This window comes from Duganella sp. CY15W (assembly GCF_009857555.1).
GTDB classification, from domain to species: domain Bacteria; phylum Pseudomonadota; class Gammaproteobacteria; order Burkholderiales; family Burkholderiaceae_D; genus Rugamonas; species Rugamonas sacchari.
The window spans coordinates 114,634-340,209 of record NZ_WWCQ01000005.1 but is presented as its reverse complement, the minus strand read 5'-3'; the positions used below and the strand labels follow the sequence as shown (position 1 = coordinate 340,209).

Here is a 225,576-nt window from a genome sequence, read left to right as displayed (position 1 = left end):
CGCGGGCTTGCTGTGACCGGGGTTGAGCATGCCGCCGGTTGCAGCAATCGCCTGATTCAGCTTGTTCATGGTTTCCTGCGGCACGTCGCGGCTGCACACCACATGCCGCCGCATGCCGACCGGCATATTCGGCAGGTCGTAGCGCACCAGCTTTTGCGCCGACGGCTCCTTCTGCCGGAAAAACTCCCAGTCCTCGCGGTCAACGAACATATAGGATGCGCGGCCCACCGTCAGCATACGCATCATCTGCGTGGTTTCCACGGTGCGGCTCATTAGCTTGTTCTTGCCGGACCGGATCATCTGGTCCAGCACCGGGCCGTAAGACACGCCTTCAATCACCCCCAGCGTCAGCGTAGGATCGGTCAGCAGCGCTTCCAGCGTGGCGTGCGCCTGTACCCGTTCGACCATGCCGGGCGCGATCAGCACGGTGTGCGGCAGGTCTTCATGAAATGGATTGCTGTATTGGGCGAGGGCTTCACGTTCGGGCAGGCGATACCAGCTGATCGAACAGTAGTTGGTGCTGCCATGCTGGAAATTGGCCCAGATGCGCTTCTGCGGCTCGTTGATGAAGCGTGCCGGCAGGCCCGCTGCGGCGAATACTTCGCGTGCGCGCTCCAGCAGGAAGCCTTTGGCGACGCCATTCTCGATGTAGTGGTAAGGTGGTTTGTCGCGCCAGGCGACGGTGATTTGCGGCGTTGCCGGCCAGGCTGCCGCGCACGCGAATGCGGCGCACAAGCCTGCAAGCGGCAGCGCCGGCTTCATGAGGCGATGACCGCGCCAGTCAGATCGTGGCGCGTGATCACACCATCTGCTGCAACGGCGATCCAGCCGCCGCGCGCCGGGGTGGCATCCGGTTCCCAGTCCGGCAGCACGTAGCGGCGCTTGCCGTCGATGTGGTGCAAGGCAGGGCGGTGCGTGTGACCGTGGATCATGACGTCGGTGCCGGTTTGTTCGAACACGTCCAGAATCGCCTGCGGCGTCACGTCCATGATCTCGTAAGATTTGCCGCTTTGCTCCTTGCGGCTGTCGGCGCGCAGGCCAGCGATGATGGCCTTGCGCTGCGCCAGCGGCATGGCGGTGAATTGCGCCTGCCATGCGGGTTGCCGCACCATGGCGCGGAATTCCATGTACTTGGTGTCTTGCGTGCACTGGGCGTCGCCGTGCAGTACGACAACGCGCTGGCCGCCGATATCTGCGCCCCAGGTTTCCGGCAGCAGCGTCAGACTGGCCGCTTCGGCAAACCGGGCGCCGACCAGGAAATCGCGGTTGCCGGCGATCCAGTAGACCGCCACACCGGCATCGCTGACGGCGCGCAGCGCCGCCACGACCTGCGCGTGGAATGGATCGTCGATGTCGTCATCGCCGGCCCAGTACTCGAACAGGTCGCCAAGCAGATACAGTTGCTGCGCGTGCCGCGCATGCCGCTCCAGAAAGTCGAAAAACGCCGCACTGGTCGCGGGATGCGCAGGCTGCAAATGCAGATCGGAGATGAACAGCGCGCAGACTTCACTCATATCAATCAAGCAGCCAGTTCGATGCTTTCGATGATGACGTCTTCCGACGGCACGTCAGCAAACATGCCGCTGCGGGTGGTTTTGACTTTTTTGATGGTCTCGACCACGTCGGTGCCGTCAACGATTTTACCGAACACAGCATAGCCCCAGCCGTCCTGGCCTGGGTAGTCCAGGAAGGAGTTGTTTTTGACGTTGATGAAGAACTGTGCCGACGCCGAGTGCGGTGCCGAGGTGCGCGCCATGGCCAGGGTGTAGGTGTCGTTCTTGAGGCCGTTCTTGGCTTCGTTTTCCACGGTGGTGTCAGCCGGCTTTTGCTTCATGCCTGGCTCGAAACCGCCGCCCTGGATCATGAAACCATCGATCACGCGGTGGAAGATGGTGTTGTTGTAATGACCGGCTTCCATGTAAGCCAGGAAGTTGGCGACCGATTTAGGTGCTTTTTCTGCATCCAGTTCTGCGGTCATGGTGCCCAGGTTGGTTTTGATGATTACTTTGGTCATTTTGTTATCCTGAATGGTTAAAAAATACGGCAAGGCCGCTATTTTACTGTTTTGGCGGGATCGCTGTCTTCAAAATCGTCGCCGACTTCACGGTGATCGGGATGACAGGGATGTTCTGGAAGATGCCTTTGTCGTCCACCAGCACGCCCTTGATCTTGTCCACAACCTCGTAGCCTTTGACCACTTTGCCGAACACGGTGTAGCCACCGGAGCCATCCGGCCCCGGATAATCCAGCGGCGTATTGTCTTCGACGTTGATGAACCACTGCGAGGTGGCCGAGTTGGGATCGCCCATGCGTGCCATGGCCAGCGAGTATTTGGCGTTGCTCAGGCCATTTTTGGACTCGATCGGCACCGGCTTGCTGGTCGGCTTGCTCTTGAGTTTTTCGTCGTAGCCGCCGCCCTGGATCATGAAGCCGTCAATGACGCGGTGGAAAATCGTGCCCTTGTAGAAGCCGGACTTCACATAGCCCAGAAAATTGTCGACCGACTTGGGCGCCTTCTCGCGGTCCAGTTCCACCACGATATCGCCCATGGTGGTTTTCAGTTCCACCTGCGGCGTTGGCGTATTCTCAGTGGTTTTGGCGGCTGGCGGCGCGGCCAGCACAGCGCCGGACAGGGCCAGACCAGCGAAGACGGTCATCAATTTTTGGTGCATCGAGCTTCCTCTGGTTAGTGTTAGATAGGCAAAATCCGCTTGCAGATGAGGCCTATGCTGTTTTTATCAATGCTATACTTGTTCCATTCTACCCCTTAGAACGTAGAAACAAGAACATTCCCCGGGGTTCCCCAGGCTAACGATGAACGCAGGTGCGCAGCCGTCTTGGATGACGCGCCAGGTCATCGTATTGCCTATGGCGCCCCAGTAAAACGCAAGAGTCCGATGAGCAATTTAAAGATTTACAACACGCTGGCGCGTGACAAGCAGACATTCGTACCTATCGAACCGGGCAAAGTCCGCATGTATGTATGCGGCATGACCATTTACGACTACTGCCACATCGGCCATGCACGCATGATGATGGCGTTCGACGTGATGTACCGCTGGCTGCTGGCGTCAGGCTATGACGTCACGTACGCGCGCAACATCACGGACATCGACGACAAGATCATCAAGCGCGCGGTGGAAAATGGCGAGACCATCTCGCAGCTGACCACGCGTTTTACCCGATACATGGACGAAGACACCACCGCGCTGGGCATCCTGCCGCCGACGCTGGTGCCGCGCGCCACCGAATATGTGCCGCAAATGCTGGCACTGATCGAAACACTGGAAGCCAAGGATCTGGCCTACAAGGGCGAGGACGGCGACGTCAATTACGCGGTGCGCAATTTTGAAGGCTACGGCAAGCTGTCGGGCAAGTCGCTGGACGACCTGCGCGCCGGCGAGCGCGTTGACGTCAACACCGGCAAGCGCGATCCGCTCGACTTCGTGCTGTGGAAGGCATCCAAGGAATCCGAACCGGAAGAAGTGAAGTGGGATTCCAAGTGGGGCAAGGGCCGTCCGGGCTGGCACATCGAGTGCTCGGCCATGTGCTCGGCGCTGCTCGGCGAACACTTCGACATCCATGGCGGCGGCGCTGACCTGCAGTTCCCGCACCACGAGAACGAAATCGCCCAGTCGGAAGGCGCGTTCGGCCATCAGATGGTCAACTACTGGGTGCACAACGGCTTTGTGCGCGTGGATAACGAGAAGATGTCCAAATCGCTGGGCAATTTCTTCACCATCCGCGATGTGCTGAAAAAGTATGACGCCGAAGTGGTGCGCTTCTTCATCCTGCGCGCCCACTACCGCAGCCCGCTGAACTACTCGGACGCGCACCTGGACGACGCCCGCGGCGCGCTGACCCGCCTGTACACCGCGCTGGATGGCGTGGAAGGCGACGGCCAGCCGCTGGACTGGAAAGAAGAAAACGCCGCCCGCTTTGCCGAAGCGATGGACGACGACTTCAACACGCCGCTGGCGGTGGCTGCGCTGTTCGAGCTGGCGACCGAAGTCAACAAATCGAAATCACCGGTCGCCGCGCGCCAGCTGAAAGCACTGGCCGGCGTGATTGGCCTGCTGGAGCGCACGCCGCAGCAATTCCGCCAGGCGGCCGTGGGTGGCGAGGGCGGTGACGATGCCGCTATCGACGCTGCCATCGTGCAGCGCGCGGAAGCCAAGAAAGCCCGCAACTTCGCCGAATCCGACAAGATCCGCGCCGACCTGTTGGCACAAGGCATCATCCTCGAAGACAAGCCTGACGGCACCACCAACTGGCGCCGCGCATAACTATGGTCATTGCCAAGGATAACGAGGCCGTCGGCGGCGTGCCGCCATACTGGGAGGAAGCCAAGCTTGAGCTCATGAAGCGGGACCGCATCATGAACAAGCTCATCCCGCAGTTTGGCGACCTGCACCTGCGCGGCCATCACGATCCGTTTACCACCTTGGCGCGTTCGATTGTCGGCCAGCAGGTGACCGCCAAGGTTGCCGACGTGGCCTGGAAGAAGCTGCTGGACATCAGCCCGAAATGCACGCCGGCCCAGATCATCAAGGCAGGCGCCGAGCAGCTGTCCGCATGCGGCCTGTCCAAGCGCAAGACCGAGTACATCCTCGACCTGGCGGATCACTTCAAGAACAAGCGCGTCCACACGGCCCAGTGGGACCAGATGGATGATGAAGCGGTGATTGCCGAGCTGGTGCAGATCCGCGGCATCGGCCGCTGGACAGCCGAGATGTTTTTGATATTTAATCTGCTGCGTCCCAACGTTTTACCGCTGGACGACCCCGGTTTAATCCAGGGCATCAGCCAGAATTATTTCTCGGGCGAACCGGTCTCGCGCAGCGATGCGCGCGAGGTTTCCGCCAACTGGGAGCCTTACCGAACGGTAGCGACCTGGTATTTATGGCGTAGTCTGGATCCGGTTGCTGTAGAATAGATACTCTAATCGCTGTGCGAGGGACTTTTGCGCGCCTTTACAAAAGGCGCCAGCCCCCTCAGCTGAGAATAAACACGGAGGTACAATGACCAAAACGACTTTCCTCAATTTTGAGCAACCGATTGCTGAACTCGACGGCAAGATCGAAGAACTGCGCTTCGTCCAGGACGATTCCGCTGTCGACATCTCTGAGGAGATCGACCGTCTGGCCAAAAAAAGCCAGCAACTGACCAAAGACATCTACGCCAAGCTGACGCCATGGCAGGTTTCGCAGATCGCGCGTCACCCACAACGTCCATACACCATGGACTACGTGAACGAAATCTTTACCGACTTCCACGAACTGCACGGCGACCGCACCTATGCGGATGACCTGTCGGTGGTGGGCGGCCTGGCCCGTTTCAATGGCCAGGCGTGCATGGTGATCGGCCACCAGAAAGGCCGCGACACCAAAGAGCGCGCCATGCGCAACTTCGGCATGCCGAAGCCGGAAGGCTACCGCAAAGCCATGCGCCTGATGAAGCTGGCCGAGAAGTTTGGTATTCCGGTGTTCACGTTTGTGGATACGCCGGGCGCGTTCCCGGGCATCGACGCGGAAGAGCGCGGCCAGTCGGAAGCAATCGGCCACAACCTGTATGTGATGGCGGAACTGAAAGTGCCGCTGATCGCCACCATCATTGGCGAAGGCGGCTCGGGCGGCGCACTGGCGATTGCCGTGGCTGACCAGGTCATCATGCTGCAATACGCGACCTATTCGGTGATTTCGCCGGAAGGCTGCGCATCGATTCTGTGGAAGACCTCGGAACGTGCTGCGGATGCAGCGGAAGCGCTGGGCCTGACCGCGCATCGTCTGAAAGCGATTGGCCTGATCGACAAGATCGTCAGCGAACCGCTGGGCGGCGCGCACCGCGATCCGAAACAGATGGCGACGCTGCTGAAACGCGCGCTGGCCGACTCGCTGCGTCAGTTCCACGGCATGAAAACCAAGGACCTGCTGGAAGCCCGTCACGAAAAGCTGATGAGCTACGGCAAGTTCAAAGAAACCACGCCACAAGAGTAAATGGGATTCCCGCGCAAGCGGGCACCCATACACACCCGCCGGGAGCCCGCGCATGCGCTGCTCCCGGTTTGCATTTTGGAGCCGTACCTTGAAGCAGCAAAAGCCCACCCTCACGTCCACCTTTGAACACGCCGTTGCTGCCGCCGGCGCAGGTCAGGGCGCCGCGTCCACATCGCGCATTGCCGTCGCACTGAGCGGCGGCCTGGACTCGTCGGCACTGCTGCACCTGGCCCACGCCTACGCCCAGGCCAACGGCCTCACGCTGCACGCCTTCCACATCCACCACGGCCTCAGCCCGAACGCCGACACCTGGCTGGCCCATTGCGAAAAAGAATGCGCCGCGCTTGGCGTCAGCTTTGAAGCCCGCCGCATCCAGCTGCAAGACCAGAAAAAGTCCGGCACCGAAGCCGCCGCGCGCAAAGCCCGCTACGCCGCGCTCGGCGCGCTGTGCCGCGAGCACGACGTGACCTTGCTGCTGACCGCCCACCATCTCAACGACCAGGCCGAAACCGTCCTGCTGCAACTGCTGCGCGGCTCCGGCCCGGCCGGCCTGTCCGGCATGGATGCCGCCAACACCGCCGCCAGTCTGCTGCAAAACGACCAGCTCGTCATGGCCCGCCCGTTGCTGCAAGCCTCGCGCAAGCAGCTGGAAGCGTATGTCGCTGAGCGCGGTGTACAGCACATCCATGACGAGTCCAACGACGACCCACGCTACGCGCGCAACGCGCTGCGCCACAAAGTCATGCCGGCGCTGGAACAGCACTTCCCCGGCTTCCAGGAGCGCTTTGCCCGCAGCGCCCAGCACGCGCAATCAGCCACCCGCCTGCTGGCCGAGCTGGCCGAGCAGGACCTGGCGGCCACGCTGGAGGAGGATTGCCTCGACATCAGCAAACTGCGCGCCCTGAGCGAGGATCGCGCTTACAATCTGCTGCGCCACTGGTTCGCCACGCGCGGCCTGAGCATGCCAAGCACCGCCTGGCTGTCGGAAATGCTGACCCAGCTGCTGGAAGCCAAGTACGACGCGCAACTGCTGGTCACGCATCCAGAATGCCACGTGCGCCGCTACCGCGACCGCCTGCACCTGACGCCCAAGCTGGACGACCTGGCAGGCATGCGCGAAGACCAGTTCGACGACAAGCCCGGCACCGGCTTCAGCTGGAACGGCGAAAGCGAAATCGCCTTCCCAGCCTACGGCGGCGTGTTGTATTTTGAGCCATCCGACGAAGGGCTGGATGCCGGCTGGCTGCGTGCGCAAAAACTTGTGATCGAATTCCGCCGTGGCGGCGAACGCCTCAAGCCGGCGCCGAACCGCTCCACGCGCCCGCTCAAATACCACTATCAGGCGTTGAATATCCCGGCGTGGGAACGTGGCCGTCTGCCTGTGGTCAAGACACCAGGCCACTTGCTGTTCGCGGCCGGCATCGGCATGGATTGCCATAACGTCAGCAGCGGAGCGGAGCGCATCGCGCTGCGTTGGCAAGCTGTATAGACATCAGGCCGTATCTGCCGAATTTTGTATGTAGATATGTCTATTCGGTATGAGTTTATGAGCTTTTTGACTTGTTATTTTGCAGTGCGGCATGTAGAGTTAAGGGTTCCATTTACCTTTATTTGAGCGGAAAACTCACTGTTATGGCTTTAATCGTGCACAAATACGGCGGTACGTCGATGGGTTCGACGGACCGTATCAAGAACGTCGCGCGGCGTGTCGCCAAGTGGCATGACGCCGGGCACCGCATCGTGGTGGTCCCGTCGGCAATGTCGGGCGAGACCAACCGCCTGATTGCCTTGGCCAAGGAAGTTCAGGCCCAACCAGATCCACGCGAGCTGGACATGGTGGCGTCGACCGGCGAACAAGTCTCCGTCGGCCTGCTGTCGATGGCGCTGCAAGCTATCGGCAAGAAGGCGATTTCCTACGCCGGCTGGCAAGTCGCGATTAAAACCGATTCCGCATTCACCAAAGCCCGTATCCAGTCGATCGACAACGAAAAGGTCAATCGCGATCTGGACGAAGGCAAAATCGTCATCATCACCGGCTTCCAGGGCGTGGACGACGACGGCAATATCGCCACGCTGGGCCGTGGCGGTTCGGACACCTCGGCGGTAGCAATTGCTGCCGCCATGAAGGCCGACGAATGCCTGATTTTCACCGACGTAGACGGCGTCTATACGACCGACCCGCGCGTGGTATCGGAAGCACGCCGCCTGAAAGCCATCACCTTTGAAGAAATGCTGGAACTGGCGTCGCTGGGCTCGAAAGTGCTGCAGACCCGTTCGGTCGAATTCGCCGGTAACTACCGCGTGCCGACCCGCGTCCTGTCGTCGCTGACCGACCCGATGCTGGACATCGAAGAAGAAGCCAACTCCGGCACCCTGATCTCGTTTGAGGAAGATACACACATGGAACAAGCAGTCATCTCCGGTATCGCGTTCAACCGCGATGAAGCCAAAATCACCGTGCTGGGCGTGCCAGACCGTCCAGGCGTGGCCTACCACATCCTGGGACCGGTGGCCGATGCCAACATCGAAGTCGACATGATTATCCAGAACCAGTCGGTCGATGGCAAAACCGACTTCACCTTCACCGTCTCGCGCAACGACTACCAGCGCGCTGTGGATGTGCTGAACAGCACCAAGGAAGCGCTGGGCGCGGCAAGCGTCACCGGCGATGCCAAAGTATCGAAAATCTCGGTAGTGGGCGTAGGCATGCGTTCGCACGTGGGCGTGGCTTCGCAGATGTTCCGTACGCTGTCGGAAGAGGGCATCAACATCATGATGATCTCGACCTCGGAAATCAAAATTTCCGTGCTGATCGACGAGAAATACATGGAGCTGGCCGTGCGCGCGCTGCACAAAGCGTTCGAACTGGAAAAAGCATAAATTTTTTTAAAAACCGTCCTGGTTGCCTTGACCAAACGGGTCACGGTCTATACTATGACGGTCGTCTGCTCTAGCGCAGTTTGGTAGAAAAGACATAGTTGAGTAATCGACTAGGAGACGTGGCCGAGTGGCCGAAGGCACATCCCTGCTAAGGATGCATACGGCTTATACCTGTATCGTGGGTTCGAATCCCACCGTCTCCGCCAGAACAAACAAAAAAGCCTCCCCTGTGGAGGCTTTTTTGTTTGTCTGGACCGAACGTCACCGAGACACATCCCTTGACCAAACGAACTCCGATCTATACTATAACGGACGTCGCTTCTATCCTTATAGAAACGACATAGTTGAGCAATCGACTAGGAGACGTGGCCGAGTGGCCGAAGGCACATCCCTGCTAAGGATGCATACGGCTTATACCTGTATCGTGGGTTCGAATCCCACCGTCTCCGCCAGAACAAACGAAAAAGCCTCCCACTGCGGGAGGCTTTTTCGTTTTAGCTGTACTAATTCAGGATGGCAGCTCAAGCGCCGGTTGGTGTCAGAATTTGTGCAGGATACCGAGGCCTAGCCCTGACGGATCCTGCCCCGCCGATAAGCCTGCAACCGGATTGGCCGACAGGTTATAGGCGGCGTTGCGCTCGTTGCGCACGCGCGTGTATGCAGTCCACAGCTCGCTGCGCTTGGATAAGGTGTAGCTATAGCCCACTGTATATTGCATGGCGCCTGAATCCTCGCCAGGGCGTACGATGCCGCCGACGCTGACGGTCGCGTTACCGCGTGCGTTAAACGCCTTGGTCGCAGAAGCCCGCAGGATATGGCGTCCGCTGGTATGTGTGGCTGCCAGTTGCATCGCGTTGCGGCGCAGATGGGTGGTGGCAGTCGGCTCGTAGCGCAGGTACTCCCACGCTGCGCGCAGGCGCGTGTTGCCGATGCTGTAGGCGGCGCCAATCTTGTGGCCGATGTCGGTGGTGCCGGCGGCGAAGTAGTCCTTGTGCTGTTCGACGCCGTAGGCCAGGTACAGCGGGCCGTTCTCGTAAGTGACCAGCCCTGAGGCCATAACGGGATTGCTGCCGCCGCTGGCTTCCTCGCGCGCGCTGATCGCAATGCGGGCATTCCATCCCTGATATTCGGGTGTGAAGTATTGCAGCAGATTTTTCTGTCGGCGGTCGAACGAGGCGGGCGCGATGGCATTCGCCGCCGTGGTAAAGCCATTGCCCATGATGCCATTGGACGCGAAGATCCCTGCAGTGAAAGGATCGATCGCATACACGGACACAAAGCGGTACGGCGATTCCCAGATCCCCAGCATCACCTGGCCAAAGCCGCCACGCAGGCCCACGGCTGTATTGCGCGTGAAGTCGCCGCCACCGCCCGTATCCACCGCCACCGGCATCTCGATCTGGAACAGGGCCTGCATTCCGCCGCCCAGATCTTCGGTCCCGCGAAAGCCCAGCACCGACAAGTTGTTTGATACTCGCTGCGTGCGGACACCGGCAGCCTGCACGGTTTCGGCATCGACTTTCAGAAAGCCGTAAATGGTGACATTGTCGCTGGCCGCCCAGGCAGGCAGGCTGAGGATGAGTGCGGCGAAGGGGGATAAGTGGCGTTTCATGGTCGTCTCCTGTTGTCATTATCAGGTCATCATAAAACGGCTGTATTTATATGTATACATTTAAATAAAAGCGTATACATTGAAATCCGACCTTCGTACAATGGCGAGGCAAGTCCTATAACCACTATGGAGAGCACCATGAGCACCAAGCTTCGACACATCGCTTTGTCCGTTCCCGATCCCTGGAAGACGGCGGAGTTTTATATTCAGGCTTTCGGTTTCAAGAAGGTCGGCGAGACCGATTCATCGCTGGCGCGCGGCGTTTATCTGAGCGACGGCGTGATGTCGATTGCGCTGTTGAACTACAAGACCGACCACGCGGCGGGCGAGGAGCGCGGCAAGGATTTCGTCGGCCTGCACCACATCGGCATGTGGGTGGACGACATCGCCGCCGCGCGCAAAGATGCGGAAGCGGCGGGCGGTACGTACTACATGGGCGAGGTGCCGGTGAAGGGCAATATCTTCTATGAGGTGAAGTACCGCGATCCGAATGGCGTCATTATTGACCTCACGGACCATGGCTGGGGCGGGGCGGTGAAGGATGTGGAAGCGGCCAGCGCTTCAGGTCCGGCACTTCGTCATCCGGACCTGAAGGCTGATCGCACCGGGATCAACTAAGCGTTAGCACATGGCGCAGCGGCTGACCCTCCAGGCAGGCGCGGATGTTGTAGAGCAGCGCATCATGCTGCGCCTGTTGTGCCTCCGGCGAGCGGCCCGAGATGTGTGGCGTGAGGATCAGCGTATCGAGCTGCGCCGCCTCGGGCGGTATCGCCGGCTCATTCTCGATGACGTCGAGCGCCGCGCCGGCAATGCGCTTCTGCTGTAGTGCTTCGATCAGCGCGGTGGTGTCAACCACGCTGCCGCGCGCGATATTGACCAGGAAGCCTTGCGGGCCAAGCGCGGCCAGCACTTCTTTGTTCACCAGATGGCGAGTGGCCGGGCCGCCAGGACAGGCGAGGATGAGGTAATCACTATCGCGTGCCAATTCCAGCATATCGCCGACGTAACGGTAAGCGATGTCCGGCCGTGCATGGCGCGCATGGTAGGCGACCTTCATATCAAAGCCTGCCGCACGGCTTGCGATCAACGCGCCGATATTCCCCATACCGACGATGCCAAGACATTTGCCATGCACTGCGGGGCGTGCGGTGCGATGGCTTAGCCACTGGCCTGCCTTCACTGCGCGATCCAGCAAGGGCAGGGCGCGTGCGCTGGACAGCATCAGTGCCATCGCATGATCGGCCACGGTGGCGTTGTTCACGCCGGGTGCGTGCGTGACGGTGATGCCGCGCTGCTGCGCTGCTTGCAGGTCAATGTTTTCATATCCCGCGCCATAGCAGCACACCAGCTGCAAGGCGGGCAGTGCGTCCATCTGCTGCGCGCTCAGGCCTGTGGAGCCATTGGTGATGACGATGCGAACCGCGCCGGCGCGCTGCGGCGTGTGCCGCGCCAGCGGCCAGCGCGACTGCAAATCCGCGACGAACGGCGCGGCCATTTCTATCAAGAGCAGTAGCTCCATGAACGTCTCCTTTTGATGTGATGAGGAAGATTTTTACATATTCATCTTGCTATGTATACGGATAAGATCTACTGTATACCAAATTCAATAACGAGGAGATGAATGCATGTGGCACGCAATCGCAAGTTATGAACACACGTTGGGCAAGGGCGGTACGCGGCTGGCGCTGGTGGCAGAAGGCCAGAAGCTGTATGACGCGGCGCAGCTGATCGAAGCTGGTGCGCTGGGGGAGCGGGGCCCACGTCTGGCGCAGGATCTGGGCGGCGCTTTGCAGAACTGGGAAACCAACGCCGCGCTGCTGGAACAGATGGCGCGCGCACTGCCGCCGTTGCTGGCCAGTGGCCGCGTGGCGCCGCTGGCTGCGCAGTCGTACCGCTTGTGCGTCCCCTACACGCCGGGCCGTATTTTTGGCGCGGCCTCCAACTTCTACGAACACGCTCGCGAGATGGGCACGGAGCTGGCGCCGCGCACGGAGAGCACGCCGTTCTGCTTCATGAAGGCGGAGACCAGCGTCACCGCGACCGAAACCGATGTTGTCATGCCGGCCAATACGGAAAAGCTGGACTGGGAAGTGGAGCTGGGCGTCATCATCGGCAAGACCTGCCGCAATGTCAGCGTGGAGCAGGCTTACGAGGTGATCGCCGGCTATACCGTGTTTAACGACGTCACCGCGCGCGACCTTAACCGACGCAGTGATTATCCGTTCAAGCATGACTGGTTCCGCGGCAAGAGCCACGATACCTTTGGCCCGATGGGACCATGGGTGGTGCCGCGCAGCTGCATCGAAGCGCCGCAAAGCCTGCGACTGAAACTCAGCGTGAATGGCGAGATGATGCAGAACGATACTGCGGACGCCATGATCTTCAACATCGCCGAGCAGATCGCTTATCTGTCCAGCATGTTGACGCTAAAGCCGGGCGACCTGCTGGCGACAGGCACGCCGGCAGGTGTCGGCATGGGACGCGACACTTACCTGAAGCCTGGCGATGAGATGATCGCTTCCATCGAAAAGATCGGCAGCATCCGCAACCGCGTGGTGGCGGCATGAAGCGCGCACACCGGTTCATACGCCGTGCGGTGACGACGTCGATCGCACTGGCTGCATTGGCGACACAAGCTGCGACGGCCGCGGACGCAGTCCGCTTCAACCTGGCCTGGCTGCCGCAGGGGAGCACCAGCGGTGTGCTCATTGCGGTCGCCAAGGGCTATTACACCGAAGCGGGCCTGGACGTCAGCGTTACGCGCGGCTACGGCGGGCAGCGTACCGTCAATGAAGTCGATCAGGGCCTGTTTGAATTCGGCTACGGTGATCCGATCAGCGTCATGCTGAACCGCGCGCAGGGCGGCAAGACGGTAATGGTCGGCGCCATCAATACACGCTGGCCGGGTGCGCTGTGCTATGTCGATAAACCGGGCCGCAAGATCAAGACCATCGCGGATCTGAAAGGGCTGGTGATTGGCGGCGGTGCGGCGTCACCGCTGCACAACGTGATTCCGGCATGGCTGCAGGCGAATGGCCTTCCCGCAGATTACGTGAAGCTGCTGCGTCTTGATCCTGCCGTCATCAACACCGCGTTTTTGGACGGCAGCATCGATCTGGCCGAGTGCTGGGAAGGCGCCAACAAGCCGGTGCTGGAGAAGATGGCGCAGAAAAACGACATGAAGATCGGTGTACTGCGCTACCGCGACTTCAACCTCAATTTGTACGGCAACGGCATTGTCACCAGCGAGAAGCTGATCGCCGCCAAGCCCGAGGTGGTAAAGCGCTTCATGCAGGCGACCTACCGCGGCTATGAGTTCCAGTCGAAGAATCCGCAGGAAGCCGTTGCGCTGGTGGCCAGCCAGCAGAAGCTGATCGACCGCACGGTGCTGCGCCAGCAGATCGAAGAAACCACGGTGCTGATGCAGGCGCCGGAAGCCACAGGCAAAAAGCCGGGCTGGATGCAGGAGGAGCGCATGCAGTCGACAGTGGACTTCGTACACAAGGCGTTCAACGTGACCACGAGCGTTAAACCTTCCGATATTTATACCAATCGATTCGTCGACTAAAAACAAGACGGACCTGGAGACAAGCATGGAAAAAATACGACCAAAAAAACTCGGGCACCTGGTGCTGATGGTGCGCGACATTCAGAAATCGGTCCGCTTCTATACGGAAGTGGTGGGCTTGCAGGTGTCGGACTGGATCTCCGATCAGATGGTGTTCCTGCGTTCTGGCGAAGACCACCACGACCTGGCGCTGTCGCAGATTCCCAAGGATGCAGAAGGCATCAACGATCTGCCGCATTATGGCCGGCCGGGCCTGGAGCATTTCTCCTATCTGGTCGAGGACCGTGCGGAGATTGACCGCACGGTGAAGGTGCTGCAGGAGCATGGTATTGAAATCGTGCGCGGGATCGGCAAGCACGGTCCGGGTGAGAACCTGTTCCTGGTGTTTAAAGACCCGGATGGGAACAACGTTGAGGTCTACTGCGAAATGACGCAGATCCCGCCAGGCAGCGATTACCGGCCGCAGGTCTGGGAGCGCAATATCGACTCCTTCGATCAGTACCGCTTCAAGCACTTTGTGGTCGCACCGCCGCAGGCTGTGATCGACGCCAAGTCTGGCAAACACTGAACGGAGGCGCGCATGAAACGCACGATTGAGGCGATTCTGTTCTGGGGCGCGGTCGCGCTGGTGTGGGAATACGGTGTCACGCTGGCCGGTGTGCGCAGCTATCTGATGCCATCCCTGAGCAAGGTGATTGCGGCGGGCTGGGAGGAGCGCGAGCTGCTGCTGGCAGAAAGCTGGGTCACGCTGCTGGAGGTGCTGGCGGGATTTGCGCTGGCTGTCATAGGCGGCTTGCTGCTGGGCGTGGCGATCCACTTCAGTGCCATCGCGCGGCGTACGCTGTATCCGCTCATCACGGCGCTGCAAAGCATGCCGAAGATTGCGCTGGCGCCGTTGATGATTGTGTGGTTCGGCTACGGCTTTTCCTCCAAGCTGGCATCGACATTCCTGTTTGCCTTCTTCCCGCTGGTGATTGCGACATTGGGCGGCTTGTCCGGCATTGCGGCGAACCTGGAGGAGCATTTCCGTGCGCTGGGTGCGTCACGCTGGGACACCTTGCTGCGCTTGCAGTTACCGTCTGCGCTGCCGAGTTTTGTGGATGGCGTGAAGATCGCGATGCCGCTGGCGGTGATCGGCGCCATCGTCGGTGAGTTCATCGGCTCCGAGAAAGGGCTGGGCCACCTGATGACACTGGCCACGGCAAATGCGCAGACGGATCTGATGTTTGCAGCGATCCTGACGATTACGGTGCTGGCCAGCCTGCTGTACTGGGCAGTGGAAGTTATGTCGCGCGCCGTCTGGTGGCGTGGAAAGGCGGTGTGATGATGGCCCAACTTAAAGTGATGCCGGGTGCGATTGCGGAACCGGCCGCGCCCAAGCTGGCGATACGCGTGTCGGATGTGGTCAAGCGCTTCCCTGGCAAGCAATCGGTGAATGCGCTGGAGGATGTGTCGCTGTCGATACGTGAGCGGGAGTTTGTCTCCATCCTTGGCCCCAGTGGTTGCGGCAAGAGCACCTTGCTGCGCATCGTTGCGGGCCTGGTACCGCACAGCGAAGGTGTGGTGCAGGTGGCGAATCGCGACGTGCATGGGCCGACGCCGGATATCGGTGTGGTTTTCCAGACCAGTAATATGCTGCCCTGGCTGACCGTTGAGCAGAACATGATGCTTGGTGCGCAGTTGCGCAAGCTGCCCGCTGCCACGGTGGCGCCCAAGGTGCGGGAGCTGACGCGGACATTGGGCCTGTCGGGTTTTGAGAACAGTCACCCGCATCAGCTCTCGGGCGGCATGCGGCAGCGTGCGTCCATCGGCCAGATTCTCGCGCTGGACCCGCAGATACTGCTGATGGACGAACCGTTTGGCGCGCTGGATGCGCTGACACGCGACCTGCTCAATGTGGAGCTGCTGCGCATCTGGCAAGAGCATATGAAGACCGTGCTGCTGGTGACGCACAGCATACAGGAAGCCGTGTTCCTGTCCGACCGTGTGCTGGTGATGTCGGCGCGTCCGGGACGTGTGATTCATGATATTGCGATTGATTTGCCGCGTCCGCGGCGGCCGGAGAATATCAAGGGCAATCCGCGATACGGCGAGTACATCGCGCAGATCAGCCAGATCATGGGAGTCTATTGATGGGTGCTTCGTTCCGTTCGTGGGCGCCGCCGTTTGTGGGCTTGTCCGACGCCGAACGCGAGGCTTTGCTGGCGATGGGGCCGCGCTGGGCGGAGGACATCAACCGCCATCGCGAGCAGGTGGTGGCGATTTATACGCCACATCATGCGGCAGCCAGCAAGGATGGCGTGCGGGTGGATGCCGCTTTGGCGTATGGCGACCATCCGCGCCAGTGCCTGGACATCTATCGGCTGGATGATGCGCAGGGGGCGCCGCCTTCGCCGGTGGTGGTGTTCGTGCACGGTGGCGCCTTCATGCGCGGGAATATGAATAGCAATGCTGAGATCTACAGCAATGTGACGCGCTACATCGCGCAGCAGGGATATGTGGCGGTGAATCTGGAGTACCGGCTGGCGCCGGAGGCGGCTTATCCGGCGGGCAGTGAGGATGTTGCGCTGGCCCTGGCGTGGTTGCGCGCGAATGCCGGCCGGTTTGGCGGGAATCCCCGGCACATCGTGCTGGTCGGGCATTCGGCAGGTGGCGCGCACGCCGCGTCCTACGTGCTTGACCCGGCACTTGAAGCCGCGCGGCGCGTCGGCAGTGGCAGAAGCGACGGAAGCGACGTGGCCGGCCCGGAGAGCGGGCTGTCTGGACTTGTGCTGATTAGCGCACGCTTGCGGGCGGACGTCTTGCCAGGCAATCCCAATGCGGCCGGTGTGCGTGCCTACTGGGGCGACGACGCCTCGCGCTATGAGACGCTTTCACCTTGCACGCACACCGCGCGCCTGGACGTACCGGCGCTGGTGGCGATTGCGGAATTTGAGAATCCTTATCTCGACACCTATGGCGAAGAATTTCATGACCGTGCGCAGGCCGCCGCCGCAGCGTGCACCTTGCTGCGTGTGCCGGGCCATAACCACACATCCGTCGTTGCGCATCTGGGCACGCAGGACCGTTGCTTTGGCCCTGCGTTGATCGACTTCCTGGACAGCACGCGACCCACTTAACAACGCATTGGAGACACACATGATGTCAACCCGATTGACAGGGGCGTTTGCGCCCGCCGTTACGCCATTCAAGCCGGATCTGAGTCCTGACCTTGAACGCTTTGCCACGCATTGCCACTGGTTGCAGCAACAGGGGGCAGGGCTGGCAGTTTTTGGAACCAACAGCGAAGCCAATTCGCTGACCGTCAGCGAGCGCGTGATGCTGCTCGATCACTTGATCGGCCAGGGCCTGGATGCTAGCCGGATTTTACCCGGCACCGGCTGCTGTGCGCTGCCGGATACGGTGGAACTGAGCCATCAGGCGACCTTGCATGGCTGCGCAGGTGTGCTGATGCTGCCGCCGTTTTTCTACAAAGGCGTTTCGGACGATGGCCTTTTCGACTACTACACGGAAGTGATTGAGCGCGTGGCCATGGACAACCTGCGGGTATTCCTGTATCACATACCGGCTTTCTCCGGCGTGCCGATTTCGCTGAATTTGATTGAGCGCCTGGCATCGCGCTTCCCGCAGCAGATCGCCGGCGTCAAGGACAGTTCTGGCGATTGGGCGAATCTGGAGGCGATGCTGACCAATTTCCCGCAGCTGTCGATTTTCCCCGCGTCGGAGAGTTTGTTGTCGCGGGCTTTGCCTCTCGGTGCGGCGGGCTGCATCTCTGCCACCATCAACATCAATCCTGCCGCAATCAGCGCGATGTGCGCAAACTGGCGCGCGCCGGATGCGGCCAAGGCGCAGGCTTCGCTGGATACGATACGCCAGATCATCCAGAAATACCCAATGATCGCGGCGCTTAAATGGACGATAGCGCACTATCGCGATGACCAGCAGTGGCAGCGTCAGCGTCCGCCGCTACGGGCGTTGAATGAACAGCAGCAAAGCGAGTTGCAGGCGCTGTTGTCGGCCGCAGGTTTCGCCATGCCCGGCCTGGAGGCATCATGAGCGCTGCCATCGCGCCGCTGGGGCGTTATCCGGCGTGGTGCCGGGCAGGGGATTTCATTTACGTCTCCGGCATGAGTGCGCGACAGGCGGATGGCAGCGTTGCCGGTGCAAGCCCGTATGACGCGGCCCTGCAGACGCGCGTTGTGATCGACAAGGTCAGAGCCGCACTGGCGGAGGCCGGCGCCACGCTAGACGATTGCGTGACCGTGACCAGCTATCTGACGGACATGGCGTACTTCGATGCCTACAATGCGGTGTACGCTCAGTCCTTCAATGGCCGCGCCGCCCGTGCGACGGTCGGTGTGGCGCAGTTGCCGCATCCCGATATGGTGGTGGAGTTGAGTGTAACCGCGTACAAGCCGGAGGCAGCATGAGCGTCCGGGCAGAAGATCGCGTCGCCGCCCGGCTCGACGATGCAGGTCTGGACCTACTGTTTCGTACCGCACGCTCGCACAATGGCTGGCTGCCAACGCCGGTAAGCGATGAGCTGCTGGAGCAGATTTATGACCTCATGAAGCTGTGCCCGACCAGTGTGAATGGCAGTCCTGCGCGCGTGCTATTCCTGCGCACCGCCGAAGCCCGCGCGCGGCTGCTCCCCGCCGTCAACCCCGGTAATGTGGACAAGGTGCGTGATGCGCCAGTGGTAGCGGTCATCGGCTACGACTTGCGCTTCCATGAGCATCTGCCGCAGCTGTTCCCGCATAACCCATCAACCGCCGCGCTGTTTGCGAACAATGAGGTGCTGGCCGAGGCGGCCGCTTTTCGCAACGGCAGCCTGCAAGGCGCTTACCTGATGCTGGCGGCGCGTGCGCTGGGGCTGGACTGCGGTCCCGTCTCCGGCTTCGATGCGCAAGCGGTGAATCGGGAGTTCTTTGCCGATGGGCGCGTGCGCGTGAACTTCATCTGCAACCTCGGTCATGGCGACCACGCCAGGATCTTCCCACGCAGCCCGCGCCTGCGTTTTGAGCAGGCCTGCACGCTACTCTAAAGAGAACACATATGGACATTCTGCTCTACCTCGGCCTCGGCGCGTTCGCCGGGATTCTGGCTGGCCTGTTGGGTGTTGGCGGCGGCACGGTCATCGTGCCGGTGCTGACCTTCATGTACGCGGCCCATCATTTCCCACCCCAGTACACGCTGCATCTCGCCTTGGGCACCTCGATGGCGTCGATACTGTTCACGTCTGTCGCCAGCCTGCGCTCGCACCATCGGCGTGGTGCGGTCGATTGGGCGGTGGTGCGCAAGCTCACACCTGGCATTGTGCTTGGCACCCTGGCAGGTGTGTGGCTTACAGCCCACATGTCCAGCAATCTGTTGAAAGTGATTTTTGTGGCTTTCGCCTACTTTGTCGCAGCGCAGATGCTCATGAATATCAAGCCCAAACCCAGCCGCCAGCTGCCCGAGCGCGGTGGCATGCTGGCCTCCGGTGGTGCGATTGGCGTGGTATCGAGCTTCGTCGGCATTGGCGGCGGCACCTTGTCCGTTCCGTTTATGACGTGGTGTAATGTGCCGCTGCACACGGTGATTGGTACCTCGGCCGCTCTGGGTTTCCCGATTGCGCTGGCGGGGGCGGTCGGCTATGTGGTCAACGGCTGGCGTGTGACGGGGCTGCCGGAATACAGTCTGGGCTTCGTCTATCTGCCTGCGTTGGTGGCGGTGGCGGGTGTCAGCGTGTTGACCGCACCGCTGGGCGCGCGCTGGGCACATGCGCTGCCGGTCGCGAAACTGAAAAAGCTGTTTGCGCTGCTGCTATTGGTGGTGGGGACCAAGATGTTGTCGTCGCTGTTTTGAAAGGAATGCATATGAATGCACTGTACCCATTTCATCTGGCCTTCTTCGTGCGCGATCTGGACGAGGCGCGAGGCTTCTATGGCGGCGTCCTCGGATTTACGGAGGGCCGTAGCACCGAGCGCTGGGTAGACTTCGATTGTCTGGGCCACCAGCTGTCGCTGCATCTCAAGCCTGGCATGCAGGTGTCTGCGCAGGCCGGGCAGGTCGATGGAGAAGAGGTGCCGATGCCGCATTTCGGCATCGTGCTGGACATGCCCAAGTGGCATGCGCTGGCCGAGAGAGTGCGCGCGGCGGGCGTCAGTTTTGTGGTCGAGCCGCACGTGCGCTTTGCCGGTCAGCCGGGCGAACAGTCCACCATGTTCTTCCTTGATCCATCCGGTAATGCACTGGAATTCAAGGGGCTGGCGGCATTGAACCAGCTGTTCGCGCGATAGTTTATAGTGTCAAAACTTTGTAGATAAGAGCAAAAACGATGGAAACCATTTCGATGCGGCTTTATCGCATCCTTGCAGACGAGATTATCAACGGTACCCTGGCGCCTGGAGACAGCCTGGAAGAAAACGCCATCGGCGAGCGCTTCAAAGTCTCGCGCACACCCATCCGCGCTGCGCTGCGCGAACTGGCCTCGAATGGCCTGATCGAACTGCGCCCGCGCAAAGGCGGCGTTGTGGTCAGCATCAGCATCGATGAACTGGCCGATACGCTGGAAGCGATGGGGGAGCTGGAGGCGCTGTGCTGCCGCATCAGCGCCGAGCGCATGAGCGCTGTGCAGAAAAAACAACTGGAACTGATCCACCTGCAAAGCCTGGAGTGCATCGAGCGGGGCGACGAAGAAGGCTACCTGGAGATGAATGCCAAGTTCCATCAATTGATCTGCGCCGGCGCGCATAACCGCAGCCTGGCCGAGAGCATCGACAAGCTGCGCCTGCGCCTGAACCAGTTCCGCGCTGCGCAGGGCGGCGTGGAGCGGCGCCTGGCCAAGTCGCAGGAGGAACATGCTGCCATCGTTGACGCCATCGTCGCCTCGGATGCGGAGCGTTCGTATCTGGCGATGCGCGATCATGCCAACCGTCTCAACGTCCACGTGCTGGAAGTAATGCGCGAGCGTCAGGACGCCCATGCTGCCTGATGACGACGATCTGCCGGCGGAGCGGCCGGGTGAGGGCGCCCGCGTCAACATCCCGCTGGTGGACGTCATGCTGCGGCGGATCAAACTCAAGCCGCTGCTGATCTTTGACCGCGTGCTGGCGTCGCAATCCATCGCCCGCGCGGCGCGCGAGCTGAATCTGACCCAGCCCGCCGTCACCAAGGCGATCCAGGAACTGGAGGCGGACCTGGGCGTCGAACTGTTTGAGCGCACCAACCGCGGCGTAGTGCCGACCTGCTATGCGGCCCTGCTGGGCGACCGCGTGAAAGCCGTCATCGCCGAACTGCGTTATCTGACTGACGAACTGAATTCCTTCCGTTCCGGCGAATCGGGCCATGTGGTGATTGGTACGCTGATCTCGGCATCGGCGCGGCTGCTGCCGAGCGCCATCGCCAGGCTGAAGGCCGAGCGCCCCGGCGTGCTGGTGACAGTGCGCGAAGGCCCGACGGACCGCCTGTTCCCGGCGCTCGCCACCGGTGAGCTGGATCTGGTGGTAGGCCGCCTGCCGGAAGCAGACCTGCCGCTGGCCCGCATGTACAGCTTCCGGCACACGGAGTTGTACAGCGAAGCCCTGTGCGCTGTGGTCTGGCGCGGACATCCGCTGGCCAGCCAGTCCAAAATCGCATTGAAACAGCTGCTCGACTGGCCATGGTTGCTGCCGACGATGGAGTCGCCCGCGCGCCTGCGTGCCGAACGGCTGTTTGCAGACGCCGGCCTGCCCATGCCATCCAATGTGGTCGAATCGTTATCGCTGTTGACGAATATCGGCCTGCTGCAGTCCATGCAGGCGATTAACCTGATGCCGCGCGCCGTGGCGCAGCACTTTGCGCAACTGCAGTTGCTGACGATACTGGAGCTGGGCGATATCGGCGCCTTCGGCCGCATCGGCTATTCGGTGCGCGATGACCGCGCCAGCACGCCGGCTGCGGCAAAATTCATCGAGTGCCTGACGCTCGCCGCCAGCGAGTTGTAATAAAAAACAGGAATACCTGAGTCCGGTTTTTTCATTATATTTTATTTCAGCTTCTCCCTATACTCGATTTCATACCGAGCATAAGGAGACAGCCTTGAAACCAGAATCACCGGCCCTGCTGCGCCACTACATCGGTGGCGAATTCGTCGCCAGCGCAGCGACTTTCGATAACATCGCACCTGTTGATGGCCGCCTGCTGTCGCGGGTGTCCGAAGCCGACCGCGCTACCGTGGAGTCGGCGGTGGCAGCCGCGCGCCGCGCGCTGTCCGGCCCCTGGGGCAAGATGAGCGTGCAGCAGCGTTCCGCCATGCTGCATAAAATCGCCGACGGCATCGAGGCGCGCTTCGACGAATTCGTCGCCGCCGAAGTAGCCGACACCGGCCGCCCGGTCCATCAGGCGCGCAGCCTGGACATCGCCCGTGCCATCACCAACTTCCGTACCTTCGCCGACCTGGCGGCATGCGCCAATTCGGATGCCTTCGAAATGCCGACCGCCGATGGTGCTGGCGCGCTGAATTACACGGTACGCAAGCCGTTGGGCGTGGTGGGCATCATCTCGCCGTGGAACCTGCCGCTGCTGCTGCTGACGTGGAAAGTGGCGCCAGCGCTGGCTTGCGGTAATGCGGTCATCGCCAAGCCATCCGAGGAATCGCCGACCAGCGCGACGCTGCTGGCGGAAGTGATTTGCCAGGCCGGCGTGCCAGCGGGCGTCTTTAATCTGGTGCATGGGCGCGGTGCTGATTCCGCTGGTCAGTTTCTGACGCAAAGCGCAGGCATCGATGCACTGACTTTTACCGGCGAATCGCGCACCGGCAGCACCATCATGAAAGCGGTGGCGGACGGTGTGAAAGAGGTGTCGTTTGAGCTGGGTGGCAAGAACGCTGCCGTGGTGTTTGCGGATGCGGACTTTGACGCGGCTGTCGCTGGCGTCATGCGTTCCTCGTTCACCAACTCCGGCCAGGTATGCCTGTGCTCCGAGCGCGTCTACGTGCACCGCTCGATCTACGACAAATTCGTCGCCGCCATCAAACAGAAAGTACAGGCGCTGCGCATTGGCTTCCCCGAGGAAGCGGATGTGGATATGGGGCCGCTGATCTCGCACGGCCACCGCGACAAGGTGTTGAGCTACTACCGCCTGGCAGTGGAAGAGGGCGCGACGGTGGTCGCTGGCGGCGGCGTGCCGGTATTTGGCGATGCGCGCGACGAAGGCGCGTACGTCCAACCGACCGTGTGGACTGGCCTGCCAGATAACGCGCGCTGCAATACGGAAGAGATCTTCGGCCCGGTATGCCATATCGCGTCGTTTGACGATGAAGAGGAGATCATCGCCCGTGTCAACGACAGCAAGTATGGCCTGGCCTGCGCGCTGTGGACCACCAACCTGTCACGCGCGCATCGCGTTGCGCGCCGCATCCATGTGGGGCTGGTCTGGGTCAACACCTGGTATCTGCGCGACCTGCGCACCCCATTTGGCGGCGTCAAGCTGTCCGGCCTTGGACGTGAAGGCGGCCGCTATTCGCTCGACTTCTATTCCGACGTCGCCAACATCTGCATCAAACTGTAAGGAGATCGCATGCAACGCCAAACGATACAGTCCCCGGCGGTCGCTGCGCCGCGCTTCCGCTACAGCCCATGCGTGCATATCGGCGACACGGTGCAGCTGTCCGGCATGATTGCGCTCGACCCCGGCACCGGCGTGCTGATGGCCGGCGGCCCTGGCGCCGAAGCGGCCTTCATCCTCGCCATCCTGCAGCGTGCCTTGCCGGATTACGGCGTCACGCTGGACCAGTTGCTGATCGCCCGTATCTACACCACGCGCATGGACTTGTTCGGCGAAATCAACGCCGCATGGGAAGCCGTGTTCACGCCGGATGTCACGCCACCAGCCCGTACCAGCATCGGCGTCAGTGCGCTGCCGCTGGGCGCCAGTGTGGAAATCGAATTCACCTTTGTGCAGGAGCGCCGTCCATGAATATGCAAGTACAGCAAGCCGCTGACCTGATCTGGGAAGCGCACCAGCGCGGCGAACCATGCGCGCCGGTACGCGACCTGATTGGCGCTACCGACATCGAACGCGCCTACGCGGTCCAGAAGATCAATACCGACCGCTGGCTGGTACGTGGCCGCCGCGCCGTCGGCCGCAAAATCGGCCTGACTTCGGTCGCGGTGCAAAAACAGCTTGGCGTGGACCAGCCGGACTTCGGCATGCTGTTTGCCGATATGTGCCTGTGCGATGGCGAAGAAGTCGCGCCGGGCCGCGTGCTGCAACCGAAGGTGGAAGCGGAGATCGCGCTGGTGCTGGAGCGTTCACTGCCGCATGAACAGAACACCGTCGCCGACATCCTGCGCGCCACCGCCTATGCGCTGCCGTCCATAGAGATCGTCGGCAGCCGCATCGCCAACTGGGATATCCGCCTGGCGGACACCATTGCCGACAACGCGTCGAGCGGCTTGTTTGTACTGGGCTCGCGTCCCGTCAAGCTGTCCGAGTTTGACGTGATGGGTTGCGGCATGGTGATGGAGAAGCGCGGCGAACAGGTATCGGTTGGTGCGGGTGCGGCCTGTCTCGGTAATCCGCTGCGCGCGGCTGTCTGGCTGGCCGACACCATGGCGCGTCTCGGCAGCCCATTGCAAGCCGGCGACATCGTGCTGACCGGCGCACTTGGGCCGATGGCCGTGGCCCGTCCCGGTGATGTATTCGAAGCGAGCATCGAAGGCCTGGGCAGTGTGCGTGCCGCCTTCAGCGCCTGATAAAACAAGGGAGATTCCATGCAAGACAAAGAACAAGATCGCTGGGAGGTCGCCATCATCGGCTCCGGCAATATCGGTACCGATCTGATGATCAAGGTACTGCGCAATTCGCGTCACCTGAAGATGGGGGCGATGGTGGGCATCGATCCGAATTCGGATGGCCTGGCGCGTGCCGCCCGTCTGGGTGTGCCAACCACGCATGAAGGTGTGCAAGGACTGGCGGCGCTGCCGAACTTCAAGCAGATCCGCCTGGCATTTGACGCCACATCGGCAGGCGCGCATGCGGAGCATAACCGCCTGCTGCAATGGCACGGCGTGCGCGTGATCGACCTGACGCCGGCTGCTATCGGCCCCTACGTGGTGCCGGTGGTGAATCTGGATGAGCACCTGAATGAACCCAACCTGAACATGGTGACCTGCGGTGGGCAGGCCACGATTCCGATGGTGCGTGCTGTATCGCGCATCGCCAAGGTGCATTACGCGGAGATCGTCGCGTCCATCGCCAGCAAGTCCGCGGGCCCGGGAACGCGCGCCAACATTGATGAATTCACCGAAACGACTTCGCAGGCAATTGTCAGCGTAGGCGGTGCGGCGCAGGGCAAGGCCATTATCGTACTGAATCCGGCCGAACCGCCGCTGATGATGCGCGACACGGTGTTCTGCCTGGCCGAGGAAAGTGCCAATGAGGATGAGATCCGTGCATCCGTTGAAGAGATGGCGGCCAAAGTCAGCGCCTACGTGCCGGGTTATCGCCTGAAGCAGCAGGTGCAGTTTGAGCGTATTCCTGCGGAGCGTCCGATCAACATTCCGGGCCTGGGCAAGGTGCATGGCCTCAAAGTCTCCATCTTCATTGAAGTGGAAGGCGCGGCCCATTACCTGCCTGCCTATGCGGGCAACCTGGACATCATGACGTCGGCCGCGCTGGCCACGGCTGAACAAATCGCCGCCAGCGCGCTGGCAAAATAAGGAACACGCCATGAGCAAAAAAATTTATGTGTCTGACGTCACCCTGCGTGACGGCATGCACGCCATCCGGCACCAGTACTCGCTGGAGCAGGCAGTGGCCATTGCCCGCGCGCTGGATGCGGCCAAGGTGGACAGCATCGAAGTCGCGCACGGCGATGGCCTGCGTGGCTCCAGTTTCAATTACGGCTTTGGCGCGCATACCGATCTGGAATGGATCGAAGCCGTGGCCGACGTGCTGACGCACTCGCGCATCGCCACGCTGCTGTTGCCGGGCATCGGCACTGTGCACGATCTGGATGCGGCTTACAAGGCGGGCGCACGCACGGTGCGTATTGCCACGCATTGCACCGAAGCGGACATCTCGCGCCAGCACATCGAGCATGCGCGCAAGCTGGGCATGGACACGGTTGGCTTCCTGATGATGTCGCACATGACGACGCCGCAAGCGCTGGCGCAGCAGGCCAAACTTATGGAGTCCTACGGCGCGGAATGTGTGTATGTGGTCGATTCGGGCGGTGCGCTGTCGATGCGTGACGTGGCCGCGCGCTTCCAGGCGTTCAAGGATGTGCTGAACCCTGAAACGCAGACCGGCATGCACGCGCACCACAACCTGTCGCTGGGTGTGGCCAACTCCATCGTTGCCGTTGAAAATGGCTGCGATCGTGTGGACGCTTCGCTGGCCGGCATGGGCGCCGGGGCGGGCAATGCGCCGCTGGAGGTGTTCATCGCTGCTGTCGATCGTCTGGGCTGGCAGCACGGCACCGACCTGTTCACGCTAATGAACGCCGCCGATGAACTGGTGCGGCCATTGCAGGACCGTCCGGTGCGTGTGGACCGCGAGACGCTGGCGCTGGGGTATGCGGGCGTGTATTCGAGCTTCCTGCGGCACGCGGAGGCGGCATCGTCGCGCTACGGCATTGCCACGGTCGATATCCTGGTGGAGCTGGGCCGCCGCCGCATGGTGGGCGGTCAGGAAGACATGATTGTCGATGTCGCGCTGGACCTGGTGCAGCAACGCCGTGCAAAGGAGGCAGCATGAGCGCCGGATCGTGGCACCTGACGGATGTGGCGCACATGCCGACCGTCGATATCGCGGCGCTGGCGCAGCAGCTGGACAGCGCGGCGCGCGAGCATGTGGAGATCGATCCGCTGGCGCCACAGCACGGCTACAGCCTGGATCAGGCTTACGCCATCCAGCACGCATCCATCGCGCTACGCCACGCACGGGGCGAGAAGCCGGTTGGCGTAAAGCTGGGCTTCACCAGCCGCGCCAAGATGATACAGATGGGCGTCGATAGCCTGATCTGGGGCCTGCTGACGGACGCCATGCTGTACGAAGAGGGCGGCGTGGTCAACCTCGCTGATTTCATCCATCCGCGTGTCGAGCCGGAGCTGTGCTTCCTCACCAGCCGCGCCATCGATCGCCCCTTGACGTTGCTGGAAGCGGCGGATTATCTGGCGGGCGTGGCGCCGGCCATGGAGATCATCGATTCGCGCTACCGCAATTTCAAATTCAACCTGGAAGACGTGGTGGCGGATAACTGCTCGTCGGCCGGGGTGGTGGTCGGTGAGTTCTGCGCAGACCTGGCGCAGCTGAATAACCGCGGCGTAACGATGCGCTTCAACGGCCGCCCTGTAGCGCTGGGCAGCACCGGCGCCATCCTCGGCAATCCGCTGCGCAGTGTGGTGCAGGCTTCGCAACTGGCCAGCGCTTGCGGCATGGTGCTGCCGGCAGGCTCGCTGATTATGGCTGGTGCGGCCACCGCCGCCGAAGCGCTCCAGCCAGGCCTGCATGTCAGCGTTGACATCGGTGGCCTTGGCCGCGCTGAATTCCTGACGGGAGTATGAGCATGAAGACCGAAGCAAAACTGGTGGAAGGCAAAGCCCAGCCACGCGGAAAATTCCCGCACCTGAAACGTGCCGGCGATTTTCTGTTCGTCTCCGGCACCAGCTCGCGCCGTCCGGACAACACGCTGGCCGGGGTGGAGGTGGATGCACTCGGGACCACCTCGCTGGACATCCGTGCGCAGACCCGCGCCGTCATCGACAACATCCGCGACATCCTGCGCAGCGCGGGCGCCGATCTGTCGGACATCGTTGAGATCAGCACCTTCCTGGTCAACATGAACGACTTCGGCGGCTACAACGAGGTGTACGGCGAATACTTCGATTACGACGGGCCGACCCGCACCACTGTGGCGGTACACCAACTACCGCACCCGCATCTGCTCATTGAAATCAAGGCCATCGCCTGGCACCCTTTAAAATAAACGCTGGAGACAATAATGTATAAATTTGGCAAGCCGTTCAATTTCCAGCAGTGGATTGCGGAACACGCACATCTGCTCAAGCCACCGGTGGGCAATCAGCAGATCTGGCAGGACGCGGACTTCATCGTCACGGTGGTCGGCGGCCCGAATCAGCGCACCGATTACCACGACGATCCGCTGGAAGAATTCTTCTACCAGTTTAAGGGTAGTGCTCATTTAAACATCATGGACAACGGCCGCGTCGAGCGGCTAGACCTGAAGGAGGGCGACATCTTCCTGTTGGCGCCACACGTGCGCCATTCTCCGCAGCGTCCCGATCCCGACAGCCTTTGCCTGGTGATCGAGCGCCGTCGCCCGCAAGGCATGCGCGACGGGTTCGAATGGTACTGCCTGGAGTGCAACCATCTGGTGCACCGCATCGAGGTGCAGCTGCAAAGCATCGTTGACGACTTGCCGCCGCTGTTCCAGCGGTTCTACGGCGACGCCTCGCTGCGCGTCTGCCCGCAGTGCAATGCGCTCCATCCCGGCAAGCTTGGGAGCGCGGCATGAGCGCCGCGCCGAAAGCCAACCCGGTCATCGACATCCACTCGCACTTCTTCCCGCCGATTACCCGCGCGGAAGCAGCTGCACTCGATGCCCAGGGCGCCCCATGGCTGGAAATCCGCGACAGCGAACATGGCATGATTATGACCGGCGACCAGCCGTTCCGCCCTGTGTATTCGGCGCTGTGGGATTCCGCGCGCCGCGTCGAGGAGATGGACCGCTCGGGCGTTGATATCCAGCTCATGTCGGCAACGCCGGTGATGTTTGGCTATCGCTATCCTATCGTCCAGGCCTTGCCGTGGGCGCAGCGCATGAATGACTACGCGCTGGAACTGTGCGCCCACAACCCGGCGCGCCTGAAAGCGCTGGCGCAGGTGCCGCTGCAGGATATCGACGCCGCCTGCCGTGAAGCCAGCCGTGCCAAGGCCACCGGCCATCTCGGCGTCCAGATCGGCAACCACCTGGGCAGCCTGGATCTGGATGATGAAGGTCTGCTGACTTTCCTGACCCACTGCGCCAACGAAGGCATCCCGCTGCTGGTGCACCCATGGGACATGATGGGCGGCGAGCAGCGCATGAAGAAGTGGATGCTGCCATGGCTGGTGGCGATGCCGGCCGAAACGCAGCTTGGCATCCTGTCGCTGATTATGTCCGGCGCCTTCGAGCGTCTGCCCAAGTCGCTCAAGATCTGCTTTGCCCATGGTGGCGGCAGTTTCGCCTTCCTGCTGGGACGTGTCGACAACGCCTGGCACCAGCGCGACATTGTGCGTGAAGACTGCCCCAATCCACCATCGTCTTATGTGGACCGCTTCTATGTCGACTCGGCGGTCTTCGATCAGCGTGCGCTATCGCTGCTGGTCGATGTGATGGGCGAGGAGCGCGTGATGCTGGGGTCAGACTACCCGTACCCGCTCGGCGAACAGCAAGTGGGACGGCTCATACGCGAAGCGGATTTCACACCCGAACGACAGCAAAGACTGTTGAGTGGGAATGCGCAAGCCTTCTTCGGCATTTAAAAGAAAAGCATCACAGGAGACAAAATGAATCACAACAAGAGCGGCTTTTCCGCCATCGTGGAACGGGAGACGGGCTTGCATCGCGGCCTGTCCAGCGGCCAGATGTCCATGATTGCCATTGGCGGCGCCGTCGGCACCGGCCTGTTCCTCGGCAGCGGGTTTGCCATCGGCTTTGCCGGCCCCAGTGTCCTGGTCAGTTACGCCATCGGCGCGCTGATCGCCATGCTGCTGATCGGCTGCCTGGCCGAAATGACCGTAGCCCATCCCACTTCCGGCTCGTTCGGTTCTTACGCCGAGCACTATGTGGGGCCTTGGGCGGGCTTCTCGGTACGCTACAGCTACTGGTCGTCCATCGTGCTGGCCGTCGGTACCGAGGTGACGGCCGTGGCGCTGTACATGCAGTACTGGTTTCCCGGCACGCCGGCCTGGTTGTGGATCGTTTTGTTCTCCGCCTGCCTGATCCTGGTGAACGCGATGAGCGTGAACATTTTCGGCAACGTCGAGTATCTGTTCTCGACCATCAAGATTGCCGCGATTGTGCTGTTCATTCTGCTCGGTGCCTACATGGTGTATGCGGCGCCGGAGGGCAGTCCGATCGGCTTCAAGAATTATGTGGGCGACCGCGGCTTCTTCCCCCACGGTAGCTCGGGCATGTGGGCGGGCGTGATCGTCTCCATCTTCAGCTATCTCGGCATCGAGATGGTGGCGGTGGCGGCAGGCGAAGCGCGCGATCCGCAACAGGCCATCACCGGCGCCTTCCGCGCCACGATGCTGCGCCTGGTGGTGTTCTACATGCTCACGCTGGGCCTGATGCTGGCCATCGTGCCATGGGCGGCGGCGGGCGGCGGCAACAGCCCGTTCGTGATGGCGATGCAGGCGCTGCATATTCCAGGCGCTGCCGGCGTGATTAATTTTGTGATTCTGGTCGCGGCACTGTCGTCGATGAACAGCCAGTTGTACATCACCACGCGCACCATGTTCTCGCTGTCGCGTGCAGGGCAGGCGCCCAAGCGCTTCGGCATGTTGAGCAAGCGCGGCGTGCCGGTGGCGGCGCTGATGCTGTCCTGCGTCGGCATTGCGTTGGCCACGGTGCTGAGCGTGCTGTTCCCCGATGGCTCCTTCATGCTGATGATGGCGATTTCCATGTTCGGCGCCATGTTCACGTGGATGATGATTTTCGTAACCCACTACTTCTTCCGCCGCAGCTGGACGCGCGAAGGCCATGCGCCGCTGCCGTTCCGTATCTGGGCCTTCCCCTGGCTGACGATGCTGGGCGCTGGGCTGATGCTGGCGATCATGGTCACCACCGCCTTCACCAAGGAGTTTGCGATGACGCTCATGACAGGCCTGCCCTTCATGCTGGCCTTGAGCGTGATGTACTTCTTCTGGTACCGCAAGCGCTAAATCACCCCCGTTGTAAACGGTTTTTGATCCCGCAGGGGAGGGCTTCGTCCGTCGATTTTGGATATGAGAAAACGGAATATCTGGAGCCTAACTATTCATTTTCGCTTATTGCGACACCCATGCATACTGGGTTCAGCTACACAAGTAAATCAAGGAAAACAAGCATGAGACTGACCAAGCAAGACTGCATCGACATGGACCAGCGCGACCCGCTGGCCGCTTGCCGCGACCGATTCACCCTGCCGCAAGGCGAGGTTTACCTGGACGGTAACTCGCTGGGCGCGATGCCCGCACATCTGCCGGCACGCATGCAGCAGGCGATTGCAGGCGAGTGGGGCACAGGCCTGATCCGTTCCTGGAACGACGCCGGCTGGATCGATCTGCCGCAACGCGTTGCTGCCAAAGTCGCAGCACTGATCGGCGCCAGCGCGGATGAAGTGATGGTAGGCGATTCCACTTCCGTGAACCTGTTTAAAGCCCTGTCAGCGGCACTGCGTCTGAACCCGGGCCGCAAAGTGATCCTGACCGAAGAAGGCAACTTCCCGACCGACCTGTATATCGCCCAAGGCGTCGCCGAATTGTTTGGCGCCGAGATCCGCTATGTGCCATCCGATGCCTCCGCCGTCGCCGATGCGCTGGACGACAGCGTCGCAGTGCTGATGCTGACCCACGTGAACTATCGCAGCGGCCGTGTGTACGACATGGCCGGCATCACACGCCAGGCGCAAGCCGCCGGTGCGCTGTGCATCTGGGATCTGGCGCACAGCGCTGGTGCGCTGCATGTGGAGCTGGATGCATGCAACGCCGACTTCGCGGTCGGCTGCGGCTACAAATATCTGAACGGTGGCCCTGGTGCACCGGCCTTCGTCTACGTCGCGCGTCGCCATCAGGAACACGTGCGCCAGCCGCTATCGGGCTGGCATGGCCACGCGCAGCCGTTCGCATTCGTGAAGGACTATCAGCCGGCGCCAGGCATCAACCGCATGCAGTGCGGCACGCCGCCACTGCTGTCCATGCTGGCGCTGGATTCGGCGCTGGATGTATTCGACGGCGTCGATATGGCGCAGCTGCGCACCAAGAGCCAGGACCTGTGCGACCTGTTCATCCGCCTTGTGGATGAACGCCTGGGCGAATATGGCTTCGGCATTGGTTCGCCACGCGATCGCGAACTGCGCGGCAGCCAGGTGGCGCTGACGCACCCTGAAGGCTACGCGATTGTGCAGGCGCTGATCGCACGCGGCATCACGGGCGACTTCCGCATGCCGGACATTCTGCGCTTCGGCTTTGCGCCGCTGTATGTGCGCCATATCGACGTGTATCACACGGTGGACGTGCTGGCCCAGATCATGGCGTCCGGCGAATGGAATCAGGAGAAGTTCCTGACCAGGAAGGCGGTGACCTGACTTAAACAGCAGCACCACGCAAAGCCCCACATAAAAAAGATTTGACAACAATGATTCAAATATTAAAAAGGGAGTGGAGACATGAAAGTGAAACAGAAGGGATGGATTTGTACTGCAGCGTTGGCATGCATGGCCGCAGGACATGCGGCCGCCGATAACATCGTGATTTCCGGGGTTATCGACGTCAACGTCGAAAGCCTGGCGACCACCAAGGAAAAGCTGACGCGCGTGTCCAGCGGTGGTCTGAGCCAGTCGCGCCTGGAGTTCAGCGGCACCGAGGATCTGGGCGATGGCAACCAGGCCTTCTTCCTGCACCAGATGCAGTTCTCGGCCGATACCGGTGTTGGTCCAACCCCGCGCGAAAGCTATGTCGGCATTCGAGGCAACTGGGGCGCGCTGGCCCTGGGCCGCCAGAATACGCCGTCGTACTGGATCGTGGGCTATGCCGATCCGGGCTGGTCGGGTGACTACAGCCGCGTGAGCAACAGCGTGTTCTTCTACGCGCCGTGGCGCGAGAACAATGCGGTGTCGTACACCACGCCGTCGGTGAACGGCTTCAAGGGCCGCTTCATGGCCACCGCCGGCAACGAGACTGCTGACCATAATGGCCGCGTGTACAGCACGGGTGTCGAATACCGCAACGGCCCGCTGTATCTGGGGTATGTGACCGACCGCAAGGACATCAAGAACATCAGCACCCCCAAGCTGGAATCCTCGCGCGACAACTACATCTCTGCGGTGTACCGCTTCGGCGGCTTTGAGCCGACGTTCATCTACCATACCTACAACGGCTACTACGCTTATCCGCCATACGTCGGCTTCCAGACCAAGGGCTGGGATGTACAACTGGGCGCGCGCTGGAAGATCGACACCACCCACAGCGTCTACGTCAGCGCGGTAAGCCGTCATGACGACGTGGGCAAGGATCTGACCAACGGCGAGAGCATCCTGCTGGGCTACAGCTATCGCTTCTCCAAACGCACCGACGCCTATGTCAACTATGGCCGCGTGCTGACCAAGGGAAGCCCTAAAGTACCGTATCCGCTGACCTTCAACTACAGCGGCAGCGGCAACCCGGAACGCGGAACCCAGATAGGCCTGCGCCATTCCTTCTGATTCACTGAGAGACTGATATGAAAAAAACGACCAAGATTGTATCCCCGCTGGTGCTGGCTGTAGGCGCGGCAATGTTGAGCAGCAGCGCGCTGGCGCAAGCGCCGCGCAGCGGCCTGAATCTGCACGCGCCAGACGCGCCAGGCCCGATGCAAAAGAAGAGTGAGCTGCTGCCAGGCGAACCGCCAGTACCGGCGCCAGGTTCGTATGGCTACGACGCCAAGACCGGCAAGTTCAAGAGCCCGGACGCGACGCCGGATGCCTACGGCGCCCACCCGGTAGAAGGCAGCCTGCCATATCTGGACCAGAACCAGTACCTCAAGAACGTCAAGGTCGAGAACTTCTCGCCTTACGTGGCGGGCGCGGGCCACAGCTGGCAGGCCAGCTTCGACCTGAATGGCCGCCGCTATCTGTACGACTACGAGACCTGGATGTACAACCTGTTCGACATCACCAATCCGCGCGACGTCAAGGTGGTGCAGCAGAAGACCTTTAACACCAAGGGCGGCGAGCACCAGTTCGGGCCATTCAACGTCAAGTACAACAAGAAGCTGGACAAGATGATCGCCGTACAGTGCTACGAGATCTCGCGTTATGGCCTGGTGCAGAACAAGTACACCAACCCGGACGACGTCAAGAAAGCGCGCGAACGCAAGATGCTGCGCGGCTTCCGCATCTACGAGGTGACCAGCCCGCAGTGGACCGACTGGAAGCTGCTGTCCGAAACCTCGCTCGACCCCTACCACTCGGCGCAGGATCAGCCGCAGCAGGGTTCCGGCTGTCAGGACGTGCCGGCATATGACGGCGGCCAGTACCTGTTTGTGGCAGGTGCGCCTGACGATACCTTTGCCAACACCGAGTACAAGACCTATCTGTATGCGGGTGCGCAGCTGGCGTTTGATGTCTCCGATCCATCGCATCCAAAGCGCCTGTCGACCTGGTGGGCGCCGGGTTCGCGACTGGGCGAGGAAGAGGAATACAAGAAAAATCCTCGCGCTGGCAACAAGACCTCGTGGATGGGCGCGCGCATGCCGCTGTTCATTCCGAAACCGGTGGAGCAGGGCGGCAAGTACGGCTATGCGGCCATGGGCGGCTTCGGCTTCTACGTGATCGATATTTCGAATCCGGCCAATATGCATGCGGTGGCGCACATCGATATGCCAGTCAGCGTGACCGGCACCGAGGGCGATAACATCGACGTCAGCAAGGTGGAATCGACCGGCATGGTCTACTACAGCGGCTATCCGATGTCGGAAGACTGCTATGAGCCGCTGAAGGCGATCTACTCGATCGATGTCCGTGATCCTCTGCATCCGAAGATCGTGAACACGCTGCCAACGCCAACGCCGCCGAAGGAAGCGCCATTCACCGACTTCTGCCAGCGCCGCGGCAGCTTTGGTCCGAAGCGCAGCGGTTATGCGCAGATCCAGCCAGGTACGCCGAGCCCGCGCTACATGCCATATTCGTACTACAACGCCGGCATGCAGATCTTTGACGTGAAAGACCCGCTGAACCCGACCATCGCCGCCTACTTCGTGCCGAAGATGATCGATGCGGACCGCAAGACCACCGACGGCCAGACCCTGTCGATCCGCGCACTGCCTAACCCGGTGCACAGCATCTTCGTGGAATGGGACCGCAATCTGGTGTGGGTGTTCTCTAACCACGGCATCTACACCTTGTCCACCTCGGTGCTGGGCAGCCCTGTGATGGGCATGCCGCCCAAGAAGTAAGCCTGTGCTTTGCGGCCGGCGTTCTGCCGGCCGTTTTTTTATCCATAGGATTTCCCATGTTTTCTACATTGCGCGGCCGCCTGATCGGTCTGTGCGTGGCGGTTGTCGTCCTGTCGATGCTGGCGGTGGCGGCCGCGAACTACGCCTCCACCCGCAACCGTACGCTGGAGACGATGAATGCGCAGACGCGCCAGCTGGCGGCCAGCCAGGCAGCGGCGATAGGCGACTGGGTCGCTGCGCGGCGCTCACTGGTCTCGTCGCTGCGCCACGCGGCTCCGCTGGCGCAACCGCAGTCCTTGCTCAAGGCGGCGGCGCAGGCGGGCGGTTTCGATAACGTCTACATCGGCTACGCCGACAAACGCATCGCGTCGTCGCGCGATGAGCCGCCGCCTGCGGACTACGATCCCACCACGCGTGCATGGTATCGCAAGCCGGTCGAGGCAGGCGGTCCTGTCATTACACCGCCGTATGTGGACGCGGGACGTGGTGAGCTGGTGGTGACGTTTGCCGAACCGGCGCCGCAGGCTGTGCTGGCTGCCGACGTTTCGCTGGCCAAGGTCGTGGCGCAGGTGCTAGCGCTGCATCCGACGCCGGGCAGCTACGCCTTCCTGATCGACCGCGAAGGCCGCGTCATCGCACACCCGCAGAAAGAGCGCACCATGCAGATGGTCGATACGCTGGGCGCAGGCCTGTCACACGACGGCCTGGCGACGCTGGAGTCCTCCGGCGGCAGCGCGGCCGTCACGCTGAATGGCCGCGACGGCATCCTGTTTGCCACCGCCGTTCCCGGCACCGGCTGGCTGTTGGCGCTGGTGCTGGACCGGGCCGAAGCAACCGCCGGCCTGAGTGATATGCTGCTGACGTCCGCAATGACTGCCGTGGTGCTGGGCATTGCGGCGGCTGTCGTTCTGTCCTTCCTGATCGCGCGCGAACTGCGTAGCCTGCATCTGGTGCGCGACGCCTTGTCCCACATCGCCGATGGTGACGGCGACCTTACACGCCGTCTGGATGATAGCGGCCCGACCGAACTGGCGCAGATCAGCCGTGCTTTCAACCGCTTTGCGGACCAGATCAGCGACGTGCTGCGGCAGATCCGCCTCGCCAGTGACATGGTACGCATGGCGGCAGCCGACATCGCCGGCGGCAATGGCGACCTGTCGGCACGCACCGAGGCGCAAGCAAGTTCGCTGGAGCAAACGGTCAGCGCCATGCAGTCGCTGACCAATACGGTGCAGGGCACCGCTGCCAACGCGCGGTCGGCCAGCGAGCTGGCGGTTTCCGCTTCCCGTGCCGCGAGCAGCGGCGGCGTGGTGGTGCAGAACGTGGTCCAGACCATGGACCATATCCGCGATGGTTCGCGCCGCATGGCCGACATCATCGGCGCCATCGACGCACTGGCGTTCCAGACCAATATCCTGGCCTTGAACGCTGCGGTGGAAGCGGCACGTGCTGGCGAACAGGGACGCGGCTTTGCCGTCGTCGCCGCCGAAGTGCGGACACTGGCGCAATCCTCCGCTGCGGCCGCGCAGGAAATCCGGGAGCTGATCGCGGACGCCCAGCAACGCGCGGAAACCGGCAGCATGCTGGCGGGTGACGCCGGTCAGCACATGGAGCGCATCGTCAGCTCGGTGCACCAAGTGGCCGGGCTGATTGGCGCCATCAGCGCCGCCAGCCAGGAGCAGAGCGCGGGCATCGCCGAAGTGAATGGCGCCATCGGCTATATGGACGAAGTCACGCAGCAGAATGCGGCGCTGGTGGAGCAAGCCGCGGCCGCAGCCGACAGCATGAAAGAGCAGGCGGTGTCGCTCGCCAGTACGGTAGGCCGGTTCACGTTGTAGCGTCAGCCGGCATAGCAGCTATACTACTGGCTGCTATGACGACGAAAGACGCTATCTTGGACAATGAACCGGCATCGCTGAGCCACGCCGAACTGGAAAACCAGCTTGCGCTCAGCCGCATCCGCCGCCAGGCGCTTTTCGAAGCCATTGATGATGGCTTTTGCATCATCCAGTTCATTGATGGCCCGGAAGGGCCGCTCAGCGACTACATCCACACGGAGGCCAATTCCGGCTACGAGCGCCACACGGGCATCAGCAATATCGTCGGCAAGCGGCTGCGGGAGATCGAGCCCGATAATGCCCAGACCTGGCTGGACCTTTACGGCCGGGTGCTGCGGACCGGCGAAGCGACGCGCTTTGAGCAGGAATTCCTGGCCGTGGGCCGTCATATCGAAGTCTCCGCGATGCGCGTGGGGGCGGAGGAAATGCGCCAGGTGTCGGTGCTGTTCCGCGACATCACCGCGCGCAAGAGGACCGAGGCCGCGTTGCGCGAGAATGAACAGCGCGTGCAGCTGGCGCTGGCGGCGGGCGCGATTATCGGCACCTGGTTCTGGGATCTGCCGACCGACAAGTTCAGTGTCGATGAGGGTTTTGCCTATGCCTTCGGCTTTTCTTCGGACCAGCAGCGGGCGGGCCTCAGCCTGGCGCAGGTGGTTGCCACGGTCCACCCGGACGACCGCCAGGGCCTGCAGGCGGCGATTGACGATGTACTGAAACGCGGCGGCGCCTATGCCCACCAATACCGTACGCGCCGGCAGGATGGCCAGTACTACTGGCTGGAAGCCAATGGCCGCGTCGAGCTGGCGGCGGATGGCACGCCGCTGTCCTTCCCCGGTGTGCTGATCGATATCGAGGGGCGCCGCGCCGTGGAGGCCGAGCGTGACCGCGCGCTGGCGGCGCTGCGCGCCCTGAACGAGACGCTGGAGCAGCAGGTCGGGGAACGCACGGCCGCGCTGCTGAGTGCCGAGGAAGCGCTGCGCCAGTCGCAAAAGATGGATGCGGTGGGCCAGCTGACGGGTGGTCTGGCGCACGATTTCAACAACATCCTGGCCGGCATCAGCGGCAGCCTGGAATTGATGAAGATACGGCTGACGCAAGGCCGGATCGGCGATATCGACCGCCACCTGGGCGGCGCGCAATCTGCCGTCAGGCGCGCGGCAGCCCTGACCCAGCGCCTGCTGGCGTTTTCGCGCCGGCAGACGCTGGACCCCAGGCCGTCGAATCTCAACCACATCGTCGCCAGCATGCATGAACTGGTTTGCCGCAGCGTGGGGCCGGCGATCGCGGTCGAAACCATCGCTACGGGGGGCTTATGGAATACCTGTGTCGATATCGGGCAGATTGAAAACGCGCTGCTCAACCTGTGCATCAACGCGCGCGACGCGATGGGCGATGGCGGCAAGCTGATGATCGAGACGGCGAACCAGGAGCTGGACGAAGACGGCGCTCGCGAGTACGGCCTGCCGCCGGGCCAGTATGTGTCGCTGGCCGTCAGCGACACCGGTACGGGCATGACGGCCGACGTATTGGCACGCGCATTTGAACCCTTCTTCACCACCAAACCTGCGGGGCAGGGCACGGGCCTGGGGCTGTCCATGGTGTATGGCTTTGCCGGGCAGTCGGGCGGCACGGTCCGCATTGCATCGGAGCCGGGCCAGGGCGCCAGGGTCTGCGTGCTGCTTCCCCGTTACGTCGGCGAGAGCCTGGAGGACGATGCGCTGGCGGTGAACAAGCCAGCGTCGGTGGCTTTGTGGCGCAAGAAGATACTGCTGGTAGATGATGAACCGCTGGTGCGGACCGTCACCATGGAAATGCTGGCGGACCTTGGCTACGACGTGGTTGAGGCGGAGGATGGCGCGTCCGCGCTGACGGTATTGCAGGCCCACGCCGATATCGACCTGCTGATTACCGATGTCGGCCTGCCGCACGGGATGAATGGCCGCCAGCTGGCCGATGCCGTGCGTACCCGTGTACCCGAGGTTCCGGTGCTATTTGTTACCGGCTATGCGGAGCATGCGGTGCTCAATCACGGCCATCTGGAACGCGGCATGCTGATACTGACCAAGCCCTTTACGGCGGACGCCCTTGCCGCACGCGTGAAACAGCAGCTCGACGAGGAATAGCGCTTATTTCCCGCTGTGCTACCCTTGCGCTTCACTGGTCCTGTCCCGGAGGTGCAAGTGCAGAACGCCGCTGACCTTGAACATTGGCTCCGCCAGAGCGGGGCAACCCTGCCATTACGCGCCTGCGTCGGTCCTCTGCCGTCGTCCGGGGCGGCGCTGGTGCGCTGGCGCAGCGAGGAGCCGGATCACACGATCCGCACGTTGAGCGCCCATCCCGGCAGCTATCGCCTGGCGTTGATTATGGAGCCTCTGGAGACGCGCATCTGGCAGGACAATACACCCATCTGGGGCGGCACGGTCGCTGCCGGCCGCTTTCGTCTCTGTCCGCCGGGAGAGTCGGGCAAATGGAGCCGGCTGGGCGCCTGCGATATCGTCAATCTGTTCCTGCCGGTGGCGTTAATGGACCAGATGCTGCTGCGTGCCGACGCAGCGCCGGATGTCGCGCTGACGGCCAGTTCCTTCATGCGCGACGGCGTGGTGCTGGAACTGGTGGGGAAGATGCTGGATGCGCGCATGCTGGCCGGCCCCCGCGCGGACCTGATGTGCGACCATCTGGTCTTCGTGCTGGCCTGCTATCTGGCCGAGCATTACGCCAAGCCGGTGCAGACAGCGGCGGAAGGCCTGAGTGGCCCGCGGTTGCGCTGCGTGCTGCGCCACATCGACCGTCATTTGCATGCACCGCCATCCAATGCCGAACTGGCGGCGCTGTGCGGCATGAGCCAGGCGCATTTCTCGCGCGAGTTCCATCGCGCGGCGGGCGTCTCGCCACACCGCTACATCCTGGACTGCCGCCTCGAACACGCCTGCTCTGCCTTGCGCGATGGCGATGGCCGCATCGTCGATATCGCGCTCGATCATGGCTTTGTCAGCGCCAGCCATTTCAGCCGCGCGTTCACTGCCCGTTATGGCGTATCGCCGGTGGCATATCGCAACAGTCAGCGGTGCCCGTAGCAGGTTTATGCAAGAAGCGCTGTTTTGGTCATGCGCGCTACAGTCAACAAACTGACAATCAGTGCTCCACAATGACAATAATGGGAGAGACTGATGAAATCTGGATTGATCGCAGCGGCGCTGGCCGGCCTGCTTGCCGCCGGCGCTGCCAGTGCCGACACAATCGCACTGCGCCTGGCATTTACGGAAGGACGTAACGGCGCCACCTTCACCGCCAGGCATGTACAGGTCGGGAATTTTGCGTTGAGCCCCGATGTGCGCAAGGGGGCGGCGGGCACGCAATGGCGCGTTGTCGCACGTGACGCCACGGGCGCGGTACTGCATGAAGTGACGGTGGCCAGCGGCCGCCAGCGCCATATCGAGGCGTTCAACCCGGCCACCGGCGCAATCGAGGTTGCCGACACGGTGCCGCAGCAGGAAGGCATGTTTGAAGTATCCATGCCTTTTGACGCCGATACCGCCAGCATCGAGGTGCTGCCGGTGCAGGCGGCGGTGACGGGCGCCCGGAGCGCCGCTATTGCTACTGCTGCCGTGCCGCTGGCGCAGTTCAGCCGCGCCGACCTGCTCAAGCTGAACGCGCCATCGAAAGCCATGCGCGCGGCGCTGGCGCCGTCCGCCACAGCCACCACCATCGTCAACAACGGTGCGGCGGCTACCCATATGGACTATGTGTTTGTTGGCGATGGCTATACGGCAGCGGAAATGAATAAGTGGCATGCCGACGCGCAGAAGGTAATAGATGGCTTCCTGGCTGATCCCCTGTTCGCCGCCAATCGCAGCGCCATGAACGTGCGCCGTGTGGATGTGGCCAGCAACCAGTCTGGCGTGGACGAACCGGATCGGGGCATTTACCGTGACACGGCCATGGATGCCGCCTTCTATTGCTACAACATCGACCGCCTGTTGTGCGTCAACTCCGACAAGGTCTACAACATCGTCGGCTCCGTGCTGGCGCCGGATGAACGCGATATCATCATCGTGGTCGCCAACTCCACGCGCTATGGCGGCTCCGGCGGCGAGATCGCCACGCTGTCGATGGCGACCCAGTCCATCGAAATCGCGCTGCACGAAATCGGCCATACGGCGTTTGGCCTGGCGGACGAATATGACTATGGCACGTGCAGCCTGTCCGGCGAGCCCGGCGAGCCGGATGTGTCGATGAATGGCACGCGCAACGTCAAATGGGGAAGCCTGATCGCCAGCAGCACGGCGGTGCCCACGGGACTGGGTGCTTACCCCAATGGCACGGTGGGTGTGTTCCAAGGCGCGCAGTACTGCCCGAGCGGTAAATACCGTCCTACCGAAAATTCACGCATGCGGACGCTGGGTTATCCGTGGCATGCCGTGAATGAAGGCGCGGCGCGCAAGGTGTTTGCACAATATGGCGGATCGGCGCCGGGTGGCGTTACGCAAACCGGCACGCTGGCGAATGGCGGCTTCGCTTACGCGCCCAGCGCTTCGCCGGGCTGGGTGCAGGCCGGCGCTGGCAATTTCAGCTTGCAATTGAGCGGTCCGGCCAACACCAACTTCCAGCTATACCTGTACAAGTTCATGGCCAATGGCTGGGTGCAGGTGGCGGCCAGCACCGGCGCCACCTCCAGCGAATCGATAAGCTACAACGGCGCGGCGGGCTACTACTATGCCATGGTGAATTCCGTATCCGGTGGCGGCGCCTACACGCTGACTTACAGCTTCCCTAAACCGTAGGGAGAGTCGGCCGAAAAAACCTGCTGGTGGAAGCGCTCGCCGATGAGCCGCTGCGTGGCCGCATCCGGATGCAGTTCGTCCGGCAGCGGCAGGCGGGCGTTATCCGATGCGGCATACAGCGCGGTACCGTCAAGGTAGTGCAGGTGCGGATCTGTCGTCTGCCGCGCACTGACGATGTCCTGCAACTGCTCGCGGATGATGCGCAGCGTGAGCTTGCCCTGTTTGGCTTCGGCTGGCGTGCCCGCTGCGCGGAACAGCAGCCGGCCTTCGCGCAGTGCCGGCAGGTCGAACAGGCAGGGGCCGGGCGTGTCTTCATGGATCGGGCAGTAGATCGGCGAGACGAGCAGCAGCGGCGTGGTGGGATGGCCGTCCCGCAGCGTGTCCAGGAATCCGTGTACCGCAGGCACAAAGGCACGCAGGCGCATCAAGTCGGTGTTGACCAGATTGATACCCAGTTTGAGGCTGATAACGTCCGCTGGCAGGTCGCGCATGGTCCGTGCGACAAAGGGATCAAGCAGGGCGTTGCCGCTGTACCCTAGATTGAGCAGGTCCAGTCCGGCCAACCCGGCCGCCACGGCAGGCCAGGTGCCGGAAGGGCTCGCGGCGTTTGAACCCTGGCTGATGGAGCTGCCGTGATGCAGCCAGCGGCGCCTGTTGGTAGTGATGGCATGGATGGCGGCGTCGGCATGCAGCGCTATCAGCTCCGTCGTCTCATCGTGTGGCAGCCAGATTTCAACGGTCTTGAGCCCGGCGGGAAGGTCGCTGAAGCGCAGCATCTGCGGCTCGCCCGGTTCGATTGCGGTGCTGCCCCTGGCCATATCAATCTTCAGCAGCTTGCCGCCTGTGGTGTGGGCTTGCTGCACCAGTCGGCCGTCGATGTGCAGGTCATAGACGCCGTCAGGGCGCGGAGGCAGGCCACTGTAGGCGCGCTTGGTGGGCAGCGTTAGCAGCTCCAGGGTGCGCGCCTCGGTCTGGAAAGCCAGGCGCACGCCGGACGGCTGCGACGCCGCCATGGCCAATTGTCCATCCGGGCATTGTGCCCGCGCCCAGGTGGGCAGGCGATAAGGCAGCAGGCCAGCCGGCGTGGTGTCGATTTCTACGGCACCATGGATCAGGTCTGCGCTGATCGCGGTCTGGAAGGGGAGGGACATACGAACTCCTATTTGTGCGTTGGCCAAGAGCGCAGCAGCGCATCGAGTGCGTCCAGGCTGCGGTTCCAGGACGTTTCGGCGCTGGGACGGCTGTGGTCAAAGCTCCCGGCCAGTTCCAGCATGGGGAAGCCGAGGAAGAAGCTGCCCAGCAGGCGCATCGCGTGTGTGGTTTCAGTCTCGCTCAGCGCATAGCCGCGTAGCGCCGCCCGGGTAATGCGCGAGATGCGGATGCCGCCGTTGTCGTCATTGAACGGGCCTTCCAGCTTGTAGCGCGCTGCCTCGAATAATCCGGGATGTTCGCGGGCGAAGTCGCGGTGGACATGGGCCACCGCCAGCAGCGCATCCTTGCCGGCACGGCCGGCGACTGCTTCTTCGGCGCGTGACGCCAGCTTGTCCAGCGCATACAGCGCAAGGCGCGCATTCAGGTCGCCGGAATTTTTGACGTGGGCATACAGGCTGGCGACCTTCACATCAAAACTGCGCGCGAGTTCCGTCAGCGTCAGCGTGCTGAAACCGCGTTCGTCAGCCATGGCGGCTGCCGCTTCCACCAGCATATCCGGTGTGAGTCCCATGCGAGGCATAAGCTGCTCCAAAAACTAATCAGATTAGATTATTTCCTAATGCGATTAGGTTTGTCAAATCAGCTTATTTTTGCTGGCGGCGGCCCCATACGATGTGCAGCACAAACAGGCCTGTTCCAAGCAGCCCGGTGATCCAGTGTGCGAGCGACCAGGTCATGCGATTGCTGTCGCTGGCGAGGTAGTACAGGCCAAAGCCGCTGGCGACGAGCATCACCATGAACACTATCATGCTCCAGCCGGTGACCTGGTTACGTCCGGCCTTGATGGCGCGGCGGATGTGGGCATTCATCAGGCTACCGAGGAAAAACAGCACCACCATGGCCGCGCCGCCATGCAACTTCATAGCCAGCGGCTCGGCCGGGTGGACGGTCTCGCCAAATTCGCCAACGGGACGCAGAAAGTAGTGGGTGACAAGCCACGCCAGGCCGCTCAGCATCAGCACGGCGAAGCTGATATAGATGGCGCGGCGGTGCCAGCGCTCGATGCGGAGATTGATGTGGGGGCGATGATGATGGGTATGCATGGATCAAATTATAACGACTAGCTCAAGCGTTACCTAACACACGCTGCCTGATTGACGACCGGCAGCATCCGCACCCCGTTGCAGACACTCGTAGTGCCAAATCCGCAAATGATTTCACCATTTAAGTGGTCATGGCATTTCAATTTCTTCTGGTTTCTCGAGCGAGAAACTAGGTAATGGGCATTGCACACTTCCAGCGGAACCTTTATCAAACAGCATTTTGTCTCCGATATGCAAATCCCGTCGGAGACCAATTACCTTCACACCCGTTTCGAAGAAGGTGAGTGATTCATACCCACCTCCTTGATATCTGTGTCCGAAATAATCGCCCGACATTAGGCTGCCGTACTCGTCCGTCCCCCAACGAGTGTACATTGCCTGGAACTTGCCTTTGCGTTTGGGGATTCCAGTGATTTCAGCAACTTGTGTGGCGTTAGGGTAACGTGGGTACAATATCCTGCCCGTTCTCACTTCGTTTTGCGTTGCTTCAGGCGGCGTATCCTTTTCATTCCTTGAAAACACACTAATACGCAGCGACCCCTTATCCATACAAACGTCAGCAAACCCCTGCCTCACCTCCCAAGCGTTTTCATTTGGAAATCCGTAAGCAATAAACCAGCGCCAATCGCCAGACTTTGCAAAGGCCTCAAAATTGAATAGCAATAATAAAAGTCCGATCATTGCTTTGAGAGATAAACGCATCGATTCTCACAGTATTTTTAGATTTTTAGGCCTGCGTTACCGGCCGCTCTTTGCCGGCGGCCGAATTTTTACTCTATCGGTGTAACCTCGATACCATCCGAATGATACCGGACGTTCACTTCCTGCGCACCGTTCGGAGTATACAACCACCAGCCCCCGGATTCACTTGATGGCTCCAGGAGCGCTGATATCTCCAGGCGGCTCGATAGCTGTCCGACCGCGTCTTTTTGATCAATTTGTCGGGAACCATCGCGTCGCCATGAGATTAGAAATCCCTGCTCGAACCCCTCGGAATAGCCGGAAACCTGAGCAAATGCTTTTGCTTGTTCCATCGGTTTATCTATTGACTCAACCAGCATCCCCATCAAGTCTCCGAGCAAGCGCAAAGCAATTCCCTCATCAATAGCTGGAGACGTAAAAAACTGGAAAGACTCTATATCTGACATGACGGCCTTTTCGTTACTACATAGCGCCTGACTGCTTGTACTGGACTTCTGGTCTTGGCCGAAGTCAGGCCTCTGGTGTCAGCCAACGAAGCAGTGTCGTACCTATGACGGCTAACACCGCGCCAAGGCCGAAATTGAACACTGGAGCAGCAATTAAAATTTCACCATGCCCTACGCTCACACGGTGGCCCAAGAAATCAAATAAAGACAGCACGCCATAGAACAGCGCGGCGCCAGAAATGAGCCCTGACAAAATGGACGATATTCCGAAGTAAACAATGCAACGAAACCGGTCTTTTCTTTTTTGAATGGCCGAAAGCGACTTGATGAAAGCAAGAGCAACTAATCCGATAGTAACGAAAAATGTTGAGTAGTAGATGTATTCTGCTATGTTCAATGTTAATTTCTTTACCTATCTCAACGACCGGTAATGGCCGGCATGGGTCTCATTCACCTTTCAGCACTTCGCCGTCAAACCATACATCCTCATAGCCTGGTGCTAGTAACACACGCCATCCAGGCGGCAATGCCAAGTACGGGAGAATGCTCGGACAATAGTCTCTCAAGTGGGCAACATGAATTGGTTGGTAGAAGTCGGCATCGTCTGAATACTCGCCACCGTAAATATACCAGCCACATGTACCGTTTTCAGGGTGTAGGCGGACTGCATGTAGCGGCGCATTGCCAAGCGAGTCAAGCGCAATTCCTACTTTCTGGTCGGGCTCCGGTGGCAAGCACTCTACGTCGAAGCGCTGGCAAATATCATGGTGTCCAATTGGCATGTCTACCTATGTCAGTTGTGTGATGCCTATGTTTGCTGTTGGTCATTATCGGGATGTCATGGTGAATCACTAATTCCATATCGAAGCTTTGCAAGCGCCATCAGTCCAATCAAAGCAGCCGATATAACTAAGCCCGACAGTCCCCATGCCGATAGCCTTCGCTGCGTAGCGAACCAGCCAGTTGCAATGAAGGCGGGAGCACCGAAAATCTCAAACAACACGATTGTGTTTTTAACTTCTGCTCGGGCGTAATCAAATCCGCATGCAAGCTCTTTGCCTCCTGGATTTATTGGCGAGCACCAATAAGACTGTGGGATACACAGGCCAGCAAACAGTAGCAACAGCGGCATCCACGCCAAAGCACTTCGATACATAGTCAACTTCCATCTTTCTGAATGACTGCAATTGGCCGTATTCGGCCGACGCCGCAGAGGGTAGCATCTTGCAGGGTTGGAAGGTTCACACTTTGTCACGTCGCGCCGTCGTCGCCCCGAAGCTTGCTATAGCGAGGCCGCTTAGCAAATAAGAAGTAAGCGATCTGCGTGGCTTTCACTCAAAGCCACTCGACCACCTGATTAACCAAAATTTCTACTGTGACTTAACACGATGCATTTGACCTACTGCTCCCATACTAAATGTCGGCGAAACTCCAGCCCGAGGATTTAGATTATTAACGATTCGCCCCCATTCCGCGACAACCTCGTCATCATTTTTGACAGTTATCAAAATTGACCAAGTTTCTACCCACCCATTATGCTCAGCACCACTCGCTTGAAAGCCTGTGATAACTGCATTGGATCTGTAGCGCATAATCGTGAGGTCATTTGGCATAACCTCGCTCCATTTACCATCATCGAGCATAAAAACTTTAGGAGTGTCTGCACCAATTACCATGCGAAGGACGACATCCTCAGAAACTGGCGACCTAGCGAGGTCTGGCGATGCGAAAGGCTCACGCATTCTTAAGCGTCCCTCCCACTGACCATCTAAAAGTGTCTCAATCGACCGTGTAAAACGCTTCTGAGGAATTTCGGATAAGTTGGTCGTCGATGAGGCGCATCCCGTAAGAACGCTTGTAAGCAAGATAGATACGGCGAATACAAATGCCTTTGAATTGGAAATGTCGTAACTCATATATCCTATTTGGAATTAGGTCATTCTGGAGCAACCACACAGGAGTAAAAGCGTCGCCTTGTGGCCGGTTTCTGTCAGTCCGCTGAGAGTGACAAAACTTTATGAGAAAGAATAACTCCGTCCTTCTCGTACTGCCCGTGACACCAAGAAGCGTCCTCGTAGCGGAGGTAATACTCTTCACTTTGAGCTGCAGACACCAGTTGTCCTAGCGTCGCAAGAAATCCTTGCAGCGTAAAAGTTTTGTTATCAAAATCCTGGGGGAAAAACGTTAGCTCACAAAACACCTTATCTGGTTTTAACCATTGAAAGTAGGCTTGGATATGCTCAGGATTACGACCGCCCTTCCAAACAGTACTTATTGAGCCGGAAGGTTGCCGAAGAGTACTTGAGAGCTCAGCGCTGACAACTTCACATCCGTCACCTGTCATCGCTTGAGCCAACCTCCACGAGGCCATAAGAAACCTCATAATTTCGATAGATCCTGATGTCGAAATGCCTTCAGCGAAGTTAATATCTCGGCATGAACCATCAAGGTCCAGCAGACCTGCCTCAACGCGGCCGCGAGTTGTTTCGTCTAGTTTCATTAGAAATCTGATTTGGATACCAAGGTCTGCTGTTGGCCGTTAGCGCCGCTCTCAACGCAACAGGGTGATAATAAACAAGACAAGAATAATGCTAACGATGGCGACAACGGAAATCCAGTAACCTCGTTTTTGACCAGGCGTCATCTTCTTCCAAGTTTCCTCATCTGGTCCACCCTGTTCTGCCATACTTGACTCCTCAATTTATATAAGCTTCAGCGCAGCTATTGGCGGATAAGGGCCAGAAAATTATGCTACTCCCCAACCTATTTCGAGCAAAATCATAGAAACTAGAGCCAATGAAGTTTCCGCATCCACCTCACCAGGAACACGAACATTTTTTTCTGTCTGAACATTGGGTTTTCCACGTGCGTGAAGCCTAGCCAACACTTTCACGGACGAATAGAGGATCACCAGTTCGCTCATCTTATTCTCGATGTGGCTGGCGACAGCAGCTAAATCTTTGGTCAAGCATGCCGTGTCGTTATGAGTGTGCTGAAGCCAACGGCTTAATACAAATTGCGCCACATTACCGCTTCTGTCAATTAAGGACACAGGACTTTCACGAAAAGCTCTATCTGATAAGGCGGAAACTGTTTCTGTAATCTCGCGCCTGGCACTCGCCGGAATTTTTTCTTCATCTACCTCTGGAAGCCTTCCGAAGTTCGATCTTGATCGCAGGGTTACCGAATTTTCTCCACCAAAATTTCGCTCTACGCCAATGACTGTCCAAGGTGTAGCTGCATTGCCGGCACCAAGTAAAATTGTTGTACCCATTCCCCCACCGCTCCGCTCTGAAAGTTCATGATACGGAACGTAGGTGAGCAACGTCTTATTCAAATATCCACCATTGTCCCTTGCCGCTCGCCCTTCGTCGTAAGCTGGGTGAGGCTGTACACGCCAAGAACTTGGATTTGACCGAGGGTCCGGCTTGTACAACCTTCCGCGCCTTATTCTCGTCAATGGATCAAATGTATCCTCTCGAAAAATAAGGCATTGTATGTCACTGTCGTGAGGAGGATTTTTCCGGCCTAACTCCGAATCTATGATCTTGGCCCGAGAGATAGGAGGTTGCGGCCATACAGCATGCCCATAGGAACTCTGCCCCTCATACATAACAAAGCGGTTATCATCGATTCCTAACATGATTTATTCCATTGTCTAAAATGAGGGGCGGCTTTTGGCCGGCTTCAGCCGGTGCTTAGCGCAAAAATTTACCAGCCTTCGCCTCAAGAAGCCTAATCAACTCTGGCTGCATGTATTCATATTCATCTGGTATATCCAAGCATATCACTCGCTTGCCATTCAAGAACTGTTGAAATTTGGAAGCCAGCTTGTTTCGATGTGTCTTTTCCATCACGAATATGAGGTTGGACCACTCTATTTGCTCAGGTGATAGAGGAACGGTAGCATCGTTTCCTAATCCTGCAGAGTCGGTATCTACGTCAGGCCAACTCGCAAAAATAGTTTCAGCTGTTGGACTTCTTAAACGATTTTGCGCACAAATAAACAAAGCTCTCTTCATACTAACCCTTCAAATACATTTGATAAGAGGTCGTCTATTGGCCAGATACAGTTTAGTGATATCCAGCAAGATATCTCAAATATTTACTTTTTCCTGTAGCAGTAAGTCCTCGATTACTTCCTGATTTCCACTGTCGCTGACGAGCGCGTAAATATCAGTGTAGAAAGGCAGTCCCCTGACTGCTTTCTTTGCGTCAGCTTCACCGAAAATACTGGCCAGAGCTTTGTATTCCATATAGCAGACCAGTACATGATTGTATGTCGATATTTCGTCGCCAGAGCCATTGGGGCGACGAGGATTGAGCCCCGGAAATTTTGTCTTCACTAAAGCAGCCGTCTCATCCGGCATAAGCTTGGAATTTAACACCATGTTCCAGTGAAACTCTTCGTGTAATAAACCTCCGACGAGATAGAGGTCATCGCTGAACTGGCTATCTCGCACACCTAATGTCAATACGGGGTGACTGTGTGGTGGCCATACGTCTTGGTCGATCCGAATGTCTCGCGTATACAGCCATTTTTCCAATTTATATTTTTCAACCAACTGCTCCAACCGCTTCTTTAGCGCGAGCTCTTGTGGCGCATTGTGGACGGCGACAACATTCAGATTTTCTGCTAAGCACGTAGGAGTGAAAAAAAATGCTCCCAGCACGGCCACAACTGAACCTAAATGGGATTTGCTTAAGTGCATTGTCATTGTCCGTCCGATCTTCATGAGTCGTTTAATGTCGGGCTACTCTTGGCCGGTAGTGGCTTCGCAGAACTGTAACGGATCTGGCCGCTCGTGTCAGGCCAAGTCCGGGCTGGTACAGATTATAAATGCGCTTGCCTGCCAGCTTGCCAGCGCCGGATGTTGAGGGGCGCCGCAAGCCATGATGACTTTGGTCAGTGCATCCGCGCTGGCGCACTGCGGTGCGCGGATGGAGACGCTGCTTGTACCTGTCATCGCCATGCCATCGCGGCCATCCAGCAGCGCACTGGTGATGTTGCCGTGATGCGGGCGTCGTGAGAAGTAGGTGGCGGATGTCGCCAGCGCCTCGTCGCGCAGCAGTAACTGCGTGTGCGGGCTTTGTGGCTGCCGTGGATCGCGGATGGTGACTGGCCAGTCGCGAGGCCCGAAGACGCGCAGGTCGCCGCCCGCATTGACGCAGCCGGCACGGACGCCGGCTGCCTGCAGCGATGCTACCGCCAGGTCCACCGCGTAGCCTTTGGCGATGCCGCCGACATCGATCCAGCCGTCACTGAGTTTGCGCACCATGCCGTCGTCCTCGCAGCGGAATACCGCCATCGCCGGAGAATAAACCGGCATGGCAGCGGTGGCAGCAGGCGCTGGCAGGCAGCCATTGTCCACCAGGCGCGGCGCGCAGGCGATATTGAACATGCTATCGGAGGCTGTTTGCACCTGCGCGGCCAGTTGCAGCACTTGCCAGGTATGGGTGTGGACGGGCACGCAGGCGCCTGCCGGCGCCTGGTTGAACCGTGCAATGTCGCTGGCGCTGTCGTGAAAGCTCATCAGACGATGCACGTCGGCGACGGCGTCAAACGCAGCACTCAGCACAGCATGCTCACAGTCTGCTGTGATCTCCACCATGGTGCCCAGCCAAGGCTGCGCGCGGCGATTCATTTTTTGAGAGCGACTTGTGCGATGGCGGCGATGCGCCGCACGCCATCGGTCAGATGGGTGCAGGACAGCGTTGCACCGCTGATGTTGGCGATGCCTTCGCCGATTGCCAGGCCGCCGGTGCTGGCGGTCTTGCCGGTGAACTGGCGACGCCAGGCTGGCAGGCGGATTTCGCCGCCGTGGCTTTCGCGGTAAGTCAGTATCTCCACCTGGCGGATGCTGGCGTCCGGATTCAGTGCGACGGCATAGGAAATCAGCTCGAATTTGCCGATGACGTCATCAAGCACCATGTAGCCGAGCAGTTTGTCGCCGCTATATGCGCCGATCACGCGCCAGTTCACTGAGCGGGCGGACAGGCCGGCAAGCTTCTCCACCTGCTGCATCTGCGGCAGCGTGAGCGCCAGTTCCTGCGGACGATACGAAGTGGCGTCCGCAAACATCAGCTTGAGCGCCTGGTCTGCGCTCAGGTACTGGGTAGCGTAGGCTGGCAGGCAGGCCAGGCCTGCCACCAGCGGAACACAGTGGCGGTAGCGCATCAGTACGAGAAGCCCATGCCGAGGTTGAGACGGTCGCGCGTCTTGTCTTCCTTGAATTTCTGATAGTCGGCTTTCAGCACTACGCCTTCGCCCACTTTGAGGTTGGCGCCCACGGTGGTGACTTTTTCGTCAGGCAGCGTAGCGATGCCCAGGCCTTGCGGCATTGGCTCGTAGCTCCTGGCGGTGTTGAACTGTTCGTAGCGCACGAATGGGCTCAACGTGTAGTCGCCCGATTTCAGCGCCTGGTAGGCCGCTTGCAGATACCAGCCGGCGAAGCTCTTCGGCACCGGCGTTGGATTGCCCACCAGGGTTTCGTTCAGCAGCGCGGTATTGCTGATCTGGCCGCGCGCATACAGTGCCGACAGATCCCACAGGCCAGGGGTGTAGCGTGCGTGCAGGTCGTAGACGGTGATGCGCGCGTCGTTGGCGGTGTAGCCATCGGCCTTATGGCCAGCCTTGCCGCTGAAGAGGGAGCCGCCCAGCAGCAGGCCAGGTACGCCGCGCCAGTTCAGGGCGCCGTGCACGCTCAGGTCGCGCGACTTGGCCAGCTGGCCTTCCTGGTGGATGGCGCCCAGTGGCGACTCGCGGCCTTCCGTACTGGCGGCATCCCATTTGCCCAGGTCAAAGCCGGTGGTGATGCCGGCGTCCCACGTCAGGCCTGCTGCGGTGTCGCCCGACAGGCCGATACCGGCTTCACGCCAGGTCGATGGAATGATGGCGGTTTCCACGAAGTTGCGCTCGACGCCGTAGTAGGCGGTGGGCTCGTGGTTGGTGTTGAGCAGGCCGGCGGGAATCAGGAACAAGCCCGCCTTGGCACGCAGGCCGTTGCTGAACTGGCGTTCCACATACAGCTGTTCGATCGCGCTTTCGCCGCTGTCGCTGGCGGAGGCGATGGCGTGTTCCCATTCGAACTCGGACACCATCTTGGTCTTCTCGTCGAAGCGGTGCTCGATGCTGATGACGGCGCGGCGCACGTCGGTCTGCGCTGCGCTGGCGTTCTTGGTCGGACGGTTGTAGTTGATTTCGCCGTAACCGCCGATGATGGTGGTCGGGCCGCTGGCCGCAGGCGCTGCGTTGGCGAAAACGGGCGATGCCGGTGCCTGGGCGACGGGGGCTGCGGCAGCCAGCTCCTGCTGCTTTTGTTCGATGACGGCAGTCTTTTGCTGGCTGGCTTTCAGATCGGCTTTCAGTTGTTCCAGTTCGGCGGCCATCTTGTCGATACGGGCCAGCAGTTCCGCTTCGCCTGCGGTGGCGGCCAGTGGCGCGGCCAGGAATGCGGCGGCGATGGCGGATGCGATCAGATGTTTATTCATGTTGTTAGCTCTACGATTAAGGATTGATCTGGTAGCCGTCAGTCAGCGTGCCGAGGAATTTCACGACATCGTCCACCTCCGCTGGCGACAGGGCAGGGGCCATGCCCGGCTGGCGGTTGTACGGCACTTCCGTGACGTTGACGTTCTTGCGGTATTGCGGCGGCAGGTCGTTGAACTTCTGGACCACGCCGTCGGCGCCAAGCGGATACCACTCTTCCGGGTTGGTATCGCGGCGGACGTAGAAATTGACCACGTCTTTGAGGTTGTCGAAGGCGCCGTTGTGGAAGAAGGTCTGACGGGTCGCGACGTTGCGCAGCGTCGGCACTTTGAAGGCGCCGCACAGATCCGGGTGTTTGTCGGCCAGGTCGGTGCGGTCCGGGCCGCACAGGCCCAGGTCGTAGTAGGCCGGGTCTGCGGTGGCCTTCAGCTTGGCGTTGCGCGGCACACCGAGGTTATCGAAGGTGAAGTCGGTGAACAGCGGCGGCGAGCCGTCCGCGCCCCGTGCGCTCAGGTGGCAGCCGATGCAGTTGCCTTTGGTCGGATCATTGAACAGGGCCAAGCCGCGCAGTTCCTGGTCGCTGAGTTTTACTTTACCGGCCAGGAACAGGTCGTACTTGGAGTCGAATGGATGGAATTCCGGCGCCTCTTTCTGGTAGGACTGCAGCGCGAAGGTCACGCGGCTGAAGGCCTGTTCGGCGTTGTCCAGGATGCCGGCGCCAAACTGGGCGCGGAAGCGTTCAACGTAAGCCGCTTTTTTCAGCTTGTCGATGACGTCCTGTTTGGACACGTTGGCCATCTCGTGCGGCGCCAGGAAGGGACGTTCCGCCTGTTCGGCCAGGCTGGCGGCGCGGCCGTCACGGTTGAAGCCACCGGTCGGCGTGCCGTCCTTGGCAAAGAAGAAGGCCGGATTCTGGTTCAGGTAGCGCAGCGACGGCGCGGCGCGGAAGCCTTGCACATCGTTGTTGGCGCCGCCGAACTGCGCGGCCAGGTTATTGGCCGGTCCATGCGCGTGGGCTGGATCGTGGCAGGTCGCGCACGATTGCTTGCCGGATGCGGACAAGGTGCCGTCCTTGAAAATCAGTTCGCCGAGCCGGGCGGCTTCACTGAGGCTGGTATCGGGGGCCGGTGCGGGGGGCGTTGGCGGCGCCGATGCGGAACCGCCGGAACCGCCGCTACAGGCGGCGAGGGCGGACAACAGGGCTGCCATGCCCGCCATGAGACAGAGTTTCTTCGTGACCATCTAGGTGCTTACACAGTGAGAGAATTGATTAAATGCTTGATTAAATGCAAATGAAAACAATTCGCATTATCTATCCTGTGCTTGCTTATTTGCAAATTACAAATTGGTCATGTTGTTTATTTGAAGTTCTTGATGTGCGGGCTTGTTTTCAATACAGCTCGGTGCGGACCTTGCTTTCGTACTCGGTATTGACGGCGGTGGCCATTGCTTCGTCCTGGCCGGTAATCGCGGCCGCAATCTGGCCGACGCTGGGGACGGCCTGGCGGTCGATGCGCGATTCCGGCGCCCACAGCCGGGCGCGGTTGATGGCTTTCCCGCAATGGAACAGCACTTCCCGGATGTGGATGGTCATGGCGGTTTTGGGTGTCTTGCCGTTTTCGGCCAGCGCGTCCAGCAGGGCAGCATCGGTCGAGACATCGGCATCGCCATTGATCCGCATGAACACTTCCAGGCCGGGAAAGATGAACAGCAGCGCGACGCGCGCGTCCTCGCGCACATTACGCAGCGATTCAATGCGGTTGTTGCCGGGCCAGTCGGCAAAGGCAATGGTGTGCCGGTCCAGCACATGGACGAAGCCGGGACGGCCGCCGCGCGGCGATGCGTCCAGCCCTTGTTCGCGGCCCGTCGCCAGGCAGAAGAAGGTGGCCTGTTCAAGATAGGCGAGGTGGAACGGCATCAGGTGCGGCAGCACGGCTTTCTGGATGAATTCGGCCGGCGGCGCATACAGCTGGTCGAGGTCGGGGAAGGTGTTGGTCATACGGGCTATCCTGAAAGAATCAATCTGCCAGCAGGATAGCGATGGTATAAGCAGGCAACAATGCTAAACTGAGTCAAAGTATTTCGCAATCTTGCCATATGCCGATTCTCAGCCAACTTCCCGGTCCGGACCTGCCGTTTCCTCAAGACTGGGTGGATCCGGATACCGTCCCGCGCGCCGTTGTCACGGTCGGCATCGACAGCAGCATGACTGGCCGGCTGGAGCTGGCGCCGCACGCCCATCCCAAGGCGCAGTTCTTCCTGAGCCTGCGCGGCGTGATTACCTGCGAAGCGGAAAGCGGCTTCTGGCTGGTGCCGCCGCGCAGCGCGCTGTGGATCCCGGCTGGCATGCGCCACGCGCTGACCGTGGAAGGCGTGGTGGAGGGCTATGCCGCGTATGTGCAGCCGGCTGCGCTGCCGGATCTGCCAGCCAGCTGCTGTACCTTCCAGGTCACGCCGCTGATGCGCGAGCTGTTGATACGCTCCGCCAGCTTTCCTGTGCTGTATCCCGAAGATGGCTTTGAAGCCCGCCTGATCGGACTGCTGCTGGAAGAGATCTCACGCAGTCCGCCCAGCACGCTGCACTTGCCGGTGCCGGAGGACCGCCGCGTGCGCCAGCTCGTCGACATGATGCTGGCCGAACCTGTCGAACGCGGCACCATCGCAACGTGGGCCAGGCGCGCAGGCCTGAGCGAACGGACGCTGTCGCGCCTGATCGCGCAGCAGACCGGCATGAGCTTCGGCCGCTGGCGCCAGCAAATCGGCATCATGCTGGCGGTGCAGAAGCTGGCGAAAGGCGCGTCGATACAGCAGGTGGCGGCGGACCTGGGCTACGAAAGCACCAGCAGTTTCGTCACCATGTTCCGCAAGGCGCTGGGCATGCCGCCCGGGCGCTATCTGGCGTCGCAACTGGCGGCAGTGGGCAGTCGTTAGCTTACAGCGAGATGGCACGCCGCTGTCCCGCACGGAACAGTACACGGGCGATGGTGGGCAGGGCGATGTGTTGCTCGCACAGGAAATCGACCGCAGCATGCAGGCCGCGCAAGGCGCCATACGTAATGCCCTGGTCGAGCAGCGCGGCTTGACGCAGGTCGCTGCGGCTGACCAGCACGCGCAGCCGCGGCGCACGGTGGGGACGAAGACGTGGCGCCTGAAAATCGCGCTGCCGCAGCGGCAGGATATGGGCAACAACGGTCCGGTGGTGGGCAAGATTCATGATGGCAGCCATAAGGTTGATGGCGTTATCGTAGTCTCGCTGTTTCCTGCCCACTGTTCGCTAGCGCGCAGTGGCGCTTATTTCGCGTCCGGGAAAGCGTTGGTGGTTTTGGCGCCCCAGACGGCGTAGAACAGCACATACAGTTCGCACACCGCCGTCAGCAGGAAGGACAGTTGCAGGCCGATGGTGTCGGCCAGCCAGCCCTGCACCACGACCAGCGCGCCGCCGGCAATCGCCATGATGAGCAGGCCGGCGCCTTCCTCGGTCAGCGGTCCCAGGCCCTTGATGCCCAGCGTGAAGATGGTCGGGAACATCACCGAGTGGAACAGGCCGACCGAAATCAGCGCCCACATCGCCACGCTGCCGGTGCCCAGTGCTGCAATCATCATGACGATGAAGGCGCCGATGGCAGCGCAGGCCAGCACGCGTTCCGCCGAGGTCTTGTTCATCAGCAGGCTGCCGATGAAGCGGCCCACCATCATGCCGCCCCACAGAAGGAACAGGTAGTGCGCGCCCTGTTCGTGGTTCAGGTTGCCGATTTCCGGCTGGGCTGTGAAGTTGATGAACAAGTTGGCCACGCCGATTTCTGCGATCAGGTAAATGAAGATGGCGGGGATGCCGAATATCAGGTTGCGGTGCTTCCACAGCGACATCTTCGCCCGTTCCTCGCTCGACACGCGGCGCGTGGCGCCGTGCAGCACCGGCAACGGGAAGCGGGCGATGACCAGGGCCAGTATCACCAGCACCGCAGCCACGATCAGGTAGGGAAGCTGGACTGCCTGTGCATCGGCCAGTCTTTCTGCCTGGGTCAGTACATGGCCCGCTTCGGCCGTGCCGGAGGCGGAGCGGCCCAGGATCAGGTAGGCGCCAAACAGCGGCGCCAGCGTGGTGCCCAGCGAGTTAAACGCCTGCACCAGGTTCAGGCGTGCGGAGGCGGTTTCCGGCGAGCCCACCACCGCCACGTAAGGGTTGGCCGACACTTGCAGCAGCGTGATGCCGGCGGCAATCACAAACAGGGCGATCAGCGTCACGCCGTAGGACGGCAGGCGGGCTGCCGGTATCATCAGCAGGGCGCCCGCCGCCATGATGACCAGGCCGGTGACCATGGCTTTTTGATACCCCACGCGCTCGATCAGGCGCGCCGACGGGATCGAGGCGAAGAAGTAGGCGATGAACCATACCGATTCGATCAGCGTGGTCTGGGTGTAGTTCAGATCGAACACGCTGCGCAGGTGCGGCAGCAGCGTATTGTTAATGACGGTGATGAAGCCCCAGGTGAAGAAAAGGCTGGTTAGCAGCGACAACACGGCGCTGGCGCCGGCGTGCTGCGGCTGGGGCTGCGCGGCGCTGCTGGCGGTGGAAAGTGGAGCTGGCATGGGAAGAATCTTCTGAAGTGGACCTGGCTGACAATGCTATAGCAGCGCTGGTTTGATCTCCAATGCCAAAAAAACCAACATCCATATCATTTGCATATACCAGATATCACGCATCGTAAGATGTGCCAGCCATAGCGGCTTGCAGGCCGATACTGCCCCTGTCGATGATGGCCAGGAATGCGGCCTGGGCCTCGCCAGTGTGTTGTTTTTGGCGGAAAGTACGGTGCGCCTGCACCAGCGCCGAAGTCCAGGTCGCCAGCAGCAGGTGGGCCGCCAGTTGCGCTTCGGCGTGCGCCGGATCGTGTCCGGCGCCTTCCGCCAGCGCGTGCGCGACGACCTGGGTCAGCTCATCGCGCAGGGCACGGGCGCGGGCCTTCAGGGTTTCGCTGCCTTCAATCGTCTCGACAAAACCCTGGCTGTCCGCGGAGAACCTCAGGAAGGGGACTTGCTGCTCCGCCAGCCGGTGCGCCAGCAGGCGCAAGGTCTCCACTGGCGCCACGCCGGGCGTTCGCTGCAGCAGCGCCGCGCGCAGCACGCTGCGGATTTCCTCGTCGCGGTCGAAGAACATATCTTCTTTGCGCGGGAAATGGTTGAACACCGTCATCCGCCCTACATCGGCAGCCGCCGCAATTTCATCCACGGTGACATGGTCGAAGCCGCGCTCAAGGAAGAGCTTGGTGGCGGCGGTGGAAATGGTCTGCCGGGTGGCGAGGCGCTTGCGGGAGCGCAAATCGGTTGGATTTGACATGCAGCGGATCATAGCATATCTTATATATACCGAGTACATAATTGGATTGAGTATATGATTGAGCAATGCGATGTGATCGTTGTTGGCGCCGGCCCGGTCGGCATGCTGACCGCGATTGAATTAACCCTGGCTGGTGTGCGGGTTGTCGTGCTGGAGCGTCTGTCGGCGCCCAGTACGGCCATGAAGGCATTTACTGTTGGACCGCTGGGTTGCGAGGCGCTGGCGCGGCGCGGCATGCTTGACGGTCTGGCCGCCGGCGAGGCGCATAACCTGGCCGATATGCAGCGCTTTACCGAGCAGACCGGCGCCGACCTGGCCGGCCGCATGAAAAAATACAGCGGCCAGTTCGCCGGCCTGGCGCTGATACGCCGCGACGTCATGAAAGAACCGGAGCGGCGCGGCTACGCAATCGACCAGCCTGGCCTGGAGGCCGTGCTGGCCGGGCGTGTGCGTGCGCTGGGCATCGAAGTGCGCCGCGCGCATGAGGTCACGGGCTTCACGCAAGGAGATGACGGCGTCGAAGTGCATGGCAGCTGCAACGGCGGCGTGTTCCGGCTGCGCGGCGCCTATCTGGTGGCCTGCGATGGTGGCCGTAGCCTGATTCGCAAGCAGGCTGGCTTTGCATTTCCCGGCACGCCGCCGTCGCTGACCTTCTACCAGGCCATCGTCGAACTGGATCACCCGGAACGGTTGCTGCCGGCAGGATGGCATCGCACCGAGGGCGGTGTGTTTGCGTATGGCCCATTCCCGGGCCGCTTGTTCATGCTGGACTTCAGAGGCCCGCCGCAAGACCGGGACGCGCCCGTGACGCGCGAAGAGATCGAGACGCTAGCGCGCCGCATCAGCGGCAAGGACATTCGCGTGACATCCATGGCCACGGCCAGCCGCTGGGCCGACAACACGCGGCTGGCCGACAGCTACCGGCGCGGCCGCGTTCTGCTGGCCGGCGACGCCGCCCACGTGCATTCGCCGTTCGGCGGCCAGGGGATGAATCTCGGCCTGGTGGACGCGGCAAACCTGGGCTGGAAGCTGGCGGCCGTGGTGCGCGGCGACATGCCTGAGCAGCTGCTGGACAGCTACACTGCCGAGCGCCGTCCGGTGGCGGAAGTGGTGCTGGCCAACACACTGGCACAGGTCGCGATCCTGCGGCCCGATCCCCAGGCCGGCGCCATGCGCGACCTGTTCGCCCACGTCATGCAGTTCGATAACGTCAACCGCTACATCGGCGAAATGATGACCGGCTTGGCGACGCGCTACGACATGCAGTCGCCGCTGGATACAGTTGGCCGCCTGCTCGGCGACCAGCATGGCTTATATGCGCTGATGCAGGATGGTCATGGTGTGCTGCTCGATGCCAGCGCCGACGCCAGCGCGTCACGCAGCGTGGCTACGGCGACAGAGCGGGTGCGCTGCGTGGCGGTCGACGGCGGCGTCTCCATGCTGATCCGGCCCGATGCCTGCGTGGCATGGGCCGGCCAGGCCGGTAGCACGGATGGCTTGACGGAAGCACTGCGCCGCTGGTTCAACCCGGCGGCCAGGTAGTTAGCGCTATTTCAGCGCGATTTGGAGCCCGATCCCGCTTTGCTGGAACCGCTGGTGGCGCTGCCCTTGTTGCCTGATGAAGCGGCGGACTGCTTGTTGCCTTTGCCAGTGGACGGCGTGCCGGCCTTGGTTTCCTGCAGCTTGCTGTTCCCGCCGTTTTTGCCGCCTTGTGTGGGTTTGCTCATGACCGTCTCCTGGTTGTTGGGTGGGGGTGAATACAGCTTGCAGCGCCGGTGGTGGTCCGTCTGTTAGGCGGCGCACCCCTGGCGTGCGTATCCGTACATACCTGCGTGCGGTGGGCACGGATACTGCAGCTTCGATCATCCTGGACTTCCATCATGCCCACTGATTTCGACGGCTTTGTCCGTGTGCGCGGCGCCCGCGAACACAATCTACACAACGTTGACGTTGATCTGCCCCGCAATGCGCTGGTGGTGTTTACCGGCGTTTCGGGCTCCGGCAAGTCGTCGCTTGCGTTTGGCACCTTGTACGCCGAGGCACAGCGGCGCTATCTGGAATCAGTGTCGCCCTACGCGCGGCGCCTGTTTCATCAGATGCCTGTGCCGGACGTCGATGCCATCGAAGGGCTGCCGCCGGCGGTGGCATTACAGCAGCAGCGCGGTACGCCAACCACCCGGTCCTCGGTGGGCAGCGTCAGTACCTTGTCGAATTCCTTGCGCATGCTGTATTCGCGCGCCGGCGACTATCCGCGCGGCCAGGAACTGCTGTATGCCGAGTCGTTTTCGCCCAATACGCCGCAAGGCGCCTGCCCGCATTGCCATGGACTGGGGCGCGTGTACGACGCCACCGAGCGCTCGATGGTGCCGGATGACAGCCTGACGATCCGCGAACGTGCGATCGCCGCCTGGCCCACCGCCTGGCATGGACAGAACCTGCGCGACATCCTGGTGACGCTCGGTTACGACGTGGATGTGCCATGGCGGGACTTACCCAAAAAGGTGCGCGACTGGATCCTGTTTACCGATGAACAGCCGACGGCGCCAGTATATGCGGGGCTGACGCCGGCCGAAACCCGCCGCGCGCTCAAGCGCAAGGAGACACCCAGCTATCAGGGCACCTTCACCGGCGCGCGCCGTTATCTGCTGCAGACCTTTGCCGGTACCGAAAGCGCGCTGATGAAAAAGCGCGTGGCGCAGTATCTGGTCAGCATGGCGTGTCCTCTGTGCGACGGTAAGCGGCTGCGCAAGGAGGCCCTGGCAGTCACTTTTGCCGGCCACGATATTGCCGCCATCAGCCGCTTGTCGCTGCGCCAGCTGGCGCAGTTGCTGCAGCCTTATGCTGCCACCAAACAGGCTGTCGGCAAACAGGCAAGCGGCAAGCGCGTCCGCCATCCTGAAAAACAGCTGGTCACGCAGCGCATCGCTGCCGATTTGCTGGCGCGGCTGGAAGTGCTGCTGGACCTGGGACTGGGCTATCTGCAACTGGAACGGGCCACGCCGACGCTGTCGCCCGGCGAATTGCAGCGCCTGCGCCTGGCCACACAGGTGCGTTCCAGTCTGTTCGGGGTAGTGTATGTGCTGGATGAACCGTCCGCCGGACTGCACCCCGCCGATACCGAAGCGCTGCTGCGCGCACTGGACCACCTGAAGGCGTCCGGCAACTCGCTGTTTGTGGTGGAACACGCGCTGGACGTGATACGCCATGCGGACTGGATTGTGGATGTCGGTCCCAAGGCTGGCCAGCATGGCGGCCGGGTGCTGTACAGCGGCGCACCGCAAGGACTGGCAGCGGTAGCGGAATCGCGCACGGCGCACTATCTGTTCAATCTGCAGGCGTGCAAGCCGCGCACCCCAAGGCCGCCGCGCGGATGGCTGAAGTTGCGCGACATCAGCCGCAACAACCTGCAAGCGCTGGATGCGGACTTTCCTCTGGGCGTGCTGGCCACGGTCAGCGGCGTCTCTGGTTCCGGCAAGTCGAGCCTGGTCAGCCAGGCGCTGCTGCAATTGGTACAGGCCGGACTGGGGCAGCCGGCGGCAGCGCAGACCGCGCAAAGCGAGGAAGATCTGCTGGCGCGCGACGACAACGGCCCGCTGCACGGCCGTATCGTCGACGGCATGGACATGGTGCGCCGAGTGGTGCAAGTGGACCAGAAGCCGATCGGGCGCACGCCGCGCTCCAATCTGGCAACGTACACCGGCTTGTTCGACCATGTACGCAAGCTGTTTGCCGGTACGCGCGCCGCCAGGGCACGCCACTACGACGCCGGCCGGTTTTCATTCAATGTCGCCAAGGGACGCTGTCCGCATTGTTCGGGCGAAGGCTTCGTCATGGTCGAACTGTTGTTCCTGCCCAGCGTCTACGCGCCCTGTCCCGAGTGCGATGGCGCGCGCTATAACCCGGCCACGCTGGCGGTGCGCTACCGCGAGCACAATATCGCCGAGGTGCTGGCCATGACGGTGGATGCGGCGGCGGAGTTTTTTGCCGACGTACCCGCCTTACAGCATGCGCTGGCGGTGCTGCAGGCAGTCGGACTGGGTTATTTGCGGCTGGGGCAGCCGGCCACCGAGCTGTCGGGCGGCGAGGCGCAGCGTATCAAGCTGGCTACCGAACTGCAGCGCGCCAGCCGTGGCGACACCTTGTATGTGCTGGACGAGCCGACCACCGGCCTGCATCCGGCGGATATCGATTTGCTGCTGCAGCAGCTGCACGGCCTGGTCGATGCGGGAAATTCCGTAATCGTAGTAGAGCACAATATGCAGGTGCTGGCCGATAGCGACTGGCTGATCGATGTCGGTCCCGGTGCCGGCGAGGAGGGCGGGCGCATTGTCGCCTGTGGTCCGCCCGACAAGGTGGCGCGCGTGCGCACTAGCCGCACCGCGCCTTACCTGCACAGCGTGCTGACACAGCGTAGCTAGCCTGCGCGGGATTTCTTCGGCTGCAGCCTGCCCGTGAGGTAATCAACGAAGGTCCGCACGCGCAGGGACAGGTGGCGCGCGTGGGGATAGAGCAGGATGAACGGCCGCGAGGCACCGGCGTGCTGCGGCAGCAGCTCGACCAGCGTGCCGTCGGCCAGGTCCTGTTCGACGATGAAGCGGTAGGTCTGGACCACGCCCGCACCCGCGCGCGCCAGTGTGACGATGCCCAGCACGTCTTCCGCGCAGCACAGGCCACCCTCGGTGACGATGTCCACCACTTCGCCGTCGCGCAGGAACGACCACGGGATGCGCTTGCCCGTGCTGGGCAGGTCGAACTGTATGCATTCGTGTCTGGCCAGGTCGTCGAGGGACTTCAGTCTGCCGGCGCGCTTGAGGTAGGCCGGCGCTGCAACCAGCACCAGTTGCGCATCTTCCAGCTTGCGCGCGATGAGACTGGAGTCGGCGGGATCGCGGCCCCGTATCGCCAGGTCGTAGCCTTCATCGGCAAAGTCGATGTTGCGGTTGCTGACGTGGATGTCGATGGTCACCTCCGGATACTTGCGGCGGAATTCCCCCAGCAGCGGCAGGAGACGGTAATGGGCGTACGGTGTCGGTGCGCTGATGCGCAGCGGGCCGGAAGGCTGGACCTGCGCGCCGCTGATCTGCCGTTCCGCCTCGCTCAGTTGCGAGAGCGCCTGCCGGCATTGCTCGAAATAGACGCGGCCAGCGTCGGTCAGGCGAATCTGCCGCGTGGTGCGTACAAACAGCCGCACGCCCAAACGTTCTTCCAGCCGCGAGACGGAGCGGCTGACGGCGGCAGGCGTCACACCGGCCGCCGTCGCTGCGGCGGTGAAGCTGGATAGTTCGGCGGCCAGGCAGAACAGTTCTATGCTGCCGAGCAGCACGTCATCGAATTGGCGTTTCATGGGCTTGATTGATTACATAGTGTATTAATTGTCTTGTTTTTCAGGCTGTTTATCAAGGTCGGGCGCAAAAGTATAGTGGCCTCACTTACCCAAACTTTGAAAGGAAACACCATGAACAAGACTGTGATCGTGACGGGCGCCTCAAGCGGCATCGGCTTTGCTATTGCGGCGGCTTATCTGCAACGCGGCTACAACGTGGTCGGCAATGCCCGTACGATGGAACGCCTGCAGGCGGCTGCGGCCCGTCTGGGCAGCCCGGCCAACTTCCTGCTGGTGCCGGGCGATATTTCGCAGCGCGCCACCGCCAAAGCACTGTTCGAACGCGCGGTGGAGGCGTTCGGCAAAGTCGATATCCTGATTAACAACGCCGGCATTTTCATCGCCAGGCCGATTGCCGATTACACCGAGGATGAGCTGGAGTCCATCGTCAGCACCAATCTGAAGGGCTTCTTTTATCCCTCGCAGGCTGCGGCCGCACATATGGCGGCGAACCGGTCGGGTCATATCGTCACCATCACCGCCAGCATTGCGATGCAGCCGACGGCCAAAATACCGGCCGTGCTGCCGGTGCTCATCAAGGGCGGCCTGAATCACGCCACGCGCAGCCTGGCGCTGGAGCTGGCGGCGGCCAATGTCAAGGTCAACGCGGTGGCGCCAGGCATTATCGCCACGCCGATGCACAGCGAAGATGAGGCGACGCAGTCGTTCTTCCGTACGCTGGCGCCGACGGGCACAACCGGCGTGACGCAGGATGTGGTGGACGCCGTGCTGTATCTGACGGAATCCAGTTTCACCACCGGCGCCATTCTGCCCGTCGATGGCGGCGCCACTGCCGGCACCTGGTAAACGGGCGTCGTATCCTCCGCGCTTGGCCTGGGTTTGGTGCGTTGACTCACCAAGTCCGGCTAGCGTTGCTGCTAGTGTGGATGCTTCGACCACCAGCCGGAGCGCGGACATGACGTTGGCGACTGATCAAAAACTGGACGATAAAGATCTGTCAGCCACATCGCGGGCCATGCTGGCGATGCGCAGCGATGTCTTTGCGATATGGGAAAGCCAGGTGCGGAATCAGATTGATGAGGCAAACGGGGTGTCCGGCCCCATACTCGTCAATACCTTGCCGGCGTTTTACGACAACATCGCCGAAGCGCTGACGCCGTCCCATCCACGTGAGGACGGTACCAGAAACACCACCGCCATGTCCGCACACGGCGGCGAGCGCGCACGCATGACGCCGTTCCGCGCCGATGAGGTCATTCTGGAGTACCAGTTATTCCGCGACGCGATTTGTGCCGGCGCCCGGCGCAATGGTGTGCAGTTCTCGACGCAGGAGTGGCGCATTGTCGAGGTGTCGATTGACGCGGCCGTACGCGACGCCATCCGCGAGTTTTCCCTGATTCACGAAGCCATCCGAGAGCGGTTGGCCGCGACGCTGTCGCATGATATGCGCAACCCGCTGTCCGTGATTCTGGCCGGCACCCAGCTCATCGCGTTGACCTCGGACCTGACCGTTGTGCGTCGCGTGGCAACCAAGATCGCCTCGGGTGCCCAGCGCATGGAGCATATGCTGACTCAACTGGTGGAAACGCTGACCTTTGAACGCGCCATCAAGCTGCCCATGGTCATAGCAGAACTGGATATCAAGCCGCTTATCGAAAAGGTCGCGCAGGAATTCAATATGGTGGATGAAGACAAGGTGCAGACCATCGCCGAATCCATCGTCGGCCACTGGTGCCGTAACTCCCTCCACCGGGCGCTGGATAACCTGGTGTCGAACGCGCTGAAATATGGCGATGGACAAGGCGTGCGGATCAAGGCAGAGCAGTTTATGGGACGCTTGATATTGAGTGTCCACAACCAGGGCAAATCCATTATCGAAGAGCAGCGCGAGAGAATCTTTGAATACCTGCGGCGTGAAAGCGAAGACAGTCTGGCTGACGGCTGGGGTATCGGCCTGCCGTTTGTCCGCAGTGTGGCGGAGGGGCACGGCGGCAGCGTCTCAGTGGACAGCACGGCGGAAACCGGCACCACCTTTACTGTCGATATCCCGCTCGACTGCCGGCCCTATGTGCATACAGCAAGCACGGACTGAACATCGCTGGCGGTCCAAACTGAGCGTTAATGCCACAAGGGCGTGGACAGCCTCATGAGAGATCATCCAGATATCAGGTGCGTTGCGGTAGCGTTGATTGATTGAACGATGCGACGGCCGGACGCCCCTGTGCGGTTGAAAGGCGATATTTTAGGCGGCGGTCGCCCACCATATCCTGCAGTTCACGCATCGACAAGCCAGTGACTTCGTGTATGCGGATCAGCAGCGAAGCGCCTAATGCCAGGTGGCGGTTACGGACTTTGCTTATCATGGGCGAGGTCACTTCCAGCACACGTGCAAGCGCGGCATCGTTCTTGAGGTTGAGATGATGCGAGATGTGGTCGAACAATCGATTGGGGTCGTAGCGGTGGTGCATGATGGCCTCTGGCTTAATGTTTGATAGGTTGTGATGCAGTCTATCGAAAACAATTTCCCAAACGACCAGCTTTCAATCGTGCAGCCCGCGCGATGGAAATATATCGGCAAACTGCACATGTCGTTTTGAACCAGCTTCAGGATTTGGCGGCTGCTGCACGTTGGCGCAGCGTGGTGACATTCTGTCCGCCGATGCCCCAGTTGTCCGTCTCCACTTCGTCGATGATGACAAAGGTGGTGGCCGGGTTCTTGTTGAGCACGCGTTGCAGCAGGTCGGTCACGCCTTGAATCAGTTCCTGCTTTTGCTCAGCAGTTGCGCCTTCATTGGTGATGCGGATATTTACGAATGGCATAGCTTTTCTCCCTGGTTAAAATTGGTTTGCCAGGCCAGCAGGGCGCCGGCCAGCAGTAGTGCGGTGGACACGGTCATGGCGATTTCGATGCCGTGGAGGACAGTCGCGGTTTCCGGCGCCGCCACCAGCGCGCCATAGACTGCCACGCCCATGGCGCCGCCGACCTGGCGCGCGGTGTTCAGGACTGCCGATGCTGTACCCGCCTGACGCTTTTCGACGGAAGCCAGAATGGCCGTGGTCATGGCGGGGACGGCGAAGCCCATGCCGGCCGGGATCAGTGCCAGACCGGGCAGCATGGCCCAGAAGCTGGCCGATGCCGAGATGCCAAACAGACCGAGCAAGGCGTAACCGCTGGCGCCGATCAAGCCGCCCACAATCATAGGCAGGCGCGAGCCGACGCGTGCCTGCGCCCAGCCGCTGACGATATTGGAAAACAGGAAGGTGGCGGTGAGCGGCAGGAAAATCAGGCCCGCATGCAGCACAGAGAAGCCACGCACTTTTTGCAGATAAAAACTCAGAATGAAGATCACGCCGTAGTAGGCAAAATTGACGAACACGCCGAACAGCACGGCCGGACCAAAGCCGGGTTGCCGGAACAGCTGCAGCGGCAGCATCGGCCCGGCGCTGCGGCGTTCGACACGGATGAACAGCGCGCCAGCCATCAGCGCCACCGCAAACGCGCTGACCACGGCGATGTGCGTCAGGCCCAGCGCCTGCACTTCAATCACGGCGCCAATGAAGGCGGTCAGCGCGATCACGGCCAGCATCTGCCCCGGCACATCGAAATTGCGTGCCGGACCGCTGTGATGCAGCACCGGTACCACGCGCAAGGTCAGCCAGAAGCCGATCAGGCAGATGGGCATATTCACCCAGAAGATGCTGCGCCAGCCCAAGGCCGACATCAGCAAGCCACCCAGCACCGGTCCGGCCGCAATCGATACACCGCCCGCAGCTGTCCACCAGGCGATGGCCTTCGCCAGCATCTTGCGGTCGTGTGCGTAGACGGTATTCAGGATGGACAGCGAACTCGGCACCAGCAGCGCCGCGCCGATGCCTTGGACAGCGCGCGCCACATTCAGCAGCAGTGCATCGGGCGCCATGGCGCAGGCCAGCGAGGCCAGGGTGAACAGCGCAAAGCCGCTCAGGAACACGCGGCGCGAACCGAAATGGTCGCCCAGCGCGCCGGCCGACAGCAGAAACACCGCGAAGCCCAGCGTGTAGGCATCCACCACCCATTGCAGCTGGCTCACGCCTGCCTGTAGCTCGCGGCCGATCTCCGGCAACGCCACGTTGACGATGGTGACGTCCAGCTGGATGATGATGAAGGCAAAGCTGCATGCCAGCAGTATGGCCAGTGACGGTGTGGTTTTCATGACGCAGCTCCTTGATCCGATGTTGCCAATATAGGCCAGATCTAGCATCATGAAAAATGAATTATACTGAACCAATAATTCTTTAATTGAGAATGACATGGAACTCTCATCCCTGCGCATCTTCAAAACCGTGGCCGAGGAGGGCGGCGTCACGCAGGCCGCCGCGCGGCTCAACCGGGTGCAATCGAATGTGTCGGCGCGGCTGACCCAGCTGGAGGAATCGCTGGGCGTCAGCCTGTTCCACCGTTCCGGACGGCGCATGCTGATTACCGAGGACGGCGCGCGCCTGCTGGCCTACACCGAACGCCTGCTGCAACTGGCGGACGAGGCGCAGGAAGCCATGCGCGGTGATCGCCAGCCTTCCGGCCAGCTCAAGATCGGCTCGATGGAAACTACTGCGGCGGCACGCCTGCCGCTGGTGCTGGGCCAGTTCCACCGCCAGTATCCGCAAGTGGACCTGCTGCTCGATACCGGCCCCAGCGATTATCTGATCCAGGCGGTGCTGAACCACAAGGTGGATGTGGCGCTGGTGGCGGCGCCAGTCGACAGGCCGGAACTGACGCAATTACCGGTGTTTGAAGAAGAACTGGTGCTGCTGACCGACAGCCTGCATCCACCCGTAACATCGCCGTCCGACGTGGCCAGGCGCACCTTGCTGGGCTTCCGCAGCGGCTGCTCTTACCGCCGTCGTCTGGAGGCGTGGTTTGCCGAAGGCGGCGTGTCGCCGGCGCGGATCGCGGAATTCGGTACCTTCGAGGCCATCATTGGTTGTGTGGCGGCAGGCATGGGCGTGGCCATGATGCCGCGTGAAGTGATACGGCAGCGCGGCCTGGCGGAATCGATACGCGTACATACGCTGGCGCCGGAAAGCGCCCTGGTCCAGACCATGCTGGTATGGCGCAGCGACATCACGCAGCATGCCGCGCGCGATGCGTTTGCCGCATTCTTCGGCGCTATTCCAACGCGCTAAAGCCAACAGCGCAGCCCGAAGGCTGCGGTGTTGGCGCGCGTGCTCCCGGCGAGCAGATTAACGCGTGGCGGGTGGCGGTGGTTCGGTCGTTGCTGGCGGCGGCGTTTGGGTTGGCGCGTCCGCTGCCGGAGCATTTGGATTGGCTGGCGTCGTGCCTTCAGGCGTGGTGGTCGGTGGCGTCGCGGGCGCCGCAGCTGGCGCTGGGGTGGCTTCGGGCACTGGTGGATTGTCTACGGCTTTTTTCTGGCAACCGCTGATAACAGCGGCCAAGGCAACAACAGCACAAGCAAGCTTGCCGGTCAGATGTAACTGTTTCATGGTGGATTCTCCTGTGGGGGAAGGTCGGTTTGCCATCTTAGCCATGCCTGAGACAGCGCAATGTCGGCGTGCCCGCAGTGCGCTTGTAGGACTACTACCCGCGTATCAAACCCCGGTAAAATGCAGGCACTTCATTTCACTCCCTGGAGACCCCATGCGCCGCTATATCGCTGTCGCACTACTGGCTTTTACCGCGCTCGAATGCAGCGCCAGTGAATCCGCCACCGGCAGTTTTACCGCCACCAAAAGCTGCGAAGCTTTTTCATCTTTCGCCAAGAGCAGCAATCCCGGCGACGTCAAGGTCAGCGCCGGCAAGGCCTACACCGTCCGCGAGATCAACAAGACCGATTACGACTGGATCCGCGTCGAGGTGCCCGGCGCCGAGCCATCGCTGCGCTGGGTCCAGCGTGCATGCGGTACGCCCGCGCTGGACGACAAGCCGGCGCCGCGTCCGGAAGGCGCGGCGGGCGAAGTGTGCTCGCTGCCGAATCAGCAGGACAGCTATGTGCTGGCGATCACCTGGCAACCCGGCTTTTGCGAGCACACCAAATACAACGGCAAAAAGCCGGAATGCGATGCGATGAACAGCGGCGCGCTGGAGGCGAAAACGCTGAGCCTGCACGGCCTGTGGCCGAACAAGAAAGAATGCGGCACGCAGTACGGCAGCTGCCAGGGCAAGCCGTTTGAACTCAGCAAGGACACCATCGACAAGATCGCGCCATGGATGCCCAACTTCTATTACGAGCGCAGCTTCGGCGCGTATGAGTGGAACAAGCACGGCAAGTGCCAGTCGCTGGCGCCGGATGAGTACTTCCTCAAAGCCGTATCGGCGGTGCGCGTGGTGAACGATTCGGAAGTGGGCAAGATCGTGCTGGGGAACACCGGCAAGACCTTCCGCGTGAACGACTTCTTTGACCGCGTGAAAGCGCGCTACGGCGAGAAAGTGGCGCAGGCGATTACGCTGGTCTGCACCCAGCACAAGTATTTGCAGGAGATCCGTGTGTCGCTGCCGGTAGAGTTCTCGACCGACCGCGATCTGCCGCAGATGGTCGCGAATGCCCGTCCTGCGGGCACCCGCGCTGTTGGCTGCGCCGACGAAATCTACGTCGAGGCGGCCGGCAAGCACTGAGCTTACGCTGCGAAGCCGCCGTCGATCAGCAGGTCGGCGCCGGTGACGAAGCCTGCTTCCGGACCGGCCAGGTAGGTCACCATGCCGGCGACTTCTTCGGCTTTGCCGTGGCGTGGCAAGGCCATCAGGCCGTGCATGACGGTGGCAAAGTCGCTTTCCGCCGGATTCATTTCAGTATCGATCGGACCAGGGGCCACGTTGTTGACGGTGATGTTGCGTGGACCCAGGTCGCGTGCCATGCCTTTAACCAGGCCGACCAGCGCCGATTTGCTCATCGCGTAAGCCGCGCCGCCCTGGAACGGCATGCGCTGCGCATTGGTGCTGCCGATGTTGATGATGCGGCCGCCATCCTTCATGTGCGCCACAGCGGCTTTCGAGGCCACAAACACGGCGCGCACATTGATCGCCAGCGTGCGGTCGAAATCTTCCAGCGAGAACTGGTCCACGGGACCCAGGTGCAGCACGCCGGCGTTGTTGACCAGGATGTCCAGGCGGCCGAAGCGGTCAGCAGCGGCGTTGACGGCGTTGGTCAGTTCCGTGGCGTTGGCGGCATCAGCCTTGATGGCCCATGCAGTGCCGCCGGCCGCTTCAATTTCGCCGACCAGCGCTTCCGCTGCGATGGCCGATGCGCCGTAGCCGATCACGACTTTCGCACCTTCCGCCGCCAGGCGACGGGCAGTGGCAGCGCCGATGCCGCGCGAACCGCCGTTGATGAAAGCGACTTTACCTGCGAGTTTGGTGGTGTTCATGATGTTTCCTTTCGGGAGTGGTTGGTTGATGAACACAGTATGGTCGCCCCCAGCTTGTCGCGGTAGTCATGAAATATCACCTACAGTTTCAACCATTGGTATAAGATGAACCCATGTTTACCGAACTCAGCAGCTATCTAGATGCCTTTATCGCCTCGGCCGACGAGGGCAGTTTCTCTGCGGCCGCGCGCCGCCTGGGGCTGACGCCGGCTGCGGTCAGCAAGAGCGTCAACCGGCTGGAGCTGCGGCTCGGCGTGCGCCTGTTCCAGCGCAGCACCCGCAGCCTGGCGCTGACCACCGATGGCGAACGGCTGTATGGGCAGGTGCGGCTGCCATGGAGTGAAATTGGAGACGCGCTGACGGACCTGAGCCAGGGCGCGGGCAAGCCGGCCGGCACGCTCAAGGTGTCGCTGGCGTATGCCGTGGGGCGGCAGTATTTTTTGCCGCTGCTGCCGGAGTTCGCGCGCCGCTATCCGGACGTGGTGCCGGATCTGCATTTCGATAACCGCCAGGTGGATCTGATCGCCGAGGGCTACGATGTCGGCATCGGTGGCGGCATCGAGCTGACCGACGCGCTGATTGCACGCGAGCTGGCGCGGGTGGACATTGTGCTGGCAGCGTCGCCGGAATACCTGAAGGCGCACACGGCGCCCGAGCAGCCGCAAGACCTGGCGCGGCATCGCGGCCTGTTGCGGCGTTCCCTGAGCACTGGCCGGCTGATGCCGTGGACCTTGAAGAACACGTCCGGCGACGAAGTGGTCGCCAGCGTGCGTCCGGTGCTGGTGCTGGATGATCCGGAAGCCATCGCCCACGCGGCGGCATGCGGCATGGGCATCGGCATGCTGCCCATGCCGCATGCCTTGCCGCTGCTCGATAGCGGCGCGCTGGTGCGTGTGCTGCCCGACTGGTTTGCCGAAACCCGTCCGCTGTCGATTTACTATTCCAGCCGCAAGCTGGTGCCGGCCAAGGTAAGGGTTTTCGTCGACCACATGGTGGAACAATTCCGCGCCAGCGGCCACGCGGCGCGCTTCCGCCACGGCCGCTAATCGCCCCCCATCGCGCGGCCGCTCGTCCAACTTTTCATACAAACCGCCTTTTGCGCGTCCAGATTGCTGGGCTGACTAGCCTCGTCTAGCACTGTTTCTCACGAGAATCTCCTTTCTTTTCAATGGCTTGCGGCGCAGTGCTGCGCTGGCACAGCCATTGCTATTCCGCCTCCCAGTCACGGCACTTGCCGGGCTTACAACTATAAAAGCGGAGAAGCTGTGAAAAAGAAACGTCCCCTTACCATCTATATTCTTCTGGCCATGGTGCTTGGCGTACTGGTCGGCTACGGCTGCCACGAAACCATCCAGGACCGGAAGCTCAGCGCTGACATTGCCGCGCATATCTCCATCATCACCGACGTCTTCCTGCGGTTGATCAAAATGATCATCTCGCTGCTGGTGTTCTCGACGCTGACCGTGGGCATCGCCCACATGGGTGACGCCAAAACCGCGGGCCGGGTCGGCATCAAGGCCATGGCCTGGTTTGTGGTCGCCTCGCTGATCTCGCTGCTGCTGGGCATGCTGCTGTCCAACATGATGCAGCTGGGAGCGCACCTTGGCTTGCCGCTGCCGCCCGCCGATGCGGTTACCGGCCTGAAAACCTCGGCCTTCACGCTCAAAGACTTCATCGCCCACATGGTGCCGAAGTCGCCGATCGAGGCGATGGCCAATAACGAAATCCTGCAGGTGCTGGTGTTTGCGATCTTCTTCGGCGGTGCGCTCGGCGCGCTGGGCGACTCGGCCCGCCAGCTCACCGGCGTCATCGATCAGCTGGCGCAAGTCATGTTGCGCATCACCGGTACCGTCATGAACCTGGCGCCGCTGGCGGTGTTTGCCGCCATGGCATCGGTGATTACCACCAATGGCCTGGGCATTCTGGCGACCTTCGCCAAATTCATGGGCGGCTTTTATCTGGCGCTGGCGTGCCTGTGGGCGCTGCTGATCCTGGGCGGCTTTGCCTTCATCGGCAAACGCGTATTCCGCCTGGTGGTGCTGATACGCGAACCGTTCCTGCTGGCGTTTTCGACCGCCAGTTCGGAGGCCGCGTATCCCAAGCTGCTGGTGGCGCTGGACCAGTTTGGCGTCAAGCGCAAGATCTCCAGCTTTGTCATGCCGATGGGGTACTCCTTCAATCTGGACGGTTCGATGATGTACTGCACCTTCGCCGTGCTGTTCATCACCCAGGCTTACGGCATCGACCTGTCGCTCGGTACGCAGATCACCATGCTGCTGCTGTTGATGGTGACGTCGAAAGGTATCGCCGGCGTGCCGCGCGCTTCGCTGGTGGTGATCGCCGCCACGCTGAACCAGTTCCACATTCCCGAAGCAGGCCTGCTGCTGTTGATGGGCATAGACCAATTCCTCGACATGGGCCGCTCGGCCACCAACGCCGTCGGCAATGCCGTGGCCACCGCCGTCGTCGCCAAGTGGGAAGGCGCGCTGGATGAAGAAGTACCCGCGAAATAAATAATAATCACAACTGGAGACTCACAGATGCAGAAGCATGTCATCAGCGCCGTCGCGCTGGCCGTAGTATCGCTGGGCGCGCAGGCGCAATCTTCATTGACCGTGTACGGCGTTGCGGATGCCGGCCTGGTACTGGAACGCGGCGGCGACGCCGGCGCTGTACAGAAACTTGGAAACGGCGTGGCGTCCAGCTCGCGGCTGGGCTTTAAAGGCAAGGAGGACCTGGGCGGCGGTACGATACTGACCTTCATCCTGGAAAACGGCTACTCGATCGACACCGGCGCGGCCAAGCAGAACGGCGCGCTGTTTGGCCGCCAGGCCCTGATCTGCGTGACCGGCGAAGCGGGGGCGCTCAGCGTCGGCCACCAGTACACGCCGTTCTATAAAACGTTGAACAATGTCGCCGACCCGTTTGCGACCGGCATGGCCGGCAATGCGCAAAACATTTTTGACGACACCACGCGCGCCGACAACACGGTGGAATACATCACGCCACGCTTCCGCGGCTTCAGTGCGGATGTGCAGTATGGCTTTGGCGAGACGGCCGGTAACAGCGCGGCCAACCGCTACATCGGCGCCAGCGGCACCTACGAAAACGGCCCGCTGACCATTGCGCTGGCCCATCAGCAGCGCGATAACGCCACGGCGTCGGCGCACAGCCGCAACACCATGCTGGTGGGGCGTTACCGCTTTGGCGATGTCACCGGCCACCTGGCGCACGCGCGCAACCGCGATGTGCTGGGCAATGAAAGCCACGACACCATGCTGGGCGTGAGTGCGCAAATGAGCGGCGCCGACAGGCTGTTCGCCTCTGTCATCCGCCATCACGACACCACATCGGCGCAGCGCAATGCGGTCCAGGCGGCGCTGGGTTACAGCCATGCCTTGTCCCGCCGTACCGACATATATGCAGCTTATGGGCATATACGCAACAGTAGTACTGCGGCTTTCCACGTAGGTACTGCTGCGGATACCGGGTCGGGTACCACTGGTGTTAATCTAGGTGTAAGGCACGTGTTTTAATGCTAATAAAAAATAACATCATGTAGGGGACACTATGGCAGCATCGCACGCCGCCAGACCGGCAAGGCCGGTTCACAGGCTGGCGTTGTGGGCGCTGGCGCTGGCAGTCGCGCTGACGCTGGCCGGTTTTGCCGGCCGCTGGGCTGGCGATGCCGCCATGTCGAAGGCGCAACTGGCCGGCGAACAGCGGCTCGACACCTACGCGGTCAGCTTGGAAAACCTGCTGTCCAAGTATGATTTCCTGCCGCGCACCCTGGAGCTGAACAAGGATGTGCTGGCACTGCTGCAGCACCCCGGCGACGAAGCGCTGCGCGGCGAGGTCAACACCTATCTGGAGCAGCTGAACCGCCAGTCCGGTTCCACTACCATCTACATCGTCAATCTGCAAGGTGTGACGCAGGCGGCCAGTAACTGGCGCTCGCCGAACAGTTTTGTCGGCGATAACGTCGCCTTCCGGCCCTATGTGCGCGATGCCTTGCGCGGCAAGCCGGGCGGCTTTTACGGTGTGGGCACCACCAGCGGTGAGCCGGGCTACTTTTTTGCGCACGGCATTTACCGCGATGGCCGCATGCTCGGCGTAGCCACCGTCAAGGTGAATATCGAGCGGCTGGAGCAGGGCTGGATGCAGAGCGCCGACAAGGTGCTGCTGGCGGATGCCTACGGCGTGGTGTTCCTCAGTTCCGTACCGGAGTGGAAGTACCACACGCTGGCGCCGTTGCCGCCGGCAGCGCTGCGTGAGCTGGCGGCTTCGCGCCAGTATTTTTCTCACGAGTTGACGCCGCTGGACATGCGTACGCTGCGCCAGATGAACGGCGGTACCGCCACGGTGGCGCTGCCGCAGGCGGGCGATGTGGCCGTGTTGAGCCAGAGCCGTTCGCTGGCGCCGCGCCAATGGCGCTTCGTCTACCTGTCGGACCTGAGCGGCGCGCGTAACAGCGCCCGCACGGCGTTTGTGTTTGCCTTGCTGCTGCAGGCCCTGTTGCTGATGCTGGTGCTGTATGGCTTGCAGCGGCGACGCGCACGCGCGGATTTGCAGCGCGCGAACGATGAGCTGGAACACAAGGTGGCCGAGCGCACCGCGAGCCTGCACCAGATGGCGCAGGATTTGCGGCAGGCGCAGAGCGGGCTGGTACAGGCGGGAAAGATGGCGGTGCTCGGCCAGATGGCGGCTGGCATCACGCATGAACTGAACCAGCCGTTGACGGCCCTGCGGACCATGGCCGACAACGCCCGCGTGCTGATCGAGCGTGGACGGCTGGACGAGGCCAAAAGCAATCTGGGCACGGTGTCGCAACTGGTTGGCCGCATGGGTGTGCTGACTGGCCAGTTGCGGCAGTTCGCACGCAAAGCCGATACCAGCCTGACGGCGGTGCCGGTGGCCGCAGCCATCACGGCGGCGCTGTTTCTGGTGGAGCGGCGCGTGGAACAGGAGCGGGTCAACTTCCGCATGGCGGTGCGCGACCAGCACGTGCACGCGCTATGCGACAGCAACCGGCTGGAGCAGGTGCTGGTCAATCTGTTCACCAACGCCCTGGACGCGATGGCCGATTGCGCAACGCGCCAGCTGACCGTCAGTGTCGAGCGCGATGGCGCGTGGGCGCTGGTCGGCGTGGCGGATACGGGTCCGGGCATACCGGCAGAAATCCTGACCCATTTGTTTGAACCATTTTTCACCACCAAGCCGCAGGGCAAGGGACTGGGACTGGGCCTGGCGATCTCGGAACAGATCGTCCGTGAGTTCGGCGGCGAATTGCGCGCCGAAGTCACCGCCGCTGGCGGCGCCCGGTTTGTCATCGCCTTGCCGCTGGTGGAGCAGGAGACAATATGAAAGTGTTATTGATTGAAGACGACGCCAGCGTGCGCGCAGGCAGTGCGCAGGCCTTGGACCTGGCAGGCTTTGAGGTCGAAGCGTTTGCCGCCGCAGAGCCGGCGCTGGCGCAGGTCACACCGGGCTTTGCCGGCGTGATCGTCAGCGATGTGCGCCTGCCTGGCATGAGCGGCCTGGATTTTCTGGCAGCCGTCAAGTCGATTGATGTGCAGGTGCCAGTGGTGCTGGTGACGGGCCATGGCGATATCAGCATGGCGGTGGGCGCCATGCGCAGCGGCGCGTATGACTTCATCCCCAAGCCGTATTCATCGGAGCAGCTGACCGATGTGGTGCAGCGGGCGCTGGATACCCGCCGGCTGATCCTGGAGGTCGCGGCGCTGCGCCATCGCATCGAGCACGGCGAGGGCATCGAGGCGACGCTGCTGGGCGACTCTGCCGGCATCCGCGAACTGCGGCAGATGATTCTGAATCTGGCCGACGAACCGGCCGATGTGCTGATCTACGGCGAAACCGGCACCGGCAAGGAGATGGTGGCGCGCTGCCTGCACCAGTTCAGCCGCCGCAGCCAGCGGCCTTTCGTTGCGCTCAATTGCGGTGCGATCCCGGAAACCATCTTTGAAAGCGAAGTGTTTGGGCACGAGGCGGGATCTTTCACCGGCGCGTCCAGGCGCCAGATCGGCAAGATCGAGCATGCGGACGGCGGTTCGCTGTTCCTCGACGAGATCGAAAGCCTGCCCATGGCCTTGCAGGTCAAGCTGCTGCGCGTGCTGCAGGAGCGCTACGTCGAGCGCCTGGGTTCCAACAGCCCGGTACCGGTGGACGTGCGCGTGATCGCCGCCTCCAAGGTAGACCTGAAGGATTGGTCGGACCAGCAGAAATTCCGCAGCGACCTGTATTACCGTTTGAACCTGATCGTGCTGCACATTCCGCCATTGCGGGAGCGGCGAGAAGACATTCCGCTGCTGTTCGAGCACTTTGTGCTGGGCGCCGCAGCGCGTTACAAGCGCGAGGCGCCGCCAGTACCCGGGCCGCTGATGCAGTCGCTGATGGCGCATAATTGGCCGGGCAATGTGCGCGAGCTGCGCAACATCGGCGAACGCTTTGTGCTTGGCCTGGCGAGCGGCGGCGATGGATTGCTGTCCGAACGCAGCCAGACCGCCGTGCCGCTGGCCGACCAGGTGGGCGGCTTCGAGCGCGCCGTGATTGAGCAGGAGTTGCGCAAGGCCGGCGGCAGCGTCAGCGAGGTGAGTGTGGCATTGGGCGTCCCCAAGCAGACGCTGTATTACAAGATGCAGAAATACGGCCTGAGCTCCGACGGCTACAAGGCTTAATGCGGCTTAATGCTTCTTGATCGGCGCCGTCCTGGCTTCACTGCGGGTCTGGTTGGCTTCTGCCAGCAGCGCCTTGCAGTCCACCGGCTCCACCTTGCCCGGATTAATGAGCGGGATCACGGCCGCTATTGGGCTGACGACAGTAGCCAGCGCCACGGCCGCACCGGCTTTCAGCGCCAACGGACCTTTTTGCGGTCCGACGTCCGGGTTGGTGAAGGTGCCGCGCGCATACAGCGGGGTGCGCAGCGAAATGATGCGTACACCCTTGGTGTGCGGGCGCACGTCGAAGTCCAGCGTTTCCTTGGCCATGTCCACATTGCCGCTGACGTTGATGACGGCTTCCTGCGTATCGACCACAAAGCGGCGTGCTTCCGCCTTGCCGTGTTCCACCACAAAGTCGCCGGCCATGCAGTTCAACTGAATCTGCTTGTCGCCAAACAGTTTGACAAACACCAGGTTGGCGATATTCAGGCCAGCCGCTTCAAGAATAAATTTGCTGACCGAGCCTTCGCTGACGGTGGCGCCCATTTCGCCGCTGGAGGTGGCCAGCATGGCGGAGACGGAGTTGCCTTTGCCAGCCAGCGCTGCGTCGGCGGTCACTTCGCCGACACTGGCCTGCATCGATTCGAGTTTCGGGAACAGCTGGCGGATCTTCAGGTGGCGCGCGGCCATGCGGACCTGGGCGTCAATTACCTTCTGGCGGCCATCGAGCTTGATGTTGGAGGTGATGTCGCCGCCGGCCATGCCAAAGTTGAGTGGCGTCAGCGTCAGCACCTTGTTGTTCATCTTGATGTGCGTTTCGATGTCCTGCAGCGGAATATCGTGCGTACGTACCAGCTTCTTGCCGGTGAATTTGACGTCGGCATCCAGCGCATCCCACTTGGCGGTATTGAACTGTTCCACCGGCAGCGCCTTGTCGTCCGGCTGGTTCTGCGGTTTGCCGCGGTTGGCTTTTTTCTCGTTGCTTTCAGCGCCGATGGTCGGGCCGAGATCCTCGAGTCGCAGCTGGCGCGAGGTGACGGCGCCGGTCAGCAGCGGACGTGGCTTGCGCGGGCTGTAGGCCAGCGTGCCTTCGAGGTCGCTGCCGCCAACCGTGCCACTGAAGTCCTTGTAGGTCCAGTTCCAGATGGCGCCGGCTTTCTTGCCGATCAAACGGCCCGTGGTGGCGTACGGCGGCGTTTCAGGCAGCAGCACGCCGGTCAGCGGATACAGGTCGGCCATGCTGGCGCCGCCCAGCGACAGTTTCAAGTCCAGCCCCGCCGGCGCGCGCGGATCGGTGATCTGGCCCTCGATGGCGATCTTGTTCTTGCCCAGGTTGGCCTGTGCCTGCACGGGGAAGTTGCTGTGCTCATCGCGCAGCGTCAGCACCTTGCCGACCTTGCCGCCTCCGGTGACCGGCGCGTTGCGGTAGCTGCCGCTGAGGTCAAAGCGCAGGCCGTATTTCTGGGCATCGGCGCCTTCGTTGATGCCGCTGGCTTTGGCGCGCAGATCGAGCTTGATGCCGTCGTCCAGATAACGCAGGTCGCCTTCACCCAGCGACAGGCGCTGGATATCGACCTCCCATTCGGACGGGCCGTTGTCCTTGAAGGTCCAGGTATTGCTACCGTCCGCACGGCGCTGCGCGGCGACCGTTACCTTGTCCACTTCGAGATCGGTGATGACGACTTCCTTGTGCAGCAGCGGCAGCGGGTGCACGGCAACCACGATGCTGCCGACGCTGGCCATCTGCGGACCCGCTGTGGTCCATGCCGGATTGGCGATGCTGACGTTGGCCGCGCTGATGCGGGGACGCGGCACATAGCGCCGCCAGCCCGGTTCGGTGGCGTCGCCTTGCTCCCAGTGGACGCGCAGGTCGCCGTTGATGGCGAACTCGCGGCCGATGCTGTCGGATACACGATGGTTGATCCAGGGGCGAGCCCGGTTCCAGTCGAAGGTCAGAATAAAGATCACGACTGCTACCAGCACCAGCGCGAGCGTGGCGAATAAGCCGAGTACGATTTTGAGTGGGCGCGATTTTTTCATGGCACCCATGCTACGCCTCGCGCGGCGCGGGTTATGTGCGGTAAGCCACAGTAGGGTTAAACCGGTGGCTTGCCTACCAGGTAAGCGTGGAGTAGTTCACGGTCTGCGGCGTCAACCGCGTAGTGGAACTTGCCTGCCACCTGCGTGGCGATGGCAGCGCCGTCCTTGAACAGGATGCGGTTGCCGGCCAGGGCCGGGACTTTGTCGCCAGGCAGCAGCGTGCCGCAGACGTTGAGCGGGTCAACTGCGGAAATGCAGACGTAGCTGTCATCGTGGGGCCGGCGCCGCATTTCGCGCAGCAAGGGGATGGCTTCCGGCAGGGCGAACTGCTCGCCCGAGAGACCGGCCACGAAACGCCCGCCGCGTATCTCGCCGCGCGCTTCCAGCCTGTGATAGACGGGCAGCAGCTCGCGCCAGCTTGGCATCCATGCAGCCTCGCGCTCCAGTAAACGCCAGAACATGACGCCGTAGCGGCGCAGCAGCGTCATGGCGATGTGTTCCAGCGTGTCCGGATCGGTGCGCGGCTTGCGGGCGGTGGTGGACGTGCGCTGGGGCGCAGGTTTGGCATCCGCTGTTTCCATGGGCCGGGTGGTGATGGTGACATCGTCGCCACGGCGCACGATTGCCCAGCGGCCGGCTTCCTCCATGGTCGGCCCGGCGCCACGGCGGCGCCGCTTGTCGCTGTTGGTGAGGCGTTTGTTGGCCGGCACCAGCATGGCGCGCAGGCCGGCGTAGCTGTCGGCGTTGACCAGGCCAGTGGCCACCAGTTCGCCCAGCGTGTTTTCCAGTTCGACGGGCAGCAGACGGGCGTCGTGCGATAGCTCGTCAAAGAACATGGCGCCGTTGTGGCGCAGGGTTTCCAGCACGCGCGCGGCGCGCGGCGAGACTTCGATCTCGCTTGCAACCGCGGGCAGTGCGTGCCACAAGCCCAGCTGGCGGCGAGGCAGCAGCACCAGCGGCGTGCTGCGCACGGGGCCGCCGGCGGCACTGGCAGGCGCGCCGACGCGGGTCCAGACGATTTTGCCGGCGCGGCACAGCTCATCCAGCCACAGGGCGCTGTAGTCGCGCACGCGCTGGGCCAGCAGGTCGCTTTCCCAGGCGCCGGCGGCGGCCTCGTAGCCTTCCAGCTGGGCCAGCACTTCGGCCAGCGTGTCCTGGCCTTGCAGCTGCGCGTCGGGCGCGAGATGCTGCCACTCGAACAGGAAGCGCATGAAGTCCTGGCGCTCGACGGGTTCGATTTCGCGGCGCAGGCTCTTGATGGTGTAGCGGTGAATGCGCGCGAGCAGGTGGCGTTCGCACCATTCTTCAACGGTGACGCCGGGCGTGAAGCGGCCGCGCATGACGTAGCCTTCGCTCTCCAGCTGCGTCAGGGCGATGGTGGCGGTGGAGGCGGGCAGGGCCAGCGGCGCGGCAATCGCGGCCACCGTTTGCGGACCAAACCCGCTGAGCCGCGCGCGCAGTATCTCGACCAGCGCCGCATCACGCGTCCATTCGTCACCCTCCGGCGCCAGGGATGCTACGGCTTCGGGATAGGCCGCATGCACGCAGCGCAGCCGCTCGCGCGCCACCCACAGGTCCACGCCGTCGCGTTGATTCTGCAAGCGCGTGGCGCGGCCGCTGGCGGCCAGACCGTCCAGCCATGCCGTCCAGCCATCCTGACTGGCGGCCTCGCCAGGCGTGATGCAGGCCAGCGACATCAGGGCTTCATGCATTTCGTCGCTGTTGCGCACGGACGGCCAGGCTTCCTCCGCCACGGCGGCAATTGCGCCGACGTCCAGCGCGCCAAGGTCGTCGCTGGAGGCGGGATCGGTCCAGCGGCGCGCGGCCACGGCGCGGGTGCGGCGCTCTTCCAGCGGCGCGTCGTCCAGGAAGGCGTAGGGGCGCGCGTTGAGGATTTCCATTGCCAGCGGTGACGGCGCCGGCAGGTCGCGCGACAGCAGGCGCACTTCACCGGCCTCCATGCGCCGCAGCAGTGCGAGCCAGCCCTCGCTGTCCATCGCCTCGTGCAGGCAGTCGTCCAGTGTTTGGTCCACCAGTGGATGGCTTGGCAACTCCCGTTCGCCGACGATATTTTCCAGGCATGCCGCCTGATCCGGGAACACCGATGCCAGCAGGTCGTCGCTCTTCATGCGCTGCAGCTGCGGAGCGACCTTGCGGCCGCCGGTAAAGCGCGGCAAGGCCAGCGCCGTGGTGGCGTTCCATCGCCAGCGTACGTTGAACAGCGGTGCATCAAGCAGGGCCTGAATCAGGACATGCTCGGCCGTGCTGGAGCGCAGGTAGCGCCACACCTCATCCAGCGGGAAGCTGTGGCTGTCGGACAGCGACAGCACGATCGCGTCCTCGGTCGCCGCTGCCTGCAATTCAAAATTGAAGGTGCGGCAGAAGCGCTTGCGCAGCGCCAGGCCCCAGGCGCGGTTGATACGGCTGCCATATGGCGCATGCAGCACCAGTTGCATGCCGCCCGATTCGTCAAAGAAGCGTTCCATCACTAGCGTATCGCGCGTCGGCAGGGCGCCCAATGCGGCACGCGACCGTGCCAGGTATTCCGCGATCTGGCGTGCCGCCACGTCCTGCAAGCCCAGATGTTCCATCAGCCAGCCCACCGCGTTCTCGATAGCGGCTTCGCCATCCTCCGCTGCGGCCATGACGCGATCCAGCTCGCCGCGCAGGCGCGCCACGCCGGCCGAGAGTTCATCGGTACGTCCCGGCGCTTCGCCAAGCCAGAACGGGATGTTGGGCGCGGCGCCATGCGCGTCCTCCACACGCACCTTGCCCGCCTCGATGCGCTGGATGCGATACGAGGTGTTCCCAAGCTGGAACACGTCGCCGGCCAGGCTCTCCACCGCAAAGTCTTCGTGCACCGTGCCGATATTCTGGCCCTGCGGTTCCAGCAGCACGGTGTAGTCGGCGTTGTCGGGGATGGTCCCGCCGGACATCACGGCGGTCATCTTGCCGCCCCGGCGGCCACGCAAGGTGCCGCTGACGGTGTCCCGGTGCAGGTAGGAGCCGCGCACGCCCTGGCGGCTGTTGTAGCCGTCGGTCAGCATGTGCAGCACCTCGTCGTAGCGCTTGCGCTCCAGTTGCGCGTAGGGCGAGGCGCGGCGCAGCAGCGCGAACAGCTCGTCCTCGCGCCATTCGCGGCATGCCACTTCCGCGACGATCTGCTGCGCCAGCACGTCCAGCGGCGCCGGCGGAATGTGCAGCATGTCCAGTTCATCGCGGCGCACGCAGTCCAGCAGCGCTGTGCATTCGATCAGGTCATCGCGTGAGGTCGGGAACAGCCGCCCGTTGGGCAGGCCACCGACATGGTGGCCGGAGCGGCCCACGCGTTGCAGGAAGGATGCGATGCTGCGCGGCGAACCGATCTGGCACACCAGGTCCACATCGCCGATGTCGATGCCCAGTTCCAGCGATGCGGTGGCAATCAGCACTCGCAATTCGCCGCGCTTGAGCCGCTGCTCGGCATCCAGCCGGTATTCCTTGGCCAGGCTGCCGTGGTGGGCGGCGACATGCTCGGGGCCGAGGCGGTCGGCCAGATGCCGCGCCATGCGCTCCGCCATGCGCCGCGTGTTCACGAAGATCAGCGTGGTGCGGTGCATGACGGTCAGCTCCGCCAGGCGGTCGTAGACGCGTTCCCATACCTCGTTGGCCATCACGGCTTCCAGTGGCACCGGCGGCAGTTCCAGGTTCAGGTCACGCGCGCGCACATGGCCGACATCGACCACGGCGCAGCTGCGGCCAGCGCCGGCAAGGAAATCCGCCACCGCCGAGATGGGCTTTTGCGTGGCCGACAGGCCGACCCGCACCGGCGGCTGCGTGCACAAGGCATCCAGCCGCTCCAGGCTCAGGGCCAGGTGGCTGCCACGCTTGCTGCCGGCGACCGCGTGGATCTCGTCGATAATCACGGTCCGCACATTGGCCAGCATGGCGCGGCCGCTGTCCGACCCCAGCATCACGTACAGCGATTCCGGCGTCGATACCAGGATGTGCGGCGCGCGCCGGCGCATGGCGTTGCGCTCCGCCTGCGTGGTATCGCCGGTGCGGACGGCAGTGCGGATGCCGTGCGGCGCCATGCCCATGGCCGCCAACTCCCGGCCGATGCCTTCCAGCGGCGCCAGCAGGTTGACGCGGATGTCGTTCGACAGCGCCTTCAATGGCGACACATACAACACCCGTGTCTGATCCGGCAGCGGCGTGACGGTGCTTTCGCGCACCAGCGCATCAATCGCGGCGAGGAAGGCGGTCAGGGTCTTGCCGGAACCGGTCGGCGCGGCGATCAGCGTCGGCTGGCCGGACTGGATCAGTGGCCATGCCTGGCGCTGGGCTTCTGTTGCCGAGGGGAATGTATGGCTGAACCAGGCCGCCACCGCAGGGTGGAAATGGTAGGCAATGGCGGCGTTGGGAGCTTTTGTCATGCAGTCTCAGATGGGGGCGAGATGGGGAACTTAAACCTGCGCTGTGTTTCCCTTGGTCATGGTAACCTTGAAATATTGTAATTGATGAATTTCACGAAGCCTGTTTCCATGACCATGCCTGCCGCCGCGCCCCCGGATATTCCCCGTTTTCTGATTGCTCCCGGCGAGCTGGGGGCCATGATCTCCGCCCATGACTGGGCCGGCACGCCGCTGGGGCCCATCGCGGAGTGGCCGCACAGCCTCAAGACCGTGGTCAGTCTCATGCTCAACTCGCCGCAGCCGATGTGGATAGGCTGGGGCGATGAAGTGACGTTTCTGTACAACGACGCGTATATCGATGTGCTGGGCATGGCCAAGCACCGCTGGGCGCTGGGCCGCCCCATGGTCGAAGTCTGGGCCGAGATCTGGGACTACTGCGGCCCGCTGGTGGAACGCGTGTTCAAAAACGGCGTATCGACCATGGCCGATGGCCAGCGCCTGTTCATGCGCCGCGGCGACGTACTGGAAGAGACGTTTTATTCGTTCTCTTATAGCCCGGTGCGTGACGAATCGGGCAATGTCGCTGGTCTGTTCTGCGCCAACCTGGATGTCACCGACCGTCATCTGTATGCGCGCCGCCTGCGTACGCTGTCGGAGCTGAACGCCCGCACCCTGCAGGAAAAGACCGTGCATGGCGCTTGCGCGATTGCGCTGGACGCCATCGGCGGCAATCCGGACGACGTGCCATTCGCGCAAATGTACCTGACCGACGCTCAGGGCAGGCTGCAACTGCTGCAGGCCACGCATGGCGAGATCGACGGCGCGCGCGACGTGTTCGAGGTGGACGCGGTCATCGCGGAAGCCGCGCCACGTCTCATCAGCATGACGTTGCCGCCGCCGGGCGTGCCGCTGGGCCTGGCCCAGCAGCCCTTGCGTGAAGCGCTGGTGCTGCCGCTGCTGGATTCCGGTGCGCTGGTGCTTGGGGTCAGCTCGGCGCGCCGGCTGGATGCGGATTACCGCAGCTTTCTGGAACTGATCGCCAACCAGACCGGCAATGCAATACGCCATGCGCGCGCAGCGGAGGATGAACGCCTGCGCGCCGAGATGCTCGCGGAAGTGGACCGCGCCAAGACGCAGTTCTTCAGCAACGTCAGCCACGAATTCCGCACGCCGCTCACACTGCTGCTCGGCCCCGTGCAGGACGCGCTCGAAGACGCGGATGCCTCGCTGCCGCTGGCGCAGCGCGAACGTCTGCAGATCGTGCAGCGTAACGCGTTACGGCTGCAAAAACTGGTCAACACGCTGCTGGAGTTCTCGCGCGTACAGGCCGGCCGGGCGCAAGCGCGGTTTACGCCGACCGACCTGGCGGCGTTGACGGCCGATCTGGCCAGCAGCTTCCGCTCCGCCGTGGAGGGCGCCGGCATGCGGCTGGTGGTGGACTGTCCGGCGCTGCCGCAGCAAGTCTATGTCGATCCGTCGATGTGGGAAAAGATCGTACTGAACCTGATGTCCAACGCCTTCAAGTTTACGTTTGAGGGCGAGATCCGCGTGAGCCTGCGCAGTGCCGGCGGACAGGCGCGCCTGTCGGTGGCCGATACCGGCAGCGGCATTCCGCATGACCAGCTGCCGCATCTGTTTGAACGGTTCCACCGGGTTGAGGGCGCCCGTTCGCGCACGCATGAAGGTTCGGGCATCGGCCTGGCGCTGGTCCATGACCTGGTGGCGCTGCATGGCGGCGAGATCGGCGTGGAAAGTGTGCTGGGACGCGGGACGGTGTTCAGCGTGGCACTGCCGCTGGGCAGCGCCCATTTGCCGGCCGAGCAACTGGCGCTGGCGCCGGCGCGGCCGATGCAGAGCAATGCCGCCGCCTATGTGACGGAAGCGGAGGGCTGGGGGCAGCAGCAGGCCGCGCCATGTGAAGGCTGTGCCGTGCACGGTCGCCTGCTGATCGCCGATGACAACGCCGACATGCGCGATTATCTGCAACGGCTGCTGCAGCATCAATGGCAGGTGGAGGTGTGCAATAACGGTCTGGAAGCCCTGGCCATCATCGAACGCGATGCGCCGGATCTGATACTGTCCGATGTCATGATGCCGCAGCTGGACGGCTTTGGCCTGCTGGCCGCAGTACGCGCGCAGCCGGCCACGCGCGACATCCCGTTCATGCTGCTGTCGGCGCGGGCCGGGGAGGAGGCGCGCCTGGAAGGCTTGCAGGCCGGCGCTGACGATTACCTGGTCAAGCCGTTCTCCGGCCGCGAGCTGTCGGCGCGTATCGAGGTGCTGCGTCTGCGCCAGCGCGTGCGCGGGGCGCAGGATGAGGCGGCGCGCCGCATGCGCAGTATTTTCAGCCAGGCGCCGGTCGCCATCGCGATTCTGAACGGACCGCAGCACGTCTACGAACAGGCCAACGATTACTACCAGCGCCTGCTGGGCAATCGCCGGCTGCTTGGGCTGCCGATCCGCGAGGCGCTGCCGGAACTGGACATGCAGGGCATTTACGAACTGCTGGATGGCGTGCTGGCCAGCGGCCAGCCGTACGTCGGCCGTTCGGTGCACCTGCGCCTGAGCCGGAGTGCCGGCCTGCCGTTGACGGATTGCTGGTTCGATTTTGTCTACCATCCGCTGTTTGACGACAGCGGCAAGGTGGAAGGCGTGGCCGTGGTGGCGTTTGAGGTGACCGAACTGGCCACCGCCAAGCGCGCGGCCGAAGCGGCCAACCGCGCCAAGGATGAATTCCTCGCCATGCTGGGCCATGAGCTGCGCAATCCGCTGGCGCCCATCGTCACGGCCTTGCAGCTGATGCGGATGCGCGGCGGCGATTTTGCCGCCAAGGAGCGCGCTGTCATCGAACGCCAGACCAACCACCTGGTGGCGCTGGTGGACGACCTGCTGGATGTGTCGCGGGTGGCGGAGGGCAAGGTGCAGCTGCGCCGGGAACCGGTCGATATTGCCGAGGTGGTGGCGCGCGCGGTGGAAACCGCCAGCCCGCTGATCGAGCAAAAGCGCCATACGCTGAGCATCGATGTGCCGGCCGCGGAACTCATGGTGCTGGCCGATCCGGGACGCCTGGGCCAGGTGCTGGCCAATCTGCTGACCAATGCGGCCAAGTACACGGAGCCGGGCGGCTGCCTCGGCGTGAAGGCACGGCGCGACGGCGATCAGCTGCTGATCGATGTCAGCGACAACGGCATCGGTATCTCGGCCGAGATGCTGGGCTCCGTGTTTGAACGGTTTACCCAGGAGCGGCAGGCGCTCAGCCGGTCGCAGGGCGGGCTGGGACTGGGCCTGGCGATTGCCCGCAGCATGATGGAGCTGCATGGCGGCAGCGTGACGGCGCACAGCGCGGGGATAGGGGACGGCAGCGTCTTCAGCGTCCGCATGGCGTTGCTGGATGATGCCGGCCAGTCGATCACCTCCACCGTGGCCGCCTCGGCGCATGCTGGGCAGGGCCAGCTGGAGATCCTGGTGGTAGACGACAACGAAGATGCGGCCCATGCCCTGGCGGAAGCCCTGCAACTGCTGGGACATGTGGTGCGGGTGGCGTTCAGCGCGCCAGCCGCGCTGGAAGCGGCGGCGCAGTGGGTGCCGCAGGTCGGCATCCTGGATATCGGCCTGCCCGGCATGGATGGCTACGAACTGGCGGCGCGCCTGCTGGAGCAGGCCGGCAAGACGCCGTTGCGCCTGATTGCGGTGACCGGCTACGGCCAGGCCGCAGACCGCCAGCGCGCGCTGGCAGCCGGTTTTGAGTGCCATCTGGCCAAGCCGGTCGACCTGGTCCGGCTGGATGCGCTGCTGCATGCGCCGCCAGCCCTCCGCACTGTAGAAAAATAGCCTTACAGAATTTTTTGTAGCCTGCTATGCTAGACGCCACTTGTAGGTTTGACACCAATATCACTTCAAAATGGGGATGGAATGAGCTCGAATGACCTGACGCGCCGCATCAGCACCTTGATTCAACAGCACGAAGCCGTAATCCTGGCCGAGTGGATCGCCAATTTGCAGGCGCTGTCGTTCCGCAGCGATGCCGCCTCCGACGAGCAGTTGCGCCGCCACTGCAGCCAGTTCCTGGCCCTGCTGCCGGCGGCCGTACAGAGCGAAGGTTTCGACAGCATCGACGGCCGCGGCTATGACGAGCTGCGCGATCTGCTGTCTGAAATATCCACCCAGCGCGCGCGCCAGGGCTCGACGCCGAGCGAAACCGCGACCTATGTCTTCTCGCTCAAGCAGCCGCTGTTCGGCGCCATGCGCACGGCGCTCGCAAGCGAGCCGGAAGTGCTGGCGGAAGCGTCGTGGAGCATCACCGCACTGATCGACAAACTGGGTTTGTACACCATCGAGATCTATCAGAAGAGCCGCGACCAGATCATCGCGCGCCAGCAGCAGGAGTTGCTGGAACTGTCGACGCCGGTAGTCAAGCTGTGGCAGGACATTCTGGCGCTGCCGCTGATTGGCACGCTGGACAGCGCGCGCACCCAGGTCGTCATGGAAAGCCTGCTGGAGAAGATCGTTGAAACGGGCGCCGCGATTGCGATTATTGACATCACCGGCGTGCCGACGGTGGACACGCTGGTGGCGCAGCATTTGCTGAAGACCATCGCCGCCGCGCGCCTGATGGGCGCTGACTGCATCATCAGCGGCATCCGCCCGCAAATTGCCCAGACCATCGTGCACCTGGGCGTGAATCTGGAAGATGTGATGACCAAGGCAACCCTGGCCGATGCGCTGGTGGTGGCGCTGGCCCGGGTTGGCGCCAGCGTAACCCGCAATGCGGCGTGAGGCGCGCATGGACCGCATTCCGATACTTCGCATAGGCGACATGCTGCTGGTCAGCATCCAGGTGGATATGCATGACCGTCTGGCGATGGCCTTGCAGGACGACCTGACCGAGCGCATTGTGAAGGACCGCGCCAAGGGGGTGCTGATTGATATTTCGGCGCTGGACCTGGTCGACTCCTTCATTGGCCGCATGATCAGCAATACCGCCGCCATGGCGCGCGTGCTTGATGCGCAGACTGTGCTGGTGGGCATGCAGCCGGCGGTGGCCATCACCCTGGTGGAACTGGGCCTGACCCTGCCGGGCGTTAAAACAGCGCTCAATGTGGAGAAGGGGATGATACTGTTAGGCAAGAGCTACCAGTCATGAACACGGTCCATGCGCCCGATGCGGTGCGCTTCAATTCACGCCTGTTGCGCGGTGGCGGACAGCAGGTTCAGAGCAGTGTGACCCTGCCGCTGCAAACCGATGAGCATGTGGTCGGTGTGCGCAAGTTGGTGCGCGAAATGGCGCTGGCGCTGAAACTGAGCCTGGTCGAGCAGACCAAGCTGGTGACTGCCGCCAGTGAACTGGCGCGCAACACCATCAAGTACGGCGGCGGCGGCGTGGTGCTGGCACAGACCGTCGGCAGTGGCGGCCCGAGCGGCATCCGGCTGGTGTTTGCCGACGATGGTCCCGGCATCGCCGATATCGAACAGGCGCTGCGCGATGGTTATACCAGCGGCGGCGGACTTGGCCTGGGGCTGGGCGGCGCCAAGCGCCTGGTCGATGAGTTTGAAATTGATTCACGCAGTGGTGAAGGGACGGCGGTAGCCATTCTCAAATGGAAAAAATAAACAGCTCGCTGGCGGGATCTCACTGGGTTGAGATCACGCACTCCAGCGATATCGCCGCCGCCCGGCGCCTGGGCCAACGCCTGGCGCAGCAGCAGGACTTCGATGAAACGCGTGCCGGCCAGCTGGCCATCGTCATCACCGAAGCGGCCACCAATGTGCTTAAACATGCCCGCGAGGGCCGCATGCTGCTGACGGCGATTCATGCCGGCGAGGCACGCGGGGTCGAAGTACTGTCGATCGACAAAGGTCCAGGTATCGGCAACCTGCCGCAAGCCTTGCGCGACGGCGTTTCCAGCGCCGGTACCGCCGGCACCGGCTTGGGCGCGCTGCGGCGCCTGTCCGACGAATTCGATGTCTATGCCCCGGCAGGCAAGGGGGCGGTGTTTTTCATGCGCTTATGGCGCGAGGCGTCTGCCGTACCGCTGCCTGCGGGCGGCGTTTGCCTGCCGCTGGCAGGAGAAACCGAGAGCGGCGATGCCTGGGCGTTTGCTGTAGGGCAGGCGCCACTGGCACTGATGGTGGCCGATGGCCTGGGCCATGGTCCGGAAGCGGCCAGGGCGGCGGCGGCGGCGCTGCAGACGCTGGCAAAGCATCCGCAACTGCGGCCGGCGGCGCAGATCGAGGCCTGTCACGCGGCGCTACGGCCCACGCGCGGCGCGGCACTGGCCACGGCCTTGCTGGACCCGGCGCAGCGGCAACTGTACTTTGCTGGCGTGGGCAATATCGGCGCCTGCGTGATCGAGCAGGGCACGCGCCGCCAGCTGGTGTCGCATAACGGTATCGTTGGCCATAACATGCGCAAGGTGCAGGAATTTACCGTGCCCTCCGCTCCGGGTGCGCTGGTGATACTGGCCAGCGACGGCATCAGCACCCAGTGGGACCTTGGGGGATACCCCGGACTGATGGCATGCGCGCCATCGGTGATCGCCGCGGTACTGCTGCGCGATTATGCGCGGGAACGCGACGATGCCAGCGTGCTGGTGCTGCGCTGTCCGGAGGTGGCGTGAATCAGGCGCGCATTCTGCAGGTGGGCATCGACAGCGAGCCGGATGTGGTGATGGTGCGCCAGCGCGCGCGCCAGATCTCCGGCCTGCTCGGCTTCAGCGTGCAGGACCAGGTGCGGGTGGCGACGGCGGTGTCGGAAGTGGCGCGCTGCGCCTGCGGCAGGGTGGCTGGCGGTCGGGCCATATTCGCGCTGGAGATGCTCGGTGGTACACAGCATCTGAGCGTGGTGGTGCGTGCCGCCAGAAGTGCGGCGCGGGTGGTGGCGCAGGCGCCCGGACTGGATGCGGAGCCGCCTGCGGTGCAGCTGGAGAATGCAGTGGTCACGGCGCATCGGCTGATGGACGATTGCAGCGTGCATGAGCAGGATGACGGCGGCCTGCATGTCGCCATGCGCAAGGTGGTGCCGGGGCGGCAGCGCATCGACGGCATGGCGCTGCAGCGCCTGACGGCGCAGCTGGCCGCCAGCCCGGTACAGAATACCTATTCGGAAATGCAGCAGCAGAACCGCGAACTGGCGGCGGCGCTGGCCGAACTGCGCGAGCGCCAGGATGACTTGCTGGCCTTGACGCGCGAACTCGAAGACACCAATCGCGGCGTGGTCGCGCTGTATGCCGAGATCGAGGAAAAGGCGGAGCGCCTGCGCAAGGCCGACGAGATGAAATCGCGCTTCCTGTCCAACACCAGCCACGAACTGCGCACGCCGCTGAGTTCCATCCGCGCGCTGGCCAAGTTGCTGCTGGACCGCATGGACGGCGAATTGACGGTCGAGCAGGAGCGCCAGGTGAGCTTTATCGCCACGGCTGCCAACGATTTGTCGGAGCTGGTCAACGACTTGCTGGACCTGGCCAAGATCGAGGCGGGCAAGGTGCAACTGTCGATTGCACCACTCAATGTGACGGATTTGTTCAGCACCTTGAAAGGCATGCTGCGCCCTTTGCCCCGCAATGCCGGCGTGGGCTTGGTGTTTGAGCTGCCGGAAACCGCAGTGACGATGATGTCGGACGAAGGCAAGGTGGCGCAGATCCTGCGCAACTTCATTTCCAACGCGCTGAAATTTACTGAATCCGGCCAGGTGACGGTGGCGCTGCAGGTGGCGCCAGATCCGGACTGGGTGACGCTGACGGTCAGCGACACCGGCATCGGTATCAGCGCCGACAACCTACAACTGATCTTCGAGGAGTTCAGCCAGATCGAAAACCCGCTGCAGCGGCGCAGCAAGGGCACGGGCCTGGGCCTGCCGTTGTGCCGCAAGCTGGCCACGCTGCTGGGCGGTACCGTGGACGTCAGCAGCGCGCCCGGCGTCGGCTCGACATTTTTCCTGCACCTGCCGCTGCGCTACCAGCCAGCTGAGTCCGATGGGAGCGCTACATCATGAACGAAATCAACAACAGCACGGTGCTGATCCTCAATGTCGATGATAACGACGGCGCGCGCTATGTGAAGAGCCGCATCCTGCAGAACGCCGGTTTCCAGGTGGCGGAAGCGGCGAATGGCACCGATGCGCTGCTCATGGCGCGCAAGCTGGTGCCGGCGCTGGTACTGCTCGACGTCAAACTGCCCGACATCAATGGCATAGAAGTGTGCCGCCAGATCAAGGCCGACGTCAGCACCTGCACTGTGCTGGTGCTGCAAACCTCGGCGGCGCTGACCGGCCGCGATGACAAAATCCGCGGCCTGGAAGGCGGCGCCGACAACTACCTGGCGGCGCCGATCGAAGCGGATGAACTGATCGCCAACGTCAATGCGCTGCTGCGCCTGCAACGCACCCAGATGGCATTGCGGAACAGTGAAGAACGGTTCCGCCAGCTGACCGACAATATCGAGGACGTGTTCTGGATGTTTGATCTGGAAGGCGGCGCGCTGCTGTATGTCAGCAAGGCGTATGACCAGATGTGGGGCCGCAGCACTGCGCAGCTGCAGCAATCGCCGGACGACTGGCTGGCGGCCATCCATGCCGAGGACCGCGCCGCCGTCGCCGCGCACTGGCAGGCAGTGCGCCAGGGCGAGCATTATGACCAGGAGTATCGGCTGTTGCTGGCCGGTGGCGCCGAGCGCTGGGTGCGCGACCGCGCTTTCCCGGTGCGCGACGCGGCCGATGTCCCGTACCGTATTGCCCGTATTACCAGCGATATCACGCACCGCAAGCAGATGGAGGGCTTGCTGCATGCGGCGGACGAAAACAAGAACGACTTCCTGGCCACGCTGGCGCACGAACTGCGTAATCCTCTGAGCCCGATCCGCAATGCGGTCGCGCTGATGAATGCCACCGGCGTCGAACAGGCGGAAGTCCACCACAAGGCGCGCGAAGTCATCATGCGCCAGGTCGGCCATCTGTCACGGCTGGTGGATGATTTGCTGGATGTGGCGCGCATCTCCGAGGGCAAGCTGATGCTGCGCATGCAGGATGTGGAACTGCACGCGGTGCTGGAGCCGGCGCTGGAGACGGCGCGGCCGCTGATCGAGGCGCGCGGGCACGTACTGTATCTGGAGGTGCCGCCCCAGCCGATCTGGCTGCACGGCGATCCGGTGCGGCTGGCGCAGGCGGTCGGCAACCTGCTGCACAATGCCGCCAAGTTCACCAACCGTGGCGGCGAGATCCGGCTGCGGGTGAGTATGCCGGCACCGCAGACGGTGCGGATTGCCGTCAGCGACAATGGCATCGGCATCACCGATTACAACCTGCCGCGCATCTTCAATATGTTCGCGCAGGGCGCATCGGCGCATGATCGCGCCCACGATGGCCTGGGCATCGGCCTGTCGCTGGTGTCGACGCTGGCGGGCATGCATGGCGGCAGCGTCATGGCGGACAGCCCGGGCATCGACCAGGGCAGTACCTTTGTCATCGAGCTGCCGTTGCTGGCGCAGGCACCGGCGCCGGCCGCCCCTTCGCCGTCGCCGGAATCGCCAGAGGCGCGGCGCGTGCTGCTGGTGGACGATAACGTCGATTCGGCCGAAGTGATGGGCGAGCTGCTGAAGTTTATGGGACATACCATCCACCTGGCGCATGATGCCGACGGCGCGCTGGCGCTGGCGCGCGAACACCGGCCGGACGTCATCATCCTGGACATCGGCCTGCCCAATGTGGATGGGCATGCGGTGGCGCGCATGCTGCGGGCCGACCCCTTGTTCACGCATACCCGGCTGGTTGCGCATACCGGCTTTGGCTCGGAGCGCGACCGGGAAAATACGGCGGCATCGGGCTTTGACTATCACCTGGTGAAACCTGCCAGCTTTGATGAACTGGCACAGGTGCTGAAGGGCGGCTAGCGCGCCGCTGTACTCCCCGGCACAGCTACAGACTGTACTCCTTCCCCGATGTGAGCCGGCGCTATGCTGGCCATGTCGATATAAGGAGTATCAGCATGGCCATTAAACCCTATCATCATCCCGCCGCCGGCTGGGGCGCGCTGAAATATGTCGCCATCAACCTGCTCAAGGAGCGCGTGAGTGGCGTCAACTACAAATCCCTGTTTGCGCAAAACCAGCCGGATGGTTTTGACTGTCCCGGTTGCGCATGGCCGGACCGCGAGCATGCATCGACCTTTGAATTCTGCGAGAACGGCGTCAAGGCGGTCGCCGCGGAATCGACCAGCAAGCGTGTAACGCCGGCGTTCTTTGCCGCACACACGGTCGCCCAGTTGCTGGAACAATCGGACTACGAGCTGGAACAGCACGGCCGCCTGACGCATCCGATGGTCTACGATGCGGCCACCGACAAGTACCAGCCGATTGCCTGGCACGACGCCTTCCAGTGCATTGCCGATGAACTCAATGTGCTCGACGATCCAGACCAGGCGGCGTTCTATACTTCCGGCCGCGCCAGCAACGAGGCGGCTTTCCTGTACCAGCTGTTCGTGCGGGCTTACGGCACCAATAATTTTCCCGACTGTTCCAATATGTGCCACGAGGCGACCAGCCGTGGCTTGCCAGGCACGGTGGGCATCGGCAAGGGTACGGTGACGCTGGACGATTTTGAACATGCCGATACGCTGCTGATCTTCGGCCAGAATCCGGCCACCAATCACCCGCGCATGCTGGGCGAGTTGCGCGAATGCGCGCGGCGCGGCGCCACCATCGTCTCGATCAATCCCTTGCGCGAGCGTGGACTGGAGCGTTTCACCAGCCCGCAGCATCCGCTTGAAATGCTGACCATGTCCAGCACGCCGATCAGCTCCATGTTCGTGCAACCCCGGCTGGGCGGCGATTTCGCCCTCATCAAGGCCATGGCCAAGCGCTTGCTGGAACTGGACGATCAGGCGGTATTGATCGGTGCACCGCGCTTGCTGGACCTGGATTTCATCACTGCCCATACCACCGGCTTCCAGGCCTTTGCACGCGACCTGCGCGCCGAGCGCTGGCCGCTGCTGCTGGAAGAGTCAGGCGTGCCGCGCGCGCAGATCGAGCAACTGACCGACATTTACATCAGAGGCGAACGCGTGATTGCCACCTGGGGCATGGGACTGACGCAGCATAAGCATTCGGTGCCGACGGTACAGATGCTGTCCAATCTGATGATGATGCGTGGCCAGATCGGCAAGCGTGGTGCGGGCTTGTGTCCTGTGCGCGGCCATTCCAATGTGCAGGGCGACCGCACCATGGGGATAGAGGAACAGCCGACGGCGGCTTTCCTCGACCGCATGGAGCAGGTGTTTGGTTTCGCGCAGCCGCGTCATCATGGCCATGACGTGGTGGCGACCATTGCCGCCATGATGGAAGGGAAGGTCAAGGTCTTCATTGGCCTGGGCGGCAATTTCGCCATGGCGACGCCGGATACGCCGCTGACCTTCAAGGCGCTGCAATCGTGTGAGCTGACGGTGCATATCGCCACCAAGCTGAATCGCAGCCATTTGATCCACGGCCGCAAAGCGCTGATCCTGCCGACGCTGGGGCGTACCGAAATCGACACGCAGAACGGCGTGCCGCAGGGCGTAACCGTGGAAGACTCGATGAGCATGGTGCACATTTCGTATGGCCTGAACAAACCCGCTTCGCCGGAGCTGCTGTCCGAAATCGCCATCGTGTCGTATATGGCGGAGGCGACGCTGGGCACGCGGCACAAGCTGGCCTGGAATGCGTACCGCGACGATTACGCCTGCATCCGCGACGATATCGAGAAGGTCTTTGACGATTTCTACGACTACAACGCACGCGTGGCCAAACCGGGTGGCTTCCATCTGAAGGTGGCGTCGCGCGAGCGTGAATGGATGACGTCCAGCGGCAAAGCGCAGTTCGTGCCGCACCAGATCGATCTGGATACACCCATCCGCCGTGCGCGCGCCAAGCATGGCGAGCGGCTGCTGGTGATGATGACCACGCGCTCCCATGACCAGTACAACACCACGATTTACGCATTGGACGACCGTTATCGCGGCGTGTTTGGCATGCGCCGGGTGATCTTCATTCATCAGGAAGACATCGACATGCTGGGCATGAAAGCCGGCGACTGGGTGGATGTGCAAAGCGTGTGGGAAGACGGCGTGGAGCGCCGCGCCAACGGCTTCATGCTGGTGGCGTACGATATTCCGCGCGGCTGCATCGGTGCTTACTACCCGGAGACCAATCCGCTGGTGCCGCTGGCCAGCGTGGCTGACGGCGCCGGCACGCCCACCTCCAAATCGATTCCGGTGTTGTTGATGCCTGCGGTGCCATCATGATTATCCGTCCGTCCACGAATTGGCTGCGGATGCTGTTTGTATGGGATGGCTCCGTGCTGAAAACCATTGTGCCGCAGCTGTTGCTGATGCTGGCGGTGAGTGTGCTGGCCGTGGTTACGGGCGGCCACGTGTTCGGCGCGAAGATCCCGCTGGATACCGTACCGTTTCCGCTGGTCGGCGTGAGCCTGGCGATTTTTCTCGCCTTCCGCAATAACGCCGCCTATGCGCGGTTTGTCGAGGCACGCCAGATCTGGGGTCGTATCCTGATTGCGGCGCGGGCCTTGACGTCGCAAGTCATCAACTACCTGCCCGAGGATGGCGACGGTTTTGAACGCAAGCTGTTCGTGCGGCGCCTGATCGCTTTTGTCTACGCCTTGACGCACCAGCTGCGCGGTACCGATCCTGCTGCCGATCTGCGGCGCTATCTGTCGAAAGCCGAAGCTGCGGAATTGCGCGGCATGCAGTACATTCCGGTGGCGCTGCTGGACCGCATCCGTCTGATGCTGTCGCGCGCGGGCCGCAAGCGCGGGCAAGGCGAGCCGCTGTTGTGGATACTTGACGCGCAGGTGAGCGAACTGGCCGCCGCTGTCGGTGGCTGCGAGCGCATCTCCAATACGCCGATTCCCTTCGCTTACGGCGTGCTGGTACACCGCACTGTTTATCTGTATTGCTTCATGCTGCCGTTTGGCCTGGTAGCCGACCTGGGCGTGGCGACACCGCTGGTATGTGTGTTTGTCGCCTACACGCTGTTCGCGCTGGAAGCCATTGCGCAGGAGATTTCAGAACCGTTTGGCACCGATCCAAACTGCCTGGCGCTGAATGCCATGACCCGCAATATCGAACGTTCGCTGCTGGAGCAATGTGGCCAGGAGATGCCTGCCGAGATTGCGCCGTGTGAGCGCTACAAGGTCATGTAGATCCGGCAGGTTGCCCGACCAGCTCTCCCGCCAGTAGGCCAAGTGTCCGCACGGCGGCTTCCACTTCCGGCGTCCATGGATAGCTGTAATTGAGGCGGATGCAGTGCTGGAAGGCGTCGCCAGTGGCGAAGATATTCCCGGCGCCGACGCTGATGCCGCGCTCCTGTGCGCGCGCATACAATTCCAGCGCGCGTACGCTATCCGGCAGGTTCACCCACAATACATAGCCGCCGGCCGGCGTCGAGACGCTGGTTCCGGCCGGGAAGAAGCGGCGCACGGCAGACGCCATGATGCTGGCTTGCTGCGCATACGCCTTGCGGACCTTGCGCAGATGGTAGTCGTAGCCGTCGTTCTGCAGGTATTCGGCGATGGCCAGCTGGGGCAGGGCGGGCGTGTTCAGCGTGTTCAGGAATTTCAGCTTTTCCACCTGCGCCCTGTAGCGCCCGGGCAGCGCCCAGCCTATGCGGTTGGCGGGGCTCAGCGTTTTAGAGAAGGAGTTGCAGTGCAGGACCAGGCCTTGCGTATCATAGTTCTTGAGCGAAGTTGGATGGGCGTCGCCGTAATACAGCTCGTGATACACATCGTTTTCAATCACCGGCACGTCATGCCTGGCCAGCAGCGCCACCATGGCGCGCTTGCGCTCATCGCTCATCTGGAAGCCCAGCGGGTTCTGGAAGTTGGGCATGACCATGCAGGCCGCCACGCCGTTTTCCACGATGGCCCGCTCCAGCGCCGCCAGGTCGATGCCCTCGACCGGATCGGTTGCAATCTCCAGCACCTGCATGCCCATGCGCTCGATCGCCTGTATCAGCGCATAGTAGGTGGGTGACTCCACGGCGATCACGCTGCCTGGCGGCGCCACGGCTTGCAGGCACAGGTTGAGCGCTTCCGTGGCGCCGGTGGTGACGATGATTTCGCTCGCATCCACGGGCAGGCCGTTCTCCAGGTGGCGGCGGGCGATCTGGCGTATCAGTTCCGGATTCCCGGGCGGCAGGTCGGCCGTCATGCCCATCTGGCCGACGCGGCGTGCCAGGCTGTTGGCGTACTGGTTCAGCCGCGCCCACGGGAACACCGCAGGATCGGGATAGGGGGAGCCGAGCGGCACGCTACCCTGGTTGATGGAGCGCAGGGTGGTGAGGACAAATTCGCTGGTGTCCAGCGTTGCGCCGCGCGCCAGTTCGGCCGGTGCGGGTGGTTCCCCGGCAGCGCCGGCGGTTTGCACGGCAGGCTTGCGCCGCACGAAGTAGCCCGATTGTGGCCGGCTTTCGATCAGGCCCTGGCTTTCCAGCAGCAGGAACGCACGGATAACAGTCGAAACGCTCAGATTGTGATGCTGGCTGGTCTGACGCACGGAGGGGATCTTTTCTCCTTCGCGGATCACGCCTTGAGCGATCTGGCTGGCGATATCGGCGGCCAGGGTTTCGTACAGTTTCACAGTCTCTCTCTCGTGGGCTATTTTCTGCCTAGTATAAGGGGGCAAGCGGGCGACTCATAGAACGAACATTCCGCGGCGTGGTATAAACAGCCGTTCACATTTAAATCAGGTGTTTCATGGGTATGAGGTATGTTCTGGCGGCGCTGCTGCTGTGGGTAGGCAGCCTGGCGCAGGCCGCGCAGGTGGCTGGCGTGGTGGTGCAGGTCAGCGGAGCGATGAGCGCGCGCTCGCCGTCCGGCGTGGTGAAGGCATTGCAGGAGAAATCGGAGGTGGAAAGCGGGGATACGCTGGTCACTTCCGCTGGCGCTTATGCGCTGGTGCGGTTTATCGACAACAGCGAACTGGCGCTCAAGCCGGGCACCACGGTGGTCATCGACCAGTTTTCCTTCGATGCAGACAAGCCGGAAGCGGATCGTGCGGCTTACACACTGGTCAAAGGTGGCCTGCGTTCGATTACCGGCCTGCTGGGCAAGCGTAACAAGGACAAGTTTGCGATGAAGACGCCAAGTGCCACCATCGGCATCCGCGGTACCACCTTCTTCCTTGAATACCTGACCGGCAAAGGCGATGCCGACCCTTCGCCGGGACTGGACCTCGGCCTGCACGTGCATGTCAGCGCGGGCGGCATCTCGATTGTCAACAGCGCGGGCGAGTTCCGCTACGATCCCGGCCAGTTCGGTTTTATCAAGAACGATAAAACCCGGCCGGTAAAGATGTTCACCAATCCGGGTATGAAGTTCACGCCGCCGGCTTCCTTCGGCGACGTCGATACGCTTACGCCGTAATCTCCACCACCACCTTGCCGCCGGCCGTGCGTTCGGCCAGCGCGCGGTGGGCGGCGCTGACACTGTGCGGATTCAGCGTGTAGCGCGTCGGGTCCAGCATCACTTTCAATTTGCCGGCGGCTACCAGCACGCTGGCTTCACGCAGGATGGCGCCGTGATTGGCGCGGCCTTCGCCGGTCAGCAGCGGCAGCAGCGTGAAGACGCCGGAATAGGTCGCGGCGCGGAAGGACAGCGGCGCCAGCGCGTGGGTGCCCCAGCCTAGACAGCTCACCACATGGCCGTGATAGCGGCGGGCGGCGCGGAACGACAGGTCCAGCACGGTGCCACCGACGGTGTCGTAGACCACATCGAAGCCGGCGCCGCCGGTATGCTGTTGTACATAGTCTTCCACTGCCGTATCGCGGTCGATGAAGGTGGCGCCCATGGCTTCGATGCTGGCGCGCTGGCTGGCGCTGCCGGTTGCATGGACGCTCGCGCCCAGCGCAACTGAGAGCTGGACCGCCATGTGTCCGACGCCGCCGGCACCGCCATGCACCAGCACTGTTTTCCCGGCGCCGACGCGGGCGCGATCGACCAGGCCTTCCCATGCGGTGATGAAGATGAGCGGCAGCGCGGCTGCTTCGCGCATGCTCATGTTGCCGGCCATGTGGGCCAGCAGGCGCGCATCGACTGCGGCGTATTCGGCCAGCGAGCCTGGCACGCCGCCGACGCCGCCCGTCATGCCGTACACACGGTCGCCGGGAGCGTAGCCTTCCACGCCGTCGCCAACGCTGTCGACCACGCCGGCCATGTCGATGCCCAGCACCGCCGGCAGCACGGCGCGGGCGTGATCGGCCTTGCCGGCGGCGATCTTGGTGTCCAGCGGATTGACACCGCTGGCATGCACGCGCACCAGCACCTGGCCGGGACCGGCGACGGGGCGGGCGATATGCTGCTGAACGAGGGGTGTGCCGTAGGCGTTGAGTACGATGGCTTGCATGATGACTCCTGTGAGTTGGTTGATGGAGCCATTCTGTCGCAGCGCGGCGCAAAGAAAAATCGGGCAAGCCGGGATGCAGTATCCCAAAATCGTGAATAATGGCGTGCGTGCCATAAAAGGAGAGCGGGATGGATAGGCTGGATGCCCTGAAGGTGTTTTGTGCCGTGGTGGATGCTGGAGGCTTCAGCCGGGCGGCCGCCAAACTGGGCATCTCCACCTCGTCGGTCACGCACCAGATTGCCCTGCTGGAGGCGCATTTCGGCGTCCGGCTGCTGAACCGGACCACGCGCAGCATGTCCCTGACCGATGAAGGCCGCCAGTGCATCGAACAGGCACGCCGTCTGCTGGATGACATGCAAGAGCTGGAGTCGGGCCTGGGCGATACGCTGCACGAGCCGCGCGGCAGCCTGCGTGTCGATATGCCGGGCATACTGGCGCAGCGTTATGTGGCGCCGGCCTTGCCGCGGTTTCTCGCCGCCTATCCTGAACTCAGCGTGCGCCTGACGGCCAGCGATCGCCTGATCGATATGGTGGACGAGGGCGTGGACGTCATGCTGCGCATCGGCGAGCTGCAGGATTCCTCGCTGGTGGGGCGCAGCATTTTTAAAAACCAGTATGTCTGCGCTGCGTCACCGGCGTTCATTGCGCAGCACGGCCAGCCGCCGCATCCGGACACGCTGGACGATCTGCCTTGCCTGAATTTTGTCTACCCCAAGGCGCGCCAGCTGCGGCCGTGGACTTTTCAGCAAGATGGTCAACTCTTCACGGTCACGCCACGCGGCGCCGTGGCCGTGGACCATGTGGATTCGCTGATCGGCATGGCGGTGCAGGGCGGCGGTGTGGTCCAGCATCTGTCGGTGTCGCTGATGGCGGAGCTGCGCAGCGGCGCGCTGCTACCCGTGCTGGAAGCGTGGCAGGCGCCGGGGCCGGACGTCTCCATCCTTTACCCGCAGCGTCACCAGCGCGCCGCCAAGATCAAGGTATTTGTCGACTTTGTCGAGCAGGTGTTCAAGAACGCCGCAGCTTCTTGGCCCCCATCATCGGCTTGATGCTGGCGGCGCAGTCGCCGCAAAAACCGTATAGCGACAGCGAATGCTCGTGCAGCACGAAGTTGCGCTCACGCGCGACGGCTTCCTGGCGCTGTTCGATTTCGGCATCGAGGAATTCTTCCATGCGGCCGCAGTTGGTGCAGATCAGGTGGTCGTGGTGGCCGCCTTCGTTCAATTCAAATACCGACGCCACCGATTCAAAGTGGCGGCGGATCAGGATGCCGGCATCGGCAAACTGCATCAATACGCGATAGACCGTCGCCAGTCCCATATCGATATTTTCGTCGTGCAGCAGGCGGTAAACATCGTCTGCGCTCAGGTGCTTGCTCTTAGATTCCTGGAACAGCTGGAGGATGCGTAAGCGGGGCAGGGTGGCTTTCAAGCCAAGTTTGCGCAGTTCTTGTGGGATATCCATGTGTCTCTAGAATGATAATGATTCCTATTCTCACATGGTATCCGATATTTAACTTCTTGGCAATCTAGATTCAATTGGGTGCATTTTTGATACCAGAATTGACGAAAAAGCAGCGAAATGTGTGATTTTTGGAGAGAATTTTTGGTATATTGCTCTAAAGTATCGACAGTTGCTTTTGGGAAGTATAAAGTGAACAGGTCCGTATGATTACGCTACGGCACTACAGCTAGATGCCTCGCACTGAATTCTTCCCAGCCCGCCAACCATCCATGTCAACGCCTGAGCGCGTGCATGCACGGGTGTTTGCCGTATGCCGATAACAGGAACCATGTAATGACCGTCGATTTTTCGCCTATGCGCGCCATGCTGGCGACCGTGATGATGCTGAGCTGCCCTGCAGCGGCGGCAGGCGAAGTCGCGGGTGACGGCGATGAGTCGCCGCAGCGCTGGACACTGGGCGGCTTCGGTACGCTGGGCGCGGTGCATAGCAGCGAGCGGCACGCGGACTTCACTTCCAATGCGCTGAATCCCGGCGACGCCGGCGCCAGCCGCGCGTGGAGTCCTGCGGTGGACAGCCGCGTCGGCGTGCAGCTGGGCGTGAACCTGGACAGTTCGTGGTCGGCCGTAGTGCAACTGGTGTCCGAACGCACGCTGCGCGATGGCTATGCGCCGGTGGTGGAGTGGGCCAATCTCCAGTACAAGGTGACCCCGGATCTGAGCGTGCGCCTGGGCCGCATCGCGCTGCCGCTGTTCCTGAGCGGCGATTACCGCAAGGCCGGTTACGCCCTGCCGTGGGTACGGCCGCCGGTGGAGGTGTACGACGCCATCCCCCTGTCGAATAGCGACGGCGTCGATGCGACTTATCGCTGGCAGGTGGGCGACGTGCATAACGTGACGCAGGCTTTGCTGGGCCACACCAATCTGTCGCTGACGCCGAGCGCGCATGCGCAGGCGCGCGACCTGACTGGTTTGTCGAACACCACCACGTCCGGCGCGCTGACGGTGCGCGCCAGCGTGATGACGGCGGAACTCAGCGTCGATCTGGCGCGCGAACTGTTCGACGGCTTGCGCCAGTTTGGCCCGCAAGGGCAGGTGCTGGTTGACCGTTACGAGTTGCTGGGCAAGCGGGCCAACGTGGTGTCGCTGGGTTTCAACTACGATCCGGGCAACTGGTTTGTCATGGGCGAAATCGGCCGCATGAATGCGCGTTCCTATCTGGGCGATAAAACCGCTGCTTATCTGAGCGGCGGCTACCGGGTTGGCGACGTGACGCCGTACGCCGTGTATTCGGCCTCGCACGCCAACATGGAGACCAATGTCGCTGGTCTGGACCTGAAAGAGATGCCGCCGCAGCAGGCCGCCATGGGCGCGCAGCTGAATGCGGGCCTGAACCAGCTGCTGGCGGCGATCCCCCGCCAGCGTACCGTCAGCGCCGGTGTGCGCTGGGACTTCTATCCGAATTACGCGCTCAAGCTGCAATACGACCGTGTGAAGCCGCTGCAGGGATCGACCGGCACGCTGATTAACGTGCAGCCGGGCTTCCGCTCCGGCCAGCCCATTTCGGTGCTGAGCGCGGCGCTTGATTTTGTGTTCTGACCATGCTGAAGCTATTCTCAACAATGCGATGCTGTCTGATGCTGGCGTGCGTGCTGCTGTGGAGCGGTGCGGCGCCGGCGGCGGACTTTGTCGTCATCGTGTCGGCCAAAAGCCCTGTGACTGCGCTGCGCGCGGAGCAGGTGGCCGCCATCTTCCTGTCGCAAACCGGCCGCTATCCTGGCGGCGAGGAAGCCGTGGCGCTGGACCTGCCGGTTGGTAACGCCATGCGCGACGAGTTCTATAACAAGGTGGCGGCGCGTACGCCCGCGCTGATGAAAGCCTACTGGACCAAGATGGTGTTCACGGGCCGCGGCCAGCCGCCGCGCGAACTGCCCAACAGCGTCGCGGTGCGCAGAATGGTGGCCGAGAACCCGGCCATGATCGCATATATCGAACGTACGGCGCTGGATGCCAGCGTCAAAGCCATACAGGTGATGCCATGAGTTCGGCCAGAGAAACCCTGCGGGCACGCTGGTTGCGGCGTGGCCTCGACACGCATGTGTCATTGCCGTTGTTTGCCCTGATGCTGCTGGTGGCGATCTGGGTGGTGACGTTCCACGAGATCGACGCCGAGCGTCAGCACGCGCAGGAAGCCGCTGTCGACTCGCTGCAGGAAATGCTGGGCACTTATGAGGCGCAGGTCGCGCGCAGCCTTGACGGCATCGACCAGACGCTGCGCATGCTGAAGTACGCCGTCGAACGCAAGGGCACGCTGGGCGCCTTGCCGGAGCTGGGGCGCGAAGGATTGCTGCCGCCTGGCGTGGTGTTTGTGGTCAGCATCGTGGACCGCAGCGGCATGACGGTGGCGAGCAACCCGCATGCGCTGCCGATTTCCGTGGCGGATGAGGGCTACTTCAAATTCCATCAGGAGCGCGACACGGGCACGACCTACGTCAGCCCGGCGATACGCGACGCCGCCAACAGCGAATGGCATTTGCACTTCACACGTCGCCTGGATGATGCAGCGGGCAATTTCGCCGGCATCGTCATCGTTGAAACAGACCCTGCCTACTTCACCAGCAGCTATGAGCGTAGCCGCCTCGGTGAGCACGGCATGCTGGGTCTGGTGGGCGTGGATGGCGTGGTGCGCGCGCTGCGCTCCGGCGACAAGATGTCCTTCGGCCAGAAGCTGGAAGGCCAGGGCAAATACAGCGGCATGCGCGCGCTGCATGGCGTCGGCCTGAACGTGCTGGTCGGACTCGAAGAGCAGGAACTGATGGCGGCCTTTGAACGCCAGCGCCGCGAAAAGCTGCTGGAGGGCGGTGTGCTCAGTGGCGGCCTGATATTGATTACGGGCTTGCTGTGGCTGTGGTCCTGGCAGGGCGCGCGCACGCGAGCGCGCATGCGCCGCGCGCAGGAGACCTACGCGGCCGCATCGGCAGCCAGCCTGGATGCCTTCTTCGTCATGCGCGAAGTGCGCGACGCCCACGGCGAGATTGTCGATTTCAAGATTGTCGATGCCAATATGCGCGCGGCACAAATGGCCGGTTGCAGCAAGCAGCACCTGTGCAGCACCACCATGTGCACGCTGATTCCAGAGGCGCGCCACAACGGCATGCTGCGGCATCTGATCGACGTCATGCAGCAGGGCGGCGTGCACGAACAGGAATGGCAAAGCACCTTGCCGCAGCTGCGCGCCCGCTGGCTGCATCAGCAGGTGGTGGCGGTGCGGGGCGGCATCGTCGCCATCGTGCGCGATATTTCCGAGCGCAAGCTGGCCGAGGAACGCATGGTGCATCTGGCGCACCACGATACGCTGACTGGCCTGCCGAACCGCAGCCTGATTGCCGACCGGCTGGAAATGACGATCGCCCAGGCGCAGCGTAACGGCAACTCGGTGCTGGTGGCGTTCATCGATCTGGATGGCTTCAAGCTGGTCAACGATGGCCTGGGCCACAATGCCGGCGATGAGCTGCTCAAGGTGGTGGCGGAGCGCATGTCCGGTTGTCTGCGGGCGAGCGATACCGTGGGCCGCTTCGGCGGCGACGAGTTCGTGCTGCTGCTGACCGAATACGGCTCGGTGATGGATGCTGCACCGGTGCTGGAACGCGTGCGCGAAGCCGTGCTGCAATCGGTGAATGTGTGCGGACAGGACGTGCAGGTCAGCTGCAGCATCGGCGTCTCGGTGTATCCGAACGATGGCAGCGACGCCGAAACGCTGCTCATGAACGCCGACGCCGCCATGTACCGCGCCAAGGAAACCGGCAAGAACAACTGCCAGTTCTACACGCGTGAAATGAACGAATCCATCGAAGAAAAGCTGTTGCTGCTGGACGGTTTGCGTGGCGCGCTGGAAGCCAGCCAATTCTGTTTGCTGTACCAGCCCAAGGTCGATCTGCGCACTGGCCGCGTGTTCGGGGTGGAAGCGCTGGTGCGCTGGGAGCATCCCGAGCAGGGCGTGATCGGGCCGGACCGCTTCATTCCGCTGGCGGAAGAAAGCGGCATGATACTGGGGCTGGGCGAGTGGGTGCTGCGTACCGCGTGCCAGCAGAATCGCGCATGGCAGGATGCGGGGCTGCCGCCGCTGCGTATCTCAGTCAACGTCTCGCCGCGCCAGTTTGAAGATCCGCGGCTGGTGGAACGTGTGCAGCACGCGCTCAACGACAGCGGTCTGGCGCCGGAATGGCTGGAGCTGGAAGTGACGGAGGGCGTCATCATGCGCGACCTGCAGCAGGCGGTGGCCAAGATGGCGGAGCTGCGGGCGATGGGTGTATCGCTGTCGATTGACGATTTTGGCACGGGTTATTCGAGCCTGTCGGCGCTGAAGTCGTTCCCGATTTCCACGCTGAAGATCGACAAATCCTTTGTGCGTGATCTGGGCCGCAGCGACGGTGACGAGGCGATAGCCAGCTCGATCATCGAACTGGCGCACCGCCTGCGCTTGCGCGTGATCGCGGAAGGCGTGGAGACCGAGCAGCAGCGCGGCTTCCTGCGCGAGAACGGCTGCGACGAAATGCAGGGCTACCTGTTCAGCCGCCCGCTGCCTGCCATGCAGCTGGCCGAGATGCTCATGGCGGGAACCACGCGGCTCTTGCTGCCGGTCGCCGCGTAAGCCGTCCTAGCCGATCTTCCTGATCAGATAAACGCAGCGGCGTGCGCCGCCCAGCATATGCTCGACCCGGCCGACCGTGCAGTCGGGACCGAGCACGCGCTGGAACACGTCGAGCTCGGAGCGGCAGAATTTCTGGCACTGCTTGGCGGCGGCACAGATCGGACAGTGATTTTCAATCAGCAGCATGCTGCCGTCTTCCTGCTGTTCGACTTCCGCCATATAGCCTTCCGCCGTGCGTGCGCGCACCAGCGCGTGTACGCGTTCCGGCAAGGTGCGGCTGGTGGTCAGATGCTGGCGATAGTCGCGTTCACTGGCCTGTTCGCGTGAATTAATCAGCTTATCCAGACCGGCATCGCCGAACAAGGAGCGCACCTGATCGATGAGCTGCACGGTCAGCTCGGCGTGGCGGTCGGGGAAGCGCGCGTGGCCGGCGTCCGTCAGCAGCCAGCGGCGCGACGGGCGGCCCGGCTTATCGGCGATATCCTCATACGTCAGCATGCCCTTGTCCTGCCAGGCCTCGAGCTGCTTGCGCGCGCCCATCGATGTCAGATTGAGCAGGGCGGCCAACTGCTGCGCCGTTTGCGGGCCGCGCGTTTTAATCAGAAACAGGGTTTGGTCAGCGGTGTTCATGGCGTCGCGCCCTCCATGCGGGCCATGCTGTGGTGCCAGCTGTGCATGCGCCATGCCGACCACGCGGTGAGCGCAGCGCCCAGCAGCAGGATCAGGCGCGTATCAATCAGCGTCAGTACCGCACCGACCAGCGCCATGATGATATTGGCGAGACAGAAGGTAGTCGAGATCAGTCCCATCACCGCGCCCTGGCCGTGGATGCCGAAACGCTCGGCGCAGTAGTTCGGCACGATCGAGTTGTAGAACGAATGCGGAATGCCGTACAGGATGATGCAGGCCAGGCCAATCGTGGCGTTACTGACAGCCAGCAGCGCAATCACCGCCGCCACAGCAAACGCAAAACGGCGTGCGCGCAGCAAAGGCTCGCCGGGGAACGGCCGGCCGGCGACGATGGTGGTCGCTGTCATCACCGCGCACATGGCGGCGGTGGTCCAGGCGATGCCTTGCGCGCCGTAGCCCGGCACTTCCACCAGCCACAGAGGATAGAACTCATAAAAGCCGGTGACGCCGCAAGTGTAGGCCAGCGTGATGATGAACAGGCTACGCAGATCCGGCTCGCGCAGCAGGTTCAGCGCATGGCGATCACGCGCCACCTGCCACCACGACGTCGTCGCATGGGACGCCGCTTCGCGCGGTAGTGCGATCGCCACCAGCGCGGCGACCAGCAACAGCGCGGCCACGGCAACCCAGAACGGCGTCGTCAAGCCGAATTGCAGCGTCGCGCCGGCCAGCAGGGGACCGGCCAGCCAGCCCATATAGAAGGCGCCATTAAGCCAGGACAGCGCTTTACGACGCAGATCACCTTCGAGACGGTCGGCCAGCAGCGCGCGAGCGACAGAGCCGCTGCCTTCCAGCAGGCCGGTTACGAAGCGGGCGACGATAAACAGCGGATAGTTCTCGATCAGCAGCGCACCGGCAGTGACGGCGTGACCGATGGCGGCGCCGACTGCGGTAATCAACAGCACCGGGCGGCGGCCGTAGCGGTCAGACATGGGGCCGAGCAGTGCGGAGCCAATCAGCAGGCCGAGCGGATTGATCGTCAACGCCAGGCCAAACAGCAGCTTGGGCGGCAGGCCGAGGAAGGTATTCAGGCCATTGGTGGCGCCGGCTGCAAACAGCGGCGGCAGAATCGGATAGGGCAGCGCGGCGCCTATCGTCGAGAGCAAGGCCAGCAAACAGGCCGAGGCGATGAGCAGTGGAGTTTTCATGCCTCCACTGTAAGCGCTCTCATCTAATAAGTAAACAAAAAACTTTACAAATTAGGGATTAACGGCGGCCCAGGGCGCGTTCGATTTTCTGGTCGGTCTTGTATTGGCTCAGGGCGTAGACGGCCCAGATCGTCGCTGGCAGCCAGCCGATTACAGTGATCTGCAGGATCAGGCAGATGATGCCGGCGAGCGGGCGGCCGATGGTGAAAAAGGTCAGCCACGGTAAAATCAGGGCGATAATCAAACGCATAGTCGAGTCTCTCTTGTGATGTGGATGGACGCTGGAACAGCGGCATTACTATACAGTGTAGCCCGCCAGCAATGTGCACCAAATGTCACGTATGATGGCGGTCATTTCTTTTGGATGTGCTTATATGGGCAATTGGTTTGCCGATCAACGCGGCGCTTATTTCTTTCTGCTGCTCGGCGTCGGCTTGATGATGGTGTTTGGCGCGCTGGAGTTCAGCTTTCCCAGGACGGAGCAGCTGGAGGTGGCGCGCGGCCGCGTGGTCTGGCAGCAGGAGACGCGCGGCGCGCTGTATTTCATCCTGTCGGATAAGCAGCAGCTGGTGTTGTATGCCAAGGGGGATGCGAATGGCCATCAGCGCGAGGCGGTGCGCGATGGCGCTTCGTATCCTATTGCGGTGAAGTTTTTCCGCCAGCATAAGACGGGCATCGGCTTTGCGCCTGGTGAGTTTTATACAGCCTATGGCGTGGCGGTCGGCGGCAAGGAGGCGGTCAGTATTGACGATGTGCGCAGCGCTTACCGGCGCGATAATCTGGTCGCGCTGGTCATGGGTGTCGCTGCGGTCGCCGCCGGCGCCTGGCGTTTGAAGTCGCTGCGGCCTAGCTCACGTCGCGCTGCCGGCGGAAGGCCAGCCAGCCGGCGATCACGGTAAAACTGGCGACGATCACCACTACCACCAGAAAGCCATGCTCGGACTGGGCCAGCGGAATGCCGCCCACGTTCATGCCCAGCAGGCCGGCGATGATGTTGATGGGCAGCGCGAGCACGGTGACCACGGTCAGCACGAACAGGCTGTGGTTGTTGGCTTCGCTGGACAGCGCGGCAATCTCCTCCTGGATCAGCTTGATGCGTTCCTGGAGCGAGGCCATATCGGCCAGCACCATCGAGAACTCCTCGGTCGACTGACGCAGTTCCTGGACGTCGATTTCCGCCATCCACGCGGGCGGTTTTTGCAGCAGGCGGAACAGCGCTGCCGGTTCTGGCGCCAGCAGGCGCTGCAATCGCACCAGTACACGCCGCAAGGCGCCCAGGCTGGCGCGCTTGGTGGTCAGTTTGCCGGCCAGCAGATTGTCTTCAATGCTGTCGACAGTGGTGATGGCGTCGCGCACAATTTTGATCAGGGCGTCGGCCTGGTCGCGCAGCAGATGGGTCAGCAGCTCGACCGAGGAACGGATGGGTTCGCCGTTTCGCACGGCGTTGCGCAGGCTGTCCACCGCGCGCAGGGGCTTGCGGCGCGCGCTGATGACGATTTGTTCGTCCACGCTGAGCCATAGTGTGGAGATGTCGGACGGTTCGAACGTGAAGTCGTGCACGACGTCGTTGACCACGGCGATCAGGGTGTTGTCGATCAGTTCGATACGGGTGGAGCGCGGTCCTTCGTGCAGGCTTTCGTAGAACTCATCGGGTAGCGTGGTGTGCTCGTGCAGCCATTTTTCGCTGGCGGTGTTGGCCAGGTTGTAGTGCAGCCAGATGAATTCCGTGGGATGCTGCGCGCGCTGCCGGAGCCACTGGCAGGCAGCGTCGGTGTCCAGCGGCAGGCCTTTGCCATCGGCGGCGCGGCCGAACAGGTAGCCGCACACCATGCCGGATTGATCGGAGCCGTAAGACACTGGCGCAGTCTGCATGCGTATTCTCCAGAATGTGGGGGCGGCCGCCTGCGCCGGACGGCCGGGACAGTTTAGCTCAGCTTACACCAGCAGCGCGGCGCTCATGTCGGCCGCATCGCGCTTGGCTTCTTCCAGCATCGCGGCCAGCTTTTGCTCGTCGATGAACAGGTCGATGGCGGAGTCGGAATGCGGCGGCAGGTCGCGCTGGGGTTCCTGCAGCGGCGACTTCACCGGTGTCAGGTGGTTGGCCAGCAGCAGGGTGTCGAGCAGGGTATCCGGCGGGATGGACATGAAGCTGTCGCGCAGTCCTTCAATCGCATCGGCCACCGGTTCCGGGATGCACAGCTTGCGCATCACTTCGCGCGTGATGATTTCTTCGCTGGCCGAATGCCAGTTTTCCGGATCCTCGTCGAGCAGGCCGGGGAATTCGTCGGCGCGCGACAGCAGGTAGAAGCCGCCCACTTCATGCACGATGCCGGCGAACAGCGCGGTGTCTTCATTGGTGCCGGTGACGTAGCGGGCGATCAGGCGGCCCAGCGCGGCGACGGCGATGGTGTGGTCCCACAGCTTTTCCGCCTTGGCGCGCAGCTTGGGATCGACGATTTTGCTGCCGAACTGGCGCACCACCATGGCGGCGGCCAGCGCGTACAGGTTCTGGTAGCCGATACGCATGATGGCACCGCGCACATTGGTCACCACCGGTGCGCCGCTGCGGTTGAACATGGCCGAATTCGAAATGGCCACGGTCTTCGCTGCCAGCAGCGGCTCCGCCAGCACCAGGCTGATGGCAGTATCGATGGGACAGTCGGGATCATCCAGTGCCAGTTGCACGCGCAGCGCGGCATTCACGCTGGTAGGGAAGACGAGTTCGCCACGTATGGCCAGGGCCGCGATATGGCCGTATGCTTCGAGTTTGTTCATGGTCAAAATTATACGCAGGCTTGGCCCCAATCTCAACGCTCTATCAGGCGTTGTTGGCAGATAGCGGCAATGAAGTGACACGGATGTCACAGCGATGTCACAGCGACGTCATATAGCGCGGGAATCGAGCTGAAATCGAGCTGAAATCGGGCGGAGCAGGAGACGCTCGCGGCGCCAGGAGAAGGGCGCCGCGAGCGGGGGAAAGGATCAGGCGTTGGCCAGTTGCGGCTGACGGGCGCCGCGGTCTTTGCTGTAACGGCTCACCGACAGGTCGTCGGCGCGGATGGCTGGACGGCGTGCGGAGATGATGTCGGACAGTAGCTGTGCCGAGCCGCAGGACATGGTCCAGCCCAGCGTGCCGTGGCCGGTGTTGATGAACAGGTTGTTCAGGCCGGTGCGGCCGACGATCGGCGTACCGTCCGGGGTCATGGGGCGCAGGCCGGTCCAGAAGGTGGCCTCTGCAGTGTTGCCGGCGCCCGGGAACAGGTCGTTGACCACCATTTCCAGCGTTTCGCGACGGCGCGGGTTGAGCTGGGTGTTGAAGCCGGCGATTTCCGCCATGCCGCCCACGCGGATGCGGTCTTCAAAGCGGGTGACGGCGATCTTGTAGGTTTCGTCGAGGATGGTGGACACCGGCGCCGCGCTGGCATTCACGATCGGCACCGTGATCGAGTAGCCTTTCAGCGGGTAGACCGGGATCTTGACCAGATCTTTGAGCAGCGCGGTCGAGTAGGAGCCCATGGCCACCACGTAAGAATCGGCGGTGACCAGTTCGTCGCCGCATTTGACGCCTTTGATGTGATCGCCTTCGGTCACCAGACCAGTGATGTCAACGCCGTAGCGGAATTTCACGCCCAGTTGTTCGGCCATCGCGGTCAGGCGCGTGGTGAACAGCTGGCAGTCGCCGGTTTCGTCATTCGGCAGGCGCAGGCCGCCGACCAGCTTGTTTTTGTCCAGGCCGGGTTCGGCGCTGATGAGTTGTTCGCGGCTCAGCAGCTCGTAGGGTACGCCGGTTTCTTCCAGCACGCTGATGTCTTTGGCGGCCGCATCCATCTGCTCCTGGGTGCGGAACAGCTGGGTGGTGCCTTGCTGGCGGCCTTCGTATTCGATGCCGGTGGAGGCGCGCAGGGCCTTGAAGCAGTCGCGGCTGTATTCAGCCAGACGCACCATGCGTTCCTTGTTGACGGCGTAGCGGTCGGCGGTGCAGTTTTGCAGCATCTGCCACATCCATTGCAGCTGGAACAGGGTGCCGTCCGGGGTGATGGACAGCGGCGCGTGGCGCTGCACCATCCATTTCATGGCTTTCAGGGGGATGCCTGGGGCCGCCCATGGGGAGGCGTAGCCGGGCGAGATCTGGCCAGCGTTGGCGAAGCTGGTTTCGAGGGCGGGGCCGGGCTGGCGATCCAGTACGGTCACCTGATGGCCGGCTTTGGCCAGATAGTAGGCGCTGGTGACGCCGATTACACCGCTACCCAAGATCACTACACGCATGTTGTCCCCCATTATTTAACTACCAGATATTCCGCTATGGTATTCTCGTTTATGTAGTGTTTGTTACTGTATATCACCGACAAAACAGTGGATTTTTATGCGAATTCAGAAAGAATCGGTCCGCGGGCTGGACAAGCTGGACAGAAAGATATTGCAGATCCTGCAGGAGGATGGCCGCATCTCGATGAAGGACCTCGGCGAGCAGGTCGGCCTGTCGACCACGCCGACGATTGAACGTGTCAAGCGCATGGAGCGCGATGGCGTGATTACCGGCTATCACGCGCGCATCGATCCGCCGTCGCTGGGGGCCAAGTTGCTGGTGTTTGTGGAAATTACGCTCAACCAGAAGTCGGGTCCGGCGTTTGAGCAGTTCCGCCGCGAGGTGTTGCGCATTCCGGAGGTGCAGGAGTGCCATCTGGTCTCGGGCGATTTCGATTATCTGATCAAGGCGCGGATTCACGAGATGGCGGAGTACCGCAAGCTGCTGGGCGAGATGCTGCTCAGCCTGCCAGGGGCGGCGCAGTCGAAAAGCTATGTCGTGATGGAGGAAATCAAGGAGACGCTGACCTTGTCGACCGAGGTGGTACAGGGCTGATCTGGCTCAAAGCGGGGCGCTTGCATTCGCTGGCGTGCGGTGCATACTGGATGAACCATGAACGCACTGGAATCCACCAAATACCGCAAACGCCTGGAAGAGGGCGGTGTGCCGGCCGAGCAGGCGGTGGCGCACGCCGATGCGCTCGGCGAGGTGCTGGAGCGGCTCACTGAAACGCTCGCCACGAAGGACTGGGTAAGGCAGCAGATGACGGAGCTTAAAGTGGACCTGCTGCGATGGATGGTCGCTATCTTCATCGCCCAGAACGGCATCTTCTTCGCGGCGATTCACTATATGGCGCGTTGAGTTAGGCTTCGGTTACAATGTCATAATGACATCGCAACCAACTGGAGCAGGCGTGGATAGTTCGTCGCAGCTCGTCGTGCGCTCGCTGGACGAGCATTTGTCCTCTGACCAGAGCTTTAGCTCCGCCTATGCGCGGGCCGTCGGCGCAATTGCCGGCAATAGCGGCAGCCTGACGCTGGCGCAGTTCGCCGCCGTCACGGATATCGCCGGTGATGGCCAATCTTCCGCCGTCTTTACTGCCCTGGTGCTGAACGCCATCGAGTCCGGCGTGGAGGTCGACTGGGCACTCAATGCGCTAAGCCGCAGCTGTACCGGTATCGACCAGGCCGCACGCGAGCAGGCGCTGAGCATGGTGATTCCGCTGCTGGCGCTGCACGGCCCGGATGCGCGTGCCCTGGCGCAGCGCTTGGCCAAAGCCCTGTCCGCCCGCTTGTCGCTGGAAGACTTGAACCGTTTGCCTCCTGCTGAGGAACGCGGCCTGCTGGCCAATCTGGGCGAACAGGCGCGCCGCCTGGTGCGCGGCCGTTCGCTGGCCGATGCGGTCGCGGATTTTGGCCGCACGGCAGGCCAGCCGGTGCTGGTGGATCATGCGCGCCATTTCCAGTCCGGCGAGATTGACCAGCTCCAGCTGCGCGAGCTGGTCGGCGCCACCACGGCGTCCATCACGCAGGCCATCAGCACCTACCTTGAGCAAGCGCGCCTGCTGTCAGTCGGCGAGGCGGCGGCCAGCTCGCTGGTCAGTGCGGCCAATGACTTGAAAAGCCAGGTGACGCAGCGGCTTATCCTGGTTGACCAGCGCATTGCTTATGAGCGCCGCCTGATGATCGAGGAAATCGACGATGCCGTGCACGATGCAGGCAATGCGATCGAGTTGGCGATGACTGACCGTTTGAATACCGACAAGTGGAAAGACGAAGATGTGTGGGCCAGCATGGGCCGCAATCAGTTTGGGCAGGAGATGGAGCGGCGCCTGGACCGCATCGTGCGCCGCAAGGAGCAGGCCTTGCATCTGCTGCAGGAGGACTTGCGCCTGTTCCAGTCCGGGATGAAGCTGGGGCAGGCGACGGTATTCCAGCGTCAGCACCATGCGGCGCTGGCCCGGCTGATGCCACGCCTGCGCGTGGGTACGCGCATCGTCAACAAGCTTGATACGGCGGCGAATGTGACGCTGGTCAGTGGTGCTGCGGTGGCGGCCAGCACGGGAACGGCGGCGTATCTGATCGGTGCTGCGGTGGTGCTGCCGGTGGTGGCGCCGGTGGCGCCGTTTGTCGGCGGCGCGGTGCTGCTGGCGGGGGCGTTCAAATGGTTCACCGATGGCGGCAAGCGCAAGCGCGGCGAAATACGCGACAAGCGCGCCGCGTTTGAAGAAGAGCTGCGCAAGCAGCTGCTGGCGGCCGAGCAGTCGTTCAATGCGCAGCTGGATTTGGTGGCGGAAGGCTTTCGCGATTCCGCCTTGCAGTTGTTGACGCCCATCTTGCTGGAAGCGGAAGCGGCGGGCCGTGTGCCCGGCATGCGCCAGCGGATCGCCGACCGCGTTATCACGCAGGCCCAAAGCGCGATACGCCAGCTGGATACGGAACTGCTCAAGGGGTAGCGGCTGGCGTTATGCTGCACCCCGCAAGGCGTTCCGCTTTGGGGTCTGACCCCGTACGGGGTCAGACCCTGCCTTACCGGGTTACAGATTCCGCGCGATGATGGCGTCGGCCGCATTGGCCGCCTGGTCCAGTGGCTGCGTCAGCGCTTGCGTGCTGTAGACCGGATTCTGCGGCATTGCCGCACCCAGCACCGCGCCATCGGTCTTGGTGATATCCACCGATACCGTCGTCGAAAGGCCAATCCGCAGCGGATGTTCTTTCAACTCCTTCGGATCCAGCTCGATCCGCACCGGCAGCCGTTGCACCACCTTGATCCAGTTGCCGCTGGCGTTCTGCGCCGGCAGCAGCGAGAAGGCGCTACCCGTGCCGGCCGACAGGCCTACCACGCGGCCATGGAATTCCACCTTGCTGCCATACATATCCGCTTCCACCTTGGCCGGCTGGCCGACACGGATATTGCGCAGTTCCGATTCCTTGAAGTTGGCATCCACCCACAGCTGGTCCAGAGGCACAATCGACATCAGCGCAGTACCCGGCGTTGCACGCGCGCCGATCTGCACACTGCGTTTGGCCACATAGCCTGACACCGGCGCCAGGATGGTGTTGCGGCGGGCCGCCAGCCATGCCTGCACATAATCAGCTTTGGCCGCCTGCACCGCCGGATGCTGGGCTACCGCCACACCATTAACGCCGGCCTTGGCCGCTTCCTCCTGTTTGATGGCGACGGCAATCGCGGCGCGTGCATCATCGACCGCCTGGCGCGCGTGTTCCACTTCCTCACCGGAGACCGTGTGGTCGGCAGCCAGCGGCTTGCGGCGGGCCAGATCGTCTTCGGCATTTTTCAGTTGCAGCTTGCGCAGCGTGACGGTGGCGTCGTACTGCGCGACGTCCGCATAACGCTGGCGTTGCTGGCGTACGGCGGCGCCCAGCTTGGCATCCGCCTGCGCCAGCGCGATATCCGCATCGGCCGAATCGAGTTTGATGACGGGAGCGCCAGCCTGCACCATCTGCGTCTCATCGGCGCGGATTTCGGTGACGTTGCCGGTCACTTGCGACGACAGCGTGACCAGATTGCCGCCCACGTAGGCGTTGTCCGTCTCCTGTATTTTGGACAGCACCGCTTCGTAGTAGACCGCATAAGCGGCGCCTGCGGCGATAAAGGCCAGCGTGATCCCTGCCAGCACGGCCTTGCGCTTTTTCTCGTTTGGTTTGGTGACTTCAGTGCTCATGATGTGTGATCCGTTGATTTATTTGGTGGCAGTCGCCAGTGGCGCTTCTTCGTGATAGCCGCCGCCCAGCGCATTGGTCAGAGCAATTTCGGCCAGCAGTTGTACCTGTTGCAGATAGAGGTCGGCATCCTGCTGCCTGAGCATGGCCAGCCGTGCATTCAACACGCTGCTGTTGTTGGCCAGGCCGTGGTCCATGCGCGCCTGCGCGGAGGCCAGCTGTGCGCGGGCCGATGCCGTGGCAGCGCTCTGCTGCGTGATCTGGAGCTCGATGCCTTGCAGCTGCGCGCCGCCTTGCGCCACGTCGCGCACGGCGTCGACGATGGTCTGGTTGTATTCGGCGATGCGTTCGTTGCGGGTGGTGCGGGCACTGTCCAGTTGCGCATCCAGGCGCTTGCTGTCAAACAGCGGCAGCGACAACGTCGGTCCCAGATACAGGGTCCGGCTGGCGCTTTGCAGCAGGTTCTCGATCTTGACGGTATCCAGGCCGATGGAGCCGGTCAGATTGACGTCGGGGTAGAAGGCGGCCTTCGCGGCGTCGATTTTGCTCAGCGAGGCTTCCACCTTCCAGCGCGCGGCTTGCAGGTCGGGGCGGCGTGCCAGCAGATCGAGGCCGAGGCGGGCCGGCAGCGCGTGCGGCGCCGGTGTCAGTGGCGCTGGTTTCAAGTCCGCCAGGGCACGGTTGTCGGCGCCTGCGAGTGCGCGCAAGGCTTCGCGTTCGTGTTCGATGTCGGACTTGAGCTGCGCTTGCTGTTTGCGGATCAGACTCAGGTCCGCTTCAGCTGCCCGTTGTTCATCGGCGTTGGCCAGGCCGTTGGCGATGCGTCTGGCCTTGTCTTGCACCAGCGCCGTTTGGGTGGCGGCCAGTTGATCCGTGTTGGCAAGGCGCGCCCACGCGCCTTGCAGGCGGAAGTAGCTTTGGGCGATGGATGCGGCCAATGCCTGCTCGGCTTCTGCATAGGCGGCGCGGCCGGCATTCAGCTCGCCGACGGCGGCGGCGACCTGCGCGCGGTTCTTGCCCCACCAGTCGAAGTTGTAGCGCAGGTCCAGGCGCAGCGTCTCTTCGCTGAAGTAGGCGCCGCCGATCGGTGCGGGGAACAGGCCCGTGCCCGAGTAGCGCTGGCGGTTGGCGTTGGCGAACAGCGCGCTGTCGATGCCCATGTCTGCCACGGTGCGCGACAGCGAGGAACGCGCGCTGCCGATGTGCGCTGCCGCCACTTCCAGCGATGGACTGCCGGCCAGCGCCTGCTTGATGATGGCATTGAGCTGCTCGTCATGGTAGGCGGTCCACCACTGGGCTTGCGGCCAGCCTTCGTTGGCCAGCTTGATACTGGACGCGATTTCCGCGCTGGCGATATCACGCTTGACCAGCGCCTGATGATCGGGCGGGACGCTGGCGCAGCCGGCCAGGGCGACGGCCAGTGCCAGCACGGTAGGACGGAGGAGGGCAGTTGTTTTCACGTTGAGTTCCATTTCTTCTTCATTCCATTGCGGCGTGGTCGACGGCGGCCGGTGCAGCCTTGGCCGGCGGCTTGATCAACAGCAGCAGCGGTATCACGCACAGCGTGGCAATCATCATCAGCCAGAAGTCATCCACATAGGAGATCATCGAAGCCTGGCGCGTAATCTCGTTGTTCAGCGCTGCTGCCGCTTCCGGCGTGGACAGGTTGTTCAGCAGTTCCGGGTTGGTGGTGGTGATGTGTTCCGTCAGCGAGGCGTGCACCGTCTGCGTGTTCCGTGCCAGCAGCGCCTGCACCATCGCGATACCGATGGAGCTGCCGATATTGCGTATCAGGCTGTAGATGGCCGTGCCCTCCGCGCGCATCTCCGGTGACAGCGTGGCAAAGGTGGCGGCGCTCAGCGGCACAAACACCAGGCCCAGGCCCAGACCCTGAATCACGCCGGGCCAGACGATATCGCTTTGCGACAGCACCAGCGTGTACTGGGTCATCTGCCACAGCGAGAAGGCGGTAATGAGAAAACCGGTGCCGAGCAGCAGGCGCAGGTCAATCTTGCCCACCAGCCGGCCGACGAACATCATCGCCACCATGGTGCCGATGCCGCTGGGCGCGGTGACCAGGCCGGCGATCTTGGCCGGATAGCCCATCAGGCTTTGCAGCATGGACGGCGTCAGCGCGCGCGTGGCGTACAGCACCAGGCCGACGATGAAGATGAACAGCAGGCCGCTGACGTAGTTGGAGTTGCGCAGCAGCCGGTAGTCGAAGAAGGATTTGCCGGCCGGCCGCGTGGCGGTGTGGGCGACAAAGTAGGCGAAGCTCAGCGCCAGGATGATGGCTTCGACCCAGGTTTCGGTAGCGCTGAACCAGTCATTCTGTTCGCCGCGGTCGAGCAGCATTTGCAGCGCGCCGATGGCCAGGCTCAGGGTGGCGAAACCGAAGGCGTCGAACTGCATCTTGCGCGGCGCGGCGGTCTTGCGGATGTAGCGCCAGATGCCGTAGAACGCCATCGCGCCGACCGGCACGTTGATGAAGAATACCCAGCGCCAGTCGTAGCTGTCGGTAAGCCAGCCGCCCAGCGTCGGGCCGAGGATGGGGCCGATCATCACGCCCATGCCCCACACGGCCATGGCGGAGCCGTGCTTCTCGCGCGGGTTGATGTCGAGGAGCGTGGCTTGCGACAGCGGCACCAGCGCCGCGCCAAAAATCCCCTGCAGCAGGCGGGCGATGACGATTTCCGTGAGCGTGCCGGACAGGCCGCACAGCACCGAGGCCACCGTGAAACCGGCCACCGACGCGAGGAAGATGTTCTTCTGGCCGAAACGGTCGCACAGCCAGCCGGTGAGCGGCGTGGCAATTGCGGCAGCGACGATGAACGAGGTCAGCACCCAGGTGATCTGGTCCTGCGAGGCCGACAGGCTGCCCTGCATGTGCGGCAGCGCGACGTTGGCAATAGTGCCGTCCAGCGCCTGGATGATGGTCGCCAGCATGATCGAAATGGTGATCATGCGGCGGTTCAGGCCATCCCCCGGCGCGGTAGCGGCGACTGCGGCAGTGCTCATGAAAGGGACTCGATATTGGTCTGGATGGCTTCAAGGAAGATGGTCACCGTTTTCAGCATTTCAGGATCGACGTTGCCCAGCAGTTCGCGGCGCAGCACGTCGGCTTCCTTCCAGACGCTCTGGTAGATCTCCTGGCCGGCCGGGGTCAGGCTCAGCAGCTTGACGCGGCGGTCGGTCGGCGACGGCGTACGCACCATGTAGCCGGCTTTGACCAGCTTGTCCACGGTGGACACCATGGTGGGATCTTCGACGCCGGCGCGCGCGGCCAACCGGGTTTGCGATGGCGCTTCCTTCTCTTTGGCGGTCAGGGCAATGGCCATCCAGCTGGCCTGGCTCAGGCCCAGATGTTTGAGGCGGCGGTCAATGGCCAGGCGCCAGGCACGCGCGGAGCCGTGCAGCGCGGCGGAGAAACGTTCTTCTATAGAAGACATATGATTTTACGGCTAATGGTTAGATATCGAACTATTAGTTTAGCACAGGTAACTTCTGTTCGCTAGCGCACGGAAATTTATGGCTGAGCTTACTATGATGCTGGCTGAGCAGTTTCGCTCGTAAGATCAATAGAGACTCATCATGAAAGCCAAGTTACTCGCCGCCAGTTTGCTGGCACTGTCTGCATCCGCCTTCGCTTCGGACGTTGGGGTATCCATCAGTGTTGGCCAGCCAGGGTTTTACGGCCGCATTGATGTCGGCGATTATCCGCCGCCACAAGTGATTTATCGCCAGCCGGTGCTGGTGGAACGTCCGGTACGCTACGTCGAGACCGCGCCGGTCTACCTGCGTGTGCCGCCTGGCCATGCCCGTCACTGGAGCAAGCACTGCTACGCTTATCGCGCCTGCAACCAGCGCGTGTTTTTTGTTCAGGACCGCTGGTACACCAATGAGTATGCACCGCGCTACCGCGAACGCCATGGCCACCATGAGCGCGACGGCTGGCGCGAGGACCGCCGCGACGACCGCGGCCCGGGCCGCTGGCAGGAGCATGACCGTGGCCGCGGCCATGGACATGGCCACGACCGCCACGGCCACCACGACCAATAACCCGGCGGCCAGCGCCGCCACAGGAGAACTTCTTGCAAAGTAAATTCATCATTGTTGGCGGCGGTGCGGGCGGTCTGGAACTTGCCTGCAAACTGGGCCGCAAGCTGGGGCCGGAAGCGGTAATGCTGGTGGACAGCCGCCTGTTCCATATCTGGAAACCGTCGCTGCATGAAGTGGCGGCCGGAACGCTGGATGTGCACCAGGAGGGCTTGTCGTATCAGATGCTGGCGCACGACAACGGCTTCACCTTTGTGTATGGTCCGCTGACGGCGCTCGATGCGCAGCAGCGTTTGCTGACGGTGGGCGCCATCCTCAGCGAACATGAAGAAATCCTGCCCGAACGCCAGATCCGCTTCGACAAGCTGGTGATCGCGGTGGGCAGCACCTCCAATTATTTCGGCGTGCCTGGCGCCGCCGAGCACACCATTTCCCTGAATGCCACCGAGGACGCGGAACGCTTCCGCCTGACGCTGCTCAAGCTGCTGACCTTGGCCGAGCTGAAACAGGATGCGGGCGTGGACGTGGTCATCATCGGCGGCGGCGCCACCGGTGTCGAGCTGGCGGCGGAATTGCGAGAAGCCAGCGGCGTGTATGCGGCCTACGGCTTCCGCCGGTTGAAGGCGGAACGCGATGTGCGCATCACGCTGCTGGAGGGGGCGCCGCGCATCCTGGCGCCGTTGCCGGAGAAAGTCTCGGACGCCGCGCTGAAGCTGTTGCGCGAGCGTGCGGTTACCGTGGTCACGGCCACGCGCGTGACCGCCATCGATGAGCGCAGCGTGACGGCTGGCGACACGGTCTATCCGGCGCAGATCGTGGTCTGGGCGGCCGGTATCAAGGCGCCAGACTTCCTCAAGACGCTGGGCCTGCCGACCGTAAAGTTGGGCCAGCTGGACGTTGATGGCACGCTGGCCATCAAGGGTTTTGACTACATCTATGCACTGGGTGACTGCGCGGCGTGCGCGGGGCCGGACGGCAAGCTGGTGCCGCCGCGCGCGCAAGCCGCGCACCAGCAGGCCGATTATCTGCTGGAGACTTTCCTGCGCGAGCATAAAGGCAAACCGCCGCAAAACAAGCCCTATGAATACCGCGACTACGGCTCGCTGGTGTCGTTCGGCCAGACTACTTCAGTCGGCAGCCTGATGGGATCATTGAAAGGACTAAGCTGGTTTGTGGACGGCTTTGTAGCCCGCATGATGTATGTGAGCCTGCACCTGATGCACCACCAGGCCGTGCTGGGCACGGTACGTACGGGTGTGCTGGCGCTGGCGCGCTTCCTCATCAAGCGCACCACGCCGCTGGTCAAGCTGCATTAAACGGTGGTGGCTGGCTTGGGCAGGATCATGGTCAGCGTGACGCCGCGCTCAGGCCCGGCCGCCAGCGTCAGCGTGCCGCCCAGGTAGGCGGCGCGCTCGCGCGCCATGCGCAGGCCGAATTTGCCCGCTGACATGCCGGCCGGCACGGGGCCGCTCAGGCCGACGCCGTTATCCTTCACGGTCAGCATGACTTCGTCTTCGTTGTCGTCCACGATGACGTCCACTTCGGTGGCTTGCGCGTGGGCGTCGATGTTGCGCAGCGCTTCTTCCAGCGTATGCAGCAGCACGATGCCGTGGCTGCGCGGGCAGTTGAGTTCTTCTTCCGGCAGGCTGCAGCGCGCAGTGATGCCGCGCTGTTCGCCAAACTGTGTGACCAGCTCATCCAGCGCGACGCGCACGCCAAGGAATTCCAGCTTGTCGTTCCACAGCTTGAGCTGCATCTGGCGATTGGTTTCAACAATCTGGTTCAGCAGTTTTTTCATGTGGCCGGCACGGTCCTGCAGCGCCTGGTCGGCAGGCAGCTTTTGCATGAGCAGGCCCAGGTGCATTGTCAGTGCCGTCAGCGACGAGCCCAGGCTGTCATGCAGCTGGCGCGACAGCGAGCGGCGCTCGTTGTCCCAGCAGGTGTGGACGTGGCCCAGCAATTCGCTCAGGTCCGCGCTGCGCAGGGCGTCTTGCTGTTGATCGAGGTGTTCTTGCGGTGCCGATGCGGACATAGGTTTTCTCTGTTGAGGTCGGACAGACTACGGTGTGGCACCGATGATACCCGAGCTTTGCACCTTGTGGCGCACCGCTATTGTTTTACCGGTACCTGGGCGCAGCTGTCGATCACTTCCATGAGCTGGTCGATATCGACCGGCTTGACCAGGTGGCGGTCGAAACCGGCCTCCATCACGCGCCGCAGGTCTTCCGCCAGGCCATAGCCGGTGAGGGCGATCAGCTTGATGTCGCGGGTGGCGGGATCGGCGCGTAGGCGGCGCGCGACTTCGTAACCGTCGATGCCGGGCAGGCCGATGTCCACCAGCGCCAGGTCGGGCTGGTAACTGACTGCCGCTTCCAGGCCCAGCAGGCCATCGGCAGCAGCTGCGACGTCGTAACCGTAACCGCCCAGCATCATGGTCATCATTTCGCGGCCGTCATCGTTGTCTTCGATGAGCAGCACGCGCGGCTTGCCATGCTCGGCGCGCGCCGGCGCGGCGGGGGCGGCGGCCACCTGATGCTCGATGCGCGGCAGGCGCAGCGTGAAGGTGCTGCCGCGGTTGGGACCTTGGCTGTCGGCTTCGATGCTGCCGCCATGCAGCTCTGAAAGGCGGCGCACCAGCGACAGGCCGATGCCGAGGCCGCCCTGCGAACGGTCCAACGTGCTGCTGCCCTGCACGAAGACGTCAAATACCTGCGGCAGCAGTTCGGCGGGAATGCCGACGCCTGTGTCGCGGACGCTAAGCACCACGTCCTCGTTTTCCGTCCAGGTACGTACTTCGATACGGCCGCCGGGCTGGGTGTACTTGAGGGCATTGTCGAGCAGGTTGCTGGTGATCTGCTCCAGGCGCGTGCTGTCGCCATCGACCCAGCCCTGGTCCAGATCCTGCTCCAGCTCGTAGTCGGTGCTGCGGCCCGTGGCGCGGTAGGTTTCCAGCGAGGTAGCCACCAGGGCGGCCAGGTCTATCGGCGCGCGGTTGAGCAGGATCTTGCCTGACATGGCGCGCGACAGGTCAAGCAGGTCGTCAACGATGCGGCCCAGATGCTGGCTCTGGCGCTGGATAATTTTCTTGGCGCGCTGCACGCCTTCCAGCGACACGCCAGGCAGGCCGATCAGGGACGCAGCACTGCTGATGGCGCTCAGCGGGTTGCGCAGCTCGTGGCCCAGCATGGCCAGGAATTCGTCCTTGGCGTGGTTTTGCCGTTCCACCGTCTGGCGCTCTTCGATCTCGCGGGTCAGGCGCTGGTTGGTGGCGGTCAGTTCGGTGGTGCGCTGGCTGAGCTGGCGCGCCTGTTTTTTCAGTTCCTCATTCTTCATGGCCAGCGCGACGAACACCGAAATCTTGGCGTACAGGATTTGCGGAATCACCGGCGTGAACAGGAAGTCGACAGCGCCATGCTGGTAAGCCTTCAGCCGGTCCAGTTCGTCGGCGAGGAAGGCGGTGATGAAGATGATGGGAATGTCGGCTGAACGCGCGCGGGCGTGAATGGCGGCGGCCGTTTCAAACCCGTCCATGCCGGGCATGTTGACGTCCAGCAGAATGACGGCAAAGTCGTGCATGAGCACCTGACGCAAGGCGTCCTGCCCCGAGCGCGCCGCCAATACCTCATAGGACTCCTGTTCGGCCCATTGGGCGAGCAGGCTGGTCAGCGCGAACAGGCTGTTGGCGTCGTCATTAACGACCAGGATCTTGGGTTTGTCTAGTTTGGGCACGGGGTCTCTGCACTATGCGACACAGCGAAATCTTCGCGGCCTGAACGCTGCCAGAGAAGTACCGGGCGATCATAGCAATTGCATATATGAATGTCAAAAACGCCAGTGCAACTGAACGCGACAGTAAGCCCGCGCCGCATAGCGTTCGCTTCCGCACAGACCCGGATGGCCAACACTGGCACAGTAGGATGGAACGTCACCTGAAAGGATTCATCATGAATATCGATACTGTCGTGGACAAAGAGTACGTCGGCCATAGCTTCCGCGCGCTGGCCGATGCGCCAACCAGCGCCTTGCGCGGTATTAGCGTAAAAGATGCCAAGGCGCTGGCACAGGCTTTCAACGTGCACACGGTGCGCGAGCTGGCGGAGCTGAAATTCGTCAAGTGGGCGGCCGCCATCACGGCGCTGGCCGGCGAGGAGCAGGAAACGCCGGCGGAACAAGCCAGGGAGACCTTGCTCGATAGCGGAGTGGAAATGACTTTCCCGGCCAGCGATCCGGTCTCGGTGGATGCGGGGATTACCCGGATTGAAGTGCCGCCGGAAACCGTGAATGCCCACGACGACCATCAGCACGCCGCCAAGGTCGAGCACAGCACGCAAAAGGGCTTGAAGAAGGAAGAGGCCGGCGCTCACTAAGCAGCGCTGTAGTTTGCAAGCGGGAACGGGCGGGCCATGTGCCCGCCCTTGTTGTTTCAGGCGATGGAAGCCGACATCACGTGATGCTGCTTGGGAGGCGTGCTCATCATCTGGGCCGTGCAGCAGCGGTTTTTGCCGGAGCGCTTGGCTTCGTACAGGGCGCCATCGGCGGCGGCAATCAGCGGCGCCACTTCGGTCGCGTCGTCCGGGAAGATGCCGACGCCGATGCTGGTGGACAGCTGCAGGGTCAGGCCATTGACCTGGTAAGGCTGGGAGACGGCGTCGATAAGCTTGTTGCACGGCTCCTGGGTGTCGGCAATGTGGGCGATATTGCCCATGACGATGACGAACTCGTCGCCGCCAACCCGGGCTACGGTATCTTCCTTGCGCGAGCAGCCCACCAGGCGCTGCGCCACTTGCTTGAGGATTTCGTCGCCGTAGGCATGGCCGTGGGTGTCGTTGATCGCCTTAAAGCCATCCAGGTCCAGATACATGACGGCGGCCTTGTTCTGCTGGCGCGTGGCATGTTGCAGCACGGTGGCGATGCGGTCTTCCAGCAAGCGGCGGTTTGGCAGGCTGGTCAGCGGGTCATGCAGCGCCAGTTCCTGCTGCTGGCGGCTGTATTGCGCCAGTTCCTTGTACAGCAGGCGCACTTCCAGCATGTTGTGAATGCGTTTGTGGACTTCCAGCAAATCGAACGGTTTGCTGATGAAGTCGCGCGCGCCGGCTTCCAGCGCGGCAATCTTGAAGCTGGGCTGGGCGGTCAGGGCCAGCACGGGCAGGTAGCCGCCTTGCTCGATCTCCTTGAGGCCCTTCATGACCTGGAAGCCGTTCAGGCCCGGCATTTGCAGATCCAGCAGGATCAGGTCGTAGCAATGCTGGCGGTGCAGGGGGCACACCTGTTCCGGCAGCATGGTGGAAGACACATCTGTATAGCCGGCCTCACGCAAGATCTCCAACATCAGATCGACGTTGTCTGCGCTGTCATCCACCACCAGAATTTTGGCGTTCAGGATTTCGTCTCGGCTCGGCATGGTGATGGTCTCAGTCTGTCTCTAGTGTAGTACTAATTCGATAATAGTCGATGTTGCGGTGCTGCGTCGCACACAAGTGTACATTAATTTCCATGTGGAAACTATAGTACGCCTTTTTTTAGATTTTTGTAGTGTAGCAAGAGTTTTCCGAATTGCTTGTAGGACAGCGCCGCGTCTGCGGGTAGGAATGAATACTTTCCTTATGGTAATTTTATTCATGGCTGTGCCCGTAAGCGGCGGGGTTCAGGCATGCCGGTGTGCTGCACTCATGGCGGCCACCTTGGCGATCAGCTCGTTGGGTTCCACGGGTTTGGCAATATGTGCCAAAAAACCACTGGACAGGGCCTTGATCCGGTCTTCCGAGCGGGCAAACGCGGTCAGCGCGATCGCCGGCAGGTCGCCGCCGCGCGACGGCCCCATCGCGCGGATGCGGTCGAGCAGGCCATACCCATCAACTTCCGGCATGCCCAAGTCGCTGACCATGAGGTCGGGGCGTTCGTGTTGCAGCAGGTTTAAGGCTTCGGTGGCGGTGGCGGCGGTCAGCACTTCCGCGTTGCAGTCGCTGAGGATGCGTTTGATGAGCTCGCGCGCGTCGTCCTCGTCGTCGACCACCAGCACCTGCACGCCGGACAAATCATGCGCCGCACCATGGGACGCGGGCGCCAGGGGCAGTGCGCTGGCGGGCGCGGGCAGCGTAGCGTCGTGGCGCGGCAGGCGTACGGTAAAGCTGGCGCCTTGCCCCTCGCCGGCGCTGGTCACGCTGATGGTGCCGCCATGCTGTTCCACCAGGTGCTTGACGATGGCCAGTCCCAGCCCGAGGCCGCCATGCTGGCGGGTGGTGGTGGCGTCGGCCTGGCGGAAGCGTTCAAATACATGGTTGACAAACGCGGGCGCAATGCCGATGCCGCTATCGCGTACCGTGATGGCAATGTGATCGCCGTCGCGTTGTACGCCCACCTGCACGGTGCCGCCGCGCGGCGTGAATTTGATGGCGTTGCTGAGCAGGTTCCACAGGATCTGCTGCAGGCGGTTGGCGTCGCCGGCCACCATGCCGGGCGCGCTGCTGAAATCCTTGTCGATGCGGATCTGCTTGGCTTCGGCTGCCGGCCGCACGCTTTCGATGGCGGCCGCAGCCACCACGGCCGGCGCCAATGGCTGCATTGCCAGCCGCACTTTGCCGGACGTGATGCTGCTCATGTCCAGCAGGTCTTCGATCAGCTGGGCCTGGTTGCGCGCGTTGCGCTCGATGGTTTGCAGGCCACGGTTGAGGTCGGTCTGGTCGCGGCTGCCGCGCCGCAGGACTTGCGACCAGCCCAGGATTGCCGTCAGCGGCGTGCGTAACTCGTGGGACAGGGTGGCGAGGAATTCGTCTTTCAGCTGGCTGGTGCGCTCGGCCTCGGCGCGCGCCTGGCGCTCCGACTCGTACAGCCGGGCGTTGTCGATGGCGATGGCGGCCTGGCCGGCGATGCCGGCAATGATGCGCTCGGTGCGCTCATCAAAAATCCCCGGTTCGGGATGGCCAAAGAACAGGCAGCCGATGGTCACACCATTGCGCAGCGCCACCGGCACTGCCAGGTAACTGCGCACCGGCGGGTGGTCGGCCGGGATGCCTTGATGGGGCGTGTTTTTGCCGTAGCGCGGATCTTGCTGCACATCGTCGCAGCGCACGATGCCTTCGCCACGCATGCTGGGACCGAACAGGGCGGTGGCGCGCGGCTGGCCAAATTGCGAAAACGCCGCCGGCGCGCCGCTCGAGAGCGTGTGCAGCACCATGGCTTCACCCGCACTGTTGGTGGTGTGATAGAAGAAAGCGCCGTAGCGTGCGCCGCTGGCGCTGGTGGCGGCGTCCGTCACTTCTTGCAACAAGGGGCGCAGGTCGCGCTGCGCTGCCAGGACGGTGCCGGTGTGGTTGAGTAGTTCCAGTACGGCGGTCTCATCGCGCAAGGCTTCCTGTACGCGTTTGACCTGGTCGACGTCGGTGCTGGTGCCGAACCAGCGCAGCACCTTGCCATCGCTGCCATGGACGGGATTGGCGCGCGTCAAAAACCAGCGGAATTCGCCTGTGGTGCTGCGGATCGGGACTTCCAATTCGAATGGCGTGCCATCAGCGCGCGATTGCTGCCAATGGGCTTCCATGAGGTCGATGCAGTCCGGTGCGTAGGCGCGTTTCCAGCCTTCGCCCGCCATCTGCTCCGGCGTGGTGCCGGTATAGTCATACCAGCGGTCGTTGTACCAGACCATGGTGCCGTCTTGCTCAGCAATCCACGCAAGCTGCGGCATGGAGTTGGCCAGTGCGCGCAATTCCAGCTGGCTTTGGCGTAATGCTTCCCTCGCGCGCCGTAGCTCTTCGTGCGCATCTGGCGCAACAGGCGCGGTGGCGATGGGGTCGTTCGGGATCATGCAATGATTTTAGCGCCAACCCCAACGCCAGCTCCGCACGGTTGGACATGCGGTGGGCTCAGGCTAACTCAAGGCGCGTGCAGCTTGGCGGCAATTTTTTCCAGCACCGCTTGCAGATCCTCGATATCGTAGGGTTTTTGCAGGGACTGTGATGGGAAATCCAGGTGGCGCGTGAGTTCGTCGCCATAGCCGGATGCAAACAGCAGCGCCAGCTCTGGCGTCTTTTGCCGGGCATGGCGGGCAAGCTCGACGCCGGACATGCCGGGCAGGCTGACGTCGGTGAACAACACGTCGAAATGCCGCGTGGCGAGCAGCGGCAGTGCATCTTCTCCGGCGGCCACATCTTCCACCTCGTGGCCCAGCGCACGCAGGGTTTCGCAGACCAGGTAGCGGGCGTCCGCGTTGTCTTCCACCACCAGCAGGCGCAGCGGCGTTGCGCTGTCCGCCAGCGGCGCGATGGGGGCCGGCGCCAGGGTGCAGAGCACGCCGGCCACACCGCTATCATCACGGATCGGCGTGTAATACAGATCCAGCGATTGCTGTTCCATGCGGCTGCTGCGCCAGACCGGCAGGCTGGCGCCGCGATAGCTGAGGCTGCGACCGGCGCGCGCCTCGGCCAGGGCACCGCTGTTCCAGCTCCACGCGGAGGGCTGCATGGATGGTACATTACCGCCAGGTGCACGCAGGCTGGGCAGGCCGATCAGCTCGGCATAGGCGGAGTTGTAAATCATGATTTGCTGCGCCCCCCACATAAGCAGCATGGCTTGTGGCGAATTCAGCAGGATGTCGACGGTCAGCCGCAGGCTGGCGGGCCAGGCTGCGGGATCGCCCACGGCGGTGTTGGACCAATCTGGGGCGGGCGGCGTGACGGCGGAAGGGGAGTTCATGCGGTGCGAGCGTTCTCTTTATCTGTCTTATGAAAGGCGGAGCCAGATGCATCGTACACGGTTAAAAAAAAGCCCGCTACAGTGAGCGGGCTAAATCTATTTCCTTGGAGGAGAATAGAGGAGACAGATGAATGATGCTGCAATGCGCAAATGAATGCAAATTTTAATTCGTGATGTGCGCAATCACTGTCATGAATGAAGTCAGAACGGAGGGCACATGGCTACTGTAGTAAAGCACCGCAAGGTGAATATCGTTGTGCTGGAGCAGGACGAGCAAATCAACGGGCATTGCCGCGAAGGCGATATTGCCATTTTGTCGGATGCCGCTGGCTGGTGGATCAAGTTTGTCGGTGCGGATGGGCAGATCGACTGTTATGGCATTCCCTATCCCTCCTACAATGAAGCCTTGTGGTCGGCCAAGGCGGCGGCCGAGTTTGGTACCTGACGACAGAGTGCTGGACAAGCTAGAGGAGTATCCCTATAATGCTGCTTCTTTCGAACGGCATGCTGTTTGAAAGACGCAGAAGTAAAGCAGTTTTGCTGGGTAATTGATTTGGTGATTAAGTCGCCTTATCAAATAAATGATAGAAAATATCAAACTTTGCAAAACAAAATTAATGCTTTATAATAACTGCACAGTGCGGCTGTAGCTCAGCTGGATAGAGTACTTGGCTACGAACCAAGGGGTCGTGGGTTCGATTCCTGCCAGCCGCACCACTAGTTTTACCCAGGGGAGTTGGAAGATTCTTCTGTTTTCAAACGAGAAAGAGCTTGTTATAATCTTCTTGTTTTGCGCGGCTGTAGCTCAGCTGGATAGAGTACTTGGCTACGAACCAAGGGGTCGTGGGTTCGATTCCTGCCAGCCGCACCAGAATTAAAGTTGAATAGACTGTCGAGTCTGTTTGGCAAGTAGTAGAAGTTGTAAAAGTTAAGCGGCTGTAGCTCAGCTGGATAGAGTACTTGGCTACGAACCAAGGGGTCGTGGGTTCGATTCCTGCCAGCCGCACCAAATATGTAGAAGGGCCTGATGAGAAATCATCGGGCCCTTTTGCTTTTTGCCTGACGTCCGCCAAGCACACATTCCTATTGGCATTTTCTTGAAAATGCCCGATGATCTGACGATCATAGTGACGGGAGTGTGTGCATGAGCATCATCACTAATATTGAAGACCTGCGCAGATTGGCCAAGAAGCGTGTGCCGCGCATGTTTTACGATTACGCTGATGCCGGCTCCTGGACCGAATCCACCTATCGCGCCAATCACGCAGACTTCGCCGGCATTAAATTCCGCCAGCGCGTGGCGGTGAATCTTGAAAACCGTTCCGTTGCCAGCACCATGATTGGTCAGGACGTGGCGATGCCGGTCGCCCTGGCGCCGACGGGGCTCACCGGCATGCAGCATGCCGATGGCGAAATTCTCGCCGCCAAGGCCGCGGAAAAATTCGGTGTGCCGTTCACGCTGTCCACCATGAGCATCTGCTCGATCGAGGATATCGCCGCCAACACCAGCAAGCCGTTCTGGTTCCAGCTGTATGTGATGAAGGACCGCGATTTCATAAACCGCCTGATCGACCGCGCCAAAGCCGCGCGCTGCTCGGCGCTGGTGCTGACGCTGGATTTGCAGGTGCTGGGCCAGCGCCACAAGGATTTGCGCAACGGTCTGTCGGCGCCGCCCAAGCTGACCATCGCGAACCTGATCAACCTGGCGACCAAGCCACGCTGGTGCCTGGGCATGCTGGGCACCAAGCGGCGCACCTTCGGCAATATCGTTGGCCATGCGACGTCGGTGTCGGACATGTCTTCGCTGTCGTCGTGGACCTCGCAGCAGTTTGATCTCGGTTTGTCGTGGAAGGATGTGGAGTGGATCAAGCAGCGCTGGGGCGGTAAGCTGATCATCAAAGGCATCATGGATGCGGAAGATGCGCGCCTGTGCGTGGAAAGTGGGGCCGATGCGCTCATCGTCTCCAACCACGGCGGCCGCCAGCTCGATGGCGCCGAATCGTCGATCCGCGCGCTGCCCGGCATTGTCGATGCGGTGGGCAAGCAGATTGAAGTGCATATGGATGGCGGCATCCGCTCCGGCCAGGATGTCATCAAGGCCTTGGCCCTGGGCGCGCAAGGCGTCTACATCGGCCGTCCTTTCTTGTACGGCCTGGGCGCGATGGGTGAGGAGGGCGTCAGCAAGTGCCTGCAGATCATCCGCAATGAGCTGGATCTGACGATGGCGTTCTGCGGCCTGCGCGATGTGCGCCAGGTGGATAAAAATATTTTGTTGCCGGGGACTTTTTAATGCTGGATCAAGCAGTAGGCCACACTTACACCGCTACCGAATCGCTGGCGCCGAGCCAGCGCATGCATCTTGTGCTGCTGGGCGTGGAAAACGTCGCAAAGTCAGCACAGTTTTATGAAACACTGGGCTGGACGCGGTCGCCGACCAGCAGCGAAGGCTTCGTCAAGTTCAATATGGGCGGCTATGCGATCTGCCTGGTTAATCGCGCGGATATGGCGCAAGACGCGTTGCAGCCGGAAGAGAAAATGCAGGGCTTTTCCGGTGTCGCCCTGATCCACCTGACGCGCAATGCGGCAGATGTGCCGCGCATCCTGGCCAGGGCAGAAGAAGCGGGCGGCAAGATCGTCAAGCCTGCCACCCGCACCAACTGGGGTGTCGCCGGTTTTTTCAAGGATCCCGACGGCCACCTGTTTGAGGTGGATTACGAAAGCGGGTGGATGCTCGATGATGCGCACCATCTGGTGGTGGACCGCGTCAACCTGTAAGCAGCTCCACATTGCGCTCTGCCAGCAGCGGCAGGGCGCGTCCCATCACCAGCGACTGATAGTGCTCCGACTGTCGATGCGCTTCAATCGCTGCCTGGTCCGAGTAGCGTTCAATCAGCAGCAGGCCGTGAGGTGGGGCGACATTGCGATAGACCTCGTAACTGATGCAGCCTGGCTCCGCCAATGATTTCGGACGTAGTTCCGCCAGAATGGCCAGTACCTCTCCCAGTGCGCCTTCCTTGGGCTGCCAACGTGCGACGACGGTGATCGGGCCACTCATTTCGATGCTCCCTGCAAGGCGTTGACGATTTCCTCTGCCAGCGCTGTACCGGAGGCGGGGTTCTGTCCGGTCATCAGGCGGCCGTCAACGACTACCTTGGCTTGCCACACATCCGTTGCCGAGTACTCGGCGCCTTCGGCTTTCAGTGCGTCTTCCAGATTGAAGGGCACATCGGCCTGGGCGTAGCCAGCTTCTTCTGCATTGGAGAAGGAAGTCAGTTTGCGGCCGCGCAGCAGTGGCGTGCCGTCTTCCAGCGTCACGCCGAGGAAAGCTGCTGGGCCATGGCAGACTGCGGAGACGATCTTGCCATTATCCCAGGCGCGGGCAACGGCGCGCTTTACGTCTGGATCATGGGCGATATCGACCATTGGACCCAGGCCGCCGGGGAAGAAAATCGCGTCGTAGTCCAGCACATCGACTTCCGACAGTTTTCGGCTGTGCGCCAGGCGGCGAATGGCCAGGCCATTGCGGAAAGCGCGTTGCGATGGATCGGTTTCATCGTAACCATCCTCGGGTACAAAGCCGCCCAGTGGCGAGGCGTATTCCACGGCGATGCCAGCCTGCTCGAACACTTCGTAAGGATGGGCGACCTCGGGGAAGAAGTAGCCGGTGCGGCGGTTGTTCGGGCCGATCTCGGCAGCGTTTGTCAAAATAAACAGTACATGTTTCATGGCTAGCTCCTTGGTTGAAATGTCCGCCGTAGCGCGGGTTGAAGTAACTATAGGAGCGGGCAGGCGGTCGCGGTAGATACTGTTATGATGACTCAATGTCAAACAAAATAATACAATCATGAGTGATCCTTCCCCGATACTGGACGAGTTGCGCGCCATGGCGGTCTTTGCGACGGTGGTACGCAGCGGCAGTTTTGCGGCTGGCGCCAGGGCGCTGGGGCTGACGCGGGCGGTCGTCAGCCACCATGTGCGAACGCTGGAGGCCAAGCTGGGCGTGCCGCTGGCCCAGCGCAGTACGCGCAGTTTCAGCCTGACGCCAGCAGGCGAAGCGTTTCGCGTCCATTGCGAGCGGTTGCTGGATGAGGCGCATGATGGCATCCGCGGCATGGAGCTGCTGCGTGCCGAGCCACGTGGCGAGGTGCGTATCACGTGCTCCCATCACTTCGGTAATAAACGCATCCTGCCGGCGCTGCTGGAATTCCGGCGGCGTTATCCAGCGATACGGCTGCATGTATCAATGAATGATGCAAATGTGGACCTGATGCAGAAAGGGATAGAGCTGGCCGTGCGCGCCGGGCCGTTGGCCGATTCATCGCTGGTAGCGCGTCGCCTGGTGCGGGAGCCGACCATGCTGTGTGCATCGCCCGCTTATTTGCGCCGCTACCGCGCGCCATCGACGCTGTCGGAGCTGGAGCAGCATCGCTGGGTGGTGTATCCACCGAGCCAGCGCACATTGAATGTGCAGGTGGACGGCCAGACTGTGCCCGTGGAGGTTCGGGGTGACGTGGTCACGGACAGCGCAGCCTCCCGCCTGGCGTTTGTGCTGGCGGGGGAAGGTATCGCCCGCCTGCCAGCCTATGATGCGGCGGCGCCGCTGGCTTCGGGAGAACTGGTGCAGCTACTACCCGAGGTGCAGACAGCGCCACTGGAAATCTACCTCGTCCACGCCCAGCGCATCGGCCCAAGTGCACGCCTGTTGAGAGATTTTCTCCTCAGCGAGGCCGATGATTGATGAGGTGGGCGCTTGTGTATGTTGCCGTTGGCGGAAGCCGTTCGCTGTTCGTACGTCAGCCAACCATGTTGCGCGGCGCGCCGTTTTGCCAGGCCTCGATATTGTCGATGAGTTGATCAACCAGTGTCTGCATCGCCTGCGAACTGGCCCAGGCCGAGTGTGGTGTGAGGATGAAGTTGGGCAGGCGCAGGTTGAGCAGCACGTTGTCGGCTGGCGGCGGTTCGGTAATCAGTACGTCGAAACCGGCGCCCGCAATGAGGCCAGTGCGCAGCGCGTCGGCCAGCGCCTCTTCGTCGACCAGGCCACCGCGCGCGGTGTTGATTAGCAGGGCGCTGCGTTTCATGCGAATTAGTTCTTTGGCGCTGATCATGTTGCGGGTCTTGTCGGTCAGCGGCAGGTGCAGGCTGATGACGTCTGATGTCTCCAGCACTTCGTCGAAGCTGGCTTCACGCACGCCATCGGCGGCGGCATCTGGCAGCGGTGAGCGGTTGTGGACGATGACTTCCATGCCGAACGCGCGTGCGATCTGCGCGGTGGCTTTGCCCAGCGCGCCGTAGCCGAACAATCCCAGGCGGCTGCCCGCGAGGTCGGAGATCGGATGGCCGAACAGGCAGAAACGTTCGGACTTCTGCCACAGGCCTGCTTCAATATCCGCGCGGTAGGCAACCAGCTGGCGGCGCAGGGCGAGGATCAGCGCAAACGTGTGCTCCGGCAGCGTATTGACTGCGTAGTTGCGGATGTTGGTCACTGCGATGCCGCGCTCCCTGGCGGCGGCGAGGTCGATGATGTTGGTGCCCGTGGCCGCGACGGCGATCAGCTTCAGGTCCGGCAGCTGCGCAAGGTCGCTGGCGCTCAAGGGCACTTTGTTGGTGATGCAGATGGTGGCGCGCGCGTCGCGCAGGCGCTGCACGGCGTCGCCTGCGCTGGTGGCGGGATATTCCGTCCACTCATGTGCAAAGCCAGGCTTGCGGACATTGGCGATGACGCTGTCGCGGTCGAGGAAGACGATGCGGTGTGCTTGGCTCATATGGCTACCTCAAAAGATGGGGCACGCGCGACGTTCTTCGGCAGGCGCATGCCAGGGTGATTGGAAAACAGTTCGGCGACCCACTCGACAAACACGCGCACCTTGGCCGACAGATGGCGGTTCTGTGGATACACCACGTGAATCGGCAGGGGATCGCTGACCCAGTCGTCGAGTACCGATTCAAAGCGGCCGTCTTTCAGCATGGGCTCCATCATCAGTTTCGACATTTGCACAATGCCCAGTCCCGCCAGTCCCGCTGCCGTGTAGGCATTGCTGTCGTTGAGCGCGATATGGCCGGGCAGGGCGACCTGTACCCGCTCGCCATCGCGGGTAAAGTCCCAGTCGTAGATTTTACCGGTACGCGCGGAAAAATAATTTACGCAGCGGTGACGCAGCAAATCATTCGGGTGTGTGGGGCGGCCGAACTGGTTCAGATAGCCCGGCGTGGCGCAGGTAACAAAATGCAGGATGCCGACGCGCCGCGCAATCAGGCTGGAATCGCCGAGCGCACCGCCGCGCACGGCGCAGTCCACACCTTCTTCAATCAGGTCGACCGGCCGGTCGCTGCAACCCAGTTCCAGCTGGATGTCCGGATAGCGGGCGAAGAAATCGGACAGGGCAGGGACAATCACCTCGCTGGCCAGGCCGGTGGGGGCATCGACCCGCAGCCGTCCGCTGGGACTGAGCCGGGTGCGCGACAGCGATTCCTCGGCCTCGCGCACGTCGGACAGGATGCGCAGGCAGCGTTCATAGTAAGCCGCACCGTCGGCCGTCACGCTCACGTGGCGCGTAGTCCGGTGCAGCAGCTTGACCGCCAGCGAGGTCTCCAGCGACTGGATCAGCGTGGACACCGTGGCTTTAGGTAGTTTCATGTTTTCGGCAGCACGGGTGAAGCCACCGGCATCCACCACCTGCACAAACACTTCCATCGCTTGAAGTTTATTCATCTTTGAGCCCCATTGTTCGGTATTCTGAACAATCAATTCATCTTTACCGTATTTATCGGATTGTAGAACAAGTTTAAGATTGCTGTACTGCACAAAGTAAAAGACGAAGAAAGGAGGACTTATCATGAAATATCGGGATGCAATTTTCGCAACGATAGCACTGGCGGCGACGTCGGTTGCACTGGCAGGCGTGGTATATACCGATGCCTATTCACACGCCGCGAAAGCGGAAGTTCATGGCGTTCGCGCCCTCACGCTGGTGGCCAGCGGTGACGAGATCGCGTGCGATCCTGCTACCATGTTGTCCTCCAATGAATCGGGAACGGTGCAACAATGAACAATCCAGTAGAGAAGCTGCCGACGCTGTCGGATCAACTGAAAGTCCGCAGCCTTGAGGTCAAGGGCGCGGAAGGTCCGTTGTCGGCGCGTCTCTACACCAGTGGCGATGCCGGGCCTAAGCGCGACACGCTGCTGGTCTTCTTCCACGCCGGCGGCTTTGTCGGCGGCGACCTGGAAGATGCGGACTTGTTCCTGCGCCACATGGCGGACGATAGCCAGCATGTAGCCGTGCTGGCGTCGGCCTACACGCTGGCCACCGAAAAGCCATTCCCGGCTGCGGTAGAAGATGCACACGCGGTGCTGGTCTGGGCCAAGAAGAACAAGGCCAAACTGGGCTGGACCGGCAAGCAGCTGCTGGTCGCGGGTATCGAAGCGGGCGCCAATCTGGCAGCCGTCTGCGCGCTGATGTCGCGCGACCGCGGCGGTCCGGCACTCGGCGGGCAAATCCTCATCATGCCGATGCTGGATCCGGGCCTGACCACCTGTTCGATGCGCGAACTGCAAGCGCCGGAACTGCTGGACGTGGCTGACGCTTGCGCCAAGGCCTACCGCGGTTACCTGCCCAATGCTGCCGATCGCACGCACCCTTATGCATCACCGCTGCAATCGAGCCGTTTGAAAAACCTGCCACCGGCCTTGATCCTGTCAACCGAAGACGATCCGCTGCGCGATGAGGCGGAACAATACGGCGCCAAGCTGATTGGCTGCGGCGTCAAAACCACTGTCCGGCGTATGCAACCGGCGCCCCTGAACGATGCGGGGGCACGCAACGAATGTGCTTGTCGATGTCAAGCGCTGGGAGAAATCGCCAGTTTCATCGCTGGCCTGGAACGGTCTGAGACACCGCCAGCCGCATAGGATTCCCCAAACCCTAAGCAGTATCTGAGTTACGTCCCCACTGGCTTGCCGGCGGGGCGCTAGTACCGTGTTTTCTCGATTTTTCCTGAGACCGCCCGGTGCCGCCTTTTCTATTAATTATTTTCATACAAAAAGGATTTTAAATGAAAAACATTAAATCAATGACCGCTGTAGCCCGGCCACTGGCCGCCGCTATGGCGCTGGCGGGCCTGGCCGCAATTTCCCTTTCTGGCTGCGGTGAAGCAAATAGCAAAGCAGCTGAGGCACCGGCAGGTGCGGGCGGTCCGCCGATTTCGGCAGCGGCCGTGGTCGAGAAAACCATCACTGAAACCCAGGAGTTCTCGGGCCGCCTGGAAGCGATTGAACAAGTGCAGATCCGTCCACGCGTTGGTGGCTTCATCACCGCCATCAACTTCAAGCCTGGTTCGCAGGTGAAGAAGGGCGACGTGCTGTTCGTGATCGATCCACGTCCATTCCAGGCTGAAGCCAATCGCGCCGAAGCCGCTGCCAACTCGGCGCGCGCCAAAGCCGATCTGGCCAAGGTGGAACTGGTGCGTTCCGAGAAACTGCTGGCTGACAAGGCCATCGCGCAGCGCGAATACGACGCGTCGGCATCGAGCTACAAACAGCTGGATGCAGATGCCCGCGCCTCGCAAGCCCAGTATGAAGCCGCGAAGCTGAACCTGAGCTATACCCAGGTGACCTCGCCGATCAACGGCCGTGTGTCGAAAGCGGAAATCACGCTGGGTAACCTGGTGGATGCGTCGGCAGTGCTGACCTCCGTGGTGTCGCTGGAGCAGATCTACGCATCGTTCGACGGTGACGAAGAAACCTATCTGCGCGTTGGCGCCGCTGCCCACAAAGGCACGCCCGCCATCGTCAAGATCGGCCTGGCCAATGAAACCGGCTTCCCGCATGAAGGCAAGCTGGAATTCGTCGACAATCAGCTGGACCCACGCAGCGGTTCGGTGCGCATGCGCGCCACCCTGACGAACGCCGATGGCTTGCTGGTACCAGGCTTGTTCGCCCGCGTCCAACTGGCCGGCACCACTGGCGCCAAGCCTGCGGTGCTGATCAACGAGCGCGCTGTCAACACGGACCAGAACCGCAAGTTCGTGTTCGTGGTCGACAAGGACAACAAGGCTGAATACCGTCCGGTCACGCTGGGCCAGCAGATTGATGGCCTGCGCATCGTGCGTGATGGCCTGAAACCGGGCGAGAAGATCGTCGTGAACGGCCTGCAACGCGTGAAGCCAGGTGCGCCGCTGACCCCGACCATCGTGCCGATGGATTCGGACCCGCTGGCAGCCAACGTAGCCAAAAAAGAAGAGAAAGTCGCCATCGCTAAGACTGGCACTACCAAGGAATAATTAAATGAATATCTCTCGATTTTTCGTCGACAAGCCGATCTTCGCGGCGGTACTGTCGATCGTTATCTTCGTCGCCGGCTTGATATCGATTTTCAAGCTGCCGATCTCGGAGTACCCGGACGTGGTGCCGCCATCCGTGGTGGTGCGTGCGCAGTATCCTGGTGCGAATCCGAAGATCATTGCGGAAACCGTGGCTGCACCGCTTGAGGAGCAGATTAACGGTGTCGAGAACATGCTGTACATGTCCTCGCAAAACACCTCGGATGGCGCGCTGGCGCTGACCGTTACCTTCAAGATCGGCACCAACGTCGAGCAGGCGGAAACACAAGTGCAGAACCGCGTTCAGCGCGCGCTGCCACGCCTGCCGGAAGAGGTGCGCCAGATTGGCGTGACGACCGTCAAGTCGTCGCCTAACCTGACCATGGTGGTCCACCTGAATTCGCCGAACGGTCGTTACGACGACCTGTATCTGCGCAATTACGCGGTGCTCAACATCAAGGACCAGTTGGCGCGTCTGCCTGGCATGGGTGAGGTACAGCTGTTCGGTTCCGGCGACTATGCCATGCGCGTCTGGCTCGATCCACAGAAAGTCGCCCAACGCGGTCTGACCGCTGGCGACGTGGTGGCGTCGATCCGCGAGCAGAACGTTCAGGTGGCAGCCGGTGTGATCGGTCAGGGGCCAGCAAAAAATGCTGACTTCCAGTTGACCGTGAACACGCAAGGCCGTCTGCAGTCGGAAGAAGAATTCGGCAACATCATCCTGAAGACCAATGCCGACGGCGCGGTAACGCTGCTGAAGGACGTGGCTCGCCTGGAGATGGGTTCGAACTCCTACGCCCTGCGCTCGCTGCTGAACAACAAATCGGCGGTGGCGATTCCAATTTTCGAAGCACCTAACGCGAACGCACTGCAGCTGTCGCATGATGTGCGCGAAACCATGGCCCGCCTGTCGAAAGATTTCCCGGAAGGCGTCGAATACAGCGTTGTATACGACCCGACCCAATTCGTGCGTGAGTCGATCAACGCCGTCATCCACACCCTGGTCGAAGCGATCATTCTGGTGGCGCTGGTGGTGATCATCTTCCTGCAAACCTGGCGCGCATCGGTGATTCCGTTGCTGGCTGTTCCGGTGTCGGTGGTAGGTACGTTTGCCGTGATGCTGGCCTTTGGCTTCTCGATCAACACGCTGTCACTGTTCGGCCTTGTGCTGGCCATCGGTATCGTGGTCGATGATGCGATCGTGGTGGTGGAAAACGTCGAGCGTAATATTCACGATGGGCTGAATCCACGTGATGCGACCATCCAGGCGATGAAAGAGGTGAGTGGTCCGATCATCGCGATTGCACTGGTACTGTGCGCCGTGTTCGTGCCGATCGCTTTCGTATCCGGTCTGTCGGGCCAGTTCTACAAGCAGTTCGCACTGACCATCGCGATTTCGACCGTGATCTCGGCATTCAGCTCGCTGACCCTGGCGCCGGCACTGGCCGCATCGCTGCTGAAATCGCACGATGCACCGAAAGACGTGGTGACCCGTGGCATGGACAAGGTGTTTGGCGGTTTCTTCGCCTGGTTCAACCGTTTCTTCAACCGTGCTTCGCACAGCTATGAAACTGGCGTGACCGGCGTTCTGAAACGCAAAGGCTCGTCGCTGGTGGTGTATGCCGTGCTGGCGGTTGCTGCTGGCTTCATGTTCAAGCTGGTGCCTCCGGGCTTCGTGCCATCGCAGGACAAGCAGTACCTGATCGGCTTCGCACAGCTGCCTGACGCTGCATCGCTGGACCGTACCGACGCCGTGATCCGCAAGATGTCGGACATCGCCAAGGATATCCCAGGCGTGGAGAACTCGATCTCCTTCCCGGGCCTGTCGATCAACGGCTTCACCAATGCGCCTAACGCCGGTATCGTGTTCGTTGGCCTGGCGCCGTTCGACAAGCGTACGACCAAGGAAACCTCGGCCGATGCGATTGCCGCTGAAATCAACAAGCGTATGGGCTCGATCGAAGGCGCGTTTGTGATGGTGCTGGGTCCTCCACCGGTGAGTGGCCTGGGTACCACCGGCGGCTTCAAGCTGATGGTCGAAGACCGCGACAACCTCGGTTACGACGCGCTGTATAAAGCAGTGCAGGCAGTGCAGATGAAAGCATGGCAGAACCCGAAACTGGCTGGCGTCTTCTCGAGCTACCAGATCAACGTGCCGCAGCTGTTTGCTGACATCGACCGCGCCAAAGCCAAGCAACTGGGCGTGCCGCTGAATACGATCTACCAGACCTTGCAGATCAATCTGGGTTCGCTGTATGTGAATGACTTCAACCAGTTTGGCCGTACCTACCAGGTGCGTGTGCAGGCTGACCAGCAGTTCCGTTCGCACGCAGAAGACATCGCCCAGCTGAAAGTCCGCAACGAGAAGGGTGAAATGATTCCGCTGTCCTCGCTGATGCGTGTGAAAGACAGCTATGGCCCGGACCGCGTACAGCGTTACAACGCTTACGTGGCAGCAGAGATCAACGGTGCACCAGCGCCTGGCGTATCGACTGGCGAAGCACAGGCTGAGATGACCAAGATCGTCAACGAAGTCCTGCCGAAAGGTATCAGTTACGAATGGACTGAGCTGGTGTATCAGGACATCCTGTCGGGTAACACCATGATTTACGTGTTCCCACTGTGCGTGCTGCTGGTCTTCCTGGTGCTGGCTGCGCAGTACGAAAGCTGGACCCTGCCGCTGGCGGTGATCCTGATTGTGCCGATGTCGATTCTGTGCGCGCTGATTGGCGTGAAACTGACCCACGGCGACAACAACGTGTTCACCCAGATTGCGCTGTTCGTGCTGGTTGGTCTGGCGTCGAAGAATGCGATTCTGATTGTGGAGTTTGCACGTGAACTGGAACACCATGGCCGTTCGATCGTTGAAGCCGCGCTGGAAGCCTGCCGTCTGCGTCTGCGTCCGATTCTGATGACGTCGATCGCATTCATCATGGGCGTGCTGCCGCTGGTGTTCTCGCACGGTGCAGGTGCGGAAATGCGTCATGCAATGGGTGTGGCGGTGTTTGCCGGCATGCTGGGCGTGACCTTCTTCGGCCTGTTCCTGACGCCGGTGTTCTACGTCCTGCTGCGTACCCTGGCTGTGCGTCTGGAAAAGAAAAAACCAGCCGTGGTGGCGGAAGCTGCTCCGGCCAAACTGGAAGGGACTCACTAATATGAACAAGCTGCATATGATCGCAAAAGGTGTCGCGCCTATCCTGGCGGCCTTGCTGATGACCGCGTGCGCCGCACCGGAATTCAAGCAGCCTGCGATGGAAGTGCCGACCGCGTTCAAGGAATCGCAAGCGCCGGAAGCTGCGGTGAAAACCGCTGCCGACGGCAGCACCTGGAAACAGGCGCAGGCTGCGGAAGCGCAGCCTCGCGGCGAATGGTGGCTGGCGTTCAACGATCCAGCGCTCAATGAACTGGTCAACGAAGCCACCCGCGCCAACGCCAACCTGGCCGTGGCTGCGGCCCGCGTCAAGCAGGCCCGCGCCATCGCCGGCATCGCTGAAGCGGACCGTATTCCACAGGTAGGCGTTGCAGCTGGTGCGCAGCGCCTGCAACAGTCGGATGTGGCACTGGGGCTGCCAGCCGGTACGCCAGTGTCGCCGTCCAAGGTATTCAACGCCAACCTGACGGCGAGCTACGAGGTTGACCTGTTCGGCCGCGTTTCGTCGAACGTGGCGGCGGCGCGCGGCGATGCGGCTTCGGTGGAAGCGAATTACCGTTCGGTGCTGCTGTCGGTGCAAGCGGATGTGGCGCAGACGTACTTCCGTCTGCGTTCCACCGACGCTGAGCTGGAAACCTTGAACCGCACGGTGCAGACCCGCGAAGAAAACGTCAAAGTCAACCAGCGCCGTTTCGACCTGGGCGACATTGGCGAGTTCGATCTGTCGCGTGCCAAGACCGAGCTGGCGACCGCGAAAGCGGAAGCCATCGGCTTGCAGCGTCAGCGTGCGACCACCGAGCATGCGCTGGCGGTCCTGCTGGGCAAACCAGCGGCCACCTATACGGCTGGTAACAGCCCGCTGCTGGACAGCACCTTGCTGCCAGTGATTCCTGCCGGCCTGCCATCGACCCTGCTGGAGCGTCGTCCGGACATCGCCGCCGCACAGCGCGCGATGGAAGCCTCGAATGCACGGATCGGTGTCGCCCGTTCGGCGATGTTCCCATCGCTGATGCTGAATGCGAATGCGGGCGGCACATCGGGTAATACCGTGGCCGATGTGTTCAAGTGGAGCAGCCGTTCGTGGCTGCTGGGCGCAGCGCTGTCGATGCCGCTGATCGATGGTGGACGTAACAAGTCCAATATCCAGCGCAGTGAAGCGGCGCTGGAAGAGTCGGTCGGTACCTATCGCCAGAATGTGCTGACGGCGTTTGCGGAAGTGGAAGACAATCTGGCAGGTTTGCGTGTTCTGGCTGGCCAGACGGCGCAGATTGATGATGCCGTGGTGTCGGCCCGCCGCTCGGCGGATCTGGCGCAGAAGCTGTACACGGCCGGCCGTTCAAGCTATCTGGATTTGCTGGATGCGCAGCGTAATTTGGCATCGGTCGAACGTAGTGCAGTGCAGCTGCGTGGTAATCGCGCAGTGACCACGGTGGCGCTGATACGCGCGCTGGGCGGTGGCTGGGGTGATACGGTAACGCCGCCAACGACGTTGGCGCAGAAGTAAAAACAAAAAGCGAACCGAAAGGTTCGCTTTTTTTTCGCACCATTCCCGCTGGCGCGGGAGCGACGAAGATTACTTGGTGGTGACTGGTGCTGGAGTGGCTGCGGCTTCGGCTTTTTCAGCTTTGGCGTGAGCTTTGGATTTGGTTTTTGCGGCTTTGGCGTGAGCGTCGGCCTTGTCAGCTTTTTCTTCAGCCTTGGCGACGGCGACGTCTTTCTTGGCGTCGGCTTCTGCCTTGGCGGTTTTGGCTTCAGCTTTTACTTCAGCCTTGGTTTCTTTGGCGTCGGCTTTGGCGACGGCTTTGGTTTCTTTGGCTTCTGCCTTGGCAGCGGCAGGGGTTGCAGGAGCAGGGGCTTGTGCGAATGCAGCGGTAGCGAACAGGCCAGCGATCAGGGTAGCGATAACTTTTTTCATGATGTAATCCTTTGGTGAGGTTCAGGGCCCAGGACAATTCCTGCGTCTCTGAGCGTAAAACGCGTCCCGGTTTCTCATCGTTGACGGGCTTTACAATCGCTTACATGTTCGCCATCGCACAGTGATGGCGGGCAGACAGGCCTAGTCTGGCGATATGAAAGGCTCGCTCAAAACTTACAAGGCCAAGCGCAACTTCGCTATCACGCCGGAACCCGCTGAGGGCGGCGAGGAGGGCGTGGAGGCGCTGACCTTCGTGATTCAGAAGCACTGGGCTTCGCGCCTGCATTACGACTTCCGGCTTGAACTCGATGGCGTCATGATGAGTTGGGCCGTGCCTAAAGGTCCCAGTTACGACACGCACGACAAGCGCATGGCCGTGCATGTGGAAGACCACCCGATCTCCTATAACGATTTTGAAGGCACGATACCGCCCAAGCAATATGGCGCGGGTAAGGTCATCATCTGGGACAAGGGTACATGGCGCCCGCTTGACGATCCGCGCAAGGCGCTCAAGGCCGGCAATCTGAAGTTCGAGATCAACGGCCACAAGATGCACGGCCGCTGGGTGCTGGTGCGGATGAAGGGCAAAGGCGAAAAGCAGGAACCGTGGCTGCTCATCAAGGAGAACGACGAGTATGCGCGCTCCGCTGACGAGTTCAGTGTGGTCGATGAAATGCCGGACAGCGTCAAAGCGCTACCGATGCCGGACGCACCTGGCGCTCCCGCCGCCGCCTCCGCAACTGCGGCACCGGTGGACGGCGCCGCAGCCGAACGCGCAGCGCCCAAGGCTGCGCTGCCTGAGTCGCTGTCGCCACAACTGGCGACGCTGGTCGATGCACCGCCATCGGGAGCGGCCGACTGGCTGTTCGAAGTCAAGTTTGACGGCTACCGCCTGCTGGCCCGTATCGACGGCAAGGACATCCGCCTCATCACCCGCAACGGCAACGACTGGACGCACAAGCTGCAACCGCTACGTGACGAACTGGCCAGGCTCAAATTCCCACCCGGCTGGTATGACGGCGAAATCGTGGTCCATGATGATGAGGGCCGACCGGACTTCGGCCTGCTGCAAAACGCTTTCGACGAAGACAATCCCGGTAACATCGTATACTTCCTGTTTGATCTGCCGTTCCACAATGGTCACGACCTGCGCGATACGCCGCTGGAGCAGCGCCGCGCCATTCTGGAAAAAGTGCTGGTCAAACGCCAGACCGACAATGTGCGCTTCAGTACCGCGCTCAATGCGCCGCCGCAGGACATGATCGCCGCCGCCTGCCAGATGGGGCTTGAGGGCATCATCGGCAAGCGGCGCGATGCGCCATATAGTTCGCGCCGCAACGGCACTTGGATCAAACTCAAATGCGGTCTGCGGCAGGAGTTCGTCATCGGCGGCTATACCGATCCGCAAGGCTCGCGCAGCGGTTTCGGCTCACTCCTGCTTGGAACCTATGACAAGGACGGCAAGCTGCACTACGCGGGCAATGTCGGCAGCGGCTTTAACGCCGCGTCATTGAAAGCGCTGAAATCCAGAATGGACAAGCTGCACGCCGATAAAAGTCCTTTCGCCCCCAGCCGCGAGATCGACAAGAAAGCCCATTGGCTCAAGCCTGCACTGGTTGCGGAAGTGAGCTTCGGCGAGTGGACGCATTCGGGCTCGATCCGGCACGCTGTCTTCAAGGGACTGCGCAAGGACAAGAAGGCTAGCGTTATCGTGCGCGAGGAACCAAAGCACATCAAGGAATAACCAGTCATGCAAACTGCGCTCAGCTCCATGAAAATTACCAACCCTGATCGCGTGATCGACAAGGAAAGCGGTGCGACGAAAATCGCGCTGATACGCTACTACGCGCTGGTGGCGGACCTGATGATTCCGCATCTGAAAGGCCGCCCGGTGTCGCTGGTGCGGGCGCCGGAGGGTGTCGGCGGCGAGTTGTTCTTCCAGAAGCACGCCGAAATTTCGCGCATGCCTGGCGTGAAGCAGTTCAAGCAGTCACTCGATCCCGAGCATCCGCCCATGCTGGAAGTACCATCGGAACAAGCGCTGTTATCCGCCGCGCAGATGAATGTAGTGGAGCTGCACACGCAGAACGCCAGCGGCAGCAGCTACGAGAAACCCAACCGCATGGTGTTCGACCTCGATCCCGGCAAGGGCGTTACCTGGCGTCAGGTACAGGAGGCGGCGGTATTGCTGCGCGCTTTCCTGGACCAACTGGGCTTGCCGGCATTTCTGAAAACCAGCGGCGGCAAGGGTCTGCATGTGGTGGTGCCGGTGAAACCCGGTTACGGCTGGGATGACGTGAAGGACTTCTCGCAGGCGATCGTCGCCCATATGGCGGAGACGATACCGGAACGGCTGGTGTTGAAAAGCGGCCCGCGCAATCGCGTCGGCAAAATCTTCATCGACTATTTACGCAATGGACGCGGCGCGACGACGGTGGCTGCTTGGTCGGCGCGCACCCGGCCAGGGCTGGGCATTTCGGTGCCGATCACGTGGGACGAACTGGATAGCCTGCATGGCGCCGATCAGTGGAACGTCAGCAATGTGCACACACGCCTGGATGTCGGCAACGCGCCGTGGGACGATTACGCCAAATCGGCCAAGGGCCTCGCTGCCGCCATGAAGCTGATGAAGTTCAAGCCGGGCGCCAGCTGAGGCAGGGCAGTGAAGCTGCTGCGCTTACGCCGCCTTGGCGCGCGTGGTGGCGGATTTGGTCCGGCGCGCAGCAGGATGGGCGGAGGTTTTGCTGGTTTTGCTTGCGCTGCTGGTACGGCGTGTGGTGGTTGACTTGGTGCTGCGCTTGCCCAGACTATCCTGCAGCAGCGCCACCAGATCGACCACATTGGAAGCCTTGGGTGCCGCAGTCTCCTTCTCGGGCGCGGTGATGGTTTTGGTCTGTCCGGCCTTGATCTTTTTCTTTACCAGTGCGAGCACGTCTTCCTTGTAGGTATCGCGGTACTGCTCGGGCTTCCATTCCTCGCTCATGCCTTCCACCAGCGATAGCGCCATTTTGAGTTCCTTATCGCTGATGCCGGCGGCCTTCAAGGTCGCCGGCGGCAGCTTCAACTCTTCCGCGCTACGGATCTCGGTCGCATAGCGCAGTGTATTCAACACGATCTTGTCTTCCACGCACACCAGCGCGCACAGATGCTGTTTGGTACGCATCACCACCGTGGCGATACCCAGCTTGCCGGCTTTGCGCAAAGTCTCGCGCAGCAGCGCGTACACCTTGCCGCCGCCGCGCGCGGGCGCGAGATAATAGGGCGTCTCATAGTAGGTGAGCGGCACGTCGGCCGCATCGACGAAGGCCATGATGTCGATGGTCTGCGTGGCCTCGACATTGGCGCGTTTCAGGTCCTCGTCCGAAAGCACCACATACTCGTCGTCTTCATATTCGTAGCCCTTGACGATGTGGTCCCAACTGACCTCCTTGCCGCTGCTTTTGTTATAGCGCTTGTAGCCAATGGGCGAGAAGTCGCGCTTGTCCAGCATGGTCAGATCCAGGTCGTGCTCCTGCACGGCCGTGTACATTTCAACCGGAATATAGACCAGCCCGAAACTGATCGCCCCTTTCCACAACGCGCGCGCGGCCATGGTCAGCTCCCTACCGAGCCGGTGACCGGCAACACGATGCCGGTGATGTAGCTGGAACAGCAGGGCGCCGCCAGGAACACATATGACGGCGACAGTTCCTGCGGCTGGGCCGGACGCTTCATGTCCGTGGTCGCGCCAAACTGCGCCACTTTCTCTGCCGGCGCATCGGCGGGATTCAACGGCGTCCACACCGGCCCGGGCGCCACTGCGTTGACGCGTATGCCTTGCTCCAGCAGGTTGGAGGCCAGCGACATCGTGAATGCATGGATCGCGCCCTTGGTGGTCGAGTAATCCAGCAGATGCTTCGAGCCTTCCAGTCCCGTCACCGAGCCTGTATTGATGATCGAAGCGCCGCGCTTGAGGTAAGGCAGGGCGGCTTTGGCCATGTGGAAGTAGCCGTAGACATTGGTCTTCATGGTCAGGTCAAAGCGTTCTTCGGTCAGGTCAGTCAGTTTTTCCGCGTGCTCCTGGAAGGCCGCGTTGTTGACCAGGATGTCCAGGCGGCCAAAGCGTTCATGCGCCTGATGGACAGCGTCGCGGCAGAACGCTGCGTCGCGCACGTCGCCGCGGATCAGCAGGCAGGCCTGGCCTTCCGCTTCCACATAGCGCTTGGTGTCTTCCGCATCCTGGTCCTCGTTCAGGTAGACGATGGCCACATCCGCGCCTTCGCGCGCATACAGCACGGCGACGGCGCGGCCGATGCCGGAGTCGCCACCGGTAATGACGGCCGCCATGCCGGCCAGTTTGCCGCTGCCGCAGTAGTCCGGCGCGAGAAATTCCGGTTTCTGCTGCATATCGGCTTCCAGCCCCGGTTTTTCCAGGTGCTGGGCGGGTAGCGGCGTGCCGGGGTAGACGTGTTCGGTGGTCTGGACCGGGCCCTGGTCCTTGACGGTACTCGCGCGCTGAGCCTGCTGGTCGGTCTGGTCCTGGCGCTGCTGAATTTCACGCTGCAAGCTTGCCGCGCCCGGATCTGCGCGGTTTTCCGAATTTGACATGGTGTTCTCCTTAACCCTTGAGAACACAGTATTGGTGCCGCTCCCATGGTTGACGGTGCGCTTGTTAACATATGCAGTCAAACCACGGATCGCAAAAAAAACTGATCTATAATGCAAAAAATATTGCTATTTATGAACTTTATGGCACACTAGACAGGAGAGATATTTTTATAATTAGACCCAAAACCAAAGCAGGGAGTAACATCATGGCGGATGCATTCAGCCGACCGAATAGCACAGGCGTGTTTTTTAATCCAAGCGGTGATCGACGCGCGGAGTTTCAGTCCTGCTGTGGGGAATTGTTTTCACAATTTACCCTCTGCGATAGCGTAGACAGTGCTGCCACTGCGGTGGCCAAGCGCGACACCGATTTGCTGATCCTCGACCTCACCGGGTTTGAACACCTGAACCAGCTGGCCGGCGTGGGCGCGCTGATCCGTAGCCGGTCCGGCAAGCCGATTCTCCTGCTGTGCACCTATGAACATAGCGCCTGGCTGCCGGAGCTGATGGCGTATGGCACGTTCGATTACCGTATTTGCCCTGTGCTCAACGATGAGCTGCAACAGGCCGTCAAGCAGGCGCTGACGGTGCCGGAAGACCCTGCCGCCGCCATGCAGCAAACACTGCTGGACAAGGAAAAAGAGCTGCGCGACCTGCTGGGCGTGCAGCGCAGCCTGCAACGCGCGCTGGGCGGCATCGACAATATCAACACCATGGCGTCGCAGATCTGTCTGGCGCTGTGCAATTTCCCCGGCGTGCGCCATACCTCGCTGCTACACATCAAGGAGCGCGGCGACCTGCAACTGGTGGCGCAGGAAGCGCGTAACCACCTGGACCTGGCGCGGCTGCTGCAGCGCCGCGACCGTTTGCTGCAGTCGCCGTTGCGCGATGTGTTCCCGCCGCTGATGGCGGTGTCGCGCGGCGAGATGGTGCTGCTGGATGCGCCAGAGAAGTCGGGCGATCCAGAGCTGGCCATGGCGCTGCATGACCGCAATGTCCGGATGGTGCTGGCGCTGCCGCTGCGCGCGGAACCGGGCGGACCTGAAATCGGCGCCATCTGCCTGATGTTCGACCGCCACGTCACGTTCTCGCGCGAGCAGTTTGCCTGCTTTGCCAGCCTGGCGCAATTTGTCAGCTTTGGCCTGGGCATGAGCGAATTGAAGCATCAGAACGATGCGCTGTCGGGCCAGCTGTCGCAAATGAGCACCGTGGACGCGATCACCGGCGCCGCCAATCGCCGCGCGGGCGAGGACATGCTGGACAATGAAATCCGCCGCGCACGCCGTTATGGTCTGCCATTGGCCGTGCTGTCGTTTGACGTTGGCAGCTTCCATTCGTCCAATGATTTATACGGTTCCGCCGTGGGGGATCCTGTCTTGCGCAAAATTGCCGAAACGGTGATGGGCCGCCTGCGTACCTCCGACATGCTGGCGCGCATGCGCGGTGAAGAATTCCTGATCGTGGCCACGCATACCGCCGCAGCGGATGCGGTCCGTCTGGCGGAAAAACTGCGCAGTGCAATTGCCGAGGCGGACCTGCCGAGCGCCGGTTATGGCGCCACGGTCAGCATCAGCCTGGGCGTGACGCAAGTGGCGCCGGACGAAGGCAGTGCCATTGTGCTGGATCGTCTCGATGCGGCGCTGCACCGCGCCAAGCGCGCGGGCCGCAACTGCATCGAGGTTGCTGCTTAAATCTTCTCCAGTATCGTCGCGATACCCTGGCCGCCGCCGATGCATTGGGCGGCTAGCGCGTAGCGGCCGCCTGTCCGCGCCAGCAACGATGCGGCCTTGCCCGTGATGCGCGCACCCGTTGCGCCCAGTGGATGGCCGATCGCCATGCCGCCGCCATCCAGATTCAACACCTCCGGCCGGATCCCGAGTTCGCGCACGCAGGCCAGCGCCTGCGAGGCAAAGGCTTCGTTGATTTCCGCGACATCGATGTCCTGCGCCGTCAGGCCCGCCAGCCGCAGGGCTTTTTGCGTGGCCGGAATCGGGCCTATGCCCATCAGTGCGGGATCGCAGCCGACAGCGGCCATCGAAACAATCCGCGCGGTCGGTTGCAGGCCGTGCTGGCGGGCGAATGCCTCGGATGTCACCAGTACCGCCGACGCGCCATCGGTCAGCGGCGACGAAGTGCCGGCCGTGACCACGCCATGTTCCGGATCGAATACCGGCTTGAGTGACGCCAGCGCTTCCAACGTGGTGCCAGGGCGGATGCAGCCATCTTCAGCGATGACGTCGCCATTGGCTGTGGTGATGGCGACGATTTCGTCCTTCAAGCGGCCCGCTTCGCGCGCGGCGGCGGCCTTCTGGTGCGATTGCAGCGCCAGCAGCTCCTGATCGGCGCGCGCCACTTCGTATTTGCGGGCGACGTTTTCGGCGGTGTCCCCCATGCTGATGTAGGCATCGCTATCGGCCAGCAGTTGCGGGTGAGGGGAGAAGTTGAAGCCACCTTGCGGCACCATGGTCATCGACTCAACGCCTACGCACAGATAAGCCTCGCCCAGTCCCGCCTCGATATTCGCGGCGGCGATGTGGATTGCCGACATCGACGAGCCGCAGAAGCGGTTGATGGTCATGGCGCTGACCGCATGCGGGAAGCCCGCCAGCAGCGAGACGATGCGCGCCAGGTTATTGCCTTGCGAGGACTCCGGATACGCGCAGCCGAGGATAACGTCGTCCAGCAAGGCGGGATCGACGCCGGTGCGCTGCATCAGGCCCTTGACAACCTGCGCGCCCAGATCGTCGGGACGCACCTCGGCCAGCTTGCCTTTGCGGGCGAAATGAAAGGGCGAACGGGCATAGCCACTGATAACTGCTTTCATGATGACACCTTTAAGTGATGATCGTAATGTTTGATATATTACGCCCATAATATATACTGTCAATAGCGTAGAAGTGGGAGACGATCATGAAAGTCAGCAGGGAACAAGTAGCGCTCAACCGTGAGCGCATCGTGGAAACAGCCGCACGGCTGTTCCGTGAAAAAGGGTATGACGGCATTGGTGTCGCCGATTTGATGAAGAGCGCTGGGCTGACGCATGGCGGTTTCTACGGCCATTTCGCGTCCAAGGAAGACCTGCTCGCGGAGGCCACCGCGCACGCGCTGAAAAAATCGGTCGAGCGCTGGGAAGGCTATCTGGCCGAAGACCGGGATGCGGCGATGGAGAAAATCACCGATGGCTACCTGACCATCAAGCATCGCGACCATCCAGAGAAAGGCTGCTCCGTTACCGCGCTGGGCGCGGACATCGCCCGCCTTGGCGGCAAGGCCCGTCACGCGATCGCGGAAGGCGCGGTCGGCCAGATGGCAGTGCTGGAACAGCTGATGACCGGAGACGACGCGGCCGAGCGCCGCAAGCAGGCGATTGCCACCTACGCCGCCATGGTCGGCGCCATCGTCCTGTCGCGCGCGGTGGATGACGAAGCACTGTCGGTGGAAATCCTGGAAGCCGTCAAACAGTCGCTGACCGCATGACGCATTACGATTACATGTGGGTGGCATCACCAGTGGGCAAATTGCAGCTGGTGGCCAAAGGCGATGCGCTGGCCGCCATACTGTGGGAAAACGAGCGCCCGAACCGCGTGCGGCTGGAACCCATGATCGAAAACCGCAGCAGCGCCGTGCTGGCGAAAGTGGCCGGGCAACTGGCCGAATACTTTGCCGGCCAGCGCAGCAGGTTCGAGGTCAAACTGGACTTCAAAGGGACGGATTTCCAGCAGCAGGTCTGGGCGGCGCTGCTGACGATACCGTTCGGCGAAACCAGGACCTACTCCCAGATCGCCAGACAGATCGGCAAACCTGCGGCGGTACGCGCCGTGGGCGCGGCGAACGGCCGCAACCCCATCTCCATCATCGCCCCATGCCATCGCGTGATCGGCGCCAGCGGCGATCTGACTGGCTTTGCCGGCGGCCTGGCCGCCAAGCAAACGCTGTTGACCATCGAAGGTGCGCTGACTAAGCTTGGCATTCTTACTTAGATGAAAACCCGCAAATTCTAACGATGTAAGAAATGATAGTCAGATGGTCGGCGAGTGTCATAACGTAGTTCCAATCCCCACACAATTGACCTAAATGCAAAAAATCACCATACTTAAATTGCTTTTTTAATATTGGTGATTTTGGGGTGAGCATGAACAAGCCGATAGTTCGTATGGGCGATAAGACTAGCCACGGAGGTACCGTTATCAGTGGCGACACTACTTGGCTTATCTACGATAAGCCTGTTGCCAGGGTTGGAGATCTTACTGTATGTCCTAAATGCAAGGGTACATTTCCTATTACGCAAGGAGCTGATGATCTGACCGGATTCGGCCAGGCAGCTGCCAAGCACGGAGATAAGACTGCATGCGGAGCCATACTCATTTCCACGCAGGCGTCAGCTTGGTGGGATTTTCAGTCCAGTCAGCTCGAAGCAGCGTCCAGCTCGTCTATAGGGCATCTTGAATCAACGACCAAGGCGATCGCGCAGGAGGCACCGACGATCTGTCTGGAATGTCTTGCTGCTGCCGCAGCAGCTGGCACAGCCCTTGTGGTGAGAAGCTAAAGATGACGCGTGTTATCGAAAGATTCCAGATGCTTAAGCTAAAGCTAGATACGCTTAATCTCTATGCTCTAGTGGACGGCTTTCAGTATGAAGTGCATACCGGCGTGCGAATGCGGCATGAGGCCAATACTAATCGTGCGGTTTTTTCAGGGACAGCGGACGAGCCGCTCGCGCATGCCGGGCCATGGCTGATTGATATAACAAAGTCAGCGGTGCAGTTAGAGGAGATTGAGGCTCTGGAGCAGGCATTGCCTTCGGTTTCGTGGATCATCACGCATGTTGATTTGGAAGGGCTGTCGCAGCTGTTGCAATTGAAGCTTGATGCTCAATTACCCGATGGACATAACGTGCTGCTTCGGTTTTACGATCCCCGAGTATTAGGCAATCTCTATCTCACCCTGGATGGTCAGCAGCGCGACGAGTTCTTTCATCTCATCGATGAATGGCATTTTATGTATAAAGGCCAGTGGGTGGTGGCCGGGAGAAACCATGCTTAAGTTTAGTGAGGTTCAGCTCGCCCAACTCGACAGGTTGGAAAAACACCAATATGTCGTGGAGGTTCGTCAAAATATACTGACACAGTATCCATCCCTCGTCGACCGGGCAGGTCTGGATGAGCGTCTTGAAAAAGCATATGGGCAGGCAGTGGAGTTGGGGTTCGTAAACGGATCGTCGATCACACAATTTTTGTATTACGAAGCTTTTGCGCCTTGCTTTTATAGAGAACCAGCAATTCACGCGTGGTTGTCAAAGCCAGGCCAAAGTGTGGAGCAACGCTTTTCTGATTTGAACGCGAAGTTGAAATCAAAGTTAAAGGGTTTTTAAATGGCCGCACTCGCTGTTCCCCTGGTAGAAGGAGCTGCTCTTGCATTGCTTCGAGCACTGGGTGTTATTGCCGTGACTGGAGCTGGTGCAGTCGCAGTTAATGAAGCTGCGAAAAAGAAAGCCGAGGCCGCAGAAAAGGCAAAGGTGGCTCCAATTGCGCAGGCAGGAACGCAGTCCAAGACTCGCGATGCCTGTTCAAAGTGTCCACCGGACTGCGGCACCTTGGTCACCAGAAATTGGAATATGTCGGAGGAATCCCGAGGGTATCAGGCGCGTATCACAGGTTTTGCTCCAATGACAGAGTGGAGCTTTAAAGGATCGGACTTTGATGGGTTTAAATCTCAAGCGTGTATGTTGCTGGAGGCGAAAGCAAAGTACGATCAGTTTTTCAATGCGGCAGGCCAGCCCAAGCTCTTCTTTAGCTTTACCGGGTTGCCGAAGATATCGGCGCAAGCTTCACGGCAATCCTTGATCGTTGAGACATCGATGCCCGCTTCGTTACATTGGCATTTCATGCAGCCGTTAAGCTACCGATACTTTACCGAGGTCTTCCAGGATTCTTTTTTTCCAATCGCAACGCATCTGACACCATGAGCCTCTACCTTAAAATTAGCGCCAATTTTCGAACAGGCGTAACTTTACCGACAATAGAAGATCAATATTACGATCTGTGGAAGCTAGCGTCAGTTCTATCGACAATCGGTCTTCCGATTAGCGATTGGTGTCCTCCCGCTGACACCCCTGCCAATTCACGTCTAAACGCCGCTTTTAATACGACTGGCCCGACCGATGCGGCCCTTGCTATCGCCAGAGCAGATAAGGATAATCACGCGCCGGATTTACGCACACTTGGCGTTTGGAATGGACAAGAAAATGTGGGAGGAACGACACTTACGACGATGTATAACACGGGCCGTATTCCCTCAAATCTGTCTTTGATCGAAGATGGCATTCCGGCTTTTGAGGATTATCAAAACGTAGTCGAGCTGGTACGTGGAATCGTGGAGATCTGGAGCCCTATGCTGGTAAAAGTGACACCATGGGGATATGACGATCACAAAATTTTCCAGGATCGTCCGCCGGTGGGATGGATGATTTATCTCCCCTTTGAATTAACACCTCAACAGGTGCCTGAGGCAGCGCAAGTCATCGTCATTGCGGACAAGCAGAAGAAGGGCATATCAGGCACGCTCCTCATTTCCACTACCGACGTCTTCTCTGCCGAAAATCCAGCACATGTCCAGATCGCAAATGCAATCGAAACCCGGCTCGTCGATCAAGATCTTTTGCCTACGCTGAGAGAGTTCTTGACCCGGTTTTGAACCATCTACTTGCTGCTCCATATGACGGAGTAGGGTTATTCTTAGACCGCCATACTGTTGCTTATGACTTTTTGAAATAAGCTTATGAGAAATAGTTATTTGCGGTAAACTGACGGCATTTCCAAGTTGAGCCGTAACGAACAAAATGTTGCAATGGTTGAAGCGATACCGGCGTCACCAGCTCCCGGGCGATATTAGTGCCGGGCTGGTGGTGGCGATGATGATGATTCCGCAAGGGATGGCCTATGCGCTGGTGGCGGGGCTGCCGCCGGTGGTCGGGATCTATGCCAGCATTGCGCCGCCCGTCGTCTATGCGCTGTTCGGCAGCAGCATGACGCAGTCGGTCGGCCCGATGGCCATTATCTCGCTCATGACCGCCGCTGCGATCGGCCCCATGGCGGCGCCGGGTTCCGCGCTGGCGGGCGTGCTGGCGGCGCAGCTGGCGCTGGTGGCCGGCGCGGTGCTGCTGCTGTGCGGCTTGCTGCGCATGGGCTTTCTGGCCAACTTTTTCTCCCGTCCTGTGATGAGCGGCTTTACGGTCGGCTCGGCCATTGTCATCGCGACCGATCAGTTGCGTACCTTGCTTGGCGCCGCGCTGCCCCAGGCCCATCTGCCCAGCGCAGCGCTGGGTGTGGGCGCGCTGCTGGTGCTGGTGCTGGCGCGGATGTACGGCGCGGCGCTGCTCAAACGCTGCGGTCTGCCGCCCGTCGCTGCCGATATTGGCGCCAAGCTGGCGCCGATGTTTGTGGTCCTGGGCGGCATTCTGCTGATGGCGACGACAGGGCTGGCCGATATGGGCATACGCACCACCGGCGCCGTGCCGGCTGGCCTGCCGCATCTGAATCTGGCGTCCTCCAGCGCGCATTGGCGCGCCTTGCTGCAACCGGGTTTGCTGATCGGCTTTATCGTATTCCTGATGTCGATGTCCGGCGCGCAGGCGCTGGCGCTCAAGCGCAATGAAAAGCTGGTCAGCAATCATGAGCTGATCGGCCTCGGTGCGGCCAATGTGGCGAGCGCGCTGTCTGGCGGTTTTCCGGTGACGGGCAGCCTGTCGCGCTCCGCTGTGAATTTCGCCGCCGGCGCCAACACGCCACTGGCGAGTTTGATCACGGCGATGCTGCTGGCCTGCGCATTGTTGGCGCCAACCGGTTGGCTGTCGCTGCTGCCGTTGCCGGTGCTGGCGGCCACCATCATCGTTGCCGTGCTGGGCATGCTGGAGATGGGGATTTTGCACACCGCCTGGCAGTATGACCGTGGCGATGCGCTGGCGTGGGGCGCGACCTGCCTCGGCGTGCTGGTGCTGGGGGTGGAGGCGGGCGTGATCATTGGCGTGGCGCTGTCCATGGGCACCCTGATCTGGCGCGCCAGCCGTCCGCACATCGCGGTGCTGGGGCGCATCGCCGGCACCGAGCATTTCCGCAATATCGAGCGCTATCCGGCTGAAACCCAGCCAGAATTGCTGGCGCTGCGCATCGATGCCAATTTGTTCTTCGGCAACGTGGAAGCAGTGAGCGAACGCATCGAATGCGAGCTGGCCACGCACCACAGCGCGCGTGACCTGGTGCTGGTGATGTCGGCGGTCAGCTCTATCGATACGACCGCGCTGATGTCGTTGTCGGAATTGAATCAGAGCGTCAAACGGCGCGGCATCGGCCTGCACCTGGCTGAGGTGAAAGGGCCGGTCATGGATCGTCTACGCAATAGTACGTTCCTGCAGGAATTGAACGGTAAAGTCTTCCTGAGTACAGCCAACGCGTTCGATCAATTACATACTCATAAGGATGTTGCTTGAGCGCAAATTTACATAGACTTCAAGCTGGATTGAACCTATGATCTAAGTCGTAGCAGCAAAGATTAACCCCCAAAGAATGGTTTTCCGATGTTGGTCCGACTTGCCCGCCGTGCAGGAAAAGTATCGATCGCCGTATTCGTCAGCGTGACGCTCACCGCCGTGGTGACACTGGTTCTGACGACGTTTGCGCTGTATTTCTACCAGGTCGAACGCGCACAGCGCTGGGAGCAGCTGCATAAGACACTGGCCAACAGCGCCGACGAGCTGGCGTCCGCCGTGGCGCTGCCGGCCTGGAATTTCGACGAAACCCAAATCGTCACCATCATGAAGAGCGGTCTGAGTAACCGCGACCTGTACGCCAGCGCGGTGGCGCCGGTGGCCAGCAACCATCCTTTCATCCTCACCCGCAATGAACAGGCGCAGCTGGTGCCGGCGGAGCGCTTGCCGTCCGATCCCGAGCTGCTGTCCGAGCAGCGGCCCATCGTGGCGGGTGGGCAGAATATCGGCACCATTACCGTGTATGCCTCGCCGGCGGTGCTGATCGAGCAGCTGCGCCAGCGCCTGTACACCATCGCCGGCCTGATTTTCGTGCTGGACGTGACGCTGGTGCTCAGCCTTTATCTGCTGCTATGGCAGCTTATCCTCAAGCCGCTGACCAATATCGAGCGTTACGCGGCCAGCGTGAAAGCGGGCCAGAATCCGGGCGCCTCGCCGCCGCGCGACTGGTACACGGGCGAACTGAAAACACTGAATGCCTCGATCCGAGAGATGGTGCGGCTCATGGAGAGCCGCTACGTGGCCATGCATGCGAGCGAAGAGCGCCTGCAGATCGCCTCCGGTGCGGCGGCCATCGGCATCTGGGACTGGAATATCGCCACGGACGAAATGGTGTGGGACGAGCAGATGTACCGGCTGCATGGCCTGGAAGGCCGCAAGCTGGAAAAACCCATGCATAGCTGGCGCAGCATGATCCATCCGGACGACGCGATTCCTACCGAAATGCTGCTGCAACAGGCACTCAACGGCAGCGCGGAATTTGATGTGGAGTTCCGCCTGATCTGGCCTGACGGTTCGCTGCACTATCTGAAAGCGGACGCCATGATCTTCCGCGATGCGGACGGCCATCCTCAGCGCATGGTCGGCGTGAATTACGACGTCACGGGCAGCCGCACAGCGGAAGCGGAACTGCGCCGCCACCGCATTCACCTCGAGGAGCTGGTGGCTGAACGTACCAACGCGCTGTCGGTGGCGGTGCGCCAGGCGCAGGCGGCGAACCGTGCCAAGTCCACCTTCCTGGCAAATATGAGCCATGAGCTGCGCACGCCGCTGAACTCCGTGATCGGTTTCTCGCGCCTGATGGCGGACTCCAAGAACATGCTGCCGGAAGAGAAGCGCAACCTGGCCATCATCCACCGCTCCGGCCAGCATCTGCTTACGCTGATTAACGATATTCTTGAACTGTCCAAGATCGAGGCTGGCCGCGCCGTGTTGCAAACGGAGGTGGTCAACCTTAACGACATGCTGCAGGAAGTCATGGACATGGTCAGCATGCGCGCCGGCCAGACCGGCGTGGAGCTGGTGCTGGACAGCGTCGGCCTGCCGGCCAGCGCGCGTGTGGACGGGACCAAGCTGCGCCAGGTGCTGCTGAATCTGATGTCGAACGCGGTCAAGTTCACCGCGCAGGGCAAGGTGACGCTGAAAGTACGCTGCAGCGCGCGCAACGGCGCCTGTGAGCTGACGTTTTCCGTGATCGACAATGGCCCCGGCATTGCCGCCGAAGACCAGTCGCGTATCTTTGAACCGTTCATCCAGGCCGATGGTCCGGGGGCGAAAGAGGGCACCGGCCTGGGGCTGACCATCTCGCGCGAATTCGTGCAGCTGATGGGCGGCACGCTGGCGCTGCAATCGGCGCCGGGCGAGGGCGCTACGTTCTCGTTCACGGTGGCGGTGCAGGTCGCGGATGAGGCGCCGGTGGCCGGCGAGGATGAAGTCAGCCCGCTGCAACCGCAGCAGCGCCGCCGCATCCTGGTCGCCGACGACAACGCCGATGGCTGCACGCTGCTGGAAAGCCTGCTTAAACCGCTGGGCTTCGAGATTGCCGCAGTCGGCGATGGCGCGCAGGCGCTGGCCATGGTGGATGTATGGCAGCCGGACCTGGTGTTCATGGACTGGCGCATGCCGACGCTGGACGGCATCAGCGCTACACGCCAGATCCGCGCCAACCCGGATATTCAACAGCCGCGCATCGTCATGCTGACAGCGTCCGCCTTCACCGAAGAGCGCGAGGAGGCGCTGCACGCCGGCGCCGATGAATTCCTGCGCAAGCCGGTGGAACAGGAGCAGCTGTACGCCGTGCTGGAGCAGCAGCTCGATCTGCAGTTCGTGCGCCGTCATCACGGCGTGCGCCAGGCCGCGCCGCAGCCGCTGGCGGCGCAAGACTTGCGCCAGCTGGCGCCCGTGCTGCGCGCTGAACTGAAGACGGCTCTACAGGAGCTGAATCTGTCGCGCGTGGCGCAGTTGCTGGCGCCATTGCCGCCGGCGCTGGGCGATGTGGTGGCGCGCATCGAGCATATGATTCAGCTGCACCAGTACCCGCAACTCTGCGCATTGCTGGATCAGGCGGGTAATGAATTGGTGGCCTCGGCCTGACCGGTATATCATAGAGAATGCAGCTAATCAGGCGAGAGAGTTTTTACATGCATCGGGATTTGTCGGAACAACAGACCAAGGGCGAAGTGCTGATCGTGGAAGACACGCCGGCCTCGCTCAAGCTACTCAGCGACCTGCTGACGGAAGCGGGGTACTACGTGCGCCAGGCGCCAAATGGCGAACTGGCCCTGTGGACCGCGCAATCGCGGCCGCCGGAACTGATTCTGCTCGACATCCGCATGCCCGGCATCGATGGCTTTGAAGTCTGCCGCCGCCTGAAAGCCACGCCAGAACTAAACCAGGTGCCGGTGATCTTCCTGTCCGCCCAACACGACACCGACGACAAGGTACGCGGCTTTGAACTGGGCGCGGTCGACTTTATCGCCAAGCCGTTCCAGGCCGAGGAAATCCTGGCCCGTACCGACGCCCACGTCAAGCTGGGGCGGGCGCAGAAAGCGCTGGCGGAAGAACGCGCCTTGCTGGAGCAGCGCGTGGCGGAACGCACCGCCGAACTGGCGCGGGAAGTGGAACAGCGCCGCGCCAACGAGGAATTCCTGCGTCTCGCCAGCCAGGTGTTTGAGGCGACGCAGGACGCGATTGTGGTCACCGACCGCGACGCCCGCATCGTCGCCACCAATCCTGCCTTCACGCAGATCTCCGGCTACACCGCGCAGGAAGTGCTGGGGCAGAGCGTCGGCCTGCTGCATGCGGGCGATATGGATGCCAGCTCCTTCGCCACCATGGTGACTTCGGTGGTCAAAACCGGCCACTGGTCGGGCGAAATCCTGGCGCGCCGCAAGAATGGCGACACCTTTCCCGGCCTGCTCAGCGCTTCCGTAGTGCGGGATGAACAGGGCCATGTCATCAACCACGTGGCGGTGTTCATGGACATCACCGAGCGCAAGGCCGAGCAGCACCTGATCGACTTCCTGTCCAACCACGACGCGCTGACCGGACTGCCGAACCGCATGCTGGCGCGCGAACGCTTCGTGCAGGTGCTGTCCACCGCGCGCCGCGATGGCCGCTGCGTCGCGCTCATGTGCCTGGACCTGGACCGCTTCAAGAGCATCAATGACTCGTACGGCCATGACATGGGCGACAAGGCGCTGCAGGTGGTGGCCAAGTACCTGAGCGAGACTGTACGGGAAGGGGATATCGTCAGCCGTCACGGCGGCGATGAATTCCAGATCATTGTGGCCGACGACGCGCAACTCAATGACACCATCGCGCTGGCGCAGAAAATCCTGGCTGGCCTGCGCAAGGAACTCATGATCGACGGCCAGCAGATCACCGTCACTTCCAGCATCGGCATCGCCGTCAGCCTCACCGATGGCGAGAGCTTCGATGAACTGGTGCGCAATGCCGATACGGCGCTGTTCCGCGCCAAGGAGATCGGCCGTGACAACTACGCCTTCTTCACCGAGCGCATGGATGCGGAAATCCGCGACAAGCTGGCGATCCAGAGCCAGCTGCGTGGCGCCATCGCGCGCAACGAGTTTGAAGTCCATTACCAGCCGCAGGTCTGCCTGAAGACTGGCGCCATGGTTGGCGCGGAGGCGCTGCTGCGCTGGGATAACGCAGTGCTGGGCAAGGTGCCGCCCAACCGCTTCATTCCGCTGGCCGAAGAGTATGGCCTGGTCAACTCGATCGGTGAATGGGTGCTGGAGAGCGTGTGCGCGCAGATGAAGGTGTGGCACGAACAGGGGCTGGGCCAGATCAAGGTCGCCGTCAACCTGGCGGCGGGGCAGTTCGCTCACGATGCTACCGTGCCCTATGTGGAAAGCACGTTGCGCAAATATGGCCTGGCGCCGGAATATCTGGGTCTGGAAATCACCGAAGGCACGGTGATGGGCGATCCGAATAAAGCCGTGGCGTCGCTGCGCCGCTTGAAGGACATTGGCGTCCACATTTCGCTGGACGACTTTGGTACGGGCTATTCCAGTCTCAGTTATCTGAAGCGCTTCCCGATTGACGTGCTGAAGATCGATAAATCCTTCGTCGATGATGTGACCACCAACAGCGCGGATTCGGCCATCGCGTTGTCCGTCATCTCGCTGGCGCACAACCTGAATATGCGCGTGATTGCAGAAGGTGTAGAGACGCGCGAGCAGGTGCAGTTCCTCACCGAACATGGTTGCGATGAGATGCAGGGCTACTATTTCAGCCGCCCGCTAAACGCCGAAGGATTCAGCGCACTGCTGCGCGAGAGTCGTAATTTGCAGGATATGTAAAACAACCTTTCTCCCTGGAGTGCTATGGAAAAGAAGTTCAGCGCCGCGATAGCCGGTGCATGCATGCTGTTGTGTCTTGGTGCCGCCAACGCTGCGGCGACGGCGGTTAAAGCAGCTCCAGCGGACGCCCAGTTCAAGGCGATCTACACCCAGGAGTGGAAGTGGCGTCTGAGCCAGAAGCAGGAAGACGGCGAGGATGACGACGACAGCGGCGTATCGCCCGCGCTGCCGCGTATCGATCTCGCCACGCAGAACAGCCGCACCGCCTATTGGCAGGGCGTAATGAAAAAGCTGGAGGGCATCAAGGAGTCAAAACTGTCGGCGCCGGAGCGCATCAACTACCAGGTGTACAAGGCGCAGATTGCCGCCTTCCTCGCCGCCCAGCAGTTCCGCGAATTTGAAAAGCCGCTCAACGCCGACAGCGCCTTCTGGTCGAACATGGCCGGCACCGCGCGTCGAACCATGGCCACCGAGGCCGAGTACCGCGATTATCTGAAACAGCTGGCCGACGTGCCACGCTACTTCAACGACGAAATCGTCAACATGCGTGCCGGCCTGGCGCGCGGCTTCACGCCGCCAAAGGTCACGCTGGTCGGCCGCGACGCGTCCATCACCTCGGTGAGCGATGCGAAGATGCCGCAGGACACTGTGTTCTACCTGCCATTCAAGACCATGCCGGCCAGTATGCCGGCCGCCAAACAGGAAGAGCTGCGCGCGCAGGGCGTGAAGGCGATTGAAACGGCGGTGGTCCCGGCCTATAAAAACCTGCTGAAGTTCATGCGCGAAGAGTATGTGCCCAAAGCGCGCGAGGAACTGGCGGCGGAAAGCTTGCCGGATGGTAAAGCCTACTACCAGTCGAAGATCGTGGAGTTCACCACCACCTCGCTGAGCGCGGACCAGATCCACAACATCGGCCTGGAAGAAATGGCCAAGATCCGCGCCGAGATGCAGGACGTGATCAAGCAGGTTGATTTTAAAGGCGATCTGCCGGCCTTCCTGCAATTCCTGCGTACCGATCCGCAGTTCTACGCCAAAACGCCGGAAGAACTGCTGATGCGCTCTGCCTGGGTGGCCAAGAAATTTGACGGCAAAGTGGCGCAGTACTTTGGCTATCTGCCGCGCCGCCGCTTTGCGGTGATACCGGTGCCGGACGACCAGGCGCCGTTCTACACTTCGGGCCGCGGCGGTCCTGGCGTCTACCTGGTCAACACCTACAACCTGCCATCGCGCGCGCTGTACAGCATGCCGGCGCTGACGTTGCACGAATCGGCGCCGGGCCATGCGTTCCAGATGCCGGTGGCGATGGAGCAGAAGGGACGTCCGCCATTCCGCAATGCCTACATCTCGGCTTTCGGTGAGGGCTGGGCGCTGTACAGCGAACGCCTGGGAGCCGAAATGGGCATGTATGAAACGCCGTACGAAGTATTTGGCATGCTCAGTTATCAGGCCTGGCGTGCTTCCCGCCTGGTGGTGGACACCGGCATCCACAGCAAGGGCTGGACCCGCAAACAGGCGCAGGACTACCTGCATGCCAACACTGCGCTGTCGGACCATGAAATTGAAACGGAAGTGGACCGCTATATTTCGTGGCCGGGCCAGGCGCTGTCCTACTACCTGGGCGAAATGAGCATCATCAACGCACGTAAGAAAGCGGAAAAGGCGCTGGGCCAGAAGTTCGATATCCGCGCCTTCCACGACACGGTGCTGCAACTGGGATCGGTGCCGCTGCCGGTGCTGGAGGCGCGCGTCGACCAGTTCATCGCGGATGGCGGCAAGAGCCCGTACTCTAGTCTTGAGTGACAAAGTGCGTATTTCTTGAGGGTAAAGCTTCAGTAGAATTGCGCTCTTTTGACATTCTCCTGGTCTTCCCTTGAAAAAAACTGCCCTCGCATTTGCAATGACCAGCGCCATGCTGGTCATTCCCGTTTACGCTGCCGATCCAGCTGCAACGCCAGCTCCACCGCAGTTGCCGGAATTCCTGACCCCGGCGACGCTTGAGACGCTCAAGCAGGCCAGCCAGGAACTGACTGCGGCAACGGGCAGCGAACGTAATGTGGCCAAAATCTGGGAAAAATACGCCAACTTTGAATTCTCGCCGGCATTGCGGCCGAAGCTGAAAGAGATGTTCGGCGCCGAGCGTCCGTTCCCGATCACGCGTACCGATGGTCCTAAAGGCCAGATCAATTACATCGGCAAGCTGGCGCCTTACCTGTACGTACAAGGCAATGGCACGGACTTCAACTGGTCCGAAATGACGCTCAAGCTGTCGACCGAAAAGACAGGCCGTAGTATGACCATGGACATGCAGTGGCCGTCGCTGGTGATGGCGCGTTCCGATTTTTCGGTAAGCATGGAAAACATGACGCTGGTGGCGAAGCAGCAGCGCGCAGCGGACGGCGTGGACTACGGCGTCGCCAATTTCGGCGTTGAGCTGGTCTCCGCGCGCGATGTGACGGTTGGCGACAAGGCGGCGGAAAAGCCGCTGCGCTTTGAAGGCATCACCGCGCGTTCGGAAACTTCCCGTCGCGGCAATAACGTGGAAATTGCCTACCGTTCGACGGTCAAGGCCATGGTGATGGGTGACGAGCGCGTGGATCACGCCAACTTCGCTTTCCGCCTCACCAATGTGCCGGTGAAGGTGATGGCTGATTTCAGCCGCTCCATGCGTGAGCAGAACGCCCAGAAGTTGGATCCTAAAGCGCAGCAAGAGCTGATGTTGAAGAATATGAAGGACCTCGGCAAGCGCGCGCTCCAGTCGGGCGCGGTGCTGCTCATCGACGATATCAGTGCCGGCTATCGCGGCAACGTCGCTGCGATAAAAGGCCGCGTGTCCTTCGCGAAGACGGTGGATGCCGACTTCCAGGACATCAAAGCGATCATGAAGAAGATCGTGGCGCACTTTGAAGTACGGGTGCCGGTTGCCCTGATCCGCGATGTCGGCCGTGCCATCTCGGCCCGTAGCGTGGATGCCAGCGCCGCCGACGCCGCGCGCCAGATCGATGCCGGCGCCGACGCCATTGTCAGCTTCGTGGTGGGCAAAGCCGTCAGCAGCGGCTTTGCCGTGGTGGAGAAGGACGAGCTGCGCTCGACCATCGACATCAAGGACGACAAGCTGTCGATTAACGGCAAGTCGATGGAGCTGCCGAAGAACCTGGGCATTAAAGCCGCGCCGGAAGCGAAACCGGCGCCAGCGCCGGAAACCAAGCCGACTCCCTAAACTCAGGTGCGCAGCATATCGTTCGCAATCCAGTTCAGCACTGGCGGGCGATGTGGCTGCCATCCCAGCTGCGTGCGTGCGCGTTGGCCACGTACGCGGCTGTTGGAACCGAGGCCGTAGGAGGCCATCTCGTAACCCCATTCTTCTTTGGCCTGTTCCAGTGGCCAGTCCTGCGGCGGCGCCAGGTCCAGTGCCCTGGCGATCGCCGCGCTCATCTCGCCGAATGCCGCTTCGCCGCTTTCGACAAAATAGAACGCGCCCGCTTCGGTGTTTTCCAGTGCCAGCAGATACAGGTCAACCGCGTCGTCGATGTGCACATTCGACCAGATGTTGCGGCCCGGGCCGACGTGGCGCACGATGCCGCTCTTGCGCGCCTGCTTGAGCAAACGTGGCAGCTGCACGGAGTCGCGCGGCAGCGCGCCGTGACCGTAGATCAGCGTATTGCACAGCACTGCGGAGCGCACGCCCTGGCTGGCCGCGTCCAGTACCAGCTTGTCGATGGCGACCCGCGCGGCCTTGTCGGCGGTCGGCGCCGGCAGCTTGTCTTCGTAGTAGATCTGGTCGGTGCCTTCGCCGCCCGAGGCGTCGCCGACGATGCTGGAGCCGCTGGTGTGCAGGAATACCTTGCCGGAACCGGCAAGGGCGTCGATAAAGGCTTCCACCGCAGCGCGGTTGTCGCTGCTGGCGGCGTTGATGACAGCATCCGCTGCCTGGGCCTGGACGATCAGCAGATCACGGTCGGTGAGTGTGCCGAGTACACCGGTGACGCCGATCTTTTTCACTTCTTCCAGGTGTTCCGGCTTGCGCACCAGGCCAACCACTTCATGGCCAGCCTTGACCAGGCCCGCTGCAATCGAACTGCCGATAAAACCGGCCGCGCCGGTGACAAATACTTTCATGTTCTGCTCCGAGATTCATTTCCTGAAGCAGAGAGTATGGGGACGCGGGCTAGCCACACCAATAGGACGCCGGGCAAAGCTCCCTTGCGTCCGTTTCAACAATCAAAAATAGACGGTCGCGGTGATGGTCGATTTGTAGGTGTCTGGCTGCGGCGTCGACTGGGACGGGATCACGCCGTAGACGGTAAGGTTCTGCTGGGCGCCGGTACCGGTGCCAGACAGCGTGTCCGTACCCTGGGTATTGCCCCAGTTGCCGCCGCCTGCGGTCAGGTTCAGATTGAAGGCCACGGTGCTGGTGTTGGCGCCGGTGCCGCTCATCTGACGTGCAGCGACGCTGGAACCGGTGCCTGTGCCGGCATTGAGGCCGATGTTATACGGCGTGGTATTGGTGCAGGTGACATTGAGCGTGCTGTTGACGTTGACGGCGGTTGCCAGCACACCCTGCGACTGGCCGAAGTCCAGCGTATTGGCGGCGATGGTGCAGTCGGCGATGATTTTCAGCGTGACGTCGAAGGTCGTCGTTTTGCTGCCGTTGCTGTAGACAGCGGCGCCACCGACCATCGGGGCCAGCATGGCAAGAACGGTTGCAGCGGCGGCGATACGGGTAGCGATGCGGGACATGGCAATTCTCCAGTAAATAAGCTCGAAGGTTATTTACCGCTACGCTGGGGCGGTTTGAAACGGTACAGGGGAAGCTTGGGCGCGGGCTGGGGCGCCAGGGAATGCAGGATCGCGTCTATCAGCCATGATCGTGGGCTGACGGCGGAGTGGGGTGTTAGAAGTAGACGGTCGCGGTGATCGTCGACTTGTACGTATCCGGTTGCGGCGTTGCCTGTGCCGGGATGTTGCCGTACACAGTAATGGTCTGCGACGAACCGGTGCCGGTGCCGGACTTGGTGTCGGTACCTTGCGTGTTGCCCCAGTTGGTGGTGCCGGCTGCCTGGAACAGATTGAACGCGACGGTGCTGGTATTGGCGCCGGTGCCGCTCATGAGGCGCGCAGCAGTGGTGGAGCCGGTGCCGGTACCGGCATTCAGACCGATGTTATAGGGCGTGGTGTTGGTGCAGGTGACGTTGAGCGTGGTGTTGACGTTGACCGCCGTCGCCAGCACGCCTTGCGACTGGCCGAAGTCCAGCGTATTGGCGGCGATGGTGCAGTCGGCGATGATTTTCAGCGTGACGTCGAAGGTGGTCGTTTTGCTGCCGTTGCTGTAGACCGCGGCGCCGCTCAATACCGGCAACAGCGCCGCGCCGAAGGCGGTGGCAAGTGCGACGCGGGTGAGGAACTTGCTTTTCATGATGCTCTCCATTTGGTGGGTAACTCTGAGCATGTTCAAGACAACTTTTGTTTCCATGCTTCAATGGAACCAATTATTCCTCAACCGTAAAAACGCTGCTTTTGCTGCACGAGGCAATACTTTTGACGGCGTAGAAACCGCGAAAATTATTTGCTGCCCGGCACTTTTTTACAACAGTGAAGTTGTGCTGGCGTAGAGAAAACTTCTTACATCGTGGATCGGGCGTTGGCGGGAAGTACATTTTGCACGGCTTAGCCTCCGCACAGCGGGGCATGAAATGCTGACCATCTCAAACGAAACCGATATCTCTAAGCTCTGTATAGGATCAAAATGAATCGCCAAATCTCAGAAGAAGTGCTCAAAACAATGTCAGACGTTTGTGAACGCCTGAATGACTCTCTTATCCGGGTAAAAGATACGTGCCCGGAAAACGAATTTAAGGAATATCGGGAAGAGGTTAGCAAGATCATGACGGAATTGTATTATTGCATCATCCGACCTATCCACGATGCCTACCCAGAATTGGAGCCAGAAGCACTGAAAGACAGCCGCAAGCCCAGAACACCCTAGTAAAGCTCTTGCGTCCAAGGCCAAGATTGTCGCTGAGGCTTGGCAAAAAAGTGGTGGCGCCGGCTCGCCGACGTGAGATAGCGCAGTGGTATTTTGACGTGGGTCTGACTACCGTCAAGGATGTCTACCTCGCTTTGGGTATCACCCATACCTGTTTTCGCTACCAAGCCAAGCTCAGCGCGGCAAACGATGTCGTCGCTGACTGGCTGGTGCGGTTGGCGAACAATTGGCGCAGCTGGGGCTTTGGCCTGCGCTTCCTTTATCTACGCAACGAGAAGGACTAAAGGTACGGGCGGTTATTGTTGTTATTATTATCAAATTAAAACCGCAATAGAAGAAGCAAAGCAAGTCCGCAAAAAATTTGCGGTAAGGTGCATATCCCTATTATGTGGCCACTTTCGAAGCTTGAGGGCGACAGTCGGCCACGAGTAATCATCGAGTGCAGGGGCTAACAACTGCCTCTTTTTTAACTAAGGTATAGAGAATTGGATAATATTTATTTTTCATCCTTTAATGATGGCGAGGAAGCCACTTTCAACTTGTCTTTGCTGAAAGTGATTTTGTTGAAGCATGGCTGCAAGTTGGGTGAGCCCTTAGGGGACGGATTTATTCCGGTATTTTTCCCATGGCAAGGTGATGAAGAGACGATTGGCTCTGATGAAGGCGGCATCGCGCTGGAATCTTTGGATGCAATTGAGTTTGCTATCGGTAGACCCCTGTACGATGCGCCAATGCGCCTCTTGGCCTTCGAGCTGTTGGAAAAGTTAAGACTGTGTGCCTATGGTGATGGCGACCGCATTTACTCAGTCCATTCGCTCGAAGCGTCTGCCATTCCGGATGAAGTGCTCGAAGACGCAGTGCGGGGAGTTTCAATTGTTAAGTCATCAAACGACTTGTGGACATAGTTGATTGGAACTTGTCCAGACTGCGATGCAAGCCGCAGCATCGTGGACTGGGCGTTCGATCTTCCCTCGGGTTTCGGAAATCTCGTGTTTGGATTCTGGAATTGGCCGGCCACCTCCATCGTTGCCGCATAGTTCACGAGCACATCTGACCCGCACCATTTTCAATTAGTTGCACCAAGTTGGTGCTGTTTGCCATATCTCGGTGCAGCCTGCGCGCGCAGGAAGGAATTTATGCTGGCACGCTGATTGCATAGATCAACGGTTATTTAGCATCTCTGTTTCTATGCCCGACTGCACTGCACCGCGCGACGTAAACGCCAGCACTGGCCACAGTGCCTGGCAGGCCAGTCTCACCCTCGGTTTTGCCGACGATGCCGGCACCACGCGGTTGTTCAATAAAATCCATCACGGCCCGCTGCGTGTGCAGAAGGCGCTGTATCCGGAAGACGCCAAAGTCTGCCAGGCCATCGTGGTTCATCCGCCGGGCGGCGTGGTCGGTGGCGATCAGCTGGAAATCGATATTGGCGTGGGCGATCGCGCGCACGCGTTCATCACTACACCTGGCGCGGCCAAGTGGTACCAGGCCAATGGCAAGGTATCGCAACAGACCGTGCACCTGCATGTGAACCAGGACGCGGCACTGGAATGGCTGCCGCAGGAAACAATCTTTTTTGATACCGCTAACGTGGTGCTGGAGCAGCACGTGGAGCTGGCTGCGGGCGCAACCTTTATCGGTTGCGAGATTCTTTGCATGGGCCGGCGCGGATCGGGAGAGACGTTCGATAGCGGCAGGATACGCCAGCGCAGCAGCATCCGCCGCGAGGGTCGTCTGCTGTGGTGGGAGCAGGGCGACATGCTGGGCGGGCAGTTGGGCAGCCCGCTGGCGCTGGATGGCCACACAGTCTGCGCCACGCTGATCGCCGCCGGCAAGCCGCTGCCTGCCGCGGTATTGAACGAGATCCGCACCGCTGTCGCCGCCGATGGTGCACACCGCTTCGGCGTAACGCAGACCAAGGGCGTGCTGGTGGCACGCCATCTGGGCGACGACAGCGAAACCGCGCGCCGCCTCATGCTCACCGTGTGGCGCCATCTGCGCCCGCATCTGCTGGCGCGAGAAGCAGTGACGCCGCGCATCTGGCAAACCTGAACAGGAAACCGAACATGGATCTGAGTCCACGCGAAAAAGACAAGCTGTTGATTTTTACCGCAGGCCTGGTGGCGGAACGCCGCCTGGCCCGCGGCCTGAAGTTGAACTACCCGGAAGCGGTGGCGCTGATTACCTGCGCCATCATGGAAGGTGCCCGCGACGGCAAAACTGTCGCCCAACTGATGTCCGACGGCACGCGCATACTCGCGCGCGCCGACGTCATGGAGGGTATCCCCGAAATGATCCCTGACATCCAGGTCGAAGCGACGTTCCCGGATGGGAGCAAGCTTGTGACTGTCCACAACCCCATCCCATAAAGGAGTTCATCATGATCCCTGGCGAATACATACTGGAAGAGGGCGAGATCGGCATGAACGAAGGCCGCGAGACGGAGACCGTGGTGGTAACCAACCGTGGTGACCGTCCGGTGCAGGTCGGATCGCATTTCCATTTTTTTGAAGTCAACACGGAGCTCAAGTTCGAGCGCTGGAAGGCCTATGGCAAGCGGCTTAACATCGCCGCAGGCACCGCTGTGCGCTTTGAGCCGGGCCAGCAGCGCACGGTGGAACTGGTGAAGCTGGGCGGCGAGCAGAAGGTATATGGATTCAACGGCAAAGTCATGGGAAAGCTGAGTTGATATGGTGACGATTTCGCGCCGCGCCTACGCCGAGATGTTCGGCCCCACTACCGGGGACCGCATCCGCCTGGCGGACACTGAACTGTTTATCGAAATCGAGAAGGACTACGCCACTTATGGCGAGGAAGTGAAGTTCGGCGGCGGCAAAGTGATCCGCGATGGCATGGGCCAGTCGCAGCGCGTGGCTGCCGATGTGATGGATACGGTGATTACCAACGCGGTGATCGTCGATCATTGGGGCATCGTCAAGGCGGACATCGGCCTGAAAAGCGGCATGATCGCGGCCATCGGCAAAGCGGGCAATCCCGACATCCAGCCGAATGTGACCATGGCGATTGGCGGCGCCACCGAAATCATCGCGGGCGAAGGCATGATCGTGACGGCTGGCGGCGTGGATACGCACATCCACTTCATCTGTCCGCAGCAGATCGAGGAGGCGCTCATGAGCGGCGTCACCACCATGATCGGCGGCGGTACCGGGCCATCGGCGGGAACCTCGGCCACCACCTGCACGCCGGGGCCGTGGCATCTGCACGCGATGCTGCAGGCGGCTGACGCATTTCCGATGAACCTGGGCTTTCTCGGCAAGGGCAATGTGAGTTTGCCTGAACCGCTGGAAGAACAGATCCGCGCCGGCGCCATCGGCCTGAAGCTGCATGAGGACTGGGGCAGCACGCCGGCCGCCATCGACAACTGCCTGAGCGTGGCCGACAGGATGGATATTCAGGTCGCCATCCACACCGATACGCTCAACGAAGGTGGCTACCTTGCCGATACGCTGGCGGCGTTCAAGGACCGCACTATCCATACCTTCCACACGGAAGGTGCGGGGGGCGGCCATGCACCCGACATCATTGCTGCTGTGGGCGAGGGCAATGTGCTGCCGTCCTCCACCAATCCCACGCGGCCGTACACGGTGAACACGCTGGACGAGCATCTGGATATGCTCATGGTGTGCCATCACCTGGATGCGGCGATCACGGAGGATGTGGCGTTCGCCGAATCGCGCATCCGCCGCGAGACTATCGCGGCGGAAGACATCCTGCACGACATCGGCGCGATTTCGATGATGTCGTCCGACTCCCAGGCCATGGGGCGGGTGGGGGAGGTCATCATGCGTACCTGGCAGACGGCGCACAAGATGAAAGTGCAGCGCGGGCCGCTCGCACCCGATTCTTCGCGTAGCGACAACTTCCGCGTCAAACGCTATATCGCCAAGTACACCATCAACCCGGCCATCACCCACGGCGTTGCGCATGCGGTGGGGTCGGTGGAGGTGGGCAAGATTGCGGATCTGGTGCTGTGGAAGCCGGCGTTCTTTGGCGTCAAGCCGCAGACGATACTGAAGGGCGGCATGATTGCGGCGGCGTTGATGGGCGATCCCAATGCGTCTATCCCGACGCCGCAGCCGGTGCATTACCGCCCGATGTTTGGCTCTTTTGGCGGCGGCTTGAAGAAGTCGTTCACCTTTGTTTCGCAGTCTGCTTACGATGCGGGCATCGGCGACCAGCTCCGATTGAACAAGACGCTGATCGTGGCCAGCGGCATGCGCGCGCTGCGCAAGTCCGACATGATCCACAACGACCTCACGCCCCGGATGGAGGTCAATCCTGAAACCTATGAAGTGCGTGCCAACGGCGAGCTGCTGGTGTGCGAGCCGGCTTCCCAGCTGCCGATGGCGCAGCGCTATTTCCTGTTCTGATGATGCTGACACTACATACCAAAATCCCGCATGCTGACGCCATCGCCGCGCAGCTGGTGCTGCCTTATGAATTGCGCGAGAAATGCCGCCTGCGCGCGACGCTCGATACCGGCGAGGAGGTCGCTGTCTTCACTGTGCGCGGCACCGTGCTGCGTGACGGCGACCTGCTGACCGGCGAGGATCAGCGGGTGGTGCGCGTCATCGCAGCGCCGGAGCCGACCTACAAAGTCACCTGCGCGAATGCTCATGCGCTGCTGCGTTGCGCTTTCCATCTCGGGAATCGCCACACACAGGCGCAGGTAGGCGACGGTTTTTTGCGCATCCGCGCGGATGCGGTGTTGAAGGAAATGCTGGCCGGCCTGGGGGCAAGCGTGGTGGAGGAAATGGCGGCGTTTGAGCCGGAGTCCGGCGCCTACGGCGGCGGCCATGGGCACCATCATGATCACGGCCAGGGTCCGTTGGCGCCGATTCCGCTGCGCCAGAAGATCCACCGTCCGGGCGATCTGAAATAAATGCAGGCCGCCGCGCTCCTCAACCTGCTGCAGTTCGCCAGCCCCGCGCTGCCGATCGGCGCCTACAGCTATTCGCAAGGGCTGGAGGCGGCGCTGGAGAATGGCGCGGTGCGCGATGCCGGCAGCGCGCGCGCATGGATCGTCCGCCACCTGCACGACGTGGTGGCGCAGTGGGAGGCGCCGATAACGTGGCGGCTGATGCAGGCGTGGTCGCGCCGCGACTGGAACGCGGTCGCCGAGTGGAGCGAAAAATTCATCGCCTCGCGCGACAGCAGCGAGTTCCGCGCCGAGACCATCCAGATGGGCTACTCGCTGACCAAGCTGGTGGCCGAATTGGATATTGCCGATGCCGACATGCTGGCGCAGTTGCAAGGCAAGTCCGAAGTCGGATTGCCGACAGCCTTCAGTTGCGCCGTCGCCGCACTGGGCATCCCGCACCAGGAAGCCTTGTTGGCCATGCTGTTTGCATGGGCAGAAAACCAGGTGCTGGTGTGCGTGAAGTCCGTACCGTTAGGGCAGGTGGCCGGCCAGCGCATGCTGCTGTCGCTGCGCGCGGAGCTTGAAGCCGCAGCCCGCTACGCGCAAACCGTCAGCGACGACGATATGTGCAACTGGGCGCCGGGCCTGTCGCTGCTATCGATGCAACATGAAGTGCAATACAGCCGTTTATACAGATCCTGAAAGAGCATACAAATGACTACCTCCAATCCACTCCGCGTCGGTATCGGCGGCCCTGTCGGTTCGGGCAAGACCGCGCTGTGCGAAATGCTGTGCAAGGGCATGCGCGACCATTACGACATGGCCGTCATCACCAACGACATCTACACCAAGGAGGACATGGAAATCCTGCTGCGCGCCGATGCGCTGCCGGCCGAGCGCCTGATGGGCGTCGAAACCGGCGGCTGCCCACATACGGCCATCCGCGAAGATGCCTCGATCAACCTGGAGGCCATCGCCCGCATGCAGGCGGATTTTCCGGCCCTGGACCTGATTTTGGTGGAATCCGGCGGCGACAACCTGGCGGCGACCTTTAGCCCGGAACTGTCGGACCTGACCATCTACGTGATCGATGTCGCAGGCGGCGAGAAGATTCCGCGCAAGGGTGGCCCGGGCATCACGCGCTCCGATCTGCTCATCATCAACAAGACCGACCTCGCGCCGCACGTGGGCGCGGACCTTGACGTCATGGCGCGCGACGCCAGGCAGCAGCGTGGCAGCCGTCCTTTTATCTTCACCAACCTGCGCAGCGGCGAGGGCGTGACCCAGGTCATTGACTTCATCCGCGAACAAGGCCTGCTGGGCCAAACCCCACACCAGGAGCATGTATGAAAAAAATCGCCACCGCACTGGCGCTCAGCGTCACCGCCACCGCTGCTTTCGCCCACACCGGAACGGGCACCCACACGCACGGTTTCCTGTCCGGCTTTCTGCATCCGCTCACCGGCCTCGATCACTTGCTGGCGATGCTGGCTATTGGTGCGTGGAGTGTGCGGCAGCAGGGCGCCCGCTGGCTGCCGCTGGCATTCGTCGGCATGCTGCTGGTGGGTGTCGCTAGTGGCGCAACGGGACTCGTGTTGCCGGGTCTGGAAACCGGCATCGCGCTGACGGTGGCGTTGATGGGCGTACTGATTGCTGTCGCCGCACGGCTGCCAACTGCGCCGGCGGTCGCCATGGTCGGCGCGTTTGCGCTCCTGCATGGCAATGCACATGGCCATGAACTGCCGCAGATGGCAAGCGCCATCGGCCTGCTGCTGTCCAGCTCGCTGCTGGTGTATGGTGGAAGTGTGCTGGGCCGCATGAGCCCGGCATTGGCCGTGAAGGCTGCGGGCGCCGCCATCGCCGTCACCGGCGTGATGCTGGCGGCGACGGCGTAAGCGGAGTTACTTGCGCTCTTCGCTGCGACGTTCCTGCAGCACGACGGGCGCTTGGTTTTTGGGATACAGGCCGTGGTGGCCGGCGTAGATGGCACGGATGGCGGCCATGTCGGCCTCCTGGTCACCCGTCAGGTGCAGGTGATCGACCACACCCAGCGTCTTGTTCGGATAGTCGATGTAGACCAGGCACAATGGCACCTTGGCTTCCAGCGCCAGATGATAGAAGCCGCTTTTCCAGTGCGGGCGATAGCTGCGCGTGGCCTCCGGCGTGATGGCCAGCCAGTACCAGTCGGCCGCGTTCATGCGCTCGGCTTGCGCGCGTATCATGCCTTGCGGCGCGCTGCGGTCTACGGGTTCGCCGCCCAGCGAACGGAACCAGCCGCCCAGCGGCGTCTTGAACAGCGAATCCTTGGCCAGCCAGCGGAACGGCAGGTTCAGCGCCCATTTGCCAAGCAGGCCGACAATAAAGTCCCAGTTCGTTGTGTGCGGATAGACCACTAAAATGCCGCGCGGACCGGGCAGCGGGCGGTACAGCATGCGCCAGCCGGACAGATTCAGCATGCGCAGCGCAGCCCGCTGGCCCCAGTTCGGCAAGGCCGCTGGCTTGAGTTCAAATTCATTCATCTCACTGCATCCCGTTGTGTTTTGTTTTATTTTTACTATTGACAGGCTGTTATTCGCCCGCTTAAAAAAGCAGCGCGCATTCTATATTGGCCTCGACCGTGGCACAAGCTTGAACTTTTCTCATCATTTCCCGTCCAATAAGCATGACGACGAAATCGATACTCTGCGTGGGTGCCGGCGAACCTGGCTTGCCGGCGGCCTGGGAGGTGGTCCGTGCAGCTACGCCAACCGAAGCGCGCCGTCACTACAAGACGCGGCCATGCGCGGTTGGCCTGCTGTTGGTGCAGGAGGCAGATAGCTGCGCAGAGCTCGGCACCTTCCTGCTGGAGCACTGGAATATACACTGGACGGCGGTGCTGCCGCCTTCGCTGGTGGCGCACTCATCCTGGCGCCAGCTACTGCGCGATCACTGCCACGACTACCATACCTGGCCGGCGGACAGCGTGCGCCTGCGGCATACCTTGGGCCACGCGCTGGGCATGGCCGCCTTGCGCGCCGATGGCGAACTGCCGACAGCCTCCGAGGCCACGCTGACCGGAGCGAGCGCGGCCATCATGCGGCTGCGGCGGCAGATTACCAAAGTGGCGGCCGCCAGCGCGCCGGTACTGATCTGGGGCGAGAGTGGCAGCGGCAAAGAGCTGGCGGCACAGGCCGTGCATGCACATTCGCCGCGCCGCAAGGGGCCGTTCGTGCCGATTAACTGCGGCGCCATTCCTGCCTCGCTGATTCAATCGGAACTGTTTGGCCACGAACGCGGCGCCTTCACCGGTGCCTTGCGCGAAAAGCGCGGACTGCTGGAAAGCGCGCAGGGCGGCTCGGTCTTCCTGGATGAAATTGGCGATCTGCCCATGGAGCTGCAGGCCAACCTGCTGCGCTTTTTACAGGAAAAGACTATCTACCGTGTCGGCGGCACGCGCAGCATCGCGGTGGATGTGCGGGTGATCGCGGCGTCGCACGTCAATCTGCTGCAAGCGGTGCAGCGCGGCGCCTTTCGTGAAGACCTGTATTACCGCCTGAACGTGCTGGCGCTGGACGTGCCGCCGCTGCGCGAACGCAGGGACGACCTGCTGCCGTTGGCCGAACACTTCTTCCATACTTTTTCCGATGAGCGGGCGCCGCGCGTGAAAGGCTTCAGCAGCCGCGCCGCCCAGGCCATCCGGGACTACGGCTGGCCCGGCAATGTGCGCGAGCTGATCAACCGCGTGCGCCGCGCCATGGTCATGGCCGAAGGGCGTCTGATCCTGCCCCAGGACCTGGGCCTGGCTGCGGCCACGGCAAAATGCGCGCCGCTGCAATTGGACGACGCCCGCGTCCGCGCCGAACGCGACGCGATAGACGCCAGCCTGCTGCGCGCAGGCCGCAACATCACGGTGGCGGCCCGCGACCTGGGCGTGTCACGCATGACGCTATATCGGCTACTGGCCAAACATGGGATTCCTGCGCCGTCTCATGCGCGTTACAACGGCGCTCCCAGTGAGTGATGCCGCTGCGGCGGCTGAGTTGTCACAGCGGTGTGACATTTAGCGGCCGGGATGCCGTACCACCAGTCCCCTGTGGCTGTACTTATCCAGTGATATCAAGTGCTTGGCGCAGGTGGCACCAAGTTTGCGAAAGCAGCGTAGCCAGGAGCGTGTGCTCCGGGCGCATGTTTATCCCACACTCAATCCCTTTCTTCAGGCAGGAGCAACTATGAAAAAATCATTAATCGGTGCGGCTATCGCGTTGGCATTCAGCGCGCAGGCGTATGCGCAGACAGCGACTACGCAGTCCGGCGCCGGGGCGCACGCTACCGACTCATCCAGTGCGGTTCAGGATAGCAGCACGAAAAACCAGAATAACAATAACAACAGCACCGGTGGCGCTGCGGCCAACGCGGTTGGTGGTGTGGCGGCCAATAACGGCGGCACGGCCACTTCTACGCTCAGCAATGCGTACAACCAGTCCAGCGCCAACGCCACCACCACGCTGAATGGCGCGGTCACGGGTAACTCCATCCAAGACATTGGCAATCGCGCGATTAACAACGGCGGCAGCACTGGCGGTGCGGGTTACGGCGGTGTGGGCGGCAATGCCACCGGTGGGAATGCCGCGGCCAGCGGCGGCAGCGGCGGCGCCAGTTATGGCGGTAGCGGCGCGGCCGCTGGTGCGGGCGGCAGTGCCAGCAATGGCAGTGCCTTCAATGGTTCGCCATCGGTGGGCGGCAGCACAGGCGGTAGCGGCGGCGCGGGCGGTATCGCTTCCGGCGCCTATACCGGCGCAGGTGGTGCGGGTGGCGCGGGCGGACTCGGCGGTGCAGGTGGTTCGGCCGGCGACAGTTACGGCGGTAACGGCGGTGCGGGCGGCGCGACTGGCGCAGCCAGCGGTGGCGCGGGTGGCGGTGTTGGCGGATCGACCGGTGGTAGCGGCGGCGCGAGCGGCGGTGCCTATGGCAGCAATGGCGGCAATGGTGGCGGATCGGGTTCTGCGGGAACCGGCTATGGCGGTGCCGGCGGAACGGCGGGCGTCGGCGGTGCCGGTGCCAGCGGCGGCGGCGCCGGTAGCGGCTCTGGTAGTGCCAACAGTAGCGCCAGTGGCGGCGGTGCCGGCAGCGGCACGGCCAGTTCGGCCAATAGCACGACGCCGGGCGGCGCGGGTGACATGCCGGTGGCGCAAACCGGTACTGCGGGCTCGGGCGCTTCGACGGGCGGTGCGGGCACGGCCGGTGACGGCACGGCCACCAGCGGTGCGGCTACCGGGGGCGCTGGCGGCAGCGGCGCAGCAGGCGGTGCCAGTGGCGCCGGGGCGGCTGGCAGTGGCGGCGCCAGCACGGCGGGCAACGGTGCGGCAGGTGGTGCAGCCACCAGTGGTGCTGGCGGGGCTGGTGCGGCCGTGACGCAAAACGGCGGCACCGGTGCGACAGGCACCAGTGGTGCGGGCGGCGCAGGTGCTGTTGGCGGAACCGCCAGCAGCACCGGTGCATCTGGCGGTGCAGGCGCGACAGGCGCAGCCGGCGCCAGCAGCGGTGCGGCGTCGAATACGGCGGGTACCGGTGCGGCGGGCGGCGCAGCTACCGGCGGCACGGCCAGCAATGGCAGTCCGACCAACGGTAGCGCCACGGCAGGTGCGGGCGGCGCTGGTGGTGCGGGCGGTGGCGGCAATACCGGCGGTGCAGGTGGCGCGGGTGGCACCAACACGGGTGGCGCGGCGACCGCTGGTGCGGCCGCTGGCGGCACCGGTGGTGCAGGCGGCGCAATCGCAGTCAATGCCGGCACCTTCAATATGTCCAATACCATGAGCAGCGTTGGCCAGTCTGCGGCGGGCATCATGGTCGCGGCGCAGAACAGCGGCATCGCCTCGCTGGTACAGCAAAGCGTCAACGTGCAGTCCAATTTATCGGTCGGCCACTAAGCGCAACGTGGGGCGCGTGCATTGTGACGCGCCCCACCGCGCCACTCTCAGGGAGACGCTATGCAATCAATTAGTCAATATCTCGGTGCCGCACTGCTATGCACCACGTGCTGGCAGAGCGGTGCCGCCGGTCCATTGGCAGCCGTGTCCGAGCCTGCGGCGGCCAGGCCGCTGTTGGTGCCTGTCGTGGAGGTCAAGGTCGCCGACCCGCCGGGATTCGACAGTGCACCTGCACCAGCAACCCGGCTGGCGCGTTTGCGCGGCGGCGCCGACACGGTCAGCAACGATATGCAGTTGAACGGCGCGGTCAGTGGCAATGCTGCGGTGAATGTGGTCACGGGTGCCAACACGATCGGCAATGCTTCATTCAGCAACGCGTCCGGCCTGCCGGTCGCGATCCAGAATTCCGGCGCCAATGTGCTGATACAGAACGCCACCATCATCAACATCCAGATGCAATGAAATCACTATCCCTTATTTTGTTGACCGCAGCGCTGTGCATGGAAGCGGCGACTGCGGCGGACCTGCCCAGCGTCGGCGGCGCAGGCTTCACGCTGCATGTGACCAGCCTGAAGGAAGCGCGCTTCCGCTCGACGGTGCATCAGCAGCACGATTTCAGTTGCGGCTCAGCCGCGCTGGCGACGCTGCTGAGCTACCACTACGACAAGCCCGTCAGCGAGGAGCAGGTTTTCTCGGCCATGTACGCCCAGGGCGACCAGCAAAAAATCCAGCGCGAAGGATTCTCGCTGCTGGACATGAAGCGCTATCTGGCGCAACTGGGCTTTATCGCCGACGGCTATCAGCAGCCGCTGCAAAAGCTGGCCGAGGCGCGCTTTCCGGCGATTGTGCGGATCGTCGATAACGGCTATCTGCATTTTGTCGTCATCAAAGGCATGGACCAGCAACGGGTACTGATCGGCGATCCGGCCGGCGGCACGCGGGCGCTGCGCCGGGATGCATTTGAAGCGATGTGGCCAGACCGGCTGTTGTTTGTGATCCATAACTGGGCCGGCCAGCCACACTTTAACCAGGTAGCGGAGTGGCGGCTCGCGCCGCAGGCACCGCTGGATGCCGCGATCAACCGTGGCAGCCTGACCGATCTGACCCTGCCCAAGAATGGCAGCGGCAACTATTAATAGGAAGGACTCCTTATGCCTACCCGTCATTGGCTCTGGCTGATGCTACTGTTTGGCGGCGCGATGGCCTCCGCTGGTGCTGGTACACCGGATTCAACGGATGACTGGACTGCGGTGGATGACAGCCAGCTGGCGCAAGCGCGCGGCGGTTTTTCGCTGGGCGGCGGCCTGCAGGTTTCGCTAGGTGTTGAACGTTTGGTTTCGATCAATGGCAGTGTTGTAGCCAGTACCCATTTTTCCATCGCCGATATGACACAGTTGAGTGCTGCGGAAGCCGCGATGGCCAGCGATGCGCTGGCTGCCGTGGTGGTACAGAATGGCGCCGGCAACCTGGCCGAGCCGCTGTCCACGCAGGGACTGGGCGCGCTGGTCATACAGAACAGCGTCAACGATCAGGCGATACGCAGCCAGACGACGATTAGCACCACCGTCAGCAATCTGGCCATGCTCAAGGCGGTGAATTTTGAAAGCAGTCTGCGCGATGCCTTGAGCGCTGCAATCGTCAAGTAATCCATCAAGGAGCGGCGATGCGTTCGAGTACGAAGCGGCAAGCCAGTGTGCTGGCGATGATGTCATGGAGTGTGTGGGCGCAGGCGCAAAATCAGGTGGGAGAGGCGCCGGCTGGCGACAGCCGTCCGCCCGCCGTCGCGCCGCTGTTCGAGCAGCCCGGCGTGCTGACGCCGCGTGGCAAACTGGTGCTGGAGCCATCACTGCAGTTTGGCTATGCCTCCAGCAACCGGGTGGTACTGGTGGGGTACACCATCATTCCGGCGTTGTTGATCGGGCTGGTGGATGTGCGCGAGGTCAAGCGCAATACCACCACGGCTGCGCTGACCCTCCGCTACGGCCTGAGCCGGCGCGCCGAACTGGAAATCAAGCTGCCGTATGTGTACCGCAGCGACTCCACCGTGAGCCGCGAAGTGTTTACCGGCACCGGTGTCGACAATGTATTCGACACCAGCGGCAAAGGCATGGGGGATGCTGAACTGGGGCTGCGCTATCAGTTGAATGAGGGCGGCGGCGACCAGGCTTTTTACGTTGCCGGACTCCGCGTCAAATCGCGCACCGGGATCGATCCTTTCAACGTGGTGACGGATTGCAGCCCGCGCTGCGTCGGCCCCAACGTCACCGGCACAGGGCTGCCGCTGGAGCTGCCCACCGGCTCTGGCTTCTATGCCTTGCAACCGAGCGTGACGTGGCTCTATCCCAGCGACCCGGCGATACTGTTTGGCAGCGTCAGCTATCTGCACAACTTCAAGCGCAGCGGCGTCAACCGCAAGGTCTTGAATGGCCAGTGGGAGCCCTTGGGAACCGTGGCGCCTGGCGATGTATTTGGCTTTAACTTTGGCGTAGGCCTGGCGCTCAACGACCGCGCACTGATCAGCTTTGGCTACGACCATAGTTCCATCGCCCGCACGCGGCAGAACGGCGTGACGGTACCGGGATCGGTGCGTACCCAGCTGGGTACGCTGCTGGTGGGCTTTTCCTACCGCATCAACGAGAAGCGCACCGTGAATGTCACGGTGGGCGCCGGTCTCACGCGCGACACGCCGGACGTGCAGTTGTCGCTCCGGCTGCCGCTGACGTTTTAAAGCTTGTAGTTCAGCGTCAAGGTAGCATTGCGCGGCGCACCGTAGGTGTTGCCGCCACCGGTCCAGCCTATGCCCTGCAGGTAAGTCTTGTCGAACACATTGTTCACATTCAGGCGCAGGCTGAGGTGGTCGTCGAACTGGTAGCCAGCATGCAGGCCGACCACGGCATAACCGCCTTGCTGAACGCTGGCATCGTCGGACGAGTAGACGGCATTTTGCGTCGTCACCGAGCCGCCTACGCGCCAGCGCTGCAAGTCGCCTGGCAGACGGTAGCTGGTGGAGGCCTTGAACTGGTGGCGCGGCAAATCAGGATCAAACAGCTTGCCGATGTTGGCGGCATTGGAGTCGGTCACATATTTGGCCGACACATAGGCATAGCCCGCGGTAGCCTGCCAGCCCGGTGTCAGCTCGCCGCTGACTTCAAACTCCATGCCCTTGCTTTCCACTTTGCCGGACGCGCGCGAGCAGAATGTCGCGCCGGTACCTGGGCAAGGCGATGGGCCGCTGCGGTCCGTCATCGCACGATTTTCCTGGCTGACCTGGAACACCGCCAGACTGGCATTCAGCAGGCCGCCGAAATACTCGCCTTTGACGCCGGCTTCGTAATTGGTGCCGGTGACCGGCTTGAGCAGGTTGCCGTTCACATCCACCGCGCTTTGCGGCTGGAAGATCTGCGTCCAGCTGGCGTACAGCGAGTGCGTGGTGTTGAGGTCGTAGACGGCGCCGGCATAGGGCGTGATTTCGCGTGTGACCTTGTAGCCGTCGTGGCTGCGCTCATTGGTGTAGTCATACCAGCTGCTGCGGGCGCCAACGATTACCGACAGTGGATCGGTAACGCTGAACCGCGCCGAGCCATACAGGCCAGTTTCGCGCAAGGTGCTGACGGTGGCCCAGCGGTCGTAGTTGGCCACCGGGCGCGAGGCCGCATAGGGATCCCAGTGGAAGGGATCGAGCGCCAGCGGCGTATCGCGCACGCCCCAGTCGCCATAGTTATTGTTGAACGCCTTGCGGCGGCTGACGCCGATCGACACTTCATGCGCCCGCCCCAGCAAGGAGAACGGACCGCCAACATTGGCGTCGAAGCTGCTTTGCTGGTTATCCAGTTTGTAGGCCTGGCTGTTTTGCGTATAGGCGCCTTCGCTGCCGCCGAAGGACGAGAATATGGTATCGAGGTCCTGCCACTTCTTGATGGCCGACAGTCTGGCCTTCCAGCCCTTGCCAAAGCGCTGCTCCAGTTCTGCAAAGACGGTCTTGTCGGTCTGGTGCCAGAAATCGTAGGCGTTGCCCAGTGTGGTGGAGCGCGGCAGATTCAGTTGCGCACCATTGTCGTGGGTCGGAAATTCCTGGTAGCCGCCATTATTTTTCAGCTTGCGATAATGCGCGCCGACGGTCAGCGTGGCGCCCGGCGCGATGTCGGCTTCTAGAATGCCGTAGACATGTTGTATGCGGTCGTGCGCGACATCGTAGAAATTGTCCTTGTCCTGTACGCTGATGACGGTGCGGCCGCGCAGGGTTTTGGCTTCATTGAGCGCGTTGGCGGCATCGAGCTGCAACTGGTAGTCGTTCCAGCGGCCGGCGCTGGCCGTCAGCGAGACTTGCTGATCGGCCGTCGGACGCTTGCGCACCATATTGATGGCGGCAGACGGATTGCCGCTGCCGCTGGTCAGGCCATTGGCGCCGCGCACCACTTCAATGCGGTCGTAGATGACCAGATCGGCATTGTCAGCGTTGAACGTGCCATTGGCGCCCATGCTGGTGGGCAGGCCGTCAAGCAGCATATTAGTGATCGGGAAGCCGCGCGCGCTGAAGCTGCCGGAATTGCCCGAGTAATAGCCTTTCTGCATCACCAGACCGGTGATGTTTTTAACCGCATCGTCCAGCGTGACCAGCCCCTGGTCGTCAATCTGCTGGCGCGTCAGCACGCTGACCGATTGCGGCGTTTCGCGCAGCGACAATTCCATGCGGGTTGCCGTGGTCGCCGCCGATGCTGTGTACGAGCCCGTGCCTTCCGTCGTCAGTGGACGGCTGGCGCTGACGGTCACTGCCGGCAAGGCGGTTTCCTGGCCCGCTTGCGCTGCGGCCGTGACCGGACGCAGCACATAGCCATTCTCCACCCGTGCCGCTTCCAGGCCCGAGCCGGCCAGCAGTTCGACAAAGCCATCTGGCACGAGGTAGACGCCGCGCAGGCCGGCGGTGTTTTTATGGTCAGTCTGCTCGGGTGTAAAAATCAGCGTCACGCCGGCCGTCATGGCAAAGCTGCGCAGGGCAGGGGCCAGCTGACCTGCCGGGATATTGAACTCCTGCAGCTGCGCGCGCAATGCCGGCGTGTTCTGCGCTTGCGCTTGCGGCATGCCTGCACCCAGGCACAACATCAGGGAAATGGCGCAGGCAATCGGGCTGCGCTTGAAATGGTTTTGCATCGCTATTCCTCAAGTAAAAAACGGTCTTACTTGATAGGTGCCGCGAGATTTGAAATCGGGCAGAAAATAATTATTTTTTATCGATGGTGACCCAATACCGGCTCACCGAGCGGATCCGTACGGGCAGGGAGGCCGGCAGCATGGCCAGAATCGCACTGGTGTCCTTGAGCGGGAATACGCCGGACAAGCGCAGCCCGGCGACGGCCGGATCGCAACGCAGCACGCCGCGGCGATAGCGGCCCAGCTCCATCAGGAAATCGTCCAGGCGCATATTGTCGGCAACCATGGCGCCCAGCGTCCAGGCGGCATGGTCGGCGGAAGCGGGCAGGGCCGGGCCGATGTCGGCGGCGGTGAACCACGCGCGCTGACCAGCATGCAGCAGGCGCACACTGCCCGTTGCTGCGACGGGTGTCATTTCCACGGCGCTTTGCTGCACGGCGACCTCGGTGCGGCCATCCTGCTGACGCACGGTAAATGCGGTTCCCAGCGCGCGCACCCGGCCTTCTGCCGTCTGCACCAGCAAAGGCCGTTCTTCGTTGGTGGTGCGATGGCCGGTGATGACCCGTATTTCGCCAGCCACCAGCGTGAGCAGACGCTGGTCGCCGTCAAACCGCACGTTGACCGCACTGCTGGTATTCAACAGCACGCGGGTGCCATCGGACAGCGTCCACTCCCGCTGCTCGCCCACGCCGGTATGTAGATCGGCAGCCAGCTGCTGCCATGGCTGCGAACGGGAACCGAACACGCCAGCTCCGCCAGCGGCACCGAGGCCCAGCAGCAATGCGATGCTTTTGCGCCGGCCCGGCGAAGCCGGTTTGCGCATCGGCGACAAGGCCTGATAGGCGGCAGCGCCATGCAGCTGATTGAAGCGCTCGCACACGGAATCGATGCACTGCCGGTTCGCGCGCGCCAGGTACTGCTTGACTGAACTGGTGGACACGTCGAGGCGCGCGGCAATTTGCTCATAAGTCAGGCCTTCGAGCTGCGCCAGCAGGAAGGCTTCTTTGATGGCGGGCGGCAAGCCAGCCAGTGCCAGGTCGACTTCCTGCAGTGCCTGCAACGCCATCAGGCGCGTTTCCGGTGCGGGCGTGCAGTCGGGTGGCAGGGCGGCGAGCGCCTCCAGGTAGGCGCTTTCCAGGATGTGGCGGCGATGGCGGTGGGCCAGCAGGCGCCTCGCGATCGTCGCCAGGAATGGCCGTGGTTCACGTATCTCCTCGACGTAGCCGGTGGTGATGACATTGACGAACGTATCCTGTGCCAGATCCGACGCTTCGCTGCTGTTGTCGAGGCGACGGTGCAGCCAGCTTCTGAGCCAGGCATGATGATCAAGATACAGCGTCTCGAAGGTAGGGGAGGGAAGCGGATTGACAGACACCGGCAAAAACGTAATGAGAATTATTAGCATTCATGTTAAGCGAGATCCAGCCGTTTGTCGATAGCAGAATGTGCAAGCAATGCTTTTGAGGTATGGTAGTGTTTCTGACATCAATCAAAAATAAGGGAAGTCATGTCCTCAAGTATTTTGAAGCCTTTGGCCCTCATCGCCACCTTGCTGGCCGCGACAGCCGCGCACGCCGCCGCGCCGATGGCCCGTTTCCAGGCGCCTGGTTTTTATCGCACCACGCTGGGCGACTTTGAAGTCACGGTGCTCAACGACGGCACGCTGGACCTGCCGGTGGAGAAACTGCTGAAACAGCCGCCGGCCAAGACCATCGCTGCGCTGGACAAGTCGTTCCAGAAAAGCCCCTTGCAGACGTCGGTCAACGGCTTCCTGATTAACACAGGTACCAAGCTGGTGCTGATCGACACCGGCGCCGCCAGCCTGTTCGGTCCAACGCTGGGCCAGCTCGTGACCAATCTGAAAGCCTCCGGCTACAAGCCGGAGCAGGTCGATGAAATCTACATCAGCCATATGCATGGCGACCACGTCGGTGGGCTGGCGTCCAATGAACAGCGCGTGTTCCCGAATGCGGTGGTGCGCGCGGGCAAGCTGGATGCGGACTACTATTTGAACCAGACCAATCTGGACAAGGCTTCCGGCGAAGCCAAGGATAATTTCCAGGGGCCGATGGTGTCGATTAATCCCTACGTCAAGGCCGGCAAGTTCCAGCCTATCGTCGCCAATACCGAGCTGGTACCGGGGATTAAATCCTACTTCAACGGCGGCCATACGCCGGGCCACATCACGTATGTGGTGGAAAGCAAAGGGCAGAAGCTGGTGTTACTGGGCGACCTGCTGCACGTGCAGGCGGTGCAGTTTGAAGATCCGGGCGTCGGCATCCAGTTCGACATGGACAGCAAAATTGCAATTGCCGAACGCAAGGAAGCGTTTGCCGCAGCAGCCAAGGATGGCTATTTGATTGGCGCGCCGCACCTGTCGTTCCCGGCGTTGGGCCATGTGCGCGTGAGCAGCAAAGGCGGCTACGTGTTCGTACCAGTGAACTACACGCAACCGCGTTAAACCTCAGCGATAGAGGGGTCTGACCCCGGACGGGGTCAGACCCCGCGGCCGTGCGGGCTGCGGGGTACTAATCAAGCCAGGGCAGGGTAGTCGGTATAACCAACTTCGCCCGGGGCATAGAAAGTATCGGCATTCCACTGGTTCAACGGCGCATCGATTTCCAGGCGGCGCACCAGGTCCGGGTTGGAAATGTAGTCCTTGCCAAACGCAATCGCATCCGCGTTGCCGCTATCCAGCACCTGCTGCGCAACGGACTTGTCCATTTTCTCATTCGCGATAAACACGCCCCCAAATTCCTTCTTCAGCAGCGGGCCCAGGCTATCGTCACCCACCGCTTCACGCGCAGCGATGAACGCAATCTTGCGCTTGCCCAGTTCGCGCGCCACATAGCCGAAGGTCTCGGCCGGGTTGGCATCGCCCATATCGTGCGAGTCGCGGCGCGGCGCCAGGTGCATGCCGACACGGTCAGCGCCCCAGACTTCAATCACAGCATCGGTGACTTCCAGCATCAGACGTGCACGGTTTTCAACCGGGCCGCCATAGTTATCGGTACGCTGGTTGGTTTTACTTTGCAGGAACTGGTCCAGCAGATAGCCGTTGGCGCCGTGAATTTGTACGCCATCAAAGCCAGCCTTCTTGGCGTTCTCGGCAGCTTTTTTATAAGCAGCCACCACACCCGCCAGTTCCGAAGTTTCCAGCGCGCGCGGCACCGGGTAGGCGCGTTGCGGACGCAGCAGGCTCACATGGCCTTCCGCCGCAATCGCGCTGGCCGACACGGGCGCTTCGCCGTTCAGGAAGCTTGGATCCGAGATACGGCCCACATGCCACAGCTGCGCGAAGATCACACCGCCCTTGGCGTGCACGGCGGCGGTGACTTGCTTCCAGCCTTCCACCTGCTCATCGGACCACAGGCCCGGCGTATCGGCATAGCCCACGCCTTGTGGCGTGACGGCAGTAGCTTCGCTCAGGATCAGGCCGGCGGTAGCGCGTTGCTCGTAATACTTGGCCATCAGTGCGTTCGGCACGCGGCCGCCACCGATAGCGCGGGCACGGGTCAGGGGCGCCATGATGACGCGGTTTTTCAGTGTGATATCGCCGATGGTGATTGGATCGAACAGAGTTGGCATGGTGAGGCTCCCTATAGTTGCATTTGGTCGATGAAGGCCTTGATGACTTCTTCATCACGTTTAAAGTAATTCCACTGGCCTACACGCTGCGACGTGACCAGCCCGGCCTTGACCAGCACGGCCAGGTGGGCAGACATGGTCGACTGCGACAACCCGGCACGACGGTCAATCATGCCGGCGCATACGCCCAGGCTCAGCGGGTGTTGCTGTTCCGCGAAATACACCTCGGGCTCCTTCAGCCACGCCAGAATCTGGCGCCGCATCGGGTTGGCGAGGGCTTTGTGGATGGCGTCTATGTCCATGGTGGTCTATATGTATCGTGTTTTTCCGATTTCAATATCGGGATTCTACGATATAAATAAAAAGCGTGCTGGCGGCCAAAAAATCCTTTATGTTGTGAGAACATTGCTGGAAATTTAACGAGGATGGAATGTCGAGTCATTATCTGGATGTGGCGATAGGCCTGGCCTACACTTTCATGGCCACGAGCTTGCTGTGCAGTGCTACGCGGGAAGCGATCGCCTCGCTGTTCCAGACACGCGCCAAGATGCTGCTGGATGGCGTACTGACGCTGCTGCACGAACCGGAAGACAAAGCGCGGCTGCGCGGCATCTGGCCATCGATCCAACGGCTGCTGCGGCTGGAAGGCGGCTTCGGGCTGCAGAAGCTCAGTGACAAATCACTGACTGCCGAGGTGATGCAGCATCCGCTGATCACCGGGCTGGCGCAGCAAGGGCGCATGCCGTCGTACATTCCATCGGCGATTTTCGCGCGCGCGTTTGTGTCCACGCTGACCACGCGTTACGGTAAAGGGCAGACAGCCGCCGTGTTGTTGAACAGCGTCGGCAATGAAGGGCTGACGCGCACGCTGCAAGCGATTATGGGAGAAGGGGAAGATGACGCGGCGGCGCTGGAAAATGCCATCCGCATCTGGTACGACACCGTGATGGAGCGCACCAGTGGCTGGTACAAGCGTCGCTCGCAGTTCGTACTGTTCCTGATCGGCCTGTTCTACGCGAGCGCGATGAACATTGATGCGCTGCAGTTGTCGCAGCGTTTGTGGAACGATTCGGCGTTGACCGCGCAATTGGTGCAGAAGGCGCAAGCAGTCCAACCACCGGCAGCTCCTGCCGTGCCGGCTGATACGACCGCGCAATCACAAGCCAAGCAGGCCAAGGCCCAAGCCCAGGAATTGCAAACGCTGCCAATCGGCTGGCCGGCCACGCGTTTCGACGAGGTGGGTGGCAAAGGCGCCGCAGCATTCATGATCGCACTGGTCTTCGCGTTGATGGGCTGGATGGCGACCGCATTTGCCGCTTCGCTCGGATCGCCATTCTGGTTCGACGGCATCGGCTGGCTGCTGGCGTTACGCGGCACCGGCGCCAAGCCAGCCTCAGAGACAGCATCGTCTTCTGCACCGACGCTGACGCTGCCTAGCCTGCGCCAATAAACCTATTTAGCTCGCTGAGCGCATTGCGAGGACTGAATCGCGCGCTCGGTGATGCTGTCGATGCGCTTGATGGCCTCCGGCGTACAGGAGGCTTCGTTCACCAGATGCGGCTGCGGTTTTGCGTGCATCTCCTTGTAGCCCGTGACGACCAGCGCCGCTGCTGCGCAGGCCAGCAGTATCCAATTGAATTTTGTTTGCATTGTCAGGCGGCGAAGTGCAGCGCCAATCCGATCATGGCAGGCAGGGTTTGAATCAGCAGGATAGAGCGCTTCACCGTGACACCACCCCAGATACCCGCCACAGCAACGCAAGCCAGGCCGAACACCGTGAACGCCGAGGCGATCGCAGCATCTGGATGCAGAAGGCCGATCACCAGCGCCGCCACCAGAAAGCCGTTGTAGCAGCCTTGATTCGACATCGCCGGCTGGACGATATCAGCCTTTTCCTTACTTAGTCCAAAGACACGGCGACCGCGCGTATTGAACAATACGGTTTCCAGCAAGACGATATAGACGTGTATCAGCGCCACGAGCGCGGTGACGATCTGTGCTGCTAAAAGCATGAAGACTCCCCGTTTTTATAGTAATGAACGACCATTATGACCCGAGCAAGGTCGCCGCGGCTAGAGGCTCCGCACCAATTTTGTGTGGATGGTATAGTTCGGCATGACCTGGATTATTCTCATCTTGGCCGGCCTGCTGGAAGTGGTGTGGGCGGTTGGCCTCAAATATACTGAAGGCTTTACCAAGCTGATTCCCTCGGCGCTGACCCTGACCGCCATGGCAGGCAGCGTCGGCATGCTCGGCTTGGCACTGCGGACATTGCCGCTCGGGACAGCATATGCGATCTGGACCGGCATCGGCACGGTCGGTACGGTGGTGTATGGCATCGTCATGCTGGATGAACCAGCCAGCATCGTACGATTGACGTGCATCGCCATGATCGTTGGCGGCATCATCGGGCTGAAAATCTCGACGGTTTAAAACGACGGGTTAGGGCGAGTGAGGTAATACCATTCGCTGTTGGCGCCTGCTGCACTGTCGGGGAACAGAATGCGGCCATCAAATTCGGCCAGTACCGGCGTGCCATCAACACGGCGGCCGATTTCCTCACCCTGTTTGACCGGATCGAAGCTGGACCAAATGCGGCTGAATGTGTCGTGGGCATGCTGCTTGTCGTAAACCGCGACCATGCTCAGCGCCTCCATATTTTCTGGCGCGATAGGTTCAGGCATTGGTGCATCGATCAAACCAAGAAACGCCAGCGTATTCAGAATGGCGCGATACGCGACTTCGGGCGCTTGCGGATCGCTGTGCTGCCCGCATTCCAGCGTCAGCGCATAGCCGCCGGTTGAGCGCATGTACTCCGTCGTACCCATGCCGTAGCGAAGCACGGTTTGTAGCTCACTGCTATCGCTCATGCGACGCTGCACGCCATCGCCGTAGGTGCGCAACCAACCGTCAACAAACCGCCGCACGCCTAACCGCCGCGCGAGCGCGCGCTCCTGCTCTTCATGCTTGAACGGCTCCAGTAGCCCATTGTTATTACGCGGCCCGACCATGACAAACGGCTCGCTCGCTGCATTAAACGAATGCAGGTCTAACAGCACATCATGCTGCGCAAGAAGAGGGCACAGCCAGTTGGCAACACGATCCTCAAAATTCTGCGGGTTTGAATTCGAAAAAAGATTACGATTCAAATTCCGCTCACCAACACGTTCGCCTTTGGCGTAAGCCAGCGGATTGGTCACCGGAACGAAAGTAACAGTGCCGCGCCGTAGAAATAGCACGCCACTGTCCAGTTCCTTCATCACACGCTGAATGGCGATGGTGCCGCAAGTCTCGTTGCCGTGGACCGCCCCGGTAACGATAAGGCTCGTACTGGCTTGCTGTCCGTTGTAATGTATTGACTGAAACTGCAATTGATTTACGTCGACCATACTATTCCTGCGTGAGATGAAAATTAGTGCTTAACCTTGTGGTTCGTTGCGAATTTGTGGATCGTGAGTGAAAGTTTCACCACGAGTTGGATTAGTAAATTGCAGATTCAGACTTAGAATACCGCTGTAGGTATTTGCGTCATTGGCCGACAGGACCTTGCCACTTACACTGACAGCATAGCTGATTTGTTTTGGTTCAATAGGGGCTACACTCAAGCCGGAGAAGATGATGTTCTCGCCATAAGTATCTACAATTTGATAATTAATTACCGTATCTGGTTGCACAACCAAGGGTACGGCAGGTTGATATGTAACATCGTAGCCGCCATTAGCGTTACGTTTAACCCAAACCAAGATATTAATAAAAGGAGTGACTGAAATCGGAGTATTCATAAGCTTGCTTTCTTTAGTGGGTGGGTGGAAAGATAATGCAGGTAAGCGACGTCCCGATAAGACATTGCCTCCAATTGTTTCTGGATAGTGGCGGATTGCTCTGCTTGGTTTAAGCAAACATTGGCCTTGACCCAAGGTGCTAATAGACGAAAATCGCTACTGTTGATTATGTGAGGTTGTAGCAAATTCTTTACTTCATCACAGTGTTTTAACGCTTGTTGATTATTTTGTATCGCCAACAGATCCGCATTCACGAAAAGTGCGTTAACTAGCGCGTCTCGAATGGTTGCATCTGTGGGGGCGGCCAGGCTCAATTGGCGTAGTTCTTCAACCGCAGTCTGCAAAAAGTCTGAAGCAGCTGCATGCTTATGCTTATCGAGTAGCACCAAAGCTTTGTGATGTTTAATTTTGGCCATTGATAAGCGCAGGTTCAGCTTTTTAGGCTCTAGTTTACTTAGCTCTAAGAAATTTTGATAAAGCCTGTCGAGTTGGTTAATTGTCGTAGGTTCACCAGTTTCTACCAGGCGCAATTCCGCAACATACATACTCCGTTGCCAGGTACGATTAGTAGGATTGTTTTCCACGCTCTGCTTCAATAACCGGTAACTGCGCTCTGCATAACTTCGACTTGATGCGATATCACCACGGGCTTGTGTGAGCTCCGATTGGTTAGACCAAGCTGCTGCTAATTCTTTAACCCACACGTTGTCGCTGGGATTTGCATCGTGTAATGTTTTTAACAGTTCCAACTGACGTGCATATAAAGTCCCGGCTCTGTTTAGTTGACCTAGTTGCATTTGTGCATTTGCCTGCCATGCCAAGCTGTCAGCCAGATCGGCGATTTCTTGTTTGTCGTTGGGGGCTGCACCGTATGCACGATTTTTCAGCGCGACCGACAGGGTGAATTCGTCGACAGCCTGTTTTACATTGCCGCTCCAGAGTGCAATCGTACCTAAGGTATTGTGCGCGTAAGATTGCTCTACCCAGGCTAATTTCTCATTTGGGCTGACTGCTGCCCATTGATTCGCGTGAGAAAGGTATTCCTGATAGTACTTTCTTGCCTCAGACCACTCCTTTTTATCTGTATGGATTTGACCAAGCCAGAATGCATTTTCGCCAGCACTACGTAGTAGGGTAGTGTCGTTTGGGGTGGCGGCGAGCTGACGTTGTAGGATTTCGCGCCCGGCCAACAAGGCAGTATTGGCACTGATAGGGTCACCACGAGCAATCTTAACTTCAGAAATCAGCTGCAGCGACTTTGCTCGCTGCGTTTGCGCCGCACTACCGCCGTTCAATTTATTTGCATCCGATAAATACGTCAGAGCACGGTTACTCACGCTATCAAGTAGTTCAAGCTTACCTAGGGGACGCAGCTTTTCGACGAACTCGCCCAGCATATAGCTCATTAAGTCTTCTGCTTCGGCGCGGTGTGCTTCGGCTTGAGATTGTGCGGAGCGGGCCGTGATGCCTAAAACAGTAGCAAGTATAGCGAGGCAGGTGACTACGACCATCACCGCCATCCGCATGCGCTCGCTGCGGCGCTCGCTTTGCAGCGAGGACTGGATGAAGTTTTGTTCTTGTTGCGTCAGGCTCAGGCTGGTGGCGTTTAACAGCTCGCGGGCTTGATTGGTCTGGGTGCCGGACGGCAGCAGCATGTCGCGCTTGCGGCCGCTTTCTTGCCAGCGGTTGGCTTGGGCGCTGATGCGGCTGCGGATTTGCAGCGTCTGGCGGTGTTCTTCGATCCACGCGACTACGCGCGGCCAGCGGCGCAGCAGGGCTTCATGGGCCAGGCCGAAGGCAGGAGCGCCACCTTGCAGGTCGCTTACGAACAAGTGGGCATCGACCAGCGCCTGGACCAGTTTGATCTCGGCGTCATTGCGCAGGGCAGACCACGGCACGCGGCGCGAGCTCACGGTGGCTTCGTCTTCTGCCACCAGCACCAGCTGCGACAACACGTGGGGCAGGGCGGCGATCTGTGGCGCGCCCAGTTCGGAGATCACTTGTTCTGCCCGCGCGCCGATGGCGCCTTCCAGCCCGCCCATGGCGTGAAAGGCGGCGTGGCTCAGCTCGCCTTCAGGACTGCGCTGGCGGTACAGCTCTTGCAGGCAGTACTGCAGCAGCGGCAGGCTGTCGGCACCGGAACGGGCAGCGTGGCACAGGACTTCATCCAGGCCTTCGCCGCGCTCATCCACGGTGTAGCGCAGCTGCGCCACCTGGGCCGGGTGGCGGACGATCTGGGCGATGTCGGCGCTGCCGGGCGGCGTCAGGTCGAAGTGGCCGCCGCTCAGTTTCAGGCTCATCAGCGCTGGATAGGAGGCCAGATGCGGGTAGAAGTCGTTGCGGCAGGCCAGTACCAGCTGCATGCTGCCGGAGCGCGCCAGCTGGTCCAGCACGTTGATGAAGACGGCACGCTCGGTGTCGGTGACGTGCGGCAGCCGGAACACGGCTTCAAAACGGTCGATGAACAGCAGCAGCTGGATGGCGGGTAGCTGGCGCTGCAGATGTTCGATCAGCGATGGCAAGTCCTGCGCCATGTGCTGGGCCAGCGCTGCGGCGCTGGTGTTTTCAAACAGCATGCGGCCATCGATTTCGGCGTCCAGCAGCACGCTGGCCAGTGTCTCGAGCAGGCCGGACTGGCCCATGTCGGCGCAATCGAGCTGCACGTGGGCGCTGATGGCGATACCGGATTCGGCCGGTGCGGCGCCCGCTTTCAACGCTGGAATCAGGCCGGCCTGTACCAGCGAGGTCTTGCCGGCGCCGGATGGACCGAGCACCAGCACCATCGCGCAAGCGGCCTGGGCTTGCGCCACCACCACCTGCACCAGCTGGTCGACACTCAGTTTGCGGCCAAAGAAGATGGCGGCGTGCTGTTCTTCAAATGCTTCCAGGCCGCGGAAGGGCGAGGCGTGCAGCCAGCTGCCCTGGCTGACTTCGTCGTCATAGCTCAGTTCGGCCAGCAGGCGGTAGCCGCGTTTGCGGATGGTTTCTATATAGCGCGGTTCGGTTGCGGAGTCGTCCAGCGCCCGGCGCAACTGGGTGATGATTTTGTGGATGGCGTTGTCGCTGGGCGAGACGTCGCCCCAGCAGGCATCGAGCAGCGTCTCGGCCGAAATGACCACATGCGGATGGCGGCACAAGTACAGCAGCACGTCCATCGCCCGCGGTTCCAGCTGCCGGTTGAGTACGCCGCAGCTGAGGGTATTGGTGGCTGGATCGACCCGCCACTCGCCAAAACGGAAACTCTTGTGCTTCATCCCCATCTTCTTTGCTCAGTAAAAATATCTTTGCAATCAATGACTTATTTTCCAGAAGGTTTTCGGAAGGCCGTTTTTATAGCTTCTGGGTAAAGTCACCGCAAAGAAATATTAACATTATCCTGAGGGAAATAGTTGAAGAATTGCCACAACAAGTTGAACAATTTTTATGGAGTCCCCATGACCGTTTTGACCGGCGTGAAAGCACCGTTTGAACTGACGCAGTACGCAATAGCAATCAAGCAACAGGGGATCGATTTCGCCATGCGGCATTACAGCCACCAGGCGGGCAAGAGTTTGTCGCTGGCCGAGGCACGGGCGCTGACCGATGCCGGCATCCAGATCGGCGCGTTGTGGGAGATGCCGGATGCACACCTGAGTTATTTCAGCCGGGCGCAGGGGTTGGCGGATGGGGCGGCGGCGTATTTGATGGCGCAGTCGGTCATCGCCCAGCCGTCCGGCTCGGCCATTTACTTCGCGGCGCCGGATGTGGCGTGGATAGACGGCGCGGTCACGCGCTATTTTGAAGGGGTGAACCAGGCGTTTCACGCGGCCGGTCCGACCGAGCGGCAATATCAGGTTGGCGTCTTTGGAGCCAGCGCCTGCTGCGAGGCGATCATGGCGCGGGGACTGGCCAATGTGGCGTGGCTGGCCAATGACGGCACCTCGGCCGCCGGCTACCAGCTGCGCCAGCTGAATGACGCCGCCACCTTGCCGGTGGACGATGGTCAGCGCATCAGCGTGGGCATGGTATGTAACAGTCCGGATCATCCGGCTGGCCTGTTCCGGGTGCTGTAACGATGAATATCTGCTTTACGGAGACGCCATCGCGCAAGACGGTCAAGCCGTCCAAGACTATTTTTCTCAACAATACCGGTGGCGATGTGACGTTCAAGTTTGTCACCGCGCCGGATCTGGTGCTGGGAGCCTACACCATCAGCAACGGTGTCAGCGCCGCCATCGACTGTATCCGGCAGGGGGAGAAAGATTATTATTCTTGCCACAGCCAGAATTTTGCCATCCCCGGCGACAGCACGGCGGTGCTGACCTTGTCGAACAGCGTGCTGACCATGGCCATCTCCACCTAAGGTAATATACGGCCGATGAAGCAGACCACCATCGGCCGTAACTCCGGCCTCGACACCTTGCGCGCGCTGGCCATCGTGCTGGTGTTCATGAACCACTACATGATTTTCGTGAGCAGCCAGCCGACCTTTGGCTGGATGAGCGAGATCGGCTGGACCGGCGTTGACCTGTTTTTTGCCTTGAGTGGTTATTTGATCGGCAATCAGATCTTGTCGGGCATCCGCAAGGAACAGACGGGGACCGGGCGGTTCTCGCTGGCGCGGTTTTATGCGCGCCGTCTGCTGCGCACGGTGCCGAATTTTTATTTTGTGCTGGCGCTGTACGCCTTGTGGCCGTACTGGCGCGGTGCCAGCGTGCTGCCGCCGTTGTGGAAGTTCCTCACGTTTACCCAGAATATCTTCCTCAGTCCGGGCACGGCTTTCTCGCACGCTTGGTCCTTGTGCGTGGAGGAGCAGTTTTATTTCCTGCTGCCGGCGCTGGCTTTGCTGATCGCCATGCTGCGCAAGTCGCTGGTCTGGGCCTGGCTGGCGGTGGGCAGCGCTTTGCTGGGCGGGATGGCGATACGCAGCTATCTGTGGACCAGCATCGGTGACGTGGCGGACGGCAGCTATCACTACTACACGCTGATTTATTACGCCTCGTGGTGCCGCTTTGACGAATTGGTGTGCGGCGTCGCGCTGGCACTGCTGAAGAATTATCACGCCGCTGCGTGGTCACGCATCACCGCTTACGGCAACTGGACGCTGGCGGCAGGCGTGGCGCTGCTGGCGCTGACCTGGCATCTGCTGCTGGAAGATCACTACGGCTATGCGATGACAGTGTATGGTTACCCGATGCTGGGCCTGAGTTTCAGCCTGCTGCTAGTGGCGGCGCTGAGCAGCGGCTCGCTGCTGCAACGCTGGCGTGTGCCGGGCGCCGCCAGCATCGCGTTGTGGTCGTATGCGATCTACCTGACGCACAAGCAGTTGTGCGTGCTGCTGCGCGCGCCGTTGCAGGCGCAAGGCTGGGACGCGGAAAGCTGGCAAGCCATTTTCATCTTGAGCGCGGCCAGCATCCTGGCCGGCTGGCTGCTTTACCTTCTGGTGGAGACGCCGTTCATGAAGCTGCGCGATCGCTACGTGCCATCGAACTACGCGCCGCAGCCTAGTTCATCTCAATCACATCAAACGGCGACTGTGTAGAACCGAGGAAGGCCATGACGCTGCGCGCGCGTTCCGGCAGCTCGTCGTGGCGGGTGGCCGCAACCACAGAGCGCAGGCCCGGTATCACCTCGCTGATATGCGGGCTGTCGTAGGCGACGACCAGCAAAGCGGCCAGTTCACTGGCGCGCCCGCGGTTATTGCGCATGCGCTCTTCCAGCATCGCCAACAAGGTGCGCTGCATGCGCGGCGTGGGATTGGTGATGTAGCCGAAGACCAGCGGTGTATTGGCGATCGCGTCGCACAGGCGGCTTTCGATCTGCTCCGGCTTGACGTCGGAAGCGATATCGAAGTAGGCGCCGTTCCAGCGCGTGCGCTCATACGGATGTCCAGGCGGGAAGGAGTCGGCGGTCTCGAAGCCGAGCAGGTGACTGAGGCGGCGTAGCCATGTAAGTAGAATTTCCATCATTCCTGCATTCTAGCGTTAAGCCGGTATCGCCGCTTGCAACTGGTAGTCGCGCAAACCGCGCCTTCGGATAGATCGCTGGCTTGGGCATATAAAGTTTGCAATATTCTGGGTCCTTCCTTTTTCCTTAGAAAAGAGAAACCCATGAACTACAAGACCCTATGCCTTTCACTACCAGTACTGCTGCTATTTTCGGGCTGCTCCGGCGGCAGTTCGAAGGAAGCTGTCGTCAAACCTGCCCAGTACACGGCCGATATCCGGCGCACGTCGTTTGGCATTCCCCACATCAAAGGCAATAGCGAAGGCGACGTGGGATTTGGTGTGGGCTATGCCTATGCGGAGGATAACCTGTGCGCGTTGGCGGATGAAGTAGTTACCGTCAACGGCGAGCGCTCGCGCTACTTCGGGCCGGATGGTAGCCGCGCGGGGTACAGCAGTACCAATCTGGAGACGGACTATTTCTACCGCCTCATTAATGACGAAGCCTCGCTCAAGCAGTCCTGGGATGCGCAGCCGGAAGAGATCCGTCAACTGGTGCTGGGCTATGTGGCAGGCTACAACCAGTATCTGCAGCAGACTGGCGTGGCAAATCTTCCTGGTGACTGCAAGGGTGGCGCGTGGGTGAGGGCGCTGAATGAGCGCGACCTTTTGCGTCTGATGCGGCGGTATGCAGTGGAAGGAAGTTCGGGCCAGTTTGTGCCTGCGGTGGTGTCTGCAACGCCGCCAGGTGCGCCGCCGGCGGCCATGCGCAAGGCCAGTGGCACGGAGCCGAATGTACTGAGCGCTGAATACTGGCGCCGTTTGCACAGCAAGACTGGCAGCAACGCAGTCGCATTTGGCAAGGACCTCACGGACAATGGCCACGGCATGTTATTGGGGAACTCGCACTTTCCGTGGAAAGGCTCGCTGCGGTTTTATCAGCTGCACCTGACCATTCCGGGCAAGATGGATGTCATGGGCGCTTCGCTGGCCGGACTGCCGCTGGTGAATATGGGCTTCAATCAAAATCTGGCGTGGAGCCACACGGTGAACACGTCTTCGCATTTCACGCTGCATCGCTTGCAGCTGGATGCCAAAGATCCCACGCGCTATGTGGTGGATGGGCAGAGCAAGCAGATGAACAAGCGTAGCGTGACGGTAGATGTGAGGCAGCCGGATGGCACGCTCAAGTCGCAGTCACGCGATTTCTATGGCACCGAATTTGGCATGCTGGTGGTGGTGCCGGGCGTGGCGGCGTGGGATCGCAGCAATGCTTATGCGCTGGGTGACGCCAATTTGAACAACCATCGCTTGATCGTGCAGTGGTATGCGATGGGCCGTGCGGCGACATTGGCGGATTTTCGCAAATCGATCGAGTCCGTCCTGGGGTTGCCTTGGGTGAATACGCTGGCGGCTGACAAGGACGGACAGGCCTTGTTCACGGCGGCGACGGCAGTGCCGAATGTGTCCCCCGCGCGGCAGGCTGCGTGCGTGGCGGCGGATGACCAGGCGCTGGCATCGCAAGGTTTCTTTATTCTGGATGGTAGCCGTGCTGCCTGTGCCTGGGGTGTGGAAAAGGATGTACCGCAGGTCGGCATATTCGCGGCGGCAAGCTTGCCGGCGCTGATGCGCAGCGACTATGTGCAGAACTCCAATGACAGCGCATGGCTGACCAATCCTGCTGCGCCGCTGACAGGATACCCTAATATCGTCAGCCGGCAGGACTACGAGCAAAGCGGCCGTACGCGCCTAGGCATCAGCCAGCTGCGTTTGAATGGAGAGCGCATGAGCCTCGCCAAGCTGCAGCAGATGGTGCTGAATAACCGCGTCTACATCGCGGAGCAGGTGATGGATGACCTGCTGCGCATTTGTAGCGGCCCGGCGTGCACGCGTTTGTCCGCGTGGGACCGTACCGCGAATCTCAACGCCAATATGGGCTACGTCTACTTTACCGGCATGTGGGATCGCTTGCGCGGCCAGCCGGTATGGAAAGTACCATTCAATCCCGCGGACCCGGTCAACACACCGCGCGGCTTGAACGTGGATGATCCCGATGTTGCCGCTGCAGTACGCATGGCGCTGGCGCAAGCGGTGAACGATGCTGAGGCCAAAGGCTGGACGATGGATAAGAAGTGGGGCGATATTCAAGTCGCCGTGCGCGGAGCGAAGAAAATTCCGATACATGGTGGCGACGATATCTACGGCGTCTACAACGCCATCAACAGCACCGATATCGGCGGCGGCCTGCGCGACGTTACAGACGGCACCAGCTACCTGCAAGCCATCACCTTCGACAAGAACGGTCCGGTTGCGCAAGCGATACTGAGCTACTCGCAATCGAGCCAGTCCTCATCGCCATACTACGCGGACCAGACGGAGCGCTTCTCCAATAAGGCATGGATCGCGCAACCCTACACCGAAGCCCAGATCACCGCCGACCCTAACTACCAGACCCGCCGTATCACGCTCCCCTGAGCGCCGTCGCCGACAGCGCTGAGCTATCGCAATTCAGTCTGACAATATCGTGGATATGCTCCAGAAACCGTTGTCTACTAGGAGAAAATCATGGCATCGGACTTTTATCGATACTTTAAGGAGAACATGGATGGACTAGGCTTGGATTGTCCGGAAACACTGTTCGCTACGAAGGGGACTGCGATCCAGACTGCCACCACGATTCTCACGGCTATTCAGCAGCACGGCAGCAAAGTTACTGTCGCTGAGTTGATCGGAGCAGGTACCGGACTGGAGAAGCTGTTTTATTTGGGGGCATTACGCGCTTCGTACTATGTCGGCGCGGTGATTTGTAGCATAGCTATTGCATCCGGACGCAGTCTAGCAGGTGGCATGTCATTATCCGATGTGCTTCTGGCGGCGCAGAGTAGCCACCTACATCGGCCTTGGCTGGCATCAGTTTTAATGCGCTGGCCTGGTATTTATCAGCAAAATATCCGCTCCAGGAGGAGCTACCGCCAGCGTTGGAGCCAGCCATGAAAGATCGTTTTGCTTTACTTTTGAGCGGACTGGTTGCTGCGGTGCTGTCGTGGGCGTCGTGGCATTGGTGGGGGCAGGACGGCACGATGATGGTGATGGCTGTTCTGTTGCTAGCGTGTGCCGTCGATAATGGCATGCTGCGACGACAGGTACGCTATCTGCTGGCGGAGCGCGATCGGAGTGAGAAGAAGGGCGCCTTGCGCCACCTGATGGGAAGCTTGGTCGCGCTGCGTGAAAAAAAAGGCAGGGACTAGCCCGGCCTGAATAGGGAGAGAAGTTCGGCAGCCGCAGGCGCTTGGTCGCGCCTGACGGCTGTTTGCTCTTTATGCCTGGGCTTCTTCGCCCAGTTTGCCGGCGCGGAAGTCTTCGACGGCGGCGAAGATTTCGGCCTGCGTGTTCATCACGAACGGACCATACTGTGCAATCGGCTCGTTCAGCGGCTGGCCGGCGATCAGGATAAAGCGGCTGGCTTCTTGCGCCTTCACGCTCACGCCATCCGCGCCTTGCGTGTTGGCCAGGATCGCCATGCGCCCCGACGCCACGGCCTTGTCACCCAATTCCACCGAACCGCGATAGGTGAAGATGAATGCGTTGTGACCTTCTGGCAGTACCTGGTCAAAGCTTGCGCCAGCTGGCAGATCGACGTCGATGTACAGCGGTTCGGTGACCTCGCGCTGCACCGCACCGTCCACGCCATGGCTACGGCCAGCGATCACCTTCACTTTGGCGCCAGTAGCAGTGGTGAACACCGGCACGTCCTCGCCATTGAAATCGCGATACCATGGTGCGCGCATCTTGTCCTTGGCCGGCAGGTTAAGCCACAGCTGGAAGCCTTCCATCACACCGTCTTCCTGCTCCGGCATTTCGGAGTGGATCACGCCGCGGCCTGCAGTCATCCATTGCACGCCGCCGTTGGTCAGCAAGCCTTCATTACCGGCGCTGTCCTTGTGGCGCATGCGGCCCTCGATCATATAAGTCACCGTCTCAAAGCCGCGATGTGGATGGCTAGGGAAACCGGCGATGTAATCGTTGGCCTGATCGCTGCCAAAATTATCCAGCATCAGGAACGGGTCCAGCCGGCGTTGCAGGGATTGGGTCAACACGCGGTTGATCTTCACGCCCGCGCCGTCCATCACGGCCTGGCCCTGGATGATGCGTTCTACACTGCGTGCATTTTTTACTTGATCGGTCATGTTGTTCTCCATTGAGTGACGCCGCTGGTTTGCATTACACCAGGATGGCGTTGATTTCTGCTTCTGCCTGCGCTTGTGCTTTCGCGACTGCTTCCGGCCCCATGCCCATGCCTTCGGCGAAGACGTACTGCACGTCGGTCAACCCCACAAAGTTCAGGAACATCTTGATGTGCGCCAGTTGGGTGTCGGTCGGTGCATCGCGATGCAGGCCGCCACGCGACAGTGCGACATAGACTTTTTTACCGTTCAGCAGACCGACAGGGCCGGTTGGGCCGTATTTGAAGGTCACGCCAGCGCGGGCAATCGCATCGAACCAGGTTTTGAGCTGGGCGGTGACACCAAAGTTGTAGGTCGGTGCGCCAATCACAATCACGTCAGCGGCTTGCACCTGGGCGATCAGTGCGTCGTCCAGCGCCACGCGGGCAGCCTGTTCGGCGGTGCGTTGATCGGCCGGGGTGAACAGTGCCTGCAGCGCTGGCTCGTCCAGTACCGGATGTGGCTGGGCGGCCAGATCGCGGCGGGCCAGGGTGGCGCCTGGGTTGGTGGCGCTGATTTTGGCAACCAGTGCGTCCGCCAGACGGGTGGATTCGGAACCGGTGCTACGGGCGCTGGAGTTGATTTGCAGGATGTTCATGGTAGTGCTCCTTCGTGTTTGGTTGAATGCTGCGTCGATGGAGTAACTTTAATCGTTTCAAATACCATGCGGAAGACGTTAAAATGGATAACATTAATCCATATATGGAACAATCATCATGGAAATCGACCCTGGCGACCTGCTTTTGTTCGCGCGCATCGTCGAATGCGGCAGTTTCAGCCTCGCGGCGGAGCGGGTGCAGCTGCCCAAATCCACCGTCTCGCGGCGCATCACGCTGCTGGAAGGCAAGCTGGGTGAACGCCTGCTCCAGCGCACCACACGCAAGCTGGTGCTGACCGAATTCGGCGCCAGCCTGCTGGAACATGCACGCAAAGTGGCAGATGAAACGGAAGCGGCGGGCGCGCTGGCGCAGCACCGGCAGGGCGCGCCGAGCGGGCTGCTGCGCGTATCGATGCCGGCTGACTTCGCCAACGTCTCGATGAGTACGGTGCTGGCCGAGTTCATGAACCGCTATCCGGCCATCTCGCTGGAACTGGACTTGTCGCCGCGCCGGGTGGATCTGGTGGCGGAAGGCTTTGACCTGGCCATCCGCATGGGCAGCCTGCCGGACGATACGACGCTGGCGGCAAGGCGCGTCACACTGAGCCGCATCGCGCTGTACGCCTCGCCCATCTACACCGCGATGCGCGGCCTGCCCGAGCATCCCGACGACCTGTTCAAGCACGATTTGCTGAGCCTGCCGCCACGGCTGAACGGCCTCATACGCTGGATGCTGCTACGTGGCAAAACAGAATGGGAGCGGGAACTGCCGGTCAGACTGCTGGCCAATTCGCCGGAGATGCTGGTGCGGATGGCCGCGACGGGCGTGGGCATTGCCGCGTCCACCGAAGTGTTCGCGCAGCAGTATCTGCAAACGGGAGAATTGGTGCGGGTGCTGCCCGAGTGGGCCTTCCCTACCGTGACAGGCTGGGCCGTGTTCCCAGGTCGCCGGCTGATGCCCGCAAAGACCCGGGTATTCCTCGACATGCTGGAGCAAAATTTTGCGCCGCGCAGCTAGTCCTTACAGCGAGCCGAGAATAAACCAGGGCACAACCAGCGTCGCTGCAACGGCGAAGCGCATGGCGCCGGTGAATCGGCCAGCTTGCTGATTGATCTTTCTGCTGACACTGATTGACCAGAGTGCTGCGATGCCGCCGACGATGGCAGCAAAGCCATAACTGTACATCGCCGCGAACATCTCGACGATGCCAGCGCCCTGGCTGTGGTACTGGTCGGCAGTGAGCCAGACATTCAAACAGGTCAGCCACAATGGCGTAATGCCCACCAGCATGGCCAGATTCAAGACAGTCAGGCTAGTAGGCTGCTGTTGCATCGGCTTATTTCAGATCGGCCATCTTTTCGCCGAGCTGCACCGGCGCGGCCGGCTGCCAGGCGGGATTAAACTTCAGCACATCCTTCTGGAACAGCATGACCACAGTCGAGCCGAGCAGGAAGCGGCCCAGCTCATCGCCTTTCTTCAGCACGATGTTCTTGTCGTCGTACTGCCACTCGGTCACTTGCGGCAGGCGCGGCGGATTGACGACGCCATGCCACACGGTGGCCATACTGCCGACGATGGTCGCGCCCACCAGCGTCATCACGAACGGGCCGTGGGCGGTATCGAACACACAGACCACGCGTTCGTTGCGAGCGAACAGGCCGGGAATGCCGCGCGCGGTGGTCGGGTTCACCGAGAACAGCTCGCCGGGCACGTAAATCATGCGCGTCAGCTTGCCATCGATGGGCATGTGGATGCGGTGATAGTCGCGCGGGCTCAGGTACAGATTGGCGAAACTGCCATGCTGGAATTGCCGGGCCAGTGCGGCATCGCCGCCGACCAGCGCGGTGGTGCTGAACTTGTGGCCCTTGGCCTGGAAAATCTGGTCATCTTCAATATCGCCGAACTGGCTGATGCGGCCATCGACCGGGCAAACGTAGGCGGCGTCGGCCAGCGGGCGGGCATCCGGGCGCAGGGCGCGCGTGAAGAACTCGTTAAACGTCTTGTAATTCTCGATATTCGGATCGAGCGCCTCGCCCATATTGACGTTATAGCGGCCCACGAACCAGCGGATCAGGCCCGTCGTCATATTGCCGGCCTTGGCGCCAGCGACACGGCCGGCGAGATTGGTCAGCGCGCTCTTCGGGAGCAAATATTGCGGCAAAACGGCAAGACGGTCGGACACGATAGCAATCCATACAAATTAACGATCGCGCATTATAGCGCCCCCACTCCGGGGTCAGGTCCGTCATTTCTACATGAGTTCGTGTAGAAATGACGGACCTGACCCCGGAGTTTATGAAATTACGCTAAACAGGGAGATTGCATTGTTAAATTCTGAACATTTTGAATAAATCAAGGCATAATGGCTGAGTTCGCACATCCTACAACTTGTTGAAATAGCATGACGCCGATTCGCCTGACGCCGCTTGCCGCCGCTTTTTCCCTTTGTTTTGCTGCCGCCACTGCGCGGGCGGAGGCGGACCAGCCCGCCAAGCCGGAGGCGACGCCGCCGATGCAGAAGGTGGAGATCAAGGGCGCGGCCGCCAAATATGATGCGCGCCGTGATGATACCGCTAGCAAGACGGTGGTCGGCAGTGAGGAAATCCAGAAGTATGGCGATACCTCGGTGGTGGATGTGCTCAAGCGCTTGCCCGGCATTACGGTGGGCGGTGCGGCCGGCCGTAGTGGTGGCGAGATTCGCATGCGCGGCCTCGGCGCCGGCTACACGCAGATTCTGATTAACGGTGAACGTGCCCCGGCGGGCTTTTCTATCGATTCGCTGGCGCCGGAGGTGATCGAGCGCATCGAGGTGCTGCGCGCTGCCAGCGCGGAGTTCAGCACGCAGTCGATCGCGGGCACTATCAATATCGTGTTGAAGAAGGCTTTGAAGTCCGCGCAGCATGAGCTGAAATTTGCCGGCGCCAAGGGCAACCGCTCCAGTTCGCCCAGCCTGAGTCTGCAGATGTCGGACAAGCTTGGCGCGACGTCGTATTCCTTTGGCGGCAATGCCTGGCGCTTCATGTATGACCGCATGACGCCGACCTGGGAACAGGGCGTTGATGCCGCCGGCACGCCGAATGTCGATCGTGCGCTGACCTGGCAGGATCAGGGCCGTGGCGATGGTTTCAATCTGTCGCCGCGCATTAACTGGACGCTGGAGAACGGCGATACCGTCACCTCGCAAAACTTCCTCAACTGGAACCGGTTTGCCAGTAATAGCCACAGCCGCACCAAGACGCTCATCAGCGCCGATCCTGGCCCGGACTATGATCGTATCGACAGCACCTACAGCAGCCACAATGTCTTCGGCCGTACCGACCTGAACTGGGTGCACAAGCTGGCGGAGGGCGCCAAGCTGGATCTCAAGGTCGCGCTCAGCGATGCCCATAACACGGCGGACTCCCTGCAACTCGGCGGTAACAAGGGCGAAGCGGCGACTCTGCTGCGCACCGTCACGTCGGAGAGTACGGAGCAGGGCTTCAGTACACAGGGCAAGTATTCCACGCCGTACACGTTCGGCAAACCGGTGGATGGCACGGAGGCGACTGAGCATTCCTTGTCCATGGGCTGGGATGCGGGGATCACCCAGCGCGACGATACCCGCATCCAGCGCGATGCCGATTTGCCCGGCAGTAAGCCGGACAACAGCGATGAAGGCTTTTCCGCCAAGGTCACGCGTCTGGCGTTGTTTGGCCAGGATGAGTGGAATATCACGCCGCTGTGGTCGGTCTATACGGGCGTGCGCTGGGAGGGCCTGGATACGCGCGCCGACAGCAGCGCCAGCGACGCGGTGCAAAACCGTTCCAGCGTGTTCAGTCCACTCATGCAGACGCTGCTCAAGCTGCCTAACAAGAAGGATCAGCTGCGTTTCGCCATCACGCGCACCTATAAGGCGCCGTCGACGTCCGCACTGATTCCGCGCAAGTTCACCTCGACCAACAACAGCCCGATCGAGCCTGACCGCCGCGGCAATCCCAATCTCAAGCCGGAACTGGCGCTGGGTCTGGACGCGTCGTTTGAACATTATTGGGGCGATGGCGGCCTGCTGAGCGCCAGCGCGTCGGTGCGCCGGATTGAGAATTACACCCATCAGGGGCTGTTCTATGAAGACAAGCGCTGGATTTCGTCCGCGATTAATGATGGCCGCGCCGAAACGCGCGGGATCGAGCTGGAAGCCAAGCTGCCGGCCAGTGTGCTGATGGACAATGCACCCAAGCTGGATCTGCGTGCCAGCGTCAGCCGTAACTGGTCGCGCGTGGATACGGTGCCTGGCCCGGACAACCGCCTGGACCAGCAGGTGCCGCTCAGCGCCACGCTGGGTGTCGACTATAAAACGCCGGATGGCCAGCTCAGTACCGGCAGCAATTTCAGTTTCCGCAACGGCGGGCTGGCCCGGCTCAGCGGCACGCAGGGCGGCTACACCTCGGTGCGCCGCGATCTGGACGTGTATGCGTTGTGGAAGCTGGACCCGCAGAACAGTCTGCGGGTGGCGGTGTCCAATCTGCTGGCGCAGGACTATGTCACTGAAAGCCTGTACAGCGACACCAGCGGCACCTTGAACCGGAGCACTGTGGCCAGCGGCGAAGCCCAGCTGCGTGTCACGGTGGAGACGCGCTTCTGAGGGTGGTATGATTTCCACGGTGAATACTCTTGCCGTGGGAATATCCTGAAAACGCCTGACGCCACCGATACTCTCCAGCCCGACGACGCGAGTCTGCGCCTGGCGCTGGCCGAGGTGCGGGATTTACAGCGCACCGTGGTGGCCTTGCGCTCAGCGCTGGAACAGGCGCATCAGGATCGGCAGCGCGAGACGCAGGATGCGCTGTCGTCCGCTTACAACGAATCCCAGCAGATTCGCGCCACAGTCGGTTCGCTGCGCACGGTGCTGGAGCAGGCGCAGGCCGAGAAGGAATTGGCGGTCAAGTCTGCGGTCGTCTCTGCCCAGGGCGAAATTACGCAGCTGCGCGACACGGTCACGGCGTTGCGCATGAGCCTGGAGCGGGCGGCGCAAGAGCAGGCGGATGCCGTGCAGGCGCTCACCACCGCCCACTATGCCGAGATCGCCCAGCTGCACGAGACGATCCGCGCGCTCAGGACAACGCTGGAGGCCGGGGCATGATGGAGAGCGACAAAGCGCCGCCCGGCGCGCGCACCAGCCGCGCCGCACGCTCTGGCAAGCCGGCCAGGTCTGCTGCCAGTGCTGCCGGTGCTGCCAATGCCGGCAGCGGCGAAGTCGCCACCGCAGGCGCCCAGCGCAAGCGTCTGCGCCAGGTGGAGCTGTTGCTGGAAGTCTCGCGCCGCATGGCAGCTTACGATACGCTGGATGAAATCCTCACCGCGCTGGTCGAGGTCACGACCGACGAGCTGGATGCGGAACGCGGCACGCTGTTCCTGAACGATGCTGAAACCGGCGAACTGTTTTCCCGTATCGCACAAGGCAACATCCAGCGCGAGATCCGTTTTTTGAACCATACCGGCATCGCCGGCCACGTTTTCACCACGGGGGAGGCGGTCATCATCGCTGATGCCTACGCTGATCCGCGCTTCAACCGCTCGATCGACGAGCAGACCGGTTTCGTCACGCGTAACATTCTGTGCGTGCCGATCAAGACGGTGAAGGGCGAAGTGATAGGCGTGTCGCAGACGCTGAACAAGCGGCGCGGCAAATTCACGCGCGGCGACCTGCAGTTGCTGGAGGCGTTGACCACGCAAGGTACGCTGGCGCTGCAAAGCGCGCGCTTCCTGGAGAGCATGAAGAAGATCCGTCGCCAGGAGATGGAGTTCATCGATGTGGTGTCGGAAGTCACGGCTGATATCAAACTGGGTTCGCTGCTGCAAAAGGTGATGGGCGAGGCGACGCGCCTGCTCAACGCCGAGCGCTCCACGCTGTTCCTCAACGATGAGAAGACCAGCGAGCTGTGGTCGGAAGTGGGGCAGGGGCTGGAGTCGCTGCAAATCCGCCTGCCCAACAACGCCGGTATCGCCGGTGCGGTGTTCACGTCGGGGAAGACGATCAATATTCCCTACGCCTACGCGGACCTGCGCTTCAATCCGGCGTTTGACAAGCGTACCGGGTATTTCACGCGCTCGATATTGTGCGTCCCGATTGTCAACAAGGCGGGCAAGATCATCGGCGTGACGCAGGTGCTGAACAAGCGCGGCGGCCCTTTCAGCATGGAGGATGAATCGCGCCTGCGTGCTTTCACCGCGCAGATCTCGATTGCGCTGGAAAATGCCAAGCTGTTCGCGGACGTCCAGCAGATCAAGAACTACAACGAGGCGATGCTGGAGTCGATGTCCAACGGCGTCATCACGCTCGATGGTGCGGAGAAGATCGTCACCTGCAATGCGGCGGGCTTGCGTATCCTGCGCACCAGCGCTGCCAATATTGTCGGCCGTGCGGCGGACCAGTTCTTCGGCGGCGCCAATACCTGGATGCTGGAGAAGCTGCGCCGCGTGGAGGCCAGTGAAGCGGCCGAGCATCTGATGGATGTGGAGCTCATGGTGGACGATGAACCACGCTCCGTCAATCTCAGTGTGCAGCCCTTGCTGTCGATGGAGAAGAAGCGTATCGGCTGGATGCTGATGATCGAGGACATCTCCAGCGAGAAGCGCCTGCGCTCCACCATGTCGCGCTATATGGACCCCGGCATCGCCGACCAGATGGTGGCGAATGGCGCGGAAATGTTGGGCGGTAAAAACGTGCCGGCCACCGTGCTGTTTTCGGATATCCGCAGCTTTACCACGATTACCGAGCAGCTGGGCGCGCAGGGCACGGTGAGCATGCTGAATGAATACTTCACGCTCATGGTCGATTGCATCCAGCGCGAGGAGGGCATGCTGGATAAATTCATCGGCGACGCCATCATGGCGGCGTTTGGCATTCCGGTCGGCCATGAGGACGATCCGGACCGCGCCGTGCGGACCGCCATCGCCATGGTGAATGAGCTGCGCAACTGGAATCAGGCGCGGGCGGGCGAGGGCAAGCCGCCGGTGGAAATTGGCATCGGCCTCAATACTGACCTGGTGGTGTCGGGGAATATCGGTTCGAAGAAGCGCATGGATTACACCATCATCGGCGATGGCGTGAACCTGGCGGCGCGGCTGGAATCGGCCTGCAAGCAGTATGGTGCGCGTATTCTCATCAGCGAATTTACTTATCGGGCGCTGCGCGGCACCTACCGTACGCGCGAGGTGGATATCGTGGTGGTCAAGGGCAAGACCAGGCCGGTGTCGATTTACGAGGTGCTGGATTATCACAATGACGACAGCTATCCCGCGCTGGCCGAAGCCATGGGCATTTTCCGCAACGGCCTGCAAAGCTACCGCAAGCGCAACTGGCTGGCAGCCGGCAAACTGTTTGAGGAAGTGCTGGCCTTGAATCCGCGCGATGACGTGGCCCAGCTGTATGTGGACCGTTGCCGGCACATGGAGCGCCATCCCCCGCCTGCGGACTGGGACGGCAGCTTCGTCATGGAATCCAAGTGAATGAAGATACCCCGGAGCACACTGGAGCAATGGCAGGTATTGCAGGCCATCGTTGAATGCGGCGGCTATGCGCAAGCGGCGGAGGCGCTGCACCGTAGCCAGTCCTCGGTCAGCTATATGGTGGCCAAGCTGCAGGAGCAGCTGGGGGTGGAGCTGCTGGAAATCGATGGCCGGCGCGCACGGTTGACCAAAAATGGCGAGGCACTGCTAAGCAAGGCGCGCGAGCTACTGGGCGATGCGTTTCAGCTGGAGCAGCTGGCCAGCAGCCTGGTTGAGGGCTGGGAGCCGCAGGTCAGTATCGCCGTGGACAGCCTGTTCCCGGTCGAGTTGCTGGTGCAGGTGCTGCGGGATTTTGAGCCCTGGGCCAAACACACGCGCGTCAACCTGGAAGAAACGGTGTTGTCCGGCTCGGAAGATGCGCTGCTTGAAAAACGCGTGGATATTGGCATTGTCAGCCGCATTCCCTCCGGTTTTCTCGGCGATGCGCTAATGGATATTGAATTTGTCGCGGTCGCCCATCCCTGCCATCCATTGCATGCGCTGGGGCGTCAACTGGAAATGGATGATTTAAGCCGCAATTTGCATATTGTGGTGCGGGATTCGGGCACATTGAATCCACGCGATCACGGCTGGCTGAATAGTAATCAGCGCTGGAGTGTTACCAGTCCGCATACGCGGCTGGAAATGATTTGTAACGGCATAGGCTTTGGCTGGCTGGCCGAACACAAAATCCAGAAGCAGCTGGAGCAGGGCTTACTCAAACCCTTGCCATTGCGCGTGGGGCAGCGGCGTAAATTATCTTTATCACTTGTGGTTGCCAATCCTGAATTAGCGGGACCGGCGACCTGCCGGCTGGCTAATTTAATCAGAAATGTGGTCAAAGAGGGAATACAGCTACGGCCGCTATGCGAATGAATAACAGTTGTGGAAAATATTCATTTTTATCGCTATATTGGTATTTAGCTGGATATATGTGGAATATTCTGGCGAAGGTATGGTAAATTGCGCCTATCAAATCTCACAGAATCTCACTCCCCCAACGATCAAAGGAATTAAGATGACGACCTACCAGGAATACAAGGCAAAGATCGCCGAACTGGAAAATCTGGCGGAATCCGCTCGTAAAAACGAAATTTCGCAAGCCAAAGAAAAAGTCGCTGCCATCATGCGTGAGCACGGTCTGACCGTTGCTGATCTGGGCGGTGTGGCCAAGGTAAAGACCTCGAAGCCGCGCGCTCCGGTGCCGACCAAGTACCGCGATGACGCAACCGGCCAGACCTGGACCGGCCGTGGCCGCGCGCCAAAATGGCTGGAAGGTAAGAACAAAGACGATTATCTGATTAAGTAATTTCGTATTAAAAGCTGGTACATCGGGGTTTATATTCATAAACCCGGTACCAGCTTTTTTCTTTTTGGGGCGCACTGTATGAAGCGTGGCCGCATTGCTGTCTTATTTCCACTGTTAATCGGTATATTCCCGCTAGCCGCTCAGGCGGCAGATACGCTGTTAAGCCCGGCCCGGGTGTGGACCGGCGAAGGCCAGCCGCATATGGATTGGGCTGTGCTTATCCATAATGACAAGATTGCAGCAGTCGGCCCCGCAGACAAAATGAATATCCCGGCTGGCGCCGAACGTATCGCGCTGCCGGATACCACGCTGATCCCCGGATTAATGGATTTGCACTCGCATGTGCTGCTCCATCCTTATAACGAAACTTCTTGGGATGACCAGGTCTTAAAGGAACAGGTCGAATACCGCACCTTGCTGGCTGGGCGTCATGCCGCCGCAACTTTACAGGCGGGATTTACCACACTGCGCGATCTGGGCACCGAAGGCGCGCTGTATGCTGATGTCGCCATTAAAAAGGCGATTAATGACGGCGTGATCCCCGGACCGCGTTTATTTATTGCGACCCGCGCGATTGTGGCCAGCGGCAGTTATGGCCCGTCGCCGCGCAGCTACCGCGCGGACGTGGATTTGCCCAAGGGCGCGCAGGAAGCCAGTGGTGTGGAGGAAGTGGTCAAGGCGGTCCGCGAGCAGGGCGCGCGCGGTGCGGACTGGATCAAGGTGTATGCCGACTACCGCACCGGCGCCGACGGTAGCGCGCACGCCACGTTCTCGCAAGCCGAGCTGAATGCGCTGGTGCAGACTGCGCATGAATCGGGACGCAAGGTGGCGGCCCATGCCAGCACCGACGAAGGCATGCGCCGCGCGGCGCTGGCTGGTGTCGATACCATCGAGCATGGCTATGGCGGCAGCGAGACCACCTTCAGGCTGCTGGCCGAACGCCATGTGGCCTACTTCCCGACACTGACCGCGCCGGAGGCGACCAGCGAATACTTCCAGAAATATCAGCGTGGCGCGGCGCCCACGCCGTCCATGCAGGCGGCGGCGCGCGCATTCCAGCTGGCGCGCAAGCTGGGCGTCATCATCGGTAATGGCAGTGATGTGGGCGTGTTCGCGCATGGCGATAATGCGCGCGAGCTGGAATGGATGGTGCGGCTGGGCATGCCGCCGGTCGAGGCTTTGCGCGCGGCTACCGTGGTGAACGCGGCGGTGCTCGGGCAGTCAGGCACGCTGGGCCAGATCCGCCCCGGCTATCTGGCCGACGTGGTGGCGGTGCAGGGCGACCCGACGCAGGACATTGCAGTTCTTCGCAAAGTGCAATTTGTCATGAAGGATGGAACGATTTTCCGGCGGCCATGAACCGATCTGGTGCATTTCATGAGATGATAGCGAAATGCCATCGATACCCCTTTTTCCGCTGAAAACGATTCTGTTTCCTGACGGTCACCTGCCGTTGCAGGTGTTTGAAGTTCGCTACCTTGACCTGGTCAAACGCTGCATCGCCAAGGGCGAAGAGTTTGGCGTTGTTTCGCTGCTCGATGGCAGCGAGGTGCGTGTGCCGGACCAGCACGAAACCCTGTCCGGCTGCGGCACCATGGCGCGCATCCTCGACTGGAGCGCGCCGTTGCCTGGCCTGCTGCAAATCTCCTGCATCGGTACGACGCGCTTTCAGATCAAGTCTGCCGAGCAGCTCAAGCACGGCTTGTGGATGGCCGAGGTGGAGGAGGTGGCCGAAGACATGGTCGTGCCCATCCCGAGCGAGCAGCAGGACGTGGCCAACGCCTTGGGCGCGTTGATACGTTCGCTGCAAAAGAAGCAGATCTCCACCGCGAATATGTCGCTGGCGCCGCCTTACCGGCTGGACGAAGCGGGCTGGGTGGCCAACCGCTGGTGCGAGCTGCTGCGGCTGGATATGGAAGAGAAGCAGCGCCTGCTGCTGCAGGAAAATCCCGTGCTGCGCCTGGAACTGGTGCAGGATGTGCTGAGCGAGAACGGCCTGCTCGATTAGCCGGCCGATGCCGCGTACTGCACCAGCAGCGCGGCAGTGGCCACATTCAGCGCCACGGTAATCCAGAACCGGATGCGGAAGCTGGTCTTGCTGGTTTTATGGCGCAGCCATTGCTGCGCCAGCAGCCCGCCGGGCCAGCCGCAGCAAAAGCCCAGCAACAGCAAGGCGTTCTCCGAAATGCGCTGGCGCTGGTGCACGGCGGCCGACTTGTCGACCGCGTAGGTGATGAAGCAGGCTACGCTGGCGACGCCGTACAGCGACGCCAGCCACAGTAGCGTGAGCGCGATCAGAAGTAGCTCAGTCCGAGCGCGGCCTTCACTTCGTCCGCGGTCTGGGCGGCCACTTCACGCGCGCGCAGCGTGCCTTCTTTCAGCATCTGCATGATGTAGCCCTTGTCCTGCGCCAGTTCTTCGCGGCGCGCGCGGATCGGCGCCAGCATTTCCTGCAGCACCAGTTCCAGACGCTTCTTGACGATGGAGTCGCCCAGGCCGCCGCGCACGTAGTGGGCTTTCATTTCTTCCAGCTTATCCTTTTCAGGATCGAAGGCATCCAGGTAGATGAAGGCGACATTGCCTTCCAGGTGGCCAGGATCTTCCACGCGCAGGTGCAGCGGGTCGGTGTAGACCTTCTTCACGGCGGCGGTGATTTCGGCCGCGCTGGAACCCAGGTTGATGGTGTTGCCCAGCGATTTGCTCATCTTGGCTTTGCCGTCGATGCCTGGCAGGCGGCCGATGTCCGGCACCAGCGCCTTGCACTCGACCAGGATTTCCTTGTCGGCGATGCGGTTGAAGCGGCGCACGATCTCGTTGGTCTGTTCGATCATCGGGATCTGGTCTTCACCCACCGGCACCAGCGTGGCCTTGAAGGCCGAGATGTCGGCGGCCTGCGAGGCCGGGTAGGTCAGGAAGCCGGCCGGGATATCGCGCTCGAAGCCGCGCAGGGCGATCTCGGTCTTCACGGTCGGATTGCGCTCGAGACGGGCGACGGTGACCATGTTGAGGTAGTAGAAGGTCAGCTCGGCCAGTTCCGGGATCTGCGACTGGATCAGGATGGTGGATTTGGTCGGATCGATGCCGACGGCCAGGTAGTCCAGCGCCACTTCCACCACGTTGCGGTGCACCTTGTTGGTGTCGTCCATATTGTCGGTCAGCGCTTGCGAGTCGGCCAGCATGATGAACTGCTTGTATTCGTGCTGGTACTGCACGCGGTTGCGCAGGCTGCCGACGTAATGGCCGAGGTGCAGCGGACCGGTAGGACGGTCGCCGGTCAGGATGATCTGCGGGCCTTTCGGGGCGGTGGCGACGGCTTCGGTATTGGACTGTTCAGGCAAACTCATCAGGGTTCCTTTGCGTTACCCCGGTCCAGCGCGCACATAATAAAAACGCCACCAGACAAGGGCGGCGTTGATAAAAATATCACATCACTATGGGTAGACAGTGGCCGCTTGCGCTAGGAGCGGCGCCAATACGTGCAGACGTGAAGTGGGGCGAAAAAAATCATGGCCGTATGGTTGCAGGTCGTGGCCTGTCTGTCAAGGTGCTGTGCGGCCGCGAAACGCTGCGGTGACGCGGAACTATAGTGCGCATCCAGGGTCCAACTCAGGAGGGCGAGATGCCTGACAATTTCGATTCGGTAGCGTTTATGGACACTTTGATTGAAGGCGGCTTTCCTGAAAAGCAAGCCAAAGCGCTGGCGTCGGCGCTGTTTCAGCTGATCGACAGTCAGCTGGTCACAAAAAGTTATCTGGATTTACGCCTGGCGCAGGATCTGGCGCGACTGAAGAGTGAACTGCTGCAATGGGTTTTCGGCTTGCTTATCGTGCAGACCGGGATGACGGCGGTCCTCTTTAAACTCCTGCATTAATGGTAGGATTGCTCCTTTGGAAGTCTTCCTCTGGAGTTCATATGCGTCGTACCGTGGTTGCTGCATTGCTTGCCCTGTCTTTCCCCGTATTTGCGCAGACGCCGGCCATGGCGCCGGACATCCCCGCCAAGTTCGATACGACCGTTCCCGAGGCCGACTACATCAAGCGCGAAGTGATGATACCGATGCGCGACGGCGTCAAGCTGCACACCGTCATCGTGATCCCCAAAGGCGCCCAGCATGCGCCCATGGTCCTGACCCGCACGCCGTACAACGCCAGCGGCCGCGCCAGCCGCAATACCAGCCCGAGCATGCAGGCCACGGTCGGCCAGGGCGACGAGGTCATGGTCGGCGAAGGCTACATCCGCGTATTCCAGGACGTGCGCGGCAAATACGGCTCGGAAGGCGATTACGTGATGACCCGCCCGCTGATCGGCCCACTCAACAACACCCGCACCGACCACTCCACCGATGCCTGGGACACCATCGACTGGCTGGTCAAGAACACGCCCGAATCCAATGGCAAGGTCGGCATGATCGGTTCGTCCTACGAGGGCTTCACCGTGCTCATGGCGCTGGTCAATCCGCACCCGGCGCTCAAAGCTGCCGTGCCGATGAGCCCCATGGTCGACGGCTGGCGTGGCGACGACTGGTTCCACAACGGCGCTTTCCGCCTGCCCAACCTGAGCTACATCGCCGGCCAGACTGCCGCCAAAGGCGGCGGCAAGCAATTGGCCACCGGCGTGTATGACGATTACGATGGCGTGCTGCGCGCCGGTTCGGTGTCCACGTACGCCGCGCAATTCGGCCTCGACAAGCTCAACTACACCAAAAAACTGTTCGAGCATCCGGCCTACGACAGCTACTGGCAGCACCAGGCGCTGGATAAAATCCTTGCCGGGCGCGATCTGAAAGTGCCGACCATGACCGTGGTGGGCTACTGGGACCAGGAAGACATCTACGGCGCCTACGCCGTCTACCGCGCGCTGGAGCCGAAGGACAGCGCCAACAACAAGAACTTCCTGGTAGTGGGGCCGTGGCGCCACAGCGGCGTCAATTACGACGGCTCCAGCCTCGGCGTGTTCAAGTTCACCGGCGACACCGCGCTGGAGTTCCGCCGCGACTACATGCAGCCTTTCCTCGATCAATACCTCCGGGACGGCGCGCCTGCTGCCGATACGCCGCCCGTGCTGTTCTACCAGACCGGCGTCAATCGCTGGCAAAAGCTGCCGCAATGGCCGGTGGCGCAAACGCTCACGCCGATCTATCTGCAGGACGGCTTCAAGCTGGGCTTCGCTGCACCGAAGGATAGCGTCGCCTATGACGAATACGTGTCCGACCCGGCCAAGCCGGTGCCGTTCGTTCCGCGTCCGGTGCGTATGGGCGATGGCAATGTGTGGCGTCCGTGGCTGGTCAGCGACCAGCGCGCCGTGTCTGACCGCACCGATGTGCTGACCTACACCACCGAGCCGCTGAAGACCCGGGTGCAGATCGCCGGCCAGCCAATGGTCAACCTGTACGCCTCCACCACCGGCACCGATGCAGACTGGGTGGTGAAGCTGATTGACGTGTATCCGGATGAAGTGCCGTCGCAACCGGAGCTGGGCGGCTACCAGTTGGGCATCGCCATGGACATCTTCCGCGGCCGCTACCGCAACAGCCTGGAGACGCCATCACCGATTCCGGCCAATGCCGTCGAGCGCTACCGCTTTGCGCTGCCGAACGCCAACCACGTGTTCCTGCCGGGCCACCGCATCATGGTGCAGGTGCAGTCCAGCTGGTTCCCGCTGTATGACCGCAATCCGCAGACCTATGTGCCGAACATCTTCTACGCCAAGCCGGCCGATTACCAGAAGGCGACGCTGAAGGTGTTCCACAACAGTGCCGTGGAGCTGCCGCTGGTTGAAGTGAAATAAGCGGACTAACGCGCGCGGACGCTGTCGTTCAGCACGTCCGCGCGGAAGTAGTGCAGATAGCCTTCCATGATCTGGTTGGACTTGCCGGCCTTGTCCAGCGCCTCACGCAAGGCGGCCTGGTCTTCCGGCTTGAGCTTGTGCGAGATGTAGGCGCCGCTCTGCTGCCAGGGCAGTTCCGCTATCGCCTCCGCCTTCAGCTTTTCCTGCAGGCCGTGCACGCGCTGGTCGCGGCGGATGGCGCCGGCCATCAGCGTCGGCCCCATGATGGTGACGTCGGCCGACCCCGCGTGCAGCAGCCGCGCCACCGCAATCACATCGACTTCCACGAACAGGCGTCCCTGCTTGCCCAGTTCATCGACGAGCGCCGTGTAGTGCTCGCCGTAGTCAAAGCCGCGCACCACGGCCACGCGCAGGTCGCGCCGCGCCAGCAGATCATGCGCGCTGGTGATCGGCGCGCGGCCGCTGTTCACTGAAATCAGCATGGCGCGGTGATTGATCATGGGGATGAAGGTGCCGGCCTTGTCGCGTGCTGCCGTGCGCGAAGCCGGCGCCAGCACGTCGGCCGATCCAGACGTGAACATGGCCACCTGGCGCGCACGCGGCACCACCGTAAACGCAAACTGGCAGCCGGCCTTGGCGCCTATCGCGCGCAGCAGGTCGGGATAGATGCCTTTGATATTCTGGCCATCGACGATGACGCTGGCGCCGTTGGCCGACACCGGCACCATCACTTCGCGCGTGCAGCCCGCAATGGCATTATGCGCCAGCAGGCTGGCGGCAAGCAGCAGCAATCCTTTCACGCATCCTTTCACGCCAGCTCCGCGTGCTTGCGGAAGTAACGCACGGCGGCGAAAATCGCCAGCGCCTGCATCGCCGCGCACAGGAAGAACGTGCTGCCGAAGCGCCAGTCGTTGGGTGGCAGGTGGCTGACGCGGCCCAGTATGTCCGATCCCAGGCGCGGCATCAGTATCACGCCGACGCTGCTGATCGATTGCAATGATCCCATCAACTCGCCTTGCTGCTCCGGGGCGGTGGACTTGGAGATGATGCCCTGCAGTGCCGGGTTGATCGCAAACGACAGCACGTTACAGAGGATGAACACATACATCATCCAGCCCTCGGTCGCCAGGCCGTAGGCGATATAGGTCAGGAAGCCGGAGGCCATGCCCAGCAGGGACAGCTTCACTTCACCGAATTTTTTAATCAGCATGCCCAGCAGGCCGGCCTGCACGATTGCCGCCGTCAAGCCGACACAGAACAGCGCCAGGCCATTCTGGCCGGTGGTCCAGTTAAAGCGGAAGTTGGTGTACAGGACCCAGGTGGTCTGCAGCATCATCTGCGCCAGCGTTACCAGCGTGAAGGTCACCACCAGGCCGCGGATGTCTTCGCGGCGCGTCAGCCGGATCAGGGCGGAGAAGGGATTGATCTTCGACAGGCTGAATGAGGTACGGCGCGAAGCGGGCAGCGATTCCGGCACCACGAAATAGCCGTACAGCAGATTGGCAGCGGACAACGCACCCGCCACGTAGAACGGCAGGCGCAGGTCTACGTCGCCCAGCAAGCCGCCCAGCGCCGGGCCGCAGATGAATCCCAGGCCGAACGCCGCGCCGATCTTGCCGAAGCTCTTGGCGCGGTTCTCCGGCGTCGAGATGTCCGACGCGTAGGCGGAGGCCACCGACATGCTGGCCGACGACATGCCGCCGATTACCCGGCCGATGAACAGGCAGGCCAGATTCGGCGCCCACGCGGTGGTCAGGAAGTTGATGCTCATGCCGGCCATGGAGTACAGCAGCACGGGGCGGCGGCCGATACGGTCGCTGATCGCGCCCAGCATCGGCATGAAGATAAACTGCATCAGGCCAAACACGGCGGCCAGCCAGCCGTACCAGTCGGCCTGGGCGTCGCGCGAGCCGGTGAACTGGCCGACCAGCACCGGCAGCACCGGCACGATCAGGCCGATGCCCAGCATGTCGATAAAAACGCAGATCAGTACAAAATTCAGATTGCCTGTCACTACGGGTGCAGCAGGTGCGGCAGGTGTAGCAGGTGATGCGGTATCAGGTGTCGTCATGGGGACTCGATAAAAGTTACGGTGCCGCCGGACTCGCTGCCCATTCGGCGATGAAGTTGTCGCGGAAGGCGATCAGCTCCTGCAGCCGCATCTCGGCCAGGCGGCGGCCGGCGGCAGTCTGCATTTTGCCGGGCAGGGTGGCCAGCTTGGTGTCGATGTGGTCCAGCGCATAGGTTTTGTCGTCCAGCTCGCGATGCAGCGCCATCGGGTCATCGGCGTGCGCCAGCGCAGCACCCATGCGGCCGGCCGTATAAAACAGGCGCGCCAGGCCGACCGCGCCCAGCGCGTCCAGCCGGTCGGCGTCCTGCACGATTTTGGCTTCGATCGTCTCCGGGTGGATGCCGGCGGAAAAACTGTGGCTCTCGATGGCATGCGCCACCGCGGCCAGTTTATTGGGCGGGAAATCCAGTTCGGCCAACTGGCGGCTGGCCAGCAGCGCGGCCTTGCGCGAAGCCAGGTGGCGTTCGGGATCGTTCTTGGCCAGGTTGACCAGATCATGCAGATAACAGCCGGCCAGGACCACCAGCGCGTCGGCCTCGGGATAGTCGTCCAACAGCAGGCTGGCGTTGCGCCAGACGCGGTGCAGGTGATTGGTGTCATGCGCGCCGTCGATGCCCTGGGCGGCGGTGGCCAGAGCGACCAGGCGTGGGTGCCAGCTGTTGAGCAAGCTATTCATCGTTCTCCCGAGTGTCTGACGGTTTTGCCAAATCATACAGGCTCGGACCGGGATTGTGCAGGCTAAAGCTGTGGTTTAAATATTAAGTTAGAACTTGTAATAAATTTATTTATTGCCGAAATGCATTTATTTGGTGCGTCGGATCTTGACTTGAGGTAACATTGCGCTACGTCATTTTAGTAATGAAGGAAAACCATGTCCAACGTAAGCGAACTGCACGCGACGGCATCCATCGCCGGCGAATATCTGGCCTTTACCCTGGGCCAGGAAGAATATGGCATCGATATCCAGAAGGTCAGCGAAATCCGCAGCTACGAAACCCCGACCCGCATCGCCAATGCGCCGGAATTCGTCAAAGGCGTGATCAACCTGCGCGGCATCATTGTGCCTATCGTTGACATGCGGATCAAATTCAACCTCGGCACGCCGACCTATGACCAGTTCACCGTGGTCATCATCCTCAACATCGGCCACCGCGTGGTGGGCATGGTGGTGGACCGCGTGTCCGACGTGACCACGCTGAGCCACGAAGAGATCAAGCCGGCGCCGGAAGTGGGTTCGGCCATGAATACCGACCATATCGTCGGCCTGGGCACCATTGAAGACCGCATGCTGATCCTGGTCGATATCGACAAGCTGATGTCCAGCGCGGACATGGGCCTGATCGAAACCACCGCACTGGCGGCCTAAGCTCCGGACCATCATGCCGGGCAGGTCCCGATGCTGGTTGCGTAGTTCTGTTTTTGATTTACTGTGAGAGGTAGGTGCAAGAATGAATATGTTGGCGAATATCAGTATCGGCAAACGCCTGGCTTTGGGTTTCACGATCATTCTGGCGTTTGCGATGCTGATTACCGGCATCAGCGTGTGGCGCCTGCAAGGCGTGGCGTCCGCCACCAGCGAGATGATGCAGGTACCGCTGGCCAAGGAGCGCATGATCTCCGACTGGTCCGGCAAGATCGACAGCGGCATCCGCCGCACCACCGCCATCGCCCGCAGCAGCGATCCTTCGCTGGGCGCCTACTTTGCGGAAGAGTCCAAGGTATCGTCGGCAGGGTCGTCCGAACTGCAGAAAAAAATCGAAGCACTGATCAGCGACGCTGACGAAAAAGAGCTGTTCGGCCGCATTGGCGAGCAGCGCAAGGTCTACCTGTCCTCGCGCGACCAGATCGCCAGGCTCAAGACCTCCGGTGAGCTGGACGAAGCCAACAAGATTTTCGAAACCGTATTCCGTCCGGGCACGGCCAAGTACCAGGAACTCATCGCGGAACTGCTCAAGATGCAGCGCGCCAAGATCGACGCCGCCGCCCAGCATATTGAAGATGTCGCCTCGAGCAGCCGCAATCTGCTGTATGTGCTGGCGACGCTGGTGCTGGCCTTTGGCGTGACCTCCGCCTGGCTGCTCACCACCGGCATTACCCGTCCGCTGCAGGAAGCGGTGGTGGTGGCGCGCCGCGTGGCCAGCGGCGACCTGACCGCGCACATCGACGACAGCGCCAGGGACGAAACGGGCCAGCTGCTGTCGGCGCTCAAGGAAATGAACGCCAGCCTGCTGGGCATCGTGACCGAGGTGCGCCAGGGTACGGAACACATCACCATCTCGTCGACTGAAATCGCGCAGGGCAACCAGGATCTGTCGCGGCGCACCGAGCAGCAGGCCGGCGCGCTGGAGGAAACCGCATCGTCGATGGAAGAACTGACGTCCACCGTGAAGCACAATGCCGACAATGCGCGCCAGGCGAATCAGCTGGCGACGTCCGCTGCGCAGGTGGCGGTGAAGGGTGGCGAGGTGGTGGCGCAAGTGGTCGGCACCATGGATTCGATCAACCAGTCGTCCAGCAAGATCGTTGACATCATTGCGGTGATTGACGGTATCGCCTTCCAGACCAACATCCTGGCGCTGAATGCGGCGGTGGAAGCGGCGCGCGCCGGTGAGCAGGGCCGTGGCTTTGCCGTGGTGGCGACGGAAGTGCGCAATCTGGCCCAGCGTTCCGCCGGTGCGGCAAAAGAGATCAAGGCGCTGATCGGCGACTCGGTGGAGAAGGTCAACCTGGGCAGCAAGCTGGTGGCGGATGCCGGCACCACGATGGATGAAATTGTCGCCAGCGTGCACAAAGTCAGCGACATGATTTCCGAGATCACGGCGGCCAGCAGCGAGCAAAGCGCTGGCATCAACGAAGTGAATCAGGCGATCGGCTCGATGGACGCGGTCACGCAGCAGAATGCGGCGCTGGTGGAGCAGGCTGCAGCGGCGGCGGAGTCCATGCAGCAGCAGGCCGCGGCGCTGGCGCAAGCGGTCAGCGTGTTCAAGGTGGAGGACACCCTGCGCCTGTCGCACAGGGGCTCGGCGGCCAAGCCGGCAGTTGCCCAACGCAAGCAGCTACAAATCACCCGCAGCTGACAACTGCGCAACAGCGCCTTCATCGCCGGGCGGTCGCTGGATCGCCTGTTGCGAAAGACGGTCCGCCTCGCCGTTACGGTGGCGCGGCACCCAGCGCAGTTGCACCCCGCCCAGTGCCGCCATCAACGACACCACGCGCGCGCGGTGCTCTTCCAATCCCTTTGCTCCGCGCGCGGCGCCCAGATTCACGTCATTGACCACCACCTGGCTGTCGCCATACACGGTCAGTTCCGTAGCGCCCGTGCTGCCGGCCGCTTCCAGCAAGGCCGTCAACGCCAGATATTCCGCATCGCTGCTGCTGCCATGGCCCGCGCGGCGGCTGATTTCAACCCGCTGGCCATCCGGCCCGCATAGCAGGGCGCCAATGCCGATCTGGCCCGGATTCGGATGCGCCGAACCGTCAAACCATCCGCGCCACGCGGTTGCCAATGGCTGCAAGCTGGCCTTGCGCAATGCCAGCTTGTGCGCGGCGGCGGCCTGCCTGGCCAGGCGGCGCTCTTCATCGCGTTGGCGCAGCTGCTCGCGTTCTGCCAGTAATCGGGCCAAGCCCAGCGCACCGGCGGCCAGGGTCAGTACTTGCAGCAAAGCCTGCGCTTCGCTCAGTTGATCGCGCACCGCCAGACGGCGCGCAGCCACGCGCTCGCCTTTGTAGGCGGCCGTGGCCAGCATTTCAAACTCAGGATTGTTCATTAATCACGACGACGGTTATCGGGATGGCGATCATACCTGTTTGGCACGCCATCGCCATCACGGTCGCGGTCATAGCGGTTAGGGACGCCGTCATGATCGCGGTCGCCGTAGCCGCGACGGTCGCCACGGTTGTCGTGATGGTCGTAGCGATTCGGGATGCCATCGTGGTCACGGTCGCCATTGGGGCCACGGTCCCAGCGCGCCTCCTGGCGGAACCAGTGGCCTTCACGCTCAACCCAGCGTGGTTGCGTGTAGAAGTAGCCCGGACGCGAAGCGATCCAGTTACCGCCTATCCAGACGTGACGGTTGGTGCGCCATTCCCAGTAGCCTGGCGACCAGATATATCCGGGGCGCGGGGCGGGAATGACTTCATAACGCGGAGGCGGCGGTGCGACGCTGATGTAGTCCACGCGGCCGGGTCCAGCATCAATCACGGTCCAACCGGCAGGTACCAGCCGCCAGCCGCCGCCGTCGCGCACCCATTCGGCGCTGCGCCAGGTGCTGCCGATACGTTCCGGTTCCCAGCGGCCGCCAGACCATACGTGGCGGTGGCCGTCCCAGTTCCAGTAGCCAGGCGCCCAGATATAGCCCCGGCGCGGCGCCGGCACGCTTTCAAAACGCAGCGGCGGAGGCGCATTGCCGATCACGACGCTGACGCCGACCTGTGCGGACGCGATGGTGGGTACAAATGCTGCTGCGCTCAGTGCCAGCATGGCGCCAGCGACTATGGGCTTAATCATGATAGTGTCCTCCGTCTGTTTGTCTGCGCAGTTGCGCGCCTGGAGAAACTATATCAACGGAAGCAATAGTGTGCGGGGATTGATGCAGTTTTTTACATATGACACAAAGCTGTGCTGCGCAGTGTGCGACAGCGTACAGATTACGGTTGGGGAGGGCGTTAAAGCGGCGTAGCTGGAGTCGCTGGAATAGCGAAAGACTTCGCCTGTTACGCGGCAGCGCGGCTGGGCGTACAGGCGAAGGTGATACGGGCGCTCAAATTTTGCTCGCTTTATTCGATTCTGCGGCCAGCTGCAGCGCATGGTCTTCCAGTGCCGATTGCAGTTTCTGTTCAGGCGTCAGGCGTTTTGCGCTGACCACGACAACTTGCATGCTCGGGTCATTTGCTTCGACTGGCGCTTTTTCCAGAGCGTAGGTTGCGCCGCAAGCCAGAGCCACAGTCATAACAAACAGGGCTTCGAAGTTTTTCAGAACGTTCATGATGTTTCCTTTCGGTGGTTAAAGTGAGTTTCGATGTGCTCACTTTACGTAAAGGCCCGTCCAGTCACCACCGGAATGCGACGAGACGCGGTTTTGACGGGCCAAAATGCATTTTCGTGCGATAGAAGGCAGGTTTTTCCTTGCCCCTCTGCTAAGCAACGCCAGAGACAGACCACCTGCATGAGGGGCATATGCCGCGATTCTTCCATCAGTTCTTGCAAGCCTGGAGCGACCGTCGCCGCAGCCGCCGGCGGGCCGTCAACCTGCGTGCCGCTCAGCGTCATCCCCGCATGAAGCTGGTGCCGTCGCGCGGAGAAGCGGCGCCGCATATCATCCCGGCGCGTACGGCGTGGATTTCGCTGGCGGCGTTCTGTGTGGTGGCCGGCGGCGGCGCGTTGATCGCTGGCCATGCGCGCCATCTGGCGGCGGCTACGGCGAGCACACCGCAATCCGCCGCCAATGTGCGTGCAGCGAACGCCTATCAATCGGCCTTGCCCGGCGTCGCCTTCACCGTGCCTGAGCGGGCAGCCATCAGCGCCAGCCTGCATCCCGCCGGCGCCTTGCTGATTGCCGCCGGCGTGCAGGCCTCGCCACCTGTGCGCGTGGACCTGTGCAGCCAGCTGCGCAGCCCGGGCGACAAGCGCTTGCAGCCACTGCGCCTTGGTTACCGCTTCGATGATGTGAAACGCTGGGTCGCGCGCAGCCAGGACGCCAATGTGCAGATCTCGCTGCACAACGTGCTGCTGGTGGCTGACCGCAGTACGGGAGCGGACGCCATGCCGGAAGTGCAGGTGGAGGGCGTCGCACGCGCTGACTTTACCGATCCGCTGAGCGAGCCGCTGCAACTAAGCTGGCGCACCAGGCAGGGTGAGGCGCGCTGGCTCAGTGACGCCAGCCTCGGTCAGATTGAGCAGGGCGCGTCCGGGCAGGTCGCGCTGCGCCAGCAAGGCTGGTTGTTGTGGGGCCGTGATTCGGCTCTGCGCATCGAACGCCGCAGCAATGCCATGTGCCCTCAGGCAGGCGAACTGCTGGTGCAGATGTATCGTCCGGGCGCATCGCCGGAGACGCCTGCACCTGCACTGGTGGCTGCCTTCCCCGCGCGCGGCCGCGCGGTGAGCAGTTATCTGGCGCCCGGTTCCTACCAGGTGCCGCAGGCAGCAGCTGGCGCGCTGGAAGACCAATCCCTGTTCGACGAACTGCAAGCGAGAGGTCTGATCCGGCTGACGGCAAATGGCGCCATCGAACTTGCTCCGCGCGATCTGCCGCAATGGCAGGCCGCCGGCGCCACCGAGCGCGTGGCGGAACTCAAGAGCTGGAAACAGATCCAGCCTGGCCCGGCGACACATAAACTGTTCAAGCGCCTGTATTACCAGGCCGACGGCGCTTACGTGCGCCAGCAGGTCGATATCTACAATAGCGAACGCCGCTTGCTGGCCTGGCGCATCAAGGCCCCGGCGGGACTGTCACTGGACTGGACGGCCAGCACTGGCAGCAGCGTCAATGGCGGCGCGCCGGTCATGGTGGCGGTCACCAGCCAGATGCCGGTGTCCGCATCGCGCCTGTTTGCGTCGCTGCCGCAGGGCTGGCAGCCTTGGACGCGCGTCGCCCGCTGGCCGCAGGCGGGAGAAGGGAACGGCCGTCCGGTCGTGCACCTGACGCTGGCTTTGCCGCGTGCGGCCAACGGTGGCGAACAGCTGCAGATGCTGGTCGCCGGCCGTGTCGGCAGCGGCATCATCGGCGCCGACGCGCAGTTCATCACGGCCTGCACTGGCCGCGCCTGTGCAAATACCGCCGATGTCCAGCAACTCAACCTGACGCTACAGGCGGGCGCCCGCAGTGTGCAGCTGGATGTTCAGCCACTGGACTTCAGTGCACCGGAAGACCAGAAATACCGCCACCTGCGCGTCGCTGGCGGGCGCCTGGTCTGGCAGCCATTGGCGCAAAGCGACAACACTGCTGCGCGCGGCGCGGCGCCGTCGCCGGTGCAACTGGCGGATCGCAATGGCACGGCGCTATGGACCGACGGTGCGCCGACCGATGCCGCCATCGAAGCGGGACTGGCGCCGCTGCTGGGACTTAATCCCGAACATGCCAACAGCGTTGCGGGAATGCTGAGCCGCCTGCCTGCCGCCGATGGCGCCGTCAGCGCGAAGCTGACGCTGGACCTGCCGCTGCAGGCACTGAGCCAGCGCGTGCTGGATTGCGTGGCCATGCACCGTGGCCGCTGGGACGGCGGCAAGTGCAGCGGCGCCCAGCCGGCGCCCGAAGGCCGCCATGCCGGCCTGGTCATCCTCGATACTGAAACTGGCGACATCCTTGCCGCAGCGGGGATGGGCGCCGGCGCAGTCACCAGCGCCAATTGGGCCGAAGTGCGCGACTTCGACCGCACCAGCCCCGCGCGCAGCCCGCTGCGGCTGCCGGCCTTGCAGCATGATGGCGGCGCACATCAAAGCCCTGGCTCCACCTTCAAGGTGGTCAGCGCACTGGGGCTGGAGATCGCGGCGCAAAGCGATCCCCAGATCGATGCGCTGCTGGGCGGTATGCCGCTGCCCGCGATTAACCGTCTGGCAGCG

General features: G+C 61.5%; 217 protein-coding genes, 5 tRNA genes and 2 pseudogenes (2 of these 224 cut by a window edge). 137 read left to right on the top strand and 87 right to left on the bottom strand.

The features are described 5' to 3' along the window. The 4 genes in view from GTP58_RS24105 to GTP58_RS24090 are tightly spaced (at most 43 nt apart) and all read right to left on the bottom strand, a layout consistent with a single transcriptional unit that may run on beyond the window. Positions 1–762, bottom strand: the 5' portion of a protein-coding gene (locus tag GTP58_RS24105) for an ABC transporter substrate-binding protein (RefSeq protein WP_161079612.1). Its footprint begins 6 nt before the window's first position; only the first 762 of its 768 coding nucleotides appear in the window; the start codon lies at positions 760–762; its stop codon lies beyond the left edge, outside the window. Then, positions 759–1,514, bottom strand: a complete 756-nt coding sequence (locus tag GTP58_RS24100; protein ID WP_161079611.1) for a UDP-2,3-diacylglucosamine diphosphatase — start codon at positions 1,512–1,514, stop codon at positions 759–761. Before GTP58_RS24100 ends, GTP58_RS24105 begins: the two co-directional genes overlap by 4 nt. A 5-nt stretch (positions 1,515–1,519) precedes the next feature. Then, a complete protein-coding gene (locus GTP58_RS24095; protein WP_161079610.1) occupies positions 1,520–2,014 on the bottom strand; it encodes a peptidylprolyl isomerase in 495 nt (164 codons plus the stop codon). Positions 2,015–2,057: 43 nt separating this feature from the next. Beyond that, positions 2,058–2,672 carry a peptidylprolyl isomerase gene (locus tag GTP58_RS24090; protein ID WP_072786760.1) on the bottom strand — a complete coding sequence of 205 codons (615 nt, stop codon included), beginning with the start codon at positions 2,670–2,672 and terminating at the stop codon, positions 2,058–2,060. Positions 2,673–2,897: 225 nt separating this feature from the next. On the opposite strand from GTP58_RS24090, the gene cysS reads away from it, so the two are divergent. The 7 genes from cysS (at position 2,898) to GTP58_RS24055 (ending at position 9,328) form a co-directional block, all read left to right on the top strand. After that, entirely contained in the window at positions 2,898–4,286 is a 1,389-nt protein-coding gene (gene cysS / locus GTP58_RS24085) for a cysteine--tRNA ligase (protein ID WP_161079609.1), read from the top strand. Between the two features lie 2 nt (positions 4,287–4,288). Further along, the gene (locus tag GTP58_RS24080) at positions 4,289–4,936 is read left to right on the top strand and encodes a DNA-3-methyladenine glycosylase (protein WP_161079608.1); all 648 of its coding nucleotides are present in this window, start codon (positions 4,289–4,291) and stop codon (positions 4,934–4,936) included. A gap of 85 nt (positions 4,937–5,021) precedes the next feature. Continuing rightward, positions 5,022–5,996: an acetyl-CoA carboxylase carboxyltransferase subunit alpha gene (locus GTP58_RS24075; RefSeq protein WP_072786763.1), complete on the top strand. Its 975-nt coding sequence runs from the start codon at positions 5,022–5,024 to the stop codon at positions 5,994–5,996. A 52-nt stretch (positions 5,997–6,048) separates the two neighbouring features. Further along, positions 6,049–7,485, top strand: a complete 1,437-nt coding sequence (gene tilS / locus GTP58_RS24070; protein ID WP_161079607.1) for a tRNA lysidine(34) synthetase TilS — start codon at positions 6,049–6,051, stop codon at positions 7,483–7,485. Positions 7,486–7,628: 143 nt separating this feature from the next. Continuing rightward, positions 7,629–8,876 carry an aspartate kinase gene (locus tag GTP58_RS24065; protein ID WP_072786765.1) on the top strand — a complete coding sequence of 416 codons (1,248 nt, stop codon included), beginning with the start codon at positions 7,629–7,631 and terminating at the stop codon, positions 8,874–8,876. A 113-nt stretch (positions 8,877–8,989) separates the two neighbouring features. After that, positions 8,990–9,082: transfer RNA gene (locus GTP58_RS24060), tRNA-Ser, on the top strand. Between the two features lie 153 nt (positions 9,083–9,235). Further along, a tRNA-Ser gene (locus tag GTP58_RS24055) sits at positions 9,236–9,328 on the top strand. Between the two features lie 86 nt (positions 9,329–9,414). Here GTP58_RS24055 and GTP58_RS24050 read toward each other — a convergent pair. Beyond that, on the bottom strand, positions 9,415–10,488 hold the full coding sequence (locus tag GTP58_RS24050) for a porin (RefSeq protein ID WP_161079606.1): 1,074 nt from the start codon (positions 10,486–10,488) through the stop codon (positions 9,415–9,417). 138 nt (positions 10,489–10,626) lie between these two features. On the opposite strand from GTP58_RS24050, the gene GTP58_RS24045 reads away from it, so the two are divergent. After that, positions 10,627–11,106 carry a VOC family protein gene (locus tag GTP58_RS24045; RefSeq protein WP_161079605.1) on the top strand — a complete coding sequence of 160 codons (480 nt, stop codon included), beginning with the start codon at positions 10,627–10,629 and terminating at the stop codon, positions 11,104–11,106. On the opposite strand, the gene GTP58_RS24040 is transcribed toward GTP58_RS24045, so the two are convergent. After that, positions 11,099–12,007 carry a 2-hydroxyacid dehydrogenase gene (locus GTP58_RS24040; protein ID WP_161079604.1) on the bottom strand — a complete coding sequence of 303 codons (909 nt, stop codon included), beginning with the start codon at positions 12,005–12,007 and terminating at the stop codon, positions 11,099–11,101. The two genes, GTP58_RS24045 and GTP58_RS24040, sit on opposite strands and share 8 nt — an antisense overlap. 106 nt (positions 12,008–12,113) lie before the next feature. On the opposite strand from GTP58_RS24040, the gene GTP58_RS24035 reads away from it, so the two are divergent. From GTP58_RS24035 to GTP58_RS23890, 30 genes are all read left to right on the top strand, one after another. Next, positions 12,114–13,055 carry a fumarylacetoacetate hydrolase family protein gene (locus GTP58_RS24035; protein ID WP_161079603.1) on the top strand — a complete coding sequence of 314 codons (942 nt, stop codon included), beginning with the start codon at positions 12,114–12,116 and terminating at the stop codon, positions 13,053–13,055. Further along, the gene (locus tag GTP58_RS24030) at positions 13,052–14,056 is read left to right on the top strand and encodes an ABC transporter substrate-binding protein (RefSeq protein WP_161079602.1); all 1,005 of its coding nucleotides are present in this window, start codon (positions 13,052–13,054) and stop codon (positions 14,054–14,056) included. Before GTP58_RS24035 ends, GTP58_RS24030 begins: the two co-directional genes overlap by 4 nt. A 25-nt stretch (positions 14,057–14,081) precedes the next feature. Beyond that, positions 14,082–14,624, top strand: a complete 543-nt coding sequence (locus GTP58_RS24025) for a VOC family protein (protein WP_072788518.1) — start codon at positions 14,082–14,084, stop codon at positions 14,622–14,624. Positions 14,625–14,636: 12 nt separating this feature from the next. Next, positions 14,637–15,380 carry an ABC transporter permease gene (locus GTP58_RS24020; protein ID WP_161079601.1) on the top strand — a complete coding sequence of 248 codons (744 nt, stop codon included), beginning with the start codon at positions 14,637–14,639 and terminating at the stop codon, positions 15,378–15,380. 2 nt (positions 15,381–15,382) lie between these two features. After that, complete coding sequence (locus tag GTP58_RS24015) at positions 15,383–16,189, top strand: ABC transporter ATP-binding protein (RefSeq protein WP_139260685.1); 807 nt, start codon at positions 15,383–15,385, stop codon at positions 16,187–16,189. Next, positions 16,189–17,175: an alpha/beta hydrolase gene (locus GTP58_RS24010; protein WP_161079599.1), complete on the top strand. Its 987-nt coding sequence runs from the start codon at positions 16,189–16,191 to the stop codon at positions 17,173–17,175. The genes GTP58_RS24015 and GTP58_RS24010 overlap by 1 nt, the downstream gene beginning before the upstream one ends. Before the next feature lie 19 nt (positions 17,176–17,194). Further along, a complete protein-coding gene (locus GTP58_RS24005; protein ID WP_308937374.1) occupies positions 17,195–18,112 on the top strand; it encodes a dihydrodipicolinate synthase family protein in 918 nt (305 codons plus the stop codon). Then, on the top strand, positions 18,109–18,486 hold the full coding sequence (locus tag GTP58_RS24000) for a RidA family protein (RefSeq protein ID WP_161079598.1): 378 nt from the start codon (positions 18,109–18,111) through the stop codon (positions 18,484–18,486). Before GTP58_RS24005 ends, GTP58_RS24000 begins: the two co-directional genes overlap by 4 nt. Then, positions 18,483–19,100, top strand: coding sequence for a malonic semialdehyde reductase (locus GTP58_RS23995; protein ID WP_161079597.1), 618 nt, complete (start codon positions 18,483–18,485; stop codon positions 19,098–19,100). The genes GTP58_RS24000 and GTP58_RS23995 overlap by 4 nt, the downstream gene beginning before the upstream one ends. An 11-nt stretch (positions 19,101–19,111) precedes the next feature. Further along, positions 19,112–19,903 (top strand): sulfite exporter TauE/SafE family protein, encoded by a 792-nt coding sequence (locus GTP58_RS23990; RefSeq protein ID WP_072788505.1) that lies wholly within the window; start codon positions 19,112–19,114, stop codon positions 19,901–19,903. 11 nt (positions 19,904–19,914) lie between these two features. Next, positions 19,915–20,337: a VOC family protein gene (locus GTP58_RS23985; RefSeq protein WP_161079596.1), complete on the top strand. Its 423-nt coding sequence runs from the start codon at positions 19,915–19,917 to the stop codon at positions 20,335–20,337. Between the two features lie 38 nt (positions 20,338–20,375). Beyond that, positions 20,376–21,032, top strand: a complete 657-nt coding sequence (locus GTP58_RS23980; protein WP_072788500.1) for a GntR family transcriptional regulator — start codon at positions 20,376–20,378, stop codon at positions 21,030–21,032. After that, positions 21,022–22,023 (top strand): LysR substrate-binding domain-containing protein, encoded by a 1,002-nt coding sequence (locus GTP58_RS23975; protein ID WP_202413838.1) that lies wholly within the window; start codon positions 21,022–21,024, stop codon positions 22,021–22,023. The genes GTP58_RS23980 and GTP58_RS23975 overlap by 11 nt, the downstream gene beginning before the upstream one ends. 94 nt (positions 22,024–22,117) lie before the next feature. Further along, complete coding sequence (locus GTP58_RS23970; protein WP_161079595.1) at positions 22,118–23,587, top strand: 2-hydroxymuconic semialdehyde dehydrogenase; 1,470 nt, start codon at positions 22,118–22,120, stop codon at positions 23,585–23,587. Positions 23,588–23,596: 9 nt separating this feature from the next. Next, positions 23,597–23,995: a RidA family protein gene (locus GTP58_RS23965; protein ID WP_161079594.1), complete on the top strand. Its 399-nt coding sequence runs from the start codon at positions 23,597–23,599 to the stop codon at positions 23,993–23,995. Continuing rightward, positions 23,992–24,774 carry a 2-keto-4-pentenoate hydratase gene (gene mhpD, locus GTP58_RS23960; protein ID WP_161079593.1) on the top strand — a complete coding sequence of 261 codons (783 nt, stop codon included), beginning with the start codon at positions 23,992–23,994 and terminating at the stop codon, positions 24,772–24,774. Before GTP58_RS23965 ends, mhpD begins: the two co-directional genes overlap by 4 nt. 18 nt (positions 24,775–24,792) lie before the next feature. Continuing rightward, the gene (locus GTP58_RS23955) at positions 24,793–25,740 is read left to right on the top strand and encodes an acetaldehyde dehydrogenase (acetylating) (RefSeq protein ID WP_161079592.1); all 948 of its coding nucleotides are present in this window, start codon (positions 24,793–24,795) and stop codon (positions 25,738–25,740) included. Between the two features lie 10 nt (positions 25,741–25,750). Continuing rightward, the gene (gene dmpG / locus GTP58_RS23950) at positions 25,751–26,779 is read left to right on the top strand and encodes a 4-hydroxy-2-oxovalerate aldolase (protein WP_161079591.1); all 1,029 of its coding nucleotides are present in this window, start codon (positions 25,751–25,753) and stop codon (positions 26,777–26,779) included. Beyond that, positions 26,776–27,588: a 2-keto-4-pentenoate hydratase gene (locus GTP58_RS23945; protein WP_229215721.1), complete on the top strand. Its 813-nt coding sequence runs from the start codon at positions 26,776–26,778 to the stop codon at positions 27,586–27,588. The genes dmpG and GTP58_RS23945 overlap by 4 nt, the downstream gene beginning before the upstream one ends. Positions 27,589–27,590: 2 nt before the next feature. After that, a complete protein-coding gene (locus GTP58_RS23940; protein ID WP_072788486.1) occupies positions 27,591–28,010 on the top strand; it encodes a RidA family protein in 420 nt (139 codons plus the stop codon). Positions 28,011–28,025: 15 nt separating this feature from the next. After that, complete coding sequence (locus tag GTP58_RS23935) at positions 28,026–28,559, top strand: 3-hydroxyanthranilate 3,4-dioxygenase (protein WP_161079590.1); 534 nt, start codon at positions 28,026–28,028, stop codon at positions 28,557–28,559. Then, a complete protein-coding gene (locus tag GTP58_RS23930; RefSeq protein WP_161079589.1) occupies positions 28,556–29,569 on the top strand; it encodes an amidohydrolase family protein in 1,014 nt (337 codons plus the stop codon). Before GTP58_RS23935 ends, GTP58_RS23930 begins: the two co-directional genes overlap by 4 nt. Positions 29,570–29,593: 24 nt before the next feature. Beyond that, entirely contained in the window at positions 29,594–30,973 is a 1,380-nt protein-coding gene (locus tag GTP58_RS23925; protein ID WP_161079588.1) for an amino acid permease, read from the top strand. Positions 30,974–31,137: 164 nt separating this feature from the next. Beyond that, the gene (gene kynU / locus GTP58_RS23920) at positions 31,138–32,376 is read left to right on the top strand and encodes a kynureninase (RefSeq protein WP_161079587.1); all 1,239 of its coding nucleotides are present in this window, start codon (positions 31,138–31,140) and stop codon (positions 32,374–32,376) included. An 81-nt stretch (positions 32,377–32,457) separates the two neighbouring features. Further along, a complete protein-coding gene (locus tag GTP58_RS23915) occupies positions 32,458–33,492 on the top strand; it encodes a porin (protein WP_161079586.1) in 1,035 nt (344 codons plus the stop codon). A gap of 17 nt (positions 33,493–33,509) precedes the next feature. Further along, positions 33,510–35,222, top strand: a complete 1,713-nt coding sequence (locus GTP58_RS23910) for a hypothetical protein (protein WP_161079585.1) — start codon at positions 33,510–33,512, stop codon at positions 35,220–35,222. Between the two features lie 56 nt (positions 35,223–35,278). Then, the gene (locus GTP58_RS31740; protein WP_161079584.1) at positions 35,279–37,060 is read left to right on the top strand and encodes a methyl-accepting chemotaxis protein; all 1,782 of its coding nucleotides are present in this window, start codon (positions 35,279–35,281) and stop codon (positions 37,058–37,060) included. A 92-nt stretch (positions 37,061–37,152) separates the two neighbouring features. Beyond that, positions 37,153–39,183 (top strand): response regulator, encoded by a 2,031-nt coding sequence (locus GTP58_RS23900; protein WP_373924777.1) that lies wholly within the window; start codon positions 37,153–37,155, stop codon positions 39,181–39,183. Between the two features lie 57 nt (positions 39,184–39,240). Then, the gene (locus GTP58_RS23895) at positions 39,241–40,134 is read left to right on the top strand and encodes a helix-turn-helix domain-containing protein (protein ID WP_373924775.1); all 894 of its coding nucleotides are present in this window, start codon (positions 39,241–39,243) and stop codon (positions 40,132–40,134) included. 93 nt (positions 40,135–40,227) lie between these two features. Then, positions 40,228–41,841: a M64 family metallopeptidase gene (locus tag GTP58_RS23890; RefSeq protein ID WP_161079582.1), complete on the top strand. Its 1,614-nt coding sequence runs from the start codon at positions 40,228–40,230 to the stop codon at positions 41,839–41,841. Here the strand turns inward: GTP58_RS23890 and GTP58_RS23885 are convergent. From GTP58_RS23885 to GTP58_RS23810, 17 genes are all read right to left on the bottom strand, one after another. Next, on the bottom strand, positions 41,820–42,992 hold the full coding sequence (locus tag GTP58_RS23885) for an SGNH/GDSL hydrolase family protein (protein WP_161079581.1): 1,173 nt from the start codon (positions 42,990–42,992) through the stop codon (positions 41,820–41,822). The two genes, GTP58_RS23890 and GTP58_RS23885, sit on opposite strands and share 22 nt — an antisense overlap. An 8-nt stretch (positions 42,993–43,000) precedes the next feature. Beyond that, complete coding sequence (locus GTP58_RS23880; protein WP_161079580.1) at positions 43,001–43,573, bottom strand: TetR/AcrR family transcriptional regulator; 573 nt, start codon at positions 43,571–43,573, stop codon at positions 43,001–43,003. A gap of 64 nt (positions 43,574–43,637) precedes the next feature. Next, positions 43,638–44,096 carry a DUF4405 domain-containing protein gene (locus tag GTP58_RS23875; protein ID WP_161079579.1) on the bottom strand — a complete coding sequence of 153 codons (459 nt, stop codon included), beginning with the start codon at positions 44,094–44,096 and terminating at the stop codon, positions 43,638–43,640. A 129-nt stretch (positions 44,097–44,225) separates the two neighbouring features. Then, on the bottom strand, positions 44,226–44,798 hold the full coding sequence (locus GTP58_RS23870) for a hypothetical protein (protein ID WP_161079578.1): 573 nt from the start codon (positions 44,796–44,798) through the stop codon (positions 44,226–44,228). Between the two features lie 68 nt (positions 44,799–44,866). Beyond that, the gene (locus GTP58_RS23865) at positions 44,867–45,244 is read right to left on the bottom strand and encodes a hypothetical protein (RefSeq protein WP_161079577.1); all 378 of its coding nucleotides are present in this window, start codon (positions 45,242–45,244) and stop codon (positions 44,867–44,869) included. 64 nt (positions 45,245–45,308) lie between these two features. Next, complete coding sequence (locus GTP58_RS23860; RefSeq protein WP_161079576.1) at positions 45,309–45,641, bottom strand: YfhO family protein; 333 nt, start codon at positions 45,639–45,641, stop codon at positions 45,309–45,311. A 973-nt stretch (positions 45,642–46,614) separates the two neighbouring features. Further along, positions 46,615–47,160 (bottom strand): hypothetical protein, encoded by a 546-nt coding sequence (locus GTP58_RS23855; RefSeq protein ID WP_161079575.1) that lies wholly within the window; start codon positions 47,158–47,160, stop codon positions 46,615–46,617. A 74-nt stretch (positions 47,161–47,234) separates the two neighbouring features. After that, positions 47,235–47,744 carry a hypothetical protein gene (locus GTP58_RS23850; RefSeq protein ID WP_161079574.1) on the bottom strand — a complete coding sequence of 170 codons (510 nt, stop codon included), beginning with the start codon at positions 47,742–47,744 and terminating at the stop codon, positions 47,235–47,237. 51 nt (positions 47,745–47,795) lie between these two features. Then, entirely contained in the window at positions 47,796–47,930 is a 135-nt protein-coding gene (locus GTP58_RS31640) for a hypothetical protein (protein ID WP_255490730.1), read from the bottom strand. A gap of 60 nt (positions 47,931–47,990) precedes the next feature. Then, on the bottom strand, positions 47,991–48,581 hold the full coding sequence (locus tag GTP58_RS23845) for a hypothetical protein (RefSeq protein ID WP_161079573.1): 591 nt from the start codon (positions 48,579–48,581) through the stop codon (positions 47,991–47,993). Between the two features lie 361 nt (positions 48,582–48,942). Beyond that, entirely contained in the window at positions 48,943–49,266 is a 324-nt protein-coding gene (locus GTP58_RS23840) for a low molecular weight protein tyrosine phosphatase family protein (protein WP_161079572.1), read from the bottom strand. Between the two features lie 75 nt (positions 49,267–49,341). Next, positions 49,342–49,956, bottom strand: coding sequence for a hypothetical protein (locus GTP58_RS23835; protein WP_161079571.1), 615 nt, complete (start codon positions 49,954–49,956; stop codon positions 49,342–49,344). A 96-nt stretch (positions 49,957–50,052) separates the two neighbouring features. Then, positions 50,053–50,889, bottom strand: a complete 837-nt coding sequence (locus GTP58_RS23830; protein ID WP_161079570.1) for an FAD:protein FMN transferase — start codon at positions 50,887–50,889, stop codon at positions 50,053–50,055. After that, positions 50,886–51,422, bottom strand: a complete 537-nt coding sequence (locus GTP58_RS23825; RefSeq protein ID WP_161079569.1) for an FMN-binding protein — start codon at positions 51,420–51,422, stop codon at positions 50,886–50,888. Before GTP58_RS23825 ends, GTP58_RS23830 begins: the two co-directional genes overlap by 4 nt. After that, entirely contained in the window at positions 51,422–52,735 is a 1,314-nt protein-coding gene (locus GTP58_RS23820) for a hypothetical protein (RefSeq protein ID WP_161079568.1), read from the bottom strand. Before GTP58_RS23820 ends, GTP58_RS23825 begins: the two co-directional genes overlap by 1 nt. 16 nt (positions 52,736–52,751) lie before the next feature. Beyond that, positions 52,752–53,942: a cytochrome-c peroxidase gene (locus GTP58_RS23815; protein ID WP_229215720.1), complete on the bottom strand. Its 1,191-nt coding sequence runs from the start codon at positions 53,940–53,942 to the stop codon at positions 52,752–52,754. Positions 53,943–54,123: 181 nt separating this feature from the next. Continuing rightward, entirely contained in the window at positions 54,124–54,732 is a 609-nt protein-coding gene (locus GTP58_RS23810; RefSeq protein WP_161079567.1) for an MSMEG_1061 family FMN-dependent PPOX-type flavoprotein, read from the bottom strand. Between the two features lie 98 nt (positions 54,733–54,830). Between GTP58_RS23810 and GTP58_RS23805 the strand changes: the two genes are divergently transcribed. Then, positions 54,831–55,664: a helix-turn-helix domain-containing protein gene (locus GTP58_RS23805; RefSeq protein ID WP_161079566.1), complete on the top strand. Its 834-nt coding sequence runs from the start codon at positions 54,831–54,833 to the stop codon at positions 55,662–55,664. 1 nt (position 55,665) lies between these two features. Here GTP58_RS23805 and GTP58_RS23800 read toward each other — a convergent pair whose 3' ends face one another. The 3 genes from GTP58_RS23800 to GTP58_RS23790 all read right to left on the bottom strand — a co-directional run bounded on the left by GTP58_RS23800 (position 55,666) and on the right by GTP58_RS23790 (position 58,071). Further along, positions 55,666–55,947 (bottom strand): hypothetical protein, encoded by a 282-nt coding sequence (locus tag GTP58_RS23800; RefSeq protein WP_161079565.1) that lies wholly within the window; start codon positions 55,945–55,947, stop codon positions 55,666–55,668. 77 nt (positions 55,948–56,024) lie between these two features. After that, entirely contained in the window at positions 56,025–57,323 is a 1,299-nt protein-coding gene (locus GTP58_RS23795) for a sugar MFS transporter (protein WP_161079564.1), read from the bottom strand. A 106-nt stretch (positions 57,324–57,429) separates the two neighbouring features. Continuing rightward, complete coding sequence (locus tag GTP58_RS23790; protein WP_161079563.1) at positions 57,430–58,071, bottom strand: TetR/AcrR family transcriptional regulator; 642 nt, start codon at positions 58,069–58,071, stop codon at positions 57,430–57,432. A gap of 54 nt (positions 58,072–58,125) precedes the next feature. Between GTP58_RS23790 and GTP58_RS23785 the strand changes: the two genes are divergently transcribed. Continuing rightward, positions 58,126–59,613, top strand: coding sequence for an FAD-dependent monooxygenase (locus GTP58_RS23785; RefSeq protein ID WP_161079562.1), 1,488 nt, complete (start codon positions 58,126–58,128; stop codon positions 59,611–59,613). Between the two features lie 11 nt (positions 59,614–59,624). Here GTP58_RS23785 and GTP58_RS23780 read toward each other — a convergent pair whose 3' ends face one another. Then, a complete protein-coding gene (locus GTP58_RS23780; RefSeq protein ID WP_161079561.1) occupies positions 59,625–59,798 on the bottom strand; it encodes a hypothetical protein in 174 nt (57 codons plus the stop codon). A 153-nt stretch (positions 59,799–59,951) separates the two neighbouring features. On the opposite strand from GTP58_RS23780, the gene GTP58_RS23775 reads away from it, so the two are divergent. Beyond that, entirely contained in the window at positions 59,952–62,489 is a 2,538-nt protein-coding gene (locus GTP58_RS23775) for an excinuclease ABC subunit UvrA (protein WP_161079560.1), read from the top strand. On the opposite strand, the gene GTP58_RS23770 is transcribed toward GTP58_RS23775, so the two are convergent. Next, positions 62,486–63,415 (bottom strand): LysR family transcriptional regulator, encoded by a 930-nt coding sequence (locus GTP58_RS23770; protein ID WP_161079559.1) that lies wholly within the window; start codon positions 63,413–63,415, stop codon positions 62,486–62,488. The two genes, GTP58_RS23775 and GTP58_RS23770, sit on opposite strands and share 4 nt — an antisense overlap. Before the next feature lie 111 nt (positions 63,416–63,526). On the opposite strand from GTP58_RS23770, the gene GTP58_RS23765 reads away from it, so the two are divergent. Both GTP58_RS23765 and GTP58_RS23760 read left to right on the top strand, forming a co-directional pair. Then, positions 63,527–64,261: an SDR family NAD(P)-dependent oxidoreductase gene (locus GTP58_RS23765; protein ID WP_161079558.1), complete on the top strand. Its 735-nt coding sequence runs from the start codon at positions 63,527–63,529 to the stop codon at positions 64,259–64,261. A gap of 109 nt (positions 64,262–64,370) precedes the next feature. Continuing rightward, complete coding sequence (locus GTP58_RS23760; RefSeq protein ID WP_161079557.1) at positions 64,371–65,507, top strand: sensor histidine kinase KdpD; 1,137 nt, start codon at positions 64,371–64,373, stop codon at positions 65,505–65,507. A gap of 73 nt (positions 65,508–65,580) precedes the next feature. Here the strand turns inward: GTP58_RS23760 and GTP58_RS23755 are convergent, their stop codons facing one another. The 3 genes from GTP58_RS23755 to GTP58_RS23745 form a co-directional block, all read right to left on the bottom strand. Further along, on the bottom strand, positions 65,581–65,883 hold the full coding sequence (locus GTP58_RS23755) for a hypothetical protein (protein WP_161079556.1): 303 nt from the start codon (positions 65,881–65,883) through the stop codon (positions 65,581–65,583). A gap of 136 nt (positions 65,884–66,019) precedes the next feature. After that, the gene (locus tag GTP58_RS23750) at positions 66,020–66,235 is read right to left on the bottom strand and encodes a 2-hydroxymuconate tautomerase family protein (protein WP_072788452.1); all 216 of its coding nucleotides are present in this window, start codon (positions 66,233–66,235) and stop codon (positions 66,020–66,022) included. Beyond that, complete coding sequence (locus tag GTP58_RS23745; RefSeq protein ID WP_161079555.1) at positions 66,223–67,608, bottom strand: MFS transporter; 1,386 nt, start codon at positions 67,606–67,608, stop codon at positions 66,223–66,225. The genes GTP58_RS23750 and GTP58_RS23745 overlap by 13 nt, the downstream gene beginning before the upstream one ends. 97 nt (positions 67,609–67,705) lie before the next feature. Between GTP58_RS23745 and GTP58_RS23740 the strand changes: the two genes are divergently transcribed. Next, a complete protein-coding gene (locus GTP58_RS23740) occupies positions 67,706–68,578 on the top strand; it encodes a LysR family transcriptional regulator (protein ID WP_161079554.1) in 873 nt (290 codons plus the stop codon). A 57-nt stretch (positions 68,579–68,635) separates the two neighbouring features. On the opposite strand, the gene GTP58_RS23735 is transcribed toward GTP58_RS23740, so the two are convergent. Next, positions 68,636–68,896 carry a hypothetical protein gene (locus GTP58_RS23735; RefSeq protein ID WP_161079553.1) on the bottom strand — a complete coding sequence of 87 codons (261 nt, stop codon included), beginning with the start codon at positions 68,894–68,896 and terminating at the stop codon, positions 68,636–68,638. A gap of 154 nt (positions 68,897–69,050) precedes the next feature. Here GTP58_RS23735 and GTP58_RS23730 point away from each other — a divergent pair, with 154 nt between their 5' ends. Then, entirely contained in the window at positions 69,051–70,025 is a 975-nt protein-coding gene (locus GTP58_RS23730) for a ribonuclease I (RefSeq protein ID WP_161079552.1), read from the top strand. A gap of 2 nt (positions 70,026–70,027) precedes the next feature. Here GTP58_RS23730 and GTP58_RS23725 read toward each other — a convergent pair whose 3' ends face one another. Then, a complete protein-coding gene (locus GTP58_RS23725; protein WP_161079551.1) occupies positions 70,028–70,774 on the bottom strand; it encodes an SDR family oxidoreductase in 747 nt (248 codons plus the stop codon). Positions 70,775–70,887: 113 nt separating this feature from the next. Between GTP58_RS23725 and GTP58_RS23720 the strand changes: the two genes are divergently transcribed. From GTP58_RS23720 to GTP58_RS23700, 5 genes are all read left to right on the top strand, one after another. Further along, entirely contained in the window at positions 70,888–71,820 is a 933-nt protein-coding gene (locus GTP58_RS23720) for a LysR family transcriptional regulator (RefSeq protein ID WP_161079550.1), read from the top strand. 219 nt (positions 71,821–72,039) lie between these two features. Continuing rightward, on the top strand, positions 72,040–73,287 hold the full coding sequence (locus GTP58_RS23715; RefSeq protein WP_072788445.1) for a dicarboxylate/amino acid:cation symporter: 1,248 nt from the start codon (positions 72,040–72,042) through the stop codon (positions 73,285–73,287). 27 nt (positions 73,288–73,314) lie between these two features. Continuing rightward, entirely contained in the window at positions 73,315–74,310 is a 996-nt protein-coding gene (locus GTP58_RS23710; RefSeq protein ID WP_161079549.1) for a porin, read from the top strand. A 34-nt stretch (positions 74,311–74,344) separates the two neighbouring features. Continuing rightward, a complete protein-coding gene (locus GTP58_RS23705; RefSeq protein ID WP_161079548.1) occupies positions 74,345–76,138 on the top strand; it encodes an ATP-binding protein in 1,794 nt (597 codons plus the stop codon). Beyond that, positions 76,135–77,469, top strand: coding sequence for a sigma-54 dependent transcriptional regulator (locus tag GTP58_RS23700; protein WP_161079547.1), 1,335 nt, complete (start codon positions 76,135–76,137; stop codon positions 77,467–77,469). Before GTP58_RS23705 ends, GTP58_RS23700 begins: the two co-directional genes overlap by 4 nt. A gap of 6 nt (positions 77,470–77,475) precedes the next feature. Here GTP58_RS23700 and GTP58_RS23695 read toward each other — a convergent pair whose 3' ends face one another. Further along, positions 77,476–79,491, bottom strand: coding sequence for an AsmA family protein (locus GTP58_RS23695; protein WP_161079546.1), 2,016 nt, complete (start codon positions 79,489–79,491; stop codon positions 77,476–77,478). A 56-nt stretch (positions 79,492–79,547) separates the two neighbouring features. After that, positions 79,548–83,906, bottom strand: a complete 4,359-nt coding sequence (locus GTP58_RS23690) for a DEAD/DEAH box helicase (protein WP_161079545.1) — start codon at positions 83,904–83,906, stop codon at positions 79,548–79,550. 108 nt (positions 83,907–84,014) lie between these two features. Between GTP58_RS23690 and GTP58_RS23685 the strand changes: the two genes are divergently transcribed. From GTP58_RS23685 to GTP58_RS23645, 9 genes are all read left to right on the top strand, one after another. Beyond that, positions 84,015–87,716, top strand: a complete 3,702-nt coding sequence (locus GTP58_RS23685; protein WP_161079544.1) for an ATP-binding protein — start codon at positions 84,015–84,017, stop codon at positions 87,714–87,716. A gap of 81 nt (positions 87,717–87,797) precedes the next feature. Then, on the top strand, positions 87,798–88,661 hold the full coding sequence (locus GTP58_RS23680) for an STAS domain-containing protein (RefSeq protein ID WP_161079543.1): 864 nt from the start codon (positions 87,798–87,800) through the stop codon (positions 88,659–88,661). 7 nt (positions 88,662–88,668) lie between these two features. Continuing rightward, the gene (locus tag GTP58_RS23675; RefSeq protein ID WP_161079542.1) at positions 88,669–89,028 is read left to right on the top strand and encodes an STAS domain-containing protein; all 360 of its coding nucleotides are present in this window, start codon (positions 88,669–88,671) and stop codon (positions 89,026–89,028) included. Continuing rightward, the gene (locus tag GTP58_RS23670) at positions 89,025–89,495 is read left to right on the top strand and encodes an anti-sigma regulatory factor (protein WP_161079541.1); all 471 of its coding nucleotides are present in this window, start codon (positions 89,025–89,027) and stop codon (positions 89,493–89,495) included. Before GTP58_RS23675 ends, GTP58_RS23670 begins: the two co-directional genes overlap by 4 nt. Next, complete coding sequence (locus GTP58_RS23665; RefSeq protein WP_161079540.1) at positions 89,483–90,502, top strand: ATP-binding SpoIIE family protein phosphatase; 1,020 nt, start codon at positions 89,483–89,485, stop codon at positions 90,500–90,502. The genes GTP58_RS23670 and GTP58_RS23665 overlap by 13 nt, the downstream gene beginning before the upstream one ends. Continuing rightward, positions 90,499–91,875 carry a sensor histidine kinase gene (locus GTP58_RS23660; RefSeq protein WP_161079539.1) on the top strand — a complete coding sequence of 459 codons (1,377 nt, stop codon included), beginning with the start codon at positions 90,499–90,501 and terminating at the stop codon, positions 91,873–91,875. Before GTP58_RS23665 ends, GTP58_RS23660 begins: the two co-directional genes overlap by 4 nt. Continuing rightward, positions 91,872–93,767, top strand: a complete 1,896-nt coding sequence (locus GTP58_RS23655) for a response regulator (protein WP_161079538.1) — start codon at positions 91,872–91,874, stop codon at positions 93,765–93,767. The genes GTP58_RS23660 and GTP58_RS23655 overlap by 4 nt, the downstream gene beginning before the upstream one ends. A 95-nt stretch (positions 93,768–93,862) precedes the next feature. Further along, complete coding sequence (locus GTP58_RS23650) at positions 93,863–96,154, top strand: FdhF/YdeP family oxidoreductase (RefSeq protein WP_161079537.1); 2,292 nt, start codon at positions 93,863–93,865, stop codon at positions 96,152–96,154. Continuing rightward, positions 96,151–97,071: a bestrophin family protein gene (locus GTP58_RS23645; protein ID WP_161079536.1), complete on the top strand. Its 921-nt coding sequence runs from the start codon at positions 96,151–96,153 to the stop codon at positions 97,069–97,071. Before GTP58_RS23650 ends, GTP58_RS23645 begins: the two co-directional genes overlap by 4 nt. Here the strand turns inward: GTP58_RS23645 and GTP58_RS23640 are convergent. Continuing rightward, positions 97,064–98,506, bottom strand: a complete 1,443-nt coding sequence (locus GTP58_RS23640; protein ID WP_161079535.1) for a PLP-dependent aminotransferase family protein — start codon at positions 98,504–98,506, stop codon at positions 97,064–97,066. The two genes, GTP58_RS23645 and GTP58_RS23640, sit on opposite strands and share 8 nt — an antisense overlap. Positions 98,507–98,622: 116 nt before the next feature. On the opposite strand from GTP58_RS23640, the gene GTP58_RS23635 reads away from it, so the two are divergent. Next, positions 98,623–99,291, top strand: a complete 669-nt coding sequence (locus GTP58_RS23635) for a FecR domain-containing protein (RefSeq protein WP_161079534.1) — start codon at positions 98,623–98,625, stop codon at positions 99,289–99,291. On the opposite strand, the gene GTP58_RS23630 is transcribed toward GTP58_RS23635, so the two are convergent. Beyond that, positions 99,281–100,270, bottom strand: coding sequence for a zinc-dependent alcohol dehydrogenase family protein (locus GTP58_RS23630; protein WP_161079533.1), 990 nt, complete (start codon positions 100,268–100,270; stop codon positions 99,281–99,283). The genes GTP58_RS23635 and GTP58_RS23630 overlap by 11 nt on opposite strands. Before the next feature lie 128 nt (positions 100,271–100,398). Between GTP58_RS23630 and GTP58_RS23625 the strand changes: the two genes are divergently transcribed. Then, complete coding sequence (locus tag GTP58_RS23625; RefSeq protein WP_161079532.1) at positions 100,399–101,319, top strand: LysR family transcriptional regulator; 921 nt, start codon at positions 100,399–100,401, stop codon at positions 101,317–101,319. On the opposite strand, the gene fur is transcribed toward GTP58_RS23625, so the two are convergent. Next, positions 101,279–101,734, bottom strand: a complete 456-nt coding sequence (gene fur / locus GTP58_RS23620; RefSeq protein ID WP_072788413.1) for a ferric iron uptake transcriptional regulator — start codon at positions 101,732–101,734, stop codon at positions 101,279–101,281. The genes GTP58_RS23625 and fur overlap by 41 nt on opposite strands. A gap of 333 nt (positions 101,735–102,067) precedes the next feature. Here fur and GTP58_RS23615 point away from each other — a divergent pair, with 333 nt between their 5' ends. The 3 genes from GTP58_RS23615 to GTP58_RS23605 are packed head-to-tail and all read left to right on the top strand — an operon-like array spanning position 102,068 to position 106,382. Next, a complete protein-coding gene (locus GTP58_RS23615) occupies positions 102,068–103,330 on the top strand; it encodes a hypothetical protein (RefSeq protein WP_161079531.1) in 1,263 nt (420 codons plus the stop codon). A 2-nt stretch (positions 103,331–103,332) separates the two neighbouring features. Beyond that, positions 103,333–103,773, top strand: coding sequence for a phosphate ABC transporter substrate-binding protein (locus tag GTP58_RS23610; RefSeq protein ID WP_229215719.1), 441 nt, complete (start codon positions 103,333–103,335; stop codon positions 103,771–103,773). After that, positions 103,770–106,382, top strand: a complete 2,613-nt coding sequence (locus GTP58_RS23605) for an EAL domain-containing protein (RefSeq protein ID WP_161079530.1) — start codon at positions 103,770–103,772, stop codon at positions 106,380–106,382. Before GTP58_RS23610 ends, GTP58_RS23605 begins: the two co-directional genes overlap by 4 nt. 6 nt (positions 106,383–106,388) lie before the next feature. On the opposite strand, the gene GTP58_RS23600 is transcribed toward GTP58_RS23605, so the two are convergent. From GTP58_RS23600 to GTP58_RS23590, 3 genes are read right to left on the bottom strand one after another with little or no spacing between them, the layout of a single operon-like run. Next, entirely contained in the window at positions 106,389–107,012 is a 624-nt protein-coding gene (locus GTP58_RS23600) for a metalloregulator ArsR/SmtB family transcription factor (RefSeq protein ID WP_161079529.1), read from the bottom strand. Beyond that, positions 107,009–108,220 (bottom strand): MFS transporter, encoded by a 1,212-nt coding sequence (locus GTP58_RS23595; protein WP_161079528.1) that lies wholly within the window; start codon positions 108,218–108,220, stop codon positions 107,009–107,011. Before GTP58_RS23595 ends, GTP58_RS23600 begins: the two co-directional genes overlap by 4 nt. A 58-nt stretch (positions 108,221–108,278) precedes the next feature. Continuing rightward, complete coding sequence (locus tag GTP58_RS23590) at positions 108,279–108,470, bottom strand: YqaE/Pmp3 family membrane protein (RefSeq protein ID WP_161079527.1); 192 nt, start codon at positions 108,468–108,470, stop codon at positions 108,279–108,281. A 124-nt stretch (positions 108,471–108,594) separates the two neighbouring features. On the opposite strand from GTP58_RS23590, the gene GTP58_RS23585 reads away from it, so the two are divergent. After that, complete coding sequence (locus tag GTP58_RS23585; protein WP_161079526.1) at positions 108,595–109,119, top strand: hypothetical protein; 525 nt, start codon at positions 108,595–108,597, stop codon at positions 109,117–109,119. Here the strand turns inward: GTP58_RS23585 and GTP58_RS23580 are convergent. From GTP58_RS23580 to GTP58_RS23570, 3 genes are all read right to left on the bottom strand, one after another. Beyond that, positions 109,067–110,092 (bottom strand): transporter, encoded by a 1,026-nt coding sequence (locus tag GTP58_RS23580; RefSeq protein WP_072788405.1) that lies wholly within the window; start codon positions 110,090–110,092, stop codon positions 109,067–109,069. The genes GTP58_RS23585 and GTP58_RS23580 overlap by 53 nt on opposite strands. 63 nt (positions 110,093–110,155) lie before the next feature. Continuing rightward, positions 110,156–110,995: an HDOD domain-containing protein gene (locus tag GTP58_RS23575; RefSeq protein WP_072788403.1), complete on the bottom strand. Its 840-nt coding sequence runs from the start codon at positions 110,993–110,995 to the stop codon at positions 110,156–110,158. A gap of 207 nt (positions 110,996–111,202) precedes the next feature. Next, complete coding sequence (locus GTP58_RS23570) at positions 111,203–112,486, bottom strand: D-amino acid dehydrogenase (protein WP_072788537.1); 1,284 nt, start codon at positions 112,484–112,486, stop codon at positions 111,203–111,205. A gap of 97 nt (positions 112,487–112,583) precedes the next feature. Between GTP58_RS23570 and GTP58_RS23565 the strand changes: the two genes are divergently transcribed. From GTP58_RS23565 to GTP58_RS23555, 3 genes are read left to right on the top strand one after another with little or no spacing between them, the layout of a single operon-like run. Beyond that, positions 112,584–113,081: an Lrp/AsnC ligand binding domain-containing protein gene (locus GTP58_RS23565; protein ID WP_072788401.1), complete on the top strand. Its 498-nt coding sequence runs from the start codon at positions 112,584–112,586 to the stop codon at positions 113,079–113,081. A gap of 57 nt (positions 113,082–113,138) precedes the next feature. Beyond that, positions 113,139–113,387: a hypothetical protein gene (locus GTP58_RS23560; RefSeq protein WP_161079525.1), complete on the top strand. Its 249-nt coding sequence runs from the start codon at positions 113,139–113,141 to the stop codon at positions 113,385–113,387. A gap of 52 nt (positions 113,388–113,439) precedes the next feature. Next, positions 113,440–114,981 (top strand): hypothetical protein, encoded by a 1,542-nt coding sequence (locus GTP58_RS23555; RefSeq protein WP_373924774.1) that lies wholly within the window; start codon positions 113,440–113,442, stop codon positions 114,979–114,981. An 81-nt stretch (positions 114,982–115,062) separates the two neighbouring features. On the opposite strand, the gene GTP58_RS23550 is transcribed toward GTP58_RS23555, so the two are convergent. From GTP58_RS23550 to GTP58_RS23535, 4 genes are read right to left on the bottom strand one after another with little or no spacing between them, the layout of a single operon-like run. Beyond that, the gene (locus tag GTP58_RS23550; protein ID WP_161079523.1) at positions 115,063–116,211 is read right to left on the bottom strand and encodes an efflux RND transporter periplasmic adaptor subunit; all 1,149 of its coding nucleotides are present in this window, start codon (positions 116,209–116,211) and stop codon (positions 115,063–115,065) included. Positions 116,212–116,229: 18 nt separating this feature from the next. Next, positions 116,230–117,669, bottom strand: coding sequence for an efflux transporter outer membrane subunit (locus GTP58_RS23545; protein WP_161079522.1), 1,440 nt, complete (start codon positions 117,667–117,669; stop codon positions 116,230–116,232). Positions 117,670–117,688: 19 nt separating this feature from the next. Then, complete coding sequence (locus GTP58_RS23540; RefSeq protein ID WP_161079521.1) at positions 117,689–119,227, bottom strand: MDR family MFS transporter; 1,539 nt, start codon at positions 119,225–119,227, stop codon at positions 117,689–117,691. Then, positions 119,224–119,658, bottom strand: a complete 435-nt coding sequence (locus GTP58_RS23535; RefSeq protein WP_161079520.1) for a MarR family winged helix-turn-helix transcriptional regulator — start codon at positions 119,656–119,658, stop codon at positions 119,224–119,226. Before GTP58_RS23535 ends, GTP58_RS23540 begins: the two co-directional genes overlap by 4 nt. A gap of 142 nt (positions 119,659–119,800) precedes the next feature. Between GTP58_RS23535 and GTP58_RS23530 the strand changes: the two genes are divergently transcribed. Both GTP58_RS23530 and GTP58_RS23525 read left to right on the top strand, forming a co-directional pair. Further along, entirely contained in the window at positions 119,801–120,268 is a 468-nt protein-coding gene (locus GTP58_RS23530; protein WP_161079519.1) for a hypothetical protein, read from the top strand. A gap of 32 nt (positions 120,269–120,300) precedes the next feature. Then, positions 120,301–121,581, top strand: a complete 1,281-nt coding sequence (locus GTP58_RS23525) for an NAD(P)/FAD-dependent oxidoreductase (protein WP_161079518.1) — start codon at positions 120,301–120,303, stop codon at positions 121,579–121,581. On the opposite strand, the gene GTP58_RS23520 is transcribed toward GTP58_RS23525, so the two are convergent. Continuing rightward, on the bottom strand, positions 121,578–122,297 hold the full coding sequence (locus tag GTP58_RS23520) for a sensor histidine kinase (RefSeq protein WP_161079517.1): 720 nt from the start codon (positions 122,295–122,297) through the stop codon (positions 121,578–121,580). The two genes, GTP58_RS23525 and GTP58_RS23520, sit on opposite strands and share 4 nt — an antisense overlap. 77 nt (positions 122,298–122,374) lie before the next feature. Beyond that, on the bottom strand, positions 122,375–123,994 hold the full coding sequence (locus GTP58_RS23515; protein ID WP_161079516.1) for a response regulator: 1,620 nt from the start codon (positions 123,992–123,994) through the stop codon (positions 122,375–122,377). A 215-nt stretch (positions 123,995–124,209) separates the two neighbouring features. Here GTP58_RS23515 and GTP58_RS23510 point away from each other — a divergent pair, with 215 nt between their 5' ends. Then, on the top strand, positions 124,210–124,632 hold the full coding sequence (locus tag GTP58_RS23510; RefSeq protein ID WP_161079515.1) for a hypothetical protein: 423 nt from the start codon (positions 124,210–124,212) through the stop codon (positions 124,630–124,632). Between the two features lie 56 nt (positions 124,633–124,688). Here the strand turns inward: GTP58_RS23510 and GTP58_RS23505 are convergent, their stop codons facing one another. The 3 genes from GTP58_RS23505 to GTP58_RS23495 all read right to left on the bottom strand — a co-directional run bounded on the left by GTP58_RS23505 (position 124,689) and on the right by GTP58_RS23495 (position 128,953). Continuing rightward, the gene (locus tag GTP58_RS23505) at positions 124,689–125,666 is read right to left on the bottom strand and encodes a diguanylate cyclase domain-containing protein (RefSeq protein WP_072788377.1); all 978 of its coding nucleotides are present in this window, start codon (positions 125,664–125,666) and stop codon (positions 124,689–124,691) included. A gap of 243 nt (positions 125,667–125,909) precedes the next feature. Then, positions 125,910–128,066 (bottom strand): ATP-binding protein, encoded by a 2,157-nt coding sequence (locus tag GTP58_RS23500; RefSeq protein ID WP_161079514.1) that lies wholly within the window; start codon positions 128,064–128,066, stop codon positions 125,910–125,912. Between the two features lie 68 nt (positions 128,067–128,134). Then, a complete protein-coding gene (locus GTP58_RS23495; protein ID WP_161079513.1) occupies positions 128,135–128,953 on the bottom strand; it encodes a response regulator in 819 nt (272 codons plus the stop codon). Positions 128,954–129,170: 217 nt separating this feature from the next. Between GTP58_RS23495 and GTP58_RS23490 the strand changes: the two genes are divergently transcribed. The 6 genes from GTP58_RS23490 to GTP58_RS23465 all read left to right on the top strand — a co-directional run bounded on the left by GTP58_RS23490 (position 129,171) and on the right by GTP58_RS23465 (position 131,728). Beyond that, positions 129,171–129,398, top strand: a complete 228-nt coding sequence (locus GTP58_RS23490) for a hypothetical protein (protein ID WP_161079512.1) — start codon at positions 129,171–129,173, stop codon at positions 129,396–129,398. A 195-nt stretch (positions 129,399–129,593) separates the two neighbouring features. Then, positions 129,594–129,670: transfer RNA gene (locus GTP58_RS23485), tRNA-Arg, on the top strand. 77 nt (positions 129,671–129,747) lie between these two features. Next, positions 129,748–129,824: transfer RNA gene (locus tag GTP58_RS23480), tRNA-Arg, on the top strand. A gap of 61 nt (positions 129,825–129,885) precedes the next feature. Beyond that, a tRNA-Arg gene (locus GTP58_RS23475) sits at positions 129,886–129,962 on the top strand. Positions 129,963–130,097: 135 nt separating this feature from the next. Next, positions 130,098–131,243 carry an alpha-hydroxy acid oxidase gene (locus GTP58_RS23470; protein WP_161079511.1) on the top strand — a complete coding sequence of 382 codons (1,146 nt, stop codon included), beginning with the start codon at positions 130,098–130,100 and terminating at the stop codon, positions 131,241–131,243. Beyond that, a complete protein-coding gene (locus GTP58_RS23465) occupies positions 131,243–131,728 on the top strand; it encodes a VOC family protein (protein WP_202413833.1) in 486 nt (161 codons plus the stop codon). The genes GTP58_RS23470 and GTP58_RS23465 overlap by 1 nt, the downstream gene beginning before the upstream one ends. Here GTP58_RS23465 and GTP58_RS23460 read toward each other — a convergent pair. Both GTP58_RS23460 and GTP58_RS23455 read right to left on the bottom strand, forming a co-directional pair. Beyond that, positions 131,718–132,008 (bottom strand): putative quinol monooxygenase, encoded by a 291-nt coding sequence (locus tag GTP58_RS23460; RefSeq protein ID WP_161079510.1) that lies wholly within the window; start codon positions 132,006–132,008, stop codon positions 131,718–131,720. The two genes, GTP58_RS23465 and GTP58_RS23460, sit on opposite strands and share 11 nt — an antisense overlap. Continuing rightward, positions 132,005–132,679, bottom strand: coding sequence for a type 1 glutamine amidotransferase domain-containing protein (locus tag GTP58_RS23455; protein ID WP_161079509.1), 675 nt, complete (start codon positions 132,677–132,679; stop codon positions 132,005–132,007). Before GTP58_RS23455 ends, GTP58_RS23460 begins: the two co-directional genes overlap by 4 nt. A gap of 118 nt (positions 132,680–132,797) precedes the next feature. Here GTP58_RS23455 and GTP58_RS23450 point away from each other — a divergent pair, with 118 nt between their 5' ends. Further along, positions 132,798–133,691, top strand: coding sequence for a LysR family transcriptional regulator (locus GTP58_RS23450; RefSeq protein ID WP_161079508.1), 894 nt, complete (start codon positions 132,798–132,800; stop codon positions 133,689–133,691). A 55-nt stretch (positions 133,692–133,746) separates the two neighbouring features. On the opposite strand, the gene GTP58_RS23445 is transcribed toward GTP58_RS23450, so the two are convergent. Both GTP58_RS23445 and GTP58_RS23440 read right to left on the bottom strand, forming a co-directional pair. Next, positions 133,747–134,718 (bottom strand): D-2-hydroxyacid dehydrogenase, encoded by a 972-nt coding sequence (locus tag GTP58_RS23445; protein ID WP_161079507.1) that lies wholly within the window; start codon positions 134,716–134,718, stop codon positions 133,747–133,749. Then, on the bottom strand, positions 134,715–135,665 hold the full coding sequence (locus GTP58_RS23440; RefSeq protein WP_072788360.1) for a LysR family transcriptional regulator: 951 nt from the start codon (positions 135,663–135,665) through the stop codon (positions 134,715–134,717). The genes GTP58_RS23445 and GTP58_RS23440 overlap by 4 nt, the downstream gene beginning before the upstream one ends. Before the next feature lie 124 nt (positions 135,666–135,789). On the opposite strand from GTP58_RS23440, the gene GTP58_RS23435 reads away from it, so the two are divergent. The 5 genes from GTP58_RS23435 to GTP58_RS23415 all read left to right on the top strand — a co-directional run bounded on the left by GTP58_RS23435 (position 135,790) and on the right by GTP58_RS23415 (position 142,926). After that, on the top strand, positions 135,790–136,002 hold the full coding sequence (locus GTP58_RS23435) for a hypothetical protein (RefSeq protein WP_161079506.1): 213 nt from the start codon (positions 135,790–135,792) through the stop codon (positions 136,000–136,002). Then, positions 135,999–136,862: an alpha/beta hydrolase gene (locus GTP58_RS23430; RefSeq protein WP_072788358.1), complete on the top strand. Its 864-nt coding sequence runs from the start codon at positions 135,999–136,001 to the stop codon at positions 136,860–136,862. Before GTP58_RS23435 ends, GTP58_RS23430 begins: the two co-directional genes overlap by 4 nt. 143 nt (positions 136,863–137,005) lie before the next feature. After that, on the top strand, positions 137,006–138,232 hold the full coding sequence (locus GTP58_RS23425) for an efflux RND transporter periplasmic adaptor subunit (RefSeq protein ID WP_072788356.1): 1,227 nt from the start codon (positions 137,006–137,008) through the stop codon (positions 138,230–138,232). A 4-nt stretch (positions 138,233–138,236) separates the two neighbouring features. Beyond that, a complete protein-coding gene (locus tag GTP58_RS23420; protein ID WP_161079505.1) occupies positions 138,237–141,425 on the top strand; it encodes an efflux RND transporter permease subunit in 3,189 nt (1,062 codons plus the stop codon). A gap of 1 nt (position 141,426) precedes the next feature. Further along, entirely contained in the window at positions 141,427–142,926 is a 1,500-nt protein-coding gene (locus GTP58_RS23415; RefSeq protein ID WP_161079504.1) for an efflux transporter outer membrane subunit, read from the top strand. Positions 142,927–142,995: 69 nt separating this feature from the next. On the opposite strand, the gene GTP58_RS23410 is transcribed toward GTP58_RS23415, so the two are convergent. Next, positions 142,996–143,337 carry a hypothetical protein gene (locus GTP58_RS23410; protein WP_072788349.1) on the bottom strand — a complete coding sequence of 114 codons (342 nt, stop codon included), beginning with the start codon at positions 143,335–143,337 and terminating at the stop codon, positions 142,996–142,998. Between the two features lie 154 nt (positions 143,338–143,491). Here GTP58_RS23410 and ligD point away from each other — a divergent pair. Continuing rightward, a pseudogene (ligD, locus tag GTP58_RS23405) lies at positions 143,492–145,990 on the top strand (DNA ligase D). Between the two features lie 24 nt (positions 145,991–146,014). Here ligD and GTP58_RS23400 read toward each other — a convergent pair. Both GTP58_RS23400 and GTP58_RS23395 read right to left on the bottom strand, forming a co-directional pair. After that, positions 146,015–146,929 (bottom strand): Ku protein, encoded by a 915-nt coding sequence (locus GTP58_RS23400; RefSeq protein ID WP_161079503.1) that lies wholly within the window; start codon positions 146,927–146,929, stop codon positions 146,015–146,017. A 2-nt stretch (positions 146,930–146,931) separates the two neighbouring features. Further along, entirely contained in the window at positions 146,932–147,924 is a 993-nt protein-coding gene (locus GTP58_RS23395) for an SDR family oxidoreductase (protein ID WP_161079502.1), read from the bottom strand. A gap of 299 nt (positions 147,925–148,223) precedes the next feature. On the opposite strand from GTP58_RS23395, the gene GTP58_RS23390 reads away from it, so the two are divergent. Next, positions 148,224–149,615: a GGDEF domain-containing protein gene (locus tag GTP58_RS23390; protein WP_229215718.1), complete on the top strand. Its 1,392-nt coding sequence runs from the start codon at positions 148,224–148,226 to the stop codon at positions 149,613–149,615. Here GTP58_RS23390 and GTP58_RS23385 read toward each other — a convergent pair. Beyond that, positions 149,612–150,748, bottom strand: a complete 1,137-nt coding sequence (locus tag GTP58_RS23385; RefSeq protein ID WP_161079500.1) for a thiolase family protein — start codon at positions 150,746–150,748, stop codon at positions 149,612–149,614. The genes GTP58_RS23390 and GTP58_RS23385 overlap by 4 nt on opposite strands. An 86-nt stretch (positions 150,749–150,834) precedes the next feature. On the opposite strand from GTP58_RS23385, the gene GTP58_RS23380 reads away from it, so the two are divergent. From GTP58_RS23380 to GTP58_RS23325, 12 genes are all read left to right on the top strand, one after another. Next, a complete protein-coding gene (locus GTP58_RS23380) occupies positions 150,835–151,401 on the top strand; it encodes a TetR/AcrR family transcriptional regulator (protein WP_161079499.1) in 567 nt (188 codons plus the stop codon). Beyond that, entirely contained in the window at positions 151,398–151,904 is a 507-nt protein-coding gene (locus GTP58_RS23375) for a methylated-DNA--[protein]-cysteine S-methyltransferase (RefSeq protein ID WP_161079498.1), read from the top strand. Before GTP58_RS23380 ends, GTP58_RS23375 begins: the two co-directional genes overlap by 4 nt. A 152-nt stretch (positions 151,905–152,056) precedes the next feature. After that, positions 152,057–152,470, top strand: coding sequence for a PAAR domain-containing protein (locus GTP58_RS23370; protein WP_161079497.1), 414 nt, complete (start codon positions 152,057–152,059; stop codon positions 152,468–152,470). Positions 152,471–152,472: 2 nt separating this feature from the next. After that, positions 152,473–152,967: a DUF4123 domain-containing protein gene (locus GTP58_RS23365; protein ID WP_161079496.1), complete on the top strand. Its 495-nt coding sequence runs from the start codon at positions 152,473–152,475 to the stop codon at positions 152,965–152,967. Further along, positions 152,960–153,295, top strand: a complete 336-nt coding sequence (locus tag GTP58_RS23360) for a hypothetical protein (protein WP_161079495.1) — start codon at positions 152,960–152,962, stop codon at positions 153,293–153,295. Before GTP58_RS23365 ends, GTP58_RS23360 begins: the two co-directional genes overlap by 8 nt. Further along, entirely contained in the window at positions 153,296–153,889 is a 594-nt protein-coding gene (locus tag GTP58_RS23355) for a restriction endonuclease fold toxin 5 domain-containing protein (protein WP_161079494.1), read from the top strand. Then, positions 153,886–154,617 carry an Imm52 family immunity protein gene (locus GTP58_RS23350; RefSeq protein WP_161079493.1) on the top strand — a complete coding sequence of 244 codons (732 nt, stop codon included), beginning with the start codon at positions 153,886–153,888 and terminating at the stop codon, positions 154,615–154,617. The genes GTP58_RS23355 and GTP58_RS23350 overlap by 4 nt, the downstream gene beginning before the upstream one ends. A 145-nt stretch (positions 154,618–154,762) precedes the next feature. Further along, on the top strand, positions 154,763–156,409 hold the full coding sequence (locus tag GTP58_RS23345) for a SulP family inorganic anion transporter (protein ID WP_161079492.1): 1,647 nt from the start codon (positions 154,763–154,765) through the stop codon (positions 156,407–156,409). 87 nt (positions 156,410–156,496) lie between these two features. After that, on the top strand, positions 156,497–159,058 hold the full coding sequence (locus tag GTP58_RS23340; RefSeq protein ID WP_161079491.1) for an ATP-binding protein: 2,562 nt from the start codon (positions 156,497–156,499) through the stop codon (positions 159,056–159,058). Between the two features lie 47 nt (positions 159,059–159,105). Then, complete coding sequence (locus GTP58_RS23335; RefSeq protein ID WP_161079490.1) at positions 159,106–161,289, top strand: EAL domain-containing protein; 2,184 nt, start codon at positions 159,106–159,108, stop codon at positions 161,287–161,289. A 24-nt stretch (positions 161,290–161,313) separates the two neighbouring features. Beyond that, positions 161,314–163,089, top strand: coding sequence for a DUF885 family protein (locus tag GTP58_RS23330; protein ID WP_161079489.1), 1,776 nt, complete (start codon positions 161,314–161,316; stop codon positions 163,087–163,089). A gap of 70 nt (positions 163,090–163,159) precedes the next feature. Beyond that, on the top strand, positions 163,160–164,506 hold the full coding sequence (locus GTP58_RS23325; protein ID WP_161079488.1) for a DUF945 family protein: 1,347 nt from the start codon (positions 163,160–163,162) through the stop codon (positions 164,504–164,506). A gap of 2 nt (positions 164,507–164,508) precedes the next feature. On the opposite strand, the gene GTP58_RS23320 is transcribed toward GTP58_RS23325, so the two are convergent. From GTP58_RS23320 to GTP58_RS23310, 3 genes are all read right to left on the bottom strand, one after another. After that, the gene (locus GTP58_RS23320) at positions 164,509–165,405 is read right to left on the bottom strand and encodes an NAD-dependent epimerase/dehydratase family protein (protein ID WP_161079487.1); all 897 of its coding nucleotides are present in this window, start codon (positions 165,403–165,405) and stop codon (positions 164,509–164,511) included. A gap of 102 nt (positions 165,406–165,507) precedes the next feature. Beyond that, on the bottom strand, positions 165,508–166,026 hold the full coding sequence (locus GTP58_RS23315; protein ID WP_161079486.1) for a spore coat U domain-containing protein: 519 nt from the start codon (positions 166,024–166,026) through the stop codon (positions 165,508–165,510). Positions 166,027–166,180: 154 nt separating this feature from the next. Beyond that, positions 166,181–166,702, bottom strand: coding sequence for a spore coat U domain-containing protein (locus tag GTP58_RS23310; RefSeq protein ID WP_161079485.1), 522 nt, complete (start codon positions 166,700–166,702; stop codon positions 166,181–166,183). Here GTP58_RS23310 and GTP58_RS23305 point away from each other — a divergent pair. From GTP58_RS23305 to GTP58_RS23250, 12 genes and pseudogenes are all read left to right on the top strand, one after another. Then, the gene (locus GTP58_RS23305) at positions 166,701–166,898 is read left to right on the top strand and encodes a hypothetical protein (RefSeq protein WP_161079484.1); all 198 of its coding nucleotides are present in this window, start codon (positions 166,701–166,703) and stop codon (positions 166,896–166,898) included. The genes GTP58_RS23310 and GTP58_RS23305 overlap by 2 nt on opposite strands. Before the next feature lie 134 nt (positions 166,899–167,032). Continuing rightward, positions 167,033–167,272, top strand: coding sequence for a hypothetical protein (locus GTP58_RS23300; RefSeq protein WP_161079483.1), 240 nt, complete (start codon positions 167,033–167,035; stop codon positions 167,270–167,272). Positions 167,273–167,421: 149 nt separating this feature from the next. After that, positions 167,422–167,550, top strand: a pseudogene (locus GTP58_RS31965) (IS3 family transposase); the annotation flags it as partial. 207 nt (positions 167,551–167,757) lie between these two features. Next, a complete protein-coding gene (locus GTP58_RS23290) occupies positions 167,758–168,177 on the top strand; it encodes a hypothetical protein (protein WP_161079481.1) in 420 nt (139 codons plus the stop codon). A gap of 283 nt (positions 168,178–168,460) precedes the next feature. Next, on the top strand, positions 168,461–169,324 hold the full coding sequence (locus GTP58_RS23285; RefSeq protein ID WP_161079480.1) for an urease accessory protein UreD: 864 nt from the start codon (positions 168,461–168,463) through the stop codon (positions 169,322–169,324). Between the two features lie 14 nt (positions 169,325–169,338). After that, the gene (locus GTP58_RS23280; RefSeq protein ID WP_072788314.1) at positions 169,339–169,641 is read left to right on the top strand and encodes an urease subunit gamma; all 303 of its coding nucleotides are present in this window, start codon (positions 169,339–169,341) and stop codon (positions 169,639–169,641) included. Positions 169,642–169,652: 11 nt separating this feature from the next. Continuing rightward, on the top strand, positions 169,653–169,961 hold the full coding sequence (locus tag GTP58_RS23275) for an urease subunit beta (protein WP_072788312.1): 309 nt from the start codon (positions 169,653–169,655) through the stop codon (positions 169,959–169,961). Position 169,962: 1 nt separating this feature from the next. Then, the gene (ureC, locus tag GTP58_RS23270; protein ID WP_161079479.1) at positions 169,963–171,663 is read left to right on the top strand and encodes an urease subunit alpha; all 1,701 of its coding nucleotides are present in this window, start codon (positions 169,963–169,965) and stop codon (positions 171,661–171,663) included. 2 nt (positions 171,664–171,665) lie between these two features. Continuing rightward, on the top strand, positions 171,666–172,175 hold the full coding sequence (ureE, locus tag GTP58_RS23265) for an urease accessory protein UreE (protein ID WP_161079729.1): 510 nt from the start codon (positions 171,666–171,668) through the stop codon (positions 172,173–172,175). Then, entirely contained in the window at positions 172,176–172,856 is a 681-nt protein-coding gene (locus tag GTP58_RS23260; protein WP_161079478.1) for an urease accessory protein UreF, read from the top strand. It begins immediately after the preceding gene. Positions 172,857–172,862: 6 nt separating this feature from the next. Beyond that, positions 172,863–173,504, top strand: coding sequence for an urease accessory protein UreG (gene ureG, locus GTP58_RS23255; protein WP_161079728.1), 642 nt, complete (start codon positions 172,863–172,865; stop codon positions 173,502–173,504). Beyond that, complete coding sequence (locus GTP58_RS23250) at positions 173,501–174,049, top strand: HupE/UreJ family protein (protein ID WP_161079477.1); 549 nt, start codon at positions 173,501–173,503, stop codon at positions 174,047–174,049. The genes ureG and GTP58_RS23250 overlap by 4 nt, the downstream gene beginning before the upstream one ends. A 6-nt stretch (positions 174,050–174,055) precedes the next feature. Here the strand turns inward: GTP58_RS23250 and GTP58_RS23245 are convergent, their stop codons facing one another. Further along, positions 174,056–174,673: a 1-acyl-sn-glycerol-3-phosphate acyltransferase gene (locus tag GTP58_RS23245; RefSeq protein ID WP_161079476.1), complete on the bottom strand. Its 618-nt coding sequence runs from the start codon at positions 174,671–174,673 to the stop codon at positions 174,056–174,058. A gap of 143 nt (positions 174,674–174,816) precedes the next feature. Here GTP58_RS23245 and GTP58_RS23240 point away from each other — a divergent pair, with 143 nt between their 5' ends. The 6 genes from GTP58_RS23240 to GTP58_RS23215 all read left to right on the top strand — a co-directional run bounded on the left by GTP58_RS23240 (position 174,817) and on the right by GTP58_RS23215 (position 180,788). After that, entirely contained in the window at positions 174,817–176,154 is a 1,338-nt protein-coding gene (locus tag GTP58_RS23240; RefSeq protein WP_161079475.1) for a sigma-54 dependent transcriptional regulator, read from the top strand. A gap of 208 nt (positions 176,155–176,362) precedes the next feature. Beyond that, positions 176,363–178,060, top strand: coding sequence for a hypothetical protein (locus tag GTP58_RS23235; protein ID WP_161079474.1), 1,698 nt, complete (start codon positions 176,363–176,365; stop codon positions 178,058–178,060). A 60-nt stretch (positions 178,061–178,120) separates the two neighbouring features. Then, a complete protein-coding gene (locus GTP58_RS23230; protein WP_161079473.1) occupies positions 178,121–178,522 on the top strand; it encodes a hypothetical protein in 402 nt (133 codons plus the stop codon). Beyond that, entirely contained in the window at positions 178,519–179,196 is a 678-nt protein-coding gene (locus GTP58_RS23225; RefSeq protein ID WP_161079472.1) for a C39 family peptidase, read from the top strand. Before GTP58_RS23230 ends, GTP58_RS23225 begins: the two co-directional genes overlap by 4 nt. Before the next feature lie 15 nt (positions 179,197–179,211). After that, positions 179,212–179,706, top strand: coding sequence for a hypothetical protein (locus GTP58_RS23220; protein WP_229215717.1), 495 nt, complete (start codon positions 179,212–179,214; stop codon positions 179,704–179,706). A gap of 17 nt (positions 179,707–179,723) precedes the next feature. Next, the gene (locus tag GTP58_RS23215) at positions 179,724–180,788 is read left to right on the top strand and encodes an acetate kinase (protein ID WP_202413831.1); all 1,065 of its coding nucleotides are present in this window, start codon (positions 179,724–179,726) and stop codon (positions 180,786–180,788) included. On the opposite strand, the gene GTP58_RS23210 is transcribed toward GTP58_RS23215, so the two are convergent. Together GTP58_RS23210 and GTP58_RS23205 are read right to left on the bottom strand one after the other, a co-directional pair. Then, the gene (locus GTP58_RS23210) at positions 180,785–183,208 is read right to left on the bottom strand and encodes a TonB-dependent receptor (RefSeq protein WP_161079471.1); all 2,424 of its coding nucleotides are present in this window, start codon (positions 183,206–183,208) and stop codon (positions 180,785–180,787) included. The genes GTP58_RS23215 and GTP58_RS23210 overlap by 4 nt on opposite strands. Before the next feature lie 70 nt (positions 183,209–183,278). After that, positions 183,279–184,583, bottom strand: a complete 1,305-nt coding sequence (locus GTP58_RS23205; protein WP_373924773.1) for a sigma-70 family RNA polymerase sigma factor — start codon at positions 184,581–184,583, stop codon at positions 183,279–183,281. Between the two features lie 132 nt (positions 184,584–184,715). On the opposite strand from GTP58_RS23205, the gene GTP58_RS23200 reads away from it, so the two are divergent. Continuing rightward, a complete protein-coding gene (locus GTP58_RS23200; protein ID WP_161079469.1) occupies positions 184,716–185,669 on the top strand; it encodes an MBL fold metallo-hydrolase in 954 nt (317 codons plus the stop codon). 71 nt (positions 185,670–185,740) lie between these two features. On the opposite strand, the gene GTP58_RS23195 is transcribed toward GTP58_RS23200, so the two are convergent. Together GTP58_RS23195 and GTP58_RS23190 are read right to left on the bottom strand one after the other, a co-directional pair. Continuing rightward, entirely contained in the window at positions 185,741–186,796 is a 1,056-nt protein-coding gene (locus tag GTP58_RS23195; protein ID WP_161079468.1) for an alkene reductase, read from the bottom strand. A gap of 11 nt (positions 186,797–186,807) precedes the next feature. Next, positions 186,808–187,098, bottom strand: a complete 291-nt coding sequence (locus GTP58_RS23190) for a helix-turn-helix transcriptional regulator (protein WP_072788278.1) — start codon at positions 187,096–187,098, stop codon at positions 186,808–186,810. Between the two features lie 128 nt (positions 187,099–187,226). On the opposite strand from GTP58_RS23190, the gene GTP58_RS23185 reads away from it, so the two are divergent. Continuing rightward, a complete protein-coding gene (locus tag GTP58_RS23185) occupies positions 187,227–188,246 on the top strand; it encodes a hypothetical protein (RefSeq protein WP_161079467.1) in 1,020 nt (339 codons plus the stop codon). A 2-nt stretch (positions 188,247–188,248) separates the two neighbouring features. Here the strand turns inward: GTP58_RS23185 and trbK are convergent, their stop codons facing one another. Together trbK and GTP58_RS23175 are read right to left on the bottom strand one after the other, a co-directional pair. Then, positions 188,249–188,446 (bottom strand): entry exclusion lipoprotein TrbK, encoded by a 198-nt coding sequence (trbK, locus tag GTP58_RS23180; RefSeq protein WP_161079466.1) that lies wholly within the window; start codon positions 188,444–188,446, stop codon positions 188,249–188,251. Positions 188,447–188,448: 2 nt separating this feature from the next. After that, positions 188,449–188,808, bottom strand: coding sequence for a DUF1304 domain-containing protein (locus GTP58_RS23175; protein WP_161079465.1), 360 nt, complete (start codon positions 188,806–188,808; stop codon positions 188,449–188,451). A gap of 103 nt (positions 188,809–188,911) precedes the next feature. Between GTP58_RS23175 and sugE the strand changes: the two genes are divergently transcribed. Continuing rightward, complete coding sequence (sugE, locus tag GTP58_RS23170) at positions 188,912–189,229, top strand: quaternary ammonium compound efflux SMR transporter SugE (RefSeq protein WP_161079464.1); 318 nt, start codon at positions 188,912–188,914, stop codon at positions 189,227–189,229. On the opposite strand, the gene GTP58_RS23165 is transcribed toward sugE, so the two are convergent. The 3 genes from GTP58_RS23165 to GTP58_RS23155 are packed head-to-tail and all read right to left on the bottom strand — an operon-like array spanning position 189,226 to position 193,832. Next, the gene (locus GTP58_RS23165; RefSeq protein ID WP_161079463.1) at positions 189,226–190,185 is read right to left on the bottom strand and encodes a succinylglutamate desuccinylase/aspartoacylase family protein; all 960 of its coding nucleotides are present in this window, start codon (positions 190,183–190,185) and stop codon (positions 189,226–189,228) included. The genes sugE and GTP58_RS23165 overlap by 4 nt on opposite strands. A gap of 30 nt (positions 190,186–190,215) precedes the next feature. Then, positions 190,216–190,578, bottom strand: coding sequence for a hypothetical protein (locus GTP58_RS23160; protein WP_161079462.1), 363 nt, complete (start codon positions 190,576–190,578; stop codon positions 190,216–190,218). Then, positions 190,575–193,832 carry a winged helix-turn-helix domain-containing protein gene (locus GTP58_RS23155; protein WP_161079461.1) on the bottom strand — a complete coding sequence of 1,086 codons (3,258 nt, stop codon included), beginning with the start codon at positions 193,830–193,832 and terminating at the stop codon, positions 190,575–190,577. The genes GTP58_RS23160 and GTP58_RS23155 overlap by 4 nt, the downstream gene beginning before the upstream one ends. 180 nt (positions 193,833–194,012) lie before the next feature. Here GTP58_RS23155 and GTP58_RS23150 point away from each other — a divergent pair, with 180 nt between their 5' ends. The 3 genes from GTP58_RS23150 to GTP58_RS23140 are packed head-to-tail and all read left to right on the top strand — an operon-like array spanning position 194,013 to position 196,099. Then, positions 194,013–194,630, top strand: coding sequence for a glycoside hydrolase domain-containing protein (locus GTP58_RS23150; protein ID WP_161079460.1), 618 nt, complete (start codon positions 194,013–194,015; stop codon positions 194,628–194,630). A 2-nt stretch (positions 194,631–194,632) separates the two neighbouring features. Beyond that, a complete protein-coding gene (locus tag GTP58_RS23145; protein ID WP_161079459.1) occupies positions 194,633–194,920 on the top strand; it encodes a hypothetical protein in 288 nt (95 codons plus the stop codon). A gap of 15 nt (positions 194,921–194,935) precedes the next feature. Next, a complete protein-coding gene (locus tag GTP58_RS23140) occupies positions 194,936–196,099 on the top strand; it encodes an acyltransferase (RefSeq protein ID WP_161079458.1) in 1,164 nt (387 codons plus the stop codon). Here the strand turns inward: GTP58_RS23140 and GTP58_RS23135 are convergent. Then, positions 196,062–196,526, bottom strand: a complete 465-nt coding sequence (locus GTP58_RS23135) for a hypothetical protein (protein WP_161079457.1) — start codon at positions 196,524–196,526, stop codon at positions 196,062–196,064. The two genes, GTP58_RS23140 and GTP58_RS23135, sit on opposite strands and share 38 nt — an antisense overlap. Positions 196,527–196,667: 141 nt before the next feature. Between GTP58_RS23135 and GTP58_RS23130 the strand changes: the two genes are divergently transcribed. The 3 genes from GTP58_RS23130 (at position 196,668) to GTP58_RS23120 (ending at position 199,750) form a co-directional block, all read left to right on the top strand. Further along, positions 196,668–198,977 (top strand): penicillin acylase family protein, encoded by a 2,310-nt coding sequence (locus GTP58_RS23130; RefSeq protein WP_161079456.1) that lies wholly within the window; start codon positions 196,668–196,670, stop codon positions 198,975–198,977. Between the two features lie 90 nt (positions 198,978–199,067). Further along, positions 199,068–199,496 (top strand): hypothetical protein, encoded by a 429-nt coding sequence (locus tag GTP58_RS23125; RefSeq protein WP_161079455.1) that lies wholly within the window; start codon positions 199,068–199,070, stop codon positions 199,494–199,496. After that, the gene (locus GTP58_RS23120) at positions 199,493–199,750 is read left to right on the top strand and encodes a hypothetical protein (RefSeq protein ID WP_161079454.1); all 258 of its coding nucleotides are present in this window, start codon (positions 199,493–199,495) and stop codon (positions 199,748–199,750) included. The genes GTP58_RS23125 and GTP58_RS23120 overlap by 4 nt, the downstream gene beginning before the upstream one ends. A 69-nt stretch (positions 199,751–199,819) precedes the next feature. Here the strand turns inward: GTP58_RS23120 and GTP58_RS23115 are convergent, their stop codons facing one another. Continuing rightward, complete coding sequence (locus GTP58_RS23115; protein ID WP_161079453.1) at positions 199,820–200,689, bottom strand: pirin family protein; 870 nt, start codon at positions 200,687–200,689, stop codon at positions 199,820–199,822. Positions 200,690–200,723: 34 nt separating this feature from the next. Further along, complete coding sequence (locus tag GTP58_RS23110; protein ID WP_072787505.1) at positions 200,724–201,323, bottom strand: FMN-dependent NADH-azoreductase; 600 nt, start codon at positions 201,321–201,323, stop codon at positions 200,724–200,726. A 118-nt stretch (positions 201,324–201,441) separates the two neighbouring features. Between GTP58_RS23110 and GTP58_RS23105 the strand changes: the two genes are divergently transcribed. Beyond that, complete coding sequence (locus tag GTP58_RS23105) at positions 201,442–202,341, top strand: LysR family transcriptional regulator (RefSeq protein ID WP_161079452.1); 900 nt, start codon at positions 201,442–201,444, stop codon at positions 202,339–202,341. 3 nt (positions 202,342–202,344) lie between these two features. Here the strand turns inward: GTP58_RS23105 and GTP58_RS23100 are convergent, their stop codons facing one another. Continuing rightward, a complete protein-coding gene (locus tag GTP58_RS23100) occupies positions 202,345–202,656 on the bottom strand; it encodes a hypothetical protein (RefSeq protein WP_161079451.1) in 312 nt (103 codons plus the stop codon). Between the two features lie 4 nt (positions 202,657–202,660). Then, positions 202,661–203,506 carry an archaetidylserine decarboxylase gene (gene asd, locus GTP58_RS23095; RefSeq protein ID WP_373924772.1) on the bottom strand — a complete coding sequence of 282 codons (846 nt, stop codon included), beginning with the start codon at positions 203,504–203,506 and terminating at the stop codon, positions 202,661–202,663. Between the two features lie 219 nt (positions 203,507–203,725). Here asd and GTP58_RS23090 point away from each other — a divergent pair, with 219 nt between their 5' ends. The 7 genes from GTP58_RS23090 (at position 203,726) to GTP58_RS23060 (ending at position 212,168) form a co-directional block, all read left to right on the top strand. Next, positions 203,726–205,945 (top strand): TonB-dependent siderophore receptor, encoded by a 2,220-nt coding sequence (locus GTP58_RS23090; protein WP_161079450.1) that lies wholly within the window; start codon positions 203,726–203,728, stop codon positions 205,943–205,945. A gap of 114 nt (positions 205,946–206,059) precedes the next feature. Then, the gene (locus tag GTP58_RS23085) at positions 206,060–206,443 is read left to right on the top strand and encodes a hypothetical protein (protein WP_373924771.1); all 384 of its coding nucleotides are present in this window, start codon (positions 206,060–206,062) and stop codon (positions 206,441–206,443) included. Then, positions 206,440–208,812, top strand: a complete 2,373-nt coding sequence (locus tag GTP58_RS23080; protein ID WP_229215716.1) for a GAF domain-containing protein — start codon at positions 206,440–206,442, stop codon at positions 208,810–208,812. The genes GTP58_RS23085 and GTP58_RS23080 overlap by 4 nt, the downstream gene beginning before the upstream one ends. Then, positions 208,813–209,727: a LysR family transcriptional regulator gene (locus GTP58_RS23075; protein ID WP_161079449.1), complete on the top strand. Its 915-nt coding sequence runs from the start codon at positions 208,813–208,815 to the stop codon at positions 209,725–209,727. Between the two features lie 142 nt (positions 209,728–209,869). Further along, entirely contained in the window at positions 209,870–210,160 is a 291-nt protein-coding gene (locus tag GTP58_RS23070) for an H-NS family nucleoid-associated regulatory protein (protein WP_072787499.1), read from the top strand. A 261-nt stretch (positions 210,161–210,421) separates the two neighbouring features. Beyond that, entirely contained in the window at positions 210,422–211,519 is a 1,098-nt protein-coding gene (locus tag GTP58_RS23065) for an amidohydrolase family protein (RefSeq protein ID WP_229215715.1), read from the top strand. A gap of 34 nt (positions 211,520–211,553) precedes the next feature. Beyond that, positions 211,554–212,168 carry an LON peptidase substrate-binding domain-containing protein gene (locus tag GTP58_RS23060; RefSeq protein WP_161079447.1) on the top strand — a complete coding sequence of 205 codons (615 nt, stop codon included), beginning with the start codon at positions 211,554–211,556 and terminating at the stop codon, positions 212,166–212,168. Here the strand turns inward: GTP58_RS23060 and GTP58_RS23055 are convergent. Further along, the gene (locus GTP58_RS23055; RefSeq protein ID WP_229215730.1) at positions 212,165–212,425 is read right to left on the bottom strand and encodes a DUF1294 domain-containing protein; all 261 of its coding nucleotides are present in this window, start codon (positions 212,423–212,425) and stop codon (positions 212,165–212,167) included. The genes GTP58_RS23060 and GTP58_RS23055 overlap by 4 nt on opposite strands. A 29-nt stretch (positions 212,426–212,454) precedes the next feature. Next, the gene (trpS, locus tag GTP58_RS23050) at positions 212,455–213,504 is read right to left on the bottom strand and encodes a tryptophan--tRNA ligase (RefSeq protein ID WP_161079446.1); all 1,050 of its coding nucleotides are present in this window, start codon (positions 213,502–213,504) and stop codon (positions 212,455–212,457) included. 275 nt (positions 213,505–213,779) lie between these two features. Between trpS and GTP58_RS23045 the strand changes: the two genes are divergently transcribed. Continuing rightward, positions 213,780–214,031, top strand: coding sequence for a hypothetical protein (locus GTP58_RS23045; RefSeq protein ID WP_072787494.1), 252 nt, complete (start codon positions 213,780–213,782; stop codon positions 214,029–214,031). 41 nt (positions 214,032–214,072) lie between these two features. After that, positions 214,073–215,947 carry a CocE/NonD family hydrolase gene (locus tag GTP58_RS23040; protein WP_161079445.1) on the top strand — a complete coding sequence of 625 codons (1,875 nt, stop codon included), beginning with the start codon at positions 214,073–214,075 and terminating at the stop codon, positions 215,945–215,947. Between the two features lie 5 nt (positions 215,948–215,952). Here GTP58_RS23040 and GTP58_RS23035 read toward each other — a convergent pair whose 3' ends face one another. The 3 genes from GTP58_RS23035 to GTP58_RS23025 are packed head-to-tail and all read right to left on the bottom strand — an operon-like array spanning position 215,953 to position 218,694. Further along, positions 215,953–216,747: a substrate-binding periplasmic protein gene (locus GTP58_RS23035; protein WP_373924770.1), complete on the bottom strand. Its 795-nt coding sequence runs from the start codon at positions 216,745–216,747 to the stop codon at positions 215,953–215,955. Positions 216,748–216,755: 8 nt separating this feature from the next. Continuing rightward, positions 216,756–218,018 carry a TCR/Tet family MFS transporter gene (locus GTP58_RS23030; RefSeq protein ID WP_161079444.1) on the bottom strand — a complete coding sequence of 421 codons (1,263 nt, stop codon included), beginning with the start codon at positions 218,016–218,018 and terminating at the stop codon, positions 216,756–216,758. Between the two features lie 16 nt (positions 218,019–218,034). Next, positions 218,035–218,694, bottom strand: a complete 660-nt coding sequence (locus GTP58_RS23025; protein WP_161079443.1) for an HD domain-containing protein — start codon at positions 218,692–218,694, stop codon at positions 218,035–218,037. 195 nt (positions 218,695–218,889) lie between these two features. Here GTP58_RS23025 and GTP58_RS23020 point away from each other — a divergent pair, with 195 nt between their 5' ends. Together GTP58_RS23020 and GTP58_RS23015 are read left to right on the top strand one after the other, a co-directional pair. Further along, positions 218,890–219,384, top strand: a complete 495-nt coding sequence (locus GTP58_RS23020) for a chemotaxis protein CheW (RefSeq protein WP_072787489.1) — start codon at positions 218,890–218,892, stop codon at positions 219,382–219,384. Between the two features lie 82 nt (positions 219,385–219,466). Beyond that, positions 219,467–221,095: a methyl-accepting chemotaxis protein gene (locus GTP58_RS23015; protein ID WP_161079442.1), complete on the top strand. Its 1,629-nt coding sequence runs from the start codon at positions 219,467–219,469 to the stop codon at positions 221,093–221,095. On the opposite strand, the gene GTP58_RS23010 is transcribed toward GTP58_RS23015, so the two are convergent. From GTP58_RS23010 to GTP58_RS23000, 3 genes are all read right to left on the bottom strand, one after another. Continuing rightward, positions 221,075–221,785 carry a ribonuclease HI family protein gene (locus GTP58_RS23010; RefSeq protein ID WP_161079441.1) on the bottom strand — a complete coding sequence of 237 codons (711 nt, stop codon included), beginning with the start codon at positions 221,783–221,785 and terminating at the stop codon, positions 221,075–221,077. The genes GTP58_RS23015 and GTP58_RS23010 overlap by 21 nt on opposite strands. Continuing rightward, on the bottom strand, positions 221,785–222,525 hold the full coding sequence (locus GTP58_RS31820; RefSeq protein WP_161079440.1) for a YXWGXW repeat-containing protein: 741 nt from the start codon (positions 222,523–222,525) through the stop codon (positions 221,785–221,787). Before GTP58_RS31820 ends, GTP58_RS23010 begins: the two co-directional genes overlap by 1 nt. Positions 222,526–222,778: 253 nt before the next feature. Next, positions 222,779–223,003, bottom strand: coding sequence for a hypothetical protein (locus GTP58_RS23000; RefSeq protein ID WP_072787485.1), 225 nt, complete (start codon positions 223,001–223,003; stop codon positions 222,779–222,781). 191 nt (positions 223,004–223,194) lie between these two features. On the opposite strand from GTP58_RS23000, the gene GTP58_RS22995 reads away from it, so the two are divergent. Then, positions 223,195–225,576, top strand: the 5' portion of a protein-coding gene (locus GTP58_RS22995; protein WP_161079439.1) for a penicillin-binding transpeptidase domain-containing protein. It continues 888 nt past the right edge of the window; the window shows 2,382 of its 3,270 coding nt (coding positions 1–2,382); the start codon lies at positions 223,195–223,197; the stop codon falls past the right edge of the window.

Excerpts from the sequence above, each read along its gene's own strand:
- GTP58_RS24100 (WP_161079611.1), bottom strand. The coding sequence starts at position 1,514 with ATGAGTGAAGTCTGCGCGCTGTTCATCTCCGATCTGCATTTGCAGCCT.
- GTP58_RS24095 (WP_161079610.1), bottom strand. The coding sequence starts at position 2,014 with ATGACCAAAGTAATCATCAAAACCAACCTGGGCACCATGACCGCAGAA.
- GTP58_RS24090 (WP_072786760.1), bottom strand. The coding sequence starts at position 2,672 with ATGCACCAAAAATTGATGACCGTCTTCGCTGGTCTGGCCCTGTCCGGC.
- cysS (WP_161079609.1), top strand. The coding sequence starts at position 2,898 with ATGAGCAATTTAAAGATTTACAACACGCTGGCGCGTGACAAGCAGACA.
- GTP58_RS24080 (WP_161079608.1), top strand. The coding sequence starts at position 4,289 with ATGGTCATTGCCAAGGATAACGAGGCCGTCGGCGGCGTGCCGCCATAC.
- GTP58_RS24075 (WP_072786763.1), top strand. The coding sequence starts at position 5,022 with ATGACCAAAACGACTTTCCTCAATTTTGAGCAACCGATTGCTGAACTC.
- tilS (WP_161079607.1), top strand. The coding sequence starts at position 6,049 with ATGCGCTGCTCCCGGTTTGCATTTTGGAGCCGTACCTTGAAGCAGCAA.
- GTP58_RS24065 (WP_072786765.1), top strand. The coding sequence starts at position 7,629 with ATGGCTTTAATCGTGCACAAATACGGCGGTACGTCGATGGGTTCGACG.
- GTP58_RS24050 (WP_161079606.1), bottom strand. The coding sequence starts at position 10,488 with ATGAAACGCCACTTATCCCCCTTCGCCGCACTCATCCTCAGCCTGCCT.
- GTP58_RS24045 (WP_161079605.1), top strand. The coding sequence starts at position 10,627 with ATGAGCACCAAGCTTCGACACATCGCTTTGTCCGTTCCCGATCCCTGG.
- GTP58_RS24040 (WP_161079604.1), bottom strand. The coding sequence starts at position 12,007 with ATGGAGCTACTGCTCTTGATAGAAATGGCCGCGCCGTTCGTCGCGGAT.
- GTP58_RS24035 (WP_161079603.1), top strand. The coding sequence starts at position 12,114 with ATGTGGCACGCAATCGCAAGTTATGAACACACGTTGGGCAAGGGCGGT.
- GTP58_RS24030 (WP_161079602.1), top strand. The coding sequence starts at position 13,052 with ATGAAGCGCGCACACCGGTTCATACGCCGTGCGGTGACGACGTCGATC.
- GTP58_RS24025 (WP_072788518.1), top strand. The coding sequence starts at position 14,082 with ATGGAAAAAATACGACCAAAAAAACTCGGGCACCTGGTGCTGATGGTG.
- GTP58_RS24020 (WP_161079601.1), top strand. The coding sequence starts at position 14,637 with ATGAAACGCACGATTGAGGCGATTCTGTTCTGGGGCGCGGTCGCGCTG.
- GTP58_RS24015 (WP_139260685.1), top strand. The coding sequence starts at position 15,383 with ATGGCCCAACTTAAAGTGATGCCGGGTGCGATTGCGGAACCGGCCGCG.
- GTP58_RS24010 (WP_161079599.1), top strand. The coding sequence starts at position 16,189 with ATGGGTGCTTCGTTCCGTTCGTGGGCGCCGCCGTTTGTGGGCTTGTCC.
- GTP58_RS24005 (WP_308937374.1), top strand. The coding sequence starts at position 17,195 with ATGATGTCAACCCGATTGACAGGGGCGTTTGCGCCCGCCGTTACGCCA.
- GTP58_RS24000 (WP_161079598.1), top strand. The coding sequence starts at position 18,109 with ATGAGCGCTGCCATCGCGCCGCTGGGGCGTTATCCGGCGTGGTGCCGG.
- GTP58_RS23995 (WP_161079597.1), top strand. The coding sequence starts at position 18,483 with ATGAGCGTCCGGGCAGAAGATCGCGTCGCCGCCCGGCTCGACGATGCA.
- GTP58_RS23990 (WP_072788505.1), top strand. The coding sequence starts at position 19,112 with ATGGACATTCTGCTCTACCTCGGCCTCGGCGCGTTCGCCGGGATTCTG.
- GTP58_RS23985 (WP_161079596.1), top strand. The coding sequence starts at position 19,915 with ATGAATGCACTGTACCCATTTCATCTGGCCTTCTTCGTGCGCGATCTG.
- GTP58_RS23980 (WP_072788500.1), top strand. The coding sequence starts at position 20,376 with ATGGAAACCATTTCGATGCGGCTTTATCGCATCCTTGCAGACGAGATT.
- GTP58_RS23975 (WP_202413838.1), top strand. The coding sequence starts at position 21,022 with ATGCTGCCTGATGACGACGATCTGCCGGCGGAGCGGCCGGGTGAGGGC.
- GTP58_RS23965 (WP_161079594.1), top strand. The coding sequence starts at position 23,597 with ATGCAACGCCAAACGATACAGTCCCCGGCGGTCGCTGCGCCGCGCTTC.
- mhpD (WP_161079593.1), top strand. The coding sequence starts at position 23,992 with ATGAATATGCAAGTACAGCAAGCCGCTGACCTGATCTGGGAAGCGCAC.
- GTP58_RS23955 (WP_161079592.1), top strand. The coding sequence starts at position 24,793 with ATGCAAGACAAAGAACAAGATCGCTGGGAGGTCGCCATCATCGGCTCC.
- dmpG (WP_161079591.1), top strand. The coding sequence starts at position 25,751 with ATGAGCAAAAAAATTTATGTGTCTGACGTCACCCTGCGTGACGGCATG.
- GTP58_RS23945 (WP_229215721.1), top strand. The coding sequence starts at position 26,776 with ATGAGCGCCGGATCGTGGCACCTGACGGATGTGGCGCACATGCCGACC.
- GTP58_RS23940 (WP_072788486.1), top strand. The coding sequence starts at position 27,591 with ATGAAGACCGAAGCAAAACTGGTGGAAGGCAAAGCCCAGCCACGCGGA.
- GTP58_RS23935 (WP_161079590.1), top strand. The coding sequence starts at position 28,026 with ATGTATAAATTTGGCAAGCCGTTCAATTTCCAGCAGTGGATTGCGGAA.
- GTP58_RS23930 (WP_161079589.1), top strand. The coding sequence starts at position 28,556 with ATGAGCGCCGCGCCGAAAGCCAACCCGGTCATCGACATCCACTCGCAC.
- GTP58_RS23925 (WP_161079588.1), top strand. The coding sequence starts at position 29,594 with ATGAATCACAACAAGAGCGGCTTTTCCGCCATCGTGGAACGGGAGACG.
- kynU (WP_161079587.1), top strand. The coding sequence starts at position 31,138 with ATGAGACTGACCAAGCAAGACTGCATCGACATGGACCAGCGCGACCCG.
- GTP58_RS23915 (WP_161079586.1), top strand. The coding sequence starts at position 32,458 with ATGAAAGTGAAACAGAAGGGATGGATTTGTACTGCAGCGTTGGCATGC.
- GTP58_RS23910 (WP_161079585.1), top strand. The coding sequence starts at position 33,510 with ATGAAAAAAACGACCAAGATTGTATCCCCGCTGGTGCTGGCTGTAGGC.
- GTP58_RS31740 (WP_161079584.1), top strand. The coding sequence starts at position 35,279 with ATGTTTTCTACATTGCGCGGCCGCCTGATCGGTCTGTGCGTGGCGGTT.
- GTP58_RS23890 (WP_161079582.1), top strand. The coding sequence starts at position 40,228 with ATGAAATCTGGATTGATCGCAGCGGCGCTGGCCGGCCTGCTTGCCGCC.
- GTP58_RS23885 (WP_161079581.1), bottom strand. The coding sequence starts at position 42,992 with ATGTCCCTCCCCTTCCAGACCGCGATCAGCGCAGACCTGATCCATGGT.
- GTP58_RS23880 (WP_161079580.1), bottom strand. The coding sequence starts at position 43,573 with ATGCCTCGCATGGGACTCACACCGGATATGCTGGTGGAAGCGGCAGCC.
- GTP58_RS23875 (WP_161079579.1), bottom strand. The coding sequence starts at position 44,096 with ATGCATACCCATCATCATCGCCCCCACATCAATCTCCGCATCGAGCGC.
- GTP58_RS23870 (WP_161079578.1), bottom strand. The coding sequence starts at position 44,798 with ATGCGTTTATCTCTCAAAGCAATGATCGGACTTTTATTATTGCTATTC.
- GTP58_RS23865 (WP_161079577.1), bottom strand. The coding sequence starts at position 45,244 with ATGTCAGATATAGAGTCTTTCCAGTTTTTTACGTCTCCAGCTATTGAT.
- GTP58_RS23855 (WP_161079575.1), bottom strand. The coding sequence starts at position 47,160 with ATGAGTTACGACATTTCCAATTCAAAGGCATTTGTATTCGCCGTATCT.
- GTP58_RS23850 (WP_161079574.1), bottom strand. The coding sequence starts at position 47,744 with ATGAAACTAGACGAAACAACTCGCGGCCGCGTTGAGGCAGGTCTGCTG.
- GTP58_RS31640 (WP_255490730.1), bottom strand. The coding sequence starts at position 47,930 with ATGGCAGAACAGGGTGGACCAGATGAGGAAACTTGGAAGAAGATGACG.
- GTP58_RS23840 (WP_161079572.1), bottom strand. The coding sequence starts at position 49,266 with ATGAAGAGAGCTTTGTTTATTTGTGCGCAAAATCGTTTAAGAAGTCCA.
- GTP58_RS23835 (WP_161079571.1), bottom strand. The coding sequence starts at position 49,956 with ATGCACTTAAGCAAATCCCATTTAGGTTCAGTTGTGGCCGTGCTGGGA.
- GTP58_RS23830 (WP_161079570.1), bottom strand. The coding sequence starts at position 50,889 with ATGAATCGCCGCGCGCAGCCTTGGCTGGGCACCATGGTGGAGATCACA.
- GTP58_RS23825 (WP_161079569.1), bottom strand. The coding sequence starts at position 51,422 with ATGCGCTACCGCCACTGTGTTCCGCTGGTGGCAGGCCTGGCCTGCCTG.
- GTP58_RS23820 (WP_161079568.1), bottom strand. The coding sequence starts at position 52,735 with ATGAATAAACATCTGATCGCATCCGCCATCGCCGCCGCATTCCTGGCC.
- GTP58_RS23815 (WP_229215720.1), bottom strand. The coding sequence starts at position 53,942 with ATGGCAGCCCTGTTGTCCGCCCTCGCCGCCTGTAGCGGCGGTTCCGGC.
- GTP58_RS23810 (WP_161079567.1), bottom strand. The coding sequence starts at position 54,732 with ATGACCAACACCTTCCCCGACCTCGACCAGCTGTATGCGCCGCCGGCC.
- GTP58_RS23805 (WP_161079566.1), top strand. The coding sequence starts at position 54,831 with ATGCCGATTCTCAGCCAACTTCCCGGTCCGGACCTGCCGTTTCCTCAA.
- GTP58_RS23800 (WP_161079565.1), bottom strand. The coding sequence starts at position 55,947 with ATGAATCTTGCCCACCACCGGACCGTTGTTGCCCATATCCTGCCGCTG.
- GTP58_RS23795 (WP_161079564.1), bottom strand. The coding sequence starts at position 57,323 with ATGCCAGCTCCACTTTCCACCGCCAGCAGCGCCGCGCAGCCCCAGCCG.
- GTP58_RS23790 (WP_161079563.1), bottom strand. The coding sequence starts at position 58,071 with ATGTCAAATCCAACCGATTTGCGCTCCCGCAAGCGCCTCGCCACCCGG.
- GTP58_RS23785 (WP_161079562.1), top strand. The coding sequence starts at position 58,126 with ATGATTGAGCAATGCGATGTGATCGTTGTTGGCGCCGGCCCGGTCGGC.
- GTP58_RS23780 (WP_161079561.1), bottom strand. The coding sequence starts at position 59,798 with ATGAGCAAACCCACACAAGGCGGCAAAAACGGCGGGAACAGCAAGCTG.
- GTP58_RS23775 (WP_161079560.1), top strand. The coding sequence starts at position 59,952 with ATGCCCACTGATTTCGACGGCTTTGTCCGTGTGCGCGGCGCCCGCGAA.
- GTP58_RS23770 (WP_161079559.1), bottom strand. The coding sequence starts at position 63,415 with ATGAAACGCCAATTCGATGACGTGCTGCTCGGCAGCATAGAACTGTTC.
- GTP58_RS23765 (WP_161079558.1), top strand. The coding sequence starts at position 63,527 with ATGAACAAGACTGTGATCGTGACGGGCGCCTCAAGCGGCATCGGCTTT.
- GTP58_RS23760 (WP_161079557.1), top strand. The coding sequence starts at position 64,371 with ATGACGTTGGCGACTGATCAAAAACTGGACGATAAAGATCTGTCAGCC.
- GTP58_RS23755 (WP_161079556.1), bottom strand. The coding sequence starts at position 65,883 with ATGCACCACCGCTACGACCCCAATCGATTGTTCGACCACATCTCGCAT.
- GTP58_RS23750 (WP_072788452.1), bottom strand. The coding sequence starts at position 66,235 with ATGCCATTCGTAAATATCCGCATCACCAATGAAGGCGCAACTGCTGAG.
- GTP58_RS23745 (WP_161079555.1), bottom strand. The coding sequence starts at position 67,608 with ATGAAAACCACACCGTCACTGGCCATACTGCTGGCATGCAGCTTTGCC.
- GTP58_RS23740 (WP_161079554.1), top strand. The coding sequence starts at position 67,706 with ATGGAACTCTCATCCCTGCGCATCTTCAAAACCGTGGCCGAGGAGGGC.
- GTP58_RS23735 (WP_161079553.1), bottom strand. The coding sequence starts at position 68,896 with ATGAAACAGTTACATCTGACCGGCAAGCTTGCTTGTGCTGTTGTTGCC.
- GTP58_RS23730 (WP_161079552.1), top strand. The coding sequence starts at position 69,051 with ATGCGCCGCTATATCGCTGTCGCACTACTGGCTTTTACCGCGCTCGAA.
- GTP58_RS23725 (WP_161079551.1), bottom strand. The coding sequence starts at position 70,774 with ATGAACACCACCAAACTCGCAGGTAAAGTCGCTTTCATCAACGGCGGT.
- GTP58_RS23720 (WP_161079550.1), top strand. The coding sequence starts at position 70,888 with ATGTTTACCGAACTCAGCAGCTATCTAGATGCCTTTATCGCCTCGGCC.
- GTP58_RS23710 (WP_161079549.1), top strand. The coding sequence starts at position 73,315 with ATGCAGAAGCATGTCATCAGCGCCGTCGCGCTGGCCGTAGTATCGCTG.
- GTP58_RS23705 (WP_161079548.1), top strand. The coding sequence starts at position 74,345 with ATGGCAGCATCGCACGCCGCCAGACCGGCAAGGCCGGTTCACAGGCTG.
- GTP58_RS23700 (WP_161079547.1), top strand. The coding sequence starts at position 76,135 with ATGAAAGTGTTATTGATTGAAGACGACGCCAGCGTGCGCGCAGGCAGT.
- GTP58_RS23695 (WP_161079546.1), bottom strand. The coding sequence starts at position 79,491 with ATGAAAAAATCGCGCCCACTCAAAATCGTACTCGGCTTATTCGCCACG.
- GTP58_RS23690 (WP_161079545.1), bottom strand. The coding sequence starts at position 83,906 with ATGACAAAAGCTCCCAACGCCGCCATTGCCTACCATTTCCACCCTGCG.
- GTP58_RS23685 (WP_161079544.1), top strand. The coding sequence starts at position 84,015 with ATGACCATGCCTGCCGCCGCGCCCCCGGATATTCCCCGTTTTCTGATT.
- GTP58_RS23680 (WP_161079543.1), top strand. The coding sequence starts at position 87,798 with ATGAGCTCGAATGACCTGACGCGCCGCATCAGCACCTTGATTCAACAG.
- GTP58_RS23675 (WP_161079542.1), top strand. The coding sequence starts at position 88,669 with ATGGACCGCATTCCGATACTTCGCATAGGCGACATGCTGCTGGTCAGC.
- GTP58_RS23670 (WP_161079541.1), top strand. The coding sequence starts at position 89,025 with ATGAACACGGTCCATGCGCCCGATGCGGTGCGCTTCAATTCACGCCTG.
- GTP58_RS23665 (WP_161079540.1), top strand. The coding sequence starts at position 89,483 with ATGGAAAAAATAAACAGCTCGCTGGCGGGATCTCACTGGGTTGAGATC.
- GTP58_RS23655 (WP_161079538.1), top strand. The coding sequence starts at position 91,872 with ATGAACGAAATCAACAACAGCACGGTGCTGATCCTCAATGTCGATGAT.
- GTP58_RS23650 (WP_161079537.1), top strand. The coding sequence starts at position 93,863 with ATGGCCATTAAACCCTATCATCATCCCGCCGCCGGCTGGGGCGCGCTG.
- GTP58_RS23645 (WP_161079536.1), top strand. The coding sequence starts at position 96,151 with ATGATTATCCGTCCGTCCACGAATTGGCTGCGGATGCTGTTTGTATGG.
- GTP58_RS23635 (WP_161079534.1), top strand. The coding sequence starts at position 98,623 with ATGGGTATGAGGTATGTTCTGGCGGCGCTGCTGCTGTGGGTAGGCAGC.
- GTP58_RS23630 (WP_161079533.1), bottom strand. The coding sequence starts at position 100,270 with ATGCAAGCCATCGTACTCAACGCCTACGGCACACCCCTCGTTCAGCAG.
- GTP58_RS23625 (WP_161079532.1), top strand. The coding sequence starts at position 100,399 with ATGGATAGGCTGGATGCCCTGAAGGTGTTTTGTGCCGTGGTGGATGCT.
- fur (WP_072788413.1), bottom strand. The coding sequence starts at position 101,734 with ATGGATATCCCACAAGAACTGCGCAAACTTGGCTTGAAAGCCACCCTG.
- GTP58_RS23615 (WP_161079531.1), top strand. The coding sequence starts at position 102,068 with ATGACCGTCGATTTTTCGCCTATGCGCGCCATGCTGGCGACCGTGATG.
- GTP58_RS23610 (WP_229215719.1), top strand. The coding sequence starts at position 103,333 with ATGCTGAAGCTATTCTCAACAATGCGATGCTGTCTGATGCTGGCGTGC.
- GTP58_RS23605 (WP_161079530.1), top strand. The coding sequence starts at position 103,770 with ATGAGTTCGGCCAGAGAAACCCTGCGGGCACGCTGGTTGCGGCGTGGC.
- GTP58_RS23600 (WP_161079529.1), bottom strand. The coding sequence starts at position 107,012 with ATGAACACCGCTGACCAAACCCTGTTTCTGATTAAAACGCGCGGCCCG.
- GTP58_RS23595 (WP_161079528.1), bottom strand. The coding sequence starts at position 108,220 with ATGAAAACTCCACTGCTCATCGCCTCGGCCTGTTTGCTGGCCTTGCTC.
- GTP58_RS23590 (WP_161079527.1), bottom strand. The coding sequence starts at position 108,470 with ATGCGTTTGATTATCGCCCTGATTTTACCGTGGCTGACCTTTTTCACC.
- GTP58_RS23585 (WP_161079526.1), top strand. The coding sequence starts at position 108,595 with ATGGGCAATTGGTTTGCCGATCAACGCGGCGCTTATTTCTTTCTGCTG.
- GTP58_RS23580 (WP_072788405.1), bottom strand. The coding sequence starts at position 110,092 with ATGCAGACTGCGCCAGTGTCTTACGGCTCCGATCAATCCGGCATGGTG.
- GTP58_RS23575 (WP_072788403.1), bottom strand. The coding sequence starts at position 110,995 with ATGAACAAACTCGAAGCATACGGCCATATCGCGGCCCTGGCCATACGT.
- GTP58_RS23570 (WP_072788537.1), bottom strand. The coding sequence starts at position 112,486 with ATGCGTGTAGTGATCTTGGGTAGCGGTGTAATCGGCGTCACCAGCGCC.
- GTP58_RS23565 (WP_072788401.1), top strand. The coding sequence starts at position 112,584 with ATGCGAATTCAGAAAGAATCGGTCCGCGGGCTGGACAAGCTGGACAGA.
- GTP58_RS23560 (WP_161079525.1), top strand. The coding sequence starts at position 113,139 with ATGAACGCACTGGAATCCACCAAATACCGCAAACGCCTGGAAGAGGGC.
- GTP58_RS23550 (WP_161079523.1), bottom strand. The coding sequence starts at position 116,211 with ATGAGCACTGAAGTCACCAAACCAAACGAGAAAAAGCGCAAGGCCGTG.
- GTP58_RS23540 (WP_161079521.1), bottom strand. The coding sequence starts at position 119,227 with ATGAGCACTGCCGCAGTCGCCGCTACCGCGCCGGGGGATGGCCTGAAC.
- GTP58_RS23535 (WP_161079520.1), bottom strand. The coding sequence starts at position 119,658 with ATGTCTTCTATAGAAGAACGTTTCTCCGCCGCGCTGCACGGCTCCGCG.
- GTP58_RS23530 (WP_161079519.1), top strand. The coding sequence starts at position 119,801 with ATGAAAGCCAAGTTACTCGCCGCCAGTTTGCTGGCACTGTCTGCATCC.
- GTP58_RS23520 (WP_161079517.1), bottom strand. The coding sequence starts at position 122,297 with ATGTCCGCATCGGCACCGCAAGAACACCTCGATCAACAGCAAGACGCC.
- GTP58_RS23510 (WP_161079515.1), top strand. The coding sequence starts at position 124,210 with ATGAATATCGATACTGTCGTGGACAAAGAGTACGTCGGCCATAGCTTC.
- GTP58_RS23505 (WP_072788377.1), bottom strand. The coding sequence starts at position 125,666 with ATGCCGAGCCGAGACGAAATCCTGAACGCCAAAATTCTGGTGGTGGAT.
- GTP58_RS23500 (WP_161079514.1), bottom strand. The coding sequence starts at position 128,066 with ATGATCCCGAACGACCCCATCGCCACCGCGCCTGTTGCGCCAGATGCG.
- GTP58_RS23495 (WP_161079513.1), bottom strand. The coding sequence starts at position 128,953 with ATGAACTCCCCTTCCGCCGTCACGCCGCCCGCCCCAGATTGGTCCAAC.
- GTP58_RS23490 (WP_161079512.1), top strand. The coding sequence starts at position 129,171 with ATGGCTACTGTAGTAAAGCACCGCAAGGTGAATATCGTTGTGCTGGAG.
- GTP58_RS23470 (WP_161079511.1), top strand. The coding sequence starts at position 130,098 with ATGAGCATCATCACTAATATTGAAGACCTGCGCAGATTGGCCAAGAAG.
- GTP58_RS23465 (WP_202413833.1), top strand. The coding sequence starts at position 131,243 with ATGCTGGATCAAGCAGTAGGCCACACTTACACCGCTACCGAATCGCTG.
- GTP58_RS23460 (WP_161079510.1), bottom strand. The coding sequence starts at position 132,008 with ATGAGTGGCCCGATCACCGTCGTCGCACGTTGGCAGCCCAAGGAAGGC.
- GTP58_RS23455 (WP_161079509.1), bottom strand. The coding sequence starts at position 132,679 with ATGAAACATGTACTGTTTATTTTGACAAACGCTGCCGAGATCGGCCCG.
- GTP58_RS23450 (WP_161079508.1), top strand. The coding sequence starts at position 132,798 with ATGAGTGATCCTTCCCCGATACTGGACGAGTTGCGCGCCATGGCGGTC.
- GTP58_RS23445 (WP_161079507.1), bottom strand. The coding sequence starts at position 134,718 with ATGAGCCAAGCACACCGCATCGTCTTCCTCGACCGCGACAGCGTCATC.
- GTP58_RS23440 (WP_072788360.1), bottom strand. The coding sequence starts at position 135,665 with ATGAATAAACTTCAAGCGATGGAAGTGTTTGTGCAGGTGGTGGATGCC.
- GTP58_RS23435 (WP_161079506.1), top strand. The coding sequence starts at position 135,790 with ATGAAATATCGGGATGCAATTTTCGCAACGATAGCACTGGCGGCGACG.
- GTP58_RS23430 (WP_072788358.1), top strand. The coding sequence starts at position 135,999 with ATGAACAATCCAGTAGAGAAGCTGCCGACGCTGTCGGATCAACTGAAA.
- GTP58_RS23425 (WP_072788356.1), top strand. The coding sequence starts at position 137,006 with ATGAAAAACATTAAATCAATGACCGCTGTAGCCCGGCCACTGGCCGCC.
- GTP58_RS23420 (WP_161079505.1), top strand. The coding sequence starts at position 138,237 with ATGAATATCTCTCGATTTTTCGTCGACAAGCCGATCTTCGCGGCGGTA.
- GTP58_RS23415 (WP_161079504.1), top strand. The coding sequence starts at position 141,427 with ATGAACAAGCTGCATATGATCGCAAAAGGTGTCGCGCCTATCCTGGCG.
- GTP58_RS23410 (WP_072788349.1), bottom strand. The coding sequence starts at position 143,337 with ATGAAAAAAGTTATCGCTACCCTGATCGCTGGCCTGTTCGCTACCGCT.
- GTP58_RS23400 (WP_161079503.1), bottom strand. The coding sequence starts at position 146,929 with ATGGCCGCGCGCGCGTTGTGGAAAGGGGCGATCAGTTTCGGGCTGGTC.
- GTP58_RS23395 (WP_161079502.1), bottom strand. The coding sequence starts at position 147,924 with ATGTCAAATTCGGAAAACCGCGCAGATCCGGGCGCGGCAAGCTTGCAG.
- GTP58_RS23385 (WP_161079500.1), bottom strand. The coding sequence starts at position 150,748 with ATGAAAGCAGTTATCAGTGGCTATGCCCGTTCGCCCTTTCATTTCGCC.
- GTP58_RS23380 (WP_161079499.1), top strand. The coding sequence starts at position 150,835 with ATGAAAGTCAGCAGGGAACAAGTAGCGCTCAACCGTGAGCGCATCGTG.
- GTP58_RS23375 (WP_161079498.1), top strand. The coding sequence starts at position 151,398 with ATGACGCATTACGATTACATGTGGGTGGCATCACCAGTGGGCAAATTG.
- GTP58_RS23370 (WP_161079497.1), top strand. The coding sequence starts at position 152,057 with ATGAACAAGCCGATAGTTCGTATGGGCGATAAGACTAGCCACGGAGGT.
- GTP58_RS23365 (WP_161079496.1), top strand. The coding sequence starts at position 152,473 with ATGACGCGTGTTATCGAAAGATTCCAGATGCTTAAGCTAAAGCTAGAT.
- GTP58_RS23360 (WP_161079495.1), top strand. The coding sequence starts at position 152,960 with ATGCTTAAGTTTAGTGAGGTTCAGCTCGCCCAACTCGACAGGTTGGAA.
- GTP58_RS23355 (WP_161079494.1), top strand. The coding sequence starts at position 153,296 with ATGGCCGCACTCGCTGTTCCCCTGGTAGAAGGAGCTGCTCTTGCATTG.
- GTP58_RS23350 (WP_161079493.1), top strand. The coding sequence starts at position 153,886 with ATGAGCCTCTACCTTAAAATTAGCGCCAATTTTCGAACAGGCGTAACT.
- GTP58_RS23345 (WP_161079492.1), top strand. The coding sequence starts at position 154,763 with ATGTTGCAATGGTTGAAGCGATACCGGCGTCACCAGCTCCCGGGCGAT.
- GTP58_RS23340 (WP_161079491.1), top strand. The coding sequence starts at position 156,497 with ATGTTGGTCCGACTTGCCCGCCGTGCAGGAAAAGTATCGATCGCCGTA.
- GTP58_RS23335 (WP_161079490.1), top strand. The coding sequence starts at position 159,106 with ATGCATCGGGATTTGTCGGAACAACAGACCAAGGGCGAAGTGCTGATC.
- GTP58_RS23330 (WP_161079489.1), top strand. The coding sequence starts at position 161,314 with ATGGAAAAGAAGTTCAGCGCCGCGATAGCCGGTGCATGCATGCTGTTG.
- GTP58_RS23320 (WP_161079487.1), bottom strand. The coding sequence starts at position 165,405 with ATGAAAGTATTTGTCACCGGCGCGGCCGGTTTTATCGGCAGTTCGATT.
- GTP58_RS23315 (WP_161079486.1), bottom strand. The coding sequence starts at position 166,026 with ATGTCCCGCATCGCTACCCGTATCGCCGCCGCTGCAACCGTTCTTGCC.
- GTP58_RS23305 (WP_161079484.1), top strand. The coding sequence starts at position 166,701 with ATGATGCTCTCCATTTGGTGGGTAACTCTGAGCATGTTCAAGACAACT.
- GTP58_RS23310 (WP_161079485.1), bottom strand. The coding sequence starts at position 166,702 with ATGAAAAGCAAGTTCCTCACCCGCGTCGCACTTGCCACCGCCTTCGGC.
- GTP58_RS23300 (WP_161079483.1), top strand. The coding sequence starts at position 167,033 with ATGAATCGCCAAATCTCAGAAGAAGTGCTCAAAACAATGTCAGACGTT.
- GTP58_RS23285 (WP_161079480.1), top strand. The coding sequence starts at position 168,461 with ATGCCCGACTGCACTGCACCGCGCGACGTAAACGCCAGCACTGGCCAC.
- GTP58_RS23280 (WP_072788314.1), top strand. The coding sequence starts at position 169,339 with ATGGATCTGAGTCCACGCGAAAAAGACAAGCTGTTGATTTTTACCGCA.
- GTP58_RS23275 (WP_072788312.1), top strand. The coding sequence starts at position 169,653 with ATGATCCCTGGCGAATACATACTGGAAGAGGGCGAGATCGGCATGAAC.
- ureC (WP_161079479.1), top strand. The coding sequence starts at position 169,963 with ATGGTGACGATTTCGCGCCGCGCCTACGCCGAGATGTTCGGCCCCACT.
- ureE (WP_161079729.1), top strand. The coding sequence starts at position 171,666 with ATGCTGACACTACATACCAAAATCCCGCATGCTGACGCCATCGCCGCG.
- GTP58_RS23260 (WP_161079478.1), top strand. The coding sequence starts at position 172,176 with ATGCAGGCCGCCGCGCTCCTCAACCTGCTGCAGTTCGCCAGCCCCGCG.
- GTP58_RS23250 (WP_161079477.1), top strand. The coding sequence starts at position 173,501 with ATGAAAAAAATCGCCACCGCACTGGCGCTCAGCGTCACCGCCACCGCT.
- GTP58_RS23245 (WP_161079476.1), bottom strand. The coding sequence starts at position 174,673 with ATGAATGAATTTGAACTCAAGCCAGCGGCCTTGCCGAACTGGGGCCAG.
- GTP58_RS23240 (WP_161079475.1), top strand. The coding sequence starts at position 174,817 with ATGACGACGAAATCGATACTCTGCGTGGGTGCCGGCGAACCTGGCTTG.
- GTP58_RS23235 (WP_161079474.1), top strand. The coding sequence starts at position 176,363 with ATGAAAAAATCATTAATCGGTGCGGCTATCGCGTTGGCATTCAGCGCG.
- GTP58_RS23230 (WP_161079473.1), top strand. The coding sequence starts at position 178,121 with ATGCAATCAATTAGTCAATATCTCGGTGCCGCACTGCTATGCACCACG.
- GTP58_RS23225 (WP_161079472.1), top strand. The coding sequence starts at position 178,519 with ATGAAATCACTATCCCTTATTTTGTTGACCGCAGCGCTGTGCATGGAA.
- GTP58_RS23220 (WP_229215717.1), top strand. The coding sequence starts at position 179,212 with ATGCCTACCCGTCATTGGCTCTGGCTGATGCTACTGTTTGGCGGCGCG.
- GTP58_RS23215 (WP_202413831.1), top strand. The coding sequence starts at position 179,724 with ATGCGTTCGAGTACGAAGCGGCAAGCCAGTGTGCTGGCGATGATGTCA.
- GTP58_RS23210 (WP_161079471.1), bottom strand. The coding sequence starts at position 183,208 with ATGCAAAACCATTTCAAGCGCAGCCCGATTGCCTGCGCCATTTCCCTG.
- GTP58_RS23200 (WP_161079469.1), top strand. The coding sequence starts at position 184,716 with ATGTCCTCAAGTATTTTGAAGCCTTTGGCCCTCATCGCCACCTTGCTG.
- GTP58_RS23195 (WP_161079468.1), bottom strand. The coding sequence starts at position 186,796 with ATGCCAACTCTGTTCGATCCAATCACCATCGGCGATATCACACTGAAA.
- GTP58_RS23190 (WP_072788278.1), bottom strand. The coding sequence starts at position 187,098 with ATGGACATAGACGCCATCCACAAAGCCCTCGCCAACCCGATGCGGCGC.
- GTP58_RS23185 (WP_161079467.1), top strand. The coding sequence starts at position 187,227 with ATGTCGAGTCATTATCTGGATGTGGCGATAGGCCTGGCCTACACTTTC.
- trbK (WP_161079466.1), bottom strand. The coding sequence starts at position 188,446 with ATGCAAACAAAATTCAATTGGATACTGCTGGCCTGCGCAGCAGCGGCG.
- GTP58_RS23175 (WP_161079465.1), bottom strand. The coding sequence starts at position 188,808 with ATGCTTTTAGCAGCACAGATCGTCACCGCGCTCGTGGCGCTGATACAC.
- sugE (WP_161079464.1), top strand. The coding sequence starts at position 188,912 with ATGACCTGGATTATTCTCATCTTGGCCGGCCTGCTGGAAGTGGTGTGG.
- GTP58_RS23165 (WP_161079463.1), bottom strand. The coding sequence starts at position 190,185 with ATGGTCGACGTAAATCAATTGCAGTTTCAGTCAATACATTACAACGGA.
- GTP58_RS23160 (WP_161079462.1), bottom strand. The coding sequence starts at position 190,578 with ATGAATACTCCGATTTCAGTCACTCCTTTTATTAATATCTTGGTTTGG.
- GTP58_RS23155 (WP_161079461.1), bottom strand. The coding sequence starts at position 193,832 with ATGAAGCACAAGAGTTTCCGTTTTGGCGAGTGGCGGGTCGATCCAGCC.
- GTP58_RS23150 (WP_161079460.1), top strand. The coding sequence starts at position 194,013 with ATGACCGTTTTGACCGGCGTGAAAGCACCGTTTGAACTGACGCAGTAC.
- GTP58_RS23145 (WP_161079459.1), top strand. The coding sequence starts at position 194,633 with ATGAATATCTGCTTTACGGAGACGCCATCGCGCAAGACGGTCAAGCCG.
- GTP58_RS23140 (WP_161079458.1), top strand. The coding sequence starts at position 194,936 with ATGAAGCAGACCACCATCGGCCGTAACTCCGGCCTCGACACCTTGCGC.
- GTP58_RS23135 (WP_161079457.1), bottom strand. The coding sequence starts at position 196,526 with ATGATGGAAATTCTACTTACATGGCTACGCCGCCTCAGTCACCTGCTC.
- GTP58_RS23130 (WP_161079456.1), top strand. The coding sequence starts at position 196,668 with ATGAACTACAAGACCCTATGCCTTTCACTACCAGTACTGCTGCTATTT.
- GTP58_RS23125 (WP_161079455.1), top strand. The coding sequence starts at position 199,068 with ATGGCATCGGACTTTTATCGATACTTTAAGGAGAACATGGATGGACTA.
- GTP58_RS23120 (WP_161079454.1), top strand. The coding sequence starts at position 199,493 with ATGAAAGATCGTTTTGCTTTACTTTTGAGCGGACTGGTTGCTGCGGTG.
- GTP58_RS23115 (WP_161079453.1), bottom strand. The coding sequence starts at position 200,689 with ATGACCGATCAAGTAAAAAATGCACGCAGTGTAGAACGCATCATCCAG.
- GTP58_RS23110 (WP_072787505.1), bottom strand. The coding sequence starts at position 201,323 with ATGAACATCCTGCAAATCAACTCCAGCGCCCGTAGCACCGGTTCCGAA.
- GTP58_RS23105 (WP_161079452.1), top strand. The coding sequence starts at position 201,442 with ATGGAAATCGACCCTGGCGACCTGCTTTTGTTCGCGCGCATCGTCGAA.
- GTP58_RS23100 (WP_161079451.1), bottom strand. The coding sequence starts at position 202,656 with ATGCAACAGCAGCCTACTAGCCTGACTGTCTTGAATCTGGCCATGCTG.
- GTP58_RS23090 (WP_161079450.1), top strand. The coding sequence starts at position 203,726 with ATGACGCCGATTCGCCTGACGCCGCTTGCCGCCGCTTTTTCCCTTTGT.
- GTP58_RS23080 (WP_229215716.1), top strand. The coding sequence starts at position 206,440 with ATGATGGAGAGCGACAAAGCGCCGCCCGGCGCGCGCACCAGCCGCGCC.
- GTP58_RS23075 (WP_161079449.1), top strand. The coding sequence starts at position 208,813 with ATGAAGATACCCCGGAGCACACTGGAGCAATGGCAGGTATTGCAGGCC.
- GTP58_RS23070 (WP_072787499.1), top strand. The coding sequence starts at position 209,870 with ATGACGACCTACCAGGAATACAAGGCAAAGATCGCCGAACTGGAAAAT.
- GTP58_RS23065 (WP_229215715.1), top strand. The coding sequence starts at position 210,422 with ATGAATATCCCGGCTGGCGCCGAACGTATCGCGCTGCCGGATACCACG.
- GTP58_RS23060 (WP_161079447.1), top strand. The coding sequence starts at position 211,554 with ATGCCATCGATACCCCTTTTTCCGCTGAAAACGATTCTGTTTCCTGAC.
- trpS (WP_161079446.1), bottom strand. The coding sequence starts at position 213,504 with ATGAGTTTGCCTGAACAGTCCAATACCGAAGCCGTCGCCACCGCCCCG.
- GTP58_RS23045 (WP_072787494.1), top strand. The coding sequence starts at position 213,780 with ATGCCTGACAATTTCGATTCGGTAGCGTTTATGGACACTTTGATTGAA.
- GTP58_RS23040 (WP_161079445.1), top strand. The coding sequence starts at position 214,073 with ATGCGTCGTACCGTGGTTGCTGCATTGCTTGCCCTGTCTTTCCCCGTA.
- GTP58_RS23030 (WP_161079444.1), bottom strand. The coding sequence starts at position 218,018 with ATGACGACACCTGATACCGCATCACCTGCTACACCTGCCGCACCTGCT.
- GTP58_RS23025 (WP_161079443.1), bottom strand. The coding sequence starts at position 218,694 with ATGAATAGCTTGCTCAACAGCTGGCACCCACGCCTGGTCGCTCTGGCC.
- GTP58_RS23020 (WP_072787489.1), top strand. The coding sequence starts at position 218,890 with ATGTCCAACGTAAGCGAACTGCACGCGACGGCATCCATCGCCGGCGAA.
- GTP58_RS23015 (WP_161079442.1), top strand. The coding sequence starts at position 219,467 with ATGAATATGTTGGCGAATATCAGTATCGGCAAACGCCTGGCTTTGGGT.
- GTP58_RS23010 (WP_161079441.1), bottom strand. The coding sequence starts at position 221,785 with ATGAACAATCCTGAGTTTGAAATGCTGGCCACGGCCGCCTACAAAGGC.
- GTP58_RS31820 (WP_161079440.1), bottom strand. The coding sequence starts at position 222,525 with ATGATTAAGCCCATAGTCGCTGGCGCCATGCTGGCACTGAGCGCAGCA.
- GTP58_RS23000 (WP_072787485.1), bottom strand. The coding sequence starts at position 223,003 with ATGAACGTTCTGAAAAACTTCGAAGCCCTGTTTGTTATGACTGTGGCT.